Annotated in this window: 183 protein-coding genes and 2 pseudogenes (1 of these 185 cut by a window edge); 77 read left to right on the top strand and 108 right to left on the bottom strand. The window is 72.7% G+C overall.

Going from position 1 to position 230,686, the window contains the following annotated elements; all coding sequences use genetic code 11:
* From AB0N90_RS26850 to AB0N90_RS26820, 7 genes are all read right to left on the bottom strand, one after another.
* Positions 1–84: the start of an ATP-binding protein gene (locus AB0N90_RS26850; RefSeq protein ID WP_361681115.1), read on the bottom strand. 1,107 nt of this gene lie to the left of the window's left edge; 84 of the gene's 1,191 nt are visible here — the first part of the coding sequence; it begins with the start codon at positions 82–84; its stop codon lies beyond the left edge, outside the window.
* Positions 85–435: 351 nt separating this feature from the next.
* Positions 436–945 (bottom strand): O-acetyl-ADP-ribose deacetylase, encoded by a 510-nt coding sequence (locus tag AB0N90_RS26845; protein WP_361681112.1) that lies wholly within the window; start codon positions 943–945, stop codon positions 436–438.
* Positions 946–969: 24 nt separating this feature from the next.
* Entirely contained in the window at positions 970–2,388 is a 1,419-nt protein-coding gene (locus AB0N90_RS26840) for an NAD(P)/FAD-dependent oxidoreductase (protein WP_365200848.1), read from the bottom strand.
* 113 nt (positions 2,389–2,501) lie between these two features.
* Positions 2,502–4,301, bottom strand: coding sequence for a gamma-glutamyltransferase (locus AB0N90_RS26835; protein ID WP_365200845.1), 1,800 nt, complete (start codon positions 4,299–4,301; stop codon positions 2,502–2,504).
* A 57-nt stretch (positions 4,302–4,358) separates the two neighbouring features.
* Positions 4,359–5,807 carry an NAD(P)/FAD-dependent oxidoreductase gene (locus tag AB0N90_RS26830; protein WP_365200842.1) on the bottom strand — a complete coding sequence of 483 codons (1,449 nt, stop codon included), beginning with the start codon at positions 5,805–5,807 and terminating at the stop codon, positions 4,359–4,361.
* Positions 5,804–7,558, bottom strand: a complete 1,755-nt coding sequence (locus AB0N90_RS26825; RefSeq protein WP_365200840.1) for a DUF3556 domain-containing protein — start codon at positions 7,556–7,558, stop codon at positions 5,804–5,806. The genes AB0N90_RS26830 and AB0N90_RS26825 overlap by 4 nt, the downstream gene beginning before the upstream one ends.
* Positions 7,559–7,594: 36 nt before the next feature.
* On the bottom strand, positions 7,595–9,070 hold the full coding sequence (locus tag AB0N90_RS26820) for an AMP-binding protein (RefSeq protein WP_365200837.1): 1,476 nt from the start codon (positions 9,068–9,070) through the stop codon (positions 7,595–7,597).
* A 155-nt stretch (positions 9,071–9,225) separates the two neighbouring features.
* Here AB0N90_RS26820 and AB0N90_RS26815 point away from each other — a divergent pair, with 155 nt between their 5' ends.
* Positions 9,226–10,503, top strand: a complete 1,278-nt coding sequence (locus AB0N90_RS26815; RefSeq protein ID WP_365200834.1) for a helix-turn-helix domain-containing protein — start codon at positions 9,226–9,228, stop codon at positions 10,501–10,503.
* Between the two features lie 82 nt (positions 10,504–10,585).
* Positions 10,586–10,963, top strand: a complete 378-nt coding sequence (locus tag AB0N90_RS26810; RefSeq protein WP_361681091.1) for a nuclear transport factor 2 family protein — start codon at positions 10,586–10,588, stop codon at positions 10,961–10,963.
* A 20-nt stretch (positions 10,964–10,983) separates the two neighbouring features.
* Here AB0N90_RS26810 and AB0N90_RS26805 read toward each other — a convergent pair whose 3' ends face one another.
* The 3 genes from AB0N90_RS26805 to AB0N90_RS26795 form a co-directional block, all read right to left on the bottom strand.
* Positions 10,984–11,892, bottom strand: a complete 909-nt coding sequence (locus AB0N90_RS26805; RefSeq protein ID WP_365200831.1) for a LysR substrate-binding domain-containing protein — start codon at positions 11,890–11,892, stop codon at positions 10,984–10,986.
* A gap of 95 nt (positions 11,893–11,987) precedes the next feature.
* Entirely contained in the window at positions 11,988–13,316 is a 1,329-nt protein-coding gene (gene lysA / locus AB0N90_RS26800; RefSeq protein WP_365200830.1) for a diaminopimelate decarboxylase, read from the bottom strand.
* 91 nt (positions 13,317–13,407) lie between these two features.
* Positions 13,408–13,758 carry an SAV_915 family protein gene (locus AB0N90_RS26795; protein ID WP_365200827.1) on the bottom strand — a complete coding sequence of 117 codons (351 nt, stop codon included), beginning with the start codon at positions 13,756–13,758 and terminating at the stop codon, positions 13,408–13,410.
* A gap of 287 nt (positions 13,759–14,045) precedes the next feature.
* Here AB0N90_RS26795 and AB0N90_RS26790 point away from each other — a divergent pair, with 287 nt between their 5' ends.
* Complete coding sequence (locus tag AB0N90_RS26790) at positions 14,046–14,612, top strand: universal stress protein (protein ID WP_365200824.1); 567 nt, start codon at positions 14,046–14,048, stop codon at positions 14,610–14,612.
* A gap of 169 nt (positions 14,613–14,781) precedes the next feature.
* Here the strand turns inward: AB0N90_RS26790 and AB0N90_RS26785 are convergent, their stop codons facing one another.
* From AB0N90_RS26785 to AB0N90_RS26750, 8 genes are all read right to left on the bottom strand, one after another.
* Positions 14,782–15,465 (bottom strand): response regulator, encoded by a 684-nt coding sequence (locus AB0N90_RS26785; protein ID WP_365200821.1) that lies wholly within the window; start codon positions 15,463–15,465, stop codon positions 14,782–14,784.
* Between the two features lie 152 nt (positions 15,466–15,617).
* Positions 15,618–16,250 carry a potassium-transporting ATPase subunit C gene (locus AB0N90_RS26780; RefSeq protein WP_361681076.1) on the bottom strand — a complete coding sequence of 211 codons (633 nt, stop codon included), beginning with the start codon at positions 16,248–16,250 and terminating at the stop codon, positions 15,618–15,620.
* Positions 16,251–16,255: 5 nt separating this feature from the next.
* Positions 16,256–18,382 (bottom strand): potassium-transporting ATPase subunit KdpB, encoded by a 2,127-nt coding sequence (gene kdpB / locus AB0N90_RS26775; RefSeq protein WP_365200818.1) that lies wholly within the window; start codon positions 18,380–18,382, stop codon positions 16,256–16,258.
* On the bottom strand, positions 18,382–20,043 hold the full coding sequence (kdpA, locus tag AB0N90_RS26770; RefSeq protein ID WP_365200816.1) for a potassium-transporting ATPase subunit KdpA: 1,662 nt from the start codon (positions 20,041–20,043) through the stop codon (positions 18,382–18,384). The genes kdpB and kdpA overlap by 1 nt, the downstream gene beginning before the upstream one ends.
* A gap of 2 nt (positions 20,044–20,045) precedes the next feature.
* The gene (gene kdpF, locus AB0N90_RS26765) at positions 20,046–20,135 is read right to left on the bottom strand and encodes a K(+)-transporting ATPase subunit F (protein WP_037659531.1); all 90 of its coding nucleotides are present in this window, start codon (positions 20,133–20,135) and stop codon (positions 20,046–20,048) included.
* A gap of 254 nt (positions 20,136–20,389) precedes the next feature.
* Entirely contained in the window at positions 20,390–22,228 is a 1,839-nt protein-coding gene (locus AB0N90_RS26760; protein ID WP_365200813.1) for an APC family permease, read from the bottom strand.
* Between the two features lie 160 nt (positions 22,229–22,388).
* Positions 22,389–22,592 carry a hypothetical protein gene (locus tag AB0N90_RS26755; RefSeq protein WP_365200810.1) on the bottom strand — a complete coding sequence of 68 codons (204 nt, stop codon included), beginning with the start codon at positions 22,590–22,592 and terminating at the stop codon, positions 22,389–22,391.
* Positions 22,593–22,942: 350 nt separating this feature from the next.
* Positions 22,943–25,513, bottom strand: coding sequence for an ATP-binding protein (locus AB0N90_RS26750; protein WP_365200808.1), 2,571 nt, complete (start codon positions 25,511–25,513; stop codon positions 22,943–22,945).
* Positions 25,514–25,738: 225 nt separating this feature from the next.
* On the opposite strand from AB0N90_RS26750, the gene AB0N90_RS26745 reads away from it, so the two are divergent.
* The 6 genes from AB0N90_RS26745 (at position 25,739) to AB0N90_RS26720 (ending at position 30,411) form a co-directional block, all read left to right on the top strand.
* Complete coding sequence (locus tag AB0N90_RS26745) at positions 25,739–26,803, top strand: biotin/lipoate A/B protein ligase family protein (RefSeq protein WP_365200806.1); 1,065 nt, start codon at positions 25,739–25,741, stop codon at positions 26,801–26,803.
* A 189-nt stretch (positions 26,804–26,992) separates the two neighbouring features.
* Positions 26,993–27,505, top strand: a complete 513-nt coding sequence (locus tag AB0N90_RS26740; protein ID WP_365200803.1) for an SAV_915 family protein — start codon at positions 26,993–26,995, stop codon at positions 27,503–27,505.
* Positions 27,502–27,807, top strand: a complete 306-nt coding sequence (locus AB0N90_RS26735; RefSeq protein WP_085567375.1) for a DUF6317 family protein — start codon at positions 27,502–27,504, stop codon at positions 27,805–27,807. Before AB0N90_RS26740 ends, AB0N90_RS26735 begins: the two co-directional genes overlap by 4 nt.
* A complete protein-coding gene (locus AB0N90_RS26730) occupies positions 27,807–29,096 on the top strand; it encodes a WXG100 family type VII secretion target (protein ID WP_361681051.1) in 1,290 nt (429 codons plus the stop codon). The genes AB0N90_RS26735 and AB0N90_RS26730 overlap by 1 nt, the downstream gene beginning before the upstream one ends.
* Positions 29,074–29,625: a hypothetical protein gene (locus AB0N90_RS26725; protein ID WP_365200799.1), complete on the top strand. Its 552-nt coding sequence runs from the start codon at positions 29,074–29,076 to the stop codon at positions 29,623–29,625. The genes AB0N90_RS26730 and AB0N90_RS26725 overlap by 23 nt, the downstream gene beginning before the upstream one ends.
* Before the next feature lie 99 nt (positions 29,626–29,724).
* A complete protein-coding gene (locus AB0N90_RS26720) occupies positions 29,725–30,411 on the top strand; it encodes a hypothetical protein (RefSeq protein ID WP_365200796.1) in 687 nt (228 codons plus the stop codon).
* A 23-nt stretch (positions 30,412–30,434) separates the two neighbouring features.
* On the opposite strand, the gene AB0N90_RS26715 is transcribed toward AB0N90_RS26720, so the two are convergent.
* The 4 genes from AB0N90_RS26715 to AB0N90_RS26700 all read right to left on the bottom strand — a co-directional run bounded on the left by AB0N90_RS26715 (position 30,435) and on the right by AB0N90_RS26700 (position 37,615).
* Positions 30,435–31,004 carry an FHA domain-containing protein gene (locus AB0N90_RS26715; protein ID WP_365200794.1) on the bottom strand — a complete coding sequence of 190 codons (570 nt, stop codon included), beginning with the start codon at positions 31,002–31,004 and terminating at the stop codon, positions 30,435–30,437.
* The gene (locus AB0N90_RS26710; protein ID WP_361681038.1) at positions 30,988–32,988 is read right to left on the bottom strand and encodes an AAA family ATPase; all 2,001 of its coding nucleotides are present in this window, start codon (positions 32,986–32,988) and stop codon (positions 30,988–30,990) included. The genes AB0N90_RS26715 and AB0N90_RS26710 overlap by 17 nt, the downstream gene beginning before the upstream one ends.
* 68 nt (positions 32,989–33,056) lie before the next feature.
* Entirely contained in the window at positions 33,057–34,673 is a 1,617-nt protein-coding gene (locus tag AB0N90_RS26705; protein ID WP_365200790.1) for a hypothetical protein, read from the bottom strand.
* Entirely contained in the window at positions 34,670–37,615 is a 2,946-nt protein-coding gene (locus AB0N90_RS26700; RefSeq protein WP_365200789.1) for a protein kinase, read from the bottom strand. The genes AB0N90_RS26705 and AB0N90_RS26700 overlap by 4 nt, the downstream gene beginning before the upstream one ends.
* A gap of 170 nt (positions 37,616–37,785) precedes the next feature.
* Between AB0N90_RS26700 and AB0N90_RS26695 the strand changes: the two genes are divergently transcribed.
* The gene (locus AB0N90_RS26695; RefSeq protein WP_365200786.1) at positions 37,786–38,973 is read left to right on the top strand and encodes a macro domain-containing protein; all 1,188 of its coding nucleotides are present in this window, start codon (positions 37,786–37,788) and stop codon (positions 38,971–38,973) included.
* Here AB0N90_RS26695 and AB0N90_RS26690 read toward each other — a convergent pair.
* Entirely contained in the window at positions 38,948–39,625 is a 678-nt protein-coding gene (locus tag AB0N90_RS26690) for a 4Fe-4S single cluster domain-containing protein (RefSeq protein WP_365200784.1), read from the bottom strand. The two genes, AB0N90_RS26695 and AB0N90_RS26690, sit on opposite strands and share 26 nt — an antisense overlap.
* A 237-nt stretch (positions 39,626–39,862) precedes the next feature.
* Here AB0N90_RS26690 and AB0N90_RS26685 point away from each other — a divergent pair, with 237 nt between their 5' ends.
* Genes AB0N90_RS26685 through AB0N90_RS26675 form a run of 3 tightly spaced genes read left to right on the top strand, consistent with a single transcriptional unit; the run spans position 39,863 to position 42,967 of the window.
* Positions 39,863–40,564: a hypothetical protein gene (locus tag AB0N90_RS26685; RefSeq protein ID WP_365200782.1), complete on the top strand. Its 702-nt coding sequence runs from the start codon at positions 39,863–39,865 to the stop codon at positions 40,562–40,564.
* Positions 40,565–40,605: 41 nt separating this feature from the next.
* A complete protein-coding gene (locus AB0N90_RS26680) occupies positions 40,606–41,370 on the top strand; it encodes a hypothetical protein (RefSeq protein WP_365200780.1) in 765 nt (254 codons plus the stop codon).
* Positions 41,345–42,967 (top strand): hypothetical protein, encoded by a 1,623-nt coding sequence (locus AB0N90_RS26675; protein WP_365200777.1) that lies wholly within the window; start codon positions 41,345–41,347, stop codon positions 42,965–42,967. Before AB0N90_RS26680 ends, AB0N90_RS26675 begins: the two co-directional genes overlap by 26 nt.
* A gap of 104 nt (positions 42,968–43,071) precedes the next feature.
* Here the strand turns inward: AB0N90_RS26675 and AB0N90_RS26670 are convergent, their stop codons facing one another.
* From AB0N90_RS26670 to AB0N90_RS26660, 3 genes are read right to left on the bottom strand one after another with little or no spacing between them, the layout of a single operon-like run.
* Positions 43,072–43,725, bottom strand: coding sequence for an RES family NAD+ phosphorylase (locus tag AB0N90_RS26670; protein ID WP_365200774.1), 654 nt, complete (start codon positions 43,723–43,725; stop codon positions 43,072–43,074).
* A complete protein-coding gene (locus AB0N90_RS26665) occupies positions 43,725–44,390 on the bottom strand; it encodes a hypothetical protein (protein WP_365200772.1) in 666 nt (221 codons plus the stop codon). Before AB0N90_RS26665 ends, AB0N90_RS26670 begins: the two co-directional genes overlap by 1 nt.
* Positions 44,387–48,172 carry a CHAT domain-containing protein gene (locus tag AB0N90_RS26660; protein WP_365200769.1) on the bottom strand — a complete coding sequence of 1,262 codons (3,786 nt, stop codon included), beginning with the start codon at positions 48,170–48,172 and terminating at the stop codon, positions 44,387–44,389. The genes AB0N90_RS26665 and AB0N90_RS26660 overlap by 4 nt, the downstream gene beginning before the upstream one ends.
* A gap of 271 nt (positions 48,173–48,443) precedes the next feature.
* Between AB0N90_RS26660 and AB0N90_RS26655 the strand changes: the two genes are divergently transcribed.
* Both AB0N90_RS26655 and AB0N90_RS26650 read left to right on the top strand, forming a co-directional pair.
* Positions 48,444–48,761: a hypothetical protein gene (locus tag AB0N90_RS26655; protein WP_361681005.1), complete on the top strand. Its 318-nt coding sequence runs from the start codon at positions 48,444–48,446 to the stop codon at positions 48,759–48,761.
* Entirely contained in the window at positions 48,758–49,414 is a 657-nt protein-coding gene (locus AB0N90_RS26650) for a hypothetical protein (protein WP_365200767.1), read from the top strand. Before AB0N90_RS26655 ends, AB0N90_RS26650 begins: the two co-directional genes overlap by 4 nt.
* A gap of 90 nt (positions 49,415–49,504) precedes the next feature.
* Here the strand turns inward: AB0N90_RS26650 and AB0N90_RS26645 are convergent, their stop codons facing one another.
* From AB0N90_RS26645 to AB0N90_RS26610, 8 genes are all read right to left on the bottom strand, one after another.
* The gene (locus AB0N90_RS26645; protein WP_365200764.1) at positions 49,505–51,040 is read right to left on the bottom strand and encodes an NCS1 family nucleobase:cation symporter-1; all 1,536 of its coding nucleotides are present in this window, start codon (positions 51,038–51,040) and stop codon (positions 49,505–49,507) included.
* A gap of 154 nt (positions 51,041–51,194) precedes the next feature.
* Positions 51,195–52,217, bottom strand: a complete 1,023-nt coding sequence (locus AB0N90_RS26640) for a TIGR03842 family LLM class F420-dependent oxidoreductase (RefSeq protein ID WP_365200762.1) — start codon at positions 52,215–52,217, stop codon at positions 51,195–51,197.
* Positions 52,218–52,228: 11 nt separating this feature from the next.
* A complete protein-coding gene (hydA, locus tag AB0N90_RS26635; protein ID WP_361680993.1) occupies positions 52,229–53,632 on the bottom strand; it encodes a dihydropyrimidinase in 1,404 nt (467 codons plus the stop codon).
* A gap of 92 nt (positions 53,633–53,724) precedes the next feature.
* Positions 53,725–54,567, bottom strand: coding sequence for a nitrilase-related carbon-nitrogen hydrolase (locus AB0N90_RS26630; protein WP_085567357.1), 843 nt, complete (start codon positions 54,565–54,567; stop codon positions 53,725–53,727).
* A gap of 155 nt (positions 54,568–54,722) precedes the next feature.
* Positions 54,723–56,300 (bottom strand): PucR family transcriptional regulator, encoded by a 1,578-nt coding sequence (locus AB0N90_RS26625; RefSeq protein ID WP_365200759.1) that lies wholly within the window; start codon positions 56,298–56,300, stop codon positions 54,723–54,725.
* A gap of 55 nt (positions 56,301–56,355) precedes the next feature.
* Positions 56,356–57,642 (bottom strand): aspartate aminotransferase family protein, encoded by a 1,287-nt coding sequence (locus tag AB0N90_RS26620; RefSeq protein WP_365200756.1) that lies wholly within the window; start codon positions 57,640–57,642, stop codon positions 56,356–56,358.
* A complete protein-coding gene (locus tag AB0N90_RS26615; protein WP_365200754.1) occupies positions 57,639–58,481 on the bottom strand; it encodes a nitrilase-related carbon-nitrogen hydrolase in 843 nt (280 codons plus the stop codon). Before AB0N90_RS26615 ends, AB0N90_RS26620 begins: the two co-directional genes overlap by 4 nt.
* 151 nt (positions 58,482–58,632) lie before the next feature.
* Positions 58,633–58,884, bottom strand: coding sequence for a helix-turn-helix transcriptional regulator (locus AB0N90_RS26610; protein WP_365200751.1), 252 nt, complete (start codon positions 58,882–58,884; stop codon positions 58,633–58,635).
* An 85-nt stretch (positions 58,885–58,969) separates the two neighbouring features.
* Between AB0N90_RS26610 and map the strand changes: the two genes are divergently transcribed.
* Both map and AB0N90_RS26600 read left to right on the top strand, forming a co-directional pair.
* A complete protein-coding gene (gene map, locus AB0N90_RS26605) occupies positions 58,970–59,746 on the top strand; it encodes a type I methionyl aminopeptidase (protein WP_365200750.1) in 777 nt (258 codons plus the stop codon).
* Between the two features lie 122 nt (positions 59,747–59,868).
* A complete protein-coding gene (locus tag AB0N90_RS26600) occupies positions 59,869–62,424 on the top strand; it encodes an ATP-dependent Clp protease ATP-binding subunit (RefSeq protein ID WP_365200747.1) in 2,556 nt (851 codons plus the stop codon).
* Between the two features lie 86 nt (positions 62,425–62,510).
* Here AB0N90_RS26600 and ggt read toward each other — a convergent pair whose 3' ends face one another.
* A complete protein-coding gene (gene ggt, locus AB0N90_RS26595; RefSeq protein ID WP_365200744.1) occupies positions 62,511–64,319 on the bottom strand; it encodes a gamma-glutamyltransferase in 1,809 nt (602 codons plus the stop codon).
* 142 nt (positions 64,320–64,461) lie between these two features.
* Between ggt and AB0N90_RS26590 the strand changes: the two genes are divergently transcribed.
* On the top strand, positions 64,462–65,214 hold the full coding sequence (locus AB0N90_RS26590; RefSeq protein ID WP_365200741.1) for a hypothetical protein: 753 nt from the start codon (positions 64,462–64,464) through the stop codon (positions 65,212–65,214).
* A gap of 622 nt (positions 65,215–65,836) precedes the next feature.
* On the opposite strand, the gene AB0N90_RS26585 is transcribed toward AB0N90_RS26590, so the two are convergent.
* The 5 genes from AB0N90_RS26585 to AB0N90_RS26565 all read right to left on the bottom strand — a co-directional run bounded on the left by AB0N90_RS26585 (position 65,837) and on the right by AB0N90_RS26565 (position 70,829).
* A complete protein-coding gene (locus AB0N90_RS26585; protein WP_361680969.1) occupies positions 65,837–66,250 on the bottom strand; it encodes a DUF6278 family protein in 414 nt (137 codons plus the stop codon).
* A gap of 15 nt (positions 66,251–66,265) precedes the next feature.
* Positions 66,266–67,045: an exodeoxyribonuclease III gene (locus AB0N90_RS26580; protein ID WP_365200738.1), complete on the bottom strand. Its 780-nt coding sequence runs from the start codon at positions 67,043–67,045 to the stop codon at positions 66,266–66,268.
* Positions 67,046–67,091: 46 nt separating this feature from the next.
* Positions 67,092–67,727, bottom strand: coding sequence for an MBL fold metallo-hydrolase (locus tag AB0N90_RS26575; protein WP_128792414.1), 636 nt, complete (start codon positions 67,725–67,727; stop codon positions 67,092–67,094).
* Positions 67,728–68,296: 569 nt separating this feature from the next.
* Positions 68,297–69,592: an alpha/beta fold hydrolase gene (locus tag AB0N90_RS26570; protein WP_365200735.1), complete on the bottom strand. Its 1,296-nt coding sequence runs from the start codon at positions 69,590–69,592 to the stop codon at positions 68,297–68,299.
* A 160-nt stretch (positions 69,593–69,752) separates the two neighbouring features.
* On the bottom strand, positions 69,753–70,829 hold the full coding sequence (locus tag AB0N90_RS26565) for a hypothetical protein (protein WP_365200733.1): 1,077 nt from the start codon (positions 70,827–70,829) through the stop codon (positions 69,753–69,755).
* Positions 70,830–71,413: 584 nt separating this feature from the next.
* Between AB0N90_RS26565 and AB0N90_RS26560 the strand changes: the two genes are divergently transcribed.
* Both AB0N90_RS26560 and AB0N90_RS26555 read left to right on the top strand, forming a co-directional pair.
* The gene (locus AB0N90_RS26560) at positions 71,414–71,665 is read left to right on the top strand and encodes a hypothetical protein (protein ID WP_361680918.1); all 252 of its coding nucleotides are present in this window, start codon (positions 71,414–71,416) and stop codon (positions 71,663–71,665) included.
* Positions 71,666–71,737: 72 nt separating this feature from the next.
* Complete coding sequence (locus AB0N90_RS26555) at positions 71,738–72,625, top strand: helix-turn-helix transcriptional regulator (protein ID WP_365200730.1); 888 nt, start codon at positions 71,738–71,740, stop codon at positions 72,623–72,625.
* Positions 72,626–72,828: 203 nt separating this feature from the next.
* Here AB0N90_RS26555 and dapF read toward each other — a convergent pair whose 3' ends face one another.
* Complete coding sequence (dapF, locus tag AB0N90_RS26550) at positions 72,829–73,686, bottom strand: diaminopimelate epimerase (protein WP_365200727.1); 858 nt, start codon at positions 73,684–73,686, stop codon at positions 72,829–72,831.
* Positions 73,683–73,949: a hypothetical protein gene (locus tag AB0N90_RS26545; RefSeq protein WP_365200724.1), complete on the bottom strand. Its 267-nt coding sequence runs from the start codon at positions 73,947–73,949 to the stop codon at positions 73,683–73,685. The genes dapF and AB0N90_RS26545 overlap by 4 nt, the downstream gene beginning before the upstream one ends.
* A 104-nt stretch (positions 73,950–74,053) precedes the next feature.
* Between AB0N90_RS26545 and AB0N90_RS26540 the strand changes: the two genes are divergently transcribed.
* The 7 genes from AB0N90_RS26540 to AB0N90_RS26510 all read left to right on the top strand — a co-directional run bounded on the left by AB0N90_RS26540 (position 74,054) and on the right by AB0N90_RS26510 (position 80,701).
* Positions 74,054–74,812: a GntR family transcriptional regulator gene (locus tag AB0N90_RS26540; protein WP_365200723.1), complete on the top strand. Its 759-nt coding sequence runs from the start codon at positions 74,054–74,056 to the stop codon at positions 74,810–74,812.
* Between the two features lie 70 nt (positions 74,813–74,882).
* Positions 74,883–75,788 (top strand): hypothetical protein, encoded by a 906-nt coding sequence (locus tag AB0N90_RS26535; protein ID WP_365200720.1) that lies wholly within the window; start codon positions 74,883–74,885, stop codon positions 75,786–75,788.
* A gap of 163 nt (positions 75,789–75,951) precedes the next feature.
* On the top strand, positions 75,952–76,980 hold the full coding sequence (locus AB0N90_RS26530) for a dihydrouridine synthase (protein ID WP_365200717.1): 1,029 nt from the start codon (positions 75,952–75,954) through the stop codon (positions 76,978–76,980).
* Between the two features lie 87 nt (positions 76,981–77,067).
* Complete coding sequence (locus AB0N90_RS26525) at positions 77,068–77,475, top strand: GntR family transcriptional regulator (protein ID WP_365200871.1); 408 nt, start codon at positions 77,068–77,070, stop codon at positions 77,473–77,475.
* On the top strand, positions 77,472–78,437 hold the full coding sequence (locus tag AB0N90_RS26520) for an ABC transporter ATP-binding protein (RefSeq protein ID WP_365200714.1): 966 nt from the start codon (positions 77,472–77,474) through the stop codon (positions 78,435–78,437). The genes AB0N90_RS26525 and AB0N90_RS26520 overlap by 4 nt, the downstream gene beginning before the upstream one ends.
* Positions 78,434–79,429, top strand: coding sequence for an ABC transporter permease subunit (locus AB0N90_RS26515; RefSeq protein ID WP_365200712.1), 996 nt, complete (start codon positions 78,434–78,436; stop codon positions 79,427–79,429). The genes AB0N90_RS26520 and AB0N90_RS26515 overlap by 4 nt, the downstream gene beginning before the upstream one ends.
* 54 nt (positions 79,430–79,483) lie before the next feature.
* The gene (locus tag AB0N90_RS26510) at positions 79,484–80,701 is read left to right on the top strand and encodes an acyltransferase (RefSeq protein WP_365200709.1); all 1,218 of its coding nucleotides are present in this window, start codon (positions 79,484–79,486) and stop codon (positions 80,699–80,701) included.
* On the opposite strand, the gene AB0N90_RS26505 is transcribed toward AB0N90_RS26510, so the two are convergent.
* From AB0N90_RS26505 to AB0N90_RS26480, 6 genes are read right to left on the bottom strand one after another with little or no spacing between them, the layout of a single operon-like run.
* Positions 80,662–81,897 (bottom strand): cytochrome P450, encoded by a 1,236-nt coding sequence (locus AB0N90_RS26505; RefSeq protein ID WP_365200707.1) that lies wholly within the window; start codon positions 81,895–81,897, stop codon positions 80,662–80,664. The two genes, AB0N90_RS26510 and AB0N90_RS26505, sit on opposite strands and share 40 nt — an antisense overlap.
* Positions 81,894–83,168 carry a cytochrome P450 gene (locus AB0N90_RS26500; protein ID WP_365200704.1) on the bottom strand — a complete coding sequence of 425 codons (1,275 nt, stop codon included), beginning with the start codon at positions 83,166–83,168 and terminating at the stop codon, positions 81,894–81,896. Before AB0N90_RS26500 ends, AB0N90_RS26505 begins: the two co-directional genes overlap by 4 nt.
* Positions 83,165–83,830: an ATP/GTP-binding protein gene (locus tag AB0N90_RS26495; protein ID WP_361680882.1), complete on the bottom strand. Its 666-nt coding sequence runs from the start codon at positions 83,828–83,830 to the stop codon at positions 83,165–83,167. The genes AB0N90_RS26500 and AB0N90_RS26495 overlap by 4 nt, the downstream gene beginning before the upstream one ends.
* Positions 83,805–84,164, bottom strand: coding sequence for a DUF742 domain-containing protein (locus AB0N90_RS26490; protein WP_361680879.1), 360 nt, complete (start codon positions 84,162–84,164; stop codon positions 83,805–83,807). The genes AB0N90_RS26495 and AB0N90_RS26490 overlap by 26 nt, the downstream gene beginning before the upstream one ends.
* Positions 84,161–84,583, bottom strand: a complete 423-nt coding sequence (locus AB0N90_RS26485; RefSeq protein ID WP_037659770.1) for a roadblock/LC7 domain-containing protein — start codon at positions 84,581–84,583, stop codon at positions 84,161–84,163. The genes AB0N90_RS26490 and AB0N90_RS26485 overlap by 4 nt, the downstream gene beginning before the upstream one ends.
* Positions 84,580–86,070, bottom strand: a complete 1,491-nt coding sequence (locus AB0N90_RS26480; protein ID WP_365200701.1) for an ATP-binding protein — start codon at positions 86,068–86,070, stop codon at positions 84,580–84,582. Before AB0N90_RS26480 ends, AB0N90_RS26485 begins: the two co-directional genes overlap by 4 nt.
* 246 nt (positions 86,071–86,316) lie before the next feature.
* Between AB0N90_RS26480 and AB0N90_RS26475 the strand changes: the two are divergent.
* Positions 86,317–86,556 (top strand): annotated as a pseudogene (locus AB0N90_RS26475) (SMI1/KNR4 family protein); the annotation flags it as partial.
* An 80-nt stretch (positions 86,557–86,636) separates the two neighbouring features.
* On the opposite strand, the gene AB0N90_RS26470 reads toward AB0N90_RS26475, so the two are convergent.
* Genes AB0N90_RS26470 through AB0N90_RS26435 form a run of 8 tightly spaced genes read right to left on the bottom strand, consistent with a single transcriptional unit; the run spans position 86,637 to position 95,208 of the window.
* Positions 86,637–87,137 (bottom strand): flavin reductase family protein, encoded by a 501-nt coding sequence (locus tag AB0N90_RS26470; RefSeq protein WP_365200698.1) that lies wholly within the window; start codon positions 87,135–87,137, stop codon positions 86,637–86,639.
* Between the two features lie 24 nt (positions 87,138–87,161).
* Entirely contained in the window at positions 87,162–88,418 is a 1,257-nt protein-coding gene (locus AB0N90_RS26465; RefSeq protein ID WP_365200695.1) for an ATP-grasp domain-containing protein, read from the bottom strand.
* On the bottom strand, positions 88,415–89,680 hold the full coding sequence (locus AB0N90_RS26460) for a methylaspartate mutase (protein ID WP_365200693.1): 1,266 nt from the start codon (positions 89,678–89,680) through the stop codon (positions 88,415–88,417). Before AB0N90_RS26460 ends, AB0N90_RS26465 begins: the two co-directional genes overlap by 4 nt.
* On the bottom strand, positions 89,677–91,182 hold the full coding sequence (locus tag AB0N90_RS26455) for a PqqD family protein (protein ID WP_365200690.1): 1,506 nt from the start codon (positions 91,180–91,182) through the stop codon (positions 89,677–89,679). The genes AB0N90_RS26460 and AB0N90_RS26455 overlap by 4 nt, the downstream gene beginning before the upstream one ends.
* Complete coding sequence (locus AB0N90_RS26450; protein ID WP_365200687.1) at positions 91,179–92,420, bottom strand: ATP-grasp domain-containing protein; 1,242 nt, start codon at positions 92,418–92,420, stop codon at positions 91,179–91,181. Before AB0N90_RS26450 ends, AB0N90_RS26455 begins: the two co-directional genes overlap by 4 nt.
* Complete coding sequence (locus AB0N90_RS26445; RefSeq protein ID WP_361680855.1) at positions 92,421–92,909, bottom strand: cobalamin-dependent protein; 489 nt, start codon at positions 92,907–92,909, stop codon at positions 92,421–92,423.
* Complete coding sequence (locus AB0N90_RS26440) at positions 92,906–94,147, bottom strand: MFS transporter (RefSeq protein ID WP_361680852.1); 1,242 nt, start codon at positions 94,145–94,147, stop codon at positions 92,906–92,908. The genes AB0N90_RS26445 and AB0N90_RS26440 overlap by 4 nt, the downstream gene beginning before the upstream one ends.
* Positions 94,144–95,208 carry an LLM class flavin-dependent oxidoreductase gene (locus tag AB0N90_RS26435; protein ID WP_037659792.1) on the bottom strand — a complete coding sequence of 355 codons (1,065 nt, stop codon included), beginning with the start codon at positions 95,206–95,208 and terminating at the stop codon, positions 94,144–94,146. Before AB0N90_RS26435 ends, AB0N90_RS26440 begins: the two co-directional genes overlap by 4 nt.
* A gap of 372 nt (positions 95,209–95,580) precedes the next feature.
* On the opposite strand from AB0N90_RS26435, the gene AB0N90_RS26430 reads away from it, so the two are divergent.
* Together AB0N90_RS26430 and AB0N90_RS26425 are read left to right on the top strand one after the other, a co-directional pair.
* Complete coding sequence (locus AB0N90_RS26430) at positions 95,581–96,576, top strand: asparagine synthetase A (RefSeq protein WP_361680846.1); 996 nt, start codon at positions 95,581–95,583, stop codon at positions 96,574–96,576.
* Positions 96,573–97,811: a glutamate synthase-related protein gene (locus AB0N90_RS26425; protein ID WP_365200684.1), complete on the top strand. Its 1,239-nt coding sequence runs from the start codon at positions 96,573–96,575 to the stop codon at positions 97,809–97,811. The genes AB0N90_RS26430 and AB0N90_RS26425 overlap by 4 nt, the downstream gene beginning before the upstream one ends.
* A gap of 511 nt (positions 97,812–98,322) precedes the next feature.
* Here AB0N90_RS26425 and AB0N90_RS26420 read toward each other — a convergent pair.
* Positions 98,323–99,252: a 2-dehydropantoate 2-reductase gene (locus tag AB0N90_RS26420; protein ID WP_365200681.1), complete on the bottom strand. Its 930-nt coding sequence runs from the start codon at positions 99,250–99,252 to the stop codon at positions 98,323–98,325.
* Between the two features lie 573 nt (positions 99,253–99,825).
* On the opposite strand from AB0N90_RS26420, the gene AB0N90_RS26415 reads away from it, so the two are divergent.
* The gene (locus tag AB0N90_RS26415) at positions 99,826–100,320 is read left to right on the top strand and encodes a transglycosylase SLT domain-containing protein (RefSeq protein WP_361681146.1); all 495 of its coding nucleotides are present in this window, start codon (positions 99,826–99,828) and stop codon (positions 100,318–100,320) included.
* A gap of 141 nt (positions 100,321–100,461) precedes the next feature.
* Here AB0N90_RS26415 and AB0N90_RS26410 read toward each other — a convergent pair whose 3' ends face one another.
* The 3 genes from AB0N90_RS26410 to AB0N90_RS26400 all read right to left on the bottom strand — a co-directional run bounded on the left by AB0N90_RS26410 (position 100,462) and on the right by AB0N90_RS26400 (position 106,815).
* Positions 100,462–102,444: an SWIM zinc finger family protein gene (locus AB0N90_RS26410; RefSeq protein ID WP_365200870.1), complete on the bottom strand. Its 1,983-nt coding sequence runs from the start codon at positions 102,442–102,444 to the stop codon at positions 100,462–100,464.
* Positions 102,445–102,899: 455 nt separating this feature from the next.
* Positions 102,900–105,737 carry a DEAD/DEAH box helicase gene (locus AB0N90_RS26405; RefSeq protein WP_365200868.1) on the bottom strand — a complete coding sequence of 946 codons (2,838 nt, stop codon included), beginning with the start codon at positions 105,735–105,737 and terminating at the stop codon, positions 102,900–102,902.
* Positions 105,738–106,092: 355 nt separating this feature from the next.
* Complete coding sequence (locus AB0N90_RS26400) at positions 106,093–106,815, bottom strand: DUF998 domain-containing protein (RefSeq protein ID WP_365200678.1); 723 nt, start codon at positions 106,813–106,815, stop codon at positions 106,093–106,095.
* A 52-nt stretch (positions 106,816–106,867) separates the two neighbouring features.
* Between AB0N90_RS26400 and AB0N90_RS26395 the strand changes: the two genes are divergently transcribed.
* Positions 106,868–107,452 carry a TetR/AcrR family transcriptional regulator gene (locus AB0N90_RS26395; RefSeq protein ID WP_365200675.1) on the top strand — a complete coding sequence of 195 codons (585 nt, stop codon included), beginning with the start codon at positions 106,868–106,870 and terminating at the stop codon, positions 107,450–107,452.
* A 100-nt stretch (positions 107,453–107,552) separates the two neighbouring features.
* On the opposite strand, the gene AB0N90_RS26390 is transcribed toward AB0N90_RS26395, so the two are convergent.
* From AB0N90_RS26390 to AB0N90_RS26345, 10 genes are all read right to left on the bottom strand, one after another.
* Positions 107,553–108,413, bottom strand: a complete 861-nt coding sequence (locus AB0N90_RS26390) for an alpha/beta hydrolase (RefSeq protein ID WP_365200672.1) — start codon at positions 108,411–108,413, stop codon at positions 107,553–107,555.
* A gap of 121 nt (positions 108,414–108,534) precedes the next feature.
* Complete coding sequence (locus tag AB0N90_RS26385) at positions 108,535–109,311, bottom strand: SDR family oxidoreductase (protein ID WP_365200670.1); 777 nt, start codon at positions 109,309–109,311, stop codon at positions 108,535–108,537.
* A 147-nt stretch (positions 109,312–109,458) separates the two neighbouring features.
* Complete coding sequence (locus tag AB0N90_RS26380; protein ID WP_365200667.1) at positions 109,459–110,178, bottom strand: alpha/beta hydrolase; 720 nt, start codon at positions 110,176–110,178, stop codon at positions 109,459–109,461.
* An 87-nt stretch (positions 110,179–110,265) separates the two neighbouring features.
* Entirely contained in the window at positions 110,266–113,100 is a 2,835-nt protein-coding gene (locus AB0N90_RS26375) for an AAA family ATPase (protein WP_365200666.1), read from the bottom strand.
* 82 nt (positions 113,101–113,182) lie between these two features.
* A complete protein-coding gene (locus AB0N90_RS26370) occupies positions 113,183–113,770 on the bottom strand; it encodes a sugar kinase (protein WP_361680834.1) in 588 nt (195 codons plus the stop codon).
* The gene (locus AB0N90_RS26365; RefSeq protein ID WP_111581189.1) at positions 113,767–114,912 is read right to left on the bottom strand and encodes an ROK family glucokinase; all 1,146 of its coding nucleotides are present in this window, start codon (positions 114,910–114,912) and stop codon (positions 113,767–113,769) included. The genes AB0N90_RS26370 and AB0N90_RS26365 overlap by 4 nt, the downstream gene beginning before the upstream one ends.
* Positions 114,913–115,019: 107 nt before the next feature.
* Positions 115,020–115,880: an ATP-binding cassette domain-containing protein gene (locus AB0N90_RS26360; protein WP_365200663.1), complete on the bottom strand. Its 861-nt coding sequence runs from the start codon at positions 115,878–115,880 to the stop codon at positions 115,020–115,022.
* Positions 115,877–116,953: an ABC transporter permease gene (locus AB0N90_RS26355; RefSeq protein ID WP_365200660.1), complete on the bottom strand. Its 1,077-nt coding sequence runs from the start codon at positions 116,951–116,953 to the stop codon at positions 115,877–115,879. The genes AB0N90_RS26360 and AB0N90_RS26355 overlap by 4 nt, the downstream gene beginning before the upstream one ends.
* A complete protein-coding gene (locus AB0N90_RS26350; RefSeq protein ID WP_232986892.1) occupies positions 116,950–117,954 on the bottom strand; it encodes a sugar ABC transporter substrate-binding protein in 1,005 nt (334 codons plus the stop codon). The genes AB0N90_RS26355 and AB0N90_RS26350 overlap by 4 nt, the downstream gene beginning before the upstream one ends.
* A 235-nt stretch (positions 117,955–118,189) precedes the next feature.
* Entirely contained in the window at positions 118,190–118,939 is a 750-nt protein-coding gene (locus AB0N90_RS26345) for a GntR family transcriptional regulator (protein ID WP_365200865.1), read from the bottom strand.
* Positions 118,940–119,056: 117 nt separating this feature from the next.
* Between AB0N90_RS26345 and AB0N90_RS26340 the strand changes: the two genes are divergently transcribed.
* Positions 119,057–120,079, top strand: a complete 1,023-nt coding sequence (locus tag AB0N90_RS26340) for a Gfo/Idh/MocA family oxidoreductase (RefSeq protein ID WP_365200657.1) — start codon at positions 119,057–119,059, stop codon at positions 120,077–120,079.
* 58 nt (positions 120,080–120,137) lie between these two features.
* On the opposite strand, the gene AB0N90_RS26335 is transcribed toward AB0N90_RS26340, so the two are convergent.
* The 3 genes from AB0N90_RS26335 to AB0N90_RS26325 form a co-directional block, all read right to left on the bottom strand.
* Positions 120,138–121,337, bottom strand: coding sequence for a cytochrome P450 (locus AB0N90_RS26335; protein WP_365200654.1), 1,200 nt, complete (start codon positions 121,335–121,337; stop codon positions 120,138–120,140).
* A 228-nt stretch (positions 121,338–121,565) separates the two neighbouring features.
* Positions 121,566–121,988, bottom strand: coding sequence for a ribonuclease (locus AB0N90_RS26330; RefSeq protein WP_361680819.1), 423 nt, complete (start codon positions 121,986–121,988; stop codon positions 121,566–121,568).
* Positions 121,989–122,222: 234 nt separating this feature from the next.
* Entirely contained in the window at positions 122,223–122,801 is a 579-nt protein-coding gene (locus AB0N90_RS26325) for a TetR/AcrR family transcriptional regulator (protein ID WP_365200651.1), read from the bottom strand.
* Positions 122,802–122,851: 50 nt separating this feature from the next.
* Here AB0N90_RS26325 and AB0N90_RS26320 point away from each other — a divergent pair, with 50 nt between their 5' ends.
* Positions 122,852–123,364, top strand: coding sequence for a GNAT family N-acetyltransferase (locus tag AB0N90_RS26320; RefSeq protein ID WP_361680813.1), 513 nt, complete (start codon positions 122,852–122,854; stop codon positions 123,362–123,364).
* 15 nt (positions 123,365–123,379) lie between these two features.
* Here the strand turns inward: AB0N90_RS26320 and AB0N90_RS26315 are convergent, their stop codons facing one another.
* The 4 genes from AB0N90_RS26315 to allB all read right to left on the bottom strand — a co-directional run bounded on the left by AB0N90_RS26315 (position 123,380) and on the right by allB (position 128,509).
* Positions 123,380–124,192 carry an AIM24 family protein gene (locus tag AB0N90_RS26315; RefSeq protein WP_365200648.1) on the bottom strand — a complete coding sequence of 271 codons (813 nt, stop codon included), beginning with the start codon at positions 124,190–124,192 and terminating at the stop codon, positions 123,380–123,382.
* A gap of 60 nt (positions 124,193–124,252) precedes the next feature.
* Positions 124,253–125,581, bottom strand: coding sequence for a globin domain-containing protein (locus tag AB0N90_RS26310; RefSeq protein ID WP_365200645.1), 1,329 nt, complete (start codon positions 125,579–125,581; stop codon positions 124,253–124,255).
* A gap of 405 nt (positions 125,582–125,986) precedes the next feature.
* Positions 125,987–127,102: an allantoicase gene (gene alc, locus AB0N90_RS26305; RefSeq protein WP_365200642.1), complete on the bottom strand. Its 1,116-nt coding sequence runs from the start codon at positions 127,100–127,102 to the stop codon at positions 125,987–125,989.
* 69 nt (positions 127,103–127,171) lie between these two features.
* Complete coding sequence (allB, locus tag AB0N90_RS26300; protein WP_365200639.1) at positions 127,172–128,509, bottom strand: allantoinase AllB; 1,338 nt, start codon at positions 128,507–128,509, stop codon at positions 127,172–127,174.
* A 284-nt stretch (positions 128,510–128,793) separates the two neighbouring features.
* Between allB and AB0N90_RS26295 the strand changes: the two genes are divergently transcribed.
* Entirely contained in the window at positions 128,794–129,588 is a 795-nt protein-coding gene (locus tag AB0N90_RS26295) for an IclR family transcriptional regulator (RefSeq protein ID WP_365200636.1), read from the top strand.
* Between the two features lie 54 nt (positions 129,589–129,642).
* The gene (locus AB0N90_RS26290; protein WP_365200633.1) at positions 129,643–130,245 is read left to right on the top strand and encodes an HD domain-containing protein; all 603 of its coding nucleotides are present in this window, start codon (positions 129,643–129,645) and stop codon (positions 130,243–130,245) included.
* Between the two features lie 53 nt (positions 130,246–130,298).
* Here the strand turns inward: AB0N90_RS26290 and AB0N90_RS26285 are convergent.
* Positions 130,299–130,595, bottom strand: a pseudogene (locus AB0N90_RS26285) (DUF5955 family protein); the annotation flags it as partial.
* Positions 130,596–130,760: 165 nt separating this feature from the next.
* Between AB0N90_RS26285 and AB0N90_RS26280 the strand changes: the two are divergent.
* Together AB0N90_RS26280 and aceB are read left to right on the top strand one after the other, a co-directional pair.
* On the top strand, positions 130,761–131,369 hold the full coding sequence (locus AB0N90_RS26280) for a nucleotidyltransferase family protein (protein ID WP_365200631.1): 609 nt from the start codon (positions 130,761–130,763) through the stop codon (positions 131,367–131,369).
* Positions 131,370–131,571: 202 nt separating this feature from the next.
* Positions 131,572–133,197, top strand: coding sequence for a malate synthase A (gene aceB, locus AB0N90_RS26275; protein ID WP_365200628.1), 1,626 nt, complete (start codon positions 131,572–131,574; stop codon positions 133,195–133,197).
* A gap of 70 nt (positions 133,198–133,267) precedes the next feature.
* Here aceB and AB0N90_RS26270 read toward each other — a convergent pair whose 3' ends face one another.
* From AB0N90_RS26270 to AB0N90_RS26210, 13 genes are all read right to left on the bottom strand, one after another.
* Positions 133,268–134,182: a HipA family kinase gene (locus tag AB0N90_RS26270; protein ID WP_365200625.1), complete on the bottom strand. Its 915-nt coding sequence runs from the start codon at positions 134,180–134,182 to the stop codon at positions 133,268–133,270.
* A gap of 9 nt (positions 134,183–134,191) precedes the next feature.
* Positions 134,192–134,998 (bottom strand): 4'-phosphopantetheinyl transferase superfamily protein, encoded by an 807-nt coding sequence (locus AB0N90_RS26265; protein ID WP_365200622.1) that lies wholly within the window; start codon positions 134,996–134,998, stop codon positions 134,192–134,194.
* 129 nt (positions 134,999–135,127) lie between these two features.
* Positions 135,128–136,516, bottom strand: coding sequence for an MFS transporter (locus AB0N90_RS26260; RefSeq protein WP_365200620.1), 1,389 nt, complete (start codon positions 136,514–136,516; stop codon positions 135,128–135,130).
* Positions 136,517–136,533: 17 nt separating this feature from the next.
* Entirely contained in the window at positions 136,534–138,102 is a 1,569-nt protein-coding gene (gene argH / locus AB0N90_RS26255) for an argininosuccinate lyase (RefSeq protein WP_365200619.1), read from the bottom strand.
* Complete coding sequence (locus tag AB0N90_RS26250) at positions 138,099–139,472, bottom strand: ATP-grasp domain-containing protein (protein WP_365200617.1); 1,374 nt, start codon at positions 139,470–139,472, stop codon at positions 138,099–138,101. The genes argH and AB0N90_RS26250 overlap by 4 nt, the downstream gene beginning before the upstream one ends.
* The gene (locus AB0N90_RS26245; RefSeq protein ID WP_365200614.1) at positions 139,469–140,527 is read right to left on the bottom strand and encodes a PLP-dependent cysteine synthase family protein; all 1,059 of its coding nucleotides are present in this window, start codon (positions 140,525–140,527) and stop codon (positions 139,469–139,471) included. Before AB0N90_RS26245 ends, AB0N90_RS26250 begins: the two co-directional genes overlap by 4 nt.
* 1 nt (position 140,528) lies before the next feature.
* Positions 140,529–141,446 (bottom strand): kinase, encoded by a 918-nt coding sequence (locus AB0N90_RS26240; protein WP_136102889.1) that lies wholly within the window; start codon positions 141,444–141,446, stop codon positions 140,529–140,531.
* 295 nt (positions 141,447–141,741) lie between these two features.
* Positions 141,742–148,857: an amino acid adenylation domain-containing protein gene (locus tag AB0N90_RS26235; RefSeq protein WP_365200611.1), complete on the bottom strand. Its 7,116-nt coding sequence runs from the start codon at positions 148,855–148,857 to the stop codon at positions 141,742–141,744.
* Positions 148,854–157,217: an amino acid adenylation domain-containing protein gene (locus AB0N90_RS26230; RefSeq protein WP_365200608.1), complete on the bottom strand. Its 8,364-nt coding sequence runs from the start codon at positions 157,215–157,217 to the stop codon at positions 148,854–148,856. The genes AB0N90_RS26235 and AB0N90_RS26230 overlap by 4 nt, the downstream gene beginning before the upstream one ends.
* A gap of 146 nt (positions 157,218–157,363) precedes the next feature.
* Positions 157,364–158,647 (bottom strand): glutamate synthase-related protein, encoded by a 1,284-nt coding sequence (locus AB0N90_RS26225; protein ID WP_361678810.1) that lies wholly within the window; start codon positions 158,645–158,647, stop codon positions 157,364–157,366.
* On the bottom strand, positions 158,644–159,681 hold the full coding sequence (locus AB0N90_RS26220) for an asparagine synthetase A (RefSeq protein WP_365200605.1): 1,038 nt from the start codon (positions 159,679–159,681) through the stop codon (positions 158,644–158,646). Before AB0N90_RS26220 ends, AB0N90_RS26225 begins: the two co-directional genes overlap by 4 nt.
* Positions 159,682–159,686: 5 nt before the next feature.
* Complete coding sequence (locus AB0N90_RS26215) at positions 159,687–161,117, bottom strand: methylaspartate mutase (RefSeq protein WP_365200602.1); 1,431 nt, start codon at positions 161,115–161,117, stop codon at positions 159,687–159,689.
* Positions 161,114–161,569, bottom strand: coding sequence for a cobalamin-dependent protein (locus tag AB0N90_RS26210; RefSeq protein WP_365200600.1), 456 nt, complete (start codon positions 161,567–161,569; stop codon positions 161,114–161,116). Before AB0N90_RS26210 ends, AB0N90_RS26215 begins: the two co-directional genes overlap by 4 nt.
* A 243-nt stretch (positions 161,570–161,812) precedes the next feature.
* Between AB0N90_RS26210 and AB0N90_RS26205 the strand changes: the two genes are divergently transcribed.
* Together AB0N90_RS26205 and AB0N90_RS26200 are read left to right on the top strand one after the other, a co-directional pair.
* A complete protein-coding gene (locus tag AB0N90_RS26205) occupies positions 161,813–163,222 on the top strand; it encodes a helix-turn-helix domain-containing protein (protein WP_365200599.1) in 1,410 nt (469 codons plus the stop codon).
* Positions 163,223–163,324: 102 nt separating this feature from the next.
* On the top strand, positions 163,325–164,257 hold the full coding sequence (locus tag AB0N90_RS26200) for an ornithine carbamoyltransferase (protein WP_365200597.1): 933 nt from the start codon (positions 163,325–163,327) through the stop codon (positions 164,255–164,257).
* A 124-nt stretch (positions 164,258–164,381) separates the two neighbouring features.
* Here the strand turns inward: AB0N90_RS26200 and AB0N90_RS26195 are convergent, their stop codons facing one another.
* Positions 164,382–164,594 carry an MbtH family protein gene (locus AB0N90_RS26195; RefSeq protein WP_361678828.1) on the bottom strand — a complete coding sequence of 71 codons (213 nt, stop codon included), beginning with the start codon at positions 164,592–164,594 and terminating at the stop codon, positions 164,382–164,384.
* A gap of 235 nt (positions 164,595–164,829) precedes the next feature.
* Here AB0N90_RS26195 and AB0N90_RS26190 point away from each other — a divergent pair, with 235 nt between their 5' ends.
* The gene (locus AB0N90_RS26190; RefSeq protein ID WP_365200594.1) at positions 164,830–167,859 is read left to right on the top strand and encodes a BTAD domain-containing putative transcriptional regulator; all 3,030 of its coding nucleotides are present in this window, start codon (positions 164,830–164,832) and stop codon (positions 167,857–167,859) included.
* Positions 167,860–167,902: 43 nt separating this feature from the next.
* Here AB0N90_RS26190 and AB0N90_RS26185 read toward each other — a convergent pair whose 3' ends face one another.
* Positions 167,903–168,070 (bottom strand): hypothetical protein, encoded by a 168-nt coding sequence (locus AB0N90_RS26185; RefSeq protein WP_327231662.1) that lies wholly within the window; start codon positions 168,068–168,070, stop codon positions 167,903–167,905.
* A 226-nt stretch (positions 168,071–168,296) separates the two neighbouring features.
* The gene (locus AB0N90_RS26180; RefSeq protein WP_365200592.1) at positions 168,297–168,782 is read right to left on the bottom strand and encodes a hypothetical protein; all 486 of its coding nucleotides are present in this window, start codon (positions 168,780–168,782) and stop codon (positions 168,297–168,299) included.
* Between the two features lie 196 nt (positions 168,783–168,978).
* Here AB0N90_RS26180 and AB0N90_RS26175 point away from each other — a divergent pair, with 196 nt between their 5' ends.
* The 9 genes from AB0N90_RS26175 to AB0N90_RS26135 all read left to right on the top strand — a co-directional run bounded on the left by AB0N90_RS26175 (position 168,979) and on the right by AB0N90_RS26135 (position 176,179).
* Entirely contained in the window at positions 168,979–169,629 is a 651-nt protein-coding gene (locus tag AB0N90_RS26175) for a prephenate dehydratase domain-containing protein (protein WP_365200590.1), read from the top strand.
* A complete protein-coding gene (locus AB0N90_RS26170) occupies positions 169,616–170,581 on the top strand; it encodes an ornithine cyclodeaminase family protein (RefSeq protein WP_365200588.1) in 966 nt (321 codons plus the stop codon). Before AB0N90_RS26175 ends, AB0N90_RS26170 begins: the two co-directional genes overlap by 14 nt.
* Positions 170,568–171,389 (top strand): PhzF family phenazine biosynthesis protein, encoded by an 822-nt coding sequence (locus tag AB0N90_RS26165; protein ID WP_365200586.1) that lies wholly within the window; start codon positions 170,568–170,570, stop codon positions 171,387–171,389. The genes AB0N90_RS26170 and AB0N90_RS26165 overlap by 14 nt, the downstream gene beginning before the upstream one ends.
* A gap of 29 nt (positions 171,390–171,418) precedes the next feature.
* Positions 171,419–171,712, top strand: coding sequence for a DUF1330 domain-containing protein (locus tag AB0N90_RS26160; protein WP_361678849.1), 294 nt, complete (start codon positions 171,419–171,421; stop codon positions 171,710–171,712).
* Between the two features lie 59 nt (positions 171,713–171,771).
* On the top strand, positions 171,772–173,190 hold the full coding sequence (locus AB0N90_RS26155) for an AMP-binding protein (RefSeq protein WP_365200584.1): 1,419 nt from the start codon (positions 171,772–171,774) through the stop codon (positions 173,188–173,190).
* Positions 173,187–174,158 (top strand): branched-chain amino acid transaminase, encoded by a 972-nt coding sequence (locus AB0N90_RS26150; RefSeq protein ID WP_365200581.1) that lies wholly within the window; start codon positions 173,187–173,189, stop codon positions 174,156–174,158. Before AB0N90_RS26155 ends, AB0N90_RS26150 begins: the two co-directional genes overlap by 4 nt.
* Positions 174,159–174,168: 10 nt before the next feature.
* Positions 174,169–174,465 carry a Dabb family protein gene (locus AB0N90_RS26145; protein ID WP_086808806.1) on the top strand — a complete coding sequence of 99 codons (297 nt, stop codon included), beginning with the start codon at positions 174,169–174,171 and terminating at the stop codon, positions 174,463–174,465.
* A 171-nt stretch (positions 174,466–174,636) separates the two neighbouring features.
* Positions 174,637–174,933 carry a hypothetical protein gene (locus tag AB0N90_RS26140; RefSeq protein ID WP_365200578.1) on the top strand — a complete coding sequence of 99 codons (297 nt, stop codon included), beginning with the start codon at positions 174,637–174,639 and terminating at the stop codon, positions 174,931–174,933.
* Positions 174,934–175,345: 412 nt separating this feature from the next.
* On the top strand, positions 175,346–176,179 hold the full coding sequence (locus AB0N90_RS26135; protein WP_365200576.1) for a CAP domain-containing protein: 834 nt from the start codon (positions 175,346–175,348) through the stop codon (positions 176,177–176,179).
* A 30-nt stretch (positions 176,180–176,209) separates the two neighbouring features.
* Here the strand turns inward: AB0N90_RS26135 and AB0N90_RS26130 are convergent, their stop codons facing one another.
* On the bottom strand, positions 176,210–177,805 hold the full coding sequence (locus AB0N90_RS26130; protein WP_365200573.1) for an IucA/IucC family protein: 1,596 nt from the start codon (positions 177,803–177,805) through the stop codon (positions 176,210–176,212).
* Positions 177,806–178,022: 217 nt separating this feature from the next.
* Here AB0N90_RS26130 and AB0N90_RS26125 point away from each other — a divergent pair, with 217 nt between their 5' ends.
* The 4 genes from AB0N90_RS26125 to AB0N90_RS26110 all read left to right on the top strand — a co-directional run bounded on the left by AB0N90_RS26125 (position 178,023) and on the right by AB0N90_RS26110 (position 182,294).
* Positions 178,023–179,558 (top strand): IucA/IucC family siderophore biosynthesis protein, encoded by a 1,536-nt coding sequence (locus AB0N90_RS26125; RefSeq protein WP_365200571.1) that lies wholly within the window; start codon positions 178,023–178,025, stop codon positions 179,556–179,558.
* Between the two features lie 9 nt (positions 179,559–179,567).
* Positions 179,568–180,830: a VWA domain-containing protein gene (locus AB0N90_RS26120; protein WP_365200569.1), complete on the top strand. Its 1,263-nt coding sequence runs from the start codon at positions 179,568–179,570 to the stop codon at positions 180,828–180,830.
* Positions 180,830–181,633 carry a hypothetical protein gene (locus tag AB0N90_RS26115; protein ID WP_365200863.1) on the top strand — a complete coding sequence of 268 codons (804 nt, stop codon included), beginning with the start codon at positions 180,830–180,832 and terminating at the stop codon, positions 181,631–181,633. Before AB0N90_RS26120 ends, AB0N90_RS26115 begins: the two co-directional genes overlap by 1 nt.
* A 130-nt stretch (positions 181,634–181,763) precedes the next feature.
* Entirely contained in the window at positions 181,764–182,294 is a 531-nt protein-coding gene (locus AB0N90_RS26110; RefSeq protein ID WP_365200567.1) for a hypothetical protein, read from the top strand.
* Between the two features lie 36 nt (positions 182,295–182,330).
* On the opposite strand, the gene AB0N90_RS26105 is transcribed toward AB0N90_RS26110, so the two are convergent.
* Positions 182,331–183,020 carry a helix-turn-helix domain-containing protein gene (locus AB0N90_RS26105; protein ID WP_365200565.1) on the bottom strand — a complete coding sequence of 230 codons (690 nt, stop codon included), beginning with the start codon at positions 183,018–183,020 and terminating at the stop codon, positions 182,331–182,333.
* Positions 183,021–183,101: 81 nt separating this feature from the next.
* Between AB0N90_RS26105 and AB0N90_RS26100 the strand changes: the two genes are divergently transcribed.
* Complete coding sequence (locus tag AB0N90_RS26100) at positions 183,102–184,310, top strand: pyridoxal phosphate-dependent aminotransferase (RefSeq protein WP_365200562.1); 1,209 nt, start codon at positions 183,102–183,104, stop codon at positions 184,308–184,310.
* 105 nt (positions 184,311–184,415) lie between these two features.
* Here the strand turns inward: AB0N90_RS26100 and AB0N90_RS26095 are convergent, their stop codons facing one another.
* Positions 184,416–185,660, bottom strand: a complete 1,245-nt coding sequence (locus AB0N90_RS26095) for an MFS transporter (RefSeq protein WP_365200560.1) — start codon at positions 185,658–185,660, stop codon at positions 184,416–184,418.
* A gap of 276 nt (positions 185,661–185,936) precedes the next feature.
* Between AB0N90_RS26095 and AB0N90_RS26090 the strand changes: the two genes are divergently transcribed.
* The 9 genes from AB0N90_RS26090 to AB0N90_RS26050 are packed head-to-tail and all read left to right on the top strand — an operon-like array spanning position 185,937 to position 195,147.
* Positions 185,937–187,415 (top strand): aldehyde dehydrogenase family protein, encoded by a 1,479-nt coding sequence (locus AB0N90_RS26090; RefSeq protein ID WP_365200557.1) that lies wholly within the window; start codon positions 185,937–185,939, stop codon positions 187,413–187,415.
* Complete coding sequence (locus AB0N90_RS26085; protein ID WP_365200555.1) at positions 187,412–188,479, top strand: alcohol dehydrogenase catalytic domain-containing protein; 1,068 nt, start codon at positions 187,412–187,414, stop codon at positions 188,477–188,479. Before AB0N90_RS26090 ends, AB0N90_RS26085 begins: the two co-directional genes overlap by 4 nt.
* On the top strand, positions 188,479–189,612 hold the full coding sequence (locus tag AB0N90_RS26080; protein ID WP_365200552.1) for a serine hydrolase domain-containing protein: 1,134 nt from the start codon (positions 188,479–188,481) through the stop codon (positions 189,610–189,612). Before AB0N90_RS26085 ends, AB0N90_RS26080 begins: the two co-directional genes overlap by 1 nt.
* Complete coding sequence (locus tag AB0N90_RS26075; protein ID WP_365200549.1) at positions 189,609–190,226, top strand: hypothetical protein; 618 nt, start codon at positions 189,609–189,611, stop codon at positions 190,224–190,226. The genes AB0N90_RS26080 and AB0N90_RS26075 overlap by 4 nt, the downstream gene beginning before the upstream one ends.
* Positions 190,223–191,098, top strand: a complete 876-nt coding sequence (gene panC / locus AB0N90_RS26070; RefSeq protein ID WP_365200548.1) for a pantoate--beta-alanine ligase — start codon at positions 190,223–190,225, stop codon at positions 191,096–191,098. Before AB0N90_RS26075 ends, panC begins: the two co-directional genes overlap by 4 nt.
* Positions 191,091–192,437, top strand: coding sequence for an aminotransferase class III-fold pyridoxal phosphate-dependent enzyme (locus tag AB0N90_RS26065; RefSeq protein WP_365200545.1), 1,347 nt, complete (start codon positions 191,091–191,093; stop codon positions 192,435–192,437). Before panC ends, AB0N90_RS26065 begins: the two co-directional genes overlap by 8 nt.
* Positions 192,434–193,210, top strand: a complete 777-nt coding sequence (locus tag AB0N90_RS26060; RefSeq protein WP_365200543.1) for a hypothetical protein — start codon at positions 192,434–192,436, stop codon at positions 193,208–193,210. Before AB0N90_RS26065 ends, AB0N90_RS26060 begins: the two co-directional genes overlap by 4 nt.
* Positions 193,197–194,231 (top strand): TauD/TfdA family dioxygenase, encoded by a 1,035-nt coding sequence (locus tag AB0N90_RS26055; protein ID WP_365200540.1) that lies wholly within the window; start codon positions 193,197–193,199, stop codon positions 194,229–194,231. Before AB0N90_RS26060 ends, AB0N90_RS26055 begins: the two co-directional genes overlap by 14 nt.
* Positions 194,218–195,147 carry an NAD(P)-dependent oxidoreductase gene (locus AB0N90_RS26050; protein ID WP_365200537.1) on the top strand — a complete coding sequence of 310 codons (930 nt, stop codon included), beginning with the start codon at positions 194,218–194,220 and terminating at the stop codon, positions 195,145–195,147. The genes AB0N90_RS26055 and AB0N90_RS26050 overlap by 14 nt, the downstream gene beginning before the upstream one ends.
* A gap of 12 nt (positions 195,148–195,159) precedes the next feature.
* Here AB0N90_RS26050 and AB0N90_RS26045 read toward each other — a convergent pair whose 3' ends face one another.
* The 3 genes from AB0N90_RS26045 to AB0N90_RS26035 are packed head-to-tail and all read right to left on the bottom strand — an operon-like array spanning position 195,160 to position 197,169.
* Positions 195,160–196,074: a winged helix-turn-helix domain-containing protein gene (locus AB0N90_RS26045; protein ID WP_365200534.1), complete on the bottom strand. Its 915-nt coding sequence runs from the start codon at positions 196,072–196,074 to the stop codon at positions 195,160–195,162.
* A 28-nt stretch (positions 196,075–196,102) separates the two neighbouring features.
* Positions 196,103–196,384 (bottom strand): PqqD family protein, encoded by a 282-nt coding sequence (locus AB0N90_RS26040; RefSeq protein ID WP_365200531.1) that lies wholly within the window; start codon positions 196,382–196,384, stop codon positions 196,103–196,105.
* Positions 196,381–197,169 (bottom strand): hypothetical protein, encoded by a 789-nt coding sequence (locus AB0N90_RS26035; RefSeq protein ID WP_365200528.1) that lies wholly within the window; start codon positions 197,167–197,169, stop codon positions 196,381–196,383. The genes AB0N90_RS26040 and AB0N90_RS26035 overlap by 4 nt, the downstream gene beginning before the upstream one ends.
* 413 nt (positions 197,170–197,582) lie before the next feature.
* Here AB0N90_RS26035 and asnB point away from each other — a divergent pair, with 413 nt between their 5' ends.
* The 5 genes from asnB to AB0N90_RS26010 all read left to right on the top strand — a co-directional run bounded on the left by asnB (position 197,583) and on the right by AB0N90_RS26010 (position 204,646).
* Entirely contained in the window at positions 197,583–199,748 is a 2,166-nt protein-coding gene (gene asnB, locus AB0N90_RS26030; protein ID WP_365200526.1) for an asparagine synthase (glutamine-hydrolyzing), read from the top strand.
* Positions 199,748–200,803, top strand: coding sequence for a diiron oxygenase (locus AB0N90_RS26025; protein WP_365200524.1), 1,056 nt, complete (start codon positions 199,748–199,750; stop codon positions 200,801–200,803). The genes asnB and AB0N90_RS26025 overlap by 1 nt, the downstream gene beginning before the upstream one ends.
* Before the next feature lie 142 nt (positions 200,804–200,945).
* Positions 200,946–202,307, top strand: coding sequence for a hypothetical protein (locus tag AB0N90_RS26020; protein WP_365200521.1), 1,362 nt, complete (start codon positions 200,946–200,948; stop codon positions 202,305–202,307).
* 49 nt (positions 202,308–202,356) lie between these two features.
* Positions 202,357–203,574, top strand: coding sequence for an iron-containing alcohol dehydrogenase (locus tag AB0N90_RS26015; protein WP_365200519.1), 1,218 nt, complete (start codon positions 202,357–202,359; stop codon positions 203,572–203,574).
* 34 nt (positions 203,575–203,608) lie between these two features.
* The gene (locus AB0N90_RS26010; RefSeq protein ID WP_365200516.1) at positions 203,609–204,646 is read left to right on the top strand and encodes a C-terminal binding protein; all 1,038 of its coding nucleotides are present in this window, start codon (positions 203,609–203,611) and stop codon (positions 204,644–204,646) included.
* A gap of 84 nt (positions 204,647–204,730) precedes the next feature.
* On the opposite strand, the gene AB0N90_RS26005 is transcribed toward AB0N90_RS26010, so the two are convergent.
* The 8 genes from AB0N90_RS26005 to AB0N90_RS25970 form a co-directional block, all read right to left on the bottom strand.
* Positions 204,731–205,849, bottom strand: a complete 1,119-nt coding sequence (locus AB0N90_RS26005) for a GNAT family N-acetyltransferase (protein WP_365200514.1) — start codon at positions 205,847–205,849, stop codon at positions 204,731–204,733.
* Between the two features lie 62 nt (positions 205,850–205,911).
* Positions 205,912–207,075, bottom strand: coding sequence for an aminotransferase class I/II-fold pyridoxal phosphate-dependent enzyme (locus AB0N90_RS26000; protein ID WP_365200512.1), 1,164 nt, complete (start codon positions 207,073–207,075; stop codon positions 205,912–205,914).
* Positions 207,075–208,064, bottom strand: a complete 990-nt coding sequence (gene speB / locus AB0N90_RS25995) for an agmatinase (protein WP_365200509.1) — start codon at positions 208,062–208,064, stop codon at positions 207,075–207,077. The genes AB0N90_RS26000 and speB overlap by 1 nt, the downstream gene beginning before the upstream one ends.
* Complete coding sequence (locus AB0N90_RS25990; protein ID WP_365200508.1) at positions 208,061–209,017, bottom strand: methyltransferase domain-containing protein; 957 nt, start codon at positions 209,015–209,017, stop codon at positions 208,061–208,063. The genes speB and AB0N90_RS25990 overlap by 4 nt, the downstream gene beginning before the upstream one ends.
* A gap of 132 nt (positions 209,018–209,149) precedes the next feature.
* A complete protein-coding gene (locus tag AB0N90_RS25985) occupies positions 209,150–210,577 on the bottom strand; it encodes a 4-hydroxyphenylacetate 3-hydroxylase N-terminal domain-containing protein (RefSeq protein WP_365200505.1) in 1,428 nt (475 codons plus the stop codon).
* Positions 210,578–210,657: 80 nt separating this feature from the next.
* The gene (locus AB0N90_RS25980; RefSeq protein ID WP_365200502.1) at positions 210,658–211,896 is read right to left on the bottom strand and encodes a hypothetical protein; all 1,239 of its coding nucleotides are present in this window, start codon (positions 211,894–211,896) and stop codon (positions 210,658–210,660) included.
* The gene (locus AB0N90_RS25975) at positions 211,893–212,192 is read right to left on the bottom strand and encodes a hypothetical protein (protein WP_365200500.1); all 300 of its coding nucleotides are present in this window, start codon (positions 212,190–212,192) and stop codon (positions 211,893–211,895) included. Before AB0N90_RS25975 ends, AB0N90_RS25980 begins: the two co-directional genes overlap by 4 nt.
* Positions 212,189–213,547 carry an NAD(P)-dependent oxidoreductase gene (locus AB0N90_RS25970; RefSeq protein ID WP_365200497.1) on the bottom strand — a complete coding sequence of 453 codons (1,359 nt, stop codon included), beginning with the start codon at positions 213,545–213,547 and terminating at the stop codon, positions 212,189–212,191. The genes AB0N90_RS25975 and AB0N90_RS25970 overlap by 4 nt, the downstream gene beginning before the upstream one ends.
* Positions 213,548–213,927: 380 nt before the next feature.
* On the opposite strand from AB0N90_RS25970, the gene AB0N90_RS25965 reads away from it, so the two are divergent.
* From AB0N90_RS25965 to AB0N90_RS25930, 8 genes are read left to right on the top strand one after another with little or no spacing between them, the layout of a single operon-like run.
* Positions 213,928–215,094, top strand: a complete 1,167-nt coding sequence (locus tag AB0N90_RS25965; RefSeq protein ID WP_365200495.1) for a GNAT family N-acetyltransferase — start codon at positions 213,928–213,930, stop codon at positions 215,092–215,094.
* The gene (locus AB0N90_RS25960; protein ID WP_365200492.1) at positions 215,091–216,065 is read left to right on the top strand and encodes an ABC transporter ATP-binding protein; all 975 of its coding nucleotides are present in this window, start codon (positions 215,091–215,093) and stop codon (positions 216,063–216,065) included. Before AB0N90_RS25965 ends, AB0N90_RS25960 begins: the two co-directional genes overlap by 4 nt.
* The gene (locus AB0N90_RS25955; RefSeq protein ID WP_365200490.1) at positions 216,062–216,859 is read left to right on the top strand and encodes an ABC transporter permease; all 798 of its coding nucleotides are present in this window, start codon (positions 216,062–216,064) and stop codon (positions 216,857–216,859) included. The genes AB0N90_RS25960 and AB0N90_RS25955 overlap by 4 nt, the downstream gene beginning before the upstream one ends.
* Positions 216,846–217,631 (top strand): ABC transporter permease, encoded by a 786-nt coding sequence (locus AB0N90_RS25950; protein WP_365200488.1) that lies wholly within the window; start codon positions 216,846–216,848, stop codon positions 217,629–217,631. Before AB0N90_RS25955 ends, AB0N90_RS25950 begins: the two co-directional genes overlap by 14 nt.
* Positions 217,632–217,691: 60 nt before the next feature.
* Positions 217,692–222,782, top strand: a complete 5,091-nt coding sequence (locus tag AB0N90_RS25945; protein WP_365200486.1) for an amino acid adenylation domain-containing protein — start codon at positions 217,692–217,694, stop codon at positions 222,780–222,782.
* 41 nt (positions 222,783–222,823) lie between these two features.
* Complete coding sequence (locus tag AB0N90_RS25940) at positions 222,824–228,247, top strand: SDR family oxidoreductase (RefSeq protein ID WP_365200484.1); 5,424 nt, start codon at positions 222,824–222,826, stop codon at positions 228,245–228,247.
* Positions 228,244–229,731: a condensation domain-containing protein gene (locus tag AB0N90_RS25935; protein ID WP_365200481.1), complete on the top strand. Its 1,488-nt coding sequence runs from the start codon at positions 228,244–228,246 to the stop codon at positions 229,729–229,731. Before AB0N90_RS25940 ends, AB0N90_RS25935 begins: the two co-directional genes overlap by 4 nt.
* Positions 229,728–230,486 carry an SDR family oxidoreductase gene (locus AB0N90_RS25930; protein WP_365200478.1) on the top strand — a complete coding sequence of 253 codons (759 nt, stop codon included), beginning with the start codon at positions 229,728–229,730 and terminating at the stop codon, positions 230,484–230,486. Before AB0N90_RS25935 ends, AB0N90_RS25930 begins: the two co-directional genes overlap by 4 nt.
* Positions 230,487–230,686 lie beyond the last annotated feature (200 nt).

Genomic DNA, 230,686 nt, shown 5'->3' with positions numbered 1-230,686 from the left:
GGCGCGACGACTGAGGACCACGGTCGCGGCGACGCCGAGCGCCGCCACGACAACCAGGCACCAGACAAGTGCGTCTCGAATCATGGAAACCTTTCCTGGCGGTTAGCCTGCGGCCGTTGGCGGAAGTGCACCGCACCACCGGTGTGGGACAACCGGTCGCGAACGGGTCGGGCAGGTCACGCGGAGGACCGGACCGAAACCGTTTTCTGCGGTGCCTGAGCCGAGGGGACCAAGGTCACAGACGCGGGGATGCTATCACCCGCTTAGGGGAACCTTTGCCACACCGAGGCAGGTCAACAACCCTGCTCACCGCCCGGGTTGCGGTGGTTACGCGCTGCTGCTCCGACAATTCCGGATAGCGGTCCGGCAGTTGCTCGCGGGCGGTGTCAAGGGGGTGTCAGAGCGGCGTCAGGAGGGCGCGAAGGAGCCGTCGGATCAACCGATCTGACGGGCGAACACCTCGTACGCGGGGGTGTCGAAGAGCACGAAGCGGATCTCCTCGACGGCCGTCTCCACGGAGCGGACGGTCTCCAGGGCGATCCGGGCGGCGTCGGCCATGGGCCAGCGGTAGACGCCGGTGGAGATGGCCGGAAACGCCAGGGTGCGGGCGCCGAGCGCGTCGGCGATGCCCAGGGACGCGCGGTAGCAGGAGGCGAGCAGCTCGGAGCGGTCCTCGTCCTCGCTGAAAACCGGTCCGACGGTATGGATCACCCAGCGGGCGTCGAGCCGTCCCGCGGTGGTCGCGACGGCCTGTCCGGTCGGCAGTCCCCGGCCGTAGCGCGCGGCGCGCAGGGCGCGGCACTCGGCGAGGATCTCGGGGCCGCCGCGGCGGTGGATGGCGCCGTCGACGCCGCCCCCGCCGAGCAGTGAGGAGTTGGCCGCGTTGACGATCGCGTCGGCGCTCTGGTGGGTGATGTCGCCCTGGACGAGCAGGATGCCGGTCATGTCTGCCTCACTCTCCGCCGGAGGTCATGTCTGCCGCAGCCTTCGCCAGACGGCCTTCGCCGCGTTGTGTCCGGACATGCCGTGGACGCCCGGTCCCGGCGGGGTGGCCGAGGAGCAGAGGAAGACGGCCGGGTGGGGGGTGTGGTACGGGAACAGGGTCGGCCGGGGCCGCAGCAGCAGCTGGAGCCCGGAGGCGGCGCCGCAGGCGATGTCGCCGCCCACGTAGTTGGCGTTGCGGGCGGCCATCTCGGCGGGACCGGCGACGGCGCGAGCGAGGACGCGGTCGCGGAAGCCGGGGGCGAAGCGCTCCAGTTGGCGCTCCATGGCGTCGGTGAGATCGCCTGACCAGCCGTTGGGCACATGGCCGTACGCCCAGAAGACGTGTTTTCCGGCGGGGGCGCGGCCGGGGTCGGCCACGCTGGGCTGCACGGTGATCATGAAGGGCTTCTCGGGGGCGCGGCCCTCCCGGGAGGCGGCCCGCAGGGCGGTGTCGATCTCGGCCCGGCTCGCGCCGATCTGGACGGTGCCGGCGACGCGGGCCTCGGGGGCGGTCCAGGGCACCGGCCCGTCCAGCGCGTAGTCGATCTTGAAGACGCTGGGGCCGTAGCGGTAGCGGTCGTAGTGGGCGCCGAAACCGGCGATGCGGGCGAGGGCGGCGGGCGAGGTGTCGAAGACGTAGGCGCGCGCGGGCGGCAGGTCGTCCAGGCGTTTGACCTGGTAGTCGGTGTGTACGGCGCCACCGAGGTCGAGGAGGTAGGCGGCCAGCGCGTCCGAGATGGCCTGGGAGCCGCCGCGGGCCACCGGCCAGCCGCGGGCGTGCGCGGCGAGCGCGAAGACCAGGCCGATGGCACCGGTGGCGAGCCCGTCCAGCGGGGCCATCACATGGGCGACCAGCCCGGCGAACAGGGTCTTGACCCGCTCGTCCTTGAAGCGGCGCAGCAGCCAGGTGGACGGCGGCAGCCCGGCCAGTCCGAAGCGGGCCAGGGTGCGGGGGTCGCGGGGCAGCGCGGTCAGCGGCAGGGACATGAAGTCCCCTACGAGCGTGTCCCAGTGGGCGAGCAGCGGCTCGACCAGTCGTCGGTACGGGCCCGCGTCGCGCGGTCCGAAGGAGGCGGCGGTCTCGGCGACCGAGCGGGAGAGCACGGCCGCGGTGCCGTCGGGGAAGGGGTGGGCCATGGGCAGCTGGGCGTGCAGCCATTCGAGGCCGTAGCGCTCCAGGGGCAGGGCGCGGAAGGCGGGCGAGTTGATGCCCAGGGGGTGGGCGGCCGAGCACGGGTCGTGCCGGAAGCCGGGCAGCGTCAGCTCCTCGGTGCGGGCGCCGCCGCCCACGGTGGAGCACGCCTCGAACAGGGCCACGGAGAAGCCCCGCCGGGCCAGTTCCACCGCGGCGGTCAGTCCGTTCGGACCCGCACCCACCACGACCGCATCGAGCATCGACGGCACCTTCGGACCCCTTCGTCAGCCGATGGCCACTCGGGGTCAGGATATGCCGGGGCACCGACAGCGGGGGGCCGGGCGGCAAGCGGGCGGCCGCGGGACCTGGCTGAGCCGCATGGTCAGCGCCCCACCGCGTACCCCTGCATCCCCCGCGGGTTCGCCGCCGCCGACAGAATGCCCGTCTCCGGGTCGCGGGCGACCGCGCACAGCCGGCCCTCGGACCAGGCGGGGCCGAGGGTGAGGTCATGGCCGCGGCGGCGCAGCCCGGCCACCACCGCGTCCGGCGTCCGGGACTCGACGGTCAGCGCGCCGGGGCGGTGGCCGCGCGGGTAGAAGGAGCTGGGGAAGGCGTCGTTGTGCCAGTTCGGGGCGTCGACGGCGCCCTGGAGGTCGAGGCCGCCGCGGACCGGGGCGCGCAGGGCGACGGCGAGGAAGAAGTGCGGCTGCCACTGGTCCTGCTGATCGCCGCCGGGCGTGCCGAACGCCATGACCGGGACGCCGTCGCGCAGCGCGAGCGAGGGGGTGAGGGTGGTGCGGGGGCGGCGGCCGGGGGTGAGGGTGTTCGGCAGGCCCTCCTCCAGCCAGGCCATCTGGAGCCGAGTGCCGAGCGGGAAGCCCAGCTCGGGCACGACGGGGTTGGACTGGAGCCAGCCGCCGCTGGGCGTGGCCGCGATCATGTTGCCCCAGCGGTCGACCACGTCCAGGTGGCAGGTGTCGCCCCGGGTGCTCCCGTCGCCGGACAGCCGCGCGAGTGTCGGCTCCCCCACACCCATCGGGTCGAACCCCTCCTCCGTGAGCGGCGCGGAGGTGCGGGCGAGGTCGGGCAGCCGGGGGGTGCGGCCGCCGGGGGCGCCGGGGCGCAGTTCGTACGACGCCTCGCTCCCGATCAGCGCGCGCCGCCCGGCGTTGTACTCGTCCGACAGCAGCTCGGCGAGCGGCACCTCGGCGGCGTCGCCGTACCAGGCCTCCCGGTCGGCCATGGCCAACTTGCAGCCCTCGACGAGGAGATGGACGTAGTCGGCGCTGCCGTACTCGGGCAGTTCCGGTGGCAGCAGGGCGAGTTGCTGGAGGAAGGCGGGGCCCTGGCTCCAGGGTCCCGCCTTGCACACGGTCCAGCCGTTCCAGTCGTAGGACACCGGATCCTCGTACGTCGCGGACCAGTTGGCGAGGTCGGCCGCGTCGAGCAGGCCGGTGTGCCGTTCGCCGCTGGTGTCCAGGGTGGGGCGCCGGGACTGCCGCAGCAGGGCCTCGGCGATGAAGCCGCCGCGCCACACCTCCCGGGCCGCGTCGATGCGGGCCTCCCGGTTACCGGCCCGCGCGGTCTCGGCGAGCAGCCGCCGCCAGGTGGCGGCGAGGGCGGGGTTGCGCAGCGGCACCCCGGGGCGGGGCGGGCGGCCGCCCGGCAGATACAGCTGTGCCGAGGACGTCCACTCCGTCTCGAACAGCGCCCGTACGCCGTCGACGGTCGCGCCGATGTTCTCCACCGGCGGGTGGCCGTGCTCCGCGTAGCCGATGGCGTATTTCAGTACGTCGTCGAGGGATTTGGTGCCGTGGTCGCGCAGGAGCAGCAGCCAGGCGTCGAAGGCGCCGGGCACGGCGGCGGCGAGGGGGCCGGTGCCGGGGACGAGGTCCAGGCCGAGGTCCCGGTAGCGCGCGGCGCCGGCGGCGGCCGGGGCCACGCCCTGTCCGCACAGCACCCGGACCGCGCCGCCGGCCGGGGCGAGCAGGATCGGCACCTCCCCGGCCGGGCCGTTCAGATGCGGCTCCACGACATGCAGGACGAAGGCGCCCGCCACGGCCGCGTCGAAGGCGTTGCCGCCGTCCTCCAGCACGGCCATCGCGGACTGGGCGGCCAGCCAGTGGGTGGCGGAGGCCATGCCGAAGGTGCCTTGCAGGGTGGGCCGGGTGGTGAAGTGCACGTCTCACCTCGCGCGAGTGTGGGCCGGTTCCGGTCGGTCGCCCGACCGGCCGCCAGGCTACCGAGGGCTTCGCTCCCCGTCCGCATTCTGCCGAACTCCCAGATGGCGCAGGGCCGATGCGGCCGCTCCCGCCCCGCACATGCCGTGCGCGCCGGGGCCCGGTGGGGTGGCGGCGGAGCAGCAGAAGACGCCGGGCAGGCCGGTGGAGTAGGGGTCGAGGGCGGGGCGGGGGCCGAGGACCAGCTGGGGCGCGGTCTTGGCGCCGGTGAGGATGTCGCCGCCCGCGAAGTTGGCGTTGTCGGCGGCGAATCGGGCGGGTGTGGTGGTGCGCAGGCCGAGGACGCGGTCCCGGGTGCCGGGGGCGAAGCGTTCGAGCTGGGCGAGTACGGCTTCGGTGGCGTCGCCGTCGTAGCCGTACGGGACATGCGCGTAGGCCCAGACCGGGTGGACGTCGCCCGCGGAGCGGCCGGGGTCGGCCAGGTACTGCTGGCCGACCAGGACGAAGGGGCGCTCCGGCATCCGCCCCCGGTTCACGTCCCTTTCCGCGCGGGCGATCTCGGCGAGGGTGCCGCCGAGGTGGACGGTGCCGGCCCGGCGGGCGTCCGCGTTCGTCCAGGGCACGCCGCCCGCCACCGCGAGGTCGACCTTGAAGGCGCCGGGGCCCCGGCAAAAGCGCAGGTAGGCGTCGCGGACCCGGGTGGGCAGCCGGTCGGCGTAGACGCGGGCGATCTGGGCGGGGTCGAGGGCGAGGAGGGTGACGTCGGCGGGCGGCAGCTGGGAGTGGTGGGTGACGCGGACGCCGGTGTGGATCCGGCCGCCGTGGGCGCGCAGCGCGTCGGCGAGGCTCCGGGCGATGGCCCCCGAGCCGCCCTCGGCGACGGCCCATCCGGCGGCGTGCCCGGCGACGAGGATGCCGAGGCCGATCGCCGAGCCGAGCGGACGGTCCAGCGGCCGGAAGGAGTGCGCCGCGACGCCCGCCCACAGCGCCCGGGCCCGCTCGGTCGCGAACAGCCGGGCGAGGAGGGTGGGCGGGAGCGTGGTGGGCAGCCCGAACCGGGCGAGCAGCAGGGGGTGGCCGGGGACGCGCAGCAGGGGGCGCAGCACATCGTCGCCGAGGGCGTCCCAGTGCCGTACCGAGGGCGCGAGGAGCCGGCGGTAGCGGGGGCCGTCGGGGCCGAGCAGGCGGGCGGTGTCCTCGACGGAGCGCAGCAGGACGCCCGCGGTGCCGTCGTCCAGGGGGTGCGCGCAGTCGATCTCGGGCAGCCGCCAGCGCAGTCCGTGCCGGGCCAGGTCGAGGGCCCGGTGCGCGGGTGAGGTGACGGCCATGGGGTGGACGGCCGAGCAGTGGTCGTGCAGCAGTCCGGGCAGGATGGCCTCCTCGGTGCGGGTGCCGCCGCCGATCTCGTCGGCGGCCTCCAGGAGGGTGACGTCGAGTCCGGCGCGCGCGAGGAGGGCGGCGGCGGTGAGCCCGTTGGGCCCGCCGCCGACGACGAGGGCGGTGCTCATGCGGTGGTGTCCTGGGCGGCCGGGTGCGGCGGGTGGACGCGTCGCACGTCGTACACGGGATAGTCGGGGCCGTCGGTGGGCCAGGGCTGGCGGGTCAGCATGTCCCGCACTCTGACATGGCCGCTCTCCAGGAGGCCGAGCGCCGCGTCGTGCACCTCGTACGCCTGGGTCCCCCGGTGGATGGGCTGGCCCTCCAGGCAGATCACGCGCACCTCGCCGGGTGCGAAGGCGCAGCGTTCCTGGACGGCGGCGAGCAGCTGGTCGTCGTGGAGGTGGCCCTCGCCGAAGTTCCAGCCGAGGGCGAAGCCGGCGATCAGTTCGCCGTCCACCACCGTGGTGTCCGGCTCGCCCCAGGTGACGCGGTCGATCAGGCCGTTGTGGGCGCGGCCGTGGGAGTGCAGGGAGCGCCAGCCGTGCATCTTCTGGGAGAGCAGCAGGGCGGTCTCCTCGTCGTAGAGGGCCGCCAGCTGCCCGGTGGGCAGTCGGCACGCGGTGCTCAGCCCGGCCTCCAGGCGGTCCAGGGCGTCCCCGGTGAACAGCCAGGCGCTGGTGGCCCAGTTGCCCGCGTAGTAGCGCATGGCGGGCAGGAACGACACCAGGTCGGGCCGTACGTTGCCGAGCGCGGGCAGCAGCAGGAGGCTCGGCAGGACCACCACGAGCAGCCAGGGCGAGTGCAGCTGCCGGACGCTGACGTCGGCGTGGGCGCCGAAGAGGTAGCAGAGCGAGAAGACGAAGAAGATGTTCCACTCCAGCGGCACGCCCATCGGCACGGTGGAGAGGATGTGGAGGTGGAAGACGGCCATATAGCCGAGGGCCGCCCAGGTCCAGAAGCCGCCGTGGCCGAGGAAGACCAGGTACAGCGGGACGGCGTACTCGGTCAGGGTGCCGATGTGGGCGAGGTAGAACGGCAGCTTCGAGGGGCGCAGGTCGTGCGGGTGGTCGCGGAAGAACAGCCGTTTCACGCGGCGGCCCGGGATCAGCGGGGCGTTGCTCATCATCGTGGCGACCACGAACGGGAAGTGGTGGTTGAGCTTGGAGGTGGCCGCGCCCCACCACAGGGCCAGCATGACCAGCTCGTAGCCGATGAACTGGTCCTGGTAGGGGAAGAAGAACAGCAGCAGCGACAGCCCGTACTGCTCGCCGCGCGCGGCGAGGAAGACGGTCTTGTCCCGCAGGCCCAGCAGCGCGAGGGCGGCGATGAGCGGCAGCGCGGCGCGGGCGTCGAGCAGTCCGGCGGGGCCGTGGGGGCCGGTTCCGGGGCGGCTCAGCAGCCAGCAGGACGACAGCAGGACGACGGCGTACAGGGCGACGTCGAGTGCGGTACGACGGCTGCCCCGGGTGAGCGGCACCCGCTCCGGCCACGGGGGCAGCCGGATCGTGCCGGGGCGCAGCCAGTACAGCACCGACCCGATGGGCGGGTTGAAGCGGGAGGTCAGCGGGCCGGAGCCGCAGCCGAGGCCCACCACCTCCCACAGCAGGGTGAAGACGATCAGCTTCTGGTAGACGATCGGCTCCGACCACCAGGACGCGATGTCGGCAAATCCCCCGAGGCCGGGCGTCAGAGAGATCACATACGCCGAACCGCCCACGTACAGCAGACACTTGACGACGTAGAACAGGTACACGGCGTACGGCGTGCCGAAGCCGTACTCGACCCAGTGCCGGGTGAGCACCTTCAGGCGCTCGGGGCGCGGCAGCGCGAGGTAGGACTCGGCGTCGACGGACGGGAGCCGGGGGTTCATGAAGCCCATGAGGATCACACCCTGGTGTCTCGGAGGGGTGGTGGCTCAGCCGGCGGGGGTGAGTGCCCTGCGGCGCAGCGCGGGCTTGTCGGTCTTGCCGACGGGGTTCCTCGGGAGTTCGGGCAGCACGAGGATCTCCACGGGACACTTGTACGGCGCGAGGCGCTCGGCGGCGAACGCGGCCATGTCCGACGGGAGTTCGCCGGAGCCGTCGCGCAACACGACGAAGGCGAGCGGGACTTCGCCGAGGACGGGATCGGGACGGCCCACGACGGCGGCCTCGCGAACGGCGGGATGCCCGTGCAGCACGGTCTCGATCTCCTTGGGATAGACGTTCTCGCCGCCCCGGATGATCATGTCCTTGACCCGGTCGACCAGGACGAGATAGCCGTCCTCGTCCAGCCGCCCGAGGTCACCGGTGTGCAGCCGTCCGCCGCGCAGCGCCTTCGCGGTCTCCTGCGGGCGGCCGAGGTAGCCGCGCATCACGGTGGGCCCGGCGACGACGACCTCGCCGATGCCGCCGTCGGTGACGGTCCGGCCCCGCTCGTCCACGATGGAGACGGTCTGCCCGGGCAGTGGGAGCCCGACCGTGCCGGGCTTGCGGGGGCCGTCCAGCGGGTTGGACGTCGAGGCGCAGGTCGCCTCCGACAGGCCGTACCCCTCGACGAGCCGGAACCCGAACCGCTGCTCCACCGCGGCGATGAGCCCCGGCGGCATGGGGGCGGCGCCGCAGACGGCGAAGCGGAGCGAGGAGGTGTCCGGCCGTACCTCGGGCGGCAGGTCGGCCAGCATCGCGTAGATCGCCGGGACGCCGGAGAAGAAGGTGGGGCGGGCCCGCTCCAGGGCCCCGAAGAAGCCCTTGGCGCTGAAGCGGCCGACGAGGGTGGCCCGTCCCCCGGCCCGCAGCGGGGACAGCACGCTCACGACGATGCCGTTGACATGGAACAGCGGCAGGATCAGCAGGCTGTGATCGGCCGGGGTGAGCCGCATCGTCTCGATCATCGCCTCGGTCATGGCGTCGATGTTGCGGTGCAGGAGCTCGACGCCCTTGGGACGGCCGGTGGTTCCGCTGGTGTAGATGACGAGCGCGAGGGCGTCGCCGTCGGCGGGCGGTATGGGCAATGGGGCGAAGTCAGGTGCCGGAGCTGCCAGTTCGGGCAGGGTGAGCGGGGTCGTGGCGGCGGGGAGCCCGTCCGGTGCCTCCTCCGTCACGACGACCCGGGCGCGGCAGTCGTCGAGCTGGTACGCGGTCTCGGTCGCGGTCAGCGCGGGGTTGACCGGGGTGAGCGCGGCGCCGAGGCGCCAGGCGGCGAAGAGGGTCGCGACCAGCTCGACGCGGTTGGTGAGCTTGACCGCCACGATGTCGCCGGGGCGCACCCCGCGGTGGGCGAGATGGCGGGCGTAGCGGTCGACCAGGTCGGCGAAGCCGGCGTTCGACAGGGTGCCGTGGGTGTCGTCGGTGAGGGCCGGCGCGTTCGGGGCTTGTTCGCGGCGCACAGCGGGCAGGCGGCTCAGGTTCATGCGGGAAGGCACCTCTGGTTCGGGTGACGGGCAATTGGACGTGACCGTAGAGCGTTTCGGCACCGGGCGGCCACGGCCGCGGGGCACAAGGCGGGCGGCGGCTTTCGTGCCGCGCGCACGAACGCCGGGATCCGGCCACCCCGTAGGGTGCGGCCATGGAGGCACAGCGGGCGTTGGTACGTCAGGTCGGCGACCGGGTCAGGGAGTCCCAGGAGGCCCTGGTCGAGGGGCTGGTCCAGGACATTCGCGCGCAGATCGGCGCGCTCGACCAGGAGGCCGCCGCGCGCTCCCTGCTGGAGGCGAGCATCACGGAGAACGTGGTGGCCGCGATCAACTTCCTGCGGCAGGGCATCGATCCGGATCAGCTGGAGGCGCCGACGGCCGCGCTGACCTACGCCCGGGTCCTCGCCCAGCGCGATGTGCCCCAGTCCGCGCTCATCCGCGCCTACCGCATCGGCCATCAGCGCTTCCTCGACCACACCTTCGCCCTGCTCGACGATCTGCCGGCCGCGGACCGGGTGCCGGTCTGTGTCGAACTGGTGCGGCTGTCGGGCCAGTTCATCGACCTGATCTGTGAGCAGGTCGGCCGCACCTATGAGCGGGAGCGCGACCGGTGGGTGGCCAGCCGCAGCGGGGTGCGCCAGCAGTGGGTGACCGATCTGCTCGGCGGGGGTCCGGTCGACCGGGCCGCCGCCGAACGGGCGTTGCGGTATCCGCTGGACGCGGTGCACCTCGCCTGCACGCTGTGGCCGGCCGCCCGGATGACCTCCTTCGACCTCGTGGCCGCGGTGGACGACGTACGCGCCCATGCGGTGTCGGTGCTGCGGGCCCGGGCCGCGCTGGTGGTGCCGACCGACGAGTACGAGGCACGGCTGTGGCTGGCGCTGCCGGAACCGCCCAACGCGTGTGCTTCCCCTTCGAGTTCGGCTTCGGTGCCTGCGTACCTCAGTGCCCCGGAGGGCAGTCCGCTGCACGCCGCCTTCGGTCGTCCGGGGGCCGGTCTGGGCGGCTTCCGGACGTCCGCGCGGCAGGCCGCACGGATCAGGGAGATCCTGGGCACGCGGCTCGGTTCCGGCGCCGCCGCGGCCCCGCTGTGGGTGCACTACGACCAGGCGGCACCCGTCGCCCTCATGGCCGGGGACCTGCCCGCCGTCCGCGACTTCGTGGCGAGCACCCTGGGCGCCCTGGCGGCGGCCGGTGCCCGCGAGGCCGTACTGCGCGACACCCTGCGGGTCTTCCTCGACCGCCACCGGGGCCACGCGGCCACGGCCCGGGCGATGAGCCTGCACCGCAACTCCGTCCAGTACCGCGTGCACCGGGCCACGGCCCTGCTCCCCCACGGCGAGCGCGACCTCGCGGACGACTTCAATGTCCGCGCCGCGCTGCTCGCCGTGCACTGGCTGGGCGACGCGGTCCTGGCGACCGGGCCCTGAGGGCGCCGGGCGGCCCGGTGCACCGTGACCGGGAGGCGGCTCGTGGGTCGAACGCACACGAAACGGCTGGTATTACTGGGGCATGCAGGAAGAGACCGCACGCTCCGCGATCGACACATTCATCTCCGCGTTCAACGCCTCGGACGACAGCTATGTGACCGCCCTTCTCTCCCAGGCCCTGACCTCGGACGTGGTCTTCTGGGGGCCGTTGGGTCGCAGCGAAGGGATCGCGGCGGTCGAGCGGTTCGTGCTGGACATCCGGCACCACCCGGCGGGGACCGGCACGATGGTGCGCTGCTCGGCGGTGGACATGCCCGACGAATGGGCCCGGTACCAGTGGGTCTTCACCACGCCCGACGGCGGCCCCCGGCTGGCGGGAACGGACGTCGTCCATCTGCGGCGGAGCCTCATCGACCAGGTCATCGTCTTCGCGGGAGAGATCGAGCCGATGTCCTCCTGAGTCATTCCTCGTGCTTCGGCCTAGTCGGTGACGTGGCGGGTGATCAGGTTCAGCAGGCGCAGCACCGTGGCGTCGGCGGTGGGGCGGCGGATCGCGACCACGACGGTTTCCAGCAGGGGCGATTCGTCGCGCAGCGGGACGAAGGCGAGGCCCGGGACGGGGAAGTCGCGCAGCCGGTCCGGGAGCAGGCTGACGCACAGGCCGGAGGCGACGTAGCTGTACAGGCCCGTGAGGTCGTCGGCCTCGGCGCGGGCGCGCGGGATGAACCCGGCGTCATGGCAGGCGAGTCGGACCTGCTGGGCCAGGGCGGGAAGGGCGCCGGGGGCGGGCAGCACGAAGTCCTCGTCGCGCAGATCGGCCAGGTCGATGGCGTCGGCGCCGGCCAGCCGGTGGTCGTGGGGCAGCGCGGCGGCGATGCGCTCCACCGCGAACGCCTCGCTGACGATCTCGGCGGACAGATTCGAGGGGTCGCGCAGGAACCCGAGGTCCAGGGCGCCGGAGCGGACCATCTCGGCGACTCCGGCGGGGGTGTCCTGGTGCAGATGGACGCGCAGGCCCGGCAGTTCCTCGGCGGCGGCGCGCAGCAGCGCGGGCAGGTAGTGGTGGCTGAGGACGGTCACGTAGCCGACCCGGACATCGCCCTCCAGGCCGCTCGCGACCCGTCGTACCCGCTCGATCACGGCGGACTGGGCGTCCAGCAGCCGCCGCGCGTCCACGGCGAACACCTCGCCCGCCGGGGTGAGGGAGACCCCACCGGCCCCCCGCTCGAACAGCCGCACCCCGAGGCCCCGTTCCAGCCGCTGGATCGACTGGCTCAGCGGCGGCTGGCTCATGTGCAGACGTTCGGCGGCGCGGCCGAAGTGCTCCTCCTCGGCGACCACCAGGAACTGCTCCAGCAGCCGCTTGGTGAGGTTGATATCTTCGTTCATATTGGCCACAGGATGACCATATACGGGGCAGACATGGCCCGCACGGCGGGGCACGGCGGTCCCCGCCGGAGCGCTCCGGCGGGGACCGCCGTGGTTCACAGGCCCACGTCGCGGCGGCGGATGTCCTCCAGGGACTCCCGGCGGACCAGCAGCCGGGCGCGGCCGTCGCGTACGGCGACCACGGGCGGGCGGCCGACCAGGTTGTAGCCGGAGGCCATGGAGAGGTGGTAGGCACCGGCGACGGGTACGGCGAGGAGGTCGCCGGGGCGGATGTCGGAGGGCAGTTCGGCGTCGGCGGCGAGCACATCGCCCGCCTCGCAGTGCCGGCCCACGACGGTCGTGCGGACCGGGTCGGCGGCGCTGTGCCGGCCGATCAGCCGGGGCGCGTACCGCACGCCGTACAGGGCGGGGCGCGGGTTGTCGCTCATGCCGCCGTCCACGGCCACGAAGACGTGTTCGCCGGTGTGTTTGACCGACAGCACCCGGTAGAGCGCGATTCCGGCGGGGCCCGCGATCGCCCGGCCCGGTTCGATGATCAGGCGGGGCACCGGCAGCCCGGCCGAGGCGCAGGCGTCGGCGAGTTCGGCGCGCACCTTGCGGGCCAGCGAGGTGAGGTCCAGGGCCTCCTCGCCGGGCCGGTAGGCGATGCCGTGGCCGCCGCCGAGGTCCAGTTCGGGCAGCACCACGCCGTACTGCCCGAACAGCCGGGCCATCAGTCCGACCATCCGGCGCACCGCGGTCAGATACGGCTTGACGCCGGTGATCTGGGAGCCCAAGTGGCAGTGCAGGCCGGTGAGTTCGAGGTTGGGCTGGTCGAGGATGCGGGTGAGGGCGTGCAGGGCGTAGCCGTCGCGGATGGAGAGGCCGAACTTCTGGTCCTCGGTGCCGGTGCGGATCTTGTCGTGGCCGCCCGCACTGATGCCGGGGACGACGCGCACCATCACCTTCTGCCGGCCGTCGGGCCCGACGGCGGCGGCCAAGCGGGCGATCTCCGAGGGGCTGTCGATGACGACGCGCCCGACGCCCAGGCGCAGCGCGGCCTCCAGGTCGCGGGGGGTCTTGGCGTTGCCGTGCAGCACGATCCGCTCGGGCGGGAAGCCGGTGGTGACGGCGAGTTCGAGTTCACCGGCGGAGCAGACGTCGAGCCCGAGGCCCTCCTCCTCCATCCAGCGGGCCATGGCCCGGCACAGGAACGCCTTGGCGGCGTACAGGACTTCGGCGTCGGGGAAGGCATCGCGGTAGGTACGGCAGCGGTCGCGCACCTCGGCCTCGTCCAGGACGTAGCCGGGGGTGCCGAAGCGTTCGGCCACCTCGGCGAGCGGTACGCCGCCCACCGCGAGGTCGCCCGCGCGGGGTTCGGTGGTGGAGGCGGGCCAGACCGACAACGCGTCGGTGGTCGTGGGCAGTTCGTGGACCGTGGTCATCTCGGCGTTCCTCTTTCGGGCGTTCCGGCGTCGGGCGTTGCGTCCTCGGGCGGTGCGTCGTCTCGATGAGACCGGGCTCAAAAGGCCGGGCTCAGGCGATCCGGGCGGTCCGCGGGGCGCGGGCGGCGGCCGGTGCGGGCCGGGGCACCGGAGCGGGCGCGGGGGCGGTGAACTGCGGGTCCACCGTGAGGGCGGTGATGCCGAGCGGTGCGGTCAGGGTGCGCAGTTCGGCCCGCGCGAGGCGGATGAAGGCGTGGCCGGAGCCGAGGGTGGCGGTGAGCCGGCGTACGGAGGTGAAGCCGACGGCGGTGCGCTCGCCGAGCGGGGTACGGAAGAGCCGTACCGCGTACCCGGAGGGTCCCGGCCGGACCGGGACGTACAGGGATCCGGCCGGGAAGGGTTCGGGGGGCTCGGGGTCGTCGCCGTGGCGGAGTTCTGTCATGAGGTGCCTCCCGTGAGGCAGGGAGCGTGGAGTCTGGGAGACCCCGGACGCGGGGAGGCGGTCCGGGGTTCGCTGTCGACGGTATGCCCGTGCCACCCGGTTGCCGGACCCTTGTTGACGTGACACTGACGGGGATCGGGACGGCTTTGACGGGTTGCTGATGTCCTGCCCGGCGGGCCGCGAAGGGGGCGTCAGCGGAGCGCCAAGAAAGGGCGTACGCCCTGTTCCGGGGCCTGGAACGCGGGTGTGATGGAGGGGATCCCCGAGAACCGCAGAAGGTGGCAGCGATGTCCGAGTACCAGGAGTCGACGGCGGCGCGTGTGCTGATGGGGGTCAGCGGCTCGCCGGGCAGCCTCGCGGCGCTCGGGCGGGCCGCCGTCGAGGCCCGGCTGCGCGGGGCGGAGCTGTGGCCGGTGACGGCCTGGGAGCCGCCCGAGGGGGATCTCGCCGCGCGCCGCTTCCCCGCCTCGGCCACGCTGGTCCCGCAGTGGGAACGGCTGGCCCGGGAACGGCTCCTCGACGCGCTGCGCGCCGTGTTCGGCGACGCGTCGACCGGGCTGCCCGGCGGTGCGCTCGTCGCCCGAGGCGCCCCCGGGCCCGCGCTGGTGCGGCTCGCCGGGCGCGACACCGACCTCCTCGTGATCGGCACCGGCGGCCGCGGCCGGCTGCGCCGCGCCCTGTGGCCCTCGGTGAGCCGGCACTGCCTCGCCCACGCCACCTGCCCGGTCCTCGCGGTCCCGCCTTCCCCCCTGCACGCCGCGCTGTCACAGGCCCACCGCCGCAACACGTTGCGACTGCGCCTCGACAGCGGCGACGTGGAGCGGGAGTTGGGGGTTGTGCCGCCGGGGATTTGAGCGGGGGCGGGGGTCTGAGCGGTCCGGAGGGGGAACCGGCGGCCTCGGGTTGAGCCGCACTGGGTCTGGGTCTGGGTTGTCCGGGGGCTGAACTCCGAGGCCCGCCCCGCCCGATGGCCCTGAGCCGACACCGGCTGCCGCTCGGAGTCCGCGTCAGCCGCAGTCCCCGTCACCCCTCGAAGCGATACCCCATTCCCGGCTCCGTGATCAGATAGCGGGGATGGGCGGGGTCGGTCTCCAGTTTGCGGCGGAGTTGGGCCATGTAGACCCGCAGGTAGTTGGTCTTGGCGGCCTGGGTGACGCCCCAGACCTCGCGCAGCAGATGCCGTTGGGTGATCAGCCGGCCGGGGTTGGTCACCAGGATCTCCAGCAGATGCCACTCCGTCGGGGTGAGGCGCACGTCCCTGCCGTCGCGCAGTACCTTCTTGGCGAGCAGATCGATGCTGAAGTGGGCCGTCTCCACCAGGACCGGTTCCGGCGCGGCCGGGGTGTCCTCGGTGCGGCGGACCGCGGCGCGCAGCCGGGCCAGCAGTTCGTCCATGCTGAACGGCTTGGTGACGTAGTCGTCCGCGCCCGCGTCGAGCGCCGCGACCTTCTCGCCGGACGCCTGCCGGGCGGACAGCACGATGACCGGCGTCCGGGTCCAGCCGCGCAGCGCCCTGAGGACGTCGACGCCGTCCATGTCGGGCAGCCCGAGGTCCAGCAGGACCACATCGGGTCTGCGCGCGGCGGCGAGGCGCAGGGCGGTGGCTCCGTCGGGGGCGGCGTCGACGCCGTAGCGGCGGGCCCGCAGGTTGATGACGAGGGCCCGTACGAGCTGCGGGTCGTCCTCGACCACGAGCACCCGGGTCATGGGGGTCACTCTCCTGTCCGTAGGGCGTAGGGCGGATCACGTAAGGCGGATGACGTAGGGCGGGTGGCGAGGGCGGATGGCGTAGAGGGAGCCGGCGCACCGGGGATTGCTCCCGGGGCGCCGGCTCCCCTGTGCCGGGTGGGGCCGGGCCCTCACCGACCCGCGGCGAGGTCCCGCAGCGCGATGTTGAGTTCGAGGACGTTGACCTGCGGCTCGCCCACGAAGCCGAGGCCGCGGCCCTGGGTGTGCTCCTTCACCAGCCGCTCGACCCGCGCGACGGACAGGCCGTTGCGCTCGGCGACCCGGTGCACCTGGAGCTCGGCGTACGCCGGGGAGATGGCCGGGTCGAGGCCGGAGCCGGAGGAGGTGACCGCGTCGGCCGGGACCTGGGCGGGCCGCACGGTGTAGCCGGGCACGGAGTTGTCCTTGACGACCTTCGCGCGGGCGTCCTCGACGGCCTTGACCAGCTTGGGGTTGTCGGCCGCCAGGTTGGTCGCTCCGGAGAGGATCAGCTTGTACCGGGTGTTGAGGGAGTTGGCGCCGAGTCCTGCGGCGGGCCGGGGCTGGAAGTACTTGAGGGTGTAGCCCTGTTGGCCGATGAGGGAGGAACCGACGACCTTGCCGTGCGAGGTGATCTCGGAGCCGTTCGCCCTGCCGGGGAACAGCGCCTGGGCGACACCGGTGACGGCCAGCGGGTAGAGGACGCCGGTCACCACGGTCAGCACCAGCAGGGCCCGCAGGCCCGCCCAGAGCAACCGGGCGGTGTTCGTGACGGAGTTGTTCATGGCGATCAGCCGATTCCGGGGATGAGGGAGATGAGCAGGTCGATGAGCTTGATCCCGATGAAGGGGGCGATCAGGCCGCCGATGCCGTAGAGGCCGAGGTTGCGGCGCAGCATCTTGTCCGCGCTCATCGGCCGGTACTGCACGCCCTTGAGGGACAGCGGCACCAGCGCGATGATGATCAGCGCGTTGAAGATGACGGCGGACAGGATCGCGGAGTCCGGCGAGGCCAGCCGCATGATGTTCAGCTTGTCCAGGCCCGGATAGACGGCCGCGAACAGCGCCGGGATGATCGCGAAGTACTTCGCCACGTCGTTGGCGATGGAGAACGTGGTCAACGCGCCCCGGGTGATGAGGAGTTGCTTGCCGATCTCGACGATCTCGATCAGCTTGGTCGGGTTGGAGTCGAGGTCGACCATGTTGCCGGCCTCCTTGGCGGCCGACGTGCCGGTGTTCATCGCGACGCCGACGTCGGCCTGCGCGAGCGCGGGCGCGTCGTTGGTGCCGTCACCGGTCATCGCGACCAGCTTGCCGCCGGCCTGCTCCCGCTTGATGAGGGCCATCTTGTCCTCGGGGGTGGCCTCGGCGAGGAAGTCGTCGACGCCCGCCTCCTCGGCGATCGCCTTCGCGGTCAGCGGGTTGTCGCCGGTGATCATCACGGTCTTGATGCCCATGCGGCGCAGTTCCTCGAACCGCTCGCGCATGCCCTCCTTGACGACGTCCTTGAGGTGGATGACACCGAGGACGCGGGCGCCGCGCTCGTCGTGCACCGCGACGAGCAGCGGGGTGCCGCCGGCCGCGGCTATCTTGTCGGTCGACTCCTGGGCGTCCGCGCCGACTTCGCCGCCCTGTTCGCGCACCCAGGTGATGACGGAGGCGGTGGCGCCCTTGCGGATCCGGCGGCCGTCCAGGTCCACGCCGGACATCCGGCTCTGCGCGGTGAACGCGATCCACTCGGCGTGCTCCAGCTCACCCTGGTGGCGTTCGCGCAGCCCGTAGCGCTCCTTGGCGAGGACGACGACGGAACGGCCCTCGGGGGTCTCGTCCGCGAGCGAGGACAGCTGGGCCGCGTCCGCGACCTCGGCCTCGGTCGTGCCGCGCACCGGCACGAACTCGGCGGCCTGGCGGTTGCCGAGGGTGATGGTGCCGGTCTTGTCCAACAGCAGGGTGGAGACATCACCGGCGGCCTCGACCGCGCGGCCCGACATGGCGAGCACATTGCGCTGCACGAGCCGGTCCATGCCGGCGATGCCGATCGCGGACAGCAGCGCGCCGATGGTGGTCGGGATCAGGCAGACCAGCAGGGCCACCAGCACCACCATGGTCAGATGGGTGCCCGCGTAGTCGGCGAACGGCGGCAGCGTGGCGCAGGCCAGCAGGAAGACGACGGTCAGCGAGGCCAGCAGGATGTTGAGCGCGATCTCGTTGGGGGTCTTCTGCCGGGCGGCGCCCTCGACCAGGCCGATCATGCGGTCGATGAAGGTCTCGCCGGGCTTCGTCGTGATCTGGATGACGACGCGGTCGGAGAGCACCTTGGTGCCGCCGGTGACGGCACTGCGGTCGCCGCCGGACTCGCGGATGACCGGGGCGGACTCGCCGGTGATCGCCGACTCGTCCACCGAGGCGACGCCCTCGACGACATCGCCGTCACCGGGGATGATGTCGCCGGCCTCGCACACCACCAGATCACCGATGGTCAGCGCGGTGCCGGGGACCTGCTCCTCGGCGCCGTTCACCAGTCGGCGGGCGACGGTGTCGGTCTTGGCCTTGCGCAGGGTGTCGGCCTGGGCCTTGCCGCGGCCCTCGGCGACGGCCTCCGCCAGATTGGCGAAGATCACCGTCAGCCACAGCCAGGCGCTGATGGTCCAGCCGAACCAGTCGCCGGGGTCCTTGAAGGAGAACGCGGTGGTGAGGATCGAGCCGACCCACACCACGAACATCACGGGCGACTTCACCATCACCCGGGGGTCGAGCTTGCGCACCGCCTCGGGCAGGGACCTCAGGAGCTGCTTGGGGTCGAAGAGGCCCGCTCCGACACGGCTCTCGTCGGTCTTGTGCCCGGTGGGCGCGTCCTGGTGGGGCGCAAGGGTGGGAGTGGACATCGCGTCCTCGTGGGATTCCGTTCGGGTCGTCATCACGCCAGCCCTTCGGCGAGCGGGCCCAGCGCGAGCGCCGGGAAGTAGGTGAGGCCGGTGACGATCAGGATCGCGCCGACCAGCAGGCCGGTGAACAGCGGCTTGTCGGTGCGCAGGGTGCCGGTGGTGGCCGGCACCGGCCGCTGTCCGGCGAGGGAGCCGGCGAGCGCGAGCACGAACACCATCGGCAGGAACCGGCCGAACAGCATCGCGAGCCCGGTCATGGTGTTGAACCAGTCCGTGTTGGCGTTCAGTCCGGCGAAGGCCGAGCCGTTGTTGTTCGACGCGGAGGTGAAGGCGTACAGCACCTCGGAGAACCCGTGCGCGCCCGGGTTGAGCATGGAGTGCGGCGGGGTCGGCAGCGCCATCGAGGCGGCGGTGCAGACCAGGACCAGCGTCGGGGTGACGAGGATGTAGCAGGCGGCGAGCTTCATCTCGCGGCCGCCGATCTTCTTGCCCAGGTACTCGGGGGTCCGGCCGACCATCAGACCGGCGATGAACACCGCGATCACGGCCATGATCAGCATGCCGTACAGGCCGGAGCCGACGCCGCCGGGCGCGATCTCGCCCAGCATCATGCCGAGCATGGTGATGCCGCCGCCGAGGCCGGTGAAGGAGGAGTGGAAGGAGTCCACCGCGCCGGTGGAGGTGAGCGTCGTCGCCACCGAGAAGATGGCGGAGCCGCCGACGCCGAAGCGGGTCTCCTTGCCCTCCATCGCGCCGCCCGCGGCCTGGAGTGCCGGGCCGTGGTGGGAGAACTCCGTCGCCATCATCAGCAGGGTGAAGCCCACCCAGATGGTGGCCATCGTGGCGAGGATCGCGTAACCCTGCTTCACCGAGCCGACCAGCACACCGAAGGTGCGGGTCAGACAGAACGGGATGACCAGGATCAGGAAGATCTCCAGGAGGTTGGTGAAGGCGGTGGGGTTCTCGAAGGGGTGGGCGGAGTTGGCGTTGAAGTAGCCGCCGCCGTTGGTGCCCAGTTCCTTGATGGCCTCCTGGGAGGCGACCGCGCCGCCGTTCCACTGCTGGGTGCCGCCCATGAACTGGCCGACCTCGTGGATGCCGGAGAAGTTCTGGATCGCGCCCGCGGCCACCAGGAGTACGGCGGCCACGGCGGCCACCGGCACCAGGATCCGCACGGTGCCGCGCACCAGATCGGCCCAGAAGTTGCCGAGTTCACCGGTGCGGGAGCGGGCGAAGCCGCGCACCAGGGCGACCGCCACCGCCATGCCGACCGCGGCGGAGACGAAGTTCTGCACGGCCAGACCGGCGGTCTGCACCACGTGCCCCATCGTCTGCTCGCCGTAGTACGACTGCCAGTTGGTGTTGGTCACGAACGACACGGCGGTGTTGAACGACTGTGCCGGGCTGACCGAGGCGAACCCGAGCGAGCCGGGCAGCATCCCCTGGAACCGCTGCAGCAGGTAGAGGAAGAGGACGCTCACGGCCGAGAAGGCGAGGACCCCGCGCAGATAGGCGGGCCAGGTCATCTCGGCGTCCGGGTTCGCGCCGATGCCCTTGTAGATCCACCGCTCCGCCCGCAGGTGCTTGGGGGAGGTGTAGACCCGGGCCATGTAGCCGCCGAACGGGAGGTACACGAGTGCGAGCACGCCGATCAGGGCGAGCAGTTGCAGGAAGCCTGCGAGTACGGGGCTCACCGTCAGAACCTCTCCGGGAAGATCAGGGCGAGGACGAGATAGCCCAGCAGGGCGACGGCCACGATCAGGCCGACGATGTTCTCGGCGGTCACAGCTTCGTCACCCCCTTGGCGACGAGAGCCACCAGCGCGAACGACACGATCGTGGTGACGACGAAGGCCAGATCGGCCATCGTGAACTCCTGGAATGAGGTGCGAAAGAAAGCGGACGGTTAGAGGAAAACGCCTCCCTGGCCGGTTCTGGTCGTCGTTGACGGCCCTCTTACGGCGGCCCCTTCGCCTTTGACGGGTCTCTTACGGGAGGTGATCCGTACTGGCCAGTAGCCCCATGGTGCGGGGTGGCCGGTTCACAGCCGGAAGCGCAGCCGGCAGATCACCGCGTCCGTCTCCCGCCGTACCGCGTGCGCCACGACCGCGCCCCGCTGGTTCTGCAGCAGCCGCTGCCACAGCCGCTCCGGCTCGGCCTCCGGGATCAGCACGGTCACCCGGGTGCCGGGCTCGGCGGCGGCCACGGCACGGACGTACGCGGCGATCGGGCGGCCCAGGCCGTGCCGCTCGGGGGTCAGGCGCACCAGCTCGACGCCGGGGTCCCAGTCCCGCCAGGAGCGGGCGAAGGCGTGGGCCCGCTCCCGGTCCTCGGGGTCGGGGGCGCACACGCTGACCGCCCGGACCTCGTCGCCGAGGGAGGCCGCCGCGGTCAGCGCCTCCGAGGTGAGCCGGGACAGCGCGGAGACGGGCACGATGACCAGGGAGCGCTCGCGGTGCGGGGCCCGCGGGAGCAGGCCGAGCCCGAGGCGCTCGTCGATCCGGCCGTAGGCGCGGCGCACCGACTCGAACGCGGCGACCAGCGCGGGCAGCGCGAGCACGATCAGCCAGGCACCCTCGGTGAACTTGCTCGCGGTGACGACGACCGCGGCCACGCCGGTGAGCAGCGCGCCGCCGCCGTTCAGCAGCGCCTTTCCGCGCCAGCCGCGGCCGCGCTGCGCGCGCCAGTGCCGGACCATGCCGACCTGGGCGATGGTGAAGCCGACGAAGACGCCGATGGCGAACATCGGGACCAGGGTGTTGGTGTCGCCGCCGGAGAACACCAGCAGCGCCGCCGACACCGCGGCGAGCGCCAGGACGCCGTGCCGGTGCACCTGGCGGTCGGCCTTCAGGGCGAAGACGTGCGGTGCGTGGTCGTCGCGGGCGAGCAGTTTCAGCAGGACGGGCAGTCCGCCGAAGGAGGTGTTGGCGGAGAGGGCCAGCAGGATCATCGTGGCGAACTGGATGACGTAGAACGCCGCGTTGTGGCCGAGGGCGGCGTCGGCGAGCTGGGCGAGGACGGTGACACCCTCCACCGGCTGGAGGTGGAAGCGGCCGATCAGCACGGACAGGCCGATCAGCATCAGGCCGAGTACGGCGCCGAGGGCGATCTCCGCCCGCTGGGCGCGGCGGGTGCGGGGCACCCGGAAGGAGGGCACGGCGTTGGCGATGGCCTCCACGCCGGTCAGCGCGGCGCAGCCGGAGGCGAAGGCCTTCAGCAGGAGCAGGGTGCCCACGCTCGTGGCGTGGTCCGCGACGACCGAGGCGTGCCCGGCCGCACTCGCCGTGCTCACCGGGTGGTCGCGGAACAGTCCGACGGCGATCAGTACGAAGATCGCGCCGACGAACACGGCGGTCGGCACGATGAACGCGCGCGCCGACTCCACGATGCCGCGCAGGTTGACGCCCGTGATCAGGGCGAGCACCGCGAGGCAGAGCCAGAGCCGGTGGCCGTACAGGCCCGGGAAGGCGGACGTCAGGGCGGCGACGCCCGCGGTGACGGCGACGGCGACATTGAGGACGTAGTCCAGGACCAGGGAGGCGGCGGCCACCAGGCCGGTGCGGGCGCCGAGGTGTGCCCTGGCCACGGCATAGGCGCCGCCGCCGTCCGGGAAGGCGGCGATGACCTGCCGGTAGGAGGCGACCAGCACCGCCAGCAGGGCGGCGATGGCGAGTGTCACCGGCAGGGTGAAGCCGAGGCCGCGCGCTCCGGCGCCGGCCAGGACCAGGACGATCGCCTCGGGGCCGTACGCCACGGACGCCATCGCGTCCAGCGACAGTGCCGCGAGGCCCGTGACGGCGGTCAGCCGGTGCCGTTCGCCGGTGTCCGGCGGTTCCTCGCCGGCGGGGACGGCATCCGGCTCGGTGGTCAGGACGGACATGGGCGCGTGCTCCTCGTCGGTTCGGCCGCGCCCGGGCGGGGGCGCGCGAAGGCACCCAGCGTCTGCCCGCTCCCCCGCCCGCGCCGACCTCTCCTGTCGCCTTCTTCGCGCTCGACGCACCGGTTTTGACGGGACGTTGACGGGTCGGCGCGGCCACGCCCTACCAGCCGCGCACCGGTCCCGAGGTGTCCAGCGCCGCGCCCGTCCGGTCGTCGGTGTCCGGGTTGCGGGTGTGCCGTCCGACGGTCGCGCCGCCGTCGTTCTCCAGCCGCGGCGGCCGGCCCACGGGCGTGCCGTACTCGAAGCGGCAGGCGCGCAGCCCGAGCAGTTCGGTCAGCTCGTCCGCCGGCGTGATGATGTGCAACTTCCGTACCCGTGCCGCGAGTTGGTGGACGGTCAGGCCGACGGCGGGCAGCAGTGCCGGCTTCGCGGTGTCGGCGGACGCGGCGATGGTGATGTCGAAGGTCTGGTAGGGCCTCGTCAGGAAGAGGTCGGACCAGGCCGCCGCCGACAGCGCCTGCCGTGCGGCCGCCCGGCGCGGCCACGGCGACGACCACGAGGGACAGCGCGGCGTCGGTGTGGCTGGGCGCCGTCCGGGCCGTTACGAGGGCGAGGGCCACCAGGAACGGGACGGCCAGGGCCGCCGCGAGGGCGGCCAGGTCCGGGGCGCGGGGCGGGTGCGGTGGAGGGTGCGGATCGCGGTCGACGTGGTCATCACGTGCCTCCTGCGGCGGGTTCGGCCGGGTGGGGGGTGGTCTCGGCGCGGGCCGCGCGGGCGGCGGGCGGGGAGGCTTCGGGGCCGGGCGTGCCCTGGAGGTGTCCGGGATTCTCGGCGCGCATCCCGACCGGGAGCGAGACGACCATCGTGAGCCCCCCGCCGGGCGTGTCCTCCGGGCTCAGCGTGCCGTTCATCGCCTCCGTCAGGCCGCGGGCCAGGGCGAGACCGAGGCCGAGGCCGGTGGTGTTGTCGGTGTCGCCGAGGCGCTGGAAGGGCTCGAAGAGGCGCTCGCGGCCGTCGGCGGGCAGGCCGGGACCCCGGTCGACCACCCGCAGTTCCACCCGTCCGGCCAAGGCGCTCGCCGTGATCAGCGCCTTCGTCCCGGGGGGCGAGTGCCGCGCGGCGTTGCCGACCAGGTTGGCCAGCACCCGTTCCAGCAGCGGCGGGTCGGCCAGCACCGGCGGGATCCCCTCCAGATCCGCCGCCTCGGCGCCCGGTTCGTCCGCGAGGACGATCGGCAGCACCTCCTCAAGGGAGGTCTCCCGCAGGTTCAGGGTGAGCGCCCCGGCCTCCAGGCGGCTGAGGTCGAGCAGGTTCTCCACCAGGCGGTTGAGCTTGGCCATGGACTCGTCGGCGGTGGCGAGGAGTTCCTCGCGGTCCTCGGCGCAGAAGGCGACGTCGCGGCCGCGCAGCGAGGTGACGGCGGCCCAGCCCGCGGCCAGCGGGGTGCGCAGATCGTGGCCGACGGCCCGCAGCAGCGCGGTGCGCAGCCGGTCCGCGGCCCGCACCGGCTCCACCTCGGCGGCCGCCTCGGCCAGCCGGGCGCGTTCCACGGCCGAGCCGACGTGCGCGGCGAACGCGGCGAGCACCCGCCGTTCGGAGGAGGAGAGGGTCCGGCCGCGCAGGGCGAGGAAGGCGCCGGGCCCGGCGGGTACGGCGGTCACCCCGGGCGCGTCCGGCGGCTCGTCCAGGAGGTCCGCGGAGTCCATGCCGAACGTCTCCCGGGTGCGCTCCAGGAGCGCCGGGATGGTCGCCTCGCCGCGCACGATGCTGCCCGCGAGCGAGGACATGGTCTCCGCCTCGGCCGTCGCCCGCGCCGACCGCCGGGACAGGCGCAGGGAGCGGTCCACGACGGCGGCCACCACGGCGGCGACGACCACGAACACGGCGAGCGCCACGAGGGCGTTGGGCTCGGCGAGCGTGAACGCGCCGACGGGCGGGATGAACCAGTAGTTGAGCAGCAGGGACGCCGTCACCGACGCGATCACCGCCGAGGCGACCCCGCCTATGCAGGCCACGCCCACCACCGTGAGCAGGAACAGCAGGGCCTCGCTGGTGAGGTTGAGGGTGCCGCGCAGCTGGGCGAGGACGGCGGTCAGCAGCACCGGCAGCACCAGCCCGGCCACCGGTCCCGCGATCAGCCGGGCCGGGGACAGGGTGCGCCGCCGGGACGGCAGCAGGGTGCCGCGCCCGGCCCGCTCATGGGTGACGCGGTGCACGTCGATGTCTCCGGACAGCGCGGTGACGGTCTCTCCGGTGCCGGGTCCGGTGAGGAAGCGCGCGAGGCGGCCCCGTCGGCTGGTGCCGAGGACCAGCTGGGTGGCGTTCTCGGCGCGGGCGAACTCCACCAGGGTGGCGGCCACATCGTCGCCGACGACCGAGTGATAGCTGCCGCCGAGGTCCTCCACCAGCCGCCGCTGCCGGGCCAGCGAGGCGTGCGAGACACCGGCGGCGAGCCCGTCGCTGCGGGCCACGTGCACGGCGAGCAGGTCGCCGCCCGCGGACCGGTCGGCGATGCGGGCGGCCCGTCGTACCAGGGTGTCGCCCTCGGGGCCGCCGGTCAGCGCGACGACGACCCGCTCCCTGGTCTCCCAGATCCGGCCGATGCCGTGCCGGGAGCGGTACTCCTGGAGCGCCTCGTCCACCCGGTCGGCCACCCACAGCAGCGCCAGTTGGCGCAGCGCCGTCAGATTGCCGGGCCGGAAGTAGTTGGCGAGCGCCGCGTCGATGGCCTCGGGCGGGTAGATGTTGCCGTGCGCCATCCGGCGGCGCAGCCCCTCGGGCGGCATGTCGACCAGCTCGATCTGCCAGGCGCGGCGCACCACCTCGTCGGGGACGGTCTCGTGCTGCGGCACTCCGGTGATCTTCTCGACCACGTCATTGAGGGACTCCAGGTGCCGGATGTCGAGCGCGGTGACGACGTCGATCCCGGCGGCGAGCAGGATCTCGATGTCCTGCCAGCGCTTGGCGTTGCGGCCCTCGCCCGGGACGTTGCTGTGCGCGCACTCGTCCACGATCGCCAGCTGCGGGCGCCGCGCCAGGACCGCGCCCAGGTCCATCTCCTCGAACCGGCCGCCCCGGTAGGAGCAGGCGGCGCGGGGGACGCGCTCCAGGCCGTCGAGCATCGCCTCGGTGCGCGGCCGGCCGTGGCACTCGGCGAAGCCGACCACCACGTCCGCGCCGCGGGCGGCACGCCGCCGCCCCTCGTCGAGCATCCGGTAGGTCTTGCCGACCCCGGGGGCCGCGCCGAGGTAGACCTTCAGTCGTCCGGGCCGTACGTCACTCATCGCCGCCGACGCGCTCCGCTCACTGATCCGGCTCCCCGCACGGGAGGGTTCCTTCTCCCAAGGAAGCGGCCGGGCGCGGCGGGCGGTGCGGCCGTTAGCGCTTCCTTGGCGGCGCGCCCGAGGACCTTGACACCGTTTTGACGGAGCCTGGGCGCAGCGGCCCGCGGGGAACACCACGGGGCGGCGGTGCGTTGATCACGCTGAGGGAAACGGAGGGCCCAGGCGGTGCACGGAGAGTACAAGGTGCCCGGCGGCAAGCTGGTCGTCGTGGATGTGGAGACGGACGGCGGCGTGCTGCGCGACGTCCGGGTGGCGGGGGACTTCTTCCTGGAGCCGGACGAAGCGCTGGACGCGGTGAACGGCGCGCTGGAGGGCGCCCCCGCGGGCACCGACGCGGCCGGGCTCGCCGCGCGGATCGAGGCGGCGCTGCCCGCGGGCACGGTGATGTACGGGCTGACGGCGGAGGGCATCGCGATCGCGGTGCGCCGCGCGCTGGCGCACGCCACCGACTGGACCGACTACGACTGGCAGTTGATCCATGAGGGCCCCCAGTCCCCGGCCCTGCACATGGCCCTGGACGAGGTGCTGACCGCCGAGGTGGCCGCGGGCCGGCGCCCGCCGACGCTGCGGGTGTGGGAGTGGGCCGCCCCCGCGGTGATCATCGGCAGCTTCCAGTCGCTGCGCAACGAGGTGGATCCGGACGGCGCCGCCCGCCACGGCATCGAGGTGGTGCGGCGGATCTCCGGCGGCGGCGCGATGTTCGTGGAGCCCGGCAACACCATCACGTACTCCCTGTCGGTGCCCGAGTCCCTGGTGCACGGCCTGTCCTTCCAGGACAGCTACGCCTATCTGGACGACTGGGTGCTGGCCGCGCTCGCCGACATGGGCATCCGGGCCTGGTACCAGCCGCTGAACGACATCGCCACCGACCAGGGCAAGATCGCGGGCGCCGCGCAGAAGCGGGTCGTGGGACCCGGCGGCGGCCCGGGCGCCGTACTGCATCACGTGACCATGTCGTACGACATCGACGCCGACAAGATGACCGAAGTGCTGCGGATCGGCCGGGAGAAGCTGTCGGACAAGGGGACGCGGAGCGCGAAGAAGCGGGTGGATCCGCTGCGCCGGCAGACCGGGCTTGCCCGTGAGGCCGTCATCGACCGCATGATCGACTCCTTCCGGGCGCGCTACGGCCTCGCACCGGGCAAGGTGACCGACGAGGAGCTGGCGCGGGCCCGGGAACTGGCGCGGACGAAGTTCACGACCGGGGAGTGGACCGCGCGGGTGCCGTGACCGCAGGCGGGCGAGGAGCACGGTTCAGGGCAAGGTCAAGACATGCCCATGCCCAGTCCAAGCCCCTGTATGAGTTCCGTGCATGTCACGGCCACGGCCCCGACATAGCCGGATTTGCCCCGCCGTCCGCTGGCTACCGTGGTCGGGCCTGAATCGGCCACGCACGACCACGGGGAAGAGGTGACGGCGGTGACGGCGCCGATACGTTCACGCCTGCTCGATTTCGTGGAGGCGGAGCCCGGACCGCCGGGCGGAGAGCCTCCGGAAGAGGGGCCCCGGCCGCGGCGTTCGGCGTTGTCGGACCTGGCGGAGTCGGCGCCCGCACCGCGCGCGGCCGCGGACGACCGGCCCGCGCCCAGACCGGGAGTACCCGCCTACCACACACCGGTGTTCGTGCCGGCGCATCCGAGGTCCGTCGCGGCCACGGGCTCGGACGGCCGCCCGGCACGGGTCCCCTTCGTCGTCTTCGAGCTCTTCGAGCATCCCGCGTACGGCATGGCGGCTCTCGCCTTCACCACGCTGGAGAAGCTGGTCGAGGCGCTCGGCGAGGCACAGCCCTGGGCGGCCACCTCGCTCGGTCCGCTGGCCGAGGGCGTGGCCGACCAGGATGTGGCGGTCCTGCTGGACCCGCGACTCGCGCCCGGAGAACCCAACTGGCGGCCGGAGGACCTGGCCGCCTACGCACAGGAGGTACGTCGGTGACGGCCGACTTCAAGGTCATCTACGACGACCTCAGCACACTCGCGAAGACCTTCCACGACCAGGCCGGCGACTACCGCAAGCTCGCCCCGGACGTGTCCCCGGCCATCGTCAGCGGCGGCGACCCCGCGCTGGACTCCGCGATCAAGGAGGTCGCCGACCTCATCATCGCCCTGCACACCGGGCTCGCCGACCGCATGGACGACCACAGCGACAAGGCCGCCTACGCCCGGGACTCCTTCCACCGCCACGACATCGACATCCACGGTCTCTTCGACGACCTCACCCCGGAGGACTGGAGCTGATGGGCGACAGCTGGGTAGGTGGCGACATCGGCGGCCTGCACACCATGGCCACCACGTACAAGGACGCCAAGGAGAAGCTGGAGGGCGTGGTCAAGCCCCTGAGCAAGGCCGTCGACAAGCTGGCGAGCGACGCGAGCTGGAAGGGCGAGGCGGCCGAGGCGTTCCGTTCCATGTGGAGCGAGGACGCGGTCACGGCCGCCGGTTTCGCCGAACTGGTCCACGCGGCCGGTGAGATCATCGGGACGCTCGCCGACGACCTCACCACGTGCGAGACGTCCCTGCAGAACGCCGAGCACGTCGCGGCCCGCAAGGGCGTGGCGACGGACCCCAAGGGCGCCCCGGTGCCGATCATGACGGCGAATCCTCCGAGCGCGGACGACCAGAAGGCCATCTCCGCGATGAACGAGTACGCCAAGGTGCGCAACGGCGTCCTGCACACGGCGCAGCACGCGCGGCTGGTGGCGGCGCAGCAGTTGCAGGCGCTGTACGACCAGGTGACCAAGAAGGACGACTCCGTGTCCCCCGGGGACAAGGTCACCCTCTACGACGCGCTGCGCGGGCTGTACGCGTACGACGCCGAGGACGCGCGGGCCGGTGGCAAGAAGGCGCGGGAGAAACTCGACGACGCCAAGCAGGCGGCGCAGGACGCCAAGAAGGAGCTGCGCGCCGAGCGCAAGGCGTACCAGAAGGCGGGCAAGGCGCTGCCCAAGGACCTGCCTGAGAAGAGCGCCTACCGCGACGCGGTCACCAAGGTCGACGCGCTGGAGGACGACATCGCCCGCGCCGAGCACGGCAGCACCAAGTTGCCGTACGACCGCGCCCTGAACGTCAAGCTCGTCGACGCCGCGGAGGCGCTGCGCCTCGGCAAGGGACTTGAGGCGGTACCGGACGTGCTCAAGGAACTTCCCGTGCTGGACATCGCCGCGGCCGGTACCTGCGGGCTGCTGGAGGCGAAGGACGACCACGACAAGGGGTGGTCCTGGCAGCGGTCCATCGCCACCGACGAGGGAGCCAACGTCGGTGGTCTGGTCGTCGGCGGCGTCGTGGCGGGCGCTCTGCTGCCGGCCGAGGCACCGGCCCTGGCCGTGGCGGCGGTGGGTGTGGGAGCGGCCGTTCTCGCGACCGGGGTCATCGACCACTCCCTGCACGAGCACTGGAGCGAGGACATCCACGATCACGGTGTGATCGGCGGCGTCGCGGTGGGCACCGGGCATGTGCTCAGTGACACCGGAAAGGATGTCGGACGTATGGGGAAGGACATCTGGCATGGCGTCAAAAGCATCTTCTGAGACGCGTCCGGCGGGAGGCCGAGCCGAGATTCCGTCCCTGCCTCAGCTCGGCACCACCTGGTACGAGCACGGCGCCCGCTATTGGCTGCGCCGCGTCTGGATCGCCTTCGGTCTCCTCGTCGTGTCAGCTCTCCTGGTGTTCTTCTCGCTGAGTCTCTACGACGGGTTCACCGGCGAGTGGTCGCCGGCCGCGCGGACGGCGGCGGACTGGGTTCAGATCGCCGGCTCGTGTGTGGCCGTGGTCTGGGGATGGCTGAAGCAGCGCCGGGACCACCGGGCGGGCCTGCTCGATCCGCCCGGCCCGCTGGACAGCGCCGCCGCGCGGCGCGACCACAACCGGCGTACCCCGGGACTGGTCGCGGCCGGGCGCGGCCTCTTGCTCGTGCTCGCTCCGGTCATGCCGATGGTGGCGGCCTGGTGCGTGGGCTGGTTCCTGGCCCACCTCACGGTGCGCGAGTACCCGAGCGAGGTCGGTGCCCGTCGCTGGCTGGAGGCGCAAAAGGGGCGCAGCGGTACGTCCCGGAGGTGAGTCCGTGACCGCCCGGACACCCAGCGAGTTCGCGCTTCCGCCGCACAGGCAGTCGTGTGACACTGTCGTCCCCGTCCCCCCTCCCACGAGATGTGCGCCGTGCGTTCTCTGCCTCTGCCGCTCGCCCTCACCGCCCGGCTGACCCCGGTCGCGGTCCTCGCCTGTGCCGGGTGGGCGCTGTCCACCGGTCCCGCCGCACCCCAGTCGGACACCGGGCACCGGTCCGGGGCGAGCACTCCCGAGCGGTCGCCGTCCGCCGCCGCGCCCTCCGCCCCGGCCGCGGCGCAGACGTACTCCACCGCCTCCTCGCCCTGCTCCGCCGTGTCCGCCTCGACCGTCGCCGACCTGGTGCCCGGCGCGAAACCGGCCGGCAAGGAGATCCCCTCGACCGATCCGAAGCTGCGCCGCACCTGTTCCTGGAACGCCCTGCACGGCTACGACTACCACTGGCTCGACGTCTCCTACGAGATCAGCGGCTCCGCGGACGAGGCCAAGCAGGAGTTCCAGCAGCAGGTGAGCCGGAAGAGCGGCGGCGGGACCGTGCCGGGGCTCGGGGACGGCGCGTACTCCGTGGTCAACCTGTCCACCGAGGACAAGCAGCAGACCCGCGAGGGCGTGGTGATGGTGCGCCTCTCCAACGCGCTGGTCGTGGTGACGTACAGCGGCAGCGACTTCGACACCAAGAAGGCGCCGGGGACGGACGAGATCAACAAGGGTGCCATCAAGGTGGCTCGGGCGGCGGTCGGGGCGCTCGGGGGCGGGCAGTCCGGATCCGGGTCCGGCTGATCGCCGTCCTGCCCGCCGTCTCGCTAGGGCGCCGCGGTCCCGGGTTCGTCCTCGATTCCCCGGACGACGAAGTCGACCTCGGGGCCGAGGCCGACCCGATCGCCGTCGCGCAGCCGGACCGGTGAACCCGGTGTCAGGACACGGTCGTTGACGCGGGTGCCGTTGCCGGCGCCGCGCGGCACCTCGGTCAGCCAGGCGGCCCCGTCCGGGGTGTGGACGAGGGTCGCGTGCTGGGCCGACACCGTATCCTCGTCGGCCATGAGTCCGGCCGCCTCGGGGGCCCAGCTCTCGCTGCGCCCCAGCCGGATCTCCGAGCCGCGCGGCACATCGAGGTGCCGGCCCCCGCCGCGGAAGACCAGCCGCAGCACGCCTCCCGCGAGGCGGCGCGCCTGCGGGACCGAGGCGCCGACCGGGTTCAGGCATGCGGGGCAGACGCCCGTGCCGACGGGGACGACGGCGGAACATCGCACGCAGCGCTCGCCGACGGCGGGCAGCGGGCGGGCGGGAAGCGGGGCCGTGCCGGGCAGGACGAGGCTCTCCCAGTCGTCCTCGTCGTCGTAGCCCTCGCCGTGGCCGTCAGGCGTCTCGGGCATCCGCGGCCCCCTTCTTGATCACGACCGTCGTGTCCACCCGTCCGCTCTCGGTCTCCCGTACGTCGCTCACCACGACCGTGCTGCCCGGCCCGAGGTCGGGCGCCGCGAACAGCTCCCGGGCCAGCGGGTTGATGAGATGTGTCTCCAGCACCATGCCGATGCCCCGGCCGCCGTTCCACTTGTCCCGCGTGCAGTGGTCCAGGAGTTCGCGCCGGGCGCTGTCCTCGATCTCCAGGGCGAGTTGATGCCCCTGGACCAACTGGCGCTGGATGTTGCCCACTTGGAGATCGAAGATGCGCTCGGCGATCGGGGTGGAGATGAAGTCGAAGACGACGACATTGCCGCCGATCCGGTTCATCAGCTCCGGGCGGCCGATGACCTGCTCGAAGTGCTTCTTGACGTTGTCCTTGACCGTGGCCTCCAACTCCTTGTAGGGCGTGCCCGGTTCGACGATCCACTCGCGTTCCTTGGTGTCCGGGTCGGTGCGCTGGACGCCGAGGTTGGAGGTGAAGATGAGCACGCACTCGCTGAAGTAGGTGGTGACGCCCTGGCCGTCGGTGAGCCGGCCGTCCTCCAGGACCTGGAGGAACTTGTCGAGGATGCCCTTGTCGGCCTTCTCGATCTCGTCGAAGAGAATGACGCGGAAGGGGTTCTCCCGTACGGCGGAAGTCAGTTCGCCACCCGCCTCGTAGCCGACGTATCCGGGCGGCGCGCCCACCAGCCGGTCGGCGGAGTGGGCGGCCGAGAACTCGCTCATGTCGAAGCGGAGATACGCCTGGTCGCTGTCGAAGAGCACGGAGGCCACGGCCTTGGCCAGTTCGGTCTTGCCGGTTCCGGTCGGCCCGGCGAAGAACAGCACACCGCGCGGCCGGTGCCCCGGGTTGGTGGCCTGCGCCCCGGAGAGTCCCAGCGCGGCCCGCTTCAGGATGTCCAGGGTCATCGCCACGGCCGCCTCCTGCCCCAGCACCCGCCGGGGGATGGACCGTTCGTTGGCCGGGTCCTCGCCGTCGAGGATGCGCCGGCGGATCTCGCCCCGGCTCCAGGGGTTCTTCTCCACACCCAGCCGGTAGATCCGTACGGCGTCGGGCATGGCGGTGAACGGCATGCCCCGGGAGCGGGCGAGCTTCACGCTCTCCTCCATGGCCCGCAGGCTCAGTCCGGTGGCCGCCCGGGCGAACGCGCCGACGGACCGCGCCGCCTCCTCCGCGTCCGTGTCACCGGACGAGGTACGGGCACCGCCCGATCCCTTCCCGGCGTACCGGTCGTAGCGCTCGCGCAGCAGCCGTGCCATCGTCGTGCGTTCGTCCGCGTCCGGCTCCGGCACGGCGACGGCCCGGATCCGCTCGCTGCCGGAGATCAGCCAGCCCGGTATGTCCCGCTCCCCCTCGGCGAGCCAGATCACCGGGTTGAACCGGCCCGGCTCGTTCGGCACCACGGGGTTGCCGGTCCAGGGCTCCAACGGCTTCGCCTCGGTGGCGAGTTGGAGGCAGGCGAGGAAGAAGTCCCGTTCGTCGGGGGTCAGCCGGGACGGGTCGGTGAGCAGACGGGAGGCGTGGTCGACGACCAGCGCCACCCGCAGCGGCCGCAACCGGCGCCCGTCCCGCAGCATCTCCTCGCGCTGCTCCGCCCACCCGGTGGTGATGTTCCGCATCTGGTCCAGCACCGCCTGGCGTTGGGCGGCGTTCTGGCCGGGGAACTCGCGCGGGCCCTGGAGCAGTTCCTGCAGGGCGGTCAGGGTCTCCCCGTCCCCGCCCGCCACCCGGAATCCGCCCACCTGGTCGCAGAGGACCAGCGCCTGGTAGCCGATCTCCCGCAGCGGGTTCCACAGCACGTCGAGCAGCGGATGGAACCGGTCCCGGCCACGCCGGTTGACCAGGTGCAGATCACGGATGTTGCCGTGCAGGACGTACTGCGCGTGCACGCCGAGCGTGCCGATCAACTCCTCCACGAAGGGCGGGAGCCGGTCTTCCTTGGACAGTTCCATCGTTCCTCCCCCTGGCACGCGGAACCGGGCCGCGTGCGGGCATGGTGCTCAGTGGTGGTGCCGGTGGGTCAACGGTGTTCCCGGCGGCGCTCGGCACCGTCGACGGTCTTGTGCAGCGGACCCGCCCCGCGCGTGTCCGGCGACGGGGCGGTGCTCCCCCGGTCCAGGTCGTCGAGCGAGACGGCACCCTCCCCCGGTATGCCGGGCAGCGCTCCCTCGGTCCGTACCTGGAACTCGATGTCGAGCCCCATGTCCTTGATGATTGCCTGGAGTTCGGCGAGCCGCTCGGGGGTCTGCGCGCAGCGGGCGTCGTCGAGGGCGCGCTGCTCGGGTGTCCGCTCCGGGCCGTCGCGGTACATGGCCGCGACCCTCAGCTCGCCGTCGGCCACGGTCGCCCTGAGCCAGTGATCAGGCTCCCAGCCGGCCGGCGTCCAGTCGAGACGGATCGCCTGCCCCTCGGGCCGGCCGGCCTCGGTGGGCCCGCCGAACCTCCTGGCCAGTTCCTCGACGGCCGTGGCGCACTGGTCGCGGACATAGATGGTCTCCAGCGCGCAGCGCCGCTCCTCCACGGCGCGTTCGACCAGCTCCAGTTCGTCGCGGGTCAGCGGGACCGCGTCGTCCAGGGTCCGGCGCAGCAGTTCCACGGCCTTCGGTGCCGGAGCGAGGTCCTCGGCGCCCTCCGGGGTCTCGTAGACGAGGAAGTCGTAGTGCAGCGCGGCGCGTTCCTGGGCCTCCCGGGTCAGGCGCGCGTCCTTGTTGGCGTCGCGGACGTACTTGCGTGCCTCGTTGAGGTGGATGCGCGCCCGGCGGGGATCCTCGGCCGCGCGGCGCACGGCGTGCCGGACGGCTCCCGCGGCGAGTTCGGCGGCCTCGGAGACGGCGTAGGGGTCGAGACCGCCGAGGATCTCCGCCCCGGCGGCGCGGACCTCGGCGGCGTCCAGTCCCGGGCGGGGGCTCCGGCCGGCGGTCTGCGGCATCCGGCGTTCCTCGGCCTCGGCGGTGTGCTCCTCACTGAACCGGTCAAGGGCCCGCCGCCGGCTCGCGCGCAGGGCGTCCTGCCAGGCGTCGTCGTCCTCGTCCAACCGCAGTTCCGCGCCCAGGCGTTGCTGCTCCCGCGCGGCGTGCTGCTTCTCCGCTCGGCTCAAGTCCTTCTCGTATCGGGCCAGTTGCTGCCGCAGATTGCCCAGTTGCTCGCCGACCGGCTCCAGCGGCGGCGGCAGATCGGGGTGCGGCGGGGCCTCGCCAGGACCGCCCCCAGCGGCGGCCCTGGCGACCCGGGCCTCCAGGGCGCGCCTGCGGGCGTTGAGGCGTACGGCGGCGAACGCGGCGTCCCGCCACTGCTCGGCGGCCGTCGCGGCCAGCGCCTGCTGCCGTTCCAGACAGCGCTGCTCCTCCCCGGCCCGTACCGCGGCGGCGGCGAGGGCCCGGGTGGTGAGCAGGGCGGCCCGACCGACGAGCAGGACACCGCTGAGCGAACCGAGCGCCTGCAGCGCGGCGTCGCCGGCCTGATGCACCAGCTGCTGGGCCGCGTCGCCGGCGTGGGCCGAGAGGTGACTGCCCATGCCGTGCGTGTGGAGCATGCCGGTGTGCGGCAGCGCCTGGGCGTCGACGGGCGGCGGGGGCGGCGGAAAGGCCACGGTGGGCGCCACCATGCTCACCATCGGGAAGGCGAGACCCGAACTCATGCCGGTCCTCCTGTGCTCTCGGGCTCCGTCTCCGCTGCCGTCTCGGACGGGGTCGCGGAGGTCGTCACGGTTGTCGTGGGGGGTGTGGTCACGGGCGTCGCGGCGGGGGTGGTCGCAGGCGTCGCGGACGTGCCCGCGGGTGTCGCCGCGCCTGTCGCCTCGGGCTCCGCCGGGGACTGCGACTCCTCCGTCGTCCCGGCCGGCGTCCCGACTGCTGTCTCCGGCGTCGTCCCGGCCGGTGCCTCGGAGCGTGCCTCGACGGTCGTAGCGGGCCTCGCTTCGGACTCCGCCTCGACGGTCGTAGCGGATCGCTCCTCGGACCCGGCGGCCTCAACGGTCGTAGCGGGCCGCACCCCGAGCCGCGCCTCGGCCGTCGTAGCGGACCGCGTCTCGGCGGTCGCGGCGGACCGCGTCCTCATCGTCCTCTCGGACTGCTGCGGGCCCCTCGCCCACCGCGCCCGGTGTGCGCGGAGCGCCCGGCGCCGGGCCAGGAGACGGCGCGGGTTCCATCGGTACCGCCGGCTGCCCCGTCGGCGGCGGCGTTCGTGGCGGCCGCGCCACCACCAGGCCAGCAGCCGCCGCAGGCCCCACTCGGGCTCGGGATCGAGCGGCAGCAGGGCGGCCCGCAGGCGTCGGCGCTCGTGCCGCCCGCGCCACCAGGACAGCAGTCGGCGCAGGCTCCACTCGGACTGAGGGTCATGGGGCCGGCGCAGCCGCCGGTGGGCGAGGCATCGCCGGACGCTCCACACCGCGACGGCGACCGCCGAGGCGAGCGGCCACACCCAGGGCGCGAGGACGATCGCGTAGAAGCCGAGGAAGACGGCGAGCACGAGCAGCGCCGCCGTGATGTAGCGGCCGGCCCGGGTGCGCGCCAGTCGGCCGGGGCGCTCCGCGTGCCGGATCAGCAGGCCCGCCAGCGATCTCTCCGGGTGGTAGAAGGGCGGCCCGATGTACGCGGCGGTCCACAGCTCCACCGCGAGGACGAACGCGGCCGCGGGCAGTGCCTCCAGCCAGGCCGTCACCACCGCGTCCTCGGGGGCGCGCCCCAGTACGTCGGCGAGGCCGATGACGAAGGTCCAGGGGGCCGTGACGAGCGTGGCGCCGAGCAGGGCCCAGCCCAGCGTGGGCAGCCGGTCCAGGCGCCGCAGTACGGCGAGGAGTCCGGCCTGGTCCGCCGCGAGCATCCGGTCGGTCTCCTGGACGAGCCGCCGCCGTCTGAGCTCCTCGGCCGCGAACTGGGCCTGGCCGTACAGGAGATGGGCGGCGAGCAGGCGCAGGTCGTCCTCCCGGGCGTCGAGCAGCGCGTCGAACCAGGGGACGCGCTCCGGGAGCAGGGCGCGCCTGTGCAGGATGTCGTCGGTGAGCCGGGTCCTGGTGCGTTCCGGTTCGCGCGCCAGCTGGAGGAGCCAGGCGTCGACCGCGACGGTCCGCCGCAGGGCGGCCGCGGCGCCGGGGAGGGTGCCGATCTCATGGCCGCGCAGCTCCCGGACCGTGGGTTCCCAGCCGGCCCGCAGGGTGCGCCAGGCGCGGCCCGTCTCGTCCAGTCCGTGGCCGCCGGGCCGCTGGGCGAGTCCGGTCAGTACGGCGGGCTGCTCCGCGAGGTGCCGCAGCAGGGAGACGGCGTCGGCGTGCCCGTCCCTGGCCCCCTGGCACAGCAGCCGCATGCTCCGTACGTCCAGGTCCGCTCCGTGCCAGGAGACGTCGAGGCCGGGGCCGAGCCAGTTGAGGAGCCGTACGACGGTGCCGACGGACGGCGGCCGCTCCAACTCGGTGCGCAAGGCGGCGAGTCGGCGCAGTTCCTCGGGGCTGCGGTCGCCGACGGTCTCGAACTGGCCCAGCCATTGCACGAGTCGGGCCCGGTCGTCGGCGGCGGCCAGCATGCGGGCCGCGGACACATGGTTCTGGTCCAGGTGCAGGGCGAGCGCGTCGGTCCCGATGAACTCCCGGCCCATGAAGGGGAAGGGCCGGATCGCGGGGCGCTCCTCCGCGTCGCCGAAGATCCGCTCGTCGGTGCGCGGGGCGACGTCGGGGTTCTTGCCGTCCAGCCAGTCCGCCACCTGTTCGGCGTGCCAGCGCTTCTCGGGGGCCCGGGTGAGCAGGCCCTCGCAGAGCCGCCGGGTCCTGCGGTCGCCGATGCCGCTGAGGTCGGGGTCGTGCGTGGCGATCTCCGCCAGCACCTCCTCGTCGCGGCGGAAGTCGACCGGGTGTCTGCCGAGGGCGAGTTGGGCGATCACCATGCCGACCGACCACCAGTCGCCGGCCTCGGAGACGGTCTGCCGCAGCGGTCCGGCCTCGGGCGCGAGGTAGAGGGGCTTGCCCCGCCAGTCGGTGCGGGGCTCCTCGGCCTCGTCGGGCCGGTGGACGGCGGCGCCGAAGTCGATGAGGACGAGGTCGGCCGTGTCCGCGCGGCGGGTCTGCACCATGATGTTGTCGGGGGTGATGTCCCGGTGCACGACGCCCCGTTCGTGCAGGGCGCTGACGGCTTCGTACAGCTGGCTCACCACGCTCCTGACGGCCTCCGGGCGCAGCCCCTTGGGGTGGTCGGCGTGGTATCCCGCCAGGTCCTCCTCGCCGTGCGACCAGTACAGGTGCCAGGGGTGTCCGTCCGCCTCGCCGGTCTCCAGGAGCCGTTCCAGATGCGGAGCCTCCTCCTCGGCGAGCTCCCGCAGCTCCTGCTCGACGTCCGGTCCGGGCGCGTGCAGCCGGTGGTACCACTTGAGGACCAGGGGTATCTCGGGCGCGCCATGACGAGCCGTCAGATCGCGCACCCTGAGCACCACGGCCTCGGCGGGCCGCCGCACCCGGGACAGCTCGGCGACGAGCAGGAACCGGTCCGCCAGCTCGGGAGGCACCTCGGAAAGGACCGGGCGCGTCTCCCTGGCCCGGGCATTGGTGAAACCGCCCTGCTCCAGGGAGAGGACTCGGGTGGACGGCGTGCTCATCGACTTCCGATCTTCCGGGAAACACGCTGGGCGCGCCACGGGGGCGCGGCGCGGAGGGAATCGGCGCGATACGCGGGTCGCGGGACGCCGAAGATATCCGAAATCCCTTCCCGAGAAGGGGAGTTTCCCGCAACTTCAACGGGCAATCCGCCGGGTCTACGATGTGCCCCATGCACCCGTTGCCCGCGCACGAAAGCCTGGTGGAAGAACTTCGGGAAGTGCGGCGCCGCGGTCTGCCCGGACTGCGCCACTGCCCCCGGGACGCGCTGCGCGAGGCGGCGGAGGCGGCCGGTCTGTGCGGCGGGGAGCAGGACGAACAGAGCGGCATCGAGCAGCTGCTGGGCGCGGCGGTGCGACGGCTGGCCGGCGGGCACCCGGTGCGGGACGACGACTCCAGCGATCCGCTGGCCCGCGCGGCCGCCCACTCCTTCGGGATCTTCCCGGCCCGCCGCGGGGTCCCCGGCACCGACCGGCGCAAGGCCGCGGCGGGGGTCTACGGGGTGACCACCGAGCGCTTCCGCAAGAGCCAGGAGCGTGAAGTCATCGCCGAACTCGCGGCCGCGGTCCTGGCGGTGGCCCGGGAGGCGCGGGTACGGGAGGCGGCCGGGCCGGTGACCGGCGATCCCTGGACGCTCGCCCCGGGAGAGCCGGCGGCCCCGGCGCCGACGGCACCGCCCGGGTATGCGACACCCGCCGCCGGAGTCCCGGCCCGGACCCTGGGCGCCCGGCCGGGATCCGCCGCGCCGACGGGCCGGATCACGGTCCGGACGTGCCCGATCGAGCTGGTGCGGGACGTGGACATCCTGGTCTCCTCGGAGAACACGTTCCTGGAGATGTCCAAGACCTTCCGCTCCACGGTGTCCGGGGCCCTGCGCCGGGCCGCCGCGCTGCGGGACTCCTCGGGCGAGATCGTGGACGACGTCCTCGCCCGCGAACTGGGCGTGTGGCTGCGGACGCACGAGCGACCGGGCGTGCCGGTTCGGCCGGGCACCGTCGTGGCCACGTCGTCCGGCGCGCTGGCCGCGCAGGGGGTACGGCGCATCCACCACGCGGCGATCGCGGCCCCGGTCGGCAACGGTGAGCGCTATCACGTGACCCCCGCCGTACTGGCGGAGGCGGTGCGCGCCTCCTTCGAACTGGCCCGCCAGGAAGCCGAGTTCCTGGCGCTGCCGATGTCCTCGATCTGCTTCCCGCTGATGGGCACCGGCCGGGGCGGGCTGTCCGTGCCGACCGCGGCGCGCGCGCTGCTCGGCGCGCTCGGGCAGGAGCTGCGCCGGGACCCCTCCTGGTCGGTGCTGATGGTCACGCCCGACGAGGGCCACGCCCGGTTGCTCATGGCCGCCAGCTCCGCTCGGTGAAGGCGACCCCGCCCCGCTTGAGCAGCCGTTCCATCGCGGCGAGTTCCCCGCGCAGCGGCACCCCGTACAAGCGCAGCTCCCGGCCCTCGCCGCCGCTCAGCTGCAGGCGCCGGCCGGTCGACTCCCGGTCCAGGTACGGGGCGTAGCGGGCGGCGCCGCGCGGGGTCAGGGCCTCGATCCGCTGGTTGGCCGAGCCGCGCCAGAGCAGCCGGGTGGGCTCCGCGACCCGGAACCGGCCGGTGATCACGGCGTCCGCGCCGGTGAGGGCCAGCCGCCGCTCGGGGGTCAGCTCCTCCTGCTCGTATCCCGTGTACACCAGCAGGTCGGGGAAGCGGGGCCCGGCGCTCCCCTCGTGCCGCCGGGCCTCGTCCCTCAACCGTGCCGCGCCCGCGAGGAGTTCCGTGAGCGCCGCCGCCTGCTGAAGGGGCTCGCCGCCGCTGACCGTGAGGCCCTCCGCCCCCTCGGCAAGGGCCTCCCGCCAGCGGGCGAGCACCTCGGAGACGGTGGTGAGCGCCCCGGCCGCCGGGTCCCAGGTGTGCCGGGACATGCACCCGGCGCAGGCCAGCGTGCAGCCCTGGAACCAGATGCCGAGCCGCCTTCCCGGGCCCAGCGTCTCCAACGGGTAGTGGGTCCCGTCGAGGCGTATTTCCACGGCGTCTCCTCCTCGTACCGGCAGCGAGTATCCAGTGCGCGAAGCCGCGCCCGCAATTGCCGGAAGGCGTTCGTCCGGCTGTCCGCCGGGCGGGATCCGGTTGTTTTCCGGAACTCCGGAAGACAGAGATCGAGTTCCTCCAAATCCCCGTCCCGGCAGGGGTTTTGCTCCGCTACTCTCTCCCCCATCGCAGCGACTTCCCAACCCGGACCGCGCGAGGAATGGGGGATCTTCGAAATGATCAACAAAGGTCGAATAAATGTCCGGGTCCAGCGGCGGAGAGCCGGTTCCCTCTCCTCGCTGCGGGCCCGGTTCCACGGCCGCCGGGACGCGGACGGGCTGCGGGAGATGCTGGCGGACGCCCATGCCGGGGGCGCGCCCTCGGACGAGGACCTGCCGCCGTACGTCCTGGGTCTGCACGCGCAGGTGCGGCACAGCACCGCGCGGCTGCGCTCGCGCACCCTGGCGGCGCACCGGGCGCTGCACATCCGGATCCAGAGCGAGTCGGTGCGGGTGGTGAACCAGTACACCGAGCGCGGGGAACCGACTCCGGCCGCGCTGGCCCGGTTCGGCGAGTGGGTCGCGGAGTGGCGCTCGGCCGCCTCGGTCTGCAGGCAGCAGGCGCAGCAACTCACCGACGAGGCCAATCAGTTGATCGCCTGCTACTGGGACGCCGCCTGGGTCCGGGCCCGCCGGGACGACCGGGTGGGCGGCCGGCGGCCCACGGGCTGGCTGCCCGGGAAGATCACTCTGGACGGCACCTGGTCCCATCTCGACGACGGGCTGCTGAGCGATCGCTGGTACGTCCCGGAGGCGCCGGGGCGCGACACCGATCCGTCGGCGGTCGCCCAGGCCCTGCACATTCTCGACCACCAGTCCGCGCGCGGCCGTTCGGATCGCACGCGGCACGGCGATGCCCCGAAGGGCAGCCGCAGGTGATCACCGCTCATCGACTTCCAGGAAGGCCAAGGAACATCATCGTGCAGCACTCGGCTTGGGCCGGTCGCCGGTCCACCGTCCGCGCCGCCCGCCGGCTCGCGGTCCTTCTCCCCCTGGTGTGCGCGCTCGGCGCCCTCGTGTCGTGCAGCAAGCAGGAGGAAGCCCTCACCACGCCCTGCGGCCTGGTCATCGACGGTTCGGGGTCGGCCGCGGCGGCGAAGGAGGGATTCGACTCGGAGGCCAAGCTGAAGGACACCCTCGGCGGGTTCCTCACCGACCAGAAGTGCGGGACCCTCGACTTCGCCCCCGTCACCCGTTCCTCGCGCAGCTCGTCCTGCCGGCAGGACGAGGTGGACCTCGACCCGCCGCACGACGCGACCACCGACCAGAAGACGCAGCGCGCAAACGCCCAGCGGGACGCCGCCGTCGCGGCCCTCGCCGAGCTCAAGTGCGCGCGCACGCAGAACGGTTCGGACGTATGGGGGGCCCTGACCCGCATCGGGGAGGCCGTCCCCACCGGCGGTCCGACGCCGAAGCTCCTCGTGGTGAGCGACTTCGACCAGGCCGACCCGGAGTTCCATCTGTCGCGGCAGGACATCACCACCAAGACCGCGCGCGCCAAGGTCATCGACTCGCTGGTGGACAAGCGCGGCATGCCCGGCATCAAGGGGATGGACGTCTTCCCCGTCGGACTCGGCATGCAGTACAAGGCGAAGCCCAGCGAGGCCGCCGACTTCGACTCCTTCTGGACCGAGGCGCTCGAAGGGAGGGCCAAGGCGCATGTCGACGACAAGTACCGGGGCTGAGGAACCGCAGCCGCGCCGGCGACGGATAGCCCGCTATCTGCCGTTCACCGGCCGCACCGCCCAGCCGGGCACCGGAACCCGTCCGGGGCCCGCCGCGGCCGCCGCGCGCACCAGCCGGCTGCCGCTGGTCATCGGCGACCGGGGCGAACGCGATCTCCTCCAGGACGCCCGGAAGCGGGGCCGGCAGGACGCGCGCCGCAAGACGCTGGACCCGTGGGTGCTCAACAGCGGCGACCGGGTGCCGTACTTCGCGGAACTGGCGTCCGTACGGGACGTCGTCGTCCACCGGATCGAGGAGGAGCTGAGCCTCGGGGAAGAGGCGGCCCGGCTGCTGGACGCGCGGGCGGGTTCCGAGGTGACCGCCGGGGAGATCGAGACCCGGATCCTGGACGAGCGGCTGCGCGAGGTGGAGCAGGAGATCGAGACGTCCCGCCGCCAGCTCGATCTGCTGGCCGCCCGGTCGGCCCGCTGGCTCCGCTTCCGGGACAGTCTGCGCGAGCGGGTGGAGGAGCGCTGGCTCCGGGCCCGCTTCCCGGAGACCGCCCGCCCCCCGGCCACCGGCTCCGGGGCCCCGGCGGAGGGCGGCATCCGGGAGGACGGACCCGAGCAGGCGGCCACCGGCAAGGACACGGCGGCCGATCCGGGCGACGACTGGCAGTCGGTGACCACCACCGGCGCCCCGGACGACACCGCGGCCGCGGCGCTGCGGGACGTGTACCGTGCCGCGAGCGCCGAGGCCCGCGACACCGCGTCGAGCTACGGCTGGGAGGGCCTCCAGACCCGCCCCGGGCTGCCCCGGTGGATGACCTGGGCGCTGCTCGCCGTGATCATGGCGGTCGAGGTGCCGATCTACTGGGTCGCGTACCAGCCCTTCCACGGGGTCGGCAGCACCGGCGGGGACTTCATGTCCGGGGCCCTCGCGCTCTCGTCCGCCGTGATCATGCTGATCCTGCCGCACCTGTCGGGGCTCATGCTGCGCTGGCGTTCGGCGACGGGCTCGCCGCGTCTCGGCTGGCTGCCCGCGGTGTCGCTGCTCGGTGTGTGGGGCGGTCTGACCTGGGGGCTGGGCCTGCTGCGCGCCAAGTTCGTGACCCAGCACGACAGTCCGGCCCCGGCCGCGGGGGCCGCCGGTTTCCGCGGGATCGGTGGTTCCGGCGCCGACACCACGACCCTGGTGGACCGGCTGCATCTGTCGAGCCAGACGGTGACCTGGCTGTTCTGCGCGCTGCTGCTGCTCTCGGGCGGGGTCGGCTTCATGCTCGGACTGTTCCGCGAGCACCCCTTCCTCGACTCCTTCCGCACGGCGCTGGAGCGGCGTACCGGGCTGCTGCGGCGGCACGAGGAGAGCATCGCGGTCACCGAGCGGGCCCGGGCCGCCCAGGAGACGGCCGAGGACCGTCGACGGGCCCGCAGGGAGGCCGCGAACGAACGGATGGCCTCCGCCCGCCAGTTGTACGAGGCCGCCGCCGCCCGGTATCTGGGGGAGGTCATGACGGCGTCGAAGGATCCGGCCGTGACGGAGTCGGCGATGCGGCTGTCCCGCAACTGGCCGCTGCTGCCGTCCACGGCCCGCCGCGAGGCCGCCCGGGACCGCTGAACGGCCGCTGGACGACCGCTTTATGCAGGCCTGTTGGACCGAACACACGAAGGCCCCGACCCCGCTGATCCGGGTCGGGGCCTTCGCCCGTGCGGGGCCCGCGCTCACTCCTCCTGCGCGGAGATGACCGCGTGCAGCGGTGCCAGCAGCTTGTTGACCCGGCGGGCGTCCTCCTTCGACGCCAGCCGGAGGCGGTCCTGCGGGCGCGGGTCGAGCGGGGCGGCCGGGCAGCGGTCCTGGAACAGCTGGAGCGCGGGGCGCGGCCTGCACCGCTTGGACGTCCACCACAGGCCCTGCACCGCGCCGCTGCGTTCTCTGATCACCCGTACCCAGTAGCGGGTGCCCGCGTAGTCGTCGGTGTCGATCAGCCAGCCGTCCTGCCATACGGCGGCCAGCCCCTCGGCGGTCGTGAGGTCCACCAGGGTCAGGTCGGCCGTGGTGCGGACCGCCGACAGGACGTACCGGGAGGCCTGCGCCCACGGGATCTGCCGCACCCCGCTGCCGTCGCTGAACTCGACCGAGCGCAACAGTACTTCGGACAGCGCGGTGACCGGATCGAGGGCCGCGTAGAGGTAGGGGTAGGGGTCCTTCTCGGTGGGGTCGAAGCGGCTGCCCTTGAAGAACTCGTGCGCCACGCTCGGGTTGAACTCGCCGGGCCCGTACTGCTCCTCGTGGCACCGCCAGACCACGGTGCCCGCCGTCACCACGGTGACCACCGGCTTCATCACGGCGTCCTGGGGCGGGAGTTGACCGACCATCAGAGTGCCCTCACCAGTTCGGCCGCGGCACGCTCCAGCTGTTCGTCGGGCAGCACGCCGAGCAGGTCTGCGGGGACACCGCCCAGCCAGCGATTGCCGCCCAGCCACCAGTCGGCGGCCCCCCAGGGGTCCTGGTCCGCCCGCAGGAGTTCATTGATCCGGCGGACGACGGGCAGCGGTTCGACCGTGCCGGCCCGGAACTGAAAACCCGGGCAGCGGATGCCGCGCTCCGGGTCGCGCAGCCTGATCAGACCGGCGGGGCTGTCCGGGCCGCCGCGCAGCTCGGGGTGCTCGTCCGCGGTCAGCGCCGGCGCGGCGAGCAGCCGTCGGCGGGCCGCCCGCAGCAGTTCGGCGGGATCGGGCGGCGGGGTGCCGAGCACCTGGAGCACGGCGTCCATCGTGGCGAGGCTGGGCAGTTCGCGGGGGCCCGAGGCGTAGCGGTGGCCGCCGAGCGCCTCGGCCACCGGGTGGTCGGGCGGCAGCGCGGACAGCGTACGGCGCAGCCTGCGTACGGCGCGTGCGACACCCGGCGGGTTGTCGGCGGCGGTCTCCTCCTTGATCTCCCGCAGGGTGCGCGAGAGCAGGTCCAGGTCGTCGTCGTCGAGGCCGGTGATGACGGTGGTCCAGTGGCTCTCCAGGAGCCTGAGCAGCTCCTCCGACGTCATACGCGCTCTCCTTCTTCGGGCCGGGCGGAACGCGCCGCCGGTGCGGGGTTGCCGTGGTGGACGAAGGCCGCCCAGGTGTCGGGGCGGGTCCGGAAGTCCTCGGCGAGGCGGCGGGCGGAGACATGCTTCAGGGCGCGCACGGGCGGCCGTTCGCCGGGTGCGGTGAGCATCCAGCGCTGGGCGGCGCGCAGCGCGTCCGGCGGGGCGAGGCCCCGGGCGAGCGCGTCGTGCAGGACGAGCATGAGCACCTCGGAGCGCCTGTCGTCGACCTTCCAGCGGGAGCCGACGGCGTCGGCGGCCAGCCGGTGCACCATGACCGAGGTGACGGTCAGGGCCTCGTCGTGGTCGCGGGTGGTGAGGTCCGTCTCGCAGCCGCCGCACACGACCAGCGGCCCGGCCGAGCGGAAGGCGTCGCCCTCGGCGGGCGTCTCCAGCAGGGTGCTCAGAGTGAGGGCCCCACCGGTGGCCGCTCCGGCCGACGCGGCCAGATGGAGGGCCGACCGGGTCGGGTCGGGGCCCGCGAGCCCATGGCAGGCGATGTGCACCAGGGAGGCGGGGGTGTCGGCCCGGCCGCCGAGCAGGGCGAGGACCGTCTCGGGGGTGGCGGGGTCCTCGTCGGGGCGGTGGATGACGGCGTCCGGGTAGTGGACCTCGGCCAGCGTCTCGATCTCGTCCTCGGCCCACTCCAGGTCGTCGGTGCCGTGGAACACCAGGGCCGGGCGCTCGGCGGGCGGCATACGGCGGCGGGCGGCGGCGCGCAGGAACTCCCGGCCGGACGCGGCGTGCGTGAGGACGGCGACCTCGCAGGCCCGTACGGGACGCGGCACGTCGTACACGGCGGGCGGGGTGAGGACGGCCGCCTGCCAGGGCACGACCCCGAGTTCACCGCAGGGCACGAGGACGAGCCGTACGGCCCGGGTGTCGTCGGCGCGGACGGCCTGACCGGCACCGCCGACGGCCTCACCGGCCTCGCCGGAGGCACCTCCGGAGGCTCCGCCGGAGGCCGCTACGGACGCATCGCCCAAGGCGCCGAGCAGACCCGCCTCGCCGAGGGCGCGGTCCCAGACCCCGAGGTGATCCAGTACGGGACCCAGCACCTCGCCCGCCCACCCGCACATCCCGTCCAGCGCGCCGAGCCAGCGCCGCTCGGCGCGCTCGGTGTCCCTCGGGTTGACGGCGTCGGGGCACTCGAGGGCGGCGGCCTCCAGGCGCTGCCAGTGCGCACCGGCCTCCAGGTACTCCGCCACGGGCGCGCGGCCTGTGGGGGCGAGGCAGGGCAGGGGCAGCGCCTCGGCGGGGCCGTCGCGGGTGACGACCAGGACGGCACCGTCCGTGCCGTCGACGCCGGGGACCAGGTACAGCAGCGCGTCCGCACCCGTCTTCGCCAGCCCGGCGCGCAGCTCGCTCCCGGAGGCGGGCACCGGCTGCGCGTCGGTGTCGTCGCCCTGGCCGCGCAGCGCGTCCAGGGAGCGGCGGCGCAGGTCGCCGGGGAGATCGGGGGTGCCCGCGCCCGCCGCGGCCAGCACCTCCAGCGGGGAGCGGTCCCGCAGGACGCCGGGGAGGCCGGTGCCGGCGGCCGCCAGTTCCAGCAGGGAGCGGTCGTCGGCCCGGTCCGAGGATTCGTCGGTGGCGGCGCGCCAGCGCTCGGCGAGCCGGGTCTCGCCCAGGGCCGCCAGGCGGTCGGCGACGCCCGCCGAGACGGCCGCCGCACCGAGCACCAGGGAGCGGCCCTCCTCCAGACACGCCATCGCCTCCTCGGTGAGCCCGGCGCGCAGCGCCCAGAAGGCCGCGCTGCGGCCCCGGTCGGCCGCCCCGCGCGCGATGCGCAGTCCGCGGTGGGTGCCCTGCTGGAGCAGTACGTCGTCGGCGGCGAGCCGGAGCGAGGCACGGGCGAGGCCGACGGCCGCGCGCAGTTCCCCGGTGTCGGCCGCGCCCGCCTTGAGGGTGGCGCGCTTGGCCCGGAGCGCAGCCAGGTCCCAGGTGAGGCGGGCGCCGTTGGGCATGCCCTCGGGCAGTTCCGCCAAGCCCTGGGTCAGCTCCGCGATCGCCTCGTCCAGCGGTTCGGGGTCCCCGGTCAGCTGGTGCAGGGTGTCCAGGGCGATGGCGATGCCGCCGCGCGCCCAGGGGCGTACGCCCGGGGTGAAGCCGGGGTTGTCCAGGGTCTTCCTGGTGCGCCGCACACCCTCGGCGATACGGCTGGGATCCGACTCGGCGATCGCGGTCAGCGCGATCAGCCCGGCCCAGCTGCTGTCGAGGAGGCCGCGCAGGACGGGCATGTCCACGGAGGTCTCCACGGCCCGCTGGAGGTGATGGGCGGCCGCCCGCAGATGCTCCGTCCGGTCCTCGGCCGAGGCGGCGAGCACCACGCGGCCCAGATAGGCGTAGCCGAGCACGAAACCGGCCAGCACACCGGTCCATTCCTCGGCGTCTTCGAAGGCCTCGTCCAGCTCCAGTTCGCACAGCGCTTCGATGATGTCCTCGACCGCGTCGCCGTCACCGCTGTCCAGGGCGGCGGTCAGCCGCCCCTGGAGCCGGGTGACCTCCCCGCACATGCGCAGACTCGCGGCCAGGTTGCCGTCCTCGGGGTCCTCGTCCCAGCGCTGGGCTTCGAGCAGGGTCCGGGACATGTCCTCGTCCTGGAGGCTGCCCCCGGTGAGGAAGGCCGCGGCCAGCACCCCGGGCACGACGGTGCGCAGCCATTCGCGGTGGGTGCGGCTGTCGAGTTCGCCGTCGGTGTACGCCTCGTGCATCAGCCGGAGCGCTTCCCGGAACCCCTCCATGTCCCCGGAGCGTGCGGCGAGGGTGGTGTGGAGCAGGGCGGCGATCATCCGGGACTGGAGGGGCGCGCGGGTCTCCTCGCCCGTCACGGGATCGCGCGTGACGGTCAACTCGGCCAACAGCTCGGGCAGTTCCTCGGGTGCGAGGGTCTCGGGGGACATCACCTCGGCCAGGGCGAGGAACCGGATGCGGGTGTGCCGCCGCTCCGCCTCCTCCTCGGGGTCCGCGGGGTCGCCGTCCGGGGCGGGGACGATCCCCTCCGCCTCGGCCGGGAGTCCCGCGAGGGTGTCCTCCAGCATGGCGAACAACGACGGCAGCAGCGCGCGCAGCGGTCCCGGCACCCGCATGTCCGGCATGGCTCCGAGGAGACCGCGGGCCCCGTCGGCGACCGCGCCCAGGTCGCCCTTCAGGACCGCGTCGGTCAGCGCCTCCAGACCCAGCAGGTTGGCGCGCAGTTCGGGGGGCATCTGCTCCTGCTCCCGTTCGAGCAGCAGCCGTACGAGCAGTCCGGTGTCCTCCACCAGGCCCGTACCGCCGTGTGCGAGCGGGGCGCCGACCTCCAGCATCGATGTCAGCTGGTCGATGGTCCACCGGCTGTCGGACCCGGGCGAGAGGTCGCGGTTCACCGTCATCAGGCGGGAGCCGAGCAGGAGCACGAGGTCCCGGCGTGCGGCCTCCCGGTCCGGCTCGTCGAGCGGGGCGGCGGTCCTGGCCTCGTCGAGCAGGCGCACCGCGCGCTCCCGGTCGGCCGGGGCGCCCGCCAGGACGAACCGCAGGGCGAGGCATCTGCCGAGCCGCGCCGCCACCACCGCGGCCTGCGCCTCGCACCCTTGGGCCGACGCCAACTCCTCCTGTATCCGCGCCAGTTCATCGGTCAGCGCGTCGAGTTCCGGCCCCCGTGTCCCCTCGTACGCATCCGGGTCCATCGGGACGGAGATCTCGGCCGCGCGTGCGAGCGCGGCGGCGACGCGGTCGCTCACTGGTACGGCCCCGGCTCCACTCATGCGTCATCCCCTCCGCCGTCATGGTGCCCGCTCCCCCGGTCCCGGCGGTCGGTGGTCGCGCACCTTCCCGGCATCCTGCCGGACAACGCCCGGTTCGCGGACGGATTCCGCCCGATCCGGGCGCTCCCGGGGGCCGACGGGCCCTCCTGCCGGGCGAGTTCGGGGCGTGATCGGCTCCGGCCATGGCACCGGGGCGGCGAACTCGCCATGCTGGACGCCTTGTTGTCCGCGTGAGGATCCGAGAAGAATCCGAGAAGAAGGAGGGGATGCGGTGACGCACTCCGCACCGGTGCCCGGCGCCCTCGAACCGTACGTGGAGACGACCCGCAGCGACTACGCGGTGCGCTACACGAGCGGTCTTCGGATCGAGGCCGCGGACGACGGGGTGGCCGTACTGCACGGCCGCTGCCCCCGCTGCGGCTGTGCGTTCCTGTACACGCACACCGACCGGGTCTTCCGCACCCCGCGCCGGGTGCCCCGCCCCGCGCACGTCCCGGTGCTCTGCGAGTGCACGGCCGAACACCCGGGACGTCCGCCCGAGGAGAAGGGGTGCGGCGCCTACTGGAACGTCCTCATGGAGCGCGGATGACACCGCGCTGGTCCGTGCGGCCGGGCCCGCCCGCGACCCCCGCCGACCGCGAGGCAGGCCGGCTGACCACACAGTTGCTCGCCGGTGAGCTGGCCCGCGCCCGGGAGGCGGCGCTCGCCTGGCGCAACGGGCTCGCGGCGCTGTTCGCCGGGCTGCTCGGCTTCGGCCTGATCAAGGGCCGTACCGACGTGGGGAAACTGGCACCTCCGTACGACGCCCTGGTGGGCGGCGCGCTGCTGCTGTGCCTGGTGTTCGGCACCCTCGGCGCGCTGCTGCTGCTCCGGGCGGCGCACGGGGCGCCCATCGGCGTGCGGCTGCCGACCGGCGTCCCCGCCGCGGCCACCGCGCTGCATCTCGGCGACCACATGGAGACCCGCCGCACGATGCGGGCCCTCACCCGCGGAGTGGCGCTGACCATCGCGTGCGGCGCGATGCTCGTCACCGGGGTGGCGCTCACCTGGTACGGCCCCGAGAAGGACGGCCCCCGGATCCTGGTGCGCACCCCCTCCGGAGACGTGTGCGGCGAGCCGGTGCGCACGGACGCGGGACGTCTGCTCGTGAGGACGGACACCGGCGAGGTCACCGTGCTGCTCGACCGGGCCGAGTCCCTGGCGGCGGTCGACGCGTGCCCGCAGGGGCCGTCCGACGAATGACAACGGACGGCCCCAAGAGGCAAGTTGGCCGGACGCCCCCCCCCCCGCATGCCGTCGGAGGTGGGACGCCCGGCCGAACCGGACCCCTCCTCACACGGCCGGTGCCGCCCCCTCCCGGCGTCCGGTCAGCAAAGTCAGCGCCAGGTAGAGCACCAGTGAGGTGCCGAGGCCGACCGCCCAGCCGTAGTCGGCGAGCGGGGCGAGGGCCGGGATCGGGCGGCCGTCGTACAGCGGCTTGAGGCTCGCGCCGCCGATCGCGAGGACACCGCCCACGACGAAGGCGAGGACCGCCCGCCAGTTCCAGCCGCCCGCGTACCAGTACCGGCCGCCGGTGCGGTAGAGGTCGGCGAGGTCCAGCCGGGTGCGGCGCACGACCCAGTAGTCGGCCACCAGGATGCCCGCGACGGTGCCGAGCAGCCCGCCGACCAGGCCGAGCCAGGTGAAGATGTAGCCCTGCGGGTCGGAGTACAGCTTCCACGGGCAGATCAGCACGGCGAGGACCGCGGTGATCAGCGCGCCGGTGCGGAAACTCACCTTGCTGGGCGCCACGTTGGAGAAGTCGAAGGCCGGGGAGACCAGGTTGGCGGCGATGTTCACCGAGAGGGTCGCCACCAGGACGGTGACGAGGGCGTAGAGCAGCCCGACCACGTTGTCCGTCTTCGCGGCCAGCTGCACCGGGTCCCAGACGGGCTTGCCGTAGACGGCCTGCGAACCGGAGGTGACCAGCACGGACAGGAACGCGAACAGCGTCATCGTGGTGGGCAGACCGAGCGCCTGGCCCCAGGTCTGGGCCTTCTGGCTGCGGCCGTAGCGGGTGAAGTCCGGGATGTTCAGCGACAGCGTGGACCAGAAGCCGATCATGCCCATCAGGGACGGCCAGAACAGCTTCCAGAACCCGCCGCCCCAGCCGAGCGTGGACGGCTGGTCGAACAGCGGCCCGACCCCGCCCGCCTCGGACGCCATCCACCACAGCATCACGAACGCGCCGACCAGCACGAAGGGCGCGGCCCAGTTCTCGAAGCGGCGGATGGTCTCCATGCCCCGGTGGATGATGGCGACCTGGAGCACCCAGAAGAGGGCGAACGACAGCCACATGGTCCAGGCGTAGCCGCCGATGTGCGCCGCGTCCGACCAGCTGTGGCCGATCAGTTTCCCGGCGAGGAAGTAGATGGCCTCACCGCCGATCCAGGTCTGGATGCCGAACCAGCCGCAGGCCACCAACGCCCGTACGACGGCGGGGAGGTTGGCGCCGCGCACCCCGAAGGAGGCGCGGGCGAAGACCGGGAAGGGGATGCCGTACTTCGGTCCGGCGTGCCCGGTCAGCAGCATCGGCACCAGGACGACCAGATTGGCGACGGCGATGGTGAACACCGCCTGCTTCCAGTCCATGCCGACGGCGATCAGACCGGAGGCCAGCGTCCAGGAGGCGGTGTTGTGGGCCATGCCGACCCACAGTGCGGAGAAGTTGTACGTCGTCCAGGTGCGCCGGCCGGCCGGGACCGGCAGCAGGTCCTCGTTGGCGTAGCGGCCGCTGGGCTGCGGAGCGCCGGGGGCGATCTCCACCCGGCCGTCGGCAAGGGTGACCTGGGCCGATGGCGGTATGTGCGGAGGAGCGGTATCGGTCATGGGCGGGCCCCAATCGGGAATGAGGGGATCGGCAAAGGCCGTTGCGGGCACCAGCCCCTCCCCGCGGGGAGGCGGGGAGGGGTGACCAGGGGGTGGGGGGGGTGGGGCGGACCCCCGAGGGGACCGGAAGGGACGATGAACGGGGCTGGTGGGGCTAGGAGTTGACGGCGGGGATCACCTGGCTGCCGTAGGCGTCGATGGTGGCCTCCTGCGCGTCGTGCATGTCGTACAGCGCGAACTGGTCGACGCCCAGGGCGCGCAGCGCGGTCAGCTTCTCGATGTGCCGCTCGGGCGGGCCGATGAGGCAGAAGCGGTCCACGATCTCGTCGGGCACGAACTCGGTGTCGGGGTTGCCGCTGCGCCCGTGGTGGGCGTAGTCGTAGCCCTGCCGGGACTTGATGTACTCGGTGAGTTCCTCCGGGACCTGGGCGGAGTGTGCGCCGTACTTGGAGACCAGGTCGGCCACGTGGTTGCCGACCATGCCGCCGAACCAGCGGCACTGGTCACGGGCGTGGGCGAGGGCCTCGGGCGAGTCGTCGGCGGTGACGTAGGCCGGTGCCGCCACACAGATGCTGACCTCGTCGGGGTCGCGGCCCGCCGTCTTCGCCGCGTCCTTGACGGCCTTCACCATGTACTCGGTGAGATAGAGGTCGGCCAGCTGGAGGATGAAGCCGTCGGCCTCCTCGCCGGTCATCTTCAGCGCCTTGGGACCGTACGCGGCCATCCAGACGGGGAGCCGGGCGCCGGCCCGGACCCAGGGGAACTTGACGACCGCGCCGCCGCCGAGGTCGGCGGCGTCGCCCCGGCCGAGGGCGCGGATCACCTTGATCGCCTCGCTTATGCGGGCGAGGGTGTTGGGCCTGCGGCCCGCGACGCGCATCGCGGAGTCGCCGCGGCCGATGCCGCACACGGTGCGGTTGCCGAACATGTCGTTGAGGGTGGCGAAGGTGGAGGCGGTGACCTCCGGGGTGCGGGTGGACGGGTTGGTGACCATCGGTCCGACCGTCAGCCGTTGCGTCTGCGCCAGGATCTGGCTGTAGATCACGAACGGCTCCTGCCACAGCACGGCGGAGTCGAAGGTCCAGCCGTGGCTGAAGCCGTTGTGCTCGGCCCGCTTCATCAGGTCGATGACGCGGGAGGCCGGCGGGTCGGTCTGCAGGACGAGTCCAAAGTCCATGGGCGCTGCTCCTAGTTGAGGTACTGACAGGTGGAGCGCGGGGTGTAGACACCGTGTCCGGCGTGCCCGGTGTACTCCCGCCGGTCGATGACCGTCTCACCGCGCGAGAGGACCGTCTCCACCCGGCCGGTGATCCGCCTGCCCTCGTACGCCGAGTAGTCGACGTTCATGTGATGCGTCTCGGCGGAGATCACCTGCTCGGCGTGGGGGTCGTAGATCACCACATCGGCGTCGGCGCCCGGGGCGATGGTGCCCTTCTTCGGGTACAGGCCGAACATCCGCGCCGGGGTGGCGCAGGCGATCTCGATCCAGCGGCGGCGGGAGATGTGCCCGTCGACCACGGCCTGGTGGAGGAGGTCCATGCGGTTCTCCACGCCCGGCATCCCGTTGGGGATCTTGGAGAAGTCGCCGCGGCCCAGCTCCTTCTGCCCGCTGAAGCAGAACGGGCAGTGGTCGGTGGAGACCACCTGGAGGTCGTTGGTGCGCAGGCCCCGCCAGAGGGCCGCCTGGTGCTCTTTGGGCCGCAGGGGCGTCGAGCACACGTACTTGGCGCCCTCGAAGTCCGGCTCGGCGAGGTTGTCGGTGGACAGGAACAGGTACTGCGGGCAGGTCTCGCCGAACACGTTCAGCCCGTCGTCGCGGGCCCGCGCCAGCTCGGCGAGCGCCTCCGCGGCCGAGACATGGACGACGTACAGCGGGGCGCCCGCGACCTGGGCGAGCCGGATGGCGCGATGGGTGGCCTCGGCCTCCAGCAGGGCCCTGCGGACCTCGCCGTGGAAGCGCGGATCGGTCTCGCCGCGGGCGAGGGCCTGTTCGACCAGGACGTCGATGGCGATGCCGTTCTCGGCGTGCATCATGATCAGGCCGCCGTTGCCCGCGGCACGCTGCATGGCGCGCAGGATCTGGCCGTCGTCGGAGTAGAACACCCCGGGGTAGGCCATGAACTGCTTGAAGGAGGTCACGCCCTCCTCGACCAGCAGGTCCATCTCCTTGAGCGTCTCCTCGTGCACATCGGAGACGATCATGTGGAAGGCGTAGTCGATGGCGCAGTTGCCCTCGGCCTTCTGGTGCCAGGCGTCCAGGCCCTCGCGCAGGGTGTGGCCGACGCTCTGGATGGCGAAGTCCACGATCGTGGTCGTACCGCCCCAGGCGGCGGCGCGGGTGCCGGTCTCGAAGGTGTCGCAGGCGTAGGTGCCGCCGAAGGGCATCTCCATGTGGGTGTGGCCGTCGACGCCGCCGGGGATGACGTACTTTCCGGTGGCGTCGATGGTCTGCTCGGCGCCGAGCGCGGCGGCGGCGGGGGTGCCGGAGGCCGCGAGGGCGGCGATGCGGCCGTCCTCGATGAGGACGTCGGCGTGGATCTCGTCGGATGCGGTGACGACGAGACCACCGCGGATGATTTTTCGGCCGGTCACTTGGTCCTCTCTCGTGGTCGGCTGCGGGTGAGTTGTGGTTGCTCGCGCAGTTCCCCGCGCCCCTGACGGGGCGCTCCTGCGGGGCGGCGTTTTTACGGGGCCGTCAGAGGGCCGTACGCGCCCGGCGTGCGGTCGCGGTAGAACTGCCAGCGGTCGCGGACCTCGCGGAGTTTGGCCATGTCCAGGTCGCGGACGACCAGTTCGGTCTCCTTGTCGCTCGCGACCTCGCCGACGTACTGGGCCTCGGGGTCCACGAAGTAGGTGGTGCCGTAGAAGTCGTTGTCGCCCAGGTCCTCCACGCCGACCCGGTTGATCGCGCCGACGAAGTACTCGTTGGCGGCGGCCGCGGCCGGCTGCTCCAGCTGCCAGAGGTACTTGGACAGGCCCCGGGAGGTGGCCGAGGGGTTGAAGACGATCTCGGCGCCTTCGAGGCCGAGCGCCCGCCAGCCCTCGGGGAAGTGGCGGTCGTAGCAGATGTAGACGCCGATCCTGCCGACGGCGGTGTCGAAGACGGGCCAGCCGCTGTTGCCCGGACGGAAGTAGAACTTCTCCCAGAAGCCCTGTACTTGGGGGATGTGGGTCTTGCGGTACTTGCCGAGATAGCTGCCGTCCGCGTCGATCACGGCGGCGGTGTTGTAGAGGACGCCCGGCTGCTCCTCCTCGTACATCGGCAGGACCAGCACGATGCCGAGGGCGCGGGCGAGGGACTGGAAGCGCTGGACGGTCGGACCCTCGGGGATCCGCTCGGCGTAGTCGTAGAACGCCTTGTCCTGGACCTGGCAGAAGTAGGGTCCGTAGAACAGCTCCTGGAAGCACAGGACTTGGGCGCCCTGCGCGGCCGCGTCGCGGACCGCCTGCTCGTGGACCTGGATCATGGATTCCTTGTCGCCGGTCCAGGCGGTCTGGAACAGGGCGGCACGGATCACTCGGCTCATCGGGACCTCCGGTAGCGGGGTGTGCGGTGAGCCTAGGAAGCGGACGGGCCTGCTTCGACGGGCAGCGTGTCACGTCCCCGGGGGCTGGGCATGCCACCGTGTCATGTCTGCGCGGGCCCATGTTTCACCGCCGTTTTCCCAGGTGGTCACAGGTTTCAGCGTTGTTGCGCATCATGCGCGAGCAGCGCGATGTGCACGGAGGCCGCCTGTTCGAAGTCGTCCAGGTCGACACCGAGGCGGCCCTGTATGGCCTCCAGGCGGCGGTAGAGCGCGGGCCGGGAGACATGGTGGAGCTGGGCGGTACGGGATTTGTTGCGGCCGGTGGCGAGATAGGTGCGCAGCACTTCGAGCAGCTCGGGCTCGGCCTTGCGCAGCAGCCCGTCCAACTCCCGTTCCGCGAACGACTGCACATCGGGGTTCTCCCGCAACAGCCGTACGAGTCCTCGTAGATGGACGTCCTTGAGGCGTACGACGGCGGGCAGCCCGAGGGCGGCGGCGGAACCGGCGACGGCGTCGGCGACATGGCGGGCCTCGCGCAGCCCCGCGGGCACCTCGTCCCAGCCGGTGCGCGGATCGGCTGCGGCGACCAGCGCGTCCGGCCGCCCGGTTCCCTCCCGCAGCCGGGCCGCGAAGAGCGCGGTGAGGGCGTCGGCGGGCCGGTCGCGCGGGAGGCTGAGCAGTACGGCGGTCACCCCGTCGGCCAGCTCGGCGGCGAGCCCGGACAGGCCCAGCACCCGCAACAGCCGGTCCAGTACGGCGGGTTCGGCGCCCGGGACGACGAGCGGCACGAAGGTGCGCAGATTGACCGGGAGCCCGGCGGCGCGGGCGCGCGGCAGCAGTTGGCGGGCCGGTACGACACCGGAGACGAGGTCGGTCAGCAGGCTCTGCGCGGACTGCTCCTCCCAGCTCAGCGCGGAGCCGCCGAGCATGCGGTGCAGTATCAGGGCCTCGGCGGCGCGGTCGGCGAGCAGCCGTCCGGTGGCCGTCTCGCCCCGGTAGCCGCACAGCAGCAGCCGCCCCCAGCGTTCGCCGCGGCCGCCGAGTTCGGCGCTGATCCAGGCGTCCAGGGCGCCGCCGCCGGCCTGCCGGGCGACCCGCTCCCAGTCGCGCAGTACATCGTCCACGGCGGAGCGCTCCCCCGCCGTGGCGAGGACGCGATGGGCGAGGTTGGTGAGGACGACGGGGCAGGCGCTGTGCCGGGCGACCTCGTCGAGCAGCCGTTGCAGCGGGGCGCCGGCCGTGATCAGCGCGGTGAGGTCGGTGCGTACCGCCTCGGAGAGGCTGACGGCCGCGAACTTGCGCCGCAGCAGCCGGGACTGCACCTCCTCGGTCAGTTCGGCGAAGGGGAAGGGGCGGTGCAGCACGACCAGCGGGAGGCCGCAGCGTTCGGCGGCGCGGCACATCACCTCGGGCGGGGCGGGAAAGGCCCGGCCGAGGCCGAGGACCACGGCGGCGGCCTCGGCGCGGTGCAGGGACCGGATGTACTCGGCCTGCCGGTTCTCGTCACCGGCGAGGAGCACCCCGGTGGTGAGCACCATCTCGCCGCCGGTGAGCATCACGCCCACGTCGGCGGCCTCGGCGACATGCACCCAGCGCACCGCCCGGTCGAGGCCGCCGGCGCCGGCCACCACCTCGGGTTCCCCGGCCAGCACCCGCTCCAGCGTGAGCACCTGGCGCACGGAGAGGGCGGGTTCCGGCGGGGCGGCGGGACGGGAGGCGGAGGTGGTGGTCATGGCCGTATCCCCTTGCTCGGCAGTGCCAGGTGCCCCTTGGTGTAGTACGCGTTTGTTACGAGTACGCGCTCAGGAGCGCGTCTTCCAGGACGGCGGCGCCCTCCTCGGCCTCCGCGACGGTCAGCGACAGCGGCGGGGCGACGCGCAGGGCGCTGGTGTCGTGGCCGCCGCCCTTGCCGATGAGCAGACCACCCGCGCGGGCCGCCTCCAGGACGGCGGAGGCCGCCTGCGGGTCGGCCTCGTCGGTGCCCGGTTTCGCCAGCTCGATGCCGATCATCAGACCGCGCCCGCGGACCTCGCGCACCCCCGGCAGCTGGGCGGCGACGGCCCGCAGCCGCTCGATGAGCAGGCCGCCGACCCGGCGGGCGTTGCCCTGGAGGTCGTGGTCGAGGAGGTAGGCGAGGTTGGCGAGCCCGGCGGCCATGGTGAGCTGGGTGCCGCCGAAGGTGGAGATGCTGTTGGCGTCCAGGCAGTTCATCAGCTCGGCGCGGGCGATGACACCGCCGATGGAGGCGCCGTTGCCGATGCCCTTGGCGAAGGTGACGATGTCCGGCGGGCCGCTCGCGGCGTGTGCCCCCCAGCCCCAGAAGTGGTCGCCGGTGCGGCCCCAGCCGGTCTGCACCTCGTCGGAGATCCACAGGATGCCGCGTTCCTTGAGCACCTCGTGGAAGTCGGCGTACAGCCCGTCGGGCGGCGAGGTGAACCCGCCGACGCCCTGGACGGGTTCGGCGATCAGCGCGGCCGGGGGCCGCGTGTGGCCGAGGACGTCTCTCAGGTCGGCGACGCAGGCGTCGATGAAGGCGCGGTCGTCCAGGTCCGCGAAGGGGCCCCGGGTGCGCACGCCGCCGTGCACGTACAGGGTCTGGAGCGGGGACAGCGAGGTCGGGGACCAGCTGCGGTTGCCGGTGATGCCGACGGTGGAGAAGGAGCGGCCGTGGTAGCTGTTGCGCATGGCCAGCACGGTGTTGGAGCGCCGGTAGGTGGTGGCGAGCAGCAGGGCGGTGTCGTTGGCCTCGGTGCCGGAGGTGGTGAAGAAGACCCGGGCGTCGGGGATGCCGCTCACCTGGGCGATGCGCTCGGCGAGTTCCACCATCGGGCGGTTGAGGTAGAGGGTCGAGGAGTGCAGGATGCGCCCGGCCTGCTCGCTGACCGCCTTGGTGACCTCGGGCAGCGCGTGCGCGGTCATGGTGGTGAGGATGCCGCCGAAGAAGTCCAGGTAGCGGTTGCCGTCGGAGTCCCAGACATGGCGGCCCTCGCCGTGGGTGATCTCGATCGGGTCGTCGTAGTAGAGGGCGAGCCAGTCGGGCATCACCCTGCGGTGGCGGGAGTAGAGGTCGCTCACGGCTGCACCAGCCCTTCGTAGGCGTCGGGACGGCGGTCGCGGTAGAAGGCCCACTGCTGCCGTACGTCGTCGATGAGTGCGAAGTCCAGGTCGCGGACGAGGAGTTCCTCGTCCTTGTCGCCCGCGACCTCGCCGACGAACCGGCCGCGGGGGTCCACGAAGTACGACGTCCCGTAGAAGTCGTTGGTCCCGTACTCCTCCTGTCCCACCCGGTTGATGGCGGCGACGAAGTACTCGTTGGCGACGGCCGCGGCGGGCTGTTCCAGCTGCCAGAGGTGGGCGGACAGGCTCCGGTGGGTGGCCGAGGGGTTGTAGACCAACTGGGCGCCGCCGAGGCCGAGTTGCCGCCAGCCCTCGGGGAAGTGGCGGTCGTAGCAGATGTAGACGCCGACCCGGCCGACGGCGGTGTCGAAGACGGGCCAGCCGAGGTTGCCGGGGCGGAAGTAGTACTTCTCCCAGAAGCCCTCGACCTGGGGGATGTGGTGCTTGCGGTACTTGCCGAGGTAGGTGCCGTCGGCGTCGATCACGGCGGCGGTGTTGTAGTAGAACCCGGGCTGCTCGATCTCGAAGACCGGTGCGACGACCACCATCCCGGTCTCCCGCGCGAGCTCCCGCATCCGCCGTACGGTCGGCCCGTCGGGCACCGGCTCGGCCCACCGGAAGTGCTCCCGGTCCTGGACCTGGCAGAAGTAGGGGGCGTTGAACACCTCCTGGAACCCGATGACCCGCGCGCCCCGCCGGGCCGCCTCGCGGGCGTGCTCCTCGTGTTTCGCCACCATGGACCCGGTGTCGCCGGTCCAGGTGGCCTGGACCAGTGCGGCGCGGACGACGTTGGCCATGAGCTGCTCCTTCGACATGACGTCAGAGCCTCTACGCCCGTAGAGCAGACCGTAGAGGCACGAACGTAAGCCTCCGGGGCCGCCTTGCCAAGACCATCGCCGCCAACCCGCCGATTCACACTCCGGTGGGTGAGCCGGGGGTGGCCGCTCCTCAGACGGTCACCGGGGTGCAGTGCACCGCCAGCTCGTCCATCGACAGGCCGAGCGATCTCGCCAGCGCGGCCACCGTGAAGAAGGCCGGGGTCGGGGCGCGGCCGGTCTCGATCTTGCGGAGGGTCTCGGCCGAGACGCCCGCCGCGGCGGCGACCTCGGCCATGCTGCGGTCACCGCGCGCCTCGCGCAGCAGCCGCCCGAGCCGCTCGCCGCGCTCGTGCTCTTCGGGGGTGAGAGGGGTGCGCACCATGCGTCCATTGTGCCCGTCACCCTCCCCCATTCAAATACCACCCTCCCGGACACCCCCCAATACAAATACCGGTATAGTAATTGGCATGGTGGAACTGAAGACGGAAGCGTCCATCGACGCGATGTATGCCGCGGGCCAGGTCGTCGGGCAGGCCCTGAGTGCCGTACGCAAGGCCGCGGACGTGGGGGTCTCGCTGCTGGAGCTCGACGAGGTGGCACGGGAGGTGCTGCGGGCGGCGGGGGCCACCTCGCCCTTCCTCGGGTACCGCCCCTCCTTCGCCCCGACCCCCTTCCCCGCGGTGATCTGCGCCTCGGTCAACGACGCGATCGTGCACGGCATCCCCACCGGGTACCGGCTGCGCGACGGCGACCTGGTCTCCATCGACTGCGGGGCCCTGCTGGACGGCTGGGCCGGCGACTCGGCGATCAGCTTCGTGGTGGGCCGCGCCCGCCCCGAGGACGTACGGCTGGTCGACACCGCCGAGCTGGCGCTGGCGGCGGGCATCGCGGCGGCCGTGGCCGGCAACCGGATCGGCGACATCGCCCACGCCGTCGGCCGGGTCTGCCGGGCGGCGGGCTACGGCGTCCCGCAGGACTTCGGCGGCCATGGCATCGGCCGCCGTATGCACGAGGACCCCTCGGTCCCGAACGAGGGCCGCCCCGGCCGCGGCTTCCCGCTGCGCCCCGGTCTGGTCCTGGCGATCGAGCCGATGCTGATCGGCGGCGGCCGGGACGACTACCACGAGGCCCCCGACGGCTGGACCCTGCGCACGAGCGACGGCTCCCGCGCGGCGCACGCGGAGCACACGGTGGCCATCACGGAGCGGGGCCCCCGGATCCTGACGGCGCGCGTCCCCGCCTGAGGGGCGCCCGTTGCCCCGCTCGGGCGAACATGCCCACCCCCTCACTTCATGCCATCGTGGGCATGAGCAGCCCCACTCCGGGTTACCCGGCGGAGCCACCGTCAGCGAAGGAAAGCATCGCCATGACCAACGGCTACCCTCCTGACCCCTTCGGCGAATTCCTCGCCCGTTTCTTCAGCGGCGCCGCCGGAGGCAACAGCGCGCCCGGCCCGCGGCACATCGACATCGGCCGGCTGCTCAGCCAGCCGGCGCGGGAGCTGGTCAAAGGGGCGGCGCAGTACGCGGCCGAGCACGGCAGCCGGGACCTGGACACCCAGCATCTGCTGCGCGCGGCCGTCTCCGCCGAGCCCACGCGGAGCCTGCTGACGCGGGCCGGGGCCGATCCGGACTCGCTCGCCACCGAGATCGACGACCGGGCGGGCCCGGTGCAGCACCCGCCGGGCGAGGTGCCGCCGCCGACCTCGCTGTCCCTGACGCCCGCGGTGAAACGGGCCCTGCTGGACGCGCACGACATGGCCCGCTCCAGCGGCGCGGGCTACATCGGCCCCGAGCATGTGCTCAGCGCGCTGGCCTCGAACCCGGACTCGGCGGCGGGGCACATCCTGCACGCGGCCCGCTTCCCGGCGAGCGCGCTGCCGCCGGAGCCGGCGGAGGGCACCGGTCAGGTCCGGGTGGAGCGGCAGCGCTCCACCGGCACGCCCACGCTGGACAAGTACGGCCGTGATCTGACCGAGCTGGCCCGGGAGGGCCGGGTCGACCCGGTGATCGGCCGGGACACCGAGATCGAGCAGACCATCGAGGTGCTGTCCCGGCGCGGCAAGAACAACCCCGTGCTGATCGGCGACGCGGGCGTGGGCAAGACGGCCATCGTGGAGGGCCTCGCGCAGCGGATCGCCGACGGGGACGTGCCGGACCAGCTGGCCGGGCGGCGGGTGGTCGCCCTCGATCTGACCGGGGTGGTGGCGGGCACCCGCTACCGGGGCGACTTCGAGGAGCGCCTGAACAACATCGTGGAGGAGATCCGCGCCAACTCCGACCGGCTGATCGTGTTCATCGACGAGCTGCACACCGTCGTCGGCGCGGGCTCCGGCGGCGAGGGCGGCGCGCTGGACGCGGGCAACATCCTCAAGCCCGCGCTGGCCCGGGGCGAGCTGCACATCGTGGGCGCGACCACCCTGGAGGAGTTCCGCCGGATCGAGAAGGACGCGGCGCTGGCCCGCCGCTTCCAGCCGGTCCTGGTGCCCGAGCCGACCGTCCAGGACACCATCGAGATCCTGCGCGGGCTGCGCGACCGCTACGAGGCCCACCACCAGGTCCGCTACTCCGACGAGGCACTGGTCGCGGCCGTGGAGCTGTCCGACCGGTATCTCACCGACCGGCGGCTGCCGGACAAGGCGATCGACCTGATCGACCAGGCGGGCGCCCGGGTCCGGCTCGGCGCCCGTACCAAGGGCACGGACGTACGGGCGATGGAGCGCGAGGTGGACCAGCTGGTCCGGGACAAGGACCAGGCGGTCGCCGACGAGGACTACGAGCAGGCCAAGCAGCTGCGTGACCGGATCGCGGAGCTGAAGGGGAGCATCGCGGAGGCCAGCGGGGGCGAGCAGGCCGACGAGGGGCAGCTGGCGGTGACCGCGGAGTCCATCGCCGAGGTGGTCTCGCGGCAGACCGGCATCCCGGTCAGCCGGCTCACCGAGGAGGAGAAGGAACGGCTGCTCGGCCTTGAGGAGCATCTGCATCAGCGGGTCGTCGGCCAGGAGGAGGCCGTGGCGGTGGTCGCCGAGGCGGTGCTGCGCTCGCGCGCCGGGCTCGCCAGCCCCTCCCGGCCGATCGGCAGCTTCCTCTTCCTCGGCCCGACCGGGGTCGGCAAGACCGAGCTGGCCCGCGCGCTCGCCGAGGCGCTGTTCGGCAGCGAGGACCGCATGGTCCGCCTCGACATGAGCGAGTACCAGGAGCGGCACACCGTCTCCCGGCTGGTCGGCGCCCCGCCCGGCTACGTCGGCCATGAGGAGGCGGGGCAGCTCACCGAGGTGGTGCGCAGGCACCCGTACTCGCTGCTGCTGCTCGACGAGGTGGAGAAGGCGCACCCGGACGTCTTCAACATCCTGCTCCAGGTGCTGGACGACGGCCGGCTCACCGATTCCCAGGGCCGCACGGTCGACTTCACCAACACGGTCATCGTGATGACCAGCAACCTCGGCTCCGAGGCGATCACCCGGCGCGGCGCCGGGATCGGTTTCGGTCCTGGCGGCGCGGAGGCCGACGAGGAGGCGCGGCGGGAGCAGATCATGCGGCCGCTGCGCGAGCACTTCCGGCCCGAGTTCCTCAACCGCATCGACGAGATCGTGGTCTTCCGGCAGCTCACGAGCGAGCAACTGCGGCAGATCACCGACCTGTTGCTGGAGAGCACCCGGCGGCTGCTGGACGGGCAGGGCGTCGCGGTGGAGTTCACGGACGCGGCGGTCGACTGGATCGCCGAGCGCGGCTACCAACCGGAGTACGGCGCCCGGCCGTTGCGCCGCACCATCCAGCGCGAGGTGGACAACCGGCTGTCGCGGCTGCTGCTGAACGGCACGGTCTCCGAGGGCGGCCAAGTCACCGTGGACGTCAGGGACGGGCAGCTGGACTTCCGCACGCACGAGGCGCCAAAGACCGCGCAGGCCCCGCCCGCCGGATGAGACCCGTACGCGAAGGTGCCGACGTACGCGAAGGTGCCGGGGGCGAGCCGCCCCCGGCACCTTCGTGCGGGTCGTGCGTACTGCGGTTACCGGGCCGGGTCCACCACCATCGCCGAGCCGCCACCGCGTCGTACCTTCTCGGCCGCGGCCAGCCACTCGCCGTTCGGCAGCCGCTGCACCCCGGTCGCGGCGCCGATCTCCGGGTTGAGGGTGAAGTGGTGGCCGATGGCCTCCAGCTGCGCTCTCAACGGGCTGTTGTACAGGGCGGGTTCGAGTTCCGTCTGGGCCGCGTTGCGCTGGCTGGCGCGGGGCGCGGCGATGGCGTCGACCAGTGGCAGATGCCGGTCGAGGAACTCGGTCAGGGTCTGGAGCACGGTGGTGATGATGGTCGCGCCGCCGGGCGAACCCAGCGCCACCACGGGCCTGTTGTTGCCGTCGAGGACGATCGCCGGCGAGATCGAGGAGCGCGGCCGCTTGCCCGGACCGGGCAGGTTCGGGTCGGGCACGGACGGGCTCGCCGGGGTGAAGGAGAAGTCCGTGAGCTCGTTGTTGAGCAGGAATCCCCGGCCTGGCACGGTCATCGCGCTGCCGCCGGTCTGCTCGATGGTGAGGGTGTACGAGACGACGTCGCCCCACTTGTCGGCCACCGTGAGATGGGTGGTGTTCTGGCCCTCGTACGGCGTCGGCGCCGCCTTGCCGCCCTTGGCGCAGTCCTTCGGGTGGTACGGGTCGCCGGGGGCGAGCGGGCTGGTGAGGACCGCGTCGTCCTTGATCAGGCAGGCCCGCGAGTCGGCGAACTGCTGCGAGAGCAACTGGCGGGTGGGGACCTTCTCGTAGGCGGGGTCGCCGACCCAGCGGCCGCGGTCGGCGAAGGCGATCCGGCTGGCCTCGATGAAGTGGTGCAGATACTGCGCCTCGCTCATCTTCGACAGGTCGGAGCTCTCCAGGATGTTGAGCGCCTCGCCGACCGTGGTGCCGCCCGAGGAGGACGGGGCGATGGAGTAGACGTTCAGGCCGCGGTACGCCGTCCTGGTGGGCGCCTGGAGTTTGGCGCGGTAGACGGCGAGGTCCTTCTCGGCGAGCTTGCCGGGCCGTGCGTTCCAGCCGGAGGCCGGGTCCACGGGCGGGTGCTCGACGGTCCTGACGATGTCGTCGCCTATGTCGCCGCGATAGATCGCCCCCATGCCCTTCTTCGCCAATTCCTCGTAGGTCTTGGCGAGTTCGGGGTTCTTGAAGGTCGAGCCGACGGCGGGCAGCTTGCCGCCGGGCAGGAACAGCCGGGCGGTGTCCGGGAAGTAGCGGAACCGGGTCTCGTTGTCGGCGGTCTGCGAGCGGAAGGTGTCGTCCACGGTGAAGCCGTCGCGGGCGAGCTTCTCGGCCGGCTTCAGGACGCTGCCGAGCTTCTGGCTGCCCCACTGGTCGAGGGCGGTCTGCCAGGTGGCGGGGGTGCCCGGGGTGCCGACGCTGAGTCCGCTGCTGACGGCGTCGTTGAAGGAGAGCGGCTTGCCGTTCTCCACGAACAGGTCGGAGTCCGCGCTGCGCGGTGCCGTCTCGCGGCCGTCGATGGTGTGGACCGTGCGGGTCCGTGCGTCGTAGTAGACGAAGTAGCCGCCCCCGCCGACGCCGGACGAGTAGGGCTCGGTGACGCCGAGCGCGGCGGCGGTGGCGACGGCGGCGTCCACCGCGTTGCCGCCGCGCCTGAGGACCTCGATACCGGCGGCGGTGGCGTCCTTGTCGACGCTGGCGACGGCACCGCCGTAGCCCACGGCCACCGCTTGCTTGGCGGCCGGCTCGTTCGCCCTCGGGGCGGGCGGCGGTGCCGCGGCCCCCACCGTCACCACGGCGGCCGAGACCACCGTCAGAACCGCCAGTCTCCGCGTGCCTGGACGACCCATCCGTACCTCCCGTCGGGACAGTCAGCGCAGCGTAGCCAGATTGTCACTCTAACGACAGTAGGCCTCGTCCGCTCGCCACACGACCGTCACAGATCGAACACCGGTACGCCCAGGGCGCGCTGGCCCGCTACCATGCGCGGCCATGAACGACGACGTGCGCAACATCGTCCTGGGCCTGGTGGCGACCGCCATCTCGGCCTCCTTGGGCTGGCTGGCCCGCACCTGTCTGTGGCGCCGCAGACTCCGGCGCGAGCAGGCCTTCTTCGGGCTGCCGGAGCACGCCGAGGCACTGCTCGTCGTCAACCGGGACCCGGCCGCGACCGAGCCCGCGGTGCACCGCTACGACGTGTTCGCGCTGCTGGAGCTGTCCGCGCTCATCAAGGAGTGCGGGGCGCACGCCGAGGTGGCCACCCAGGACACGGTCCGCCAGGGCTTCGGCGAGCGCACCGAGTTCTGTGTGGGAGGGCCGGCCTCGAACCGCCGTACGGCCGCGCATCTGTCGGCGATGCTGCCCGGGGTGCGGATCACCACCGCGTCCGAACCGGTCGCCGAGCGGGCGAAGTTCCGCATCGGCGCGGAGCGGTACCCGATGGAGCGGGGCGTGGCGGAGTACGTGCTGCTGGCGCGGGTCACCACCGAGGGCCGGGCCCGTCCGGTGTTCCTGTTCTGCGGCCAGAGCGCGATCACCAATCAGGCCGCGACCCGCTATCTGGCCCGCCATCACGCGCGGTTGGCCCGCACGTACGGTGACGGCACATTCGTACTCCTGCTGAAGGTCCTCAACTCGCAGGCGTACGGGCCGGACGTGGTGGAGCTGGTGGCGGATGTGACCCGGGCGGCGCGCGGTCCGCTGCCGGAACCCGAGGCGGAGCCGGAGCCCGCGGCGTCCGCGTGAGGCGCGGTGGGGGCGGTGACGGCCCGTCGAGCGCAACTCGTCCGGCGCAGCTGACCTTCTCCTCGCCGGTGCGAGCAGTGATCTCCGGCTGCCGCCGGACGAGCCTGGCCCGTGTGAACTGCCGCCCCTCTCACGGTGCGGGGGCCATGGGGTCCCCACCCGGCGGCAGTGTCTCCGTCCCGGTGCGGCGGGGCTTGATCACCTCACCACGGGGCGGAACGCACCATCGTAGTCGAGACGTCGGGGGCCGGGGTTCCCGGCATGGAGATAGGGCCTGTCGACAGGCCCTGAGGCCCGCGGGCAGTCGCCGGGGCCGGATGCCGAACGCGTCCGCGGGCCCAGGTAACGGGTGGGCCGCGAAGGGGTGTGACGGACGGGGATTGACGGGGCGCCGGGTGAACCGGCCGGTGCGCGTTGCCTGGTACGCCTTCTTCCAGTCGCCGTTCCTCGGTTCGATCAACGGATCGACGGCCATACGCAGCCCTACTCCACTCTCCGCTGGGTGGTGGTTGCCGCAAACTATCCAGCCGGGCCCGGGAGTCGGAGGGCGACACGGCGTTTCCGGCATTAGCCGTATTTAAAGCCGTGTTGGGGAGGGTGCGGCCCCGGGGCCGGCCGGGGTTCAGACCTCGGCGATCTCCGCGTACAGCTGGGACAGCTCGGGAACGCCGGTCGCGGCCCACTGGCGGCCCGCGTCCACCACCTCCACCTCGCGGCCGGAGGCGAGGCGCAGGACGGGCTCTCCGCCGGCGCTGATCCGCCAGGCGGCGCCGGGCACGGTGCGCACCACGACGGTGCCCAGGTACAGCCCGGCGTCATGGCCGAGCCAGGGCAGCGTCTCGGTGTCGTCGCGCCAGTGCGGGACCATCTGGTCCAGGGCCTCAAGGGAGGCCGGGGTGTCGTCCAGGCGGACGCCGCCCCGGGCCGCCTGGGCACGCAGCAGATCGCACTCGGACAGCAGCGCGGCCACCGACTCGGGGTCGGCGGGCAGCGCGGGGTGCTTCTTGTGCCGTGGGCCCAGGAACGGAAGATTCATGGACCCAGCGTGGCATCACACGTCGAGGTCGACCACCACGGGCGCGTGATCGGAGGCGCCCTTGCCCTTGCGCTCCTCGCGGTCGACGTAGGCGTCCTTGACGGCCCCCGCGAAGGCCGCGTTGCCGTACACCAGGTCGATGCGCATGCCGCGGTTCTTGGGGAAGCAGAGCTGGCGGTAGTCCCAGTAGGTGAACGGGTGGTCGTACTTGAGCGGGCGCGGTACGACGTCGTCGAGGCCGGCCCCGCGCAGGGCGGTGAGGGCGGCGCGCTCGGCGGGGGTGACATGGGTGGCGCCCTCGAAGGCGGCACGGTCGTAGACGTCGTCGTCGGTCGGCGCCACGTTGTAATCACCGAGGACGGCGAAGGGGCGGCTGCCCTGGGCGTCGCCGAGGACGGCGGCGCGCAGGGCCTCGAACCACTGGAGCTTGTACGCGTAGTGCGGGTGGTCGACCTCGCGCCCGTTGGGCACGTACACCGACCACACGCGGACGGGGCCGCAGGTGGCGGAGATGGCGCGGGGCTCGGTCACGCCCTCGTACCCGGGGTCGCCGGGCAGTCCCTTGACGATGTCCGCCAGGCCGACGCGGGAGAGCACCGCCACGCCGTTCCACCGGCCGGTGGCGTGCACCGCGGCCTCGTAGCCCAGCTCGCGCAGCGGCTCGACCGGGAACTGCTCCTCGGCGACCTTGGCCTCCTGGAGGCAGAGCACGTCGGTGCCGCTGCTCTCCAGCCAGGCCAGCAGGCGCGGGAGGCGGGCGGTGATCGAGTTCACGTTCCAGGTCGCGATGCGCATGTCTCACAACCTACCTGGCGGGTACGACAACCCGGCCCGCCCCGCCTCACAGCCGGGCCGAGGCCCCCGGGGCGAGCCGCTGGTGGTCGGTGCCGCCGAGGGCGCCGATCTGGTGGTCGTAGATCGGCCGGGCCAGGTCGGTGAGCAGGGCGTCGTGGATGTCGTAGGCGCGCTGCGGGCGGACCTCGCGGACGTAGTCGATCACCTCGGCGATCTTGTTCCAGGGGGCCATGACCGGGAGCATCAGCGTCTCCACGGGCTGGTCGGGGACGGTGAGGGCGTCGCCGGGGTGGAAGATCTTCCCGCCGTCGAGGAGGTAGCCGACATTGGTGATGCGCGGGATGTCCGGGTGGATCACGGCGTGCAGCTCGCCGTGCACGCGTACGTCGAAGCCGGCGGCGGTGAAGGTGTCGCCGTGCCCGACGGTGTGCACGCGGCCCGGGAACGCCGCCGCGATCTTCTCCGCGACGGACCGCAGCGTCCAGATCCGGGCGGCCGGATTGTCCTCCATCGCCGCCCGCAGCCGGGACTCGTCGAAGTGGTCCGCGTGCTCGTGCGTCACGAGGATCGCGTCCGCCCCGAGCGCCGCGTCCTGCTCGCTGAACCCTCCGGGATCGATGACGAGCACCTGCCCGTCCTTCTCCACCCGGACACAGGCATGGGACTTCTTGGTGAGCTTCATGCCTCACCATCCTGCCGGAGGGGGCGGGGGGGACGCCCGGGGGGTGGGCGGACGCCCGGGGGAGCGGACGCCCGGGGGCGGGCGGACACCCGGGGGCGGGCGGACACCCGGGGGGTGGGGGGCCGCACGGGGGGTGGGGGGCCGCACGGGGGGTGGGGGGCCGCACGGGGGTAGGCGGACGCCCCGGGATGGGCTGACGCCCGGGAGGTGGGCCGACGCCGGGGGCGGACGCCCGGCGGGGGCCGACGGCCAGGGGTAGGCGGACGCCCGGAGGGGGTGGACGCCCGGGGGGGGGTGGACACCCGGGGGGGGCGCCCGGAGGGGGGTGGACGCCCCGGGATGGGCTGACGCCCGGGAGGGGGGCCGACGCCCGGGGGGCCGACGGCCAGGGATAGGCGGACGCCCGGGAGGGGGGGCCGACGCCCGGGAGGGGCCGACGGCCAAGAGGTGGGCCGACGGCCGGGGGGCGACGCCCGACGGGTGGGCCGACGCCCAGGGGCCGCTGGATGTTCGCGGGGCAGGGGCTCTCCCCGCCCCTGCCCCGCCCCGCGGACCGTCGGTTTCGCGGCTCACTCCGCGGGGGTCGTCTCCTCCTGGATGATCTGCTGGGCCACCTTGAAGGCGCTGGTGGCGGCGGGGAGGCCGCAGTACAGGGAGGTGTGCAGGAGGATCTCGCGGATCTCGTCGGGGGTGAGGCCGTTGCGCAGGGCGGCGCGGGTGTGGGAGGCGAGTTCGTCCAGGTGGCCGCCCGCGATCAGCGCGGTGAGCGTGATGCAGCTGCGGGTACGGCGGTCCAGGCCCGGCCGGTCCCAGATCTCGCCCCAGGCGTAGCGTGTGACGAACTCCTGGAAGTCCCCGGAGAACCGGTCCGCCCCGGCCAGCTCCTGGTCGACGCGCGCGTCGCCGAGCACCTCGCGGCGGATCTTCAGCCCGGTCTCGTACCGGTCGGCCCGGTCCGCAGGCGGCGCGGCGGCGGCGGGCGGGGCGATCTCCGCGACCGGGACCACGGCCTGCGGCGGCACCGTCGGCAGCGGCGCCGTGACCTGCGCCCCCGGCAGGGCGAGCTGCCCCGTGTCGTACGGCTGCTGCCAGGCCGTGGAGAAGTGGTGGACCAGCAGATCGGTGACGGCGGCCGGCTGCTCGACCGGGACCAGGTGGGAGGCGCCGGGCACGACCGCGAGCCGCGCGTCCGGGATGCCCGCGACCAGGGTGCGGGCCTCGGCCGGGCCGGTGACCTGGTCCTCGGAGCCGACCAGGACCAGCGTCGGCGCCACGACACGGCCCAGCTCGGCCCGCACGTCGAACGCGGCGAGGGCCTCGCAGGAGGCGATGTAGCAGCCGGGGTCCGTGGTGCGCACCATCTGCACCGCCCACTCGGTGATCGCGGGCTGCGCGGCCGAGAACCCGTTGGTGAACCAGCGGTCCGGCGAGGTACGGGCGATGGGGTCCAGGCCGTTGGTGCGTACGATCACGCCGCGCTGGCGGAACTCGTCGGCCGTCCCGAACCGTGGCGAGGCCGCGACCAGCGCGAGCGAGGCCAGCCGCTCGGGGTGCCGCAGGGCCAGCTCGATCCCGATCGCGCCGCCCAGCGCACAGCCCGCGTACCCGAAACGCTGCACACCGAGCGAGTCCAGGGTCGCGAGCAGCCGGGCGCTCAACTCCCCCACGGACCCGGCCGGATGCGCGGGCGCCCCGCCGTGCCCAGGCAGGTCGAACCGGAAGATCCGCCACTGCTTGGCCAGCTCCGGGATCTGCCGGTCCCACATGTGCCAGGTGGTGCCCAGTGAGGGAGCCAGAATCAGTACGGGGGCCTCTTCCGGCCCGTCGAGGCGGTATTGCAGGGTGTTCGGTGGTGTCTCGCTCACGCCCAAGACCCTCTCACGCATCACGAGATCTCACGGTGCCGGGGGAACCCTGTCGTTCGAAATCGCCTCGCAGGCGGCCGGTGACCATGGAGAGTGGCGAGACGCCGGGTCGAATGACGTCGGCGTGATCGTACGCGCGCCGTATGTCCTGGGCTGGTGCCTATGAGCGCGTGGCCGTCGCGCAGTTGCCGGCCGTCGGACGCACGCCGCCGCTCTTGTCGACCGGCTCGCTGCGGTCGTAGGGGTCGAGGCGGTGGGCGCGGTCGGTGTGCTGGGTGGTGCCGAAGGGCGGGACGAAGTAGCCGGTGGGGGCGGAGCAGCCGCCGTTGGTCATGTCGAGCGCGTAGGAGAGGAGCGACATCGTGCCCGGCTCGGTGACGACCTTGGACGGGTCGTCCCAGCTCATCACCACCTCGCGGCGCACGATCGTCCGCAGGACCTCGCCGCCGCCCTTGGCCGGGGTGACCGGGTAGACGAAGGTGACGTCCGCCGTCACCTCGACCGCGCCCCGCTTCCCCTCCCGGTACGAGAGCCGGCCGCGCGTCTTGACGACGTCACCGACCAGCCGGGCCTGGTCCGGCCGGAAGCGGCTGAACAGCAGGAGCGGGTCCGTCTCGGGGGTGGGGGTCTTCGCCGACAGCGCGGCACGGAGATACCGCTGCACGTCCTCCTGGCGCGGGTTCAGCACGGCGATCGCCTTCGCGGGCCGTTCCCCGCGCAGCACACGGGTGTCCAGTCCCGCGGCCACCAGGAACTCCTTGCTCCGCGCCAGCGCCCGCGCGACCTGGGCCTTGTCCATCCAGCCGGTCGCCCGGGCCGCCGGTACCGTGATCCCGGCCGCTCCGTCGGCCCAGCGAGCGGCGGGCGAGCCGCGGAACGGCTCGGTGAGCGTGGGCCGCAGATCCGGTTCGGCGCCGGGCGCCGTCCGCGGCCGCTCCGACTCGGCGGCCAGCGGTGTCGCGTCCGGCCCGCCCCCGCCGAACCAGCCGACGATCCGCTGCGGGAACAGGGCGACTCCCAGTAGGGCGACGACCGCCAGGAGCCCGGTCACGTACCGGCCGACCCGGCGCCGGCCCCCCGGCCGCCGCGGGCTCTGCCGCGCCTGCCGCGCCAACGACCGGGCACGCGCGGAGGGTTCGACCGGAGCTCCGGCCGCGCCCTCCACCGACTCCCGCAGAAACCGCTCCCACTCCTCGTCGGACACCGACGACCCGTCCTGCCCCCCGGCCTTGCCCACACCGCACTCCGTTCGTCGCCCGCTTCCTCGACACCCCGGCCGTACCGGGCCGATCGAGATCGCTCACATGTTCGCATGAGCGGACGGCCGGGAAGGGCCCGAGCGCACGCCGGGAAACCCCTCCGCCACCACTTGTCCCGCCGCATGAAGGGCAGACCGTCCCGGACGAAGTCGCAGGTCCCGGCGAAGGCGGCGTCGAGCTCGTCGGATGTGCACGAAGCGGCAGGAGGGGGCGACGTACACCACGACCTCGCCGAGGCCTGTGGGGCGAAAGCGGGTGGCCGGTGCGGGTATCGCCGCCGATGCCCGGATTCCGATCGCTGTGCGGCCGACCGGACACAACGTATCGGCCGTCGACCGTGTGCGCTCCCTCCTGATCGTCAGGCCGGAGTCCACATCGGCGGTTCGATCACGCGGCTGAAACGGACTCCTCGCCTCGCCTACGAGCGCAGCACTGCAAGTATCTGCAAACCCTCCGGAATCTACTGAGTGCCTACCGCAAGTCCACGCAAGTACCCGGCGTCACGGTGCGCAATCGTTCACCCTCGAAGGGTCAAGACGCCCCTGGCCACATGGAGGTATCTGTGGCACTGCACTTGCTGTGCAAGGACCCGGAAAGCCCGAACAATGGCAGTCCAACGCTCTATTACGACGACGAGACGGACAGCTACCTGCTGCAGTCGTGGAAGGTGGACGACCCCGGCCGCCTGTCGTCCATCCTCGTGCCCGACCACGAGACCGTCGTCGAGTTCCCTGCCCGGCTGCTGTCCCTCTTCCCGAGACATGAAGCCATGCCGCACAAAACCGCAAAGAAGACGGAGAACATAACCGATTGACCACGGAGCTCCGGGCCAGTTGGGCATTCATGCCGTTAGATGCCGTGAGCCGGAAGGCTGCACACTGTGCGCATGCCTACCTCTTCGAGCATCCGGGAAGCCCGACTCGCCCTGGGGCAGCAGCTACGCGCCCTACGACAGCAACACGGCCTGACGGCCCGTGAGCTGGCGCGCCGGTGCGGCTGGCACGAATCCAAGTGCAGCCGTATCGAGAACGGTCACAAGGCCGCGTCGCCGAAGGACATCGAGGTCTGGGCACGGGCCTGCGGAGATGGTTCCGCGGCAGCGGAACTCATCGGCATCGCCCGGGGCATCGACGGCATGTACGTCGAGTGGCGGGCCATGGAGAAGGCAGGGCTCAAGCGCGCTCAGGAGAGAGTTCTTCCCCTGTGGGACCAGACACGCAGATTCAGGGCGTACGCCCAGAACCTGATCCCTGGTCCGCTGCAGACACGTGCCTACACCAAAGCGGTCCTGGCCGGCATCCGGGAGCGCCGCGGCCTTCCTGACGATGTGGAAGCCGCGGTCGTCACCCGCATGGAAAAGCAGAAAGTGCTGACCGAGAGGGGCAAAGAGTTCGACGTGGTCCTTGAGGAGTCCGTGCTCTACCGGCGGATGGGACCGCAAGAGGTCATGATCGAGCAGCTCAGCAGGCTCCTGGAAGTAAGCGTGCTGGCCTCCGTCAGCCTCGGGATCATTCCCCTGAGCGCCGACCGCAGTCTGATGCCGCCGGTCGAGGACTTCTGGGTATTCGATGACCGCCAGGTCAACGTCGAGCTCGTGTCGGCGTTCCTGACCGTCAAACAGACGGGTGAGGTCAAGCGATACCTGGACGATTTCACGCGACTCCGTCAGCTCGCCCACAGCGGCGGCCCGGCTCTCACCCTGATCGCCGCCGCGATCAACACCTACGCCCGCTCCCCGAATCCCTCGGGAAGGGCGGACCCGACCAGTGAATGACCGAAGGGAGAGACAGGGTTGTACCCTCGATGGTCCAGCCGGCGCACCGCCCGGCTCACCGCCTTGGACAAGCCCGAACGGTTCTACAGCAGAGAACGCCCCACGTTCACCGTGATCGCCGCCATGGCCCTTGCGGCCCTGTGCACCGTGGGTCTGGCCGTGACCGGCACCTTCACCGCCGGTGACAGTCCAGGGGCAACCTCCTACAGGGACACGGTGCCTTGAGCGACGATGACCGCGGGGCCCGTCAACCGCATGGCACCGTCGGCGAGAACGGATACGCGGAGCCTGCCACCGGGCATGTCGACCGTGTAACTGCCGGTCGCGGGGCCGGCCGGCAGAGCGGCCACAGCGGCGCAGGCGCCGGTACCGCATGCACGGGTTTCACCGACGCCCCGTTCATGAACGCGTAGGGCGAGGTCGAACGGTGTACGGCAGACGACGAACTCGACGGTGACACCCTCCGGGTAGGCGTCCGCCGGGGTGACGACGGGTGGCGAAGCAAGATCACCCGGGTCGGCGAGGTCGTCGACGAAGACGACGGCATGCGGATTGCCCATGTCGACATGCAGGGCGGGCCAGGCGTCGGCGCCCACGGTGACGACGACGTCCGCGCGGCCGGACAGCCGGGGGCTTCCCATGTCGACGGTGACAGGCCCGTCGGGACCGGCTTCGCCGTGGGGGACATGGACGGTACGTGGGCCCGCCCGGGTGGCGAGCGTGAGCGCACCGGGCGGGCAGTGTCCGGCATGGACGAGGTAGCGAGCCAGGACCCGGATGCCGTTGCCGCACATCTGCCCGGGGGAACCGTCGGCATTGCGGTAGTCCATGAACCACTCGGCTTCCGCGGCCAGGCCGGCGGCTTCGGGCGTGGCGTCGCAGCGCACGGCGCGCAGGAGGCCGTCGGCACCGATGCCGGTGCGACGGTCGCACAGCCCCGCGACCTCGGTGGCGGACAGCCGAAGCCGGCCATCGGGGTCGGGCAGCACGAGGAAGTCATTGCCGGCGCCGTGTCCCTTGACGAAGGGATACGTGGCCGTGCCGACGGCGGTGGCGCTCATGAGGGCTTGCCTCCTTCCGCCGTGAAGCTCAGCCAGGCGATTTGGCCGGTGGCGGTGTCGGTGAGCCCGAAAGCGGTGCCCGTCTCCAGGACGGCGAGGAGCTGATCCCACCGTTCGAGCAGGTTCTCGGTGACGTCGGTCTCGATACGGACCGCACCTGGTTCGCGGACGAGGCGGGGCTGGGTGCCGGTGAGGGCGGTGAGCCGGGCGATGGCGTCGTCGATCGCGGCCTTTGGGCAGGGGTGGTCCACGGTGGCTCGCAATCGAATCGACCTGAGATCACACAGAGTACTTCTAGTTAACTAGATTTCAGCTCGTGAACTAGATTGTCAACACGTACCGGTCGGCAATGTGCCCGAGGAGATCGATGGCTGACTCCAACTCAGCAGGCGCGCCTTACTTGCGGGTTGCGGAGGGCCTTCGGTCGCGCATCGCCAACTCCTGCTGGGATCCGGGCGACCGACTTCCCTCACGGGGCAAACTCGGTGCGGAATTCGGGGTCGGGGAGAACGTCATCCGCCGCGCGCAGGAATTGCTGATCGCCGAGGGTCTTCTGGAGGGCCGGGCGGGCTCGGGTACCTACGTCCGGGCGCCTTTTCCGCGGTACATTCTCCGTCGTATCCCGGCCGTATCGGATCAGACGGGTATCGCCCCGTCCGGGTTCACCGGCACATGGGAGGCGGATTCCATCGCCAAGGTCCCCGCGCCCTCGGACGTCGCCGACCGGCTGAACATCCGAACCGGCGATCCTTGCGTACGCACCTTCTACGAGTTCCTCGCCGACCGGCAGCCGGTGATGCTGGCGACCAGCTGGGAGCCGATGGCGATCACCGGTGGCACCGTGGTGGTACTGCCCGAGGGCGGTCCACTGGCCGGCGCCGGAGTGATCGCCCGTATGGCACACCTGGGAATCATGGTCGTACGAGCCGTCGAGCGGCCCTGCCCCGTACAGGCCGACCGTGACCAGGCGCATCTGCTGGGCATCTCGGCCGGGGCACAGGCCACGCTGATCGAGCGCACCCACTTCGCCACGGACGGCCGCGCGGTGGAAACCGCGGACTTCATCGTTCCGGCGAGTCGCTGGGACATCGAGTACGACATCACCCTGCCCTCGCCACTCATCTGACAGCACCTGGCCACAGGTCTGCCGGGAACATTCCTGTGCGGCCTTCCGGCCACCGAAGGGGGAAGACTTCATGCCGGAGCAGCAGCGCGACCCGTTGACGCGGGTCACCGATGCGCTCGGCTCACCCGTACTGGGCGCGGTGATCGGCATCGCCGGGCTCGTCACGCCGGTGATCGGCTGGGCCGTCGAGCGGGTCGACCTCAAAGTGCTCGTCGTGGTCCAGGGCGCCCTCATCGTGATCCTGGCCATCGGTCATCTGTGGACGCACCGGGCGTATATCCGACTGCGCCGAACGAACAACCTCAAGTCCATCGACGACGCCCGGTATTACGACCTCGTCCGCACCCATCTCGAACGTGAACTCGTCTCCGACTACGGCGAGATCGCCGACGGCCATCTCCGCGTCTACGCCTCCGAGGTCCCCCGGCTGTCGGCACTGCTGATCGACACTCTCACCGACGCGGCCTCCGATCCCCCACGCGTCCTCGCCGCGGACCTGACCACCAACCCCCAACTGCTCAACCAGCGCCGCGAATACCTCGCCGCCAACCGCCGCTTCCTTGAGGGCCACGGCACCATCAACCGGCTCTTCATCGTCTACCGCGACGACCTGCTCAAGGAGGAGTTCGCCCGGGCCCTGCTGGAACTCATCGGCCGCCACCGCGACATCGGGGTCGTCTGCGGCCTCGCCGTACGCGACCGGCTGCGCGCCGACGAAGCCGTCGACTACGTCGTCTTCGCCGCCGCCGCCGTCCTGGTCGAGGAGGAACAGGGAGACGCCGACTACACCCGCGGCCGCAGTTCGGTGTACTTCAAGGGGGTCGATCGCTGGCGTCTCCGTTTCGAAGGCGTCTGGGGCAACGGCACCGATTCCGCTCCACGTGCCCTGCGGACCTATGAAGCCGTCGCGCACTCCATGCTCGACGCCGGCGCCTGGGACGAGCAGCGGGTCAGCGCGACCGTCGACGCCCTGTAGAGCGAATCGATCGCCTGCCGCACGCGGCCTCCGTCCCTCGGGGCGGAGGCCGTTTCATTTGCCCGTTCACTTGCCCGTTCACCAAACTAGTTCACTAGATGTACTGTGCGTGACGACCTCGCGGGTGATCCACCCGCCCCCGTTCGTCCGCATCAGGAACATCATGTCGATCGCCTTAGCGCTCATCGTCGTCGGCGTCGCCCTGCGCCAGATCGACCGCCTGCACTTCGCGCGTCAGCGGCCTCGCTCCACCGGAGCCCGGGAGCTCATAGCCCTCCAGCGCCTGCGCGCCAACGACCTCACGCCGTCCCTGCTGCTGACAGGGCAGTGGGTGCAGATCACCGGATGGTGGATGCTCGCCGCGCACGGCCCGCTCCTCGCCACCGTGGCGGCGGTCGCGGTCGCGGTCCACTTCCGGCACCTCCAGGAGATCAGCCATTTCGCCGTCCACGGCGTCCTGGCGCGCACCAGCCGCGCCAACCACCTGCTCGGCGAGGCATTCGTCCATCACCCCCTCGCGCTCGGCCCTCTCCTGGCGCGCCGGCGTCGGCACGTCCGCGACCACCATCCCAACGCCACCCTGGCGGGCGACCCCAATCTCGCCGAACTCCGCCAGGCGGGCCTGCACCCCGGTATCACCGGCCCCAGGTACGCGGCCGCTCTGATTCATCCGCTCACGCCACGCGGCATCCGTATCACCGCCGCCGGCCTCGCCGCGCACCTCCGGGGGCCCGGGGCCTGGCACCGCGTCTGCGCCCCGGCCGTCGTCGCCGCGGCCGCGTACCTGGCCGGCGGGTGGACCGCCCTGGTGTGCGGGGTCATGCTGCCGCGGCTGCTGCTCTATCCGCAGCTCGCCTGGATGTCCCTGCTGGTGGAACACACCTGGTTCGATCCCGAGCACCGCACCGGCACCCCCGCTCAGATCGAGGCAGGACGCTGTCTGCGTCTCTACCCGCGCAGCCGAGTCCTCACCGCCCTCGCCGCCGTCACCTGGCTCCCTTACGGCGACCTCCACCACTACGCGCACTCCGCCCACCCCTCGACACGGTGGAACTACCTCCCGGCGCTCGAAAACCACCTCCCTCCCCCGCACTTCAGCCCTGACGGACTCCTGCTCGGCACCACCACCGTCGCCCGCCGCCACCACCGCGCGCTCGCCCCGGCACCGGCGGAGCTGCCGACGACAGCCTGACCCGGCACGACAGGAGTCCCGAGAGCGACGGTTTGACACCACCTTAGGCGGTGACTACTTTCCCTAATCAATTAGGGAAAGGGTTATCTGATGAAGTACCAGCTGCGCAGATCCAGCGGCACCCCCGCCTATCAGCAGATCGTCGAGCAGACCGAACAGGCCCTGCGGCTGGGGATTCTGAAGCCCGGCGACAAGCTGCCCACCGCCCGTGAGGTGGTGGAGAGCGCCGTGGTCAACGGCAACACCGTGCTGCGGGCGTATCAGGAGCTGCAGCGGCGGGGCCTGGTGGAGTCCAGGACGGGTCTGGGCACGTTCGTGGTGGGCACGCTCGGCAGTGCCGACCGGGTCGACGGCTCCGGGCTGCGGCAGGAGCTGGAGCAGTGGATGAACCGCGCCCGGGAGCACGGCCTGGAGCGGGAGGACGTCATGGCCCTGGTCGTCTCCGTCGGCGACGCCTGTTTCGCGGAGCGGGCGCCCGAGGGGCTGGCACGGTGACGGCGCACGCTCCGGCGGCCGTCCAGGCGGAGGGGGTCGGGCTGCGCGCCGGGCGCGCAGGGCGGCGCCGGGACCTGCTCGCCGACTGCACCTTCCGGGTCCCGCGCGGCGCGGTGTGCGGGATCGTCGGCCCGAACGGCGCCGGCAAGAGCCTGCTGCTGTCGGCCGCGGCCGGGCTCGTCCGGCCGGACGCGGGCCGGCTCACCGTGCTCGGACAGCCCGCGGGCGCGGACGCGTTGCTCGCGGACGTCGCGTACGTCGACCAGCACCGCCCCCTGTACCCGCGGATGCGGGCCGCCGAGCTGCTGGCCATGGGCCGCGACCTCAACCCCCGCTGGGACCGTGAACGCGCCACGGAACTGCTGGAGTTGGGCCGGATTCCGCTCGACAGCAGGGCCGGGTCCCTCTCCGGCGGCCAGCGCTCCCTGCTGGCCCTCGCCCTCGCGCGCGGCAAGCGGCCCCGGCTGCTGCTGCTCGACGAGCCGCTGAGCGATCTCGACCCGCTGGTGCGCCGGGCCGCCCTCGGGCTGCTGCTCGGCGATGTCGCGGAGGGCGGCGGCACGGTCCTGCTCTCCTCCCATGTACTGGGCGATCTCGAAGAGGCCATCGACCATCTGCTGCTGATCGACGGCGGCCGGATCCGGCTGGCCGGCGAGCTGTCCGAACTGCTCACCGCGCACCGGCTGCTCGACCGGTTCGGCCTGCTGGAGTGCCAGGCGGGTCCGGCGCCGTGGCGGGTGCATCCGGTGGACCCGGTGGACGTCGAGCCGCGCCACCTCACGCTGGTCCGCGTGGACCAGGAGACGCACACCGGGGCGGCCGACGCCGAACTCCCCAGCCTGGAAGAGCTGGTGGTCTCCTATCTGCGCTCCCCCTCCGTGGCGGGCTGGCTGGCCCCCGGCATGCGACCGGGCCGGTACGGCGACGCGGACCAGAACGGCACCGGGACGGTGGCGGCATGACCGTGTCGTCGCCCCTGCGGGTCGTACCGGTCCGGCTGAACCGGCCGGCCCTGCACCCGAGGCCCGTGCGGTACCGGGCCCTGGTCCGGCTGAGCCTGCGGCGCCATCGCGGCACCCTCGCGGCCACGGCCGCGGCGACGGCGCTGCTGGCGGTGTGGGTGCTGCGCACGGCACAGGAGGTGGTGCGGGTCCGGGCCGAGCGCGCCGCGACCTCGTGCGCCGAACTCCCCTATCTCGACCGGTGCGACGCCACGGTCCGCGATGTCTCCGACGCGCTCCAGGCCGTCCAGCACGCGCAGTTCGCCCTGGTGGTCGTGCCCGCGCTGGTGGCGGCGCTGCTCGGCGCGCCGCTGCTCGCGCAGGAGTACGAGCGCCGTACGCACCGGCTCCTGTGGACGCAGTCGGTGCCCCGGCAGCGCTGGCTCACCGGTCAACTCCTCGTGCTGGGCGGCGCGTCCGTCGCGGCCGGCATCGTGGCCGCCGCGCTCGGCGGCCGTCTCCGGGCGGTCACCTCGCCGACGCTCACCCACGACTCCTCCGCGTTCTCGGCGCTGCCGTACAACTCCTTCGGACCCGTTCTCGCGACGGCGACCGTACTGGCCTTCGCGATCGGGGTGCTGGCCGGTGAGCTGACCCGGCGCACGGTCTTGGCCATGGTCTGCGCCCTCGCCGGGTACACGGGCGTGCTGTCCCTGCTGACCTGGCTGCGCCGCTTCCTTCAGCCGGCCCTCACCCGGTTCCCGCCGCACGGCTTCGACCTGGCCCCGGACGACTGGCTGCTGCGGGACGGTGTGGTCACCCCCGACGGCCGATGGCTGTCGTACGCGCAGTGCGGGCCCACCGGCTGCCCCGAGGGCTCACGGGTCTTCGACGTCTACCACAGCGCGAGCCAGCTGTGGCCGATGCAGTGGACCCAGGCGGCGCTGACGGTGCCGCTGATCGCCCTGACCCTCCTCACGGTGCACCGGTCCGTCCGCCGCCGCCTGCCGTGATCCGGCGGCCGCCCTCCCCGCGCCGCAGCCCATCCGACGAAGGACACCTTCACCATGTCCGTTTCCGCTGACCCGGCCCCGCCGACGGCCGCACCCATGACGAGCAGGGCGGGCGGCGGGCGGCTCGCCGCCGTGGACGCGCTGCGCCTGCTCGCGGCGGCCGGGGTGGCCGCCTACCACTACCTCGGCACCCCCACCCCGCACTTCTGGGGCACGTACGACCTGACCCGCACCGCCCCCGTGCTGCACGCGCTGAGCCGCTACGGCTGGCTCGGAGTGGAGGCGTTCTTCCTGATCAGCGGGTTCGCCATCTGTATGAGCTGCTGGGGGCGCACCCCGGCGCAGTTCGCGGTCTCCCGGATCGCCCGGCTCTTCCCGCTCTACTGGACGGTCATCCTCGTCATCGTCGTCGTCGCCTGGATCGCCCGGCTCGCCGGACAGCGGCCCGGGGCGCCCGTCGACCTGCGCACCACCCTCGGCAATCTGACCATGCTGCCGGGGCCGCTCGGGCTGCGGACCACCGACGGGGTCGCCTGGACGCTGTGGGTGGAGGCCCGGTTCTACCTGCTGATGGCCGTGCTGCTGCTGATCGGCCTCACCTACCGCCGGACGATCGCGTTCTGCCTGCTCTGGCTGACGCTGGCCGCCATCGGCCGGGAGCTGCACTCCAGTGTGCTGGACGAGTTCCTGCTCACCCAGTACGCCGGGCTGTTCGTCGCGGGCATGGCGCTCTATCTGATGCACCGCTTCGGACCGAACCTGCTGCTGTGGCTGCTCACCGGCTTCGCCTGGTGCTACACCCTGACCCTGCTGGGCGACCGGGTCGCCGCGCACGCGGCCCCGGCGGACCGGGGCGGAACACCGGGCTGGGGAGTGTGCGCCGCCGTTCTCACGGTGTTCCTGATCCTGCTCGCCCTGTCCGGGCCGGGCCCCCTCGGCCGGCTGCGCTGGCGCGTCCTGGTCTACGCGGGCGGCCTGACCTACCCGTTCTACCTGGTCCACCAGAGCCTCGGCATACCCGTCGTCCGCGGGCTGCTCAAGGCGGTGCCCGCCCTGGGACTGGTCCCCGCCATAGGTCTCGGGCTGTGCTTCTCGCTCGCCCTGTCGGCCGCGCTCAACCATCTGGTGGACCGCAGAGCCGGGGCGTGGCTGCGCCGCCGGCTCACCTCCGACATCGCGGTGCCGGGCGATCCGGTGGGGCGCCGGACTCCCCCACCGGATCCGCCGGTGCGTCAGCCGTCCAGTCGTACCGGGACCGTCTGCCAGCCGTAGGCGATGAAGGACGGGACCTGCTTGAGATCACCGGCCTCGAAGGCGGGGGCCAGGTGGGGGAAGCGGTCGAAGAGGGCGGACAGGGCGGTGCGGGCCTCCATCCGGGCCAGCGGGGCGCCGATGCAGCGGTGCACGCCGATGCCGAAGGAGAGGTGGTCGTCGGCGGCGCGCGCGGCGTCGAAGGCCTCGGCGGTCTCCCCGTAGTGCGCCGGGTCCGAGCCGGCCGCCCCGTAGGTGGTGAGGATCGCGTCGCCCGCGGGGATGGTGACGCCGTCCACGGTGACGTCCGAGACCGCGAACCGCAGCGGCAGCGAGGCGATGGAGGGCCGTACCCGCAGCACCTCGTCGATGACCTGGTCCCAGTCGAGCTTCCCGGAGCGGACCTCGGCGAGCTGCTCGGGGTGGGTCAGCAGCTCGACCACCGCGTTGGCGATCAGGTTCACCGTGGTCTCGAAGCCGGCGCCGATCACCAGCAGGAGGGTGAACAGCAGTTCCTCGGCGCTGAGCCGGTCGCCCTCCTCGTCACGGACCCGGATCAGCTCGGTGGTGAGGTCGTCGCCCGGGTTCTCGGCGCGGTAGGCGATCTGCGCGGGGATCACCGTGCCGATCTGCCGCTGCACGAACTCCGCGTGCTCGGGGCTCGGGTCGGTGGTGTCCATGATCGCCGCGATCAGTTCGGCGACGCTCGGCCGGAGGTGGTCGGGCACGCCGAACAGCTCGCAGATGATGAGCATCGGCAGCGGCTGCGCGAACGCCTCCTTGAGGTCGACGACGGCGCCGTCCGCCTCCGACTTCGCCATCGTGTCGAGGAGTTCGGCGGCGACGGCGTCGACCCGGTCGCGCAGCGCCTCGGTGCGCCGGGCGGTGAAGCTGGGCGCGACCAGACGGCGCAGCCGGGTGTGGTCGGCGCCGTAGGTGGAGAGCATGTTGACCACGCCGATCCAGCCCAGCACCCAGCCCCACTCCGGGTGTTCACCGACCTCGGGCCACAACCGCCAGTGCTTGCGGGGGTCCTTGCTGACCTGCGGGTCGAGGATCAGGGTGCGCAGGGCGTCGTAACCGGTGGGCGCCCAGGCCGGGATCCCGCCGGGGAGCTCCACCGGGACGACCGGTCCCAGGGCGCGCAGCCGCGCGCTCTCCGCGACGATGTCGGACCCGAACGGGTCGATGGGCACGCGGGTGGGCGTAGTGGTCATGCTCGGGCTCCAGTCTGGGAGGACGCGGAAGGGGCCGCCGGGTCCGCGGGACGGTCGGGGGTGCAGGGGGTGAACCGGACCGGCAGCGAGACGAGGGAGCGGTGGAAGGGGCCCGGGCGCCAGGTGAGCCGGTCACGCGGCACGGTGGGCTCCATGTCGGGCAGCCACTGGGTGAGCCGCTCGATGGCCTCCGTGGCGATCAGCAGCCCCTCGTGCTTGACCGGGCAGGTGTGCGGGCCCGCGCCGAACGACAGATGGGAGGCGTCCCGCGGATCGTACGTCCCGCCCTGCCCCTCGTCCGCGAACAGCGCGAGTGCCCCGTACGACACCACGACGGGCACCGCGGCCCGCACCCACGCGCCGTGGAAGCTGAGCGACTTACGGGCGTACAGCACCCCGTAGTTGGTCAGCGGGGTCTCGTGCCGGAGCACCTCCAGGACCGCGTCGCGCACGGTGCGGGAGCCGCTGGTGAGGGTGGAGTAGTACGCCGGGTTGCCGAGGATGCGGGAGAGCGCGTTGCTCACCAGGTTGGTGGACGGCTCATGGCCCGCGCCGAGGGTGAGGAAGACCTGCCAGGTGACCTCCTCGGTGGTCAGGCCCAGCGGGTGGTCGAGCAGCCGGCTGGTGAGGTCGTCGCCGCGCCGCGCCGTCTTGGCGCCGATCAGGTCCATGACGTACCTGCCGTACTCGGCCTCGCCCTGGACGGACGCCTCGCCGCCCTCCATCAGCGCGCCCAGCGCGTCGTTGAGACGGTCGGCCTCGCCCTCGGGGAAGCCGAAGAGGCTGTTGAAGACGAGGGTCATCAGCGGGCGGGCGAAGTCGTTCACCAGGTCCGCCTCGCCGCGCGGGCCGAACCGGGAGACCAGGATGTGCACGGCGCGCAGCACCCGTTCGCGCAGATCGTGCGGCTCGACCAGGTCGAAGGCCTGGAGCAGGGCGGTCCGGTAGCGGACGTGCGCGGCGCCGTCGGAGAAGAGGGTGTTGGGCCGCCAGCGCATCATGCCGAGGATCGGCAGGTCCTCGGGGACCGTCGCCTGCCAGGGGCGCGGGTCGCGGGACCAGGTCGTGTCGTCGTGCAGCATGTCGAGCGCGGCGCGGCGGTCGGTGACCACGTACGCCGGTACGCCCGGGGCGAGTTCGGCCCAGCCGACCGGGCCCTGGGCACGCAGCGCGTCGTAGTAGCGGCGCGGGTCGACGGCGAACCCGTCCTCCCACAGCCGTACCGGGGTGGCGCGGTCGAAGGACTCCGCGGGGGCGGGGTACGGCGTCATGAGCGCACCTCCCCGGCCACCGCGCGGGCGTCGAGGTCGATCAGGTGCTCCACGAGGGCGAGCAGGGCGTCCACGGAGGAGTTGCGGTCCCGGGCGTCGCACTCCACCAGCGGGGTGTCCGGAGCCAGGTCCAGGGATTCCCGCAGCTGCTCCTCGGGGTAACGGCGGGAGTCCGGGAAGGTGTTGACGGCGACCGCGTACGTCAGGCCCGACTCCTCGACCAGGCCGAGCACGTCGAAGGAGGCGTCCAGACGGCGGCTGTCGACGAGGACGAGCGCGCCGAGCGCCCCGTACGCGATGTCGGCCCACAGCGCGCGGAAGCGCTCCTGCCCGGGGGTGCCGAACAGGTAGAGGACGGTCTCCCCGCCGAGGGTGATGCGGCCGAAGTCGATGGCGACGGTGGTGGTCTTCTTGTCCCGCACCCCGTCGAGGTCGTCGACGGCGGTGGAGGCCTGGGTGAGGTGTTCCTCGGTGTGCAGGGGGCGGATCTCGGAAACCGAGTCGATCAGGGTGGTCTTGCCGACACCGAACGGGCCGACGACGACGATCTTCACCAACTCCCGTGCCGTGGCAGGCAGATGGAGTTCCCCGGCCCGGACACCGGAGTCGGCGGCCCGGCGCTCGTCCGGGACGGGTTCAGAGCTTGAGGGCGCGGAGGCCATCGGCGACTCTCTTCAGCAGATCGTGGTCGGGCTGGGCGGCGGGCGGGACGGGCGGGCGTGCGCTCACCAGCCCCTGGTCGATCAGGGCGGCGGCGAGGACCCGGATCGCGGAGACCGGCAGCCGCAGCAGCGCCGCCGCCTCCACGACGGTCAGGGAGCCGCCCTCCAGCGACTGGAGCAGCGCGTGCTGGGCCGCGGGCAGGTCGCCGAAGACCGGCCCGGTGGTGGAGGTGAGCACCGACAGGCGCTCCAGGCTGTTACGGCTGGGCCGCGCCACCCCGGAGGTGGAGAGGTAGGCGGGCACCAGCGGGCGGCCGGACCGGTGGCCCCTCACAGCAAAGCGCCGCCCTCGGCCGCGCGGGGGGCCGCGGCCATCGCCTTCTCGCCGAGCCGCGCCACCTGGGAGTGCACGCGGTGGCCGAGCAGGTCGAGCCGGACCTCCGGGTCGCCGTACGCGGCGACACAGGTGCCGTGGTCGGTCGGGGCGACCAGGATGTAGCCGTGGTCGGACTCGATCACGACCTGCCTCAGCTGGGCGGCCGGCATGTCCGCGAACGCGGCGGCGGCGGTACGGCAGGCGCCCTGGACGGTCGAGGTGATCGCGGCGACCCGCTCGGCCGACTCCTGGGTGAGCGCCTCCGAGAAGCCGGAGATCAGGCCGTCCCTGGTGAGCAGGACGGCGGCCTTCACATGCGGGACTTCGAGGATCGGGTCGAGAACCCACGCAGTGTCACCGGTGTCGCGGTTGGTCATCGGGGAGCGGTCCCTTCGGATCGAGCTGCATCACGGGCAGCGGCGGTCGCCGACTGCAGGGCGCCGAGGGCCGCTGCGGTCTCCTCGGGCGAGCGGGCGGGGGCGGCGGACTCGGCCGCGCTCGGTCGGATCATCGCCGCCTGGTCCGGCGAGACCTGGCGACGGCGACGGCGGGGGAGGTCGTCGGCGGCGGGCGCGGGCCGTTCGGGGCCGGGTGCCGGCCGGTCGTCGGCGGGCGCGGGCCGGTCGGGTGCGTGGGGGCGCTCGGCTTGCGCGTGGGTGTGCTCGGCCGGTACGACGCGCTCACGGTGCCCGGCGTGTTGTGCGTGCCCGGCGTGTCCCGTGTCCCCGGCGGGTTCCGCGTGTTCGGCCAGCGGCTCGGGCCTGGGCACCTCACCGGTGCGGGTGGAGGGCGAGGTGCTCGCGGCGGCGGGGCGCAGGGCCGGGTCGATGTGGCTCAGCAGGTGCTTGTCGACCAGCAGGACCGCCCGTACGCCCCCGTAGGGGGACGGCGTGGACAGGTCCACCGAGAGGTCGAACTGCCGGGTCAGCTGGCCGATCGCGGCGAGGCCCATCCGGGGCGGGTCGCCCAGGTCGGAGAACATGATCGGGTCGGTGCCCGCGACCACCCGCTGCGCGGCGGCGCGTTCGTCGGGCGCCATGCCGACGCCCGCGTCGTCGACGGTCACGGCGACACCGTTGTGGACGTGTTCGAGGTTGACCACGACCGAGGTGTCAGGGGAGGAGTGCCGCAGCGCGTTGTCGAGGAGTTCGGCGGCGATGATCGCGACGGGCTCCACGGCGTGCGAGACCAGCGCGGTGCCGGGATCGAGGTGGTTGTGGAGCTTGACCCGCCGGTAGCCGGACAGCCGGGCCTGGCCGCCGGTGACGGCGTCGACGAGGTGCGACTCCTCGCGGGCCAGGCCGACCCAGGCCCCGCAGACCACCGCGGCGACCTGGGCTCGGCGCAGCGACTGCTCGTTCTCGTGGTCCAGGCTGTAGAGGTCCTGGGCCAGCTCCGGTTCGTCGTAGCGCTGCTGGAGTCCGTGGAGGATGTCCTGGAGGCGGTAGAGGCTCGCCTGGATCTCCCGGGTGGTGCCGCGCATACCGGCACGGGCGGCGGCGTCGACCCGCTTGCGCTCCTGGAGGACGGCGGTGCGCAGGGCCGCCAGCACCGGTTCGGTCGCGGCGCCCTCGGGGCCGACCGGGCCGGGCACGGGGACGTGCGGGTGCGCGGTGCGGGACGCCTCGGCGGGCATGCGCCGGGTGGCGAGGTGCTCCAGCTCGGCGGTGAACGCCTGCCGGATGCGCTCGGCCTCCTCGGCACCGGCCCGCGCGGACTGCTCGGCCTGGTGGCGCAGGCCGGTCATCTCCTGCCGCAGCCGGGCGCGTTCACGCCGGGAGCGCCACAGGCCGCTGCCCAGAGCCAGCGCCGACACCGTCCCGGCGGCCAGGCCTCCGAAGGCCAGCTCCGGTATCTCGATCATGGATGGGGACCTCGGGCATCTCGGATATGTCTGGGCGTCTGACAGTCGACTGCTGGGCGTGGGGGTAAGGGGCGTCCGTCGAGCAGTTGGCAAACTACACACTGTTCGGCGCCGGTTGCACCTGGCATTTGCCCGAATTCCGCGCCATTTTGCACATTTGACAGCCGCTCAGCGTCCGATCCGTGTCCGAATGGACTTCATGAGACGCTGTCAGTGGTGGGGGCGGGTGGCAGTATCGGCCGCCGGATGCCACCGTCGTACCGGGAGTTCCTGAAGGTCACCGACGGCTGGCGGCACGCGGGGGGATTCGTGTGGCTGCCGGCCGGGACCGAGCAGGTGTGCCAGCACGAGGACGCCGGGCCCGAGGAGCGGGTGGAGGCGGACATCTGGCGGGGCACACCGCCCCAGCGGCACGCGAACGTCCGGGTGTTCATGCGGGACATGTACCGGGAGTTCCACAGTCTGCGGGCCGACCGGGGTGAGGGGTAGCCGGTGTGCGCGGGTCCGGTGCGGCCGGGCCCGGGCGGGGAGGCCCGGTATGTCGGCGGGCCTCCCTCGGGCCGGGGTCAGTGGCTTGCGGCGCCCGCCGGCCAGATGCTGTACGCGCCGCGGCAGTACAGCAGCGGTTCCCGGGAGTAGGTCTCTCCGCCGTGGACGTCGGCGATCAGCAGCCAGTGGTCGCCGGCGTCCACGGTCTGCACGGTGCGGCACTCGGCGTAGGCCAGCGCGATGTCGGTGAGGATCGGCGCGCCCCCGGCATGTGCGGAGGGCTCCCAGACGAGGCCCGCGAACTTGTCCGGCCCCTTGTCGGCGAAGGTGCGGGAGGCCTGCTCACCGGACTCGGCGAGGAAGTTGACCACGAAGGCGCCGGAGGCGGCCAGTGCCGGGAACGTCTGGGAACTCTTGCCGACCCCGACGAGCAGCCTCGGCGTCGCGGCCGAGACCGAGCAGACGGCGTTGCAGGTGAAGCCGCGCGGCCTGCCCTGCTCGTCCAGCGCGGTGACGATGGCGACGGCTGTCGGGAAGGAGCCGAAGATCTTGCGGAACCGCTCGCTGTCTAGGGACATGTGGATCTCACCATGCTTTCGGATTCAGAGCAGTTCGTGCTCGAGCTCGCGGATCACCTTGTGTGCGTTGTCGATCTCGACGGGGTCGGGATGCACCAGGAACACCGCGCCCGGCGAGGAGTTGAGGTCCACGGTCGGCCGGGTGGGCGCGCCGTCGGCGATCCGGAACCGGACGCTCTCGAAGGCGGGGATCCGCTCCAGCGCGGACGTGATGGCCGCGAGCGGCAGCGGTACGGCACGACGCGCCATGAGATTGACGCAGCGCGCCCGCCGGCGCACCGGGTAGCGGGCCGGGCGCCCGGCGAGCGCGACGCCGTCGCCCGCGTGGCAGTCGAGGGTGAGGCTCACCTGGTCGGCGCCGGTGCACAGGTCGAGCGCGGCCGGGTTGGCGAGGCCCGAGATGCGTGCCCCGGTCTCCAGGAGCAGCGGGCCCCGCGCGGTGAGGATCAGCTCGCTGTGCGCGGGCCCGTCGGTGATGCCGAGGGCGTCCAGGGAGCGCGCGATGTACGGCAGGATAATGTCGAGCACCGGGTCGTCCGGCGTCAGCAGGTCCTCCGCCTCGTAGATCCGGCGGCCGCCCTCCCGTACCTGCTTGCGGCTGATCCAGGCGTCGGTGAACCAGTGACTCCCGTCGCGGCTCACGGTGTTGACGATGTACTCGTCCCCGGCGAGGTACTCCTGGGCGAGCACCTCCTCGTTGACCCGGAGCATGATGTTGGTCTTGCCGAGGACGGCCCGGCAGGCGTCCAGCACCTCCTGCTCGCTGTCGCAGGTGTAGACGTCGTCGGAGCCCGCGCTGTCCAGCGGCTTGACCACCAGGCGCGCGATGTCCGGGTGGCGGCGCCACCAGTCGAGCAGTTCGGCGGGGTCGCCGGAGCGGCACTGCCGGGCCGTGGGCACGCCCGCCCGGGACAGGGCGTCCATCATCAGGGACTTGTCCCGGCGGGCGGCGGACAGCGCGGGGTCGTTGCCGCGCAGCCCGAGCCGGTGGGCCAGTTCGTCCGCCACCTCGACGCCGAACTCGCTGGCGGCGACGACTCCGACGGGGCGTCGCGCCTTCAAGTGGGCCAGTACGTCGGCCTCGTGGCCGGGATAGGTGAGGTCCTCGGCGAGCAGCGCGGTCGGCAGGCTCGCGCCGAAGGTGCCGGACGCGAGGTCGCGGGAGCGCACATGCAGGACGCGATGGGTCTCGGCCGCCTGCCGGGCCAGCATCGAGCCCGTGGAGAACGCGTCCACCAGGACCAGGGCGGGCCGGTCCTGCCGGTGTTGCGGGACAGTCATGGGTGGGGAACCAATCTGGGCTCGGACGACGCGCTGTCGTAGCGCTCCGCCACGTGATTGAGCATCCCGTACAGGTCGTCGGAGGAGAGCCGGCCGGCTGTACGGGAGGTGGGGGTGCTCAGGGGCAGGTTTCCGGTGGACCCCCAGGCCAGCGCCCCGCGTTCGTCGATGACACAGGTCGCGGCCGCCCTGTTGTCGGGGTGGAGGCAGTAGGGGATGTCGAGCAGACCGAGCCGGAACGCCTCGGTCAGCGCGGTGCCGATGTCCGCGTGGAGGTCCAGCACCGCCGCCACGATGGCCCGTGCCTCGGCGAGCGTCTCCTCGTAGTACGCGTCCTCCTCGGCGCCTTGGGCGGCCGCCGGTCCGCGCGCGGCGGCCGCGGCGAGCCGCAGCGCGGACAGGTTCTCCGAGACGCTCGGGATCTGCCACGCCTCGGAGACCGTCTTGACGATCAGCCGCTCGCAGCCCGCGTCCCGGGCGAGCCGCGCGCTGTCCTCGATGAGCGCGCTCGCGCCCGCCGGGGTGCGCGGGAACAGGCCCATGTACGTGTACAGGACCACATGCCAGGTGGCGTCCCCCAGCAGCTCGGCCGCGAGGGTGCGCAGCGCCCGCAGCGCCCCGCGGTCCTGGGCCGCCAGGGTGCCCTGCGCGTAGCTGAAGGACATGTGGCGCAGCCCGTGGGCACGGAAGAAGCAGCCCTCCAGCACCGCCGTCGCCACCAGGATCGAGGGCGGGCAGAGCTGGCCGAGCAGACAGCCGCCGAAGCTCTCGATGTGCCCGTGCTCGGTCTCCCCGGCCAGCAGCAGGCAGCTCTCCGACCAGGCGCGTACCGCGTCCGCGAGCGGGAGCCTGCTGTAGGGCAGGCAGTAGGAGACGGGGCCGCCCTCGGTGGCGTCCAGGCCGACCTCGACCAGCCGCCGGAACACGGCCAGCGGCAGCGCGGTGCCGTGCCGGACCTGTACGGGGAACTCCGGTCCGTACAGGTCCGCCAGCATGTCCCGGGTGGCGGCCGCGGGGTGGGAGACGAGCGGGTAGCCGTTCAGCTCCTCGTCCGCGGCCAGCCGCTCCAGCGGGGTGGTGTGGTCGCCGACCCGGGTGTAGCTGTCGATGGTGATCGTCCCCACCACGGGGAAGTCGAGGGCGGCCACCTCGCGCAGCCCGGCCGCCATCGTGCCGATCCTGCCGAAGCCCATGCGGGGCTGCACGACCAGGGTGCGGTCGGCCCGGCGGCCGGCCACGAACCGGTCGAGGTAGCCGGTCACCGCCCTGAGATCAGTTCGGTGGCGGGGGCTCCGCTGGCCGGGTCGATGGTGGCCACGTGGTACTTGTGCGGGTCGCCGGCCCGGACGCGGGAGATGATCGTCCCCGGGGCGGCGAAGTCGACCAGGCTGCTGGTGTAGAGGGTGCGCAGATGGGTGAGGCCGAGGCCGGAGACGTTCTGGAGCCAGGCTGCGATCTCGTCGTCCGCCGCGCCGTCCGCGCCGAGCACCGCGTGGATGCGGTCCGCCGCGTCCGCCCGGTCGGGGTGGCAGCGGTCGAGGAAGGCGGCCAGCCGCGCACCGCGGTCGGTGAAGGGCGAGAACACCATGGCCACGAGCGCCTCTTCGGACAGCCCGAACGCCTCCCGCGCGAACTCGTCGGAGAGCCTGCGCCGGTGGACGCGCTTCTCGGCCGTGTCGTAGCGGCCGAGCGCCAGGTCGACGAGGTTCTGCGGCATCTCCTTCTTGTGCATCAGCTCCTCGGCCAGCTCCAGGTACTCGGCCAGGCCCTCGTCGTACGTCCGGCCCTGGACGAACTCGGCGCGCAGCGCCCGCAGATGGGCCATCAGGCCGGGGTTGGCGCAGTCGGACTCGCTGAAGCTGAAGGCGAGTTCGTCGAACTGGAACCCGAGGAAGTCCACGATCAGGTCCCAGTGGTCGTGCACCCGGTAACTCACCAGGTCGTAGACCGAGATGAACTGCGGCTGCATCGAGCGGTCGCCGGTCGAGACCTCGCGCTCGGCGAGTTCGCTCTCGCTGTCGTCGCCGAACAGCTCGCGGAAGTAGGTGTCCCCGATGCCGCGCAGGGCCAGCAGGATGCCCCGGAAGCCCATCGTGCGGCACTCCTGCACATCCACGCCGGAGGCCTTGGCGAGGCGCATGATCCAGGCGGAGTACAGGAGTTGCTCGCGCCGGGAGTCGCCGGTCATCACCACGTCGACGCCGCCGTCGAACCAGGCGGCGCGGCCGTAGAAGTCGGCGACGGCCAGGTTGCAGCTGTTGCAGAAGGTCGGCCGGCCGTCGCCCGCGGCGCGGTGGCCGTTCATCAGGACGTCGACGCGGTTGATCTCGATCAGGCGCTCGGGCAGCGGCAGATCGACATGGAAGGGGCGGACCAGCGTGTGGTCGATGGTCAGCAGTTCCGCCCGGTCGTCGTCGAGCAGCCCGAGCGCCCGGTAGACGCGGTCGATGTTCTCCATGACGGCCCGGGGCACGCCCGCGTGCCGCATGTTGGCGACGCGCAGCGTGAAGGTGCGGCCGAAGTTCAGCGCGAGATGCAGCTGCACCGCGCGCACGAACGCCACGACGTACGTGCTGTCCTTGCCGCCGCCGTAGGCCACCATGACCTTGTAGTCGGGCAGCGCGTCGACGCCGCCCGCGGCCTCCACGAGCCGTTCCCCGGTGGCCTTGACGCCGTCGAGCTCCACATCGCTGAGGAAGCCGGTCAGTTGGGCGTGCAGCGTCGGGTACCGCTCGTTCGCGGGCTCCCCCGTGTGCTGGTTCATATGCGTACGGCCTCGAATTCGAAGGTGTCGATGATGCGGTGGATGTCGGCCTCCACCTGGGCCTCGTCGTCGTCCAGGAGGATGAAGCGACCGCTGTGCAGGGCGTCGTAGGAGCCGCCCGGCTGGAGGACCTCGCCGACCGGGGGCAGCAGTTCCCGCCAGATCGAGGGCACGCTCGCGCGCGCGGAGACGGCCTTGGTGACCTGGGCGGGCAGCTCGGCCGGCTTCGGCACGCACAGCCAACCACCGGACGGGTCACCGGACTTGGTGGTGATCGCGGCGATGGACTCGCCGCCCACGGCGCGCAGCCAGACCTCGAAGAGATTGACCCCGAAGAGCTTGTTCAGCAGGTGTGGCACCTCGCTGCCGCCCACCCGGCCGCCGATCTCCAGGAACACGAGCTCGTCGCCGGGCGTGACGAAGACCTCCAGGTGGAAGGGGGTCGCGCGGATGCCGAGGGCGGCGACGCACTCCCGGCTGAACGCCTCGATGCGGTCCCGCAGTTCGCTGCTCTGCACCACGACCGAGCCGAGCGGGGCACCGAGGCCGAAGGCGAGGCAGTCGTTCACATAGCGGGAGACCACCTGGAAGGGGATCTCCGCGTGGTCGTCCGCGTAGCCGTCGATGTGGAAGATGCGGCCGGTGACGAACTCCTCGATCTCGTACCGGGACAGGTCGAGGGTGGGCAGCAGCTCGATGAGCCGTCCCTCGTCCTCGACGCGGTGCACGCCGATGCTGGCGGCGCCGTCGACCGGCTTGAGGATCACCGGGTAGCCGGCGGACCGCGCGAACTCCACGGCGGCCTCCGGGGTTTCGCAGCTCCCGAAGCGCGGGACCCGGACGCCCTTGAGGGCGAGGATCTCCTTCATCCGCACCTTGTCGCGGTAGACCGCGACCTCGTCCGGGGTCGGCCCGGGGATGCCGAGGTCCCGGCGGACCCGGGCGGCGATCTCCAGGGTGAACTCGGACAGCGCGACGAGCTGGTCCACCGGGCCGACCCGGCGGGTGATCTCGGCGACCGCGTCCCGCAGCGCCTCGAAGTCGTTGACGTCGTCGACCTGGACCTGCGCGGCGATCTTCGCGGGATCGGCGAGCACGCCCTCGGCGCCGAGCGGGTCCACCACATAGCTGACCCGGTGGGCGTCGTGGTCGATGAACTCCTCGTAGCGAGTGAGCTCGTTGTCCCAGCGCACTCCGTCGGAGAAGCGCGGCCAGCGGTTGACGATGACGATGTGCATTCAGACTGCTCCTGCGATCACGAGTTCCGGGTTGTCCCACGGCGGTACGGGGGCGGACGGCGGCTGCCAGGCGGCGAAGCCGTGCTGCTTGCCGTGGTGGAGGAAGTCCCGGAAGCGGGGGACGGCTTCCTCGCCGTTGAACACGTCGGTCCAGCCCTGGTCGATCAGATCGCGGCGCACCCGGTCGTTGTCCGACTCCGAGGTGGTCAGCTTTCCGCCCACGACACAGGGCAGTTCGACGCCCCGGCTCCGGAGCTCGGTCATCAGGACCCGGGCGCCGTGGTGGCCGTGCCCGTTGATGCTGGAGACCACGAGCAGATCGGGGCGGTGCTCCTCGATGCCGCGCAGCACCACCGGCACCGGGGTGCAGCTGCCGAGGTTGCGCACCAGGCCGCCGTGCTCCTCCAGGAGCTTCTGCAGATAGACCAGGTTCCAGATGTGGGAATCGGACTCGACGGTGCTCACGAGGCACCGGAAGGACGTACTCAAGACTGCACTCCTACGGGAAGTCGTTCACGATCCGTGAGCGTCCGGCGGAAGCTGCGCATGGTCAGGGGCAGGAGGACGGCGCCGAAGACGCTGAGCACGACGGCGAGCACGCCCACCAGGCGCTGCGGCCCGTACGTGGCCCCGACGCTGCCGACCAGCAGTCCTGCGATGGGGTACGACAGGAGGTTGAGCAGGTAGAAGGGCCCCATCACCTTGCCGAGGTGCTCCCTGGGGATCACCTTCACCCGCTGGGTGCGGTTGAAGACGTTGTAGTACGCCGTCCCGGTGAGCACCGCGATGAACAGCACGGCGTAGACCGGGAACGATCCGGCGATGCCGATCAGCAGCAGCGCGGCGCACAGCACCGCGAAGCCGAGCGCGCCCAGCAGCGAGACCTCGAACCGCTTGAGGACCAGCGGGATCACCAGCAGGTTGACCAGTCCGACGACGCCGACGCAGGTGTTGAGCAGCGCGAACGACCAGTCGGGCGCGGCGAAGACGCCGGTCACCAGCGCCGCGTTGGCGCTGAGCACCGAGGCCACCACGAGATTGATGCCGAAGTTGAGGAAGCCGAGCAGCAGGACGGGGCGGTTGCCGGTCATCAGCTTCCAGCCCAGGCCCAGTTCGCGCAGGGTGGCCCGCGCGGTCACCGGTTCGGTCGGCCGCTCACCACGGGGCAGCGGCAGCCAGCAGGCGGCGGCGAGGGCGAACACGGAGGCGGCCACGGCCAGCAGCCACACCTTGCCGATCAGCGCGGCGGCGAGCGTCGCGAGCGCAGGCCCGAGGGCCATCGCGAGCAGCTCCATGTTCTGCACCAGCGCCTGGGTGCGCGCCATGGCCTCGCCCGCCGCCAGCTGGGGCACCATCTTCTCGACGGACATACGGGTGGGCGCGACCAGCACCGACAGGACCGCGCCGCTGGTCATCAGGGCGGGCGTGGTCCAGCCGGGCCGGGTCAGCAGGACCAGCACGACCACGGCGAGCGCGAGCGCGCGGGCGCCGGTCACGACGGAGAACAGCCGGGCACCGCCGTCCCGGTCGGCGATGAGGCCGGCGAAGGGATAGGCGATCAGACCGGGCAGCCACTCCAGCGCGAACGCGAAGCCGAGCGTGGAGACCTGCTTGGTGTCCTGGAAGAGGAGCAGGGGCACCGCGAACATCACGACCTGCTCGGCCATCAGGCCGAGCAGCACGCCCGTGCCGAACAGGCCGCGGCCGAAACGGGGTTGAGAGGTCACGAACCCGCCGCGTTTCGCTCGTGCTCGCGGATCAGCGGGGCGACATGCGTGTAGAAGATCCGCATCTCGTCGCGCGTCGGCCAGCCGGAGAAGATGAACTCGCTGACGCCCGCGGCCTTGTAGGCGTAGAGGTACTCGGCGACCTCCGCGTAGCTGCCGACGACGCACAGCGCCGGGCCGCCCCGGTAGGCGACGGCACCGGACCACAGCATCGGCGACAGCCAGTCGTCGGAGGCGGTGTCGGCGAGCCGGAACGACGTCTTGACGGCCTCGGAGTCGGACTTGCCGACGAAGTCGCTGACCCAGGCGCGGTGTTGCTCGTCGGGGTCGCGCATCATGTCCTCGACCGCGGCGAGCGCCTCGGCGCGGGTCTCCCGGGCGAGGACGTGCATCCGGATGCCGACCTCGCAGCCCTGGGACAGCAGCGGCTCGGTGACGGCCGCGATGCCCTCGGGGGTGTCGCCGTACCGCAGCCAGCAGTCCGCGTAGGTGATCGCGGTCTTCTGGGCCACGGCGGAGGCGCCGCTGATGTAGATGTGCGGGCGGCCGCCGCCCTTGTAGCCGAGGCCGAGCTGCGCGTCCTCGATCGTGTAGTGCTCGCCCTTGTGGGTCAGGGGTGTCTCGCCGCGCCAGAAGCGGTGGCAGACGTCAAGGAACTCCTCGGATCTGGCATACCGCTGGTCATGCGCGAGAAAGTCGCCGTAAAAGGCCTGCTCGGCGGGCGAGATGCCGGCCACGAGATTCAGCGCGATACGCCCGTCGGACATCCAGGAGACGGTGTTCACGATCTGGGTGAACAGCGTCGGGGAAAGCAGTCCGGGACGGTAGGCGAGGATGAACTTGACCCGTTCGGTTTCCCGGACGAGAGCACCGATCATCGGAAGGGGATCGGGCATGTGGTAACTGATTCCCATGAGCAGGGAATCAACTCCGAGTTCATCTGCCTCACGGGCGAAATCAACTATCCCGTCAAAGTCCAGCTCGCCCGCCTGGTACTTGTCAGTGGCTTTCTGCTGGCCACTGTCCAGTGGCGAACACCAGTGCAACTTCAGATCGTTCATAGCTACCCACCCGAAAAGACTCTGTCTTTACAGCCGACGACCGAACAATTGAGATAGATGGCGAAGCAGAAGATCTTTACTGACGCCATGCGAGATGTGTCCGACCTTGACACGTCTCCTGACGTTACGTCAAGATCACGACGCTGCTCGCAGTAGAGAGTAAACCGCCGACTTTGACTTCGCGGACGAGAGACAACCATGTCGGGCTGTGCTTCATCTCACACGCAAAGGTTGCGGCCCGCTTGCGTTCGCTTACGAAATAGGTCGGAGCAAAGGCAAAATTTCTCAACGTTGGTTCAGCCTGAGGTGAGCGGAATGATTCGCCCCGGATCGGCCGGCCGACGCGACCGACGGACATGAAAGGTTACGAGGTTGTCCCAGGAGACGGGTAGGGTCCAACTGCCCACCCCACGCGCCCACCTGACGTCGGACCGGACCCGCGCCACGCTGGCCGTGCAGAGCAAGTTCCTCACCGGAGCCCGGGAGTTCCTGGTCGGCGAGGGCTTCCAGGAGCTGCTGCCGCCCACGATCGGACCGGTCACCGACCCCGGCGCCCGCGGCGCCAAGCAGGTCGACATCGACTACTACGGGCATCGCTACAAGCTGATGACCAGCGGGATCCTGTACAAGCAGGCCTCCCTGCTCAGCTTCGACAAGATCTTCCACGTGGCCCCGAACGTGCGGCTCGAACCGCTGGAGACCGCGGTCACCCACCGCCATCTGGTGGAGTTCCACCAGCTCGACGTGGAGATCGGCGAGGGCTCCCGCGAGGACGCCCTGGACATCGCCGAACGGCTGACGAAGTACGTGGTGGAGTACGTCCTCGTACACGCCCAGCCCGAACTCGCGGTGCTGGGGCGTGACTTGGAGGCCTTCAAGCAGATACTCGCCGGCCCCTACGGCCGCCGGAGCCACGCCGATGTCGTCGCGGACCTCCAGGCCCGCGGACACGCGCAGGAGGCCGGCGCGGAGGTCGACTGGGAGGGCGAGGAGATCATCTCCCGGGCCGCCGCCCACCCCTTCTTCATCACCGACTACCCCAAGGGCTCCCGCGGCTTCTACGACAAGGAGAGCACGACGGAGCCGGGGGTGCTGCGCAACTTCGATCTCATCTTCCCGGGCGGTTTCGGCGAGATGATGAGCGGAAGCGAACGCGAATCCGACTATCGCAATCTCGTCATGCGCATCCGGGAAACCGGAGAGAACCCTGCCAAGTATGACTGGTACTTGACGCTCGCCCGGGAGGGACTCCCGTCCAGCGCCGGGTTCGGGCTCGGTGTGGAGCGCTTCACCCGGTTCCTGTGCGGCCTCGACGCGGCCTGGCAGGCGTCGGGCTACCCGAAGCTCCCGGGGGATCCGCGGCCATGACCGATCTGCACGCCCCGGGTTTCCCCCGGCAGCAGGTGGCGGAACGCGCCCGGCACGGCACCGCGATGGCCTTCCCCGACGCCGACGGCTACGGGACGACCATGTTCGGGCAGCAGCCCACGGAGCCGGACGCGCCCCCGGACGCGATCGACCGGACCCGGCTCGTGCCCCCGGTCTTCGTGCCCCGGCGCCTTGAACGGCTGATCGACCTGGGCCGTGAGCCGGTGGTGGGGGACGCCGAACTCGCCACCACCATCGGGGGGTTCAGCTCTCCGCTGCCGGTCTACGTCTCCGCGTTCGGCTCGACCCGGGTCGCCAGCGGTGACCTCGGCCAGGCCGTAGCACGTCAGGCGGCCCGGCTGGGCATCCCTATGGTCATTGGCGAGAACATCGTCCCTGTCGCCGGTTACGGCCGGATGGCGCAGACGGCCCCCAGCTCGCTGCTGCAAAGAATCACCGAGTACGCGGCGGCCGTGCCCGACGGACAGGGCGGTGTCGTCGTCCAGCAGAGCACCGAGGACGCCGACGCCGAGGTCTGGAACCTCGTCTACAGCGATCCCGCCGTGCAGCCGCTGCTCGAATCGGGCCGTCTGGCCTTCGAGTTGAAGGTGGGCCAGGGCGCCAAGCCCGGCCTCGGCGGCATGACGCTCGTACCGCGGGAGAAGGCCACGGCGCTCTCCGCGCAGTACGACCTCATGGACGTGTTCGGCGCCGACAGCGACGCGGTGCTGCGGTGCAGCAGTCCGGGCACCTTCACCGACGAGATCCTGCGGCACCAGATCCGGCTCATGCGGAACAACTATCCGCGCGCCCGGGTGTGGGTGAAGCTGCCGCCGGCCCGCGATGTGGGCGAGGCCGCGGCCGTCGCCTGGGCGGCCGGGGCGGACGCGGTCGGTGTGGACGGCGCCGAGGGCGGCACCGGCTGGGCGCCGCGGGCGTTCCTCGGCCATGTCGGGCTGCCGCTCGCGGAGTGCCTCGACCGGGTCGACCCCCAGGACCACTGCCTGCTCGTCACCGGGCGGATCTGGGAGGGGGCGCGTGCCACCAAGTGCCTCGCGCTCGGCGCACGCGCCGTGGGTCTCGGCCGGGCCGCGCTCGCGGCGGTGGACGAGGATCCGCAGAGCGGTCTGGTGAACCTGGTCGAATGCCTGGCGCTGGAGATGCGGATGCTGCTCAGTTCGCTCGGCAAGTACGAGATATCCGAGCTGAGCCGGGAGGACCTCTGGTCCGAGTAGCGGCACAAGCTCCGCTGACCGGCGGCGCGGCACGTGCGGGCGCCGTCCGCGACGGGGATCGTCTCCCCGGACCGGGCGGCTCCGCGCGAGGAGAACGGTCGGCACCCGCCCGGGACGCAAGCCGTCCGAGGCCCCCAAGTGATCCCTTGGATCTGGTCCCTACGATGCCGTGGTGACCCTGGAGGACCTGAAGGTGTTCGCGGCCGTGTGCGCGGCGCGAGACCGGGCTGCCGCTGGTCGAGCGCCGGCCGCGCGGTGTGGTGCCGACCGGGGCGGGACTGATCCTGCACCGCGCCGTGCAGAAGGGGCTCACCGCGCTCGATGACGCCATGCGGCTGCTGGAGGAGCTGCGCACGGGCCGGCACGGCAGTGTGGCGATCGCCACGGGCAGCACCACGATCCGCCATTTACGGGGGAGCGGAACGCGTGCCGAGCCGTGGCGCTCCGCGCGTCGGCAGTCAGGCGGAGGAGCGGGACGCGTGCCCAACCGTGCCGCGCCGCGTCTCGGTGGTCAGGCGGAGGGAGCCGACCCCGTGCCGTCGGTCAGTTCCGTGACCAGGCGGGTGGCGAGCGGCACCTTGATGCCGTGCCGCTCGGCCGCCCGCAGTACGGCGCCGCCGATCGCGTCCAGCTCCAGCGCCCGGCCGGCCTCCGCGTCCCGCAGCATGGAGGACTTGCTCTGCGCCGGGAAGGCGCCGTAGCGCGCGAGGACCTGGGCGGCGTCGCCCGGTCCCCCGCAGGCCCGGCTCACCGCGGTGGTCTCCTCGACCAGCGCCGCCAGCTCCTCGGGGTGCTCGTCCCGGACGCCGCCGATCGACAGCCCGTAACGCGTGGTGAGCAGGGCGAAGGGCGCGAGGAAGGCCAGCTTGGCCCAGAGGGCGGCGTTCTCGTCGGCGACCGCGCGGGTCTTCACCCCGGCGGCGTTCAGCACGGCGGCCAGTGGCGCGAGCCGGGCCTCGTCCGCGCCGGTCACGTCGATCTCGGTGAAGGGGCTGCCGTGCTCGACGACGCCCGCGGCGGTACGGGTGGACTCGACCCGGATGACGGCCGGTACGACCTGCTCGGCGCCGTAGCGTCCGCGCAGCGCGGCGACGTGCTCGACGCCGTTGAGCAGCGGCAGCACCAAGCCCCGGACGTACCGGGGCGGCACCCGGTCGAGCGCCGCGTCGAGCGCGGTGTGCTTGACGGTGACCAGGCACAGGTCCACGGGCTCGCGCAGCTCGGTGTCCGCCTCCACCCGGGCCGTGAAGTCACCGTGCTGTCCGCTGGACACCCGGATGCCGTCCCGGGCGAGGGTCCGCGCGGTGTCCTCGCCCGCCAGGCAGATCACGCGGTGTCCGGCACGGGAGAGCAGGGCCGCGAGGAGGCCGCCGACGCCTCCGGGGCCCAGCACGGCGATGGTCCAGGGCGTTGCGGGCGCAGTGTCCGGCGCGGTGTCCATAGAAGGGGTGCCCTCTCCTTGGGTCGCGACAGCGACCGGGGGATCGTCAGGATGTCCGGCAAGATCATCAGTTTGCGCCGGGGCCCCCGTCAACCCCAGGGATCGCCGGGGATGCCGTAGCGAAGCCTTGGCGTGCTCCACAGCCCGTCATCACGCCCCTACGCCGCGTCCGGAAAAGAGACCCCGCGCCCCCTCTCGCGGTCGCCGCCCGCTCCCCCGAATCGGGGCCGATCCAGGCCGTTTTGGGGCCTCTGCTTGTGACGCCACCCATAGGAGCCAGATCACGTCCTAGGGCGGGCCGTAGGAACGGGACGCCCTGAGCTGCACAGACATCTCCATATCGGTACATAACGGGCATTACCCCTAAGTGGGGTAGTACGTCACATCCTTGCCAAGCACTTCGGCCCCGGCTAACCATTGCTGTCGTTGCCGGGAAGCAACGGGCCGGACCGAGCGGATCTCCGCCGGAGTCGCCCGGTCCCACCCGCAGCGCGGGGCACACCGCCCCACCGCCACCGCGAGACTCGCGGCAGGCACGACCTTGTCCCCCAGAGGAAGAGTTCACGCATGACCATGGCCACCACCCGCACCCGCATCGCCCGCCTCGCCTTCACCGGTCTCGCCACCACCGGAGCCGCTGCCGCGGCCCTGACCCTGGTGCCGACCAACGCGCAGGCCGCCGAGATGCCGCAGGTGCACGCCTCTGTGGTCAAGGCATCCCACACCACCGCCGCCAAGGCGGGCTCCGGCAACAACCTGGACGGCTGGATCAAGCAGTCGCTGGCCATCATGAAGGCCAAGGGCATCCCCGGTAGCTACGACGGTCTGAAGCGCAACATCATGCGCGAGTCCGGCGGTAACCCCAACGCGCAGAACAACTGGGACATCAACGCCAAGAACGGCGTTCCGTCCAAGGGTCTGCTCCAGGTGATCTCCCCCACCTTCAACGCGTACCACGTCGCCGGCACCCCGAAGAACATCACCGACCCGGTGGCGAACATCACCGCCGCGGCCAACTACGCCGCCCACCGCTACGGTTCGATCGACAACGTCAACTCGGCGTACTGATCGCGACTGTCGACGCGGTCCCCGCACCGAAGGCCGGTGCCGGCAGCTTCCACGCTGCCGGCACCGGCCTTTTCAATGTCCGCGCGCGCAATGTCCGTGCATTCAATGTCCGCGCGGGAGCAGGGCGTTCGGCCGGGTCGGTCAGGTGCCGTCCGGGGCGCCGAGTCCGGTGAGCGCGCCGACCGGATCCAGGTCGGGGGTGCCCCGGGGCCACCAGTCCTCCTCGCCGGGCTCGGACTCGTAGACGTACCAGAGTCCGTCGCGGCCCAGGCGGAGCTGGACCTGGCCGAGCGGGTGGGTGAGGCGGTTGCGCCAGGGCCGGAACGCGGGCAGGTCGGCGGCGAGCAGCAGCGGCCGGGCCCGGTCGAAGCGGCCGGCCGGCGGGTCCCACGGCTCCTCCAGGACGGCCAGCCCCTCCAGCCCGCCCTGCCGCCAGGCGGCGACGGCCCGCGCGAGATCGCCCGGGGTGCGGTCGGTGGCCTGGGCGAGCGTCGCGTAGAGCGCGCGGGTGGTCACGGTCAGTCCGGAACCGGGGCGGGCCGCGGCGAGCCGTACCGCGTCCTGCCACAGGGACAGCTCGCCGACCGGGTCGTGTCCGGTGCCGAGCAGCGCGTGCGCGCGGGCGGCGGCGTCGGTCGCCAGCTGGTCCAGCGCGAACGGGTCCGGGCCGCCGGGCGCGGCGGGGTACGCCGGGGGCTGCTCGGGGTGCGCGGGGACCGGTGCGGGCGGGGGCAGCGGGGGGCGGTCGCGCGGGGCGAGGGCCTCGGTGGCGCGGATGCCGGGCAGGGACGAGGGCGCCCGGTCCCGTCCGTCGCGGGCCGCGCGGGCGGCGCTGCGCCGGGAGAGCGCGTCGAGCAGCTCCCGCTCGCCCCGGCCGCGCAGGAGCAGCAGCACGAAGGGGTCGGCGTCGAGCAGCCGCGCCGTCTGGTAGCAGAGGGCGGCCGCGTGCTTGCAGGGGTGGCCCGAGTCGGGGCAGCTGCATCGTGGGGCGAGGTCGCCGGGGCCGGGCAGCAGCGGGACCCCGCAGTCGGCGAGGGAGTGCGGCAGCTCCTTGTCGAGCAGCGCGGCGATATGGCCGGGCCGGTCGACAGCGGCGTCCAGGAACCGCTCCCACTCGGCGTCCTCCAGCGGCCGTACCCGCACCTGGACGCGGTACGGGCGGGGGCGGCTCCCGCGCACATAGGCGAGGACCGATCCCGGGGTCACGGTGATCGCGTCCACATGTCCCTGGTCCGCGTACCCCCGGCCGCGCGCGACCCGCTTGGCGTCCAGCGCGCCCCGCTCCAGCGCCTGAACCCATGCGTTCCCCCACCAGGTCCCGGCGAACGGCCCGCCCTCGGCCCGCTCCCCGCGGAGCGCGAACGCCGGGAAGGTACGGCGGTGTTCACCGTCCCGGTGCGGGGTGGCCATGGTGGGCGGCGCGTGCGGGACGGCGGGTTCGGGTTCGGGCTCGTGTTCATGCTCGGGGAGGGTGGGCGCGGGATCGTCCACCGGCTCGGCAGCGGTGTCCGGCGGCATCCGGAAGGCGTTCTTGAGGAACTGCCGCATCTCCCCGGCCGCCTTGAGCCGCGCGGCACGGGAGGGATCGTGCTCGGCGGCCCGCACGGAGAAGGACATGCCCTGAGCACGGGCCTCGGCGCCGACTCCTTTGGAGCGCCCAGGCTTACGCCGCCCACCACGCTCGGCCTCCGCCGCCGCTTCCGCCTCCACCCGCAACGCCTCGCGCCGCGCGGCCCGCAGGGCTTCACGGGCGATGTCGCCGGGCCGGGGGGTGGAGGTGGGTTCGGGGGCGGGACGCGGTCCGGCGTCGGGGCTGGGGTCCGGGCCGGGGCGGGAAGCGGAGATACGGCCGGGACGGGGGTCACGGTCGGGGCGGGGCTCGGGGTCGGGGCGGGACTCGCGGCCGGGGTGAGGGTCACGACCGGGGTAGGAGCCACGGTCGGGGCGGGGGTCGCGGCCGGGGCGGGACTCGCAGCCGGGGTGAGGGTCACGACCGGGGTGAGAGCCACGGCCGGGGTCAGCCTCACGGTCGAGGGTGAAGTCACGACCGGGAGCGGTGTCATGGCCGAGGCTCGTGCCGGGGCCGGTGTCGCGGCCGGGGCCGGTTCCGGTAGCCGTCCGCAGTGCCGCCCTCGCGGCATCTCCTGGTCTGGGAGCGGGCTCGGCGGTGCGGCTCTCGGCGCTCCCGGTGTTCCCGAGGTCCTCGACACGATCGGGGTCCTCAGAGTCAGCAGACCGCTCGGCATCGATCACCGGCTCGGCCGACAGGTCCGCACGCGCGCCGGATTCGGCAACCGCCCCGGCCTCCACCGGCGCATCTCCGGTCGGCCCCTCTACGGCGGGGCCGTCTCCAGTCGGGTCGCCGTCAGCCAACCGGCCCTGACCCCGTACAACCGGCTCCGCCCCCGGGTATGTCCCCTCCCCGTCGAACCCCGCGTCCGTCCCCTGGCGCCCCTCGGTCCCGGCGACCGAACCCTCCGATGCTTTCCGCTCCGTCCCCGGCAGGGCCTGGGACCGGCGGCGGGCCGCCCGCAGGGCCTCGCGGGCCAGGTCGGCCGGGCGGGCGGGGTCGGCGGGGGTCATGGGGTGCTCCGCAGGGAGACGAGGTCGGAGAGTTCACGGTCGGTCAGTTCGGTGAGGGCGGCCTCGCCGGAGCCGAGGATGGCGTCGGCCAGAGCCCGCTTCGCGGCGAGCATCTCGGCGATCCGGTCCTCGATGGTGCCCTCGGTGACCAGGCGGTGGACCTGCACGGGCTGGGTCTGGCCGATGCGGTAGGCGCGGTCGGTGGCCTGTTCCTCGACGGCCGGGTTCCACCAGCGGTCGAAGTGCACCACATGCCCGGCGCGGGTGAGGTTCAGGCCGGTGCCCGCGGCCTTCAGGGAGAGGACGAGCACCGGTGTGCCGCCGTCCTGGAACCGGTCGACCATGCGCTCGCGCTCCGGCACCGGGGTGCCGCCGTGCAGCAGCTCCACGGGGACCGCGCGGGCGGACAGATGGGCGGTGATGAGGCGTGCCATGCCGACGTACTGGGTGAAGACGAGCACCGAGCCGTCCTCCGCGAGGACCGTGTCCAACAGCTCGTCCAGCAGGGCGAGTTTGCCCGAGCGGTTGACCAGCCGGTCGGTGGCCCCAGCCTCCTTGAGATAGAGCGCGGGGTGGTCGCAGATCTGCTTCAGCGCGCCGAGCAGCTTCAGCACGAGGCCCCTGCGGGCGATGCCCTCGGCGGTCTCGATGGCCAGCATCGACTCGCGCACCACCGCCTCGTACAGCGCGGCCTGTTCGCGGGTGAGCGGCACCGGGTGGTCGGTCTCGGTCTTCGGCGGGAGCTCCGGGACGATGCCGGGGTCGGACTTCTTGCGGCGCAGCAGGAAGGGCCGGACGAGACGGCCGAGCCGGTCCACGGCCTCCTGGTCCTCGCCGTTCTCCACCGCGCGGGCGTGCCGGGCGCGGAAGGCCTTCAGCGGGCCGAGGAGCCCCGGGGTGGTCCAGTCGAGCAGGGCCCACAGCTCGGAGAGGTTGTTCTCCACCGGGGTACCGGTGAGCGCCACCCGCGCGGGGGCCTCGATGGTGCGCAGCGCCTTGGCGGTGGCCGAGTAGGGGTTCTTCACATGCTGGGCCTCGTCCGCGACGACCATCCCCCAGGGGTGCTCGGCGAGTTGGGCCGCGGCGGAGCGCATCGTGCCGTACGTGGTGAGGACGAAGCCGCCGTCGAGTCCGGCCAGGGTGCGTTCCGTGCCGTGGAAGCGGCGGACGGGGACGCCGGGGGCGAACCGGGTGATCTCCCGCTGCCAGTTGCCCAGCAGGGAGGCGGGGCAGACGACGAGGGTGGGTTCGTCGCGCGCCCGCTTCAGATGCAGGGCGATCAGGGTGACGGTCTTGCCCAGACCCATGTCGTCGGCCAGGCAGCCGCCGAGGCCGAGGGAGGTCATCAGGTCGAGCCAGGCGAGGCCGCGCAGCTGGTAGTCGCGCAGGGTGGCGGCGAGTCCCGGGGGCGGCTCGGCGGGGCGCAGGCCGGCGGTGAGGCGGTCGCGGAGGGTGGCGAGGGCGCCCACGGGCACGGCCCGCACGGTCTCGCCGTCGACCTCGGCGGTGCCGGTGAGCGCCACCGACAGCGCGTCCAGGGGGTCGAGCAGGCCCAGTTCCCGTTTGCGGGCCTTGCGGACGAGGGCGGGGTCGACGAGCACCCAGCGGTCCCGCAGTCGTACGACGGGACGGTGGGCCTCGGCCAGGGCGTCCATCTCGGCCTCGTCCAGCGGGTCCCCGCCGAGCGCGAGCTGCCAGCGGAAGCGCAGCAGGTCCTCGCTCTCGAAGAAGCCGGTGCCGTCGGTCGCGGAGCCGGGCGCGGGCCGTACCTCGGCGGTGGCGGTGAGGTCGCGGGCGAGGTCCCGGGGCCAGTGCACGGCGACCCCGGCGGCGGCCAGCCGGCTCGCCGCGACGCCGAGCAGGTCGCCCACTTCCTCCTCGGAGAGGGCGAGCACATCGGGTACGTCCTGTTCGGCCAGCCGGTCGAGGGGTGGCCACACCCGCCCGGCGCGGCGCACGGCGAGGGCCGCGTCCACCCGGGCGCGGGGGCCGAAGGCGGTGTCGGCCTCGCCCGCCCACAGGGCGGCCGCGTCGGCCACGAGGGTGGGGTCGGCGAGGCTGTGGACCTGCACGATCGCGGCCCCGGCGGCACGGGCGCCGGCGCTCGCGCCGGCGTCGAAGGCGTCGTACGCGGACAGGTCCAGGCGCAGCGAGACGCGGACGCCCGCGTCCATGCCCGCGGCGACCTCGGCCGCCCACGCGTGTGCCCCCGGCAGGGACTGGGGCTCGCGCGCGGCGAAGGGGCGGCCGCAGGCGTGGGCGGCGGCGGGGGTGCGGGGCAGGGTGTCGGCGATCGCGTCCAGGAAGGAGCGGACCAGTGCCTCCGGTTCGGGCAGCCGCAGCGGCCCTGGGTCCGGCAGCGGCACGGCATGTCCCTCCGGGGGCAGGGCGGCGGCGATAGCGCGCAGCTGGGCGATGTCGTCGGGCTCCAGCGGACCGGCCCGCCAGGCGTCCTGGCCGCCCGGGGTGAGGCCGGGCAGCAGCCGCCCCCGGGCGACGAGCCGCAGCGCGTGCAGCGCGGCGGCGCCCCAGCAGGCGGTGGCCGGGTGCGCGGCGGGGTCCCGGCGGGCGCGGACCAGCAGGGGCAGGGCCTCGGCGAGCGGCAGGCCCAGCGCGGGCACCTGGCGGCGGCGCACTCCGGCGCCGTGCCGTCGTACGACGGTGAGTTCCTCGGGGTCGCGGGCCGTGGCGGGCAGGGGCTCGCCCGTGGGGTCCCAGAAGGCGATACGGCCCTCGCGCGGCAGCGGCGCGGGCAGATAGACCGCGGCCAGCCGCACCGGCACCGGGGCCTCCCCGGACGCCGTCCGGGAACCCGCCGTCCGCTCGGCCGTCATCGCCACACCGCTCATACGTTCTGCCACCTCCCGCCCGCACATCGGATCAGACGTCTCCGACTCTACGGGCGGGGTCTGACAACCGGCCCCGACGGCCGGTCCGAGCACGTCACGACGGCCCGCCCACCCGGTCCCGGACCACCACCGCCCCGGCCCCCGGGCGACCGCCGCCCCGGCGCTTGCGTTCACCCGAGCGAGCAGCCCACATGCGCCCGGGATACCAGCGGACGATGTCGCCTCGACTCCGCGCGTCACCGACGCACCGATGACGACGGGAAATGGCGGCAGGAAAAGGCGGCGGGAAGCGACGTGGGCGGAACCGCCGAAAAGGAAGCGAAAGGGCCCGGAGCGAAGGTCATGATGCGCATTCTTCGGAGGCATCGCGGATCGGGGGGACGAGCGACGGAAGCGGGCCACGAGCGAGCAGCCAGCGGCCCGCCAGCGCCTCGAATGCCAGGATCGTGTAGACCGCGATCCGCTCGGGAACACCGCCGGCCGTGTCGTAAAGGGGCCTGTCGGCCTGGAGCAGCACGAACGCGGCCAGGCCGAGGATCCCGAGGGCCACCGCGGCTCTCCGGAGCCCGCGCGGCACACCCACGCGGGCTCCGCCGGCGCCCACCATGATCGCGATCGCGTTCCCCGCGACGATCGTGACGGCCGCCCCGATGCCGTGTCCCACGATCACGCCGTTGTGCAGCGCGGCGGCGGACTCGGGGAAGAGGCCTACGAGGATCACCCCGACGCCGTGCGCGATCGCCAGGGCGAACAGCCACCGTCCCCGCCGAGCGGTCACGGTGCCGAGGAGGAGCGCGGCGGCGGTGATGAAGAGCGTTCCCTGGGTGATGAACGCCGCGTCCATGACCAGGTGCAGCGGCGAGTCGATACGTCGACCGTCGAAGACGTCCCCGGCGACGGGGTTGCCGAGGTCGCTGATGAAGTTGACGGCGTAGTCGTACGACGGCCGGTGCCACGCCGACGCGGTGATGTACTCCAGCGCGACGTACTGCAGGCCCGCCAGGATCAGCAGGGCGCCCGCCCAGCGGGAGCGCACGGAGATCTTCCGGACTCCTCTGTCCATGATCATCCCCTCTGATTGTGGACTTCCAAGTCCAAATTGTTAGGATCACTTCATGCCCACACCCAAAGGAGAAGCGACCAAGGCGCGGATTCTGGAGGCTGCCGCCGATCTGCTGGTCACCGGGAACGGCATCAACCTCGACGACGTCCTGCGCGCGACCCGCACCAGCAAGGGGCAGCTCTTCCACTACTTCCCGGGCGGCCGGGACGAGCTGCGCCGGGCGGCCGCCGGGCGCCACCTCGCCCGGCTCGCGGCGGCCGAGGCGCCGGCGGCACTGGCGACCTGGCAGGACTGGGAGGACTGGATCGCGCAGATCCTGCGGCTGCACGAGCAGCAGTCCCAGGACGACGCCTGCGAGGTGGCCGCCCTGGCGGGCCGCGCCCTGGACACCGACAAGTTCACCCGCGACCTCGTCGGCCGCACGTACGAGTTGTGGGCCGGGACGCTCTGCGATCAGCTGCGGGCCATGCAGGACGCCGGCCGGCTGCGACCGGACGCCCCGGTCGCCGCGCTCGCCTCCACCATGCTCGCCGCGCTTCAGGGCGGCGCGGTCATCGACAAGGCGACCGGATCCCACCGGCACCTCGGTTCCGCCCTGAGCCAGACGCTTGTCCTGCTGCGGACATACGCCGCGTAGCCCACCGGCCCCCGGCCCGCGCGCCCCGTGGGCGAGGCCGCCGCGTGCGCGGCGGCCCGGCTTCCGGAAGGTGACCTTCCGAGGGTGACCGGCTGATGGATCAGCGCACGGTCGCGGTCGCCGCCTGCTCGATGAGGGCGGTCACGGGCCTGGGGTTGGTGAGCATGATCAGGTGGGGGCCGTTCGCCTCGACGGTGTGCGCGTGGGCCCGGGCGGCCATGAAACGTTCGAGGTCCGGTGCGATGGCGTGGTCCTGCTTGGCCACCAGGTACCAGGACGGGACGGACGACCATGCCGGCGTTCCGCTCTGCTCGGTGACGGAGTCGAGGCTGAGGGGCCGCTGCTCCGCCGCGAGCGCCCGCGCCTCGTACGTCGGCAGTTCGTCGTCGAGGAACACGTTGCTGTACTTGGCGGTGTCGATGGTCAGTTCCGTGCCCGTGGTGCCGTCCGGCTTCGGGTAGTTCGAGGGCTGGGCCGGGACCGGGGGGATGGGATGAGCCACCGGCCTGCTGTTCAGGCCGGCCAGGGAGTCGCCCTTGTCGGGCGCGAACGCGGCGATGTAGACGAGTGCCTTGACGTTCGGGTTGCCGACGGCGGCATCGGTGATGACGGCGCCGCCGTAGGAGTGGCCGACCAGGATGATCGGGCCCTGGATCTGCTTGAGGTAGCCGGCGATGTACCGCGCGTCCGAAGCGAGGCCCCGCAGCGGGTTCGGGGGCGCCTTGACGGTGTAGCCGCGCTTCTCCAGTTCCTCGGCGACCGGGGTCCAGCCGGAGGCGTCGGCCCAGGCGCCGTGCACCAGGACGACGGTGGGCTTCACGGAGACCGCGGCGCTCGTGTGGGCCACCGGATGCGGATGAGCCGCGGGGTCGGCGCTCGCGCTGGGTCCGGCGGCCAGGGCCGCCCCCGCCACGGCGGCCGCCGCACCGAGAAAGCCGACGAACCGGATGGTGCGCTTCATGGTCGTGCTCCGATCTCATGGGTGATCATGCGGGGACTCCGCCGGGCCGCTCGCGGGCCGCGGGAGCCTTCGAGCGGCGGGGCGGAAGAACAAGGTGCGTGCCGTATGCGGAAGCGACGGCTCAGCAGGCCGAGAGCAGGCCGCCGTCGACCGGCAGGACGGCGCCGTGGATGTGGGCGGCCTGATCGCCGAGCAGGAAGACCACGGCTGCGGCGACTTCCTCGCCGGTGCCCGGGCGCCGGTCCGGGACGTCTGCCGTCAACTGGCGCAGGGTCTCGTGGTAGGGCGCGTTGGCGGGCGTCATCGTCGGTCCGGGGGCGACCGCGTTGACCCGGATGCCCTGCGCGGCGAGTTCGGCGGCCCAGGAGGCGGTGAGGGAGTGCAGAGCCGCCTTCGTCGCGCCGTAGAGGGCGGCCGCCGACATGCCGATCACGCCGTTGACCGAGCCCATGTTGACGATGGCGCCGCCACCGGCAGCGAGCATGCCGGGAACGACAGCCTTGGTGAGCAGGGCCGGCGCCTTGACGTTCACGGCCAGCGCCCGGTCGGCGAGGGACTCGTCGACGTCGAGGAGCGACTGCGCGGGGATCAGCTGGGCCGCGTTGTTGACGAGCAGGTCGATCGTTCCGCCCGCGGTGTCGGTCGCACGCGCCACGAGGCTCTCGACGGCGGTCGCGCCCTCGGCGAGGTCGGCCGCGACGAAGTGCGCGGCTCCGCCTTCCGCGGTGATGCCGGCGACGACGGCCTCGCCCTCGACGCCGTTGCGGCCGGAGACGACGACGGTGGCGCCTTCGCGGGCGAGCGCTTCCGCGACGGCGCGACCGATCCCGGAGGTGGATCCGGTGACCAGGGCACGGCGCCCGGCCAGCCGCTTGGGGGTGTGGATGTTCTGGGTCATGAGCCTTCTTCGACGGAGGAGAGGGGCGTGGTGCTGCGACCGAGCGGACTCGGGTGGCAGCCGTCGTGAGGCCGCGAAAGAAGCTTTTGGACTCTCACACCCAGAACTGTGCTCCCGATTTTTTGGACTTTCAAGTCCAGAAAATGCTCAGAACTGGGAGAGCGCCGTGGTGATGAGCGCCGCGGCGCGTACCGGCCGGGCGATGAACGCGGCGTGGGAGCCGTCGATCTCCTGGACGGTCGCGTTCATCCGCCGGGCCATGAACTCCTGCGCCTGCGGCGGGATGGCGTGGTCCTGGCGGGCGAGCTGGTACCAGGTGGGCAGGTCCTTCCAGCCCGCCGCGGTGGCGTTCTCGCTGAAGGCGGCCGCCGCGAGGGGGCGTTGGGCGCCGCACATGGCCTGGGCCGTGTCGATGGGGACGTCGGCGCAGAACGTCTCGCGGAAGCGGTCACGCCGGATGTACAGATCGGGTCCCCCGGCGGCGCCCGGGGCGTCGTAGGGGGTGGGCTCGACGGTGGCGGCCAGCAACGACGGCGGGAACGGCGCCTGGACGCCGGCGCAGCTCTCCCCCACCTCCAGACCGAACGCGGCCAGGTAGACCAGCCCGAGGACGTGGTCGAGGCCGGCCGAGGCCTGTGTGATCACCGCACCGCCGTAGGAATGGCCGACCAGCAGGACCGGTCCTTCGATGGCCGAGACCACGGCCCGCACCGCGGCGGCGTCGCCCGCGAGGCCCCGCAGCGGGTTGGCGGGCGCGACCACCTGGTGCCCGCAGGCGGTCAGCTCCGCGGTCAGCCCGGCGAAGCCGGAGGCGTCGGCGAAAGCGCCGTGGACCAAGACGATCGTGGGCGAGTCGGTTCCCGTCATGAAGCATCTCCCGGTCAAGAGGGCGGCGGCGCGGACATTGCGCCTGCTCGGCCCTTTCATGATCGGAAATCGCGGGAACGGCGCGCATCAGGGAGTCCCTGGTCCAGTTCCCCGGGCGACGACGGGAACGACTGGGCACCGCGGAGGATCGGACTGCGGACCCGTGGCCGGCCGGGGCAGGACACGGTCGAGCTGGGTACGGGAGGTGATGCCCAGCTTGGTGAAGACCTTGCTCAGGTGGTACTCGACCGTCCGTGCGCTGATGTACAGCCGGGTGCCGATCTCGGGATTGGTCAGTCCCTCCCGCGCCAGCTTCGCGATCTGGGTCTCCTGGGCTGTCAGCCCGCCCGTGCTGTCGCCGCCGTGCCGCCGCGGTGTCTGGCCGGTGGCCCACAGCTCACGGCCGGCGCGCTCGGCGAACGCCGCCATGCCCATCGCGTCGAACAGATCGTGGGCGGCCCGCAGTTGGGTGCGGGCATCGGCGCGCCGTCGTTCACGGCGCAGCCACTCCCCGTAGAGCAGATGCGCGCGAGCGAGTTCCGTGCGCACGCGGGTCCGGCCCAGCCGGGCGATCGACTCCCGGTACAGGTCATCGGCCCGGCCACCCGAAGCGAGCAGGGCGCCGCAACGCGCCTGGACGCCCGACGCCCACTCGGTACCGCTTCCCCGGGTCGTCTCGGCCAACAGCCGGCAGGCGATCGTCGCGGCCCCGCGGTCGCCGCTGCGTACCGCGGCCTCGACCATCTCCGCCAGTGCCCAGTTCCGCAGCCCGAGATCCTCGTGCGGATACGCGCCGGCCCGCTGTGCCGCTGCCAGGGCACCGCGGTAGTGGCCCAGTCCGTTGCCGAGCACCGCCCCGGCCCATTCCGCGGCGGTGACGGCCAGCCCTTCGCCGCGCCGCTCGGCGTCCTTGACCGCGGTGTCGATCAGAGCGGACGCCGCCGTCTCATTCCCGCGGAACGCGGCCAACCCCACCGCGCCGTAGGGTGCCAGGGTGCCGCCCGTGGCACCGACGGCCGCCTGCAGCTCCGCCACCGCCGAGCCCGCGGCGGCCAGTTCCCCGGCGACCAGGAGCTGGATCGAACGGGCGGTCAGGGCGAGGCGGAGTTCGGTGAGAGCACCGTGTTGTCGGCACAGGCGGACGTAACGACCGATCAGCGTCTCCCAGCGGTCGTAGTCCCACACGCCGGAGGCGGCGAACCCGGTCATCGACAGCCAGCGCATCTCGCCCTCAAGAGTCTCTCCCGGGTTTCCGAGGCCGCGCAGCGCGGTGATGAACCGTGGCACCGGCAGGCCCGCGCGGGGAAAGCCGGCGGCGAGACCGTCCAGCAGGCGATCGGCTTCGCCGGAGGCATCCGGCGCGAGAGCGGCCGATTCCACGGCGTCGGCCACCGATGGGAGATCGGCGCCGGGACCGGCGAAACGCCCCACGTACACCGCCGCGCGTATCGCATCCAGGTACGTCAGGCGGGCCAGCGCGGCGTCGACCGGTTCGAGTCGTCCGGCGGCCCGCAGGAGCAGGGGCGGTACCTCGGAGCCCCTGCTGGCGGCGAACGCGAGCTGGGCCCGCACGAGGGCGATCCGCGCCCGCTCGCCCTCCCCGAGGGGACCGGCCTCGGCGAGGGCCAGCACCTCCTGCGCCGTGTCGAACTCACCGGCCGAGAGCTTGGCCCGGGCCGCGGCCAGCGCCCGCCGGGTCCGTCGCGCGGGGTCGGGTGTCAGCAACGCCGCCCGCTGGAGGAACGCGGCCGCGGCCGCCAGACCGCCCCGGGCCTGCGCGCGGCCCGCCGATCGCTCCAGGTCCTCGGCGACGGCCTCGTCGGCGTGTGCTGCCGCCTGGGCCCGGTGCCAGGCTCGCCGGTCGGGGTCCGCGGCCGGGTCCGTCACCGCCGCCAGAGCACCGTGTGCCAGCCGCCGCTGCGCGGCTGTCGCCGTCCGGTAGACGGCCGAACGCACCAGCGGGTGCCGGAACCGCACCCGGGCCCGCGGCTCCATCAGTCCCGCCCTGACCGCCGGACCGGCGTCCAGGACGGAGAGACCGAGCCGTTGCGCACCACGCCACAGCAGTACCGGATCACCGGTCGGCTCGGCCGCGGCCACCAGCAGCAGGAGCCGGCTGTCCACCGGCAGAGCCTCGATCCTGCGCCGGAACATGTCTTCCGCGCTCTTCGGGACGGTCACGGCATCCGCGAGCCCGAATCCCCCCGCGAGGTGCGCGGCCGCCAGATCGCGGGGAATCTCCACCAGTGCCAGCGGGTTGCCGTGGGTCTCGGCGACGATCTGGTCCCGTACCCGCTGATCCACCGTGACGGTCAGTGCCGAGTCCAGCAGTGCGCGCGCTTCCTCGGTGCCCAGGCCTTCGACGGTCAGTCGTGGCAGCCTCTGGAGCTCGTCGCTCACGGTCCTGGCGCCGAACACCAGGCCCACCGACTCCGCGCCCAGCCTGCGGGCCACGAACCCCAGGGCCTGGGCGGAGGCGCGGTCGAGCCACTGCTCGTCGTCGACCAGGCACAGCAGCGGTCTGTCGGCCGCCGCCTCCGCCAGCAGACTCAACACTCCGAGGCCGACCAGCAGCTTGTCCGGAACCGGCCCGGCGCTCAGCCCGAACGTCGTCCGCAGCGCGGCCGCCTGCGGCGCAGGGACCGCCGGCAGCAGATCCAGCAGCGGCGCGCACAGCTGGTGCAGCCCGGCGAACGCCAGCTCCATCTCCGACTGGACACCCGACGCCCGCAGCACACGGCAGTCCGGCACCCGGTCGGCCAGATCCTCCAGCAGCGCCGTCTTGCCGGTGCCCGGCTCACCGGCCAGCACCAACGCCCTGCTCTCACCACCACGCAGACCGTCGGCCAGCCGTGCGAGCGCCGCACGCTCCGATCCGCGACCGACCAGGCCCACCGGGCGCCCGCCCCCCGACACCGACATGCCCGCAGACTAGCCGGACACCTCCCGGGGACACCCCACGATCCTTCGGGCTCCGCGCCTGTGGACCATGCCGTACGACGCGCTACGGCACCGTCCGCGACACCACGTACACCGTCGGGAAGTCCGGGTCGGCCATGTTCACGACCACGTCCTGGGTGGGTGCCGGGTTCTTCTGGGTGTGGGTGAGGCCGTACCAGGAGCCGGAGCCGCCGAAGGTCCAGCCGCTGACCTTGCGGTCGCGGGCGCTGACGGCGATGTCGCCCTTCTTCAGCTCGTCGCGGCGCTCGCCCATGGACTGCAGGAAGGTGTCCAGGCCGGCCGGGTTGGTGCGGAACTGCACGTACAGGCGGCTGGTCTTCCAGTTGTTGGTCTCGTACGACGCGATGCGGTCGGCGGGGCGCGGGACGTTCACCTGGTAGAGGCGGCGCTGCACCTTCGACGGCCAGCCCGCGGTGAGGCCGGTCGCGGAGTACTTGTCCTCCTTGTCCTTGCCGCTGTTGCGGCTCTGGTTCGCCGAGATCACCAGATAACCGGCCGGTACACCGATGAGCAGCACGATGATCAGCAGGGTGAGCGCCCGGCGCCTGGCCTTGTGGCGGGGGTCCTCGGGAGGCCGCCGCGCCGGCCTCGGCGGGGCGGCCTGGCGGGGCAGGGAGGTGGAGGCGGTCATGCGGTGTCCCGTTCGCGGCGGGCCTGGGCGTATCGCTCGTAGCGCTCGTACCGCTCGACCCGGCGGCGCTTGGCGCGCCGGAACCGGCGGGCGACCAGGCGGGCCAGGTCGGCCGCGCCCACCATGCCGGCCTCGGGGCCGAGCTGGGCGCGGGTGATACGGGCCTCGGGGCGGTAGCCGCGGCCGGTGAGATGGCGCTTGAAGGCGTCCCTGGCGGGGCCGATGAGCAGATCGTCGGCGGCCGAGACGCCGCCGCCGATGACGAAGCAGGAGGGGTCGAGGGCGGCGGCCAGGTTGGCGATGCCGACGCCGAGCCACTGGCCGATGTCCTGGAGCAGCTCCACGCACATCGCGTCGCCCTCGCGGGCCAGCTCGGTGATCATCGGCCCGGTGATGTCGGCGATGTTGCCCTTCACGTGCTCGATGATGCCGTAGGCGACCGGCGAGTCGGCCTGGGCCAGCTCGCGCGCCTCGCGGACCAGGGCGTTCCCGGAGCTGTACTGCTCCCAGCAGCCGCGGTTGCCGCACGGGCAGCGGTGGCCGCCGGGCACGACCTGCATATGGCCGAACTCGCCCGCGACACCGAACTTGCCCCGCTTGACCTGGCCGTCCTCCAGGATCGCGCCGCCGATACCGGTACCCAGTGTGATCATCACCAGGTGGTCCTCGCCGCGTCCGGCGCCGAAGCGCCACTCGGCCCAGGCGGCGGTGTTGGCGTCGTTGTCCACCAGCACCGGCACGGAGAGGCGGCCGCTGAGCCGGTCGCGCAGCGGTTCGTTGCGCCAGGACAGGTGGGGGGCGAACAGGACGCGGTTGCGGTCCGCGTCGACCCAGCCGGCGGCGCCGATGCCGACCGCGTGCACGTCATGCCGGTCGGAGAGGTCCAGGACCAGCTCGACGATGGTGTCCTCGACGACCTTGGGGCTCTTCGACTTGTCCGGGGTCTCCGTGCGGAGCTTCTCCAGGATGTTGCCGTCGGCGTCCACGACGCCCGCCATCACCTTGGTGCCACCGATGTCGATGCCGACGGTGGGGACACGGGGGGCCGTCAGGTGGGACCGGCGCTCCCGGGTGCCGACCGTCCGCAGGACGGGGGCGCGGCGGGAGCCGATGGGGGCCGTGAGGTCGCGATAGGTGCTCATCGTTGGTCGATTGTGCCTCAACGACGGTAAGCGTGCCGTACAGGGCGAGGGCGAGGGGCGGGCGATCCCGGTGGTGTCCCGGTTGACCGCGGCGCCCCTCGGGGCCCTCAGTCGCGCTGGAGTTCGTGGCGCAGGACGTCCAGGTCGGAGCCGCCGGCCATCTGCGCTGTCAGCTCGTCCAGGGTGATCTCGTCCCGTGTGTGATTGCCCACCATCGTGCCGCGGCGCAGCAGCACGAACCGGTCCCCCACCAGGTACGCGTGGTGCGGGTTGTGGGTGATCAGGACGACGCCCAGGCCCTCGTCGCGGGCGGCGGCGACGTACTTGAGGACCACACCGGACTGCTTGACGCCGAGGGCCGCGGTCGGCTCGTCCAGGACGAGGACCTTGGCGCCGAAGTGGACGGCGCGGGCGATGGCCACGCACTGGCGTTCGCCGCCGGACAGGGTGCCGATGGGCTGGTCGACGTCGCGCAGGTCGATGCCCATGCGCAGCAGCGCCTCGCGGGTGGTGCGGCGCATGAGGGCGGTGTCGAGGCGCTTGAAGGGGCCGGTGCCCTTGCGAGGCTCGGAGCCGAGGAAGAAGTTGCGCCAGACCGGCATCAGGGGCACCACGGCCAGGTCCTGGTAGACCGTGGCGATGCCCCGGTCCAGGGCGTCGCGCGGGGAGGCGAGGCGGGTCTCCTCGCCCTCGATGCTCAGGGTGCCGCCGTCGTGCTGGTGCAGTCCGGCGATCATCTTGATCAAGGTGGACTTGCCCGCGCCGTTGTCGCCGAGGACGCAGGTGATCTCGCCCGCGTGCACCTGGAGGGACACGCCGTCCAGGGCGCGTACGTTGCCGTAGTGCTTGCCGACGCCGGACAGCTCGACCAGGGCGGGCGCGGCCGTCGTCGCAGCCGCCGTGGCCGCCGTCGTCGTCGCCGTCGGGGTGGTCTCGTCCGTCGTCCCGGCCGTCACGCCGTCCGTCATGTCGTCGCCTCCGCGCGCTTGCGGACCCAGGCGTTGAGCAGGGTCGCGAGGAGCAGCATCGCTCCGAGGAAGAACTTGAACCAGTCGGGGTTCCACTCGGCGAAGACGATGCCCTTGCTGGTCATGCCGAAGATCAGGGCGCCCACCGCGGAGCCGATCGCGCTGCCGTAGCCGCCGGTGATCAGGCAGCCGCCGATGACGGCCGCGATGATGTAGATCAGCTCATTGCCGACGCCCTCGCCGGACTGGACGGCGTCGAAGGAGAAGAGCAGGTGCTGGCCGGAGATCCAGGCGCCGAACGCGACGCCCATGTAGAGACCGATCTTCGTCTTGGCCACCGGCACGCCGACCGCGCGGGCCGCGTCCTCGTTGCCGCCGACCGCGAAGATCCAGTTGCCGACGCGGGTGCGCAGCAGGATCCAGGAGCCGAGGGCGACCAGGGCGAGCCACCACAGGATGGTGACCTTGAAGTCGACGCCGCCGACACTGACCGTGGAGGCGAAGACCGCGCGGGCGCTGGAGAAGCCCTGCATGTCGGCGATGGTCTTGGTGGAGACCGTGCCGTCGATCAGCTTGGTGAAGCCGAGGTTCATGCCGCACAGCATCAGGAAGGTGCCCAGCGTGATGATGAAGCTGGGCAGCTTGGTGCGGGTGAGCATGAAGCCGTTGAAGGCGCCGATGGCGAGGCTGACCAGCAGGGACACGCCGACGCCGACCCAGGTGTTCGCCGTCATCTGGTAGCTGAACATCGAGGAGATCAGCGCCGAGGACGTCACGAGGACACCGGCCGACAGATCGAACTCGCCGCCGATCATCAGCAGCGCGACCGGTACGGCCATGATCCCGATGGTCGAGGAGGCGTACAGGACGGTGCTGAGGCTGGCGGCGCGCAGGAAGCCGTCGGCGATCAGGGCGAAGAAGACGAAGACGGCGAGGGCGCCGACGACGGAGCCCAGCTCGGGGCGGGCGAGGAGCTTCTTCAGCGGGGAGGTCCGCAGGATCCGCTCGTCGGCCACCGGCGCCTCGGCCTTCTGTTCGACCGTGTTCGGCCCGGCGCTCCGTCCGGCGGTCATCGGGTGCCCCGCTCGGTGTACGCGGCCAGCGTGGCCGCCTGGTCCTTGGTGATGATCTGCGGGCCGGTCAGCACCGGCTTGCCGCCGCCGAGGACGTCGCCGTTGTACTTGTAGGCCCACAGCAGGTCGACCGCCTCGTACCCCTGGAGGTACGGCTGCTGGTCCACCGCGAAGCCCAGGGTGCCGTTCTGGAGCGAGGCCGCGACCTGCGCGTTGAGGTCGAAGGTGTCCACCTCGGCCTTGCTGCCCGCGTCGTTCCTCGCCTTCACGGCGGTGTCGGCGTAGGGCGCGCCGAGGGTGACGACGCTGTCCAGGGACTTGTCGGCCTGGAGCTTGGCCTCGATGGCGGACTGCACGTCGGGCATGTTCGTGCCGTTGACGTAGAGCTTCTGGAGCTTGCCCTTGAAGGTCTTGGCGACGCCGTCGCAGCGCTGCTCGTGCCCCACGTTGCCCTGCTCGTGCAGCACGCACAGGGCCTTCTTCTTGCCGCGCTTGTTCAGCTCGTCGCCGACGGCCTCACCGGCGATGGTCTCGTCCTGGCCGATGTGGGTGAGCGCGCCGAACGCCTTGGACTCCTCCGAGCCGGAGTTGACCGTGATCACCGGGATGCCGGCCTTCTCGGCGCGCTGGACGGCGGCCTTCATGGCGTCCGGCTTCGCCAGGGTGACGATGATGCCGTCGACCTTCTTGTCGACCGCCGCGTCCACCAGCTGGGCCTGCTGCTGGGCGTCGTCGTCGTGCGAGTACAGGAAGTTGATGTTGTCCTTGACGGCGGCCTGCTTGGCGCCGCTCTGCACGATGTCCCAGAAGGTGTCGCCGTCTCCCGAGTGCGTGATCATCGCGAAGGTCCAGCGGGGGGTGTTCACCGCCGCCCTGCCCTGGGCGACGGCGGCCTTGCGGGCGTCCTCGGCCCGCTTCCCGCCGGTGCTGCTGCAGCCCGCCAGGCACACCGAGAGTGCCCCTGCGAGCGCCATGACTGCCCAGGTCCGAAACCGTGCCACGAGGCCGTGCCCTTCTCGCTGTCTCCAGCTGACTCTCAGCTGTCCTTGCTCCGACGTGCGGATGGGGCGGGCGACCTCACCGTCGGTGTGTCCCGGCGGCGACCTCACCAGCCCCAAACACTTCAGTATCGGTCACCGGGGTGGGCGGGCGGACGGCCGGGGAGGAGATTCCCGTCACCTTGTCCGGACAATGCGACGAACGCCGACCGGACGGCACGACGGACGACCGGTGCGGTCAGGGCCGTACGAGCAGCTGGAACTCGAAGGCGTAGCGGCTCGGGCGGTAGATGTGGTCGCCGTACTCGACCGCGCGCCCGGTGTCGTCGTAGGTGGTGCGGCACATGGTGAGCAGCGGGGCGCCGTCGGCCTCGCCGAGCCGCTCGGCCTCCATGGCGGTGGCGCCGCGGGCGCCGATCGACTGGCGGGCGCTGTGCAGGGTGATCCCTGCGGTGCGCAGCAGCCGGTACAGGCCGGTCGCCTCCAGCTGGGCGGTGTCCAGGTCGAGCAGTCCGGGCGGCAGATGGTTGATCAGGTACGCCATCGGCTCGCCGTGCGCGAGCCGGAGCCGTTCGACGCGGTGGACCTCGCCGCCCTCGGTGACGCCGAGCGCGGCCGCGATCTCGGCGGTGGCCGGGACGACCGTGTTGACCAGGACCTTCGTCGTGGGGCGCTGGCCCGCCGCCGCCAGGTCGTCGTAGAGGCTGCTCAGCTCCAGTGGGCGCTTGACCCTGCTGTGCACGACCTGGGTGCCCACGCCCCGGCGGCGCACCAGCAGCCCCTTGTCGACCAGGGACTGGATGGCCTGGCGGACGGTGGGGCGGGACAGGCCGAGCCGCGCGGCCAGCTCGATCTCGTTGCCCAGCAGGCTCCCGGGGGTCAGGCTTCCGTGCTCGATCGCGGCCTCCAGCTGCTGGGACAGCTGGAAGTACAGCGGCACCGGCGAACCGCGGTCCACGCGGAGTTCGAGCGCGACGGTCGGGTCCACAGCTGGTTTCGGCACGGGCCCGAGCGTAGCCGTGTGCGCAGTTGACGGGAAGTCGTGAAGTCCGGTTGTCCTGACATACGAATTGACAGGGGCCGGGCACGCCGTCACTTTGTTTCCATGCGCATCGGGGTCATCGGTACGGGCCGCATCGGCACCCTTCACGCGAACACGCTCAGCCGTCATCGCGAGGTCGGCTCGCTGATCCTGACGGACGCCGATCCGGCGCGGGCGCAGCGGCTCGCGCACCGGCTGGGCGAGACGGCGGCGCCGGGGGTGGACGAGATCTTCCGCTGGGGCGTGGACGCGGTGGTGATCACCACGGCGACCGCGGCCCACGCCGAACTGATCGGCCGGGCGGCACGCTCCGGCCTGCCGGTCTTCTGCGAGAAGCCGGTCGCCCTTGACCTGCCGGGCACCCTGCAGGCGCTCGCCGAGGTGGCGGCGGCCGGCACGGTGCTCCAGATGGGCTTCCAGCGCCGCTTCGACGCGGGGTACGCCGGGGCGCGCACGGCGGTGCGCGCCGGGCGGCTCGGCCGGCTGCACACCGTACGGGCCCTGACCTGCGACCAGTCTCCTCCTCCTGCCGACTGGCTGCGGCCGTCCGGTGGGCTGTTCCGGGACACGCTGATCCATGACTTCGACATCCTGAGATGGGTGACGGGCCAGGAGGTGAGCGATGTCTACGCGGCCGGTTCGGACGCGGGCCCCGCGATGTTCCGCGAGGCCGGTGACGTCTGCACGGGCGCGGCGCTGCTCACCCTGGACGACGGCACCCTGGCCACCACGACCGCGACCCGCACCAACGGCGCGGGCTACGACGTCCGCATGGAGCTGGCCGGGGAGCGCGACACGGTGGTGGTCGGACTGGACGACCGCACCCCGCTCGCCTCCACCGAACCGACCGGCCCACCGCCCGCGGACAAGCCCTGGACCGGCTTCCCGGAACGCTTCGCGCCCGCGTACGAGGCCGAGCTGTGCGCCTTCGTGGAGGTGCTGCACGGCACCCGCGCCAACCCCTGCGACGGACAGGAGGCCCTTGAGGCCCTGCGGATCGCCGAGGCGTGCGAGGTCTCGCGGCGGGAGCGGCGGGCGGTGGCGATGGCGGAGATCCCGACGGCGCCCGCGGCCGGGGGCGGCTGAGAGGCCGTACGACGGCTCCGCTCACGCCCGCGCGTCGTACGACCCCCGCCGCTCCTGCCTACCAGCGCACCGGCAGGGTCCGCAGCCCGCGCATCAGCATGCCCGGCAGCCATTCGTCGGGCGGGCCGTCCAGGGCGAGGCCGGGGGCGCGGTCCAGCAGGGTGGAGAGGGCGATGCGGCCCTCCAGGCGGGCCAGGGGTGCGCCCAGGCAGTAGTGGAGGCCGTGGCCGAAGGCGAGGTGGCCGCGGGTGTCGCGGCGGATGTCGAAGCGGTCGGGGGCGGGGAAGCGGGCGCCGTCGCGCTGGGCGGCGGTGAGCCCGATCATCACGTGTTCGCCCTTCTCGACGCGGACGCCGCCGATGTCCAGCGGTTCGGCCGCGTACCGGAACGTGGCGTTCTCCACCGGGCCCTCCCAGCGCAGCGTCTCCTCGACCGCGCCGTCGATCAGGCTCATGTCGGCGCGCAGCGCGGCGAGTTGGTCGGGGTGGGTGAGCAGGGCGAGGACACCGTTGCCGATCAGGTTGACCGTGGTCTCATGGCCGGCGATGAGCAACAGGAAGGCCATGCCGCGCAGTTCGCCCGCCGAGAGCCGGTCGCCGTCCTCGGCGGTGGTGCGGACCAGGTCGCCGAGGAGGTCGCCGGTGACCCCGGAGCGGCGCTTGTCCTCGATCAGTTCGGTGAGGTAGGCGCCGAGCCGGGTCATCGCCTCGCGCTCGGACTCCGGGTCGGTCGGGGCGACCACCTGGGTGGAGATCTTGCGGAACTCGGTGCGGTCCATCTCGGGGACGCCGAGCAGTTCGCAGATGACGGTGAGGGGCAGCGGGTAGGCGAGGGCGGCGATGAGGTCGGCGCGGCCGGCGCTGCCCGGCGACAGCATCTCGTCCAGCAGTTCGTCGGTGATCCGCTGGAGGCGCGGCCGCAGTTGCTCGACCCGGCGCATGGTGAACGCCCGGGTGACCAGGCCGCGCAGCCGGGTGTGCTGGGGCGGGTCGGTGGCCAGCAGATCCCTGCCGATCAGCTCATGGTCGAGGAAGGACACGCCGATCTTCGTGCCGTCCTTGGCGAGCCGGGGGTCGGCGAGGGCGGCGCGCGCCTCCTCGTACCCGACGACGAGCCAGGTCTCGTACTCCTCGTCCGCATGGGGTATCCGGATCCGGTGCACCGGGCCGCGTTCGCGCAGCATGGCGTACACCGGATGCGGGTCGCATCGGAACGCGTCCCCGAACTCCCCCAGATCCACCGTCTTTCGCCGGTCCATGACTCCCCTTCCGGACTCCCCCGAGGCCGACCGGGCGCATCCCGGTGCCTGGAGAACGCGCGGGGTGCGGGCCGGGTGCCCGGGTCGGTGGAAATTCCGTGCGGGGAGCGGGAGACGGCCGAAAAGGACGTGCCGGGCGCCGGATACGACTCGCCCCGCGACCGCCGGGTGGGGGGTGGGGGCCGCGGGGCGAGGCTCGGTCGGGATCACATGCGGATCAGCCGTTGTTCAGCAGTCGAAGTCGATCAGGTCGAACGTCTCGTAGTGGTCGGAGGTGTAGTAGTCCTCCTGGCTGCGCTCACCGGTGACGATGCGGCGGGTGCCGCGGGTGGGGGCGCCGGGGGTCACCACGGTGTACTCGTGGTAGTAGCCCGAGGACTGGCTGGGCAGGACGCCCTCGCGGTTGGAGAAGACCGTGCCGTCCTGCGAGTAGGGGTAGGGGCCGCCCTTGGCGATGAGGTCGAGGGTGTCGTCGGCCTGCGGCGGCAGGGTGCTGTGGCAGATGCTGCCGACGGAGGCCGCGGAGACGGCGGGCGTGGCGGAGACGACGGACGCGTTCGCCGTGGTGGCGGAGACGGTGCCGCCGGCGAGGAGGGCGGACAGGACTGCGGCTGCGGCGCCGATACGAGCGGCGCGTGGGGGGATACGCATGACGCCATGATGACGCGCGTAGACAAGGACATGTCAACGGCATCGCCCTGGAATTCCCCCTCAAGTAACCGTGTTTTTCAACGAGTTCACCTTCCTCCTCGGGACACCCACAGGACGGGCACAGGGTGGTCACCGAAGGCCCGGGGGAAACCCGGGGCGAGTCCGGCTCGGGTTTCCTCGCGCGCCCGGCGCGAGCCCGGTTGTGCGCCGGGCGCGTCCGGTTGTGCGCCGGGGTCACTCCCCCGCGGCCAGCAGGGCGTGCACCGCCGCGCTCGTCCGCTCCAGGTCGCCGGTGGCGAGGAGGTCCAGCAGGGCGCCCCTGAGGGTGGCGAGCACGAGGGTGCGCCGGGCCAGGCCCGCTTCGGTGTCGCGCTCCTCGGGGCGCTGTGCTGCGGCGAGCAGGGCGAGCCAGTCCTCGACCGTGTCGCTCGCGAATCCGGCCCAGGGGCCGTCGGGCTCCACGAGGGAGCGGGCGTAGCTCTCGACCCAGAGCGTCAGCAGACCGCGGTGGGCGTCCTCGGACAGCCATCGCCACAGCTCGCGGGCGACCGGCCCCAGCCCCGCCGCCGGATCGCGCGCGGCCGCGAGCCGTCGCAGGGCGGCCAGCTCATCGGCCCTGGCCCGCGCCAGCAGGGCCCGGACCAGGCCGTCCTTGCTGCCGAACAGGTAGAGCAGCACCCGTGGGGAGGACTTGATCTCCGCCGCGAGGGGGCGCAGGGACAGATCGGCCAGGCCGCTGCGCAGCGCGTGGGCGTACGCCGCCTCCAGCAGTTCCTGTCGTCGCGGAGAAGGGGTTGCTTCGGATCGGGCCACCCGGGTTAGTGTACTGAAACAGTCGTTTCAGTGAGAGGTGGGTGGTCCTGATGGCGACGGAACACGCGGTCGCGGAGCGCGAGGTGGTCGTCCGTCCGCTCGGCCGGCCCGGGGACCTGGGCTGGGTGGTGATGGCGCACGGCGAGCTCTACGAGCGGGAGTTCGGCTGGGACGCGGACTTCGAGGCGCTGGTCGCCCGGATCGTCGCCGACCACACCCGTACGACGGGGGCGGGACCGCGGGCGGCCTGGATCGCGGAGGTCGACGGGGCCCGGGCCGGCTGCGTCTTCTGCGCGCCCGGGGACGAGGAGGGCGCCGCGAAGCTGCGCCTGCTGCTGGTGGACCCCGCGGCGCGGGGGCTCGGGCTCGGCACCCGCCTGGTCGAGGAATGCCTGCGCTTCGCGCGCGAGGCCGGGTGCGGGGCGATCACGCTGTGGACGAACGACGTGCTGAAGACGGCCCGCCGCATCTATGAGACGCACGGCTTCGAACTGGTCGAGGCGCAGGCCCATCACAGCTTCGGCCACGATCTCGTCGGGCAGACCTGGCGACGCGCTCTGTGACGCCCCGGGCGCGGCTCACCCCGCGTGCGTGGAGAACAGGCCGCCCGTCGGGCCCTGTTTGTCGCCGCCCTGGGCCTTCTTCAGGGCATTGGCCAGGCTCTCGATGGTCAGGGACTGGAGGATGACGCGGCCGTTGCCCTCCAGGGTGGCCAGGGAGAGGCCCTCGCCGCCGAAGACGGCGTTCATGATGCCCTGGCGGTTGAGGCCGCCGACGCGCTGGACGCCGTACCGGATGCCCTCCTCGAAGGCGACCACGCAGCCGGTGTCCACCTCGATACGGCCGCCGAAGTCGGCCGGGTTCAGGTCGATGAAGTTGCCCGCGCCCGCGATGATCACGGTGCCGTGACCGGTGAACTTCTCCAGGACGAAGCCCTCGCCGCCGCTCATGCCCGTACGGCCGCCGGCGAAGGCGATGCCGAACTCCACCGAGGACTCGGCGGCCACGAAGGCGTCCTTCTCGGCGAACCAGGCGCGCCGGCCGTCGAGTTCCAGCGCGCGCATCTCGCCGGGGAGCACGCCCGCGAAGCCGACCGTGCCCTGGCCGCCCTGCGCGGTGAAGTACTGGAAGGCCAGGGACTCACCGGCGAGCATCCGCTGGCCCACCTGCATGGCGGTGCCCATGGCCTGGCGCAGCATGCCGCCCATGCCGCCGCTGCCGCCGCCCTGCTGCCCGCCGCTCCCTGAGGGGCCGGACAGCCGGGTCTCCATGGTCACGTTCGTGGTCTTGAACAGGAACTTCCCGGCCTCGCAGTACACGGTCTGGCCGGGGTTCAGGTTGACGACCGCCATCTGCATGGCGTTGCCGACGATCTCTTGCTGAAGGGTCACGCCCGGAAGAACGCGTCAGGAGGGGGTGAGAGTTCCGGCACCGCCCGCGCGTGGCGCGACTCACCTCCCGGTGATCGCCACCGGTGCCCCGGCCCTGGACGGTCGCGCGGCCGGGGGCAGGGCGGTGTCGACCGGGTCGTGGTGGATGCGGTCCGGCGGCAGGGACAGCGCGGTCAGGCCGTACACCGTGGCGGTGACCATCATGGGCGGGCCGCTGACGTAGGCGGTGTGGCCGGACCAGTCGCCGCGCCGGGCCACCGCGTCGGCCACCGAGCCGCTCTCGGCGGCGCCGGACTCCTCGCCGATCACCGGGACGACGCGCAGCCAGGAGCAGTTCTTCTCCAGGCGGGCGAGGGCGGCGGTGTCGTACAGCTCGTCCAGGGTGCGCGCGCCCACGAAGAGGTGGGTGCCGCGGTGCAGGGGGTGCCGGGACAGCTCTTCGAGCAGGGCGCGTGCGGTGGCCCAGCCGGTGCCGCCGGCCACGATCAGGACGTCCCGCGCGGGGTCCTCGTCCAGGACCATGGAGCCCTGGGCGGGGCCGAGGCGGAGCTGGTCACCGGCGCGGGTCCGGGTGACCAGCGCGTCGCTGACGCCGCCGGGGGCGGTACGGCGGACATGGAACTCCAGTTCGCCGTCCGGGCGGGGCGCGCAGGCGATCGAGTACGGCCGCCAGGTCAGCGGCAGCAGCGGGGTCTGGATCCGGGTGTACTGCCCGGCCCGGTAGGGAAACGGTTCCGCGGGGCGTACCCGGAGCACCGCGAGGTCGGGGCCGCGCAGCTCGTGGGCGGTCACCGTGGCGTTCCAGTACGGCGGTTCGGCGAGCGCCCCGGCCGCGCCGTCCACCATGGCCCCGACCGCGAAGCGCACCATGCGCAGCCACGCCTGCTCCAGCTCCTCGCTCCAGCGCGCGCCCGCGCTGCGCCGCAGGGCCTCGGCGAGTGCCTGCTCGAACACCTCGAAGTGCACGGGCCGGACGCCGAGTTTGCGGTGGTCGCGGCCGAGCCGGGCGCAGAAGTCGGCCACCTCCCGCGGCTGGTCGAGATGTTCGATCAGATACCAGAAGGCCCGCTCCAGATGGACCCGCTGGAAGTCCATGGAGTCGGGGAAGAGCGAGCGCAGATAGGGGTGGCGCTCGAACATGGCGTCGTAGAGGTGCCCGATGAGCTTGCCGAAGGGGGTGACCAGCGGCAGCTGGCGGGTGATGGTCCGCTGGTCGGCGGCGCCGTCGTACGGCTGCCCGTGGGCCCTGCGCGCGGCGGTCCCCCAGGGTCCGGTGCCCGTGTCCGGGCGGGCGGACGGGGACAGGAGCTGCTGGCGCAGGCGCATCGCGTCCCGCCGGGCGAGGAGTGCGTGGTACTCGTCGTGGCCGTCGCTGCTGGTGGTGTTCACGGACTGGCTCTCTCTCCCTGCGGTTCCTCGCGCGCCGCCCGCCCGTGCCCGGCCCCGTACCCGGCGGTCGTCGGCGCGCTCTGTCGGCGCCGTCTTCGCGTGGACCGCGCGGTGCGCCGGGTCAGGGGCGCCGCGCAACTCCCCCACGCCATGGGCGGGTTCACCGCCGGCAGACGACGATGGCGGTGGACCCGTGCCCCACGGCGCCGGAGGTCCGGCCGGAAGACGAGCCAGTATTGCACCGCGGGCCCGATGCCGTCCGGCCCCCCGCAATGGGGCCGTTCGGCCCTGTACACCCCCTGCCACCTGCTGATTCGCTGTACGGGCGGCACGCACCGCGGACAGCACGAGGGGCGGGCGCCCGCCTCCCCGCGGAGCCCGCCCCTCGATCCGTGTGACGGTGCGTCAGCCGCCCAGTTCCTGGTGCCGCGCGGCCAGTTCGGCCGCGCCGGTCTCGGTCGGGGAGCCGTACAGGCGCAGCCGGGAGATGCCCCCGTCGGGGAAGATGTCGATGCGCGCGTGGGTGCCGACGGCCGCTTCCGGCAGCACGAACCGGTGGTTGGTGTCGGGCTGGAGGCGGGTGCGGGGCAGGATCTCGCGCCACTCGCCGTCCTCGCCGTCGCGCACCGAGACCGCCGCCCAGCCGGCGCTGTTGCCCTTGAGGTACGCGGTGTCGATCTCGACGGCGCCGATCCGGGACCGGGTGACGAGCCGGTAGCGGATCCAGTCGTGGCCCCGGTCGCGGCGGCGCCGGGTCTCCCAGCCGTCGTCCATCTTGCGGGAACGGCCGGGCTGGATGGTGTTGGTGGCCGGGGAGTAGAAGCGGTCGGAGGCGTCCTCGACGCTGCCGCCGTTCTCCAGGGCGACCACGTCGAAGGTGCCGAGCGCCGCCAACCACGCGGGATCCGGGGCGACTTCGCCGTACACGCGCAGCCGGGCGATGCCGCCGTCGGGGTGCTGGTTGACGCGCAGGTGGGTGAAGCGCTGTTCCAGGGAGACTTCGAAGCCGTTCGCGGCATGGCCGCCGACGGGGGTGCGCGGGACGAGGGTCGTCCACTTCACGTCGTCGCCGAGCAGTTGCGCGGGCGCGGGCGAGCCGGGGACCGAGGCGGCCTCGACGGAGACGGCCTGGGGGTAGTTGCCGCGGAAGTGGGCGGTGTCCACGACGATGCCGCGGATCACCCCGGGGGCGCCGAGGCGGATCAGCGCCCAGTCGTGGTCCTCGGCGGTGGGCCAGGGGTCCTCGGTGGCGGCGCCGCGCCTGCGGCGGGTCTCCCAGCCGTCCATGATCTTGCCCTTGTGCCCGAAGTGCTCGGGGTCGAACTCGGCGCGCTCGGGCACCAGGAGGTTCTCGCGCTGGGCGAAGAACTCGTCGTTGGCGGCGACGACACCGGCGCCGAGGCGGCGGTCGGCGAGGTTGGCGTACTGGGTGAAGGGGAAGTCGGCGGTGCGGTAGTCCGCGTACGGGTCACCGCCTCCGTAGGGGTTCGCGTCGCCGGTAAAACCTGGTGTCGCCGTCACGGTGATCAGTGGTTCCTCTCGGGAGTCGGCCGGATGGGTCCTCGGGATGCCCCGGGGGCGGGGCGTGGCTCAGGGGCGGTCGAGCAGCGTGCCCTTCGGCGGGGTGAACTCGCCGTCGGCGACGATGCGTTCGCCGCGCAGCCAGGTGGATCTGACGACGCCGTGCAGGGTGCGGCCCGCGTAGGCGGTGACCCGGTTGCGGTGCTGGAGCCCCGCCGGGTCGACGGTGAAGGTCTCCTCGGGCGCGAATACCGCGAAGTCGGCGTCGCGGCCGGGGGCGATGGCGCCCTTGCGGGCGTCGAGCCCGACGAGGGCGGCGGTGCGCGCGGACATCCAGCGCACGACGTCGTCCAGGGTGTGGCCGCGCCTGCGGGCCTCGGTCCACACGGCGGAGAGGCTGAGCTGGAGGCCGGAGATGCCGCCCCAGGCGGTGGCGAAGTCGGCGGTCTTGAGGTCGGCCGTGGAGGGCGAGTGGTCGGTGACGACGCAGTCGACGGTGCCGTCGGCGAGCGCGGCCCACAGCAGGTCCTGGTTGGCGGCCTCGCGGATCGGCGGGCAGCACTTGAACTCGCTGGCGCCGTCGGGGACTTCCTCGGCGGTGAGGGTGAGGTAGTGCGGGCAGGTCTCCACGGTGATCCGGACGCCGTCGGCGCGGGCGGCGCGGATCAGCGGCAGCGCGTCGCTGGAGGACAGGTGCAGTACATGCACCCGGGCGTCCAGGCGGCGGGCGTGGGCGATCAGCGCGGCGATGGCGGTGTCCTCGGCGTCGCGGGGGCGCGAGGCGAGGAAGTCGGCGTAGCGGGGGCCGCCGTGCTGGGGGGCGGCGGCCAGGTGGTGCGGGTCCTCGGCGTGCACGATCAGCAGTCCGCCGAAACCGGCGATCTCCGCGAGGGAGCGGGCGAGTTGCTCCTGGTCGAGGTGCGGGAACTCGTCCACGCCGGACGGGGACAGGAACGCCTTGAAGCCGAAGACCCCGGCGTCGTGCAGCGGGCGCAGGTCCTTGACGTTGCCGGGCAGGGCGCCGCCCCAGAAGCCGACGTCGATGTGCGCCTTGTCCCGGGCCACGTCCCGCTTGATCCGCAGATGCTCCACGGTGGTGGTCGGCGGCAGGGAGTTCAGCGGCATGTCGACGAGGGTGGTGATGCCACCGGCGGCCGCGGCGCGGGTGGCGGTCCAGAAGCCCTCCCACTCGGTGCGGCCCGGGTCGTTGACGTGCACATGGGTGTCGACCAGGCCGGGCAGCAGCGCGTCGTCGCCGACGTCCACCAGGCGCGCGCCGGCCGGGATCCCGGTGTCGTACGGCAGTACGGCCGTGATCGTCCCGGCGGACACGGAGACCGCGGCGGCCCGTGTCCCCTCCGGGGTGATGACGCGCGTCGAGCGCAGCACCAGTTCAGCGTCGGACACCCGGACCCCTTTCTGTACCGCCGTCGGACACCCGGACTTCACGCCCGAGGAACGGGATATACAGCCACGAAACGGATTTCAACGTTCTGTTGAAGGAGTCTTCACTCCCGGTTCGGCGTCGTCAAGGGGCGCCCATCCGGCGGCGGACGCAAGGAGGGCACCCTGGACGTTTCCACAAAGCGGAATTAGAATTCCAGAAAGCAGAACGTAGCTCCGTACAAGCGGGGAGTCAACCGTCCGCCGGGTAGGCTGCTGCCCTCCGTTCGTCCCGAAAGGAACGTGCCGTGCCCACGTCGAGCGCCAGCACCCCCGAATCCGCCAAGGCCTCCGGCGGTGGCGGGGTCCAGTCCCTTGAGCGCGCCTTCGACCTGCTGGAACGGATGGCCGACGCGGGCGGCGAGGTGGGCCTCAGCGAACTGTCCGCGACCAGCGGGCTGCCGCTGCCCACCATTCACCGGCTGATGCGCACCCTGGTCGCCTGCGGCTATGTGCGCCAGCAGCCCAACCGGCGCTACGCGCTCGGCCCCCGGCTGATCCGGCTCGGCGAGTCGGCGTCCCGGCTGCTCGGCACCTGGGCGCGGCCGTATCTCGCGCGGCTCGTGGAGGAGACCGGCGAGACCGCGAACATGGCGCTGCTGGACGGCGACGAGATCGTGTACGTGGCGCAGGTGCCCTCCAAGCACTCGATGCGGATGTTCACCGAGGTCGGCCGGCGGGTGCTGCCGCACTCCACGGGCGTCGGCAAGGCGCTGCTTTCGGCGGTGCCGGACGGCGAGGTGCGGGCGCTGCTGGGCCGTACCGGGATGCCCGCGGCGACGGACCGGACCATCACCACGCCGGAGGGGTTCCTCGCGGCGCTGGCGGAGGTGCGGGAGCAGGGGTACGCCGTGGACGACAACGAGCAGGAGATCGGGGTGCGCTGCCTCGCCGTCTGCGTACCGGACTCCCCGACGGCCGCGGCGATCTCCATCTCGGGTCCGGCGGGCCGGGTGACCGAGGACGCGACGGAGAAGATCGTGCCGGTGCTCCAGCAGGTCGCTATCGAGCTGTCCCGGTCGCTGGCGAGTTCCGGCGCGTAGGCCCTGCCGGGCACCGGCGCCGCCCGTTCGGCCGCCCGGGAAGGGGAGTCACCGATGGGAGAAGCCGGGCCGCGCGACCTGTTCGACGCGATCGCCCGCACCGCCCGGCTCCGGGAGGTCGAGCGGCACAACAACGCCACTCCGGACCGCAGGGAGAGCGTCGCCGAGCACTCCTGGCATCTGGCGCTGGTCTGCTGGCTGCTGCACGGCGAGTTCGAGCGGGAGAGCGGCCGGTCGCTGGACCTGGCGCGGATGATGAAGATGTGCCTGATGCACGACCTGGTGGAGATCGACACCGGCGACCCCTCGGCCTGGAGTCCCGGCGACCGGGAGGAGAAGGCGCGGCGGGAAGAGGCCGTCGCGTTGCGGCGGTTCGGCGCGCTGCCCGGTCCGCTGGCCGACGAGTTCCTGGATCTGTGGCACGAGTACGAGCGGGGTGCCAGCGCCGAGGCGCGGCTGGTGCGCGGGGTGGACCGGCTCAACCCGGCCCTGATGCGCCTGCTCACCGGCCAGGGCTGGCACGACGTGCCGGCCGACGCCGAGGCGCTGGACCGGCTCCAGCTGCCCCGGGTGGGGGTGAGCGGGACACTGACCGCGCTGTACCGCCGGGTCCGCGAAGAGGCTCAGGAGCGGGGGCTGTTCACGTCGGAGGAGTGATCGGAGGAGTGGTCGGAGGAGTGATCCGGGCGGGGCAGTGGCCCCCGGCCCCGGCGCGCGGGTTCCCCGAACAGGTCCACCGCCGCTCTGACCGCCCGCAGCGCCCCGGACAGGGCGCTCATCGAGCCGATGGCGCCCGCGAGATGCAGCAGGGAGCCGCGCAGCCGGGGTATCTCCGGGACGCCCTCGCAGGTCATGGCGGCGAGCGCGGCCAGTTCGTCCTCGGCTGTCGCACGGTCCGGGAAGTCCGTGCGCAGGACGGCCAGTTCGCGGCGTAAGCGGGACACCGCCGTGCGCAGCTCCGTCACCCTCGGATCCTCTTCACCGCCGGTCACCGGCCCCTGCACCAAGCTCCGCAAAGCAGCCCTCCCCAGGCAGCCACGCCGTCGTGCGCGGGCCAGTAAACGCCACCCGGCCCGGCGAGCGCCATGGGGCATGCCGAAAATCAGCCCGGGGATTCCTGGAAGTCAGCCAGGATTCCGGAAAGCCGGGCCGCCGTCGGGTATGCAGGAGCCATGACGGACATCGAGGACCCCACCGCGGAGGTCGCCGGTCTGGTGCTGGCCGCCGGGGGCGGCAGACGGCTCGGCGGGCGGCCCAAGGCACTGCTGGAACACCGGGGGCGCCCCCTGGTCGAGCATGCGGCGGGGGTGCTGCGGGCGGCCGGGGTCGGGCGGATCCATGTCGTGCTGGGCGCGCGGGCCGAGGAGGTGCGCGAGCGGGCGGACCTGGGCGACTGCGTCCTGATCGACAACCCGCGCTGGGCCGAGGGCATGGGCTCCTCGCTGCGCGCGGGACTCGCCGCGCTCGCCCGGACGGACGCACGGGCGGCCCTGGTCTTCCTGGTCGACCAGCCGGGCATCGGACCCGAGGCGGTGGCGCGGGTCCTTCGGGCGTACGACGGCGAGAACGCGCTGGTCTCGGCGGCGTACGACGGGACGCGCGGGCATCCGGTGCTGTTCGGGGCGGCCCACTGGGCGGGGATCGCGGCGGCCGCCACCGGGGACCGGGGCGCCCGCGCCTATCTGAAGGCCCATGAGGGGGCCGTCCGGCTGGTGGAGTGCGCGGATGTGGCGCGGCCGTACGACATCGACACCGAGGCCGACCTGAGCCACCTTGAGTGAACGGGGTGTCGTCGGCCGGGCCCGTGGCACCCGGCGTCAGCTTGCCTCGACCCGGAGAATCTCGACATCAACAGACCATTGAAGTTCCACAATGAGGAAACTAGTATCCACTGATCAGAAGCGTCCGACCGCACAGCGGGCGCGATTCATCCCTTTCGTGCCACTTGGCACGTGGTGCCACCGCTGAAGGAAGTGACAGCTCATGTCCGCACCAGCGCCGTCCCCGCTGGCCATCGTCGACGCCGAGCCCCTGCCCGGACAGGAAGAGGTCCTCACGGACGCGGCGCTCGCCTTCGTGGCGGAGCTGCACCGGCGGTTCACCCCGCGCCGTGATGAACTCCTCGCCCGCCGGGCCGAGCGCCGCGCCGAGATCGCCCGCACCTCCACGCTCGACTTCCTGCCGGAGACCGCCGCGATCCGCGCGGACGACTCCTGGCGGGTCGCCCCGGCCCCGGCCGCGCTGAACGACCGGCGCGTCGAGATCACCGGGCCCACCGACCGCAAGATGACCGTCAACGCGCTCAACTCGGGCGCCCGGGTCTGGCTCGCCGACTTCGAGGACGCCTCCGCGCCCACCTGGGAGAACGTCGTCCTCGGCCAGCTCAACCTGATCGCCGCCTACCGGCGGGACATCGACTTCACCGACCCGAGGTCCGGCAAGTCGTACGCGCTGCGGCCCGACGCGGAGCTGGCGACCGTCGTCATGCGCCCGCGCGGCTGGCACCTGGCCGAGCGCCACCTCGTCGCCGCCGACGGCAGCCAGGTGCCCGGCGCGCTCGTGGACTTCGGCCTGTACTTCTTCCACAACGCACGGCGGCTGCTGGACCTCGGCAAGGGCCCCTACTTCTATCTGCCGAAGACCGAGTCGCACCTCGAAGCCCGCCTGTGGAACGACGTGTTCGTGTTCGCGCAGGACTATGTGGGCGTCCCGCAGGGCAGCATCCGCGCCACCGTGCTGATCGAGACCATCACGGCGGCGTACGAGATGGAGGAGATCCTCTACGAACTGCGCGATCACGCCTCGGGGTTGAACGCGGGACGCTGGGACTACCTGTTCTCCATCGTGAAGAACTTCCGTGACGGCGGCCCCAAGTTCGTGCTGCCGGACCGCAACGCGGTGACGATGACCGCCCCGTTCATGCGCGCCTACACCGAACTCCTCGTGCGCACCTGCCACAAGCGCGGCGCGCACGCGATCGGCGGCATGGCGGCCTTCATCCCCTCCCGCCGGGACGCGGAGGTCAACAAGGTGGCCTTCGAGAAGGTCCGCGCCGACAAGGACCGTGAGGCGAACGACGGTTTCGACGGCTCCTGGGTCGCCCACCCCGACCTGGTGCCGATCGCCATGGAGTCCTTCGACCGGGTCCTCGGCGACAAGCCGAACCAGAAGGACCGGCTGCGCGAGGATGTGCGCGTGTCGGCCGCCGACCTGATCGCCGTGGACTCGCTGGAGGCGAAGCCGACGTACGCCGGTCTGGTCAACGCCGTGCAGGTGGGCATCCGTTACATCGAGGCATGGCTGCGCGGCCTCGGCGCGGTCGCCATCTTCAATCTGATGGAGGACGCGGCCACCGCCGAGATCTCCCGCTCCCAGATCTGGCAGTGGATCAACGCGGGCGTCGAGTTCGAGAACGGCGAGAAGGCGACGCCGGAGCTGGCCCGCAAGGTCGCGGCGGAGGAACTCGACGGCATCCGCAAGGAGATCGGCGAGGAGGCGTTCGCCGCCGGGCACTGGCAGGAGGCGCACGATCTGCTGCTGCGGGTGTCCCTGGACGAGGACTACGCCGACTTCCTGACGCTGCCGGCGTACCAGCAGCTCAGGGGCTGAGCCCCGGCGGGTCTCGGGGTGGCTCGGGGCGGCCGCCCCCGGGCCCGCCCCGGCCTCGCCCCCGGGCCCGTCAGCGCAGGTGGATCGTCCCGTCGTGCGCCACGGCCGGTTTGCCGTGCAGATCGGGGACCTGTTTCAGCCAGTCCGGGCGGCCCGCCTGGGTACGGGCGGCGCGGGCGGCGTCCTCGGCGGCGACCTGTTCGCGGCTCGGGAAGTCGGTGGGCAGCCACTCGGCCGAGAGCCGCACCCGGGCCAGCAGATAGCCGACATAGGCGTCCCGGACGTCGTCGGGCGTGGCGAACCCGGCGTCCTCGGCCAGCCAGGCGTCCGGCACCTCGGCGACGATCGCGCGCAGCAGCTCCTCCGTGACGCGCGGGGCGAGTTCGGCGTCGGCGGCGCGGACGTCGGGGCCGTAGTGGCCGAGGGCGTGATGGCGGAAGTCGTACCGCTTGGCCGGGGTGGTGGTGTCCCAGCGGTGGTGGAAGACGAGGGCGGCGCCGTGGTCGATGAGCCACAGCCGCGGCGGCACGGTGCCGAGGGTGGGCCACACCATCAGGTTGGAGCTGTGCACGGTGCGGTCGACATTGACGGTCAGCGCGTCCAGCCACACCACGCGGCCGGCCTCCAGCGGGTCCACCGGGAAGTCGCGGGCGAGTTCCGGGGTGAGGTCGCGGGCGCCCGGCAGATAGTCCATGCCGAGGTTCACCCCCGCGCTGGCGCTGTGCAGCTCGCGCACCTCCTGGTGCGGCTCCGCGGCGGCGACGGCCGGGTCGAAGTGCACAAGGACCAGCTCGGGGAAGCGCAGCCCGAGCGCGCGGGCCAGCTCCCCGACGATCACCTCCGCGACCAGCGCCTTGTGCCCCTGTGCCGAACCGGTGAACTTCACGACATAGGTGCCCAGGTCGTCGGCCTCGACGATGCCGGGGACCGAGCCGCCCGAGCGCAGCGGCTCGATGTAGCGGGTCGCGGTGACCTCTCTCAGCATGTCCTCACGTCACCAGCCTCTGCCTTCCTGCGTTCCACCAGGTGAGCATAGACCGAGGGCCCTGCGGCGCTGCTGGGGGAAGCGGCCGGTGACGCGGTTCGGGCGTGGGGCGGGGGCGGTCAGCGGTCCGCGGGTCGCCACCGCGGCGACATAGCCGCGGTCCACCGGGACGTCCCTGAAGTGCCAGTCCACCCGGGGCCGCGGGCCGTCCGGGGCGCCCAGGCCGATGTAGTCCAGGGCGGGGTCGCGGCCGAGGCCGGTGCCGAGGCCCTTCAGATACGCCTCCTTCCGCGTCCAGAGCCGGGCGACGGCCGCCGGGCGCCGGACCGGGTCGAGGGCCTGGGCCTCCCGCTGCTCGTCGGGGTGCAGCATCAGGGCCAGCTCGCCGCTCCCCTCGGTGTCGGGCACCAGCTCCACATCCACCCCGATCGGCTCGCCCGCGACGCCGACCAGCACCAGATCGCCGCGATGGGAGAGCGAGAAGTGGAGATCGCCGGGGAAGCCGAGGAGGGCGGGGCGGCCATGGGGGCCGCCGCAGCAGGGGCAGGTCTCGCGGGCGTAGCGGATCTCCGCCGGCGGCACCCCCAGGTAGGACCCCAGTACCGCGCGCAGCGTCCGGTGCGCCGCAGTGAAGCGGACGCGGTCCGCGGGTCTGGCGAAGGACGCGGCCCGCTCGCGTTCGGACGGGTCCAGCGTGGCCGCGTCCGGGGCGGCATCCGAGGCGGCGTCCGGGGTGTCGGACAGCCGCAGCAGCCACAGGTCGGGGGAACCCGGGGGCGGGAGGCTGCGCCGTACGGGCTGCGGGGTGGATTCCACTGGACTGCTCCCGGCCGTGGAGGGGGTGTCAGACGTGTTCATACGAGTCGTACGAGTTTTACGAGTTGTACGAGTTGTACGAGTTGTACGAGTCATACGTGTCCATACGCGTTCATACGAGTGGGTTCGTCACATCGCGCGGGCCGTGGCCGTGCGCACCGGTGCCGCCATGGCCTCCGCTGTGGCCCGCTCCCCGGTCACCGGCTCGGTGGGCAGGTCGCGGCGTCCGGCCAGCGGCTTCACCAGCAACAGCAGGCTGCTGACGGCGAGTCCCGCGGTCAGCAGCCACAGCGTCGGCCGCAGCCCGAGGGCCGTACCGAGCGCTCCGCCGAGCAGCGCGCCGACCGGCACCGATCCGTAGTTGGCGACGGAGTAGCTCGCTGTGATCCGGCCGAGGAGTTCGGGCGGGCAGTACGTCTGCCGGAACGCGCCCTGGATGACGCTGCCGCAGACGACGCCCACCGACAGGCCCGCGAGACCCAGGGCCACCAGCACGGACCGGGCGCCCGCGCCCGCCAGCGGGATCAGCAGCCCCAGCGGGGCGGTGACGAGTTTGCACAGCAGCATGCCGCGGGCCGTGCCGAAGCGCCGGGCCATCGGGCCCGCGGCCAGGGCGCCGAGGAATCCGCCCACGCCGCCCGCCGCGAGCAGCCAGCCCACCGCGCCCTCGCCGACGCCCAGTTCACGCACCAGGAAGACGGTGAGGATGGCCTGGCAGCCGGTCAGCAGCAGATTGGTGACCGACCCGTAGACCGTGAGCACCCGAAGGTAGGGATCGCGCAGGGTGTGGCGCAGGCCCTCCCGGATCTCCGCGCGCAGCCCGGGGCGCGCCCGGGGCGTCTCGACGCGCGGTTCGCGGCCGCGGACGGCGAGCAGGCACAGGGTGGAGACCAGGAAGGTCGCCGCGTCGGCCAGCAGCCCGGTCACCGCGCCGAGGGCCCCCGCCAGTAGGCCGCCGGCGCCCAGACCGCCCAACTGCGCCACCGACTCGCTGCCCTGCAGCTTGGCGTTGGCCGCGGACAGCTCGTCCTTGGCCACGACGGTCGGCAGATAGACGCGGTACGCCACGGAGAAGAGGACGCTCGCACAGCCGGTCAGCAGGGACACGGCGAGCAGCTGCGCCATGGTGAGGACGCCGTACCAGGCGGCGACGGGGACACCGGCCAGCAGCACCAGCGAGGCCAGGTTGCAGGCGATCATCAGCGGGCGCCGCCGTACCCGGTCCACCCAGGCGCCCGCCGACAGCCCGAAGAGCAGCCAGGGCAGCCAGGCGGCGGCGGCCAGCACGCTCACCCACAGGGTGTCGGCGTGCAGGGTCACCACGGCCACCAGCGGCATGGCGACGCCGGAGATGCTGCTGCCGAATTTGCTGACGGTCTCGCCGCCCCACAGCAGCCGGAAGTCGTACCGGGGCCCCCTGCCCGGCCCCGCCCCGCTTTCGTTCTCGTCGTTCATGACGAATTCCTCGTCGTTCATGACCGTGTTCTCTTCGCTCATGACCGCGTGCGCTTCGCTCATGAGCGTGTTCTCTTCGCTCATGACGATTCGACCAGCGCCCGTACCGTCGTGGTGAGCCGGTCGGCCGCGTTCGTCCAGCGGGTCCTGCGGGCCGTCACCTCGTCCTGCAGTCCTTCGAGTTCGGCGGTGAGCCGGCGAAGCGCCGCCTCGGCCGAGGCCGGGCCGGGTCCGCCGCCGTAGGCGTAGGCGGCGGCGACATCCGCGGGATCGAGCCAGGACGAGCCGTCGCCCGGTGCGAGCGCGGCGACCTCGGGCCGGTCGCGGCCCGCCTCGGTCAGCGAGACCCCCCGGTCCAGGGCCGACAGCACGGTCTCCCCCACCAGGTGGTGGGCCCTGCGGAACGGCATGCCGTCCATCACCAGGGACTCCGCCAGATACGTCGCCGTGGTGAAGCCCCCGACGGCCCGCTCCTCCATCCGCTCGCGCTCCGGCTCCGCACCGGCCACCACCAGCCGCAGCAGGGTGACCGCGTCCAGGGTGTCGCGCAGGCCCGGCCACAGATGGCGTACCGACTCGGTGCCCACCGCGATGGCGTTGGTGAAACCGGCCGTGCTCATCGCCGAGGAGGCGGCGACGAAACCGCCGAGGGCGGCGCTCGACCGGCCCTGGATGTGCTCCAGCAGAAACGGGTTGCGCTTCTGCGGCATCATCGAGCTGGAGCCGACCAGGTCGTCGGCCATCCGCAGCAGCCCGAACTCCTCCGAGGTCCAGGTGCTCAGATCCCGGGCGACCCGGGCCATCGTCACCCCGAGGGTGGAGCAGGCGGCGAGCAGGCGCAGCACGAAGTCCCGGGAGGCGACCGCGTCGACCGAGTTGGCCGCCGCGCCGGTGAAGCCCAGCAGTTCGGCCGTCCGGTGCGGGTCGATGCGGACGGAGGTGCCGCCGACGGCACCGGCCCCGAGCGGGTTGACGTCGATCTCCCGGCCCGCCTCCAGCAGCGCCGCCAGGCTCCGCAGCACCGAACCGGCCACACCGGTCAGGTAGTGCCCGTAGGTGATCGGCACGGCGGGCTGGCCGTGGGTGTACGCGGGCATGGTGACATCGCGGTAGACATCGGCGGCGGCCAGCAGGATGTCGGCCAACTCGGCGACCTCGGTGAGGAGTTCGCCGTAGGGGCCGCGGGTCTTCAGTCGTACGGTCGTCGCGTTGAGGTCGTTGCGGGACCGTCCGGTGTGCAGGACACCGCCGATCCGCTCGCCGAGCCGCTCCACCAGTCTGCCCTCGTAGGCCAGGTAGACGCCGCGGGGCATGGGCATGCCGCGCAGTTCGGCGAAGTCGTCGGCGCGCAGCGCGGAGATGGTGTCCAGCAGGATCGCGACCCGGCCGGTGTCCACGATGCCGCGCTCGGCCAGCATGACGAGATGGGCCAGGTCCACCTCGCTGATCAGGCGCAGCTCCTGGACCATGCCGTCCTGGCCGGAGCCGGAGCCGGAACCGGAGCCCGGCAGGTACTGGTCGTAGACGATCCGGTGCGCCTCGTCGTGGAGCGTGGTCCGCAGCCGGCCGGTGTCGGCCCCGTCGCGGGCTGCCGTCTCGGTGCGGCAGGCGATGGCGTCGAGGGCGTGGATGGCGTCGATGGCGCTCATACGGTCTCCTGGCGGTCCCGGTGGTCCTGGCGGTCCTTGCGGTCCCTGTGGTCCCTTTGGCCCCCTCGGCCCCCTTGGGCCTTGTGGTCCGGGGCGGTGTCGGACGGTGCGGGTGGCTGGGCCGTCGGCGGCGCGGCCGGGGGGCGCAGTGCGGTGGCCAGCCCGGTCAGCGCCGTCTCCGCAGCCCGCGCCGCGGCGGCCGGCGAGGAACCGGCCGTGATCACATGGCCCAGTCGGCCCCGGAAGTCCTCGGCGGGTCCCACGGGCGTCTCCGGCGCGCGGTACAGCGTGGCGTCCACCACGTCCGGCACCGCCCGCGCCCGGGACAGGGCCTCCTCGACGGCGTCCGCGGGACCGAGGATGCCCGCCGCCTCGACGGTCAGGAAGCGGATCGACGCCCCGGCGTCCCGGTCGCGCTCCAGCGTCACGGGCAGCCCTGCGGCGGCCCGGACCTGCGCGGTGATCAGGTCGATCCCGCAGGCGCGGCGCACCAGTTCGGGGATCATGCCGCCCGCCAGCCGCGGGTTGACCTCGATCACCCGGGGGGTGTCGCCGTCCAGCCGCAGCTCCACGTGCGCCGCGCCCCAGCCGAGGCCGAGGGCCCGTACGGCCGCGACCGCGCACGTGGTCAGGGCGTCCCGCTGCCGCGTCGGCAGGTCGGCGGGCAGGTCGTGGCCGGTCTCGACGAACACCGGCGGCGGGCCGACGTGCTTGGCGACGGTCATCACGGCCTCGTGCCCGACCACCTCGACCGAGAACTCCCGGCCCGTCAGATACGACTCGACCAGGATCCTGGTGGGCGCGGCCAGCCCCCGCTCGTTGACGGTGGCCGCCAGCAGGGTCCCGGCGTGGTCGGCGACCTCCCCGAGGCTCGCGCACAGCCGTACGCCCACGCTGCCGGAGCCCTGGACCGGCTTGACCACGACGGGCAGGCCCAGCCGGGCGGCCGCGTCGACGGCCTCCGCGACCTCGCCGGCCTCCGTGAATCCCGGCACCGGCACCCCGGCTCCGGCGAGGAGGCGGCGCTGGATGGTCTTGTTGCGGCAGGCCCGTACGGCGTCGGCGGCCGGACCGGGCAGCCCGAGCCGGTCCGCCAGCTCGGCGGCGGTGGCCACGAAGTACTCGGAACTGGACAGCACGCCCGCGATCTCCGCGCCCGCGGCGAGTTCCCGCACCGCCGACCAGAGGGCCTCGGCGTCGGCGGTGTCGACGACCACCGTGCGCAGCCCGTCCTCGGCGGCGTACGGATAGCGTCCGGGGTCGGCGCTGAGCAGTACCGGTTCGATGCCCGCCGCGACGGCCCGCTGGGCGAACTGGCGCCCTGTGCCGGTGGTGTTGGACTCGATCAGGAGGAGCAGCCGGTCGTTCATGCGTTCGCTCCGGGCACCATCACATCGTCGAACCGGCGTCGCGCCCACAGCAGTCGGGACCAGGTGGACGGCGCGTCCAGCGGGTGCTCGACCAGGGCCGGGCCCGCCGGGTTGGCGGCCGGGGTGATGCCCTGCTCGCGCAGCCATGCCTCGTTGTAGACGGTCGACTGGTAGCGGTAGCCCTCGTCGGGCAGTACGGCCACCACCGTGCTGTCGGGGTTCTGCCGCGCCCACCAGGCGGCGACCTGGAAGGACGCGCCGCTCGTCGGGCCCATGAACAGGCCGTGGGTGCGGAACAGTTCATGGGTGGCGTGGAAGGCCTCGGGCGCGGTGACCCAGTGCACCTCGTCGTAGGCCGAGTGCCGCACATTGCCCGGGTGGATGCTGCTGCCCAGGCCGCGCAGCATCCGGGGGCGGTCCGGGGTGCCGAAGATGATCGAGCCGTGGGTGTCGACGCCGACCAGGTGCAGGGTCGGGTCGGAAAGCCGCAGCGCCGCCGCCAGACCGCCGGTGGAGCCGCCGGAACCGACCGGGCCGACCAGGCAGTCGACCGGGCCGAGGGTGCCGCTGATCAGTTCGGCGACCGCGCCATAGGCGGCCGGGTTGTTGGGGTTGTCGTACTGGCCCGGTACGAAGCTGTCCGGGCGCAGCAGGCGCAGTTCCTCCACCCGGGCGAGCCGGGCGCCCTGGATGCCGCCGGGCTGTCCGGTGTCCTCGACGATCTCCACGGCCGCGCCGAGCATCGTCAGCCGGGTGTACAGCTCCCGGTCGATCGCCGCGTCGCCGACGATGGTGAGGGGGTAGCCGCGCAGCCGGCACACCATGGCGAGGCCCAGGGCGAAGGTGCCGGAGGAGGTCTCGATGATCGGGGTGCCCGGGAGCAGGGTCCCGGCGGCCTCGGCCTGGTCGATGATGTAGCGGGCGGGCAGCAGCTTCATCAGGCTGAAGGCGGCCCCGTAGAGGTTGTCGGTGAGTTGGATGAGGCGCGGGAGCTCGGTGGCTTCCACTACGGACGAGTGCACTTTGGCGGCACTCGCGACCACGGTCGTCGTCATGTCAGTCACCCGTCGTGAAGATCCACTGCTCGTGGATGCCCGTGCTGTGCAGAAGGTCTTTCGCGTGTTCGGTGCGGGCCTCGACATCGCGGTCGTCGCGGTCGAAGAGGATGCCTGCGATGTCCCCGCTGTGGGCGGCCTGCACCCCGAGGGCGCCGACCTCCCGGACGATCCAGCGGATCCGGTCGAGGTCCGGTATGGGCAGATGCCGCTGGTTGATCTCGGTGCTGGCCGTGGCCACCGCGCCCAGGAGGGCCGCGTCCTTCGTCTGGATGGCGTCGCGGAGCATGGCCTGTAGCTCGGCGAAGCTCCGGGTCTCGTCGGTGCCGTAGCTGGCCGGCGGGAAGGCGAGTGTGTCGACGCCCTGGCCGCTGTTCTGCGGCCGGGAGCCGAAGCCGAGGACGCGCACCGGTGGCATGCGGTAGCCGAAGTCCTCGATGACCTCGCCGTCGCGCTGGGCGAACAGCACCGATGTCTCCTCGAACATCAGGGAGTCGGAGGCCAGTTCCGCCTGTACGGCGAGCCGGGCCACGTCCTCGGGGGCCAGCGCGCTGACGAACGCGTCCTTGACCGCCCAGATGGTGGCGAGGACATCGCTGGTCGAGGAGCCGAAGCCGCGGCACAGCGGGACGTCGCCGGAGAGGTCGAGGTGACCGCCCACGGGGTGTTCCCCGTCCGGGCTGATCGCGGCGATGGTGAGTTCGGCCGCGCGCAGGGCCTTGGTCTTCCAGGCCGGGGAGACGGTCAGTTCGGCACCGGGTGCCGGCATGAAGGTCGCGTGCGTCTTGTAGATGGTGCAGGGGAGCGTCACCAGGCCCCTGGTGAGTCCGCCCTCGTGGGGGAAGACGCCCTGCAAGATCTCGCCGTGATGGATGGGAGCCGAAGCGATACCGAGGCGCCAGCCGGAATGATCAGCCATATCCCTTGCTTCCTCTGAGGCCGGGCCGCTCCTTTGCGTACCGGGTCGGCCGTTCGGACACCTTCACGTTAGGAAAAAGAACCGGCCGAATCCGGTGGCTGGGGCGGCAGTTCCCGGGCAGTCACCTCGGGGCGGGGGCAGGGCGGGAGCGCTCGGGGTTCGTCCGGGGGCGCACCGACGGCCGCCCGGCGGTCCGGTCGAAGGTGACTCGGGGACCGCCGGGCGATTGGTCGGGGGCGCGGGTGGCGGGTCCAGGGTCTTTCGTTTGGATCCGGCCTGATCCAAACGAGAGGCCCTAGCGCCTGGCGGGGCGCAGGCGGCCTGCCAGGATCTCGCCGATCGCGCGCAGGGGCTCGGGCTCGGTCATCTCGGCGTGCCGGCAGTCGATGCCGACCTCCTCGATGCGGCCGCCCACGTACGGCGCCCAGGCCTCGGCCGCCGTCAGCGGGGCGGGTGTGCCGGTGGCGTCGAAGAAGAGCAGGTCGCCGCCGAAGGGCAGGTCCGGCACATGGCGCAGCCGGATGTCCAGGTTGGCGATGGTCGCCTCGACGACGGCGGCCGCGCCCGGTCCGTCGAGTTCGCCGAGCCCGGGTGCCCGGTCCCGTACCAGCCGGGCGAGTTCGTGTACGTCCGGCGCTCCGTCGGCGCAGTGGACGGGCGCGTCCGCCGGCACCTCGCCGAGCAGGCCGTGCAGTACGTCCCCGCCGGTGATCGGCCGGGGCTCGAAGCCCTCCGGCAGCGGATAGGCGTCCAGCAGCCCGAGGAGCCGTACCTCCTCGCCCAGCCGCTCCAGCCGGGCCGCGACGGCGTGCGCGACCATGCCGCCGAAGGACCAGCCGATCAGGTGGTACGGCCCGTGCGGCTGGACCGCGCGGATCGAGGCCAGGTAGTCGTCCGCCATCTCCGCGATGGACCCGGGGCGGCGCTGCGGCTCGGTGAAGTGCCGGGCCTGCAAACCGATGACGGGGTGCTCCTCGCCGATGTGCCGCAGCAGACCGGCGTACCCCCAGCTGATCCCGGAGACGGGGTGGATGCAGAACAGTGGCGGCGCGGACGCCTCCGCCGAGCCGCGGATCCGCAGGACCGCCTCCAGCGGGTTGGCCCTGCCGCCGCCCGCACCGGCCGCGATGTGCTCGGCGAGCAGCTCGGGTGTCGGATGGCGGAACAGGTCGCTGATCGTGGTGTGCGTGCTCCAGATGGTGCGGATGCGGCTGATCAGCCGGGTGGCGAGCAGGGAGTGCCCGCCGCGGTGGAAGAAGTCGTCGTCCACTGCGGCCGAGGGCAGGCCCAGTACCTCCGCGAACAGGGTGCACAGGACTTCTTCGGCGGGGGTGCGGGGGCCCCGGCCCGTGCGGGGCTGGTCGTCGGGGTCGGGCTGGGGCAGGGCGCGGCGGTCGAGTTTGCCGTTGGTGGTGCGCGGGAGGGCGTCCAGGGGGACGTAGGCCGCCGGGATCATATGGTCGGGAAGCGACGCGGAGGCGTGGGTGCGGAGCCCGGCGATGTCGATACGGGCTCCGTCGAGGGGGGTCACATAGGCGATGAGGCCCTTGTTGCCGGGCCGGATCTCGCCGATGACCACGGCCGCCTGGGCCACGGAACCGTACCGGCACAGGACGTTCTCGATCTCGCCGGGTTCGATGCGGAAGCCCCGGAGCTTCAACTGCTGGTCGGCGCGGCCGAGATACTCCAGCTCGCCCCGGTGGTTCCAGCGCGCCAGGTCGCCGGTCCGGTACATACGACTGCCCGGAGGACCGTACGGGTCGGCGGTGAACCGGTCTGCGGTCAGGGCCGGTTGGCCGATGTAGCCGTGGGCGAGGCCGTGTCCGGCGACGTACAGCTCACCGGGGGTGTTGGGCGGGAGGAGTTCGAGGTTCGGGCCGAGGACGTAGGCGTTCTTGCCCGTGACCGGGCCGCCGATGGGGATGGTGGGGGCGTCCGTGGTGATGAGCTGGGTGGTGGTGAAGCCCATGCTCTCCGCGGGACCGTAGCCGTTGATCAGGTGCAGATGGGGGTGGTCGGCGAGGGCCCGTGCCGTGTGGACGGGCGAGGCCGTCTCGCCCGCCGTCATGGCCTCGCGTACGACGGCGAAAACGGCGGGGTGTTCGTCCAGCATGTGGTTGAACAGGCTCGCGGACATCTGGAGCGTGGTGATCCGATGCCGTTCGACGAGCTCCACGATCTGGTGCGGATCGGTGTGCTGACCGGGCTGGAGAACACAGGTACCGCCGTGCAGAAGGGGGCCGAAGACCTCAAGGGCGAAGGCGTCCCAGGAGATGGGCGAGCACTGCAAGTAGCTCTGCTCCGGGCCGAAATGGAGATAGTCCGGGCCCAAGAACGTTGCCGCCAGCGCGCGATGGGACGCCGCCACACCCTTCGGAGTGCCGGTCGAACCGGACGTGAACATGATGCAGGCCACCGCCTCCGGGTGCCCGCATGTCTCCACCGCCGTACCCGAAGTCGCCGCGATCGCCGTCGCGTCGGCGGTCAGGTCGATCAGAGGTGCGGAGTGCTCCAGCGCCGGGAGATACGCCTGGCTGATCACGGCGGCCGGACCGGTCTGCGCGAGAACGCCGTTCAGGCGCTCCAGCGGGAACTGCGGGTCCAGCAGGGTGTATCCGGCACCGGCCTTCAGCACCGCGAGGAGTGAGGCGATCAGCAGGGGTGAGCGTTCGAGGTGGATGGCGACCAGGCCGCCCGGTGTCACACCGCGTGCGGTGAGGTGGCGGGCCAGGCGGTTGGACCAGATGTCCAGCTCCGCGTACGTGATCCGCTGCTCCTCGTGGACGAGGGCCACGGCGTCGGGGGTCGCGGCCGCCTTCCCGCTGAACAGCTGGTCCAGGGAGAGCCGCGGGGCGGAGGTGTCGGGGCCGGCCCAGGCCGTGAGCCGGCCGCGCTCCTCCTCGCCGAGGATCTCCAGTCGGCCGAACGGCAGATCGGGGGTCTCGGCCGCCGCGCCGAGCAGCCGGACCAGGCGCGCCACGGCGGCCCGTACCGTACCGGCGTCGTACAGGTCGGTGGCGTACTCCACGCAGATGTCGAAGCCGGCCGAACCGCCGTCCTCGCTCAGGTGCTCCTCGAAGCCGAAGGTCAGGTCGAACTTCGCGATCCTCAGCTCGGGGACGACGAACTCGGTTTCCAGATTGCCCAGTTCGGGACCAGTGCCCAGGGACTGGCCGACGGTGAGCATGACTTGGAACAGCGGATGCCGGGAGGCCGAGCGCTCCGGGTTGAGGGCCTCGACCAGGCGGTCGAAGGGGACGTCCTGGTGGGCCCAGGCGGCGAGGTCCGTGTCCCGGGCGCGGCGCAGCAGTTCGCGGAAGGACGGGGCACCGCTGGTGTCGGTGCGCAGCACCAGGGTGTTGACGAAGAAGCCGACCAGATCGTCCAGCGCCTGGTCCGCGCGACCGGTCACGGGCGAGCCGATGACGATGTCGGTACCGGCGCCCGAACGGGTCAGCAGCGCCGCCACCGCCGCCTGCGCCACCATGAGGAACGTCGTGCCGGTCTCCCGGGCCAGCGCGGTGAGCGCCCGGTGCGTCCCGGCCGGGCAGGACACGGTGTGCGTGGCACCCCGATAGGAGGCCACGACCGGGCGCGGCCGGTCGGCGGGAAGGGTCACCTCGTCCGGTACGGCTTCCAGGGTGCCGCGCCAGTGGCCGAGCTGGGCGGCGATCAGGCTGTCCGGGTCGTCGGCGTCCCCCAGGAGTGCCTGCTGCCACAGGGTGTAGTCGGCGTACTGGACCGGCAGCGGCTCCCAGCCCGGCGCCACCCCCTCGACCCGAGCACCGTACGCGATCCCCAGGTCCCGCATCAGCGGGGTGTTCGACCAGCCGTCCGAGACGATGTGGTGCACGACCAGCAGCAGGACATGGTGGTCCGGCGCCAGCTCGAACAGGACGCCCCGGAGCGGGAGTTCGCTGTCGAGGGCGAAGGGCCGGCCGGCCTGTTCGCTGATCCGGGCCGCCAGGGTGTCCTCGTCGGCGCCGAGGACGGTGAAGGGGACCTCCGCCCGGTCGGCCGGGACGATCCGCTGGCGGGGTTCGCCGTGCTCGGCGGGGAACTGGGTACGCAGGGCCTCGTGCCGGGCGACGACGTCCGCCAGGGCGCCCCGCAGCGCCGCGCGGTCGAGGTCGCCGGTCAGTCGCATGGCCATCGGGATGTTGTACGTCGCCGAGGGGCCCTCCATCTGGTCCAGGAACCAGAGGCGGCGCTGGGCCGGGGAGAGCGGCAGCCGGGCCGGACGCTCCCCGGCCACCAGGGCGGGACGCGCTGCTTCCGCGCGGTCACCCGCGATGCGCTCGGCCAGCGCGGCGACCGTGGGGTACCGGAACAAGTCCCGTACCAGCAGCTGCACTCCGAAGATCTCGCGCACCCTGGAGACCAGCCGGGTGGCGAGCAGGGAGTGGCCGCCGCGGCGGAAGAAGTCGTCGTCCACGGAGGCCGAGGGCAGCCCCAGGACTTCGGCGAAGACGGTGCACAGGACCTCTTCGGCTGGGGTGCGGGGGGCCCGTCCGTCGGTGGCGTGGCCCTGGAGGCCGGGCTGGGGCAGGGCCCGCTGGTCGAGCTTGCCGTTGACGGTCAGGGGGAGGGCGTCCAGCGCCATGAAGACGGCCGGGACCATGTAGTCGGCCAGCGCGCTCTCGGTGTGCCGGCGCAGCGCCTCCGGCTCGATCCGGCTCCCGGCGACCGGGACGACGTACGCGACGAGCCGCTTGTCCCCCGGGCGGACCTCCCGTACGGCGACCGCCGCCTGGGCCACGGAGGGGTGCGTGCACAGGGCGTTCTCGATCTCGCCGGGTTCGATGCGGAAGCCCCGGAGCTTCAACTGCTGGTCGGCGCGGCCGAGATACTCCAGCTCACCCCGGTGGTTCCAGCGCGCCAGGTCGCCGGTCCGGTACATACGACTGCCCGGAGGACCGTACGGGTTCGCGGTGAACCGGTCCGCGGTCAGAGCAGGTTGGCCGATGTAGCCGTGGGCAAGGCCGTGTCCGGCGACGTACAGCTCACCGGGGGTGTTGGGCGCCAGGAGTTCGAGCCTGGGGCCGAGGACGTAGGCGTTCTTTCCGGTGACCGGACCGCCGATGGGGATGGTGGTGGCGGTGTCGGTGTCGGTGGTGAGGGCGTGGGTGGTGGTGAAGCCCATGCTCTCCGCGGGACCGTAGCCGTTGATCAGGTGCAAGTGGGGGTGGTCGGCGAGGGCTCGTGCGGTGTGGGTGGGCGAGGCGGCTTCACCGGCCGTCATGGCCTCGCGTACGACGGCGAAAACGGCGGGGTGTTCGTCCAGCATGTGGTTGAACAGGCTCGCGGACATCTGGAGCGTGGTGATCCGATGCCGCTCGACGAGCTCCACGATCTGGTGCGGATCGGTGTGCTGACCGGGCTGGAGAACACAGGTACCGCCGTGCAGGAGCGGGCCGAAGACCTCAAGGGCGAAGGCGTCCCAGGAAATGGGCGAGCACTGCAAGTAGCTCTGCTCCGGGCCGAAGTGGAGATAGTCCGGGCCCAAGAACGTTGCCGCCAGCGCGCGATGGGACGCCGCCACACCCTTCGGAGTGCCGGTCGAACCGGACGTGAACATGATGCAGGCCACCGCCTCCGGGTGCCCGGACGTCTCCACCGCCGTACCCGAAGTCGCCGCGATCACCGTCGCGTCGGCGGTCAGGTCGATCAGGGGTGCGGAGTGCTCCAGCGCCGGGAGGTACGCCTGGCTGATCACCACCGATGGACCGGTCTGGCCGAGGGCCTTGTTGAGGCGCTCCAGGGGGAACTGCGGGTCCAGCAGGGTGTATCCGGCACCGGCCTTCAGCACGGCGAGGAGTGAGGCGATCAGCAGGGGTGAGCGTTCGAGGTGGATGGCGACCAGGCTGCCGGGGGTCACGCCCCGCGAAGTGAGGTGGCGGGCGAGGCGGTTGGACCAGATGTCCAGCTCCGCGTACGTGATGCGCTGCTCCTCGTGGACGAGGGCCACGGCGTCGGGGGTCGCGGCCGCCTTCCCGCTGAACAGCTGGTCCAGGGAGAGCTGGGGGGCGCGGGTGCGGGGACCGGCCCATGTGTCCAGTCGCCGGCGTTCGTCGGCCGCCAGCACCTCCAGCTCGCCGATCGGCGCGTCCGGGGTCTCGGCCACCGCGGTGAGCAGGCGCGTCAGCCGGTCGAGGACCGCCCGTACGGTCCGCGCGTCGTACAGGTCGGTGGCGTACTCGGCGACGATGTCGAAGCCGGCCGGGCCGCCGTCGCCGACGGGGCGCTCCTGGAAGCCGAAGGTCAGGTCGAACTTCGCGATCCGCAGCTCCGGGATCACCAACGACGTTTCCAGCGAGCCGAGTTCGGGGGCGGCCGCGTCGAGCGACCGGCCGACGGTGAGCATCACCTGGAAGAGCGGGTGACGGGAGGCCGAGCGCTCCGGGTTGAGGACCTCGACCAGCCGGTCGAACGGCATGTCCTGGTGCGCCCAGGCCGCCAGATCGGTCTGCTGGGCGCGGCGCAGCAGTTCGCGGAAGGACGGGTCCCCGCCGGTGTCGGTGCGCAGCACCAGGGTGTTCACGAAGAAGCCGACCAGGTCGTCGAGGGCTTCGTCGCCGCGGCCGGTGACCGGGGAGCCGATGACGATGTCGGTACCGGCGCCGGAGCGGGTCAGCAGCGCGGCCACCGCCGCCTGGGCGACCATGAAGAACGTGGTGCCGGTCTCCCGGGCCAGCGCGGTGAGCGCCCGGTGCGTCCCGGCCGGGCAGGACACCTCGCAGGTGGCGCCCCGGTAGGAGGCCACCACCGGGCGCGGCCGGTCCGCGGGCAGCGACACCTCGTCCGGCAGCCCCGCCAACGCACCTTTCCAGTAGTCCAGTTGGGAGGAGAGCACGCCGGCCGGGTCGTCCGCGTCGCCCAGGACTTCCTGCTGCCACAGCGTGTAGTCGGCGTACTGGACCGGCAGCGGCTCCCAGCCCGGCGCCACCCCGTCGACCCGGGCGCCGTACGCGATCCCCAGGTCCCGCATCAGCGGGGCGTTGGACCAGCCGTCCGAGGCGATGTGATGCACGACCAGCAGCAGGACGTGGTCCTCGGGGCCCAGCTCCAGCAGGGTCGCGCGCAGGGGCAGGTCATGGGCGAGGTCGAAGGTCTTCGCCGCCAGTTCGCCGAGGGTGTCGCCGAGCGCGTCCTCGGTCACCGGGACCACCGGCAGCGGGAGGTCGACGTCCTCCTCCGCGACGATCGACTGGTACGGCGTACCCTCCTGGGCGGGGAACAGGGTCCGCAGCACCTCGTGCCGGGCGACGACATCCGCCAGGGCGTCCCGCAGGGCAGCGCGGTCGAGGGCGCCGCGCATCCGGACGGCCAGCGGAATGTGGTAGGTCGCGGAGGGGCCTTCCATCTGGTCCAGGAACCACAGCCGCTGCTGGGCGAAGGACAAGGGGATCATTTGGACGCTCCCATCCGGCGCATGGGCCGAAGCTTGGGCCGGGCGCTGCCGATACGGTCGAGCTGCTCGACCAGCGTGGCCACCATCGGGTTGTTGAAGAGGGCGCCGATCGGCAGGTCGACCCCCATGACGCTGTTGATCCGGCGCACGAGCCGGGTGGCGAGCAGCGAATGCCCGCCCAGGTGGAAGAAGTTGTCGTCGATGGAGACCGACGGGCGGCCGAGTATCTCGGCGAACAGGCCGCAGAGCATCTCCTCGTTGGGGGTGCGCGGGGCCCGGCCCTCGGCCGCCGCGCCCGTGTCGGCCGGCTCGGGCGCGGGCAGGGCACGCCGGTCGAGCTTGCCGTTTGCGGTGAGCGGCAGGGCGTCCAGCTGGACGAAGGCGGACGGCACCATGTAGTCGGGCAGGGTCGCGGCCACCCGGGCGCGCAGCTCGGCGATGTCCACCCGGCCGCCCTCGAAGGGGGTGACGTAGGCGATCAGGCACTTGTCGCCCGCCCTGATCTCGCCGAGCACCACGGCCGCCTGCGCCACCGAAGGGTGCCGGCACAGGGCCGTCTCGATCTCACCGGGTTCGATCCGGAAGCCGCGGAGTTTGACCTGCTGGTCGGCGCGGCCCAGGAACTCGATCTCTCCGCGCTGGTTCCAGCGGGCCAGGTCGCCCGTGCGGTACATACGGCTGCCGGGCGGGCCGTACGGGTCGGCGGTGAACCGCTCGGCGGTCAGCGCGGACCGGTTCGGATATCCGGCGGCCAGTCCGGAGCCCGCCAGGTACAGCTCGCCCGGTGTCATGGGCGGTACCAGGCGCATCCGGCTGTCCAGGACGTACATCCGGGTGTTGTCCAGCGGGGTCCCGATGGGTACCGCGCCCGGGAGGTCGTAGGGGGATCGGACAGTGTGCGCGGCGACCAGGACGGTCGTCTCGGTCGGGCCGTAGCCGTTGAGGACGGTGGTCTCGGGGCAGTGCCGGTGGATACGGCGGACCGCTTCGACGGACATGACGTCACCGCCGGTCAGCACGGTCCGTACGCCCGCCAGTGCCGCCGGGTCGTCCTCGGCCAGCATCTGGAACAGTCCGGACGACAGGATCAGCCCCGTGATCCGGCCCTCGGTCAGCGCGCGGCTCAGCGCGGTGGTGTCCAGCAGTCCGGGCGGTGCGACGACGAGCGTGCCGCCGGTCAGCAGTGGCATCCAGAATTCGAAGGTCGAGGCGTCGAAGGCCATCGGGGAGTGCAGCAGCACCCGGGCCCGCGAAGCGAGGGGGAACCGTTCGTCGGCGGCCAGTTCGGTGATGTTGCGGTGGGTGACCGCGACGCCCTTGGGGACGCCGGTCGAGCCGGAGGTGAACATGGCGTAGGCCGGCTGGTCGGGGTGGATCCGGGGCAGGGGCTCCGCTCCCCCGGCCGTGATCCGCGGGCCCGCCGAGTCGTCCGCCGACTGGTCCGCCGAGTCGTCCGCCGGGTGGTTCGCCGAGTGGGCTGCCGGGTGGTCCGCCGAGTCGTCCGCCACACCGGTGACCGGAATCGTTCGGGCGTGCTCGGGGAGGCCGAGGCCCGTCAGGTCGCGGTCGGTGAGGAAGACGGTGGCCTTCGAGTCCCGGATGATCAGGGCGATGCGGTCGGCGGGGTAGCGGACGTCCAGCGGGACGTAGACCGCTCCGGCCTTCACGACCGCGAGCAGGGCGACCACCGCCTCCAGCGAGCGCTCCAGGAAGAGGACCACGGGGTCCCCGGGGCGGATGCCCTCGCCGACCAGCCGACGGGCCAGCCGGTCGGTGCGCTCGTCCAACTCTGCGTAGGTGAGGGTGCGTTCTCCCATCACCACGGCGGGCGCGTCCGGTTCGCGGGCGACCTGCGCGGCGAACGCCTCCGGCAGCGAGCTCCCGGCACCGGGGATCACGGCGCCGTTCCAGGTGACGAGCAGCCGTCGGCGTTCCTCCTCGCCGAGCAGGTCCAGCTCGCCGGCCGGCAGGTCGGGGGTGTCGGCCGCCGCGCCCAGCAACCGGGTCAGGCGGGCCGCGGTGGCCCGGACGGTGTCCGCGTCGTACAGGTCGGTGGCGTACTCCACGTTCAGGTCGAAGCCGGCCGGTTCGCCTCCCGGGGTGCGGTGCTCCCGGAAGGTGAAGGTCAGGTCGAACTTGGCGATCTCCAGGGGCGTGAACTCCGACTCGGCGGTCACACCGGTCAGTTCGGGCACCGGTACGACCGCGTCGGTGACCGAGAGCATGACCTGCGCGAGGGGGTGGCGGGAGGTGGAGCGCTCGGGGTTGAGAGCCTCGACAAGGCGGTCGAACGGCACGTCCTGATGGGCCCAGGCCGCGAGGTCGGTTTCCCTCGTACGGCACAGGAGTTCACGGAAAGTCGGGTCCCCGCCGGTGTCGGTGCGCAGCACCAGGGTGTTCACGAAGAAGCCGACCAGATCGTCCAGCGCCTGGTCCGCGCGTCCGGCCACCGGGGCGCCGATGGCGATGTCGGTTCCCGCGCCCGAGCGGGTCAGCAACGCGGCCACCGCCGCCTGGGCGACCATGAAGAACGTGGTGCCGGTCTCCCGGGCCAGCGCGGTGAGCGCCTGGTGCATCTCGGCCGGGCAGGACACGGTGTGGGTGGCGCCCCGGTAGGAGGCCGTCGCGGGGCGCGGCCGGTCCGCGGGCAGCGACACCTCGTCCGGCAGCCCCGCCAACGTGCCCTTCCAGAAGTCCAGTTGGGAGGAGAGCACGCCGGCCGGGTCGTCCGCGTCGCCCAGGACTTCCTGCTGCCACAGCGTGTAGTCGGCGTACTGGACCGGCAGCGGCTCCCAGCCCGGCGCCACCCCGTCGACCCGGGCGCCGTACGCGATCCCCAGGTCCCGCATCAGCGGGGTGTTCGACCAGCCGTCCGAGGCGATGTGATGCATCACCAGCAGCAGGACGTGCTCATCCGGCGCCAGCTCGAACAGGACCGCACGGACGGGAAGTTCGGAGTCGAGGACGAACGGGCGCCCCGCCTCCTCGCCGATCCGCACCGCGAGTGTGTCCTCGTCGGCGCCGAGGACGGCGAAGGGGACGGAGAAGGGGACCTCCGTCCGGTCAGCGGGGACGATCCGCTGGTACGGCTCGCCGTTCTCGGCGGGGAACAGGGTGCGCAGCGCCTCGTGCCGGGCCACGACGTCCGACACGGCGCCCCGCAGCGCGTCCCGGTCGAGGCCACCCCTGAGTCGGATGGCCAGCGGGATGTTGTACGTCGCCGAGGGACCCTCCAACTGGTCGAGGAACCAAAGCCGTTGCTGGGAGGGGGAGAGCGGCAGTCGCGCCGGACGCGAACCGGCGGTCAGGGCGGGGCGGATGGTGTCGCCCTGACCGTGCCGGCCGTTCTGGCCGTCCTGGCCGTCCTGGCCGTTCGCGAGGTGAGCGGCCAGCGCGGCCGCCGTCGGGTGCCGGAACAGGTCCCGCACCAGTACCTGTGCGCTGAAGATCTCCCGCACCCTCGCGACCAGCCGGGTGGCGAGCAGCGAGTGGCCGCCGAGCCGGAAGAAGTCGTCGTCCACCGCGACCGACGGCAGCCCCAGGGCCTCCGCGAACAGGGTGCACAGGACCTCTTCGGCGGGGGTGCGCGCGGCCTGGCCGCCCGCACTGCCCCGCAGGACCGGCTTGGGCAGGGCACGCCGGTCGAGCTTGCCGTTGGCGGTGAGCGGCAGGGCGTCCAACTGGACGAAGGCGGACGGCACCATGTACTCGGGCAGCACTCCCCCGGCGTACCGCCGCAACGCCTCCGGGTCGATCTCGCCCCCGGCACCCGGGACGACGTACGCGACGAGCCGCTTGTCCCCGGGGCGGTCCTCCCGCACCACGACCGCTGCCTGAGCCACCTCCGCCACCCGGCTCAACACCGTCTCGATCTCACCGAGTTCGATCCGGAAGCCCCGCAACTTGACCTGCTGATCGGCACGGCCCAGGAACTCGATCTCACCGTGCTGGTTCCAGCGGGCCAGATCACCCGTGCGGTACATCCGACTGCCGGGCGGACCGTACGGGTTCGCGGTGAAGCGCTCAGCCGTCAGCCCCGGACGGCCGAAGTAGCCGGCGGCGAGATGCGACCCGGCGACGTAGAGCTCGCCCGTGACGCCGGGAGGCGCGGGGCGGAACCGGTCGTCCAGGATGTACATGGCGGTGTTGGCCATCGGCACGCCGAGGTGGAGCCGTTCCACGGTCCGGGTGTCCGGTGTGAAGGCCTGGTAGCTGCAGAACACGGTCGACTCGGTCGGGCCGTAGGCGTGCACGACGGTGGTGTCCGGGCACCGGTCCAGGACCGTCCGCAGGGCCGTGGCCGACAGGACGTCGCCGCCGGTCCAGATCTCCTCCAGGCGCCCCAGGCTGTCGACGGCCTCATGGGCCATCGCGTCGAAGAGGGCCGTGGTGAAGTAGGCGGCCGTGACGCCGTGCCGGGCGATGGCTTCCCCGACCTCGCCGAGGTCGATCTTGGCGGCCGGGAGCACGACGGCCAGCCCGCCGCTGAGGAGCGGCACCCACAGTTCATAGGTGGAGGAGTCGAAGGCCAGGGGCGAGTAGGCGAGCACACGCCGGTGCCGGCCGCTCGCCCACCAGGGGTCCAGGGCCAGTTCCACCACATTGCGGTGCGTGTTCACCACGCCCTTCGGGGTCCCGCTCGACCCCGAGGTGTACATCACGTACGCCGTCTGGTCCGGGGAGAACGAGAGTCCCAACGGCGCCGACCCGCCTTCTGCCGATGCGATTTCGGCGCCCACCCGCACCACCGACAGCTCACCGGCGAACTCGGTCCCACCCTCACCACGATCGGTCACCAGCAGGACCGCACCCGTGTCCCGCAGCATCCACCCCAAGCGCTCCACCGGCTGACGCGCATCCAACGGCACATACGCACCACCCGCCTTCAACACCCCCAGCATCGCGACGACATACGCCACCGACCGGTCCAGGAACAGCCCCACCCGATCACCGACACCCACCCCCGCCGCGACCAACCGACGGCCGAACGCATCGGAGGACACGTCCAACTCCCGGTAGCTCACCTCGACTTCCCCGCACACCAGGGCCACCGCGCCCGGTGTACGTGTCGCCTGTGCCGTGAACAGCTCCGGCAGGGAGGCGGTGGGCAGCTCGGTCGCGGTCTCGTTGTAGGCGACGAGGAGTTCGGCGCGCTCGGCCTCGCCGAGCAGGTCGATCCGGCCGATCGGGGTCTCGGGCTCGGTGACGGCCGCACCGAGCAGCCGGACCAGACGATCCGCCGCGGCACGCATGGTGACGGCGTCGTAGAGGTCGGTGGCGTATTCGATGGTGATGTCGAGGCCGGCCGGGCCGCCGTCGTGGGTGTGGTGCTCGTGGAAATTCACCGTGAAGTCGAACTTGGCCGCACCTAGCGGGAGTTGGCTCGCGCTCGTGTCCGCGCCGGGCAGCAGCGGAGCCGGGTCGACGGCGTCGGCGACGGTGAGCATGACCTGGAAGAGCGGGTGCCGGGAGGCGGACCGCTCGGGGTTGAGGACCTCCACAAGGCGGTCGAACGGCACGTCCTGGTGCGCCCAGGCCGCGAGGTCGGTCTCCCGGGTGCGCCGGAGGAGTTCATGGAAGGAGGGGTCCCCGCCGGTGTCGGTGCGCAGCACCAGGGTGTTCACGAAGAAGCCGACAAGGTCGTCGAGCGCCTCGTCGCCGCGGCCCGCAACAAGGGACCCGATGGCGATGTCGGTACCGGCCCCCGAGCGGGTCAGCAGCGCCGCGACCGCCGCCTGGGCGACCATGAAGAACGTGGTGCCGGTCTCCCGGGCCAGCGCGGTGAGCGCCTTATGCGTCTCCGCCGGGCAGGACACGGTGTGCGTGGCGCCCCGGTAGGAGGCCACCACCGGGCGCGGCCGGTCCGCGGGCAGCGACACCGTGTCGGGCAGCTCCGCCAACGCACCCTTCCAGTAGTCGAGTTGTGAGGCGATGACGCTGTCCGGGTCGTCCGCGTTCCCCAGGACGTCCCGCTGCCACAGGGTGTAGTCGGCGTACTGGACCGGCAGCGGCTCCCAGCCCGGCGCCGTCCCGTCGAGCCGGGCCTCGTACGCGACGCCCAGGTCCCGCATCAGCGGGGTGTTCGACCAGCCGTCCGAGGCGATGTGGTGCACCACCAGCAGCAGCACATGGTCGTCCGGCGCCAGCTCCAGCAGGGTCCCCCGGACGGGCAGGTCATGGGCGAGATCGAAGGCCAGGCTTCCGGCCAGCTCGCCGAGGGTGTCCCGCAGCGCGTCCTCGGTCACCGGGACCACCGGCAGTGCGAGATCGACCGACTCCACCGGCAGCACGGACTGGTACGGCGTGCCGTCCTGGGCCGGGTACCGCGTCCGCAGCACCTCGTGCCGGGCGACGACGTCCGACAGGGCGCCGCGCAGCGCCTCCCGGTCGAGGGCGCCCCGCACCCGGACGGCCAGCGGGATGTTGTACGTCGCCGACGGGCCCTCCAACTGGTCCAGGAACCAGAGCCGTTGCTGGGCCGGGGAGAGCGGGACCGTGTCACCGCGCTCGGCCGCCACCAGCGCGGGACGGTCCTCCGCGACTGCTCCGGCGAGGTGACCGGCGAGCAGGGCGGCCGTCGGGTGGCGGAAGAAGTCGGTCAGCGACAGCCGGGTGCCGAGCAGGGCGCGGATGCGGCAGACGAGGCGGGTGGCGAGCAGCGAGTGGCCGCCGAGCCGGAAGAAGTCGTCGTCCACCGCGACCGACGGCAGTCCCAGGGCCTCCGCGAACAGGGTGCACAGAAGCTCCTCGGCGGGGGTGCGCGCGGCACGGCCACCCGCAGCTCCGCCCAGCACCGGTTCGGGCAGGGCACGCCGGTCGAGCTTGCCGTTGGCGGTGAGCGGCAGGGCGTCCAGGGCGACGAAGGCCGACGGCACCATGTACTCGGGCAGCGCCCCCTCCACATACCGCCGCAACGCCTCCGGGTCGATCTCGCCCCCGGCACCCGGCACGACGTATGCGACGAGCCGCTTGTCACCCGGGCGGTCCTCCCGCACCACGACCGCCGCCTGAGCCACCTCCGCCACCCGGCTCAACACCGTCTCGATCTCACCGAGTTCGATCCGGAAGCCACGGAGTTTGACCTGCTGATCGGCACGGCCCAGGAACTCGATCTCACCATGCTGGTTCCAGCGGGCCAGATCACCCGTGCGGTACATCCGACTCCCGGGCGGACCGTACGGGTTCGCGGTGAACCGCTCCGCCGTCAGCCCCGGACGGCCGAAGTAGCCGGCGGCGAGATGCGACCCGGCGACGTACAACTCGCCCGTGACGCCGGGAGGCGCGGGGCGGAACCGGTCGTCCAGGACGTACATGGCGGTATTGGCCATCGGGACGCCCAGGTGGAGCCGTTCCACGGTCCGGGTGTCGGGGGCGAAGACCTGGTAGCTGCAGAAGACCGTCGACTCGGTCGGGCCGTAGGCGTGCACGACGGTGGTCCCGGGGCAGTGCGCGAGCACCTTCTCCAGGGCGGTCCTGGACAGCACGTCGCCGCCGGTCCAGATCTCCTCCAGGCGCCCCAGGCTGTCGACGGCCTCGTGGGCCATCGCGTCGAAGAGGGCCGTGGTGAAGTAGGCGGCCGTGACGGCGAATCGGGTGATGGCGTCCGCGATCTCGCCGAGGTCGATCTTGGCGGTGGGGAGGATCACCGCCAGTCCGCCGCTCAGCAGCGGCACCCACAGCTCGTACGTCGAGGAGTCGAAGGCCAGCGGCGAGTAGGCGAGCACGCGGCGGTGCCGCTCACCGGAGCCGGACCACCAGGGGTCCAGGGCCAGTTCCACCACATTGCGGTGCGTGTTCACCACACCCTTCGGGGTCCCGCTCGACCCCGAGGTGTACATCACGTACGCCGCCTGATCGGAAGCGACGGACAGCCCCGACGGCGCCGACTCCCCGTCGGCCGCGGCGATTTCGGCGCCCACCCGCACCACCGACAGCTCACCGGCGAACTCCGTCCCACCCACACCACGATCGGTCACCAGCAGGACCGCACCCGTGTCCCGCAGCATCCACCCCAACCGCTCCACCGGCTGACGCGCATCCAACGGCACATACGCACCACCCGCCTTCAACACCCCCAGCATCGCGACGACATACGCCACCGACCGGTCCAGGAACAGCCCCACCCGATCACCGACACCCACCCCCGCCGCGACCAACCGATGCGCGAACGCATCGGAGGACACGTCCAACTCCCGGTAGGTCAGCTCGACTTCCCTGCACAGCAGGGCGACGGCATCGGGCGTACGGCCCGCCTGGGCGGTGAACAGTTCGTGCAGCGGCAGCTCGGGGAGGGCCACCGCGGTGCTGTTGTACTCGTCGATGTCGACCGAGTGGGCCTGACCGGCCTGCTGCTGGGGCATCTGGACACACCAATCTCGAAGATTCGGGGCTGCGCTCGCGCGCGGAAGGGGCGGACCGCCGCGACCGTGATCGGCGCCGACGGAAGGAGCGGGCCGACGGGAGGAGCGGGAGGCGGGGCCAGGGACTTGGGACGGTCCGAGAGGCCCTAGTGCAGGACGTGGGCGAGCGGCGGGCGCACGTCGGCGGGGAGCAGGAGGTCCTCCGCGGACAGGGCGTCGACCCGGTACTTTCCGACGGCGCTGATCAGCATCCGCAGTTCCAGCGCCATGCTCTCGGCCAGCCGCAGCAGTCCCGCGTCGCCGTCCTCGTCCACGGCCAGCAGGGCCGCCCGGCCGAGTCCGACCGCCCTGGCGCCGAGGGCCAGGGCCTTGACCGCCCGGGTGCCCTCCCAGACGCGTCCGCTGGCCAGCAGGCAGCGGCCGGTGCGGCCGATCCGGGTCAGGCACTCGCCGAGCGGCAGCCCGACCTGGGCCAGGAACCCGCTCGGCGCCCACGCGGTGCCGGCCTCGGCGCCGTCCACGGTCACCGCGTCCGCGCCGGAGGCCCACGCGGTCGCCGCGGCGTGGGCCACGTCCCGCCCGGGGTGGAGCTTCACCCAGACCCGCACCCGCGGGAAGTTGTTGCGCATCAGCCGGATCTGCTGGCGCAGGATCTCCTCGGTGAAGGTGCCGGGGCTGCTCAGCCGCAGCACGCGGTCGCCCGCGCCGAACACCTCCTGGGTGGCGTACTGTTCGGCGACCCGGCCGGCCGCCTCCCGGTCCAGCACCGTCAGCCCGCCGAGGCCCGGCTTGGCGCCCTGGCCGACCTTCAGCTCGAAGGCCAGCTTCCCGGCGTCCAGCAGCGGCTGGGACACGGGGTCGCTGTAGAGGAGGTTCCACACCTCGGCGTCCGCGTCCTCGGTGGACTGCTGGACGACCACACCGCCGTACTCCTCGTTGCCACACGCGGCGGCGGCCTCGGTGTAGGCGGTGATACGGCCCGCCATCGAGGAGACCTCGGCCTCGCTGGCACCCCGGTAGCCGTTGACGGGGACCACGTTCTCGCCGATCACCATCGGGATGCCCAGCCGTCCGGCCTGGGCCCCGGCGGCCTCGCCGAGGTCGCGGCTGGCGACCTGGGTGGAGCCGAACGCCGAGACGTACAGCGGCAGCCGGGAGGCGAACCCGCCGATGACGGTGTCCAGTTCGACATCCGTGTACAGCGGCTCACGGGCCAGCTCGATCAGCTTCTCCAGCCGCTCCGGCATGAACACCGGCGGCACGATCCGGGTCCGCTCCAGCGGGTCGCCCATGTCCGGCCCGGCGGGCTGGGCGCCGACCAGGCCGGTGCCGTAGACCGACAGGTCGGGGAAGGCGGCCGCGGCCCCCAGCCGGGCGCGGCGGCGCACCTCCGCCTCGGGGAATCCGGCGGCGCTCAGTACGGCGCTCACGCGGACACCACTCCCGGGAGCTTCGGGTAGGCGCTGGCCTGCCAGACGGCGGTGCGGCCGGTGACGTACCGGGTGAAGCGCTCCAGGCCGATGCCGAAGCCGGAGCTGGCCGGGATGCCGCGGCGGGCCAGGTCCAGGTACCAGCCGTACTTGGCGGGGTTCTCGCCGGTCTCCCGCATCCGGGTCACCAGCGTCGCGTAGTCGTGCTCGCGCTCGCTGCCGCTGGCCAGTTCGCCGTAGCCCTCGGGGGCGATCAGGTCGAAGTTGCGCAGCACACCCGGTCGTTGGGAGTCCTCGCGGTCGTAGAAGCCGCGTGAGCCCTTGGGGTAGTCGACGACGAAGAACGGGCGGCGGGATCCGGCGGACAGGATCTCCTCGCCCCGCCAGTCGATCTCCGCGCCCGGGTCCTGCGGGTGCCCGAGCTCGACCAGGCCGGTGGTGGCCTGTTCGTGGCTGGTGCGGCCGAAAGCGCTCGTGACGGCCTCGCGCAGCGCGTCCTCGTCGCGGCCGAGCAGTTCCAGCTCGGCGGGCATGTCCCGCAGGACCTCCGCCACGGTGTGGGAGACCAGGGCCTCGGCGAGCGCCATCGCGTCCTCGCGGCGGGCGTCCCGTATCTCCACGTCGATCTGGTGGAACTCGGCGAGATGGCGGTGGGTGACCGCCGTCTCCAGCGGTTCCAGCCGCACATTGGGCGCGATGTAGAAGATCTTGTCGAAGGCGGCGAGCGTGGCCTGCTTGTAGAGGATCGCGCTCGTCATCAGCTTGTACTTGTGGCCGTAGAAATCCACGTCCACCTGCTTCGAACCGCGGATGCCGGGGTCGGTCACCGGGCCGATGAGCGGCGGCAGCAGCTCCTGGAAGCCCTGGCCCGCGAGGAAGGCGCGGACGGCGGTGAGCATCCGGTTCTGCACCCGCAGGGTGGCGCGGGTCTCCGCGGCGGTCAGGTGGGCGTCGAGGGAGGCGGGCAGCGGGGGCGGGGCGGTCGGGGCCTGGAGGGTGGCCGGTCCGGCGGACTCGGCGGTCAACACGGTCATGGGTACTACCTCCTGGAGGTGCCGCCGGACAGGCCGGCGAGAGGACGCGGACGCCCGGACGGCGCGGCGGTCGGGGCGGTCGGGGCGAGGAAGTGGTTGTCGTGGCGGCTCTGCACGAAGGACAGGGCGTCGAAGAGACCGCGGGCCGTCAGCCGGCCGCTGCTCCTGGCGACCGGGCCGATCGGCATCGACCCGATCTCGGACCAGGTCAGCCGGCCGGACTCGTCGATGTAGCTGCGGGTGCGGCCCGCGTTGTCGGGGTGCAGGCAGTAGGGGACGTCGAGGTAGCCGCGCGCGAACGCCGTCAGCAGGGCCCGGCCGAGGTCGGCGTCGAGGCCGAGCACCGCGTCGATCAGGGCGCGCGCCTCGGCGTACACCGGGTTGTCGGACACGGACGGCGGGCCCGCGGCGGCGGTCCGGTCGGTGTCACGGGCGGCGGCGGTCCGGTGGGCGTCGCGGGCGGCCGCCGAGGCGACGCGCAGTGCCTCGACGTTCTCCGCGACGGTCGGGATGCGGTGCGCCTCCGCGACCGTCTTGACGATCAGCCGGGCCGCGCCGGCCTCCACAGCGAGCTCCGCCGACCGTTTCAGCAGTTCCAGCGCGCCCTCGCGGGAGCGCGGGTACAGGCCCATGTAGGTGTAGAGGACGACGTGCCACTCGGTGTCCGGCAGCAGTTCGGCGGCCAGTCGGCGCAGCGCGTGGATCGCGTGCACGTCCTGCTCGGGGTTGGTCTGCTGGGCGTAGCTGAGCGAGATGGAGCGCAGGCCCGCCCGGTGGAAGAAGACTGCCTCCAGCGCGCTGAGCGCCACCAGGAGGCCCGGCGGGCACAGCTGGCCCAGCATGCAGCCGCCGAACGTCTCCAGGTGGGGTTCCGCGCCGGTCGCGCGAAGCGAGGCGAGGAACTCGCAGGCCTGCTGCCAGTTGCGGACCGAGTCGGCCAGCGGGGTGCGGCCGTAGGGCAGGCAGTACGACACCGGGCCGCCCTCGGTCGCGTCCAGGCCGAGCGCGGCCAGGGCGGCGACGATGCGCTGGGGGCGGGCCGAGCCGTGCCGGACCTGTACGGGGAACGACGGGTCGCGCACGCCGTCCAGGACCCAGCGGGAGGTGTGCGGGCTGAGCGAGCTGATGGGGTAGCCGTTGAGGGAGTGGTCCTCGTTGAGGGCGCGCACCGCGGACAGTTCGTCGCCCACCCGGGTGTAGCTGTCGATGGTGAGGGTGCCGACGACGGCCTCGGCGGCGTCCCTGGTCGCCCGCAGTCCGGCCCGCATCAGGGCAGGGTCGGAGAACCCCATCCGCGGTTGCACCACGAGGACCCCCCTGGCCTGGGCGTCCGCGACGTACCGCGCGAAGGAGGCGCGCGATCCGTGCACGGCCACCGGGCCCCGGGGGCGGGTCGTGGCGGCCCGGGTCACCGGGGTCCCGGCGGCCCCGGTCATCGGGTCACCTCCTTGGGCAGGGCGCCGACGAACGCCTCGAAGGAGGCGAGGTCCACGCCGTCCTGGAAGACGGCGTCGAAGCCGGCCGCCACGAGTTCGAGGGCCCGTTCCTCCTGCCGGTCCTCCGAGATCCCGAGCTTGCCGCCGATGACGACCGGCAGTCCGTCCAGGTCCGGGCGGGCGCGCAGGGCGCCGATCAACGGCTTGGCGTCCTGGAAGCCATGGCCGTTGACGCTGCTGATCACCAGCAGATCGGGCTGGTGTTTCGCGCAGGACTCGACGATTTCTTCCTCGGGGATACAGGGGCCGAGATTGACGACCTCGTGCCCCAGGTCCTCCAGCAGCAGCTGTATGAATACGAGATTCCAGGTGTGCGCGTCGGACGCCAATCCGGTGACGATTACTTCGAGTGACGCCGCGCGGTCGCAAGTCGCCAATTCGGCAGGCTTCATTCGTTCTTCGTCCACATCATTGATGACATCGGGAGAAGGAGGCTGGCGGGTTCTGAGCGCCCCGCACGATCGAGACTAGGAGTCCTCCCGGAGCGTCACCGGCGCCCGCGACGGCAGCGCGGCGGCAGTTGCCGCCGCCCGTCCCGCCCGGTGTTCCCGACGGCAGTAACGCCGCAGGAACGGAACGGTAAGGCGCCCTCGGAAGCTTGTTGAGCAAGCAACCGGAACAGCAGGGAGACAGCGATGACGAACCGTCAGGCTCGGTCGGCTGAGTTCGGCGCCGTGCTGCGCGGCGCCCGGGAAAAGGCCGGGCTCACCCAGGAACAGCTTGCCGGGCTCTCGACTGTCAGCATCCGGGCGATCCGTGATCTGGAGCGCGGACGGGTGGTACGGCCCCGCAAGGACACGGTGCGGCTGCTCGCCGACGCCATGCGGCTCGGTGACACGGGCCGGGCCGCGCTCGAACTGGCCGCCGACAGCGCCTCGGTGGGCAAGGCGCTGCACGATGTGTACAGCCCCGAACTGGCCTGCCCGCCCATGCCGGTGCACACCCTGTTCGGCCGCGAGTCCGAACTTCGTGCCCTGTCGGACCTGTTGGGCAGCGAGCGGGAACGGCTGGTGACGGTCGTCGGTCTGCCCGGTGTCGGCAAGTCCCGGCTCGCCCAGGAGGCCGCGCTCCAGGTGCACCGGCGGGGCGACATACCCGTGCTGTGGCTGCCCATGGACGCGGGCGGGCGCACCCCGGACAAGGCCGCGCACCGGCCGCGGACGGCGCTGGCCAACTGGGTACGGCCCCTGGTGTCCGAGGGCGGGCACTACGACGAACTGGCGTCGTTCATCGCGGACCGCCCCACCCTGCTGGTCCTGGACGGCCATGAGATGACGCCCGCCACCAGCCCGGCCCTGATGTACCTGCTGCACAGCTGCCGGCGGCTCAGGATCCTGCTGACCTCCCGGCGCCCGCACCATGTCTCCGGCGGCCGGCTGCTGCCCCTCGCCCCGCTGCCGACGGCCCTCGCGCCGGGCCCGCCCCCGATACCCGGGCCGGCCGCGATGTCGCCGCTGCCCGGTGACTCGCTGTCGGCGCGCCGCCCCGCCGTCGAGCTGATGCTGTCGTACGTCAGCCATCTGCGTCCCGATCTGCTGCTCACCGACTCCGTGATCGCGGTCGTGGCGCAGATCTGCGAGGCGCTGGACGGCATACCGCAGGCCCTGGAGGCGGCCACCTCATGGCTGTTGCTGTACTCGCTGGAACAACTGCGGGAGATGGCCCGGGAGTCACCGCTGGAGCTGGTCGACGGCGCTCCCCCGCTGACCCTCCATACCGCCGCCCCGCTGGGTGAGCTGCTGGCCTCGGTGCGGGCCGGACTTCCCGACCGGCAGGCCGAGCTGCTGGCGGCGACGGCATCGCTGGCCTCCTCCTGGACCGTCGACGACGCGGCCGAGGTGCTCGGTGTCCCGTCGGCGCGGGCGGCCCAGGACGTGCACGCCCTGCTGCTGCACGGCCTGATCCGCCAGTTCCCCGCGGGCGCGGGCGGCACGGACCGGCCCGGTGAGTTCTCGGTGCTCCATCTCGTACGCGACCTCGTCACCGGCGGACGGCCGTCCGATGGGGACGCGGCGCCCCGTCTGCTGACCACCGGCGCCGCGTGACCGGCGCCCACAGCCACAGCCGCAGCCGCTCAAGCATTCCAACCTGCTCCGCCAAGTCCCGTCAAAAAGCACACAGTTCACGAAAGGTGATGACACTCCGCCATGCGTAATCTCATCTCGCTCGCCGACCTGACCCCCGAGGAACTCGACCGCATCGTCAAGCGCGCCGTCGTCTTCGGCCGCGGTGACACCGGCGAACGGCCGCTGGCCGGCCGCCGGGTCGGTATCTACTTCCGCAAGTCCTCGACCCGTACCCGTACCTCGTTCTGGAGCGGCGCGAGCCGGCTGGGCGCGGACGTCATCACGTTCGGTCCCGACGAACTGCAGATCAGCACGGGAGAAACCCTGGAGGACACGGCCCGGGTGCTGGGCGAGTACCTGGACGCGCTGGTCGTGCGCACCAACGGGGACATGGCGGAGATCCGGCGGCTGGGCAGCAGCCCGAAGCTCGCCGTGGTCAATGCCCTGACCCTGGACGAGCATCCGACCCAGGCCGTCGCCGACCTGGCCACGCTCACCGAGCGGTTCGGCGACCTGGCGGGCCGCCATGTGCTGTGCGTGGGCGAGGGGAACAGCTCGGGTGCCGCGCTCGCGCTGGCCGCGGCACTCACCCCCGGGCTGCGGCTGACCCTGCTCTGCCCGAAGGGGTACGAAGTGCCGCGGGAGACCCTCGATCTGGTCGGCAAGCTCAGCGAAGGACAGGCGCTGGTCGAGCAGGTCACGTCGGCCGACGAGGTGACGGGAGCGGTGGACGCCGTGTACACGAGCCGCTGGCAGACGATGGGCGTGCCCAAGGCGAACCCCGACTGGCTGGCCGACTTCGAGGGGTTCCGGATCGACCAGGGGTTCCTCGACCGGTTCGCCGGTGCGGACACCGTGTTCCTGCACGACCTGCCCGCCGTACGCGGCCAGGAGGTCACCGACGAGGTCCTGGACGGGGAGCGGAGCGTCGCCTGGCGCCAGGCGCACCACAAGATGACGGCCGCGATGGCGGTGCTGGAGTGGTGCGTCGTCGGAGCGGGCGACCGCATCTGACCGAAGCACGCGCAAGAGAGCGGTGGTCGAGCCGGCCCTGGCCGGTTCCACCACCGCTCCCCGCGTGCCGCGTGATGCGTGCTGCGTGCTGCGTGCTGCGTGCTGCGTGCGGATGAAAGCGGGCTCAGCCGCCCATGGCCGCGATGGCCGATTTGGGGCGCAGATCGGTCCAGTTGGCCTCGATGTACTCGGCGCACTCCTGCTTCGTGCCCTCGTCCCGCACCAGCGTCCAGCCCGCGGGCTGCTGGATGCCGACCGGCCAGAGGGAGTGCTGGCCCTCGTCGTTGACGAGTACGACGTAGCGGCCTTCCGGATCCTCAAAAGGGTTGGTTGCCACAATTCCCACCTTCGCTGAAGCGACGACGCATGACACGCGCCTGACGTTTTCCGGTCCCCAAACTAGGGGCCGTTCAGGCAATGCGCGGGCAGCGTGACAGGCAGATCGGCGGTGGTGTTCGCGCCCTCGTCGTACAACACGACTGGTCCACACCACACTACCGCCCGTTTCACGGACGACATATGATCATACGGACAGCGAGGTCCATGAACTCCTACCGGTGAGGGGATCCAAGGTGGCAGGTGGTGGGGGGCCACTGAGATTCAACCTGCTGGGCGCGCTGGAGGTCTGGGAGGGCGGCACCAAACTCCGTCTGGGCGGGGCGATCCAGGAGCGCGTGCTCCTCATGCTGCTGCTGGAGTCCGGCAGGATGCTGCCCGTCTCCCGGCTCGTCGAGGCCGTCTGGGACGAGGACCCGCCCGCGACCGCACCCCACCAGGTTCGCAAAGCCGTCGCCGATCTGCGCCGGCGCATCCCCGGTGGCAGCGAGACCCTGGTGACCGAGGGCCCCGGTTACCGCGTCGTGGTCACCGAGACCCAGCTGGACCTGGCCGAGTTCGACGCCCGGCTGCGCACCGCCAAGGAAGCCCTGGCCGCCGGTAACCCCGCCCGGGCCGTCGACGCGCTCCAGGCCACCCTGGCCCTGTGGCGCGGCCCGCTGCTCTCCGGCGAGGGCACCCCGGTCATCGAGCGCGCCTCGGTCATGCTGGAGGAACGCCGGCTGGCCGCCGCCGAGCAGCTCTTCGATCTGCGGCTCGGTCTCGGCGAGTCCGCCGAACTCGTCGTGGACCTGCGCCAGCTCGTGCACCAGAACCCGTTGCGCGAGACCCTGCGCGGCCAGTTGATGCTCGCGCTGTACCGGTCGGGCCGCCAGGCCGCCGCACTGGAGGAGTACGCCGAGGTCCGCCGGCTCCTCGGCGAGGAACTGGGCATCGACCCCGGCCCCGAACTGACCAGGCTGCACGAGGGAATTCTGCGGGAGAGCCCCGAACTCGCCGCCGCGCCGAAGTCCTGGGAAGCCCCCGCCCCGGGCCCGGCCGCCCCCGAGATCAAGGCGCCCTCCACCCTCCCGCACGACCTCGCCGACTTCACCGGCCGGGACCGCGAACTCCAGGAATTATTGGGCTACGCGCGTCACGAGGACGGCCGGGCCCCCCGGATCGTGGCCATCGACGGCATGGGCGGCAGCGGGAAGACCACCCTGGCGGTACGGGCCGCGCACCGGCTCGCCGGGTCCTATCCGGACGGCCAGATCCATATCGATCTGCGCGGCTACACCCCGGGCGAGCAGCCCGTCACCACCGGCGCCGCCCTCGCCTCCCTGCTGCGCACCATGGGCCTGCCGGGCCCCGGACAGCAGCTGCCCGAGGACGACGCCGGGCGCGCGGCCCTGTGGCGGGCCACCCTGAGGGGCAAGCGGGTGCTGCTGCTCGTCGACAACGCCACCGACACCGGAACGATCCTGCATCTGCTGCCCGCCTCGCCGGACTGCCTCCTCCTCGTCACCAGCCGGGCCCGGCTGGTGGACCTCGACGGAGCCGACTGGATCTCCATCGGCCTGATGTCCCCCGAGGAGAGCGCCACCCTGATCGAGGACATCCTCGGCAGCCGGCGGGTGTCCGCGGAGCCCGAGGCCGCCGCCGAACTGGCCCGGCTGTGCGGGTATCTGCCGCTCGCGCTGCGCATCGCGACCGCGCGGCTGCGCAACCGCCCGCGCTGGACCCTCGCGTACCTGGTCGAGCGGCTGCGGGACGAGACCCGGCGGCTGGACGAACTCAGCCTGGGCGAGCGGAGCATCGCCGCGACCCTGCGGCTGTCGTACCAGGCCCTGGACAAGGACTCCAGGACCGCCTTCCGTACCCTCGCCCTGCACCCCGGCGGGGACATCGATGTCTACTCGGCGGCCGCCCTGCTCGGCATGGACGTCCGGATCGCCGAGGACACCCTGGAACGGCTCCTCGACGTCCATCTGGTGCTGCAACCGGAGATCGGCCTGTACACCATGCACGACCTGGTGCGCAGCTTCGTCCGGAGTCTGCGCGGCGAGCCGACCGCACAGGACGACGGGGCCGCGGTCGAGCGGCTGCTCGACTACTATCTGACGGCCACCGAGGCGGCCTGCGAGGTGCTGTTCCCCGGCCGCAGGCACCGCCCCACCGGAGTGCCGCCGTCCACGGCGGAGCTGCCCGACCTCACCCACGAGAAGCTGGCGCAGGTCTGGTTCTCCCGCGAGCACCCGGGGCTGCTGTCCCTGGTCACCCTGGCCGAGCGGTCCGGGCATGACCGGCACGCGGTGTGCCTGGCCCGCAATCTCGTCTTCCACCTCAACGCCCGCGGCCATCTCCAGGAGTTCGCGCAGCTGTGCCGCCTCGCGGTCACGGCCGCCCGGCGCCTGGGCGACCTGGACCTGCTCGGCGTCAGCCTGTCCAACCTGGGCGTCGCCTGCTGGAAGCTCGGCCGCTACGAGGAGGGCGTCAAGGTCGCCGAGGAGGGCCGGGACGTCGCCGCCCGGCTGGGCGACCGGCACACCCAGGCGCACACCGAGAGCACGCTCGGCCTGTACAAGAGCCTGCTGGGCCGCTTCCCCGAGGCGCTCGTCCACCTCCAGTGGGCGATCGCCTGCGAGCGCGAACTCGAGTCGCCCCGCGCCGAGGCCGAGAGCCTCACCGCCCTGAGCGCCCTGTACGAGCAGTGGGGCAAGTACCGGGAGGCCGCCGAGGCGGCCCGGCGCGCGATGCGACTCGCCGAGCAACTGGGGCGCCAGGGCGGCAAGTTGGTGGCCCTCACCGATCTGGCCCTGGCGCAGACCGGCCTCGGCGACTATGCGGAGGCCGATGAAACGCTGGCCCTCGCCCGCCAGTTGTGCGACGAGTCCATGGACCAGGGCCATGTCGCGATGACGCTCGCGCTGTCGGCCGACATCGCCCAGCGGCTGGACCGGCCCAACGAGTCGTCCGGTTTCGCGGACCGCGCCCTGGCCCTCGCGCGGGCGGGTTCCTCGCCGCTGCGCCAGGCGAAGCTGGAGAATGTGATCGGCCGGGTGCTGCGGCGCAAGCAGGAGTACGCCTCCGCCCTCGCCCTGCACAGCAGCGCACATGAACTGGCGTCCTCCGTCGGCCACCGGGTCGAGGAGGCCTATGCCCTGGCCGGCCTGGCGGGCGCGGCGGCGGCACTGGGCGACGAACCGTGGGCGGCCGAGCACGCGGCGCAGGCCGAGGAACTGTTCTCGGCGATGGGCATCCCCCCGAACGCCCGGCGCACCTGACCGCCCCGAAGAGCTGACCGCCGTATCGCCGGCGGTGCGGTGACTACGCGCCCACGACCGGGTTGGTGACGGTCGGGCCCTTGTCCTCGGCCGTCACGTGGTGGCCGTGCCGCTGCGTGTCCGTGTGGCCTGCCTCGACCGCCGCGGCGCCCAGCGCCAGCGCCACCACAGCCACGACGATCCGGATCGAGTTGGTGAGCTTGCGAGCCATGATTTCCGCCCCCTGAAGTGTCTTCGGTCTTTCCGACACCTCGAATATGGCGACGCCCATTCCCGCGAGGATCCCGCTCCGATACCGCCCATGGGTAACGCCCGGAAACGGCCTCTGACCAGGGACGGAGGCCGATTCAGGGGGGTGGGGCGGGAACGGACTGCTGAGGCGGGAACGAGCGGGTGGGGCAGGACCGGGCGGGTGGTGCGGATGAGCCGGTATCGGGTCAGTCCGTGCCCGCTCCGGTGACCGTCACGGTCGTACCGCCGAGCCGGCAGGACAGCACCCGCGGGCCTTTGGCAGTGAGGACGACCACCGTGTGCGCGGGCCCGCTCTCGTGCTCCGCCATGTCGAGCAGGGCCCTGACCGAGGAATGCAGTACGACGCGGTCCGCCTCGGCGGGCTCACCGCACGGACCGGAGCCGACCGGTGCGCTCCGGGTGATGCCGACGACCTCGTGCATGCCGTCGCAGGACTCCGTGGCGACCCCGAACCGCGGCCCCTGCCAGCCCTCGTCCACGACCGGACCGATCGGCGCACCACCGTCCGTCGGCGCACCACCGTCCGTCGGCCCGCCACCGTCCGTCGGTACACCGCCGTCCGACGGCCCGCGGGTCCCGGTGTGCGCGGCCCATCGCTCGACGGCCGACAGGTCCCGCAGGGCACGGCCGAGCCGTTCCGTCACCGGTTGCGGGTCCGGGAAATGGTTCACGAAACGCTCCTTCGCAGATAACCGACGCGCTCCATGCCACTGCTTTGCCGGTTGCTTCGTCAAGAGGCAGCTTTCATCGGCAGTTACCGGGGTGCTTGGCCGGATTCATGGAAACCCACCGGCCCTTCGAGTTAGCGTCCTCGTATTCCCACTGCTCGCCCGCTCGGCTTCCTGAAAGCAATGGAGGAACGCAACGATGAGGCAGATGGTAAATTGGCTGACCCCGTCCTTCGCCGCCCATGGCGGAAGTCCGGGAGTAGCCACGCTGGGACCGGCCGGTACCAGTAGCGAAGTCGCCGCAGGAATCGTCTGGCAGAGCCTTGAGGGCGATGTCCCCAGCGTCCGGAACATAGAACTGCACCGGACGTACGAGGACGCCGCCGAGGCGGTGCTCAAGCAGGACGTGGACTACCTGGTGGTGGCCAACGCCTACAGCGGCATCAGCGAGTTCTACATGGACACCCGGCTGTCCCTGGCCGGCGTGTTCGTGATGGACACCCCCCACTACGGCATCGCCCAGCTGCCCGGCGAGCCGGTCCCGGACCGGCCGGTGGTCGCCACCCACCCGGCGCCCCGCCCGCTCGTGGACGAGCTGCTGCCGAGCCACTTCACCGACCGGGAGATCCTTCAGGTCACGTCGACCAGCACGGCCGCGCAGTCGGTCCGGGACGGTGTCACGGACCTGGCGCTGACGACCGTACCGGCGGCCGAGGCCCACGGCCTGGAATTCATTTCCCGGAAGCGGTTCATCAGGATGCTCTGGTCCGTATTCACGCTGAACGGCGAGATATTCGTCGTCCCCGACGACACCGCGGAAGCGGGGAGGATCACCCATGCTCATACTTGACGGAGAGGCGGTTCGCGCCTCCTACCCGATGACCGAGGCGATCTCGGTGATGACGGAGGCGCTGCGCGCTTTTTCCTCGGGAAAGGTGACGCAACCGCTGCGGTCGGTTCTCGCGCCGCCTTCCGAGGATGGTGTGTTCGCGATGATGCCGTGTCATGCGGAGGGCCTCGGATACGGTTTCAAGGCCATCATGCACAATCCCGGGAACGAGGCCCGCGGGCTGAGCACGCATATCGGCATGGTCACCGTTTTCGACCCGGAGACCGGTGAACTCTCGGCCGTCCTGGACGGCAGCGCGGTCACCGCGATCCGCACCGCCGCGGTCTCCGCCGTCGCCACCCGGGAACTGGCCCGTGCCGACGCGGGCGATCTGGCGATCCTCGGCTCGGGCACCCAGGCCCGCACCCATCTGGAGGCCGTCCGGCTGGTGCGGGACGTCCACCGGGTCCGGGTCTGGTCCCGCACCGCCGAACGGGCCCGGGACTTCCGGGACTGGGCCGCAACCCAAGGCGTGGACGTCGAGGTCGCCGCCACCCCCGAGGAGGCCGTACGCGGCGCGGACCTGGTGTGCACCACGACCGCCTCGCGGGTCCCGCTGATCGGGGCGGGGGTGCTGAGCCCCGGCGCCCATGTGAACGCGGTCGGCGCGTCCGTGCGCGGTGCCCGGGAGCTGGCCCCCGCCGCCGTCGCCGGCTGCGCGGTCTTCGTGGACAGCCGGGAGTCCGCCCTGAACGAGTCCAGTGACATCTGCGACCCGATCGACGAGGGCCTGATGGACGAGAAGGACATCAGGGGCGAGATCGGAGAAGTGCTCCTCGGCACCGCCCGAGGACGCACCGAGCCAAAGGAGATCACCTTGTTCAAGTCCCTGGGGCTGGCCGTCGAGGACGTCGCCTCCGGTTTCTCGATCGCGGCCCGTGCGCGGAAGGGCGGCATCGGTGTTGCTGTCTGAGACGCGGCCGTCCACGCTGCGGGCCACCAAGGTCTTCGTCGTCGACGCGTTCGCCAAGCGCCCGTTCACCGGCAACCCGGCCGCCGTGTGCCTGCTGGAGGAGCCCAGGGACGAGGGCTGGATGCAGGCCCTCGCCCGGGAGATGAACCTCTCCGAGACGGCGTTCGTGACCGCCCGCGGCGAGGGCTACGAACTGCGCTGGTTCACCCCCGCCAAGGAGGTCGACCTCTGCGGTCACGCGACCCTGGCCAGCGCCCATGTGCTGTGGCAGCGCGGCTTCCGGGAGCGGGAGATCGACTTCCACACCCGCAGCGGCCTGCTCACCGTCAGCCGCGAGCAGCGCGAGATCGTCATGCGGTTCCCGGCGGAACGCGCGGTGGCGACCGAGCCGCCGGCCGGGCTGTGCGAGGCGCTGGGCGTGGATCCGGTGTGGACCGGCCGCAACAGGTTCGACTACCTGGTGGAGGTCGCCGACGCGGAGGTGGTGGCCGACCTCAAGCCCGACTTCGCCGCCCTCGCCGGCATCCCGACCCGCGGGGTGATGGTCACCGCGCCGGGCGGCTCGCACTCCGAGTTCGACTTCGTCTCCCGGTTCTTCGCCCCGGCGTACGGCGTCGACGAGGACCCGGTCACCGGCTCCGCCCACTGCTGCCTGGGCCCGTACTGGGCCGACCGGCTGGGGCGCGCGGAGCTGTGGGGCTACCAGATGTCCCGGCGCGGTGGCACGGTCCACGTCACCGTCCTGGACGACCACGTGCTGCTGGGCGGCACCGCGGTCACGATCACGGCCGGCGCCTCGATCCCGTAGGCGACAGGGAAGGAAGCGGAGGACAGAGCATGCCCGCGTACGTCATAGGGAACGTCACCACGCTGGAGACCAGCGACGAACTCGCCGAGTACCGCCGCCGGGTGGGCGCCACGGTGGCCCGGTACGGCGGGCGCTTCCTGGTCAGAGGGGGGAAGGTGGACGTCCTGGAGGGCGACTGGCTCCCGGTCCACCTCACCCTCATGGAGTTCCCGGACGGTGCCGCCGTCCGCACCTGGCTCGGGTCCCCCGAGTACCAGGAGATCGCCGCGCTCCGGACCGGCAATGTGCGCACCGAGCTGGTCCTCCTGGAGAGCGGCGACTGACGACCCACACCTGTCGATCCGGCTTGTCCACGCAGGGATTCAGGAAGGTTTCACCTCACGTGTTCACCATCTTCGACGACGAGCTCGACGCCCTCGCCCGCCGCTCGGTCACCCAACAGCAGGAGCTCCAGGCCGGGTTGTGGGACGGGGAGCGCCTGTCGGCCCACCAGTTCGAGAACCTCCGGGAGAGCCTGCGCTATGTGCGCAAACGCTCCCCCTTCTACGCCGGACGGCTGGCGGGCCTGACGGACGCGCAGATCGAGGGCCTGGACGCCGCGGAGTTCGCCCGCGCCGTGCCCTTCACCACGAAGCAGGACCTCCGGGAGCAGCGCTACGACATGCTCTCCCGGCCGGTGAGCGAGTCCTGGGTGTTCTACGAGACCACCGGCACCACCGGCCCCGCCACCCCGTGCCCCCGCGACAACACCGACTCCATCGTCAACAACGCCGCCCTCACGGTGGCCTACCGGGACATCTTCGAGCAGCACGGCGACCATCATGTCGTGGCCGTGCTCGGCCCGACCGAACTGCACTCCACGGGCGACACGTTCGGTGACGTCTGCCGCAATCTCGGGCACGCGGTCGTCAAGATGTGGCCGCACTCCCCGGTCGTGGGGTTCGAGCGGGCCCTGCACATGCTCCGCGAACTGCGGGTGACGGCCGTCTTCTGCACCCCCGGCATGGCGATGTCACTGGCCAAGGAGGCCCGGAGGGCGGGGCTCGACCCGGCGGCCGACTTCGATCTGCGGCTGCTGATGTTCGTGGGCGAACTGGTCACCCCGAAGCTGCTGGAGAACCTCGGCACCATCTGGAACGCCCGCGCGTACAGCTGCATGTACGCCTCGCAGGAGTCGTCCATCGTCGCCGCCGCGCACCCCGACGGGCGGCTGCGGACGGTGCCGCTGAACGTCTACTACGAGGTCATCGACCCGGGCACCGGGCAGCTCGTGGCGCCGGACGCGCACCAGGTGCGGACGGGCGAGCTGGTCATCACCCATCTCTACCAGGGTGCCAAGCCGCTGGTGCGCTACCGCACCGGCGACCTGGTGCGGCTGGAGCCGGCCGGCGACGGCTCCCCCGCACAGGTCCTGACGCCGCTCGGCCGGGTGCGCGACCGCATCGATCTCAACGGTCGTACGGTCACGGCCTACGAGCTGGAGGACCTCGTCCTGTCCCGGGCGCCCGGCTGCCGCGACTACCACATCACCATCGACCGGGAGGCGGACGTCGACGTGCTCGCCGTCGATCTCGACCTGCCCGACACGGCCGCGGCGCGGGACGCCCACGCGTCGCTCGTCGCGGCGGCCGCGGACGCCTGGGGCTGCCCGCTGACGGTCCGGCACACCGAGCTGGGCGCGATCACCACGACGGGCGCCATGGTCAGCTGGAAGGCGGCCCGGGTGCGGGACCTGCGCACGGCCTCGGACCCCGAGCACGAGGCGGCCCTGGCCATCGCCCGCCGACGGGACGCCCGATGAGCGCCGGCCGCACCGCCGCCCCGGCCGCGGGCCGATGGGTCTTCCACGACGGCGACTTCGTGCCCGCCGCCGACGTCCGGCTCAGCCCCAGCCTTCAGGCGCTTCAGTACGGCACCGGTGTCTTCGAGGGCATCCGCGCCTACGCCACCGACTCGGGCGACGCCCATCTGTACCGGGCCCACGACCACTTCACCAGGATGATCGGATCGGCGCGACTGCTGCGGATCGCGATCGACCACAGCGCCGCCGAACTGGTCGAGATCGCCGCCGAGTTGCTGCGCCGCAACGGCCATACCGGTGACGCCTACCTCAGACCGCTCGCCTACAAGACGGCCCTGCAGCCCGGGGTGCCGTTCGGTGTCCGGCTCCAGGGGGTGTCCTCGGCGCTGACCATCGTCAGCCTGCCCATGGGCAGTTACACCTCCAAGGACGGGATCAGCTGCGGGATCTCCTCGTGGCGGCGGATCCCGGACAGCTCGCTGCCCGCCCGCGCGAAGATCACCGGCGCGTACGCCAACAACGCGCTGGCCACCGACGAGGCGACGGCGGCCGGCTACGACGACGCCATCTTCCTCAACCAGGCCGGCCATGTCGCCGAGGCCAGCACCGCCAATGTCTTCCTGGTACGGGCCGGGCGGGTCGTCACCCCGGCCCAGGACTCCGACATCCTGGAGGGCATCACCAGGGACTCGGTGATCTCGCTGCTGCGCCGTCAGCCGGGCATCGAGGTCGAGCGGCGCACGGTCCTGCGGTCCGAGCTGCACACGGCGGACGAGATCTTCCTGACCGGCACCGGCTGCGAGATCGTCCCCGTCACCGCCCTGGACGGCCGCCCGGTGGGCTCCGGCGTCCCGGGCCCCCTGACCCGCGCGGTCATGGCCGCCTACGACCGGTCCGTCCGCGGCCGGGACCCCCATGACGACCAGGGCTGGCTGACGCCGGTCCACGCGACCCCCGTCCTGCTCTGAGGAGGAACCGATGATCCGCCACACCGTCCTCTTTCGCTTCCGCCCCGAGGTCGACTGGTCCGACGCGCGCGCACGGGCCGCCGAGGAGGCCACCGCGGGCCATCCGGACCACATCGAGGAGATCCTCGGCTGGGAGTTCGGGCGCAACATGACCGAGCGGCCGGTCGCCTACGACTTCGCCCTGATCGGCACGTTCGCCGACCGGGGAGCGGTCGACCGCTATCTGACCCACCCCGACCACGTCCGCGGCGTCGAGCTGTGGAAGGAGATCGCCACCTGGGTGGTCGCGGATTTCGCTGTCGCCTGAGAGCCGCCCCGCGACGGGCCGGATCGGCGCTGACCGATCCGGCCCGCGCCCGCCGCGCCTTGCCCGTCCGCCGCGCCTAGCCCGTCCGCCGCGCCTAGCCCGTCCGCCGCGCCTAGCCCGTCCGCCGCACTTTGCCCTCCGGTCCCACGACCCCTACCCGAGGATCACGACATGACAGCGATCGTTCCCCGAAACGGCAGTCCCGCCACCCTCGTCGAGGAGGCCCTGGACGCCCTCCTGACCACCGCCGAACGCCGCGATCCCCTGGTGGAGGCCCAGGTCGCGGTGCTGGAGGCCGGACTGATGCTGACCCGGGCGGGCGCGGTCACCCCGTCCCCCGGCCAGCACGACCGCGTACAACTGCTGCGCGAGGCCCTGGGCTCGGTGCGTGCCGCCGTCATGGCCACCGGTGTCGCGGTGGTCAGGTCCAACGACGCGGCGCGGATGGCGGGCGCGGACGCCGGATAGAGCGGACTCGTTCACGAGCGGGATCAACTACTGCCCGGGGCGTACGGAGAGACCGCCGGGCAGCCCACTCCCATGTGACAACCCTCACGCGAAGACAGCAACTAAGCCCCCCGGATAGTAGGCGGCCCTTCGGTGACATATGGGATTTGTCCGCCTTGATAGCGAAGCAGGTCACCCTGGGGACAGTCGCCCCCAGAAGGCGAAAGGGTGCTCACTAATCGCCCCGGTCAACAGACTTTTGACGACACACAGGGGTGGTGGCAAACGTCGCGATCGCGAAGTCGGCACCTTCGCGGGCGTCTGACAAGAGGCCCGTGCGGCTACGAGGCCGGGTAGTAGGAAGGCTCGTTGCGGTCGCCTCCGGCCCGTGCTGAGACTGGGCGCTCGGCGATCACCGAGCGAGGTTCACACAATGGGCAAGCATCGCAAGACGCAGCATTTCCGGCGCATGGTCATCGGCGCCGTCGCGGTCGGCACGGTGGGCGTACCGTCCGTCGCGCTGGCCTGTACGGACTGGCCGTCCGGTACGGCGGACCCGAGCGCCGCCGCCACCGGCGCCACCGCTCTCGCACTGGCGGACATACCCGCGCCCACGGACACGGCCGCGCCGGGGCAGACCGCGACACCGCGGCAGCCCGGCACAGTTCAGGCGATACCGAAGCAGCGGGCACACCACCAGCACCCCCGCCATCTCCCCAAGTCCCCCGGCACCCCGCTCACCATCGCCGCGCCGATCGCGTCCCAGGCGGCCACCGCGCAGCCGGACGAGGCGCCCCCGGCCGACCAGCCCGGGCAGACCGACGCCCCGGCCCCCGCTCCCACCGCGTCCAGCGCCCCGGCGACAGCCACGCCGTCCACCACCGCCGCGTCCGGCGTCACCGCGCAGATCGTGCAGCTGGTCAACGCCGAGCGCGCGAAGGCCGGTTGCCGGCCGCTCACCCTGAACGCGAAGCTCACCAAGGCCGCGCAGGAGCACAGCGCTGACATGGCCGCCCACCAGAACATGTCGCACACCGGCTCCGACGGCTCCGACCCGGGCACCCGCATCACACAGGCGGGGTACACCTGGAGCGCGTACGGCGAGAACGTCGCGTACGGCTACTCGACCGCCGCCGAGGTCATGGCGGGCTGGATGGCCAGCCCCGGCCACCGGGCCAACATCCTCAACTGCGGCTACCAGGAGATCGGTGTCGGTCTCGCGCAGCCCGGCAGCTACTGGACACAGGACTTCGGCACGGCCCGGTAGCCGTCGGCCGTGCGACGGGTCAGCGGCGGGTCAGCAGTCGGCGAGCGGATTGCGCAGCGGCAGATAGCGCGCGTCCGCCCCGTCCGCGCCCGTCCACCGCAGCAGCAGGTTGGTCTTGCCGGGCAGGGTCGGCGAGCCGAGCAGGGCGGGGATCTCGGGCAGGTCGTGCCGGGCCAGTGAGCGGCGCACGGCGGGCCAGGGGTCGTATCCGCGATGCCGCTCGGCCAGGGCCCCGGCGATCTCCATGAGGTGGTTGACGATCAGGCAGTAGACCAGCCGCTCCCAGCCCGCGGCGCGTGGGACGTCCGGTAGCAACTTGACGCCCTCGGCGTCCCGGAACAGCGCCTGTACGGGCGTACCGGAGGCGTCCACCGCGACCAGGGTGTTCTGCAGATGCGCCTCCAGGACGACCCCGTGGGTGTCGAACGCGGTCAGCGCGGGCGGCACGACCTGCGCCAGATACGCCTCCCACCAGGCCGCGGGGTCGGCCGTCGCGGCGAGGGGGCTGCCGTCGAAGCCCTCGGCGAGACCCGCGGCGAGCAGCGGCACGGCGCCCGGCAGCAGATGGTCGCGCAGCCCGTCGCGGACCACCACGGCCAGCTCCTCGTACGCGAAGACCGGCGCCCGGTGCCCGCGGTCGGCGAGCCACGCGGCGGACATGCCCGTCGCGGCGGACGCCCCGGTCGAGGCGGACGCTCCGGCCGTGGCGGACGCTCCGGCCGTGGCGGAGGCCCCGGTCGCGGCGGGCGCCCTCATCGCGGCGAAGGCGCGCCCCGCGGCGGTGTCCGTGCGGCGCAGCCGCAGCAGGTCGTGGCGCCAGAGCCGGCGGATGTCGTTGGTGATCCGCACGTCCAGGCTGAACTTCAGGAACAGGTCGGCCCGTGGCTCGTACACCGTACGGATCGCGGCGGTCGGCCAGGTGTCGAAGGGGGTCGTGCCGAGCCGGACCAGGCGGCCGTCGGCGAAGGCGGGGGCGAGGGTGTCGGCGACCAGGTCGAGCTGCCAGGGGTGGGCGGGCAGCAGCCGGTAGCCGGGCGGCGCGCTGCCCAGGGCGTCCAGGGCGCGGGTGTCGCCCTCCTCGGCCACCTGGTCCTCGCGCACCCCGAGCAGCACCAGCGGGAACCGGGCGTACGCCTCGGGGGCGTACGGCAGCCAGGACGCGACCGGGCCGCCGCCGCGCGCCTTGGGCGCCGGGTGGTGGGGGTGGCCGGTGATCAGGGACTGCTCGGAGCGCTGATAGAGGTCGTCCGGCGGGGTCGTACGGGCGCGGGCGGCGAGCAGCGCGGCGACGGCCTCCCGGCTGTCGATCATCTCGGCGGGCAGATCGCCGCCGGGCAGCCCGGTGTGCCGGCGCAGTTCCTCGGCGACGAGTTTGACCAGTTCGGGATGGCCGACGCGGTGCCAGGCGCCGGCCGCGAACACCTCGGGGTCGGCGGGGCGGCGCCCTGCGCGCACGCGCAGCAGCCGTCCGGTGCCGGGCAACCGGTGGACCGGCCGCTGACCGGGGGCGCCGGGCAGCGGCTCGGCCACCTCCCGGAGCAGGCAGTTGAGCAGGGGGGCGGCCGCATAGGCGTCGGCGAGCCGGCCGACGGCGGCTGCGGGAGGCTTGAGGTCCACGCGATCCATTCGTTCTTCGGTGGCGTTCTTCTTCGAGCCGGTCTTTCGATCCGGTCCTCTTCGATCCGGTCTGGTTCGATCCGGTCTTCTTCGAGCGTCGCACCCGGGCGGGCGCGTTCTTCGCAAGGGGCCCGGAAGCGATCAGTATGGCTTCGTATCCGACCATGGTGCTGTCTTCCGTACCCGACCATCGTGCCCCGTACCGGCCGCGATCGAGGAGCCGACCGTGTCCCACTCCCCCACCGCCGAGGCCGAGGTCGCCGCAGAGCTGCGGGCCGTACGCCCCGGGCTGCTCTCCCGGTACGACGCCGAGCTGCCCGGTGCCCGCGCGGCCGTGCTGACCCGGCTGTGGCGGGGGCTCGCGCATGAGCCGCTGCCCTGGATCACCGGCCGGACGCGCGGGGCGTACGGCCTGACGCTGCGGCTGGCCGACGGCCGGGCGCTGCACGGCCCGCACCCGGACCCGTACGCCACGCACGCCTATGTCACCGCCGTGCGCCTGGACCGGCGACGGTACGACGATCCGGCCCGGCTGATGGCGGAGCTGGCGGCCGGTGCCGGGATCGGAGTGGGGCCGGGGGCCGAGGGGTTCGCGGCGGAGCTGGGGCACAGCACGGCCTCCCTGGCGCTGTCCCGGGCCGCCGCCGATCACCCGAAGGAGTGGCCGGAACGCGACTGGGAGTGGGAGCAGCGGGTGGTGGACGGGCATCCCTTCCATCCCAACTGCCGTTCCCGGCCCGGGTTCTCGGTCGCGGACCAGCTGGCGTACGCCCCGGAGCACCGGCCCGTGGTACGGCTCGGGACGCTGCCGGTACCCGCCGCCGAGTGCCTGCTGACCGGCGAGTGGCCCGAGGAACTGCGGGACGGGGACCGGCTGTTGGTGCCGGTGCACCCGTGGCAGGCGGCGCAGGTGCTGAAGCGGTCCTACGACGACTGGTGCCCGGCCCGTCCGCTGATGTCCCTGCGGACGCTGGCCGTGCCCGGCGGACTCCATGTGAAGACGGCGCTGAGCTCCCGGCTGACCTCCTCGGTGCGGGACATCTCGCCGTACTCGGTAAAGGCGGCGGCGGTCCTGTCCGACTTCGCGGCCGAACTCGCGGCACGCACCGGCGGATCGCTGGACATCACCCGCACCCTGGGCGCGGTCACCGCGGGGACCGCCGAACTGGCCGCGCTGCTGCGGGAGTCGCCCGAGCGGTGCGCGGGGCCGGGTGAGCGGGTCCTGCCGGTGGCCGCGCTCGCCACCACGCCGCTGCCCCGGGACCCCGAGTGGCTGGCCGCGTTCACCCGGCTCGCGCTCACCGTGGGGCTGCGGCTGCTCGATCTCGGGGTGGCGCTGGAGGCGCACGGCCAGAACCTCCTGGTGGTGCTGGCCGCCGACGGGAGCCCGCGGCGGCTGGTCTACCGCGATCTCGCCGACATCCGGATCAGCCCGGCCCGCCTCGCCCGGCACGGCATCGCGCCGCCCGCGCTCACCGGACGGCTGGTCACGGACGACGAAACCGCCCTGCGCCGCAAGCTGTTCGGCTCCCTGGTGGCGGGCGCGCTGGCCTCGGTCGCGGGGTCGGGACCGGCGCTCGGGGCGGCGCTGGCGGGGGTCGTACCGAGCCTTCCGGACACCTCCGATCTCGCGGTGCTGCGTGAAGGTCCGGTGCCCGCGAAGGCGTTGACGCTGATGCGGCTGTCGCCGGGGACACCGGGCGACCAGTGGACGGACCTGCCCCACCCGCTCGTTTTGGAGCCCGGCACGGTTGATCAATAGGATCCGTCGATGATCAGAAGACAACGGCTGGCGGTAGGAGTGTGCGCCCTGCTCGCCGCACTGACCGCCGGGCTCACGTTCCCGACAGCGGCGGCCGCCGACGAGACGGAGCAGGCCGCTCCGAAGGTCGAACTGGTGCTGGACGTCAGCGGATCCATGCGGACCCGGGACATCGACGGCGGCACCCGGATGGCGGCGGCGAAGCAGGCGTTCGACGATGTGCTCGACGCGACCCCGCAGGACGTGGAACTGGGCATCCGCACGCTCGGCGCCAACTACCCCGGAAACGACCGCAAGGAGGGCTGCAAGGACACCGCGCAGCTGTATCCGGTCGGCCCGCTGGACCGGACCGACGCGAAGACCGCGGTGGCGACGCTCCAGCCGACCGGCTGGACGCCGATCGGGCCGGCGCTGCTGAAGGCGGCGGGCGATCTGGACGGTGGTTCCGGAACCCGCCGGATCGTGCTGATCAGCGACGGCGAGGACACCTGCCAGCCGCTGGACCCGTGCGAGGTGGCCCGGGAGATAGCCGCCAAGGGCATCGGCCTGACCATCGACACGCTGGGCCTGGTGCCGGACTCCAAGACCCGTGACCAGCTCAGCTGTATCGCGGACGCGACCGGCGGCACGTACACCTCCGTGCAGCACAAGGAGGAACTGACCGACCGGGTGGGCCAGTTGGTGCACCGGGCGGCCGATCCGGTGGTGACGCCGGTGGCCACCTCGGGCGCCGGGCAGTGCACCGGCGCGCCGACGCTGAAGTCCGGTCTGTACACCGACCGCGCGGCCTTCGGGCAGCAGCGCTGGTACAAGGTCGACGTCAAGCCCGGCCAGGAGCTGCGCGCCTCGGTGAGCGTCGCGGACGACCGGGCCGTGAACCCCTCCTACGGGGTGCTGCTGCGGGCGGTGACCGCCAAGGGGCGGGAGATCGTCCGCGGTGAGGCGGCCGGTACCGGACGCACCGACATGATCTCCACCGGGCTGCGCTATCCGAAGCCGTCCAGCGACGACGACAACGCGCCGGCGGAGACGGTGTGTCTGGAGGTCGCGCACTCCTTCTCGGCACCCGCGGGTGTGAAGAGCACGCCGGGTCTGCCGCTGGAGCTGACCGTGGACGTGGTCAACGGCCCCGACCAGGCGCACGACGTGGCCTCGTTCGGTCTCGGCCGCGGCTGGTGGCTGCTGGGCACGCTGGTGCTCATCGGCTTCCTCGCGGGTGTGCTGTGGGGCTGGCTGTCGCGCTGGCGCGTCGCGATCTGGAGGACGAACTGATGCGTGCCGTACGAGTATTGAGCGCCCTGGGTACGACGCTGCTCGCCCTCGGGCTCGCCGCGGGACCGGCCGCCGCCGACTCCTCGCCCTCCCCCAGTGCCTCCGACGGCTCCGACACCTCGGCGCCCACGCAGGCGGGCACGTCCTTCCGTACGGCGACGGAGCTCCAGCAGGGTCAGCAGGCGACGGCCTCCGGGTCCACCGGTGACTACCTGTACTGGTCGTTCCCCGCGGACACCGGGCAGCGGCCGACGGTCAAGGCGACCGTGAAGCTGCCGCAGACGCACGGCGCCGAGACCTGGCAGCTCGATGTGTTCGACGGACTGCGCCGCCGCCAGTCCTGCCAGTACGGCGCCTCCTCCCGCTCCGCCGAACAGGGCGCGAACTCGGTCGAGTTGGCCTGTGTGATGCGGACGGTGCGCGGCTGGGCGGAGCCGTGGGCCAACGACCCGCTGCCCGGCACGTACTACGTGCGGCTGACGGTCGTGGACATGGGCGCCGCCGATCTCGGCCAGCCGGTGAACGCCGAGATCCAGGTGGACTCCAAGGACGTCGGCGGCCCTTCGGCCGTCGACGGCTCCCTGGGCAAGCCGCTGGTCCCCGGTATCGCGGTCAAGTCCGAGGCGCAGGGCGACGATTCCAAGACCGCCGTGCTCTCCAGCTTCGGCTCGCGTGACGGCTGGTCCTCCGGCTGGTGGTCCGACCGCTGGGTGTGGACGGGCATCGGCGCGGTGCTCGCCGCGCTGGCCGGCATCGGCGGATACGCGCTGACGCGGGGACACGGCCGGCCGCCGACCGTCTGACCTCGCCGTGCAGAAGGGCCCGCCCAGGTGGCGGGCCCTTCTGCCTGACCCGGCCGGGGCTCTGTTCCTGGCCCCGGCCGGGCCCTCTGCTTCCGCCCCGCTCGCGCGCGGCAGCCGATAGCTTGGCGCCATGTCCGCGTTCATACAGCAGCTTCCGGCGCTGTTCGGGGTCGTCATCGGCGCCGTCGGCTCGTATCTGGCGATCGCCCGCGGCGATCGGATCCGCTTCCACCGCGAGCGGGCGACCCGCTGGGAGGAGCGGCGGCTCGCGATCTACGCCGAGTACGCGAGGGCGCTCAAGCAGTCCGTCACGCTGACCTACCGGATCGCGGCCCATCTGGGTGTCGACCCCCATCCGCACCCGCTGTCCCCCGAGGAGGCCGCTCCCCAGCTGGCCGAGGCGACCGACGCCCGGGATCCCGCCGGGGAGGCGCTGCTGATGCTCGGCAGCACCGGCGTGGTGGACAGGGCCCGCGAGTGGGTCGTCGCGGTGATGGACATGGAGCGGTTCCTGCGCGCCGACGCCCATGACCCCGGGACCTGGCGGGCCATGATGGCGCGGCAGCGGGCCGCGCGGGAGGCGTACTACGCGGCCGTCCGGCACGATCTCGGGCTTCCGCCCGGCCATTCGGGGGAATGGAGCCTGTCGGCCTCCTCATGAACCCGCCGCCCCGACCGTTGCCCCGGAAGGGTTGCGTCAGCCCTCCCGCAGCGCCTTCGCCACCGGCCCCTCGCCCGCCACCGCGACCTGCCCGGCGCGCAGGGCCTCCAGCAGCGGGAGGGTGCCGCGGGCCACGGCCTCCGAGACCGGGGTCGTCAAGGTGAGACGCGCGTCCGCGGGGGTGGGGGCGGGGCCGTCGCCGTACACCGGGGCCGCGTACACCGGTGCTGAGTCCGCCGGTGCCGAGTCAGCCGGTGCCGCGCCCGCCGGTTCCCCGCCCGCGCGGACATGGAAGTCGCCCTCCTCCAGGTGGACTTCGACCAGCCCCCGCACGCCGAGGCCCTCCAGCGCGCGCAGCAGCGGCAGGGCGAACCAGTGGGCGCGGACCGCGTCCGTCGGGCGGCGCTCGCCGAGTTCGGCCTCGCCCCAGACGCCGAACGCCTGAAGGACGGGCAGCAACGCGCTTCCGCGCGGGGTGAGTTCGTAGACCGTGGCCGCGCCGGGGGGCGGCAGCCGGCGCCGGGTGGCCAGGCCGTCGCGTTCCATGTCCTTCAGCCGGGAGGCGAGGACATCGGTGCTCACGCCGGGCAGGTCCGCGTGCAGATCGGTGTAGCGACGCGGGCCGGCGAGCAGTTCCCGGACGATCAGCAGGGTCCAGCGGTCCCCGACGAGGTCGAGCGCACGGGCCGCGGAGCAGTACTGGTCGTAGCTTCGGCGAGGTGGCATGCGACGCAGTCTAGACGCGTTGTTGGACTTTCCAAGCTCCAGCTTGGTAAAACCAAGTAACACGAGTTCCCGGAGGGACGCATGGAGTTCCGGCAGTCGAACAAGCTCAGCGAGGTCTGTTACGAGATCCGCGGCCCGGTGATCGAGCACGCGGACGCGCTGGAGGAGGCGGGCCACAGCGTGCTGCGCCTGAACACCGGCAACCCCGCGGCCTTCGGGTTCGAGGCACCGGAGGAGATCCTCCAGGACATGATCAGGATGCTGCCCCGGGCCCATGGCTACACGGACTCCCGGGGCGTGCTCTCCGCCCGCCGCGCCGTCGCCCAGCGCTACCAGACCCTGGGCCTCGAAGTCGACGTGGACGACGTCTACTTGGGCAACGGCGTCTCGGAGCTGGTCTCGATGGCCGTACAGGCGCTCATCGAGGACGGCGACGAGATCCTGATCCCCGCGCCGGACTTCCCGCTCTGGACCGCGGTCACCACGCTGGCAGGCGGCAAGGCCGTGCATTATCTGTGCGACGAGCGGTCGGACTGGAACCCGGACCTCGCCGACATGGCCTCGAAGATCACGGACCGCACCAAGGCCCTGGTCATCATCAACCCCAACAACCCGACGGGCGCGGTGTATCCGAAGGAGGTCGTCGAGGGCATCCTGGACCTCGCCCGCCGGCACGGCCTGATGGTGTTCGCCGACGAGATCTACGACCAGATCCTGTACGACGACGCCGTGCACCACTCGGCCGCCGCCCTCGCCCCCGACCTGGTCGTCCTCACCTTCTGCGGGCTCTCCAAGACGTACCGCGTGGCGGGCTTCCGCTCCGGCTGGCTGGTCGTCACCGGCCCCCGGCAGCACGCGAAGGACTATCTGGAGGGGCTGACCATGCTCGCCTCCATGCGGCTGTGCGCCAACGCGCCAGCGCAGTACGCCATCCAGGCCGCGCTCGGCGGGCGACAGTCCATCCGCGAACTCACCGCGCCAGGTGGGCGGTTGCACGAACAGCGCACGGTGGCCTGGGAGAAGCTCAACGAGATCCCCGGCGTCTCCTGCGTCAAGCCCAAGGGCGCCCTGTACGCCTTCCCGCGCCTCGACCCCAAGGTGCACCGCATCCACGACGACGAGAAGTTCGTCCTGGACCTGCTGCTGCGCGAGAAGATCCAGGTCGTCCAGGGCACGGGTTTCAACTGGCCCTCCCCCGACCACTTCCGCATCCTCACCCTGCCCCAGGCCGACGATCTGGAGGCGGCGATCGGGCGGATCGGGAGGTTCCTCGGGGGGTATCGGCAGTAGCGGCGGAAGCCTCGGTCATCGGTGCCGGGGCGGCGAGCGCGGCGGGCGCCGAATCGCCGTACCGGTATCGGCCGTACGGCTCCTACCGGTATCGGCGCCCGCCCCTCAGGCCAGCACCCGCATCCGCCGTACCGGACCCGCCCACAGGGCCAGCGGGGCCAGCAGGGCCACCGCGCCGACCAGCCACAGGGCGTCGCGGGTGCCGAGCGCCGCGGCCGCCGTACCCGCGAGGAGCGAGCCGACCGGCACCGCGCCCCAGGACACGAACCGCACGGTGGCCATCACCCGGGGCAGCAGCTCCGGCGGGGTCACGCTCTGGCGGTGCGTGCGGGTCAGGATGCTCAGCACCACGACGCCCATGGTGAAGACGGTGTTCCCGAGGCCGAACAGCAGCAGCCCCCAGCCGCCGGAGCCCAGCGGCAGCAGCACCAGGGCCACCGCCCCGACCGGCGTCGCCCAGCGGATCGCCCGCGCGCTGCCGAGGCGGGCGGCGAGCCGCGGGGTCAGGGCCGCGCCGAGCAGGCTGCCCAGCCCGTCCGTCGCCATGACCACACCGACCAGGCCGACGGGCGTGCCCAGCGTGCGCACCAGATACAGCGGGGTGAGCGCGATCAGCGTGCCGCAGACGAAGTTCACCAGCGTCGCGGCGGTCACGCACGGGCGGATCACGGGGTGCCGGGTGACATAGCGCCAGCCCTCCGAGATCTGCGCCCAGGGCGAACCGGCCGGGGCCCGCTTGTCCTTCGGGCGGGGCACGGTCCACAGGATCACACCGGAGACGACGTAGCTGACGGCGTCGACCAGGAGGCTGGCCGCGGCGCCGCAGAACTGGACGAGCACACCGCCGAGCGAGGGCGCGCCGAGCTGGGTCGCGGCGCTGGAACCCGACAACAGGCTGTTGCGCGCGGTCAGTTCCGCCTTGCTCACGATGCTGGGCAGGAAGCTGGAGTTGCCGATGTCGAAGACGACACCGGCGAGGCCGATCACCAGGGTGACGAGGACGAGCTGCCACAGCCGGAGGATCCCGAGCGTCGCGGCGAGCGGTACCCAGGCCATCGCCGCCGCCCGGATCAGGTCCATGGCGATCTGGGTGCCGCGCAACGGCAGCCGCTGCACGATGACTCCGGCGGGCAGCCCGATCGCCAGCCAGGCGACGAAGCGCGCGGCGGGCAGCAGGCTCACCTCGAACGCACTGGCGTGCAGCGTCTCGATGGCCACCAGCGGCAGTGCCACAGTGGTCACGGCGTCACCGACACCGCTGGCCGTCGAGGCGGTCCAGTACCGCCAGAACATGCCCGCTCCACCGGTGTCGCGGGTCTTTCCCCCACTGTCCAGCTCGACTTGAGCCATGGTCACCTCTCCCCCGAAGTCCCGCAGTGGACCAGATCGCCCCTGCCCCCGCAGTAACGCGCGTCACATTCCACGCCGAAGCGACAGACTGTTGTAGGCCAAGAATTGTGAGGTTACGATCACCCACTGATCGATCTTGGTCTGGTGCTGCTCGCGGCCGAGGCGGCGGGCCACCACCGGACCATGCCGACCGGCTACGCCCCGGGGCCGGAGCACTCGTTCGAGTGACCGGTGGGTCGGCCGACCGTGCGACGCACAGATGATTCGAGGAACATCATGTCCGTAGTCGCCCATCCCACCGACGAGCCGGACCCGGGACGCCCCGGCGGTCCGGCACAGGAGTCTCCACCGGTCCGCCCGGGTGTCTTCGAGAACGGGAGCTGGCGGCACGGCGAGCTGCGCCACGAGGTACGCAGCCCCTACGACGGCCGGCTCGTGGCCGTCGTCAGCCATGCCTCGGCGCGGGAGGTGCCGCGCGGGCACAGGCCCGTACGGGCACTGGCCGCCGCCGACCGCGCCCGGGTGCTGCGCGACTGCGCCGAGGGGCTGGAGGCCCGCAGGGCGGAGCTGGCCGCGTCCGTCTCCGCCGAGATCGGCATGCCGGTGACGGACGCGGAGAAGGAGGTCGACCGCTCGGTCCGCTGGCTGCAGCTGGCGGCGGAGGCGGTGCACCACCTCGACGGCACCTCGACCCGGCTGTCCGGGCCCGGGGGCGACCGGCTGGCCGTGACCACACCGCAGCCGTACCGCCGGGTCCTGGCGATCACGCCGTACAACCGCCCGCTGGCCCAGCTGATCGTGAAGGTGGCCCCGGCGATGCTGGCGGGCGCGCCGATAACCCTCAAGCCGTCCGAACGGGCCGGTGCGAGCGCCGCGCTGGCCGTCGGGATTTTGCTCGACTGCGGCTATCCGCCCGAGTACCTCTCGCTGTGGACCGGCGGCCCGGACGTCGCCCAGGCGCTGCTCGCGGATCCCGCGACGGACTTCGTGGCGTTCACCGGCGGCGCGCGCGGCGCCGGGGCCGTCGCCGCGACGGCCGGACCGCGGCCCGGCTGCTACGAGTTGGGCGATGTGGGCGCCCTGGTGGTGTGCGCCGACGCCGATCTGCCGGCCGCCGCCCGCGCGGCCGCCCAGGGCGCGTTCGGCAACGCGGGCCAGTCCTGCCGGGGGGTCAAGCGCATCCTGGCCGCGCGGGACGTGGCCGAGGAATTCGCCCATCTGCTGGCCGAGGAGAGCGCGGCCTGGCGGGTGGGCGATCCCGCCGAGCGCGGCACCCGGATCGGCACGCTCATCGACACGGACGCGGTGGCACGGGTGCGTACGGCGGTGGAGGCGGCGGTCACCGGCGGCGCCGAGGTCATGGCGGGCGGCGAGTACCGGGGCGCCCAGTGCTGGCCCACCGTCCTCAACAATGTCGATCCGCAGGCCCAGTTGGTGACCGAGGAGTTCCTCGCGCCGCTGGCCCCCGTGATCGCCCTGACCGACCGCGCGCTGGACGAGCTCCCCGAGAGCTACCCCGGCGGCCTCCAGGTCGGCGTCTTCACCCGCGACCTGGACCGCGCCATGAACCTCGCCCAGCGGCTGCGGGTCGGCACGGTCGTCCTCAATGACGGCCCGCAGTACGACCATCCGCTGGCCCCCTTCGGCGGAGTGGGGCACAGCGGCCACGGCCGGGAGAGCGTGCTGTCGTCGGCGCGCAACATGTGCTTCGCCAAGACGATCGTGTTCCCCGCCCCGACCCAAGGACCTCGATGACCACCGGTGTCACCATCAATCTGCGCGCCGACGGCGGTCTGGAGCGGCGCGAGCACCCCCTGCTGCCGCCGCGTCCCGGCGGGGCGCTGCTCGCCGTCGAGCGGGCGAACGTCTGCGGCAGCGACGTCCATCTGTGGCGCGGCGGGCATCCGACGCTGCACGACTGCGTGCTCGGGCACGAGTTCGTGGGCCGGGTCGTGGACACCGGGGGCGAGCCGCTGTACGACGCGCGGGGCGAGCGGCTGGCCGAGGGCGACCGGCTCGTCTGCTCGTACTTCCGGGTGTGCGGCAGTTGCGCGATGTGCCGGATCGGCCGGACCAACCTCTGCGAAGTGGCCTACGCCTCCTGGGGCCGCTCCAGTCTCGAACAGCCGCATTTCCGGGGCGCGTTCGCGAGCCACTACCACCTGCACCCGGAGCAGTTCACGGTCAAGGTACCCGAGGAGCTGCCCAGTTCGCTCGCGGCCCTGGCCAACTGCGCGCTGGCGCAGGGGCTGGCGGTCGTGGACCGGATCCGCGCGGATGTGCTGGCGGGTCCGTGCCTGGTGATCGGGGCCGGTGCGCTCGGTCTCTCGGTCGTCGCGGGCGCGCCGAAGGAGACGTCCTGGGACGTGTACGACCGCGTCGCCGGGCGGCGCGCGAACGCCGGGCTGTTCCCGAACGCCCGCGCGCTGGACTCACTGCCCCCGGCGGGCGGGACGCTGGACGGGCACTACGACGTCGTGGTGGTCGCGGCGGGCACCCCGGAGGCGTTCGGGACGGCCCTGGAGCAGGTGCGGCCGGGCGGCCAGATCGTGATGATGGGCATCATCAACACCCGGGACACCGATGTCGTCTCGATCCGCCCCGGGGTGCTGACCCGCAAGGGCGTCACCGTCTCCAGCGCGATCCGCTACGGCGTCCCCCAGCTGACGGCCGCCGTCGAGCTGCTCCGCGGTGACACCCCGCTGCGGCGGCTGCCGCTCGCGGAGTTCACGCCGGCCGAGGTCACCGCCGCGCTGGCCGCCGCCGAGCGCTGCGAGAGCGGCCGCGTGAGTCTCGTACCAAATGGAGAACTCCATTGATGCACACGGCGCTTGACGGCCTCGCCCAGGACTGCGCGGACACCCTGACCGCCGAGCTGGAGGCCGGCCGGATCAGCGGCGGCGCGGCCTGTCTGCGCGATATCGCCGCCGGTGAGCAGCACACGGTGTTCGTGGGCCGCAACGCCCCGGCCGGACCATCGGTGTCCCTGGACAGCGTCGTGCGCCTGTACTCGATGACCAAGGCGATGCTCGCGACGCTCGCCCTTCGTCTGATCGACGCGGGCCGGCTTCCCGGACTCGACATGCGGGCCGCGGAACTCGCCGCCGGGCTCGACGGCGTCCGGGTCCCGGCCACGATGACCCTGCGCCACCTGCTGACCATGTCCTCCGGTCTCGCCGGGTCGAAGGAGCACGAGCGGATGCAGCGGGTGTACCGGGCGGCGGGTGTCCTGCCGTACGACTACACCGAGCGCGGGTACGCCACCGACGAGACCGACTTCCTGCGGCGGATCTTCGGCTGCGAGCTGTCCGCCGCGCCCGGCACCCGGTGGGAGTACGGCCGCTCGGCGGACGTCGCCGGACTGCTGCTCCAGCACCACCTCGGCACACCGCTGGACGCCCTGTTCCGCACGTATGTCTTCGAGCCGCTCGGGATGACGTCGAGCGGGTTCTTCCTGCCGCCGGAGCTGCCGGCGGACGTGGTGCTCCAGCCGCCGTTCGATCCGCCGACCGGTGAGGCGCTGGCCGATGTGCGGCGCGCGAGCGGATTCCGGTCCGCGGGCAGCGGGGGCCTGGCGAGCCTGCGGGACTATCTGGCCTTCCTCCAGGCAGTGTTCTTCCCCGCACCGGATTCCGGCTTTCTCAGCGCGTCCGCGCGCGCGGAACTGCTGACGGACCAGATATCCGGGCTGCACGACACCGGGCCCGACTACATTCCCGGGACCGACTGGGGATTCGGTCTGAATTTCAAGATCTCGCCCCGAAACTGCGGGCCCGACAGCGCCCGCCGCGTGGCCTGGCTCGGCCGGGCGGGCACCAGTTTCCTCGTCGATCTGGAGAATGAGTTGATCCTGCTGTTCGCCGCGCCCTCCTACGGGCAGACCAGAATCCTCCAGGCGAAATTCACGGAACTCGCCGACCGGCACCTGCCGCAGGGGGCGAGCGCCCGATGACCACACCCCCCATCGTCGCGTTCATCGGTCTGGACGGCGCCGGAAAGAGCACCCAGATCGAGATGCTGAAGGCCGCCTACGAGGCCCGCGGCCTGTCGGTGTTCGTGCATCCCAACCCGAGCCTCCAGGGGCTGTCGGCCCGGCTGGACGAGGTCGCCGCGGAGCACGGGTACGACGACCGGTTCGCGATGCTCGGACCCGACACGCACAAGATCATGACGGCGGCCGTGAAGTGGATGGCGATGTCCTCGCTGGGCACCGCGCCCGAGGGCACCGATCTGATCATCGCGGACCGGTACGCGTACTGCCAGATCGCCGCCGCCGACGCGCTCGGCGCGAGCAACCGCTGGCTGATCGAGGGCCTGTTCCGGGGGCTGCCCGAGCCGACGCTCACGCTGTTCATGGACCTCGACCCGGCGCTGTCCGTGGCCCGGGTCAAGGCGCGGGACCCGCGGGAGTGGATCGACCACGGCTTCCTCACCCGGATGCGGGCCGCGTACGCCGCGCTCCCGCAGGCGTCGGCGTGGACATGGATCGACGCGGACGCCACGTTCGAGGAGGTGCACCGGCGGGTACTCGCGGCGGTCGAGGCGAAGCTGGGGGAGGCGCGATGAAGGTCGTCACCACGGCCCGGGAACTGGCCACCGAGTGGGAGGCCGGGCGCCGCGCGGGCGCCGTCATCGGATATGTGCCCACCATGGGAGCGCTGCACGAGGGGCATCTGAGCCTGGTCGACCTGGCCCGCGCGGAGTGCGACCTGGTCATCTGCAGCATCTTCGTCAACCCGCTCCAGTTCGGCCCGGACGAGGATTTCGAGTCGTATCCGCGGCCCATGGAACGCGACCTCGAACTCCTGACGGCCCGGGACACCGATGTCGCGTTCCTGCCGGGCTGGACGGAGATCTTCCCCGGCGGCGAGCGGGTGCTCGACGACTTCGGCACCCATGTCTCGGTGCCCCGGCTGAGCCACCAGCTGTGCGGGGCCGCGCGCGCGGGCCACTTCGACGGCATGGTCACCGAGAGCCTGCTCTTCCTGAACCTGGTACGGCCCGACCGTACCTACTGGGGCGAGAAGGACTTCCAGCAGCTGCGGATCATCGAGACGCTGGTCGCCGACATGCGGCTGCCGGTGACCGTGGTCCGGGGCGCCACCCGGCGCGAGCCCGACGGCCTCGCGATGTCCTCCCGCAACAAGAACCTCGACCCGGCGGCACGGGCCATAAGTCCCGCCCTGCGCAAGTGCCTTGAGGAGATGCGGGCCCAGGTGCTGTCCGGCGGACCGCTGCCCGCGGTGCTCGCGGCCGGCCGGGAGCGGCTCGGATCGCTGGGGTTCGCGGTGGAGTACCTGGTGGCCTGCGAGGAGGAGGCGCTGACCGAGGTGGCGGCGGCGGACGGGCCGGTGCCGGTACGGCTGTTCGCCGCGGCCCGCCTCGGTGGCGTACGACTGCTCGACAACATCCCGCTGACCGGGGCGCACCATGGCTGAGCTGGCGACGGAACCGATCGTCTACTCCTTCACCGACCACCGTGTGTACCGGGAGGAGTCACCGCTGGTCATCGCCGAGGGCGAGGGCATCCGCATCCGGGACACGGCCGGGAAGGAGTACATCGACGCGCTGTCCGGGCTGTGGCACGCCAACCTCGGCTTCTCCGACGCGGAGCTGATCGAGGCCGCCACCTGCGCGTACCGCCGACTGCCCGCGTTCCCCTGCGCGTTGGGCCGGGGAAGCGCCGAAGCGCAGGCGCTGGCCCATGAGTTGCTCGCCGCCGCCGAGGGGCGCTTCAGCTCGGTGTACTTCGCCGCCTCGGGGTCCGAGGCCGTCGAGTCGGTGCTCAAGTTCCTGTGGCTGGCGAGCAACGCGGACGGAACGCCGGACCGGAAACTGGTCGTCACCCGGGACTCCGGCTTCCACGGCACCACCCTCGGCGCCGCCTCGCTGGCCGGAATCCCGAACCAGCACGCGGGGTTCGATCTGCCGCTGCCGTTCACCGTGCGGGTGCCCCGGGCGCACTACTACCGCGATCACCTCGACGGCGAGTCCCGCGCGGAGTACGTCGAGCGGATCGTGCGGACCACCCGGAGCCGGATCGAGGAGGCGGGCCCGGAGAACGTGGCCGCCATGGTCGCCGAACCCGTCATGGCGGCGGGCGGGGTCCTGGTGCCGCCCGAGGAGTACTGGCCGGCGATGGACCGGCTGCTCACCGATCTCGGGATCCCGCTGGTGGCGGACGAGGTGGTGTGCGGGTTCGGACGGCTCGGGCCGCTCTTCGGGCACCGGCGCTTCGGGCTGCGGCCCGCGGCGGTGACGGTGGCCAAGGGCATCACCGCGGGGTACGCCCCGCTGGGCGCGGTCCTGCTCGGCCCTGACCTCACCCGTTCGGTGGCCGGGGCGGCGGAGTCGTACGGCGTCCTCGGGCACGGTTCCACCTTCGGCGGCCACCCGGTCGCGGCGGCCGTGGCCCGCGCCCATCTGCGGGCCCTCGCCGAGCGCGGCATCGAGGCACGTGTCGCCGCGCTGGAGGCATCGCTGCGCACCTGCCTGGAGGGGCTGCTGGAGCTGCCCGTGGTCGGGGAGGTGCGGTGCGTGGGCGGGCTCGCGGCGGTGGAGCTGATGGCCGACGGAGCGACCCGTCGGCCCTTCGACCCGGAGCGCCGCATCGGCCGCCGGGTCGCCCGCAAGGCCCGTGAACTCGGGCTCATCGTCCGCGACTTGGGCGATGTGCTGGCTCTGTGTCCCCCACTGATCACCGGTGCGGACGATGTCGCCGAGATCGCCTCCCGGCTGCGCGACGCCATCACGGCCACCCTGAAGGAGGAGACATGACGCGACTCCCGGCCAAGGCCCACGCCTGGGACCTTGTCAGCGGCAGCTACTGGAACTCGGGCTACTACGGCGGCCCCGCCCCCGAACACGACCTCGTCGTGGCCGGGTTGATGCGCGCCGGGGCCCCGACCGCCGTGGTCGGCGCCAGTACCGTCTCCCTGTCCAGGGCCGCCCAGGACGCCGGGGCCGAGCTGCATGTGCTCGACTTCGCGCCGGGCATCCTGCGGGAGGCGGGCGAGTGGCTCGGGCTGCCGGAGGACCGGCGGCACCTGGTGGATGTGACCGGGGAGCTGCCCGAGCGGCTGCGCGGCCGGTACGAACTCGTGCTCGCCGACCGGCTGGTGAACCGGTTCAGCGCGGCCGATCTGCCCGGCGGACTGCGCGGGCTGCGCGATCTGGTGGCCGAGGGCGGGACACTCGCCCTCACCGTCCGGTTCGGCTGGTACGACCGCGACCGGCAGATCCATGACGCGCTCACCCCGGCCGAGCAGCGGCTCTTCTGGCGGCCCGACATCGGTGAGATCGACTACGCGACACTGCCCGACCGGGACCTCCCGCTGCCCACCTGGGGCGGCATCTCCGGCGAGGTGATGCGCGAGCACATCCGCGGCAGGGGGCGCGAGGCCCGCTTCCACAGGGACGAACTGCTCGCCGCCATCGCCGACCTGGGCGGCCTCGACCGTACGGACCTCGTCGAGGCCACCGACGGCACCGCGCTCGTCGTACTCAGGAAAGCCGCCCTTTGGAAAGGGGAGCACCATGACCCTGCCTGACCCGCCGCAGGAGATCCGCACCGAGCCGATCACCGACCCCACGGCGTGGCTGGCCGCGGAGCTGCCGGTGCCCGAGGGCGTCGTGCACGAACTCACCCCGGCGCACCTGGACGAGATAACGGCCCTCGCCAAGACGTTGCACACCGAACCGCTCCCCCTCCTCGCGGACCGCGAGCCCTGGCGGGCGCTGGCCCACCGGACCATGCCCCTGCTCTCCGAACTGGCACACTCGACGGCCCACCGCACCGAGACCCATGTCGGTACGGCCGTGCTCCGGGGCCTTCCGGTGGCCGACCTCGCGCCGGACGAGATCCGCGGCCTCTACCGGGCGCTGGGCGCCGTGATGGGCACCGCCGTCTCGCAGAACACCCGGGGCGAGTACATCGCGGACGTCCGCGACTACGGCAACGGCGGCCTGGACAACAGCGCGGTGCGCGGCCACCAGACGACCTCCGCGCTGCGCTTCCACTCGGACGACGGCGACCTCGCTCTGCTGCTGTGCGTACGGCCCGCCGAGCACGGCGGCACCTCGCTGATCGCCAGCGCCATGACGATCTACAACGAACTGCTGCGCCGGGCACCGCACTTGCTGGGCCTCTACTACAACGGGTTCGTCTACGAGAACCGCGACGAGGAGGACCCCCCGGCCTACCGCAACGCCGTCTTCGGCTACTACCACGGCCAGTTGACCTGCCGGTACTTCCTCCGCGACTACGTCGACTCCTCCCCCGCCGTGACGCATGTGCCCGTGAGCGATCTGGAGCGCCACGCCCTCGATCTGTTCGAGGCGCTCGCGGCGCGGCCCGGGGCCGCGACCGAGTACGCGCTGCGCGCCGGGGACCTCCAGCTGGTCAACAACAACATCGTGGTCCACGCGCGCCGTTCGTTCAGCGACGGCACCGGGGGCGGGGGCCGGCTGCTGCTGCGGCAGTGGGTCAACCTGGACGGGGGGCGGCAGTTCCCGACGACGCTGTGCCGCCATCGCTACGGCATGCGGAAGAAGCCCGATGCCCACGACTGAGCGCCGACTGCTGCTCACCGCCCGGCTCCCCGGGCTCCCGGAGGCGCTGCCCGCGGGCCTGACCCCGGCCCACTGGTCCGGTGGCGACCGCGGGAGCCTGCTGCGGGCGGTCGCGGGAAGCACGGCACTGCTGGTGACCGCCAACGAGCCGGTGGACGCGGACCTGCTGCGGGCGGCGGGTCCCGGCCTGCGGGTGGTCGGCACGTACTCCACCGGCGTCGACCACATCGAGGTGGAAGCCTGCCGACGCGCGGGAATCCAGGTCGTCACGGCGGCCGGCGCCCTCGCCCCCGCCGTCGCGGAGCACACCCTGGGCCTGCTGCTGGCCTGCGCCCGGCGGATCGTGGAGGCGGACCGGTTCGTCCGCTCCGGCGCCGACTGGCGCTGGGAGGCCGGCGCCTTCCTCGGCGCCCAGTTGCACGGCCGCCGCCTGGGCATCCTGGGCCTGGGCACCATCGGCTCCGAGGTGGCCCGCCGCGCCCTGGCCTTCGGCATGGAGGTCCACGCCCTCCCCCACCGTCCCGGCACACCGCTCCCCCCAGGGGTGATCCCCCACCGGGACCTGGTCGGCCTGATGCGGGTGAGCGACCTCCTGACCCTCCATGTCCCCCTCACCCCCGAGACCGACCACCTGATCGACAAGTCCCTGCTCACCGAGCTGCCACCCGGCGCCATCGTGGTCAACACCTCCCGCGGCCGGGTCCTGGACCAGTCCGCCCTCCTCGAACTCCTGGCCGCCGGCCATCTCGCGGGCGCCGCCCTGGACGTCTACGAGGACGAACCGCACGTACCGCCCGAGCTGCGCCAGCACCCTCGTACCGTCCTCACCCCGCACATCGGCAGCGCGACGACGGCGGCCCGCCAGGCCATGACGGCGGCGGTGCTGCGGAGAATAGGGGCGGCGCTGGAGCAATGAGCGCCAGCCCCCTCAGTCCCCCAGCTGCTCCAGCAACGCGAAGCCGCTCCGGTCCAGTTGATAGAACACCTGTCCGCCGAGCCGCCTGCGCCACACCACGCCCGCCTCGGTCAGGACTCCCAGGTGCTGGGAGACCGTGCTCTTCGCGAGGCCCAGGGAGTGGGCAAGGGCGGTGGTGGTGCGGGGGGCCTGGAGGGCGCGGATGACCTTGGCGCGGCCGGGGCCGATCAGCAGGGCGAGGCGGTCGGCGGGGGGTTCGGCGGGGCGCTCGGGTGTGAGGGAGTGCAGGAAGCCGGTCGCCCTGGCCTGGTAGGACATGGCGGTGACCTGGGTGTCGGAGGTGAAGACGCGGGTCGCGGCGGAGAACATGCTGGGCACGAGGACCAGCCTGGAGCGCCGCACATCCCGGGTGAGGTCCAGGTGGTACGGCGCGGTCAGGCGCGGCCGCTGCCACAGCACCCGGCCCTCCAGTTCCGCCAGCATCGCCTCGGGCCCGTTGACGGCCAGGGTCCGGCCGCGGAAGAGGACCTCTTCCTCCAGGGAGGCGCGCAGGGCGGGCCAGTAGGGGTGCAGCGCGTGGTTCCAGTAGTCCTCGATCAGCGCGGCGGCCCGCTCGTCCTCGGCATCCTCGAACCGCCCGCGCAGGAAGTCGAGTTCGTCCTGGAGGGAGGTGCGCGCCGGGTCGGGGACGTAGGCGTGCGCGTGGCGCAGGAACGGGGTGTCGCGGCGATGGGCCAGCTGGACGACGGTGTCCATCAGCTCGGACGGCACCGCACGCCGGGTCCTGCGCACCCAGCCCGTGTACGGCGTGGGCACGGCCCCCCGGTAACGCGCGAGGAGCGCGAGGCTGCCGAGGGTCTCCCACAGCGGGCTGAGGGCCAGCCGGATCGAGCGCAGGCTCTCCTCGTCGACGTCCAGGCGGATCATGAGAAGGGGGGCGGCGGGGCGAGGGGCGTCACCACTGGAAGATCCCGCTGTCGTCCTGGTCCCCGAGGAACTCCAGGACGTCGGCGAGGGCTTCGGCGCGGTCGATGCCGTACTCCTCGGCGACCCCGTCGGCGATGTCGGTGACGGTGCGGGCGCCGTCGGCCAGCCGGTAGATCAGCTCGGCGGGTCCCTCCAGCAGCATCGCCCGGTCGCGGTACCCGAGCAGCAGCCCGTCGGGGACCCGGCGGATGCGGATGCCGAGGGTCCGACGCGGGACGTCGAGGGGGCCGGGGTCCGGCAGGCCGCTCACGAGACCTCCACGCGCATGGCTATGTCCTGGCAGATCGTCAGCACCTGGTTGATCCAGGGCCGGGGGTCCTCGGGGTCGTAGTCCCGCATGGTCTCCAGGGCCCAGTAGTCCTCGAAGGAGAGGGCGTCGGGGCGGGCGGCCCGGAAGCGCTGGGGCCGCCACTTGGGTGCCTGGCTGCCGAACTGGCCGAGCCCTTCGAGCAGCGCGTCGACGCTGGAGCCGAGCGCGGCGCGCGCGGAAAGGGTGGCGCTCTCCAGGTTGCCGGACTTCATCTGGCCGAGCGCGTCCTCGACACAGTTGTCGGAGGCGCCGAGCGAGCGGGCGATCATGAAGGAGCGGAAGGCGGAGCGGGCCACCTGCGCGCGCCGGGCCTCGAACCACGGCTCGCCCGCGAGGATCACACAGCTGTCCAGGCGGCCGAGGGCCAGTTCCTCCCGGGCGGCCAGCACCCGGGCCGGCGCGACGCCCCGGTTGTACTCGTCCCGGGAGACCTTGGCGAGCATCTGGTCGTAGTGGCCGTCCAGCCAGTACGTCACCTCCCAGCGCCGCTCCCCCAGATAGAACGACTGGCTGCGCACCCGGGGCGGGTTGAGCGGCATCGTGATGCCCGCCCCGTCCGCGAACTGCGGCTCCCGCTCGGTGACGACGTAGAAGTCGTAGTCGCTGCGCTCGTTGTGCCAGCCGTGCGCCACCGAGCCGACGAGACTGACCGCGAGGGTGTCCCCCGGGATCAGCCCGCGCTCCCGAAGGACCCGCAGCCACTGGCCGGATTCGTTCTCCTGCACCCGAACACCCCTCGTTTGCAACACCGTTGCCAACCCCGAGACAGGGAGTGCGGTGATCATAGACCGGTGGACGGCGCCCTGGCACGGTGCGGTGTTCGGTGGAAACCGAATCCGTAGGCCGCCCGGCCGTGCTCGGTTAGGGTGATCGCCAGCCGGGCTGAAGTGGCCTGAAACAGGCCGCCGCGTCCCGCTGAATTCTCCGGTGAACACACCGAGTTGCTGGAGGGAGGTGGGTCAGAATGCAGAAGTACAGCAAGCCGACGAAGAAGACCGTCAGCCAGGGCACCTCTTTGATGACTCTCGCCTGATCGCCCGATCGCCCGAGACACGACAGCGGGCGGGGGCTTCGCACTCCGGGGCCCCCGCCTTCGCCCGGCTCGCGCACGCACCGGGCGGTGGCCGAGGAACAAGACATGTGTGGAATAGCAGGAATCGCCCGTCTGGGCAGCCGGACGCTCGGCGCCGGGACGGACGCCGTCCTCGACCGGCTGGCCGACATCCTCGACCACCGGGGGCCGGACGAGCGGGAGATCCTCCGCGACGACGCGGTCGGACTGGTCTTCACCCGCCTCGCGCTGGTCAACCCGGAGGACGGCAGCCAGCCCCTGGTCAGCGACGACGGCTCGCTCGTCCTGGTGGCCAACGGCGAGGTCTACAACCACCGGGAACTGGCCGCCGCGCTGCCCGGTGGCGCGCGGATGCGGACCGGTTCGGACTGCGAGGTCCTGCTTCACCTCTACCGCCACCACGGGCTCGACTTTCTGCGCGACGTACGGGGCATGTTCGCCCTGATCCTGTGGGACCGGACCAAGAACGAACTCGTCCTGGCCCGCGACCGGTTCGGCATCAAGCCGCTCTACTACCACCGCGACGACGCGCGCATCGTGCTCTCCTCGGAGATCAAGGGACTGTTCGCCGATCCCGCGACTCCCCGCCGCTTCGACTGGGAACGGGCCCTCGCGACCCCCCTGCTGGCCGCCGCCGGCACCTTCAACGAGGCGCCGCCGACCACCTGGTTCGAGGGTGTCGAACTGGTCCCCGCGGCCACCGTGGTGCGCCTCGACCTCGCCGACGGCCGGACCACGGAGTACCGTTACTGGGAGCTGCCCGAGGACGCCGACGAGGGCGCCGACGCGCGGGAGTTGACCGGGCGGTACGGCGAGATCCTGGAGCACTCCGTCCAGGAGTGCGTCACCGCCGACACCGAGCTGGGGCTGTTCCTCTCCGGTGGCATCGACTCCTCCGCCGTCCTCGCCCTGGCCGGTGACCGGCGCGCGGGCATGCACACGTTCACCGCGCTCACCGGTGGCACGGCGGACAACGGGGACGCGGAGCACGCCGCCTGGATCGCGCGCGAGCTGGGCGTGCCCAACCACCAGGTGGTGTTCCCGCCGGACCACACGCCGACGCCGGAGGAGTGGCTGCGGCTGCTGTGGCTCACCGAGACCCCGATGTGCGGTCCCGAGGTGTACTACAAGCACGAACTGCACCGCTTCGCGCGCGAGGCCCGGCCGGGACTGCGGGGCATGCTCCTCGGCGCGGCCAGCGACGAGTTCAACGGGGGCTACGCCCAGGACATGGGCGCCGCGGACTGGCCGTCGTTCCTGGGGATCCTGGCCCAGCTCGACCGCGGCACCCGCCTCGCGCGCCGCCCGGACCTGCGGCACTGGTGGGCGCAGGAGCCGTACTTCCTCGCCGCGAAGGCCCTCGACGGCCTGGACCCGGACCCGGACCGGATCTACCGCGCCTATCTCAAATCCGAGTACTGGCAGATCCAGCAGTACAACGTCTGGCACGAGGACCGTACGGCGGCCGGCAGCGGGGTCGAGGCCCGGGTGCCGTTCCTGGACCACCGCCTGGTCGAGCTGTGCGCCCGGATCCCGGAGCGGCTGCGTCCCGAACTGCTGTGGAACAAGCGGATCCTGCGGGAGGCGGTCGGACCCCGGCTGCCGCGGCGGATCGCCGAGCGCCCCAAGGTCCCCTTCTTCTACGGCGAGGGCACCTACCACTCGTACCGGATGCTGGTCCGGCTGATGGGCGCGGACTCCGGCGCCCTCGTGGAACGGGCGCTCGCCGCCCCGGGCGCGGCGGACTTCATCGACGGGGACCGGGTGCGCGCCCATCTCGCCGAGATCGGTGAGGGCAGGACCGACGCGCCGTCCGTGGAGATGCTGATGCGCGTCCTGAACATGGGGCTGCTCGCGGAGCTGGCGGTGAACGCGCCGCGTCTGGAGGACACTTCGGCGGGTCCGGTGCTCCAGGAGATCACCGGCGGCAGCGGGCCGGTGGCGGGTGCGGTGACCGCCGTTCCCGAGCTGCCCGGCGACGCGGTGCCCGCGTTCACGGAGAACGTGCTGCTGCTCACCGATCCCGCGGGTTCCGACTGGTATCTGATCAAGGACGGGGAGATCGAGTTCGTGCTCCAGGCGGGCTCGCCGACGCTCGCGGTGCTGCGGGCGGTCGACGGCAAGAGCGCGCTGGCCGATCTGCTGGCTCCGGTGGGTGCGGAAGGGGACGAGGAGGCGCGCGCCGATCTGGGCAATCTGCTGGACCTCGGCTTCCTGGCCTGGACCGGCTGATGTACCGGGAGCGGGCGACCGAACCGCTCCTCGCGGCACGGACAGGGCCGGGGACGCGGCCGGGGACGGGGGCGGAGGCGGGGGCGCGGCTGGAGCCGGGACCGGAGCCCGGCGCACACGGCGGCTACACCGGCGGCTTCGCCCGCTGGGACCGTCTCGCCGGTGTCCGCAACCGGCCCCAACGGCCGTTCACGGAACCGGGATCGCTGTACTTCCCGCCCGAGCTGCACCCGGTCGCCCTGCACCCCCTGGTCACGGCCGGCGGTCCGGAGGGGGTGGAGTGGCTGCTGCTGCGCCGCCTCCACGACTACCTCGACTTCACCACCCAGCTCGAAGCGCTCGCGGTCATCCCGGTGGTGACCGCGATCAGCCGGGGCCGTTCGGGCCTGCGGCTGCCGGAGGCCATGCGGGCGGACGCGTTCAAGATCGTCACGGACGAGGCATGGCACGCGCAGGTCTCGTACGACTTCGCGCAGCAGGTGGCGCGGGCGACCGGGGTGCCCGCCGAGCGGCCGGACGGCGGGGACCCGCCCGCGTTCACGGAGCGCCTGGATGCCATCCGGGACCGACTGCCGCATGAGGTGAGGGGAGTTGAGGCACTGCTCTTCGCGATCGTCAGCGAGACCCTGATCTCCGGGATCCTCGCACAGATCCCCCGGGACGAGCGGCTTCCCGTCTCGCTGCGGGAGCATGTCCGCGACCACGCCGAGGACGAGGGGCGCCACCATGTCTACTTCCGCGCCGTGCTCCGCCATCTGTGGGCCGCCCTGACACCGGCCGAGCGCCGGGCCGTCGGGCCGCAGGTCCCGGCGGCGATCCGGGCGTTCCTGGCACCCGATCTCGCGCGGGCGGCCGAGGATCTGCGGACGCTGGGGCTGCCGGAGCCGAGCGTCGCACAGGTCCTCGCCGAGTCCTGGCCCGAGGAGAAGGCCGTACGCGACATGGCGGGGGCCGCGCGTTCCCTCGTGCGCTATTTCGGTGAGGCGGGCGCGCTGGACGATCCGGCCACCCGGGACTCCTTCGAGACGGCCGGACTCCTCAGCCCGGAGCAGTAGTTCGCGGAGGTCCGTGCGCCACCGGACCACAGTTTTCGATCTTGACATTTTGTGTTCTTGCGTGATCACATGCTGGTCATTTGACGGCCCCTGTGCTGTCCAGAGCGCTCTTCGACGACCACAGAGGGACAGGGGGCACCTCGTGCGGGCAGAGGACGACTTCACCCGGCGTGCCGGAGCGCTGCTGCGCGCCGCCGCCAACGATCTCAAGCGGGACGACGAGCACGCCGAGCGTGAACTCCGCCTGGAACCGGGTTCGTTCGCGCAGTACGCGGCCGGAATACGGCCGGTGACCTGGGAGTTGATGCGGCGCGCGGCCGAGGTGTGGCCGCTGAACGAGCGGGATCTGCTGCCCGGCCACGACGACTGCCCGGCCGGGGTGCGTATCACCCGGCATCAGGAGTCCGTGGCGAGCGGGCGGGTGCTCAGCCGGGGCGGGGAGCCGTACTACGAGTACCGGGACACCGCGATGTCCCGTATCGCCTCCTACCGCCCGGAGTGGATCCGGATGCTGCGGGTGGTGGCGGACGACGACCCGGACAACCCTCTTGTCCAGTGGAATCGCGGCCATCTTCTGTACCAGTTCACGTACTTCATCGGCCCGGTCAACTACTACTACCGGTGGAACGGCGTCTCGCACTGCGTCCCCATGGACACGGGCGACTCCGTGTGGGGGCTGCCCTTCGCCCCGCACTCCTTCACCTCCCGATCCGCCACCGAGCCCGCCTGCATCCTCGCCCTGACCTACGGCGGCTCGCTGCTCGGCGACGCCCAGCGGGAACTGGCGGTCCTGGGCAACGCCACGACCCGGGCCCTCGCGGTCCCGCTGGACGGGGCGGCGAGGCGGCCGGGGGCGATGATCCGGTCCTTCATGGACGCGGGGGCGGTCACGGTGGCCGAGCTCGCCGACCGTACGGGCCTCACGCGGGAGCGCGCCGAGGAGCTGGCCGGGGGCGCCGTACCCCCCGAAGCCGAGGAACTCGGCCTGCTGGCCGCCGCGTTGGGTGTGTCCGTGCGCGATCTGCTGCCGCCGCGCACCGGGACGGCCGACGGGGTGTCCCTCCGGTTCGCCCGGGACGCCCGGAGCTGGGTGTGGCCCGAGGCGGGCGCACCGGCCTACCGGTTGACCCGGCTCGCCGGGGACCCCCTGCATCCGCACACGTCCGCCCTCCAGGTCGATGTCCTGGCGGACGGCGCCGAGCGGTCGGCGCCGCTGACCACGTACCAGCACCAGTACCTGTATGTCCTCGGCGCCGAACCGGTCGCGCTGAGCTGGGAGTTCGGGGGGCGGCGCGTCGAGGAGACGCTCGCGCCGGGCGACTCGGCGTACGTGCGGCCGCAGGTGCCGGTCGCGTTCGCGGCGGTCGAGGAGGGGCGGCGACCCCGCGTCCTGCTGCTGCGGATCTCCGGGTCGGTGACGCCGGAGGTGCGGTACGCGGTGGGCACCATGGCGGCGGGCGGCATCGACCGGTACGTGGCCGAGGACCGGCTGTGGTACAGCTGACCGCCGCCCGGTGCGGTCACCGGCTCGCCGCGGGCCGAGGGACGTACCGATGAGCGAGTCGCTGCTGGCCCTCCAGGAGCGCCCGGCGCTCCCGGACACGCTGTCCGCGGGACTCCAGCCGCTGCCCGGCCATCCGGCCGCCTATCTGGGCGAGGGCGCGGCCGGGCGGCTGGGCTCGGTGATCGAGGCGCTCGGCGGCCGCCGGGTGCTGTTCGTGCACGGCCGTACGTCCTACCGGCGCTCCGGTGTCGGGGAGTCGGTGGAGAGGTGGGCGGGCCGGTACCGGGTCGAGCACTTCGACGGGGTGCGGCCCAACCCGCGGATCGCGCAGGTCCGCGAGGGGGTGGCGCTGGCCCGGCGGTTCGGCCCTGACGTGGTGGTGGGGGTCGGCGGCGGCAGCAGCCTGGACGTGGCCAAGGCGGTCGCGGTGCTCGGCGCGCAGGCGGCCGACCCGCTGGACTGTCTGCGCGACCCGGACCTGGTGACCCGGCCGCGCTCCGCCGCGCTGGTGCTGCTGCCCACCACCGCCGGTTCCGGCAGCGAGATGACCCGGTTCGCCACCGTGTACGTCGAGGGCCGCAAGCACTCCCTGGATCTCGCCCAGGCCCGCGCGGACCTCGTCCTCGTGGATCCCCGGCTCACCTCCTCGCTGCCCCGCCGGGACTCCGTCGCCAGCGGCCTGGACGCGCTGGCGCAGGCCGTCGAGTCGTACTGGTCGGTCTCGGCCGACGGCGGCTCCCGGGCACTGGCCATGGCCGCCCTGGAACGGCTGCTCCCGCCGCTCGCGCACGCCGTCAGGACGGGCTCCTTCGCCGATCCGGGCGTGCGCGCCGGTCTGGCCCACGGCGCCTCGCTGGCCGGTGCCGCGATCGACTGCACGCGCACGACGGCGGCCCACGCGCTGTCGTACGAGCTGACCGCGCGGCTCAATCTGGCCCATGGCAGCGCGGTCGCGCTGCATCTGGACTGGCTGATGGCCCGGCATGCCGCGCTGACCGAGGCCGAGTGCCGGCATCCGGAGGGCGCGGCGGGGGTGCGGCGGCGGGTGGAGACCGTCCAGCGGCTCGCCGAGGAGGCCACCGGCGGCGGTGTGGAGCTGCTGGTACGGCGGCTGCTGGCCATGGGCGGGCAGCCGGCCGGGCTGCGGGAGCTGGCTCTCCCCGCGCGGAGCTGGCGGCAGCCGCTGACCGCCGCGCTCGCCTCGAACCGGTCGGGGAACAACCCGTGCGTCCTCACCGAGGACGACGTCCTTCGCTTCCTCGTCTGAATCCGATCGCCGCCGCCGTCAAGGAGGAACCGCTGTGTCCCGACCCCGCGTGCTCTACACCGACCCGCCGTGGCTGGTCGAGGACGGCCGCCCCGATCCCGCGCTGGCCACCGTGGAGCGCGAAGTGCTCGGCCCCGAAATAGAGTTGGTCTTCGGACCGCACGATGGCGCGAAGTACCTGACCACCGACGCGCAGATGCTGGAGCGGGCGGCCGGGATCGAGGTGCTCGTGGTCTACCGCACCCAGGTGACCGAGGAGCTGCTCGACGCGGCGGGCAAGGGCCTGAAGGTGGTGGTCCGCCAGGGCGTCGGCGTCGACAACCTCAACGCCGCCCTGCTGACCGAGCGCGGGCTGCCCGCCTACAACGTGCCCGACTACTGCGTGGACGAGGTCTCCACCCATACGGCCGCGCTGGCCCTCGCCCTGGAACGGCAGGTGGTGCCGCAGCACCGGACGCTCGTGGGCGGCACCTTCGACATCTACGCGGGCGGCACCCCGCACCGCACCAACCGCCGGGCCCTGGGCATCGTGGGCTTCGGCCGGATCGGCCGGGCGGTCGCGCGCCGCCTCGGCGCCTTCTACGGCCAGGTCCTGGTGTACGACCCGTACGTGGGCCGCGATCTCGCCGAGGGGTACGGCGCGCTCGCCGTCGACACCCTGGAGGAGCTGCTGGCCCAGGCCGACCTGGTCACCCTGCACTGCCCGCTGACTCCGGAGACCGAGTCCCTGATCGACGAGGCGGCGCTGCGCCACATGAGGCCGGGCGCCTATCTGGTCAACGCGGCCCGGGGCAGGCTGGTGGATCCCGAGGGCCTGCACCGGGCGCTGGACGGGGGCTGGATCGCGGGGGCCGGACTGGATGTCTTCTCCCCCGAGAATCCGCACCAGGACCCCCGCTGGCATCCGGTCCTCGCGCATCCGTCGGTGGTCGTGACGAGCCACCGGGCGTTCCTCTCCGAGGAGGCCGAGGCCAGCAGCAGGCGCCGGGTCGCCGAACTGGTCCGCGCGGCACTGGAGGGGCGGACGCACGGGCTGGTCGGACGGGTGACCCCGGCGGATTCCGGCCGCTGAGAACGGAGTCGTGCCGGGCCCGGGTCGAGGGGCCCGGCACGACGTCCGGTGCGCACCGTCAACTGCTGTGGCACGCGCGCCGGTTCACGTCGTCCATGGATGCCGCCAGTCCTCGGGGGCCACGGCGCCCCCGTGGTCGTCGCGCCAGGAGGTGAGGTCGACGGGGGCCGGGCGGGGTGTGTCGGCGGGGTCGTCGGCGAGTGCCACGGTCCACAGCGGGACCAGGCGCGCACCGCGCTTGACCTTCGCGGAGTAGGCGCCGATCCCCAAGTGGAGGGCGGTCAGGCCGCGTTCGCTCATGTAGTCGATGGGCAGGTAGTAGCAGAGGCCGTAGTACTCGTAGGCGCCACGCAGTGCGGTGTAGTCGAAGCCGGTGGCGCGGGCGTAGAGCGTGCCGCGCCACTCGTACATGACGGAGACGCCGATGAGCCGGCCGGCCCGGCGCGCGGTGAACACCACGGACCGGTCGTCCAGGGTGGCCGCCTGGTCGGCGAAGGTACGGTGGATCTCCGCCGTGCCGGTCGCATGGCCGTACTTGGCCTGGAGGTTGGCCAGCAGCGGGACCGCCTCGTCCAGGCACTCCCCGAGCCGCCGCCGGCCCAGTTCGTACCCGGCGGCCAGGAAGCGGGCGTACTCGCTCTTGAGGGCGATCCGGCGGCGGCTGACCAGCGTGCCGCAGTAGTCCGCGAAGTCCAGGCCCCCGGTGTGCAGGGTGGCGTCGCCGCAGTCGAAGTCGACGGCGGCCCCGCGCCGGTGCAGGGCCGCCGCCGTCCGGTTGGTGGCGAACAGGAACAACGAGCCGGTGCGGGAGGCGGGGTTGAGCCTCGCGCGCGCGTCCAGCAGCAGATCGAGGACGGCGTCGGCGTACTCCGCCGCCCTCGGTATCCCGCAGCTGTAGCCCCGGTGCGAGCCCGCGACCCCCCACTCGCCGCCCGCGCCCATCTGGTCCAGGCGCGGCTTGCGGGCGTAGAACTTGTTGTGCTCGTGCTCGATCTCGTACAGCGGCAGCCCGCCCACCAGCCGGTCGCCCGCGTAGGCGAGGAGGTAGGTGACCGGAGCGCCGCTCTCGCGTTCCACCGCGCGCAGCCAGCCGTGGGAGAGGTAGAAGCCCTCGGGTTCGGCGAGGGTGTCCCAGTCCTCGGCGGCCACCTTGTCCAGGGTGGTCGCGGTCTCCAGCCGAAGACCGCTCGGGGTGTGGTGCATCGCGTCCTCCGCCTCGGCTGCACGGGATGGATCGGGGGGAACGGGTGGGCCGGTACCGCGGATCACAGATGGGCGCGCACCGCGTCCACCAGGGCGCGGGCGGCCCGGATCACGTCCTCGCCGGAGCGGGCCAGCGCGAGGCGGACCTGGCGCACGCCGTCCTGCGGCCGGTCCCAGTGGAAGGGGCCGCAGGGCAGCACGTGGGTGCCGCTCCGCACCAGCTCGTCGTAGAGGGCGACGGCGTCCGGGCCGTCCTCGGGCAGGGTCACCCGGGCCACGCTGATCCGGGCGTCGGGGTCGGTGAGCAGCACCGGGCCGCCGTCGAGGACCTCGGCCAGGGCGCGCCGGTTGCGGGCGATCAGGCCGTGCAGTTCGGCGTAGCCGCCGCGCTCGGCGTCCTGCGCGAACCGGGTCAGCATCAGCAGCACGAACGGCGACACGGACAGGAGGACGTCGCTGAAGTACTCCAGCAGCGGCAGGTCGGTGTGCTCGCCCCAGGCCAGGAAGCCCGCCTTCAGCTCCAGGGTGGGCCACAGCTTGCCGGTGTCCTCGATGACCACCCACTGCGCGCCCGACTCCTCCAGGATCGCGTAGGTGTCGTACTGCGCCCGCTCGTCCTGCGCGCGGAAGCAGGTGTCCATGGCCAGGACGCGGCCGGTGCGGGCGCAGAAGGCGGCGAGGCGGCGCAGTCCGTCCTCGGAAAGGACCCAGCCGGTGGGGTTGTTGGGCGTGGTGACGAACACCGCGCCCACCTCGTCCGGGAGTTGGGGTTCGCCGCCCGCGAGCTCGGCCTCGGGCACCGGCAGCAGCTTCAGGCCGCGGCCCTTGAGCAGGTCCGGGATGTTGTCGAAGGTGGGGTGCACCAGGGCGATCGTGTCCGTGCGGTGCGCGAGCGCGCGGGCGGTGATGTCCATCGCGACGGACGAGGAGTAGCAGCTGACCAGCCGGCCGGTGCCGATGGGCGCCCGGTGCTGGCCGATGCCGTGCAGGAACGCCTGCTGGGCCTCGGCCTCGATCTCCTCGAAGACCCGCTTCTCGGCCTCGTCGAAGAGGGCCGGCAGGCTGTCCACGATGGCGCGCTGCGCGGCGGTGAGCGGCATCCGGGGATGCCCGTCGGACACATTGAGGCCGCCGATCAGCGCGTCGGTCTCCATGGAGGTCAGATTGCGGCGGTCCGGCTCGGCGCCGGATGGGGTGTGCGCGGTGGTGCCGCTCGTGGTGGCCATCAGTGTTCCTCCCCCGTCTCGGCCGCCCGCGTCCGGCCGGAGCGCAGCGCGACCTGTCCCAGCAGTTCGAATGCGACCACGGACGCCGCGTGGCTGGTGATGTCCGCGTGGTCGTACGGCGGCGCGACCTCGACGATGTCCAGGCCCCGGTAGTTCAGCGGCCCCAACGCCCGTATATAGCGCAGGGTTTGATAGGAGGTCGGCCCGCCCACCTCGGGTGTGCCGGTGCCCGGTGCGTACGCCGGGTCGATGAAGTCGATGTCGAAGGAGACCATCACGGGGCGGTCGCCGACCCGTTCGCGCACCCGGCGTCCGAACTCCTCGGGCGTGAGGTCCACCAGTTCGTCCCAGCCGATGACGTCGTAGCCGAGCGCCTTGCCCGAGTCGACGTCGTCGGGGTGCACGGAGCCACGCATGCCGACCTGGACACTGGTGTGCGGGTCGACCACGCCCTCCTCCACACCGCGCCGGAACATCGTGCCGTGGAAGTGCTTGACGCCGTAGTAGTCGTCCAGGACGTCGCCGTGCGCGTCGAAGTGGACGACGCTGACCGGCCCGAGATGGCGGGCCATGGCGCGCATCTCCGCCATGACCAGGCTGTGGTCGCCGCCGAGCAGCAGCGGCACGATGCCCCGCTCGTACAGCGGGGCCAGGAAGTCCTCCAGCCGCTGGAGGGTCAGCTCGTGGTAGCCGGGGACCACGGGCGCGTCGCCCGCGTCGACCATGGACAGGGCCCGGGTGACGTCCACGCCGGTGGCCGGGTTGTGGTCGCGCAGCAGGATGCTGGCCGCGCGGATCGCCTCGGGTCCGAAGCGGGCCCCGGACCGGTAGGAGACCGCCGAGTCGGTGGGCACGCCGACGACCGCCACGTCGATACGGCCCTCGGCGGTCAGGGGGTCGTCCACCCAGGGCAGCCGCATGAAGGTGCGCGGGCCGGACGCGATACGCGGTTTGGTCATGCTGTCCCGCGGGCGGTAGTGCTCGCTCACGCGTCGGCCTTCCGCAGCACCCAGCCCACGCAGAATCCGGTGGAGTCCATCGCCGGGTCGGTGGTGTCGTAGGCGTCGATGCGCAGCCCGCATTCGGTGAACAGCTTCTCCCACCACTGCCTGGTCTCCAGGCGCTGGCTGGTGAAGGGGTGCATCAGCAAATAGGCGTTGTAGTACGCCTGCGCCAGCGGCTGGGACATCGCCGCGCGGTCGGCCGACTTCAGGTCGATGTCGATGACGGCCAGGGTCAGTTCGGGCGATTCGGCGAACAGCTTGGTGAGCATGCGGCGCACGCCCTCCTCGCCCTCCTGCCCGAGCACCTCGTGGATCACGAAGGCGTAGACGGCGAGGTCGGGCTTGTCCTCGGTGTTCTCGATCCACCGGACCGCGTCGACCTGCTCGATGGTCACCCGGTCCGCGGTGGGCTGCCCGGCCACCCAGGCGCGCGCGGCGGCGGCGCCGTCGGCGTCCGGCTCGATGCCGACGGCCGTCATCTGTGGGTAGTCCGCGCACAGTTCGGTCAGATAGACGCCGCTGCCGCAGCCGAGGTCGACCAGCCGCCGGTAGTCACGCCCGTCCTCGGCGAGCAGCTTGCGCAGCAGCGGCAGCGAGTCGTGCATGCTGATGCCGCAGCTGCCGCTGCCGACGTAGCCGCCGCGCCGCGGGGCCGGTCCGGTGCCCTCGGCCAGGTGGTCGCCGAGCGCCAGGAACGTCTGGCCGTAGCCGCCGACCATCATCTCGTACCAGGGGCGCGCCTCCTCATAGGCGCGGGCGAGGTCGGTGAGGGTGAGCACGCCGTCCGCGGAGCGGTCGAGCAGCCCGGCGGCGACCCAGTAGTCGGCCATGGCGGCAAGGCGCGCCCGGTCCAGCTTCTTCGCGCCGGCCAGGGCGTCGACGGTGGTGCCGGCCGCGAACTCGTCCTGGAGGCCGGACTGCTGGAGGGTGAAGATCATGGTGCTGAGGACGTAGCCCCTGAACGGTTCAAGGGCACGTACGAGGTGGGACTCACGAATGGGCATGGCGATCCAATCGGTGTCGGTACGTACGCGGTACGGCGGCGGACCGGGTGCTCCCGGCGCCGGGGGTCAGCCGTCGAGGCCGTCCAGCACGGGGCTGTCGACGGCGCGGCCGGCTGCGAAGATGTCGTAGAACTTGGCCTGGAAGGTCTCGGGCGGGCCGAGGAAGAGCCGCTCGTAGAGGACTTGGCGGGTGCCGAAGCGGTTCATGGTGAGGTCGGCGGCGGCGCGCAGCAGCCTGCCGTGCGCCAGACCGTCGACACCGGCGCCGGTGAAGTAGGTCCGCATGAAGGCGTGGCCGGCCGATCCGGGGTCCTCGTCGGCGGTGACGGGGTGCATCACCAGTCCGCTGCTGGCGATGGCCTGGAGCAGCTCGATCGCGCGGGGGTAGAGCCGGGCGTTGAGCATCCCGGACGCGGCGAGGGGCACCGGATCGCAGACGTGCTGGCCGAACCCGTCGGGCCGGGTGCCGGTCTCGGCGGAGACGACGAGTCCCCGCAACGTCTCGACGATTCCCCCGAGTTCGCCCAGCTGCTGGCGCACCAGCGGCTGCCGGTCGCGGCCGCTGACCTTGGCGCAGCGGTCGGCGAGGTCGTACACGGTCTCCGCCTTGATCCAGGCGCGGACCGCGGACTGGTGCCAGGCGTAGGAGGTCATGCCGGTGCCGGGGCGCAGGTTGTTGGCGGCGGCCACGTCGCCGTGGATGAAGACCCGGTCCCAGGGGATCAGCACGTCGTCGAAGTGGCAGACCGCGTCCAGCTCGTCGAAGCGGCCCGCGAGCGGGCCGTCCCCGGCGGGCGTCGGGGCGTACGACGGCCGGGAGTACAGGGTGAGTCCCGGGGTGGCGACCGGGACCGCGAAGCACAGGGCCTGGTCGGTCTCGGACTCGCCGAGCGGGCGGAACGGGTAGACGACCAGGTCGTCGGCGAACGGGGAGAGCGTGGCGAGCATCTTGGCGCCGCGTACGACGACTCCCTCGTCGGTGGTGCGGATCGCGCGCAGCGCCTGCACCTCGCCGTTCGGGCCGGGGCCGAGGTGGCGGTCGGCGGGCGGGTCGCTGATGGCGTGGGTGAGCAGGAGGTTGGCGGCGCGGGCGTGCCGCCAGTAGGCGCGGACGTGGTCGGCGTACGGCCCGAAGTGGTCGGCGGCACCGGCCCAGGCGGTGAGGACGGTGGCGACGAAGTCGGGGCTGCGGCCCATCAGTCCACCGCTGAGCCGGGCGATCCGGGCGAAGGCCCGGCCCCGCGCGCGCACCTCGTCGCCCGAGTGGGCCAGGGAATAGGCGAGGGGGTGCCCGTCGGGTCCGGTCAGTTCGCCGTCCGGGCGGTGCTCGTCGAGCAGCTCCGCGAGGAAGGCGGCCATGCCCTCGGTGCCCGGGTCGTGGGCCAGGTCGGCGACCGGTCGGCCCGCGAGGTACACCCGTCGGCCGTCGGCGAGGCCGGCCAGGTACGACGTGCCGGTCCGGTTTCCGTTCGGCGGTGCGGTGCTGGTGGCCATGCGTTCTCCAAGCTCCGGGCTGATGGACGGGGGGACGAGCCTCTTGGGTCAGGCGCCGCGGGCGGCCGGGCCGCCGTGGCTCACGCGCCGCACCACGCCGCCGTGGCCGCGGTCCGTACGTCGGCGGCCAGGACGCCGGGGTCGGTGTGCCACAGCAGCACCGAGACGCCGAGGGCGCCCGAGGTGCCGGTGTGGGTCCGCTGTGCGGCCCGGCGGATGTGCACGAGATGCTTGCTCGTCGTCTCGGGGGTGTGCCGGTACCGCTCGCCCGGCATCACGGGGATCCACACCCACGCGGCCTGGTCGCCCGTGGGCTGCGGGTCCGGGACGGGCAGGTCGGCCTGGAGGGCCAGGTTGGCCTCCTCCAGGTTCAACCCCGTGTGCAGGCGGGCCAGTTCGGAGACCAGGGCGCCGGGCGCCCGCCCCGCGACCTCCACCACGATCAGCTCACCGTCACCGTTGACGGCGAACTCCGTGTGGACGACGAAGGCCCCCTCGGCACCGAGGGCGGCGACCACGGCGCGGTTCAACTCATGGGCACGTCGCGAGAGTTCGCTGTCGTAGGGGACGGTCCAGCCGCCGAGGCGGCGGCCGTCGGGCAGGTCGAGCAGCGGGCCGAGATAGGTGCCGGTCTGGACCGGAGTGGGCACGCCGTCGCGGACCAGGCTGTTGACGTGATGGAAGGCGCCGTCGAGGAACTCCTCGATCTGCCAGCCCTGTTCACCCCGGTGCCCGGCGAGCCAGTCCCGCAGTTCGGGCTCCGTGCGCAGGATGGCGACACCGCGGGAGTTGGCCTCCCGGCGAGGCTTGACGACGGCCGGCAGGCCGATGGTCCCGGCGACCAGAGCGAGACCGGCCCCCGGTTCCGGTACCCCCTCGGTGAGGGCGAGGAAGCGCGGCACGCGCACCCCGGCGGCGGCCAGGCGCTCCTTCATCAGCACCTTGTCGATGTAGTGCGCGGGCCGGGCCGGGTGCCGCACGGGCAGCCCGAACTCGGCGCGCAGGTCGGCGCAACTGATGAGGCAGTACTCGTCGTTGGTGACGATCTGCACCGCCCGGTCCCCGGCGAGCCGCCGGATCTCCGTGGCCCAGGTGTCGCGCGGCGCCCGGTGGACGACCGGGGTGCCGCCCGGCGCGTCCTCGCGCAGCACCGCGTCGGCCCCGCCCTCGGCGTCGGTGAGGACGACGGTCTCCCAGCTCGCCGGGTCGAAGGTGGCCGCGGGGTCGGTGGTCAGGGGCTGCCGGGAGTGCAGGAGCACGGCCAGGGGGCGCGGGCCGGCCGCGTCCGAAGGACGGTGGGGGGCGGGAGAACTGGTCATGATCGGCCTGTCGTGTCGGCGCCGTTGCGGGGGGTGGGGGTGAGGGTGGGGGTGGGGGTGGTCAGGGGGCGGATGTCGGTGGTCGGGGTGCCGGTGGTCAGGGTGCCGGTGATGGGGGTGCGAGTGGTCAGGGGGCGAATGCCGGTGGTCAGGGTGCCGGTGATGGGGGTGCGAGTGGTCAGGGAGCGAATGCCGGTGGTCAAGGTGCGGGTGGTCGAGGTGCCGGTGGTCAGGGTGCGAGTGGTCGAGGTGTCGGTGGTCGGAGTGCGGGTGGTCGAGGTGCGGGTGCCGGTCATGACCGGCCCAGCGCCAGGAGGGCGCGCACGGCGGCCCGGGCGCGTCTCCCGCTCGTCGGCGGCACGAGGCCGGGGATGACGGCGTCGAGGGCGGGGGCGTCCGATGCGGGCACGCCGGGCGCGGGGGCGGCGGGCACGGGAACGCCCGAAGCGGGGACGGCGGGCATGAGGACGCCCGGAGCGGGGACGGCGGGCATGAGGACGCCCGGAGTAGACGCGCCGGGCACGGGGACAGCGGGCACGGGAACGGGAACGGGAACGGCAGGCACGGGAACGCCCGGAGCAGGCGCGCCGGCCACGGGGACAGCGGGCACGGGAACGCCCGGAGCGGAGGCATCCGAGATGCCGGGGGCATGCGAGATGTCGGGGGCACCCGAGGAGTGGGGGTCGGCCGAGGAGCCCGCGGCCGCCGAGGGGTCGGGAGCCGCCGAGGCGTTGGAGGCCGCCAGCGCCGCCCAGATCGTGGCGAAGTCGTCGGCGAACGCCGCGTCGCTGTCCCGGCTGCGCCATGCCACATGCGGGGAGAGCCGTACGGTGGGCAGCGATCGCAGCGGGTGCCTGGTCGGCAGGGGTTCCGGGTCGGTGACGTCCAGGGTGGCGAACAGCCGTCCAGTCGCGCAGAGTTCGGTGAGCGCCTCCTGGTCGACGATGGCCGCGCGGGAGACGTTCACGAGGTGCAGGCCCGGACGGGCCCGGCCGAGCGCGGCCCGGTCGAACAGGTGCCGGGTGCCCGCGGTCAGCGGCAGCGCCACCACCAGGTGGTCGGCGTCCAGGGCCCGGCCCAGGTCGGAGGTCTGGCGGAAGGGAGAACCCGGTTCGGGGCTGCGCCGCAGCACGGTCACCCGGGCGCCGAGCGCGTCGAGGACGGTGGCGAGGCGCTGCCCCACGGCGCCCCATCCGGCGACGGTGACCTCGGCGCCCCACAGCCCGGCCCCGCCCCCGGTACCGGACCCGGCGGGGACCGGCGGGGTGTCCGGGGCCGCCGCCGAGCGGGTGTCCCGCTCCTGCCAGGGCGCACCGCGCCGCCACTCATGCGTGAGCACGGCGTGCAGCGCGTACTCGGCGAGCGGCGCCGCGTAGCAGCGCCAGCTGCGGGTGAGCAGGGTGTCGGCGGGCCACTCGGCGAGGTCGATGAAGTCGGCGCCGGCGGAGGTGAGATGGACCCAGGACCAGCGGGCGGACCGCAGGACCTCGGCGCGCCGGCCCGCGGACAGTTCGTGCGGCGCCATCAGCAGGACCCCGTCCCGCTCCGGGGCCTCCTGCCAGGGGCGGAGTTCCACCGAGGGGCCGAATGCCGAACGGAGCCGCGGCAGGGAAAGCCGTAAAAGTTCATCGGTGAGAGCCGTGTGGACCACCGGCCCGACGGTGCTTGCAGACGTGCAGTCGCCGTCGATGATTCCCCCTGAGCCTATGGATCTGTCAAGACGCACGAGCTTCGGCCGTTATCTCCGGGGAGTTAAGCATCCCCGTTCGGTAGAGGCAAGCAATTAATCCGGGGGTGATCCACGGGAAACTGCGCATTGGTTGCCGCGGGAACCCGATGACGTTTCGGGCCATTGGTACATACCGGAGAGCGTGTGACCTGGGTCACTGCGGTGTGTCGTCAGTGCCTGGCTAATATGAAGTTCTGTCGGGGGACGGTGCTCCTTTCCTCTGCGCTGGGTTTCCCTCTGACGAGGCGAAATCTCTGATGGGTTCCTTGCAATGAACCATGTCGAGCGGAAGGGGGTGCACCTTGCCGATCACGGTCGAGGTGCGTGCCGTGCCGTCCCTGACGGAGATCGCGGCGACCGAGTGGGACGCCCTCGCCGCACCCGGGGGGCTGTACGCGTCGCACGCCTGGCTCGGCTCGGTCGAGCGCGAGCCCGGAGCCGGCGTCGAGTACCTCCTCACCCGGCGCGCCGACCACCCCGAACGGCTGGCCTGCGCCCTCCCGGTGTACGACGTGGAGACCGAGCACAACCCGTACTACGCGCAGCGCCGGCATCTCGATCTGCTGGGCCTGGACGGCAGTTGGGCGCTGGCCGGGGCCCGCCGCGGATACCGGTACGAACTGCCCGCCGCCCCGGACACCGGCCCGGAACTCGACGCGCTGCTCGCCGCGGCGCTGGAGCGGGCCGCCGCCCGCGGCGCGCGCGGACTGCTGTTCCCCTTCGCCACCACCCGCACCGCCCGGCTGCTGTGGGAGCGCGGCGCGGCGGTCGCCCTGGACGGGGCCGACGCGGCGGTGGTCACCGATGGCGCACCCTTCGACGAATACCTGCGGAAACTCAGCAGTAAACGGAGGATTGCCGTCCGTCACGAGTTCTCCACATTCCGTGCCGCCGGGTACGAACTGGGCCTCGAAAATCTGGCGGACTGTTACACGGAGGCCGCTCCCTTACTTGGGCAGATCCAGCGGAAATACGGCCACGAGGCGCATGACGAGGGAATGCGGGAATATCTCGCCGGACAGGTCGAAGCGCTCGGAAAATATTCCAGAGTCTTCACCGCACGCCGTTCGGGGCGACTCGTCGGTTTCTCACTCATGTATGAATTCGGCGACACGCTGTACGCGCGCGCGGTGGGGTTCGACTACGCGGCGACAGGAAAAGCATTCGAGTATTACGCGCTCTGTTACTACCTGCCCGTCGAATACATGCACCGGCAGGGTCTGCGCGTCCTCCACCTCGGAATGGAGACGTACGAGGCGAAGCTGGCGCGCGGTGCCCGGCTCGGTCCGCTGTGGTCGGTCGCGCTGCCCGTGCCCGGCTCGGCCCTCCCCGGAAGAGAGCCGGCGGACACCTCCGAGTGGCCCCGCCGGTTCGGGCGGCGGGCGCTGCCGGAGGAGGAGTGGCAGCAGCCGTGGGCCGCGCCCTGGGAGGGGTCCGGGGCGCCGGGCGCGCGGGAGGGGGCGCGGTGACGCCGCCCGCCCTGGTCGTCGACGGTGTGGGCCGTGACTACGTCGACCGGAAGAAGGTCGTCACCGCGCTGTCCGAGGTGTCCTTCACGGTCGGCCGCGGGGAGATCGTCGGGCTGCTGGGCGTCAACGGCGCGGGGAAGACCACCCTGTTGCGCATCATCGCCACCCTGCTGACGGCGACCCGGGGCAGGGTGCTGGTCGACGGCGTGGACGTGGCGGCCGATCCGCGGGCGGTCCGCACCCGGCTGTCCGTGGTCTTCGGCGGCGACCGGGGTCTCTACCCGAGGCTGTCCGCCCTGGACAACGCCATGCTGTTCGGCTCCCTTTCGGGCCTGCCGACCAGGACCCTCGCCCCCGCGGCGCGCGACGCGCTCGCCTCCGTGGGGCTGCTCGATGTGGCGGACCGCTCGGTCGGCGCGTTCAGCAAGGGCATGAAGCAGCGGCTGCATCTCGCGGTCGGTCTCATGGCCCGCCCGGCGCTGATGATGCTCGACGAGCCCACGGTGGGCCTGGACCCGCTGGAGACGGAACGGCTGCGCTCGGTCGTCGCCAAGCTGCCCGACGAGGGGGTGGGCGTGCTGCTCACCAGCCACAATCTCCAGGACATCGAGCGGCTGGCGGCGCGGGTGGTGATCCTGCGCGGCGGCGTCGTCAGCCACGATCTGCCGCTCGCCGCGCTGCTGGAGCAGAGCGGTGCCGCGACCACCGTCGTGGTCCTGTCCGACTCCCCCTGCCCGGTCACGGCGGAGGGGGACGGCGGATCCGGCATCCGGACCCTGTCCAGCGAGCGGGCGAGCGAAGAGGCCCTGTGGCGCACCGAGTTCGAGGTCGCCGCGTGGACCGCGGAGTCCCTGCGCGAGCTGTCCCGGCTGTGGCCCGCGGGCGGGATCAGGGACGTACGCGTCCAGCCGGTCGGTCTGGAGCAGGTGTTCAACCGCCTCGCGGGTCCCGGCACCGGGGAGGACGGATGACGTCGGGGTCCGGTCCGCGCGCCCAACCGTCCGTACTGTCCGTGCTGCGGCACACGATGGTCTTCCAGCTCCGCCAGCAGCACATCCTCAGCGCGGTGATCCCCGGCTGCGTGGTGCCGGCGGCGCTGTGCCTGGCCACCCTGCTCGCCCGCGGCCCGCACTCCCTGCTGACCGCCCGGCAGATCGAACTGGGCTGCGGCGTACTGGCGTTGTGGAGCTGCGCCATCTGGCAGACCGGTCTGATCCTGCGCGAGGAGCTGGCGCAGGGCACCCTGCCCGGCATCCTCACCCGGCGGACCGGCCTCGGCACGGTGCTGTTCGGCAAGACGCTCGGTACGGCCCTGCGCTGCGCCCTGCTGATCGCCGTGACCATCGGCTGTGTCGGCCTGCTCACCGGAGAGCCGCTGCGCATCGCCGACCCGGTCCTCTTCGTCCTGGCCGCCCTCGCCACGTTCGGCTCGGCGCTGGTCCTCGGCGCGCTGCTGAGCTGCCTGTTCCTGCTGACGCCCGCCGCCATGCGGATCGCGGAGGCGCTGGTCTACCCCATGTCGCTGCTCGGCGGCATGATCGTACCGATCCGGCTGCTGCCCGGCTGGCTGCGGCATGTGCCCGATGTGATCTCGCTGCGCTGGGCCACCGAGGTGCTCACCGCCGCCGCGGAGGGCCGGGCGCAGAGCGCCGCCGCGTGGCTCTGCCTGTGCGCCACCACGGGCGGTTACGCGCTGCTGGCCCGCTGGGCGTTCCGCACGGTGCTGCACCGGGCCAGGGAACGAGGCACCCTTGCGCTCTCCTGAACGCCTGCGCGGGCTGACGACGGTCGCCGGGGCGGCCCGCCGCGACTACCTGGCCGTGTACGGGGTGAAGACCCTGATCGGCTCCACCGTGCCCCGGTCGGTGCTCCAGCCCCTTTTCCTCGCCTACCTCGGCTATCTCGCGGGCGGCCTGGCGGGGCGGCGGTTCGCGATCGTCGGCGCCTGTGTGCACGTCCTGTCGCTCGCGGCGGTCGTCAAGGCGGCCGACAGCATGACCGAGGACCTGGCCGCCGGCACCCTGTACCGGGTGCGGATCAGCGGGCCCGGACTGCCCCTGGTCCATCTCACCCGGTGCTGGATCTATGTCGTGGAGGCGGTGGCCTCGGCGCTGGTCGCGGTGGTCGGCGTGTGCGCCTTCTTCCAGGAGTGGCGGCTGATGGGCGCGCTGCTCCAGGGCTCCGGCCTGTTCGTGCTCACCGCGCTCAGCGCCACCGCGTTCGGCCTCGCCGTCGCCGCGGTCGCCGCCCTGCACCCCGCCTCCCCCGTCCTGACCAACCTCGCGGTGTACGCGCTGCTCGTGCTGTGCGGCATCATCGCGCCGACCGACCGGCTGATCGCGCCCGTGCGCTGGGTGTCGCAGCTGCTGCCCCTCACCCATGGCGCCCAGTCGCTGCGGGCCCTGGCCGACGGCCGGCCCTGGGCGGCGCAGGCGGCCCTGGAGGCGCTGGTCGGCGCCGCCTGGCTGGTGGCCGGACTGGTGCTGCTGCACCGCAACGACCGCAGGGCGCGCCGCTTCGCGACGGACGGCGGCTGACGCCCCCTCTCGTGACCGAGCCTGCTCCGCCCCACCTCACCGCTCTGGAAGGGAATGCGCATGGACGGCTCGACGGCCGATGCCAACGGTGCGATCCTGCGAGGCCCGGACCGGGACCGCCCGGCGCCCCACGGTGTGCCGGGGCTCGTCCGGGCCGTCTCCACCGCCACGCCGGACGCCGTGGCGCTCGTCGACGAGTCGGGCTCGGTCACGTACGCCGAGCTGGAGGGCGCCTCCGACGCGGTCGCCCGGCTGCTCGCCGGGGCCGGCGGTCGCCCGGGGGACGTCGTGGCCGTCTGCGTGCCGCGCGGGCGCGCCCTGGTGTTCGCGCTGCTCGGCGCGTTGAAGGCGGGTCTGCCCTATCTGCCGCTGGCCCCGGAGGACCCGCGCGAGCGGCGGCTCGGCATCCTGCGCCGCTCGGGGGCGCGGCTCGCGCTGGTCACCGGGGAGACGGCGGACAGCCTGGACGGCCCCGAGGAGGACGCCGTACGGGTGCTGCGCCTGGACCCGGTGGATCCGGTGGGCCCGGTGTCCGGCGCGCCGCGGGTGCCGCTCCCCGAGGTCGCCGACGACCACCCGGCCTACGTCCTGTTCACCTCCGGCTCCACCGGCGAGCCCAAGGGTGTCGTCGTCCCCTCCGGCGCCCTGTGCAACCGGCTGCTGTGGATGTGCGAGACGTACGGGTTCGGCCCCGCGGACCGGATTCTCCAGAAGACACCCGCCACGTTCGACGTGTCCGGCTGGGAGCTGCTCGGCCCGCTGGTGTGCGGCGCCACCGAGGTGCTGATGCCCCCCGGTGCGCACCGCGATCCCGGCGAGGTCATGGACCGGGTCGTCCGACATGCCGTCACGGTCTGCCACTTCGTGCCGTCGATGCTGGCGGAGTTCCTGCGCTGGCCGGGTGTGCGGCGGTGTGTCTCGCTGCGCGCGGTGGTGTGCAGCGGGGAGGCCCTGACACCCGGTCTCGTACGACGCTTCCATGCCGTGCTCGACGCCGAGTTGCACAATCTGTACGGCCCGACGGAGGCGGCCATCGACGTCACGGCGTGGCCGTGCCCGCCGGACCCGGACACGGTGCTGATCGGCGGTCCCATCGACAACTGCACGCTGGTCGTCCTGGACGCGGAGCTGCGTCCGGTGCCGGAGGGCGAGGCCGGTCAACTCGCGATCGGTGGCGTCCCGTTGGCCCTCGGGTACCTCAACAGGCCGGATCTCACCGAGGCGGCGTTCGTGGCGGCGCCCGCGTGGTGTCCGGTGCCCCGGCTCTACCTGACCGGCGATCTGGTGCGCAGGCGCGGCGACGCCCTGGAGTACCTGGGCCGCATGGACCAGCAGGTGAAGATCCGCGGCCGGCGGGTGGAGCCGCGGGAGACCGAGGACGTGCTGCGGGACCTCGCGCCGGTGCGGGATGCCGCGGTGGTCGCGGCGCCGGGTCCGGACGGCGCGGCGGCCCTGTGCGCGTTCGTGGTGCCCGCGCCGGGGACCGCGGCGGACGAGGCGCTGTGGCGGGAGTTGCGGGACCGGGTGGCCGCCGCGCTGCCCGAGGCGTTCGTACCGGCGCTGTTCACCGCCGTGGAGGCCGTGCCGCTCACCGGCAGCGGCAAGCAGGACACCAAGGCGCTGCGGGCGCTGGCGGAGGAACGGCTGGCCGCGCCGGCCCAGGGCCGTCGTCCCGCCGACGATCTGGCCGGCTGCTGGGCGGAGGCCGTCGGTCACCTGCCCGACGACGAGGGGCGCGGCTTCCTCGACGCGGGCGGGCACAGCCTGGCCGCGGCCCGGCTCGCCGGACGGATCCTCGGCCGGTGGGGCGTACGGCTGCCGCTGTCGGTGTTCCTGCGGGACAACGTGTCGCTCGCCGGACTGCGGGCCCGGCTGCCCGGGACGGCACCGGAACGCGTCCGGACCGCGCCCGCCGGACGCGGCGGCGGTGACGGTCCGGCCTCTCCCGAGCAGCGGCGGCTGTGGCTCTGGCAGCAGGTGTTCCCGGACTGCCCGGCGTACAACGTGGTGGGAGTGCTGCGGGTGCGCGGCGCGCTCGACCCGGCCGTGCTGCGGGCGGCGTGCGGTGATCTGGTCGCCCGGCACGAGTCGTTGCGTACGGTCCTGGAGTCCTCCGGGGAGCCTCGGCGGCGCGTCCTGGCGCCGGGCGGGCCCGAGTCGTTCACCGTGCGCTCGCTCGCGGCGGTCACCGACGCGGTGGTACGGGACTTCGTCGCCGAGATCGCGGACGTACCCTTCCCGCCCGACCGGCTTCCGCGGCTCGCGGTCGGGCTGCTCCGCCAAGAGGCCGCCGACACCTCGTGGTTGGTGCTCAGCGTCGACCATCTGGTCAGCGACCAGCGCTCCCTGGACGTGCTCCAGCACGATCTCGCCGAGCTGTACGCGGCACGGGCCGAGGGGCGCGCCGCGCGGTTGCCGGATCCGGTGGGGTTCGGCGCCGCGCTGGCCTCGGCGCCCGAGGACGCGGAGGGCGCCGGGGCCGCCGAACGGCGGGCGGCCGACCGGGAGTTCTGGCGTTCCTGGCTCGACGGCGCCCCGCAGCGCCTCGGGCTGCCGCACACCCGGCCGCGCACCGGGCTCCCGGACCACCGCGGTGCGCAGGCGTCGGCCGACCTCGACGCGGACACCGGCCGCCGTCTCGACGAGGTGTGCCGGACGGAACGGGTCACCGTCGCCACCCTCGCCCTCACCGCCTACGCCCGAGCCCTCACCGCCTGGACGGGGCGGCGCGATGTGCTCGTGGGCGTGCCGATGTCGGGCCGCGAGACGGAGGAACAGCACGAGGCCGTCGGCTTCTTCATGCGTACCGTGCCCGTGCGGGTGGACGTGCCCGCGGGCGCCGGGACGCGGGAGCTGCTCGGGCCGGTGGCCGAGGCGGTGCTCACCGCGGCCGAGCACATGGCGGTGACGTTCGACGAGATCGTGGCGGAGGTCGGCGCGGAGCGGTCCCCGCAGGAGAACCCGTTGTTCCAGGCGTGGTTCAACGATCTGACGCGGGCGGCGCCGCCCACCGCTCTCGGCGGCCATCCGGCCGTCGCCGAGGAACCCCCGGCCCGCTGGTCCCTGTTCGACCTCGGGCTCTATCTCTCGCGCCGCCCCGACGGGGGCTACCGGCTGCGGCTGGTCCACGCCACGGACTTCTGGGACGCGGGTACGGCCGGGGACTTCCTCCAGGCGTGCCGGGAGGCCCTGTTGTCGGTGCTCGCCGGGTCCGAGGCGCCCGCCGCCTCGGTGATTCCGGCCCCCGAACCCCGCCGCACCTGCTCCGACCTGGTCCGTGCCGTGCTGGCCCAGGCCGAGCGGGGGCCGGGGCGGCCCGCGCTGGTCGGGGCGGACGGCACGGTCACGTACGCGGAACTGGCCGACCGGGTGCGCCGGGTCGGCGCCCTGGTGCGGGAGCGGACCGAGCCCGGCCGGACCGTCGCGGTACTGGCCCGCCGTACCGCGGGGCTCGCCGTGGCGCTGCTCGGCGCCTGGTACGCCGGGTGCCCGGTGCTGCTCGTGGACGCGGAGGCCCCCGCGCCGTGGCGCCGGGAGGTGCTGGGCGCGGCCGATGCCGCACTGGTGCTGGGGACGGGCCCGGAGACGGTGCCGGGAGTGCCGTACGAGCGTGTCGACCGGCCCATGCCGACGCGACCGGATGCGGCACAGGTGGAGTTCGCGCCGGACGCGCCCGGTCATCTCATCGTCACCTCCGGGACGTCCGGGAGCCCGGCGCCGGTGGTGCTGCCCGCCGACGCGCTTCCCGAGCCGCTGGCCTGGTACGCGGCCGAGCTGGGCCTGGGCGGCGACGATGTCTTCTGCCTGACGACACCGGCCGCCCACGACCCCGTGCTGCGGGCCCTGCTGCTGCCGCTGACCCTCGGCGCCCGGGTCCGGCTGCCGGGCCCCGGGCAGGTGGAACGACCGGACCGGCACCTGGAGTTGCTGGCCGAAGCCGGTGCCACCGTGCTGCATCTGACGCCCTCGCAGGCCGGCATCCTCGCCGCAGTGCGCGACGGCCGCGTCCTGCCCTCGGTGCGGGCCGTGGTCTTCCACGGCGAGCCCCTGCACGACACCCGGGCCGAGGAGATGGCCCGACTCGCCCCCGAAGCGGCCCTGTTCAACCTCTACGGCACCACCGAGACACCACAGGCCGGCAGCCTGCACCGGTGGACCCCGCAGGACGAACCGCGCGCCACCGTGCCCATCGGACGGGGCACCCCGTACCGGCGGCTGGAGATCGTCACCACGTCGGGGCGCCCGGCGCTCACCGGCGAGGTGGGGGAACTCGCCGTGGTGGGCAGGGCGTTGTCTCCCGGCTATCTGAACGCACCCGGCCGGAGGGCGAGTACGGACCTCGGGGACGGCCTGCGCCGGTACCCGACCGGGGATCTGGCCCGCCGCGACCGGCACGGTGCCGTGACCCTGGTGGGCCGTGCCGACCGGCAGGTCTCCCTCGGCGGCCACCGGGTCGAACTGGACGCGGTCGAGGGCGCCGTGGCCCGGCTGCGCGGTGTCGAGCACTGCGCCGTGGCCACCGACCCGGACCACCCCGGGAGCCTCCTCGCCTGGGTCGCGGGCACCGCCCTCGACAGCACCGAGGAGCTGGCGGCGGAACTGGCCCGGACCCTGCCGCGATGGCAGCACCCCGCGCACTGGATCCGGCTGCCCGCCCTCCCCCTGAGCCGAAACGGCAAGGCCGATGTCCCGCAGCTGCTGAAGGAGCTGAAGGGCCGACGCGGCGAGAGCCCCACCGGCGCGCCCGGCCGACCGGCACCCGGCGAGGCGGCCGGGGAAACGGCCGAGCAAGCGGCCCGGGGGCGGCGCGATCTCGTCCGGCTGATCACCGAGCGTGCCCGGAGCCTGTGCCCGCCCGGCCGTGAACTCACCCCGGACACCGCCTACTTCGACGCGGGCATGGTGTCGATGAGCCTGCTCCAGCTGTACCACCGGCTGGTCTCGGCGGACGGACTCGGGCTCACCCTGGCGGACGTCTTCCGCTTCCCGACCCCCCGTGCCCTCGCCGCCCACCTCGGCAGGGACACCACCAGCACCCCACCCGTGCGGGCACCGCGCCGCGAAGCGGCGCCGCACTCGGCGGCCGACGAGCGCGACGCCCGCCGCGCGGTCCGCTCCGCTCTGCGCCGAGGGCGCCAGAACAAGCGCTGACCCCACGGCCCCCCTTCCCCAGCGAGAAAGGCACCGGAGCAGTGAGCACTGACGCCATCGCGGTCATCGGACTGTCCGTGCGGGCCCCCGACGCGGGTGACGCCGACGAGTTCTGGCGCAACCTCCTCGCGGGACGCAACAGCATCCACCGGCTCAGCGAAGAACAACTGCTGGCCGCGGGCGAGGACCCTGCCCTGATCAAGGACCCGCACTACATAGCCGCCCGGCCCCTGCTGGACGACGTGGGCGGCTTCGACCACACCTACTTCGGCATCTCCCCGCGCGAGAGCGAACTGCGCAACCCGCAGCACCGGCTCTTCCTCGAACTGTGCGCGACCGCCCTCCAGCACGCCGGCTACGAACCCGCCCGCTACGACGGGGAGATCGGCGTCTACGGCGGCTGCGCCAGCGACACCTACGTGGACGACCACATCCGGGCCGACCCCGAACTCCTCGCCCAGGTCGGCGACATGGTCGCCCTGGTCTCCAACAACATCGACTACCTGGCCACGTACACGTCCTACCGGCTCGGCCTCGACGGTCCCAGCCTGAATGTGCGCACCGCCTGCTCCACCTCCCTGGTCGCCACCCATCTGGCCTGCCAGGCGCTGCGGCTCGGCGACTGCGACATCGCGCTCGCGGGCGGCGTGGAGATCGAGACTCCGTACGGGCGCGGCTACCGCCATGTGGCCGGTGGCATCGACTCCGCCGACGGGTACTGCCGGCCGCTCGACTCCGAGGCGAGCGGCACGGTCTTCGGCAGCGGCGGCGGGGTGGTGGTCCTCAAGCGGCTCGCCGACGCGCTCGCCGACGGCGACCCGGTGCACGCCGTGATCAGGGGCTCCGCCGTCAACAACGACGGCGGAGCACGCCCCGGCTTCACCGCGCCCAGCTCCGAGGGGCAGAGCCGGGTCATCGCCGAGGCCCTCGCCGTCTCCGGCGTCGACCCGGGCACCGTGTCGTACGTCGAACTGCACGGCACCGGAACCCAGATGGGCGACCCCGTCGAGGTGCACGGGCTGCACCAGGCCATGCTGGCGGTGGCCGAAGGCGAGCTGCCGAGCGGCAGTTGCGCGATCGGCTCGGTCAAGTCGAACCTGGGCCATCTGGGCCCGGCCTCCGGCATCGTCGGCCTGATCAAGACGGTCCTCGCACTGCGCCACGAGAGCATCCCGCCCACCATCAACGTGCGGACGCCCAATCCGCAACTGCGCCTGGAAGAGACCCCGTTCAAGGTGGCCGACGCGGTGCTGCCCTGGCCGCGCACGGCCGGGGCCCCGCGCCGCGCGGGCGTCAGCTCCTTCGGCTTCGGCGGCACCAACGCCCATGTGGTCCTGGAGGAGGCCCCGAGCCCCGGCCCGGCGCCCGAGCGCCCGGAGCGCACCGAACTGCTGGTGTGGAGCGGCACCGACCGGGAGGCGGCGGGCGCGGTGCGGGCCCGCCTTGCCACGTCGCTGGCCGCGCTGCCGGACGGAGCCGCGGCCGATGTGGCCCTCACCGCGCAGACGGGCCGCCGGGCGCTGCCCGTGCGCGCCGCGCTGACCTTCACCCGCCCGGCCGAGGCCGCCCGGCTGCTCGCCGACCCGGACACAGCGCCCACCGCCCTGTCGGACGGCACCCCCCGGCGGCTGGTGTTCGCCCTCCCCGGGCAGGGCTCCCAGCATCCACGGGCCGCGGCGGGCCTCGCCGCCGAGCTGCCCGACTTCGACACCCGGGTGCGCGAGTGCCTGGGAATGTTCTCCGACGCCCTCGGCACCGACCTGGTCACGATGTGGCAGGAGGAGAGCGACCCCGCGGCCGTGGCCCGCACCGTGCACGCCCAACCCCTGTTGTTCAGCGTCGAGTTCGCACTCGCCCGGAGTCTCGGTGTGCTCGGTGTGGAGCCCGCCGCGCTCGTCGGGCACAGCGTGGGCGAGGTGGTGGCCGCCACGCTCGCCGGGGTCGTCCCGCTCGCGGACGCGGTACGGTTCGTCGCCCGCCGGGCGGAGCTGATGCAGGGCATGCCGCCCGGCCGGATGCTCGCCGTGGCCGCCGGCGAGGACATGGTGCGCGAGCTGCTCGTCCCCGGCGTCGCGGTGTCCGCGGTCAACGGCCCGGGGCAGGTGGTGGTCGGCGGCCCGGCCGAGTCCGTCGCGGCCTTCCGGGAGCTCCTCGCCGGGCGCGGGGTGCAGGGCAGGCTGCTGTCCACCTCGCACGCCTTCCACACCCCGATGATGGCCCCCGCGGTCGCGGAACTGACCGATCTGCTGGCGGGCTGCGCGCTGCGCGCCCCGGAGATCCCGGTGCTCTCCGCCGCCACCGGCCGCCCGCTGACGGACGCGCAGGCCACCTCGCCCCGGTTCTGGGCCGAACAGCTCGTGGAACCGGTGCTGTTCGGGCACGCCCTGGACACCCTGGCGGGCGAGGAACCGGCCCGGATCCTCGAAGTGGGCCCGGGCCAGGCCCTGTCCAGCCTGATCCGCCGCCATCCCGGACTGCGCGACGCCGGTCACCGCGCCGTCGGCTGCCTGCCCAGGCCCGCCGACGCGGTCGACGGCGACCGGGCCGCGTTTTGGGGGGCGCTCGCCCACGCATGGTGTGACGGGGCGGATGTGGAGTGGGAGGCGCTGCCGCGCCCCGAGGACGCGCACCGGGTGGTGCTGCCCGGGTATCCCTACCGGCGGCGGGAGTTCTGGCTGCCGTACGCGGCGGGCGGGCGACCGGCGGCGGCACCCTCCGCGGCGGGCGCGCGGGAGGACGCGTCGCAGGACGCGCGGGATGCCGTACCGGAGCAGGCCCCGCGAGAGGCCGTACCCGGGGAACTCGCGCCGGAGGCCCCGGCCCCCGGGCGTCCCGTCCTCGCACTGCCCGGCTGGCGGCCCGACCGCCACGTACCGGCCGCCGCGCGCCGCACCCCCGGCAGCCGGGGGCACGCCCTGGTGCTCATCCCCGACGAGCCGGACGCGGCACGGGAGTTGCTGACCGCCGTCCAGCTGGCGGGCTACCGGGCCGTCCCGGTCGCCGAGGGCGATGCGTACGAGGCCGCCGACTACCGGGGAACGCTACGGCGCGGACATCCCGAGGACATCACCGCCTATCTGGATCACCTCGCCCAACAGGCGCTGGACGTACGTCTGTTGGTGCACGGCCGCGCCTTCGCCGAGCCGCACCCGGACAAGTCCGTTCCGGCGGACGGAACTTCGCACCCGGCGCTGGACGAATCCCTGTGGTCCCTCGTCGAACTGTTCCAGGCGGCCGCCGGGCGCCGGGACGCGGACAGCCGTCCGCTGCCCCTCGCGGTCGTCACCCGGTCCGCCGTGGACGTGACCGGCGCCGAGCCGCTGAGCCCGGCGCGCGCCGCCGCCTGCGCGCTGGCCCGGTCGGCGGCGCTGGAGACGGGCGCCGGACAGGTGCGGCTGATCGACGTCGGGCATGTGCCCGCGGCCGTGCTCGCCGCCGAACTCGCCGACCCCGCCACGGCCGACGCGGCCGTGGCCCTGCGCGGCGCCCGCCGCTGGCTGCCGGACCGCACGGAGTACCCGGCCGACGGACCGGTCGGCACCCTGCTGGAGGAACGCGGCGTCTACGTCGTCACCGGCGGGCTCGGCGCCCTCGGGCTCGCGGTGGCACGGGCGCTCGCCCACACCGGGCTGCGCCCGCGCCTCGCCCTGCTGGGCCGCGGCGCCGACCGGCCCGCGCGGCGGGAGCGGATCGCCCCGGCGGTCGCCGCGCTGGAAGCGGCCGGGGCCGAGGTCACCCTGCACGCGGCCGACGTCTGCGACGCGGCGGCCGTGCGGGGCGTCTTCGACGCACTGCGCGCCCGGTACGGCGCCGTGCACGGCGTCCTGCACACCGCGGGCGTCGCGGGCGGCGGACTGCTGCGCACCCGCTCCCGGGCGGACATGGAGGCGGTCCTCGCCGCCAAGGTGACCGGCACCCTGGTGCTGCGCGAGCTGGTCGCCGAAACGCCCGGCGTCCGGTTCCTGACCCTGTTCTCCAGCCGGGCCGCCCTCAACGGCCTGCTGGGCAGCGCCGATTACGCGGCGGCGAACGCCTTCATGGACGCGCTCGCCGTCGGCACCCCGCCCGGCGCCCCGGTCACCGTGAGCGTCAACTGGCCCGCCTGGCACGGCATCGGCATGGCCGGCAGCACCCCGGAAACCCGGCACCACCCGGCACCGGACGGCGGGACCCACTGGCGCACCACCGTCGCGCCCGGTGACTGGCTCGTGGCCGAACACCGCCTCCAGGGACGGGCGTTGCTGCCCGGTGCCGCGTACTTCGACCTCCTCGTACGAGCCGTGCGGGAGGCGGGCGGCGCCGACGACCTCGACCCCGTCGTCATCGAGGACCTGATGCTGTCGGAGCCGCTGTTCGTGGCGGAGCCGACCGACATCACCGTCACCCTGACGGAGTCCGCCGAGGGCGCCTGGCACGCGACGGTCCTGGCCGCGACCGGCGGGGCACCGCCGACCACGCACGCGCGGGCCCGGGTCCGCGTGGACCGCACCCTGACCGCCGACCGGCCGGGCACCGACCCGGCCGCGCTCGGCGCGGGCTGGCCGGCCGTCACCCCCGGGGCGCCCGACGGAGCGACCACGGAGTTCGAGTTCGGGGAGCGGTTCGGCTGCGTCCGCGCCGCCCACCGGGAGACCGAGGTGACGGTGGGCCGCCTGGAACTGGCCCCCGAGCACCTCGCCGACCTCGACACCCACCCCGTCCACCCGGTCCTCCTCGACCGCTCCCTGGCCCTGAACCTGCCGGCCGGCGACTTCGTGCCGTTCACCTGCCGCAGGGCGGTCGTCTACGGCGAGCTGCCGGGGCGCCTTACGGCCCGCATGGCGCGCCGCCCGGAGCGGACCGGCCGCTCCACCGTGGACGCCGAGCTGTACGACGACCTGGGCCGGGCGGTGGTCGTGGTCAGCGGCTACACCAAGATCGCGCTCACCGGGGAGACACCCGTACCGGCCGTCCCGGGCGTGCCGTCCCCCGAGGCGCCGCCGATCGGACTGACCTCGGGCATCACCCTGGACGAGGGCATCGACGCCCTGATGCGGCTGCTGACCGAGCATGTTCCGCCGCAGGTGGCGGTGGTGCCGGCGCAGGAGTGGACACCGGTCGCACCGGATGACAGGGGCGCCCCGGCCGAAGAGGCCCACGGCACCGGGGCGGTGGCGCCCGAAGCAGTCGTCGTACGGCCATCGGTCGGCGCGGGAGAACCGGCACCGCGGCCCGCCGCGCCCGATCCCGACGACGCCGTCTCCGCCGTCGTACGCCTGCTCGGCGAGACGCTCGGCGCGGGTGAGATCAAACCCGACGACGACTTCTTCGCCCTCGGCGGCGACTCGCTCACCGCGGTGCAGCTGGCGTCCCGGCTCCAGGACCGGTTCGGGGTGGCCGTGAGCGTCGCCGACCTCTTCGACGCCCCCACCCCGGCGGCGCTCGCCGAGGTCGTCGTGGCCCGGCGGCAGGAGGCGGGAGCATGAGCACGAGCACGAGCACGAGCACGAGCACGAGCACGATGACGGCGTACGACGAGCGGGCGCGGGCCCTGGGCGCCGGTTCGGCCTGGCGGGCCTCGCTCGGACAGGAGCGGCACTGGGCGTACCAGGCGCGGTTCCCCGAGTCGGCGGCGTTCAATGTGCCGATCGCGGTGCTGCTGCGCGGCCCGGTGGACCTGGACACGCTGGAGCGGGCCCTGCGGGCGGTGGTGGCCAGGCACGAGTCGCTGCGGGCGTCCTTCGGGGAGTCGGCGGGACGGCTCAGCGCCCTGCTGCACGACCCCGGTGACATCCCCGTGCTCCGCCACGATCTGCGCCCGCTGCCCGAGGCCGAACGGCTGCGGCGGCTGCGGGAGATCGGGACGGCGGAGGCCGCGCGCCCCTTCGAGCTGCGGGCGGAGCCCACCACCCGGGCCCATCTGGTGCGCCTGGCGACGCAGGAGACGGTGGTGGTCGTCAACTTCCACCACATCGCCTTCGACGGCTGGTCCTCCCCCGTCTTCTTCGAGGACCTGGCGGACCGGTACGACGCGCTGTCGTCGGGGTCGTCCGGCCGCCCGGCGCCCGCGCACCGGTACGTGGACTTCGCGCTGTGGCAGCGCCGCCGGATCGCCCGGGGCCTGCATGGCGCCCAACTCGACTACTGGCGCGAGCTGTTGGCCGACCCCACCCCGCCCCTGCCGTGGCCGCAGGACGGCCGGGACCCCGAAGCCCCGTGGTGGGCCGGGGACATGGCGTGGCTGGGGCTGCCGCAGAGTCTGGTCAAGGACGCCCAGCAGGCGGCACGGGCCTGCGGTACGTCGTTCTTCGTCCTGGGGCTTGCCGTCCACCAGTTGGCGCTGCGGCGGCTGACCGGATGCGACCGGCTGGCCGTCGGCACACCTTTCGCGGGCCGCACCGATCCGCGCTGGGCTGACGTGGTCGGCTTCTTCGTGAACACGCTGGTGATGCCGTACACGTTCCGGCCCGAGGTGCCGGTGGGCCGGCTGGTGGAGGACACGCACCGGCTGGTCATGGCGGCCCACGAGAACCAGGACCTCCCCTACGGTGTGCTGCTCGACGAGCTGGCGCCGCCGGTGGAGCCGGAGCGCACGCCCTGCTTCCAGGCCATGTTCATCCTCCAGAACACCCCGTCTCCCACCCGGAGTTTCGGGTCCGGGACGCTCGCCACCAACAAGCTGGTGACCGGCTCGGCGCGCTACGACGTCACGTTCTCGCTGGGCCGGCGGCACGGCGAGCTGGCGCTGGAGCTGGAGAACAGGCCGCGGCTCGTCGGACAGGAGACGGCGATCGAGCTGGCGCGTATGTTCTTCGGCCTGCTGGCGGCCGCGACGGCGGACCTCACCACGCCGGTCGGCGCGCTGGAGCCCGCGCCGGTGCCGCTGTCGGTGCGGCGCCGGGGCGAGCTGGAGCCGGGCGTGGACGGGCTGTTCCGCGGCATGATCGGGGACTGGAGGGCGCCGGTATGACCGCGCGGTTCGCGGGGCGGGTCGTCCTCGTCACCGGGGGCGGCTCGGGGATCGGCCGGGCCACGGCGGTGGAGTTCGCCCGCCGTGGCGCGGCGGTCGTGGTGGCCGGTCGTACCGCCGAGAGCCTGGAGCGGACGGTGGCGGCGGTCCGGGCGGAGGGCGGCCGGGCGACCGCCGTGCCCTGCGATGTGCGCTCCGAGGACGAGGTGCGCGGCCTGGTCGCCGCCACCGTGGCCGCGTACGGCGCGCTGGACATCGCCTTCAACAACGCGGGCGTCTCCCTGGTCGGCTCGCTCACCGAGTTCTCCGCCGCCGAGTGGGACGAGGTGATCTCGACCAATCTCACCGGCACGTTCCTGCTGATGAAGCACGAGATCATCCAGATGCGGCGGGCCGGTGGGGGCGTCATCGTCAACAACGCGTCGAACGCCGCCCATATGACGGTGCCGCCGCTCGCCGCCTACTCCGCTTCCAAGGCCGCCGTCCTGGCGCTCACCCGGGCCGCGGCGCGGGAGTTCCTCCCCGAGGGCGTCCGGATCAACGCGATCTCGCCCGGCCCGGTGGACACCCCTATGTGGGCGACCCGGCCGGGCGAGACCCCGCAGGACCGGCACCGGCGGATGGCGGCGGAGAGTCCGGCCGGGGTGGTGGGTTCCGCCGAGGAGATCGCGCGGACCGTGCTGTGGCTGGCGTCGCCGGAGGCGGGGTATGTGGCGGGGCACGATCTGGTGGTGGACGGGGCGATGAGCAGCTGATCGTTCGGATGATAGGCAGATGATGATGGGGATGATGAGCGGTTGATCCGCTGGATGATGAGCGGATGACCTTGTGAACGGGGTTCGCCCAACGTGATGGGCGGCCGTCCGGCGTGCTGGGAGCCGTCGGGACCTGGTCACCCCCCGGGTTACCGTACGCCCCGGTCACGGCGATCTGCACCCCCTGGTCGGCGACGGCC

The organism is Streptomyces sp. NPDC093018 (assembly GCF_040684035.1).
In the GTDB taxonomy this organism is placed as follows: Bacteria; Actinomycetota; Actinomycetes; order Streptomycetales; family Streptomycetaceae; genus Streptomyces; species Streptomyces murinus.
This window is presented reverse-complemented; position numbering and strand designations above follow the sequence as displayed.

Coding starts and splice junctions, on each gene's coding strand:
- AB0N90_RS26845 (WP_361681112.1), bottom strand. CDS start 945: ATGACCGGCATCCTGCTCGTCCAGGGCGACATCACCCACCAGAGCGCC.
- AB0N90_RS26830 (WP_365200842.1), bottom strand. CDS start 5,807: ATGAGCACCGCCCTCGTCGTCGGCGGCGGGCCCAACGGGCTCACCGCC.
- AB0N90_RS26825 (WP_365200840.1), bottom strand. CDS start 7,558: ATGGGCTTCATGAACCCCCGGCTCCCGTCCGTCGACGCCGAGTCCTAC.
- AB0N90_RS26820 (WP_365200837.1), bottom strand. CDS start 9,070: ATGAACCTGAGCCGCCTGCCCGCTGTGCGCCGCGAACAAGCCCCGAAC.
- AB0N90_RS26815 (WP_365200834.1), top strand. CDS start 9,226: ATGGAGGCACAGCGGGCGTTGGTACGTCAGGTCGGCGACCGGGTCAGG.
- AB0N90_RS26810 (WP_361681091.1), top strand. CDS start 10,586: ATGCAGGAAGAGACCGCACGCTCCGCGATCGACACATTCATCTCCGCG.
- AB0N90_RS26805 (WP_365200831.1), bottom strand. CDS start 11,892: ATGAACGAAGATATCAACCTCACCAAGCGGCTGCTGGAGCAGTTCCTG.
- lysA (WP_365200830.1), bottom strand. CDS start 13,316: ATGACCACGGTCCACGAACTGCCCACGACCACCGACGCGTTGTCGGTC.
- AB0N90_RS26795 (WP_365200827.1), bottom strand. CDS start 13,758: ATGACAGAACTCCGCCACGGCGACGACCCCGAGCCCCCCGAACCCTTC.
- AB0N90_RS26790 (WP_365200824.1), top strand. CDS start 14,046: ATGTCCGAGTACCAGGAGTCGACGGCGGCGCGTGTGCTGATGGGGGTC.
- AB0N90_RS26785 (WP_365200821.1), bottom strand. CDS start 15,465: ATGACCCGGGTGCTCGTGGTCGAGGACGACCCGCAGCTCGTACGGGCC.
- AB0N90_RS26780 (WP_361681076.1), bottom strand. CDS start 16,250: ATGAACAACTCCGTCACGAACACCGCCCGGTTGCTCTGGGCGGGCCTG.
- kdpB (WP_365200818.1), bottom strand. CDS start 18,382: ATGACGACCCGAACGGAATCCCACGAGGACGCGATGTCCACTCCCACC.
- AB0N90_RS26760 (WP_365200813.1), bottom strand. CDS start 22,228: ATGTCCGTCCTGACCACCGAGCCGGATGCCGTCCCCGCCGGCGAGGAA.
- AB0N90_RS26750 (WP_365200808.1), bottom strand. CDS start 25,513: ATGAGTGACGTACGGCCCGGACGACTGAAGGTCTACCTCGGCGCGGCC.
- AB0N90_RS26730 (WP_361681051.1), top strand. CDS start 27,807: ATGGGCGACAGCTGGGTAGGTGGCGACATCGGCGGCCTGCACACCATG.
- AB0N90_RS26725 (WP_365200799.1), top strand. CDS start 29,074: ATGGCGTCAAAAGCATCTTCTGAGACGCGTCCGGCGGGAGGCCGAGCC.
- AB0N90_RS26715 (WP_365200794.1), bottom strand. CDS start 31,004: ATGCCCGAGACGCCTGACGGCCACGGCGAGGGCTACGACGACGAGGAC.
- AB0N90_RS26710 (WP_361681038.1), bottom strand. CDS start 32,988: ATGGAACTGTCCAAGGAAGACCGGCTCCCGCCCTTCGTGGAGGAGTTG.
- AB0N90_RS26705 (WP_365200790.1), bottom strand. CDS start 34,673: ATGAGTTCGGGTCTCGCCTTCCCGATGGTGAGCATGGTGGCGCCCACC.
- AB0N90_RS26700 (WP_365200789.1), bottom strand. CDS start 37,615: ATGAGCACGCCGTCCACCCGAGTCCTCTCCCTGGAGCAGGGCGGTTTC.
- AB0N90_RS26695 (WP_365200786.1), top strand. CDS start 37,786: ATGCACCCGTTGCCCGCGCACGAAAGCCTGGTGGAAGAACTTCGGGAA.
- AB0N90_RS26685 (WP_365200782.1), top strand. CDS start 39,863: ATGATCAACAAAGGTCGAATAAATGTCCGGGTCCAGCGGCGGAGAGCC.
- AB0N90_RS26675 (WP_365200777.1), top strand. CDS start 41,345: ATGTCGACGACAAGTACCGGGGCTGAGGAACCGCAGCCGCGCCGGCGA.
- AB0N90_RS26670 (WP_365200774.1), bottom strand. CDS start 43,725: ATGGTCGGTCAACTCCCGCCCCAGGACGCCGTGATGAAGCCGGTGGTC.
- AB0N90_RS26665 (WP_365200772.1), bottom strand. CDS start 44,390: ATGACGTCGGAGGAGCTGCTCAGGCTCCTGGAGAGCCACTGGACCACC.
- AB0N90_RS26660 (WP_365200769.1), bottom strand. CDS start 48,172: ATGAGTGGAGCCGGGGCCGTACCAGTGAGCGACCGCGTCGCCGCCGCG.
- AB0N90_RS26650 (WP_365200767.1), top strand. CDS start 48,758: ATGACACCGCGCTGGTCCGTGCGGCCGGGCCCGCCCGCGACCCCCGCC.
- AB0N90_RS26645 (WP_365200764.1), bottom strand. CDS start 51,040: ATGACCGATACCGCTCCTCCGCACATACCGCCATCGGCCCAGGTCACC.
- AB0N90_RS26640 (WP_365200762.1), bottom strand. CDS start 52,217: ATGGACTTTGGACTCGTCCTGCAGACCGACCCGCCGGCCTCCCGCGTC.
- AB0N90_RS26630 (WP_085567357.1), bottom strand. CDS start 54,567: ATGAGCCGAGTGATCCGTGCCGCCCTGTTCCAGACCGCCTGGACCGGC.
- AB0N90_RS26625 (WP_365200759.1), bottom strand. CDS start 56,300: ATGACCACCACCTCCGCCTCCCGTCCCGCCGCCCCGCCGGAACCCGCC.
- AB0N90_RS26615 (WP_365200754.1), bottom strand. CDS start 58,481: ATGGCCAACGTCGTCCGCGCCGCACTGGTCCAGGCCACCTGGACCGGC.
- AB0N90_RS26610 (WP_365200751.1), bottom strand. CDS start 58,884: ATGGTGCGCACCCCTCTCACCCCCGAAGAGCACGAGCGCGGCGAGCGG.
- map (WP_365200750.1), top strand. CDS start 58,970: ATGGTGGAACTGAAGACGGAAGCGTCCATCGACGCGATGTATGCCGCG.
- AB0N90_RS26600 (WP_365200747.1), top strand. CDS start 59,869: ATGACCAACGGCTACCCTCCTGACCCCTTCGGCGAATTCCTCGCCCGT.
- ggt (WP_365200744.1), bottom strand. CDS start 64,319: ATGGGTCGTCCAGGCACGCGGAGACTGGCGGTTCTGACGGTGGTCTCG.
- AB0N90_RS26590 (WP_365200741.1), top strand. CDS start 64,462: ATGAACGACGACGTGCGCAACATCGTCCTGGGCCTGGTGGCGACCGCC.
- AB0N90_RS26585 (WP_361680969.1), bottom strand. CDS start 66,250: ATGAATCTTCCGTTCCTGGGCCCACGGCACAAGAAGCACCCCGCGCTG.
- AB0N90_RS26580 (WP_365200738.1), bottom strand. CDS start 67,045: ATGCGCATCGCGACCTGGAACGTGAACTCGATCACCGCCCGCCTCCCG.
- AB0N90_RS26575 (WP_128792414.1), bottom strand. CDS start 67,727: ATGAAGCTCACCAAGAAGTCCCATGCCTGTGTCCGGGTGGAGAAGGAC.
- AB0N90_RS26555 (WP_365200730.1), top strand. CDS start 71,738: ATGCCTACCTCTTCGAGCATCCGGGAAGCCCGACTCGCCCTGGGGCAG.
- dapF (WP_365200727.1), bottom strand. CDS start 73,686: ATGAGCGCCACCGCCGTCGGCACGGCCACGTATCCCTTCGTCAAGGGA.
- AB0N90_RS26540 (WP_365200723.1), top strand. CDS start 74,054: ATGGCTGACTCCAACTCAGCAGGCGCGCCTTACTTGCGGGTTGCGGAG.
- AB0N90_RS26535 (WP_365200720.1), top strand. CDS start 74,883: ATGCCGGAGCAGCAGCGCGACCCGTTGACGCGGGTCACCGATGCGCTC.
- AB0N90_RS26530 (WP_365200717.1), top strand. CDS start 75,952: ATGTCGATCGCCTTAGCGCTCATCGTCGTCGGCGTCGCCCTGCGCCAG.
- AB0N90_RS26515 (WP_365200712.1), top strand. CDS start 78,434: ATGACCGTGTCGTCGCCCCTGCGGGTCGTACCGGTCCGGCTGAACCGG.
- AB0N90_RS26510 (WP_365200709.1), top strand. CDS start 79,484: ATGTCCGTTTCCGCTGACCCGGCCCCGCCGACGGCCGCACCCATGACG.
- AB0N90_RS26505 (WP_365200707.1), bottom strand. CDS start 81,897: ATGACCACTACGCCCACCCGCGTGCCCATCGACCCGTTCGGGTCCGAC.
- AB0N90_RS26500 (WP_365200704.1), bottom strand. CDS start 83,168: ATGACGCCGTACCCCGCCCCCGCGGAGTCCTTCGACCGCGCCACCCCG.
- AB0N90_RS26495 (WP_361680882.1), bottom strand. CDS start 83,830: ATGGCCTCCGCGCCCTCAAGCTCTGAACCCGTCCCGGACGAGCGCCGG.
- AB0N90_RS26485 (WP_037659770.1), bottom strand. CDS start 84,583: ATGACCAACCGCGACACCGGTGACACTGCGTGGGTTCTCGACCCGATC.
- AB0N90_RS26480 (WP_365200701.1), bottom strand. CDS start 86,070: ATGATCGAGATACCGGAGCTGGCCTTCGGAGGCCTGGCCGCCGGGACG.
- AB0N90_RS26470 (WP_365200698.1), bottom strand. CDS start 87,137: ATGTCCCTAGACAGCGAGCGGTTCCGCAAGATCTTCGGCTCCTTCCCG.
- AB0N90_RS26465 (WP_365200695.1), bottom strand. CDS start 88,418: ATGACTGTCCCGCAACACCGGCAGGACCGGCCCGCCCTGGTCCTGGTG.
- AB0N90_RS26455 (WP_365200690.1), bottom strand. CDS start 91,182: ATGAACCAGCACACGGGGGAGCCCGCGAACGAGCGGTACCCGACGCTG.
- AB0N90_RS26450 (WP_365200687.1), bottom strand. CDS start 92,420: ATGCACATCGTCATCGTCAACCGCTGGCCGCGCTTCTCCGACGGAGTG.
- AB0N90_RS26435 (WP_037659792.1), bottom strand. CDS start 95,208: ATGAACGATCTGAAGTTGCACTGGTGTTCGCCACTGGACAGTGGCCAG.
- AB0N90_RS26425 (WP_365200684.1), top strand. CDS start 96,573: ATGACCGATCTGCACGCCCCGGGTTTCCCCCGGCAGCAGGTGGCGGAA.
- AB0N90_RS26420 (WP_365200681.1), bottom strand. CDS start 99,252: ATGGACACCGCGCCGGACACTGCGCCCGCAACGCCCTGGACCATCGCC.
- AB0N90_RS26415 (WP_361681146.1), top strand. CDS start 99,826: ATGGCCACCACCCGCACCCGCATCGCCCGCCTCGCCTTCACCGGTCTC.
- AB0N90_RS26405 (WP_365200868.1), bottom strand. CDS start 105,737: ATGACGGCCGAGCGGACGGCGGGTTCCCGGACGGCGTCCGGGGAGGCC.
- AB0N90_RS26400 (WP_365200678.1), bottom strand. CDS start 106,815: ATGGACAGAGGAGTCCGGAAGATCTCCGTGCGCTCCCGCTGGGCGGGC.
- AB0N90_RS26395 (WP_365200675.1), top strand. CDS start 106,868: ATGCCCACACCCAAAGGAGAAGCGACCAAGGCGCGGATTCTGGAGGCT.
- AB0N90_RS26390 (WP_365200672.1), bottom strand. CDS start 108,413: ATGAAGCGCACCATCCGGTTCGTCGGCTTTCTCGGTGCGGCGGCCGCC.
- AB0N90_RS26385 (WP_365200670.1), bottom strand. CDS start 109,311: ATGACCCAGAACATCCACACCCCCAAGCGGCTGGCCGGGCGCCGTGCC.
- AB0N90_RS26380 (WP_365200667.1), bottom strand. CDS start 110,178: ATGACGGGAACCGACTCGCCCACGATCGTCTTGGTCCACGGCGCTTTC.
- AB0N90_RS26375 (WP_365200666.1), bottom strand. CDS start 113,100: ATGTCGGTGTCGGGGGGCGGGCGCCCGGTGGGCCTGGTCGGTCGCGGA.
- AB0N90_RS26370 (WP_361680834.1), bottom strand. CDS start 113,770: ATGACCGCCTCCACCTCCCTGCCCCGCCAGGCCGCCCCGCCGAGGCCG.
- AB0N90_RS26365 (WP_111581189.1), bottom strand. CDS start 114,912: ATGAGCACCTATCGCGACCTCACGGCCCCCATCGGCTCCCGCCGCGCC.
- AB0N90_RS26360 (WP_365200663.1), bottom strand. CDS start 115,880: ATGACGGACGGCGTGACGGCCGGGACGACGGACGAGACCACCCCGACG.
- AB0N90_RS26355 (WP_365200660.1), bottom strand. CDS start 116,953: ATGACCGCCGGACGGAGCGCCGGGCCGAACACGGTCGAACAGAAGGCC.
- AB0N90_RS26340 (WP_365200657.1), top strand. CDS start 119,057: ATGCGCATCGGGGTCATCGGTACGGGCCGCATCGGCACCCTTCACGCG.
- AB0N90_RS26335 (WP_365200654.1), bottom strand. CDS start 121,337: ATGGACCGGCGAAAGACGGTGGATCTGGGGGAGTTCGGGGACGCGTTC.
- AB0N90_RS26330 (WP_361680819.1), bottom strand. CDS start 121,988: ATGCGTATCCCCCCACGCGCCGCTCGTATCGGCGCCGCAGCCGCAGTC.
- AB0N90_RS26320 (WP_361680813.1), top strand. CDS start 122,852: ATGGCGACGGAACACGCGGTCGCGGAGCGCGAGGTGGTCGTCCGTCCG.
- AB0N90_RS26290 (WP_365200633.1), top strand. CDS start 129,643: ATGGGAGAAGCCGGGCCGCGCGACCTGTTCGACGCGATCGCCCGCACC.
- AB0N90_RS26280 (WP_365200631.1), top strand. CDS start 130,761: ATGACGGACATCGAGGACCCCACCGCGGAGGTCGCCGGTCTGGTGCTG.
- aceB (WP_365200628.1), top strand. CDS start 131,572: ATGTCCGCACCAGCGCCGTCCCCGCTGGCCATCGTCGACGCCGAGCCC.
- AB0N90_RS26270 (WP_365200625.1), bottom strand. CDS start 134,182: ATGCTGAGAGAGGTCACCGCGACCCGCTACATCGAGCCGCTGCGCTCG.
- AB0N90_RS26260 (WP_365200620.1), bottom strand. CDS start 136,516: ATGAGCGAAGCGCACGCGGTCATGAGCGAAGAGAACACGGTCATGAAC.
- argH (WP_365200619.1), bottom strand. CDS start 138,102: ATGAGCGCCATCGACGCCATCCACGCCCTCGACGCCATCGCCTGCCGC.
- AB0N90_RS26250 (WP_365200617.1), bottom strand. CDS start 139,472: ATGAACGACCGGCTGCTCCTCCTGATCGAGTCCAACACCACCGGCACA.
- AB0N90_RS26245 (WP_365200614.1), bottom strand. CDS start 140,527: ATGACGACGACCGTGGTCGCGAGTGCCGCCAAAGTGCACTCGTCCGTA.
- AB0N90_RS26240 (WP_136102889.1), bottom strand. CDS start 141,446: ATGGCTGATCATTCCGGCTGGCGCCTCGGTATCGCTTCGGCTCCCATC.
- AB0N90_RS26235 (WP_365200611.1), bottom strand. CDS start 148,857: ATGATCCCCTTGTCCTTCGCCCAGCAGCGGCTGTGGTTCCTGGACCAG.
- AB0N90_RS26230 (WP_365200608.1), bottom strand. CDS start 157,217: ATGCCCCAGCAGCAGGCCGGTCAGGCCCACTCGGTCGACATCGACGAG.
- AB0N90_RS26220 (WP_365200605.1), bottom strand. CDS start 159,681: ATGACCGTGTTGACCGCCGAGTCCGCCGGACCGGCCACCCTCCAGGCC.
- AB0N90_RS26215 (WP_365200602.1), bottom strand. CDS start 161,117: ATGACCGGGGCCGCCGGGACCCCGGTGACCCGGGCCGCCACGACCCGC.
- AB0N90_RS26210 (WP_365200600.1), bottom strand. CDS start 161,569: ATGAAGCCTGCCGAATTGGCGACTTGCGACCGCGCGGCGTCACTCGAA.
- AB0N90_RS26205 (WP_365200599.1), top strand. CDS start 161,813: ATGACGAACCGTCAGGCTCGGTCGGCTGAGTTCGGCGCCGTGCTGCGC.
- AB0N90_RS26200 (WP_365200597.1), top strand. CDS start 163,325: ATGCGTAATCTCATCTCGCTCGCCGACCTGACCCCCGAGGAACTCGAC.
- AB0N90_RS26185 (WP_327231662.1), bottom strand. CDS start 168,070: ATGGCTCGCAAGCTCACCAACTCGATCCGGATCGTCGTGGCTGTGGTG.
- AB0N90_RS26175 (WP_365200590.1), top strand. CDS start 168,979: ATGAGGCAGATGGTAAATTGGCTGACCCCGTCCTTCGCCGCCCATGGC.
- AB0N90_RS26170 (WP_365200588.1), top strand. CDS start 169,616: ATGCTCATACTTGACGGAGAGGCGGTTCGCGCCTCCTACCCGATGACC.
- AB0N90_RS26160 (WP_361678849.1), top strand. CDS start 171,419: ATGCCCGCGTACGTCATAGGGAACGTCACCACGCTGGAGACCAGCGAC.
- AB0N90_RS26150 (WP_365200581.1), top strand. CDS start 173,187: ATGAGCGCCGGCCGCACCGCCGCCCCGGCCGCGGGCCGATGGGTCTTC.
- AB0N90_RS26145 (WP_086808806.1), top strand. CDS start 174,169: ATGATCCGCCACACCGTCCTCTTTCGCTTCCGCCCCGAGGTCGACTGG.
- AB0N90_RS26140 (WP_365200578.1), top strand. CDS start 174,637: ATGACAGCGATCGTTCCCCGAAACGGCAGTCCCGCCACCCTCGTCGAG.
- AB0N90_RS26135 (WP_365200576.1), top strand. CDS start 175,346: ATGGGCAAGCATCGCAAGACGCAGCATTTCCGGCGCATGGTCATCGGC.
- AB0N90_RS26130 (WP_365200573.1), bottom strand. CDS start 177,805: ATGGATCGCGTGGACCTCAAGCCTCCCGCAGCCGCCGTCGGCCGGCTC.
- AB0N90_RS26120 (WP_365200569.1), top strand. CDS start 179,568: ATGATCAGAAGACAACGGCTGGCGGTAGGAGTGTGCGCCCTGCTCGCC.
- AB0N90_RS26115 (WP_365200863.1), top strand. CDS start 180,830: ATGCGTGCCGTACGAGTATTGAGCGCCCTGGGTACGACGCTGCTCGCC.
- AB0N90_RS26110 (WP_365200567.1), top strand. CDS start 181,764: ATGTCCGCGTTCATACAGCAGCTTCCGGCGCTGTTCGGGGTCGTCATC.
- AB0N90_RS26105 (WP_365200565.1), bottom strand. CDS start 183,020: ATGCCACCTCGCCGAAGCTACGACCAGTACTGCTCCGCGGCCCGTGCG.
- AB0N90_RS26100 (WP_365200562.1), top strand. CDS start 183,102: ATGGAGTTCCGGCAGTCGAACAAGCTCAGCGAGGTCTGTTACGAGATC.
- AB0N90_RS26095 (WP_365200560.1), bottom strand. CDS start 185,660: ATGGCTCAAGTCGAGCTGGACAGTGGGGGAAAGACCCGCGACACCGGT.
- AB0N90_RS26090 (WP_365200557.1), top strand. CDS start 185,937: ATGTCCGTAGTCGCCCATCCCACCGACGAGCCGGACCCGGGACGCCCC.
- AB0N90_RS26085 (WP_365200555.1), top strand. CDS start 187,412: ATGACCACCGGTGTCACCATCAATCTGCGCGCCGACGGCGGTCTGGAG.
- AB0N90_RS26080 (WP_365200552.1), top strand. CDS start 188,479: ATGCACACGGCGCTTGACGGCCTCGCCCAGGACTGCGCGGACACCCTG.
- AB0N90_RS26075 (WP_365200549.1), top strand. CDS start 189,609: ATGACCACACCCCCCATCGTCGCGTTCATCGGTCTGGACGGCGCCGGA.
- panC (WP_365200548.1), top strand. CDS start 190,223: ATGAAGGTCGTCACCACGGCCCGGGAACTGGCCACCGAGTGGGAGGCC.
- AB0N90_RS26065 (WP_365200545.1), top strand. CDS start 191,091: ATGGCTGAGCTGGCGACGGAACCGATCGTCTACTCCTTCACCGACCAC.
- AB0N90_RS26060 (WP_365200543.1), top strand. CDS start 192,434: ATGACGCGACTCCCGGCCAAGGCCCACGCCTGGGACCTTGTCAGCGGC.
- AB0N90_RS26055 (WP_365200540.1), top strand. CDS start 193,197: ATGACCCTGCCTGACCCGCCGCAGGAGATCCGCACCGAGCCGATCACC.
- AB0N90_RS26050 (WP_365200537.1), top strand. CDS start 194,218: ATGCCCACGACTGAGCGCCGACTGCTGCTCACCGCCCGGCTCCCCGGG.
- AB0N90_RS26045 (WP_365200534.1), bottom strand. CDS start 196,074: ATGATCCGCCTGGACGTCGACGAGGAGAGCCTGCGCTCGATCCGGCTG.
- asnB (WP_365200526.1), top strand. CDS start 197,583: ATGTGTGGAATAGCAGGAATCGCCCGTCTGGGCAGCCGGACGCTCGGC.
- AB0N90_RS26025 (WP_365200524.1), top strand. CDS start 199,748: ATGTACCGGGAGCGGGCGACCGAACCGCTCCTCGCGGCACGGACAGGG.
- AB0N90_RS26015 (WP_365200519.1), top strand. CDS start 202,357: ATGAGCGAGTCGCTGCTGGCCCTCCAGGAGCGCCCGGCGCTCCCGGAC.
- AB0N90_RS26005 (WP_365200514.1), bottom strand. CDS start 205,849: ATGCACCACACCCCGAGCGGTCTTCGGCTGGAGACCGCGACCACCCTG.
- AB0N90_RS26000 (WP_365200512.1), bottom strand. CDS start 207,075: ATGGCCACCACGAGCGGCACCACCGCGCACACCCCATCCGGCGCCGAG.
- AB0N90_RS25990 (WP_365200508.1), bottom strand. CDS start 209,017: ATGATCTTCACCCTCCAGCAGTCCGGCCTCCAGGACGAGTTCGCGGCC.
- AB0N90_RS25985 (WP_365200505.1), bottom strand. CDS start 210,577: ATGGCCACCAGCACCGCACCGCCGAACGGAAACCGGACCGGCACGTCG.
- AB0N90_RS25980 (WP_365200502.1), bottom strand. CDS start 211,896: ATGACCAGTTCTCCCGCCCCCCACCGTCCTTCGGACGCGGCCGGCCCG.
- AB0N90_RS25975 (WP_365200500.1), bottom strand. CDS start 212,192: ATGACCGGCACCCGCACCTCGACCACCCGCACTCCGACCACCGACACC.
- AB0N90_RS25955 (WP_365200490.1), top strand. CDS start 216,062: ATGACGTCGGGGTCCGGTCCGCGCGCCCAACCGTCCGTACTGTCCGTG.
- AB0N90_RS25945 (WP_365200486.1), top strand. CDS start 217,692: ATGGACGGCTCGACGGCCGATGCCAACGGTGCGATCCTGCGAGGCCCG.
- AB0N90_RS25935 (WP_365200481.1), top strand. CDS start 228,244: ATGAGCACGAGCACGAGCACGAGCACGAGCACGAGCACGATGACGGCG.
- AB0N90_RS25930 (WP_365200478.1), top strand. CDS start 229,728: ATGACCGCGCGGTTCGCGGGGCGGGTCGTCCTCGTCACCGGGGGCGGC.